Below are 230,686 nucleotides of genomic sequence, written 5' to 3' on the forward strand. Positions count from 1 at the left end.
GACGGCGTCTGGGAATCCGCGAAGAACTGCATGCGCAACTACCTCATCCTCAAGGAACGCGCCGCCGCCTTCCGCGCCGACCCCGCCGTCCAGGAAGCCCTCACCGCCTCCCGCCTGCACGAACTCGCCCGACCCACCGCCGACGACGGCCTCAAAGCCCTCCTCGCCGACCGCACCGCCTACGAGGACTTCGACATCACCACCGCCGCCGAACGCTCCATGGCCTTCGAAGCCCTCGACCAACTCGCCCTGGACCACCTCCTCGGCGTCCGCTGACGCACCGGGTGTCCGGCGGCCCGCCCGCCGGACACCCTTCCCGTGCACGGAGTGCCGGACCCGCGCACGGACCCGGCACTCAGCCAGTGGGAGCGCTCCCCGCGCACCGGCCACCCTCTCACCGCAAGGGCACCACCGTGACAGAACCCTCTCCGGACGGCCTGGTCCGACGCCGCCGCACCCGGCGGATCCTCCTCCCCCTCACCGTTGTCTCCACCGTCGTCGCCGGCACCGTTCTGTCCGGCTGCGGCCAGCAGCGCGACGAGGACGTCTACACCGTCATGAACTCCTCGACCGACGAGTCGTACCACCGCTGGGACGGTGACACGCTGAAGCGCTGCAGCAAGCAGCTCGGGATCACCATCGAGCAGCAGAGCGTGCCGGCCGCGCACTTGATGACCAAGGCGCTGCGCATGGCCTCGTCGAAGTCGCTGCCGGACGTCCTCCAGCTGGACGCCTCCGAGATGCCGACGTTCGCGGAGGCGGGCGGGCTGATCCCGCTGAAGGACCTCGGGCTGGCCACGACGGACATCCCCGAGGGGATCGTCGACTTCGGCTCGTTCGACGGGACGTACTACGGAGCGGCGCGCACGGTGAACACCCTGGCGCTGTTCTACAACAAGGACACCCTCGCCAAGGCCGGCCTGAAGGTGCCCACCACCTGGGACGAGATGCGGTCGACGGCCCGGAAGCTGACCCAGGGCAAGCGGTACGGCCTCGCGCTGAGCGCGGGCGGCGCGGAGGACGGCGTCTTCCAGTTCACCCCGTTCATGTGGTCGAACGGCGGCGACGAGACGAAGCTCGACAGCCCCGAGGTCGCCGGCGCGCTGGACTACTGGAAGTCGCTGCTGAAGGACGGCTCGCTCTCCAAATCCACCGTCAACTGGACCCAGGCCGATGTGAACGACCAGTTCATGGCGGGCAACGCCGCCATGATGATCAACGGCCCGTGGCAGGTGGAGACCCTGAACTCGAAGAAGGGGCTCGACTGGGGCATCGCGCAGATCCCGGTACCGAAGGCGGGCGACGACTCGGTCGGTCCGCTGGGCGGTGGTGTGCTGACCGTGCCCAACACCGGGGACAGCGCGCGCGAGCGGACGGCCGCCAAGATCATCGGCTGTATGGCGGGAGAGCAGGAGCAGATCACCTACGCCCTGAACAGCTGGATGGTCCCGGCGAACGCCAAGGCCGCCGCCGTCTGGCGTACGAAGGCCCCGGAGCTGGCGGCCCTGGCCGGACAGGTCTCGACGGCCCGCTCCCGTACCGCGAAGGTCGGCGCGCAGTGGTCGTCCGTGTCGCTCGCCCTGCAGAGCGCCTTCCAGTCCGCCCTCACCGGCGAGTCCAGCGAGGCCGCTCTGAAGCGTGCCCAGCAGCAGGTCACGAGCGGGAACTGAGGTAACGAACCATGTCATCCACCACAGCCTCGGCCGCCGCACCGCCGGCCGACCCGCAGGCCACCGGCGCGGCCGCGGCCGGGAGGCCCGTGAGCCCCCGGCGCGCCCGGCGCCGCAGGCAGCTCGCCCAGTGGGGTTTCATCGCCCCTGCCGTGATCTTCATGGCCCTGTTCTTCGGCTACCCGCTCGTCCGCAACATCGTGATGAGCTTCCAGGACTACTCGCCGTCCACCTTCTTCACCGGCGAGGCGCCGTTCAACGGCATGGACAACTGGAGCAACGTCTTCGGCGACGGGCTCTTCGGCAAGGCACTCTGGCAGACGATCCTCTTCACGGTCGGATCGCTCGTCGGTCAGTTCTGCATCGGCCTGGCCCTGGCCGTCTTCTTCACCCGCCGCTTCCCGCTGAACGGGATCCTGCGTTCGCTGATCCTCCTGCCGTGGCTGGTGCCCATGGTCGTCTCCGGCATCGTCTGGCGGCGCATCTTCGACCAGGACACCGGCGTCCTCAACTCCTTCCTCGGCACCGTCGGCCTTCCCGGTGACACCCCGTGGCTGACCAGCACGAGCATGGCGCTGATCTCGGTGATCCTGGTGAACATCTGGATCGGCATCCCGTTCAACATGGTGATCCTCTACGGCGGCCTCCAGGAGGTCCCCAAGGAGCTCAGCGAGGCCGCGGCCCTCGACGGCGCGTCCGCCTGGCGCACGTTCCGGTCGGTCACCCTGCCGATGCTCAAGCCCGTCATCACGGTGGTGCTGGTGCTCGGCTTCATGTCGACGGTCAAGATCCTCGACCTGGTCCTCGCGCTCACCGACGGCGGCCCCGCCGACTCCACGCAGACGCTCGGCACGCTCACGTACCAGAACTCCTTCGTCCAGATGGACTTCGGGGCCGGTGCCGTGGTCGGCAACATCCTGATCCTGATCTCCGCCGTCTTCGCGGTGTTCTACCTGCGGGTCAACCGCAACGAGGGGAAGTGACCGGCATGGCGACCACCACCCAGATCCCCGCCGCCCCGGTGCCCGCCGCCGTCCACCGGCCGAAGCGCCGCTGGGGGGCGACCGTCCTCGGCGTCGTCATCCTCGCCGTCATGCTGTTCCCGCTGTACTGGATGATCAACACGGCCCTGCAGCCGGACGCGAGCCTGGTCGACGTGGGCCCCGTCCCGACGGGCGTGGACCTCTCCGGCTTCACGTCGGCCTTCACCGAGCAGGGCGGCAACCTGCTGACCTCGCTGGCCGTGGCGCTCGGCGCCGTGGCCATCTGCCTGCTGGTCGCCGCGCCCGCCGCGTACGGGCTCGCGCAGTTCAGGCTGCCCGGCAGCAGGACCATCGTGTTCGGCACGCTCATCACGCAGATGGTCCCGGGCATCGTCATCGCGAACGCCCTGTACAGCGCGTACGTCGATCTCGGCCTGGTCAACTCCTACTTCGGGCTGATGCTGGCGGACGCCTCGCTGGGCATCCCGTTCGCGATCGTGCTGATGCGCTCCTTCATGGTGTCCATCCCCCGGGAGGTCATCGAGGCAGCCGAGGTGGACGGCGCGGGCCGCATGCGTACGTTCGTCCAGGTCGTGCTGCCGATGAGCCGCAACTCCCTGATCACGGCGGGGCTGTTCTCGTTCCTGTACGCGTGGAGCGACTTCATGTTCGCGCTCACGCTGAACACCACGGACGACGTCAAGCCGATCACGCTGGGTATCTACCAGTACATCGGAGCCCACGTCGGTGACTGGGGCTCGGTCATGGCCGCGTCCGTGCTCTCCGCGGTGCCCGCGGCGGTCCTGCTCGTCCTGTCCCAGAAGTACATCGCCGCCGGGATCACCGGCGGCTCGGTCAAGTAAGGGTTTCCATGAGTGACTTCCCGGTCTTCCCGCCCGGTTTCGTCTTCGGCGCGGCCACGGCCTCGTACCAGATCGAGGGCGCCGTGGAGGAAGACGGCCGCGGCCCGTCCATCTGGGACACCTACAGTCACACCCCCGGCCGGACGGACGGCGGTGACACCGGCGACGTGGCCTGCGACCACTACCACCGCTATCCCGAGGACGTGGCGCTGCTGCGCGACCTGGGCGTGGAGTCGTACCGCTTCTCGATCGCCTGGTCCCGGATCCAGGCCTCGGGCAGCGGGCCGGTCAACCCGAAGGGCCTGGACTTCTACTCCCGGCTCGTCGACTCGCTCCTGGAGGCGGGCATCGAGCCGGCCGCCACCCTCTACCACTGGGACCTCCCGCAGGCCCTGGAGGACAAGGGCGGCTGGCGGGTACGGGAGACGGCCGAGCGCTTCGGCGAGTACACGGCGATCGTCGCCGAGCACCTGGGCGACCGGGTGCCACGCTGGATCACCCTCAACGAGCCGTGGTGCAGCGCCTTCCTCGGCTACTCCGTGGGCCGCCATGCGCCGGGCGCCCAGGAGGGACGCGGCGCGCTCGCCGCCGCACACCACCTGCTGGTCGGCCACGGCCACGCGATGAGCGCGCTGCGTGCGGCCGGGGTCCGGGAGGCGGGCATCACCCTCAACCTGGACCGCAACGTCCCGGCCACCGAGTCCGATGCCGACCTCGCCGCCGTCGTACGGGCCGACACGCAGCACAACCTGGTGTGGACCGAGCCGATCCTCGCGGGCCGCTACCCGGCCACCGAGGAGGAGACCTGGGGCGAGCTGATCACCGGCCAGGACTTCCGCCGGGAGGGCGACCTGGAGCTGATCTCCCAGCCCCTGGACTTCCTCGGCATCAACTACTACCGGCCGATCGTGGTCGCCGCCGCACCGCACCGCGAGGCGGACCCGGCGCTGCGGGTCGCCACGGACAACCGGTACGCGGAGGGCGAGTACCGGGGTGTCCGCAAGACCGCCATGGGCTGGCCGGTCGTCCCGGAGTCCTTCACCGACCTGCTGACCACGCTCAAGCAGACCTACGGCGACGCCCTGCCCCCGGTGCACATCACGGAGAACGGCTCGGCGGAGTACGACAGCGTCGAGGCCGACGGTTGCGTGCACGACGCGGACCGGGTGGAGTACCTGCGCACGCACCTGACGGCGCTCCGTGCGGCCATGGACGCCGGCGTCGACGTACGCGGGTACTACGTGTGGTCGCTGCTGGACAACTTCGAGTGGGCGCTGGGCTACGCGAAGCGGTTCGGGATCATCCGGGTCGACTACGACACCCTGGAGCGCACCCCGAAGGACAGCTACCGCTGGTACCAGCAGCTGATCGCGGCCCACCGGGCCTGATCACCTCACCGGACCGGGGGCGTACGCGCGCACCACGGCGCGTGCGCCCCCGGTCCGGTTCTCCCCCCACCGGTTGCCGTTCTCCGCCGCCGCACCGTCACCGCACGGCGTACGCGCCCGGGTCCGCCAGGACGTCGTGCACCACCCTGGCCGCCGCGCCGCGGGCCGCGTCGCCGGAGAGGGAGGACGCGCGCAGCCTGCTGCCGTTCTCGTGCCAGCGGCCCGAGACGACCCGCGCGGTGAGCTGGGCGTCCGCCGGGCCCTCCAGCCACGGCATGAGACCGCGGTAGATACCGCCCAGGACGACGGCCTCCGGGTCGAAGAGGTTCACCGCGCCGGCCAGCACCACACCCAGGCGGTCCCCCGCCTCCCGCAGCGCCTCCAGGGCCCGCGCCTCGCCGTTCGCCGCCCGCTGCTCCAGCTCGCCGACCCCCCGCACCCCCGTCTCCGGGTCGATGCCCGCGGCCGTCAGCAGCGCCGCCCGGCCCGCGTACTGCTCCAGGCAGCCGCGCGCCCCGCACCGGCAGAGGGGGCCCTGCGGGTCGACGACGACGTGCCCGATCTCGCCCGCGAAGCCGTGGGCGCCGCGCAGCATCTCGCCGTTCACCACGAGCGCGCCGCCGACGCCGATCTCACCGGTGAGGTAGAGGAAGGTGCGTACGCCGCCCAGCCCGCCGAACCACAGCTCGGCCAGGGCGGCGAGGTTGGCCTCGTTGCCGGAGCCGACGGCCAGCGCGCGCCCCGCCGGGCGCAGGGTGCTGAGTGCCTGCCCGAAGATGCCCTCGGCCGCGACCCTGTTCCAGCCGAGGTTCGGGGCCTGCCGGACGACGCCGCCGGAGACGAGGCCGGGCAGGGCCAGTTCGACGCCGACCACGCGCAGTTCCTGTTCCCGGGCTGAGGCGATGACCCGGTTGGTCAGCCGGGCGGCGTGGGCGAGGACCTCGGCGGGTGGGACGCCCCGGTGGTCGGTGTGCTCCGTCACCCGGACCCGGTCGGTCCCGGTGAGGTCCACGGCGCACACCGACACGTAGTCGATGTTGATCTCCACCCCGAGCCCCGCCGGACCGGTGCGGGCGAGGGTGAGCACGGTGCCGGGGCGTCCGGCCGACCCGCTGGAGGTCTTGCCCGACTCGCTCAGGCAGCCGAGTGCGAGGAGTTCCTCGACGAGGGAGGAGACGGCGGCCCGGGTGAGCCCGACGAGGCTCGCCACCCGGGCACGGGTGACCTCGCCCTCCGCGCGCACGGTGCGCAGCACGAGGCTCAGGTTGTGGCGCCGTACGGACTCGTGACCGGCCTTGGCCGCCGGCGAGGTCAGGTTGTTCTTCATGAGGCCTTCGAACCTATTGCAGCGAAGGGCCGCACCCCCTGATCGCAGGGGTGCGGCCCTTCTTCTGCTGCCGGAGATCGCCTACTTGCGGATCAGGCTGCGGAGCACGTACTGCAGGATGCCGCCGTTGCGGTAGTAGTCCGCCTCGCCGGGGGTGTCGATGCGCAGGACCGCGTCGAACTCCACACCGGTGTCGGTGGTCACCTTGACGGTGGCGGGGGTGGTGCCGTCGTTCAGCTCGGTCACGCCGGCGAAGGAGAAGGTCTCCTCACCGGTGAGCCCGAGGGACTCGGCGGTCCCGCCCTGCGGGAACTGGAGCGGGAGGACGCCCATGCCGATGAGGTTCGAGCGGTGGATGCGCTCGTAGGACTCGGCGATGACGGCCTTGACGCCGAGGAGCGCGGTGCCCTTGGCGGCCCAGTCGCGGGACGAGCCAGAGCCGTACTCCTTGCCCGCCAGGATCACGAGCGGGACGCCCGCGGCCTGGTAGTTCTGCGAGGCGTCGTAGATGAACGACACCGGCCCGCCGTCCTGGGTGAAGTCGCGGGTGAAACCGCCCTCGGTGCCCGGCGCGATCTGGTTGCGCAGGCGGATGTTGGCGAACGTGCCGCGGATCATGACCTCGTGGTTACCGCGGCGCGAGCCGTAGGAGTTGAAGTCACGGCGCTCGATGCCGTGCTCCGTGAGGTACTGGCCGGCCGGGGTGTCGGCCTTGATCGCACCGGCCGGGGAGATGTGGTCGGTGGTGACCGAGTCGCCGAGCTTGGCGAGCACCCGGGCGCCCGTGATGTCCTCGACCGGGGTCGTCTCCATCGTCATGCCCTCGAAGTACGGGGGCTTGCGCACGTAGGTGGACTCGGAGTCCCACTCGAAGGTGTTGCCGGTCGGGATCGGCAGCGCCTGCCACTGGGCGTCGCCCGCGAAGACGTCCTGGTAGGACTTGTTGAACATGTCCTCGCCGATGGCGTTAGCGACGACGTCGTTGACCTCGGCCTCGGTGGGCCAGATGTCCGCGAGGTGGACGGGCTTGCCGTCCTGGTCGACGCCGAGGGCGTCCTTGGTGATGTCGACCTTCATCGAGCCGGCGATGGCGTACGCGACGACCAGCGGCGGGGACGCCAGGTAGTTCATCTTGACGTCGGGGTTGATCCGGCCCTCGAAGTTGCGGTTGCCGGAAAGCACCGAGGTGACGGCCAGGTCGTGGTCGTTGACGGCCTTGGAGACCTCGTCCGGCAGCGGGCCGGAGTTGCCGATGCAGGTCGTGCAGCCGTAGCCGACGAGGTTGAAGCCGACCTTGTCGAGGTAGGGGGTCAGGCCCGCCTTGTCGAAGTAGTCGGTGACGACCTTGGAGCCCGGGGCGAGGGTGGTCTTGACCCACGGCTTGCGGGTGAGGCCCTTCTCGACCGCCTTCTTCGCCACGAGCGCGGCGGCGACCATGACGTACGGGTTCGAGGTGTTGGTGCACGAGGTGATCGCGGCGACGGTGACGGCGCCGTGGTCGAGCTCGTACGTCGTGCCGTCGGGGGCCGTCACGGTGACCGGGTTCGACGGGACGCCGTCGGGGGACACGGCGGGGGCGTCGGAGGCCGGGAAGGACTCCTTGCTCGCCTCCATGTCGTCGGTGACGTAGTTGCGCACGTCCTCGGCGAACTTGGCCTTGGCGTTCGCCAGGACGATGCGGTCCTGCGGGCGCTTCGGGCCGGCGATGGAGGGGACGACCGTGGAGAGGTCGAGCTCCAGCTTCTCGGAGAAGTCCGGCTCGGCGGCCGGGTCCAGCCAGAGGCCCTGCTCCTTGGCGTACGCCTCGACGAGGGCGACCTGCTGGGCGTCGCGGCCGGTCAGGCGCAGGTACTTCAGGGTCTCGTCGTCGATCGGGAAGATGGCGGCGGTGGAGCCGAACTCCGGCGACATGTTGCCGATGGTGGCGCGGTTCGCGAGGGAGGTGGCGGCGACGCCCTCACCGTAGAACTCGACGAACTTGCCGACGACGCCGTGCTTGCGGAGCATCTCGGTGATGGTCAGCACGAGGTCGGTGGCGGTGGTTCCTGCGGGCAGCTCGCCGGTCAGCTTGAAGCCGACGACGCGCGGGATGAGCATGGAGACCGGCTGGCCCAGCATCGCGGCCTCGGCCTCGATGCCGCCGACGCCCCAGCCCAGTACGCCCAGGCCGTTGACCATGGTGGTGTGCGAGTCGGTGCCGACGAGGGTGTCGGGGTAGGCCTGGCCACCGCGGACCATGACCGTGCGGGCCAGGTGCTCGATGTTGACCTGGTGGACGATGCCGGTGCCCGGGGGGACGACCTTGAACTCGTCGAACGCGGTCTGGCCCCAGCGCAGGAACTGGTAGCGCTCCTTGTTACGGCCGTACTCCAGCTCGACGTTCTGCGCGAACGCGTCGTTGGTGCCGAACTTGTCGGCGATGACGGAGTGGTCGATGACCAGCTCGGCCGGGGCCAGCGGGTTGATCTTCGCCGGGTCGCCGCCGAGCTCCTTGACGGCCTCACGCATGGTGGCGAGGTCCACGACACAGGGGACACCGGTGAAGTCCTGCATGATCACGCGGGCCGGCGTGAACTGGATCTCCTGGCTCGGCTGGGCCTGCGAGTCCCATCCGCCCAGGGCCCGGATGTGATCGGCGGTGATGTTCGCGCCGTCCTCGGTACGGAGGAGGTTCTCCAGCAGCACCTTCAGGCTGTAAGGGAGGCGCGCGGAGCCCTCGACCTTGTCCAGCTTGAAGATCTCGTACGACTCGTCGCCCACGCGCAGCGTGCTGCGGGCGTCGAAGCTGTTCGCCGACACGACAGTCTCCTTCTTCAATGTGCGCGTACTACCGCGCCGCGCCTCATTGGCGGCCGGCGCCGCGTGGTGCCGCCTACGGCCCCGACCATCCGCTGAGGTAAGGGTTAGTTAGGTAACCCTTACCGCGCGGCGGCTGCGGCGCGCCTCGGCAGATATCTCGATGTCGAGATAACTCTAGTACATCGCCGCCCCGCGGTCATGCCCGGGCGCCCGTGTTCCGCGCCGCCCCTGCGCGATACCGGCACCCGGCGGCGGTCGGCCGGCGGGGGGCCGGTCGGCGGCGGGTCGGCCGTCGGCGGATCGATCGGCGGCAGATCGGTCGTCGGCGGATCGGTCGTCGGCGGATCGGTCGTCGGCGGTCGGCCCGCGCCCGAGCATGCGGACAACCCGCGACCGTCGGGCATGAGCGGGCGGGTACGGGATATCCGTACTCGTATCAGCACATCCACAGTCCGCAAGCCGCAAGCCGCAAGCCGCTAGCCGCGACAGAGGAGGCACCGATGCCGCTCACCTTCCGCAAGAGCTTCCGGATACTTCCGGGCGTCCGTCTGAACATCAACCGCCGCTCATGGTCCGTCACCACGGGCGGCCGGAACGGACCGAGGCACACCACCAGCAGCACCGGCCGGCGCACCACGTCGATGGACCTGCCGGGCCCCTTCGGCTGGCGCAGGACGACGCGACGTCGCCGCCACAGCTGAGGACTCACCCGTTCGGCGGCATCCGACGCGCCGAGCGCCGCGACAGGAATCCACCATCGGAATGCGGGCCTCACACGGCCGGGGCACCCGAGGTCTATGCGAACACCACACCCCCCTCGCGAGCTTGATCTCATATCTGAGATAGCGTTCAACTCATGGAAGACGACTACCTCGTACGTATCGGCAAGCTCATCCGTGACGCCCGCCAGCACCGGGGCTGGACACAGTCGCAGCTCGCCGAGGCGCTCGCCACCAGTCAGAGCGCCGTCAACCGCATCGAGCGCGGCAACCAGAACATCAGCCTTGAGATGATCGCTCGCATCGGTGAAGCCCTCGACAGCGAGATCGTGTCACTCGGCTACGCCGGCCCCATGCATCTGCGCGTGGTCGGCGGACGCCGGCTCTCCGGTTCCATCGACGTCAAGACGAGCAAGAACGCGTGCGTGGCCCTGCTCTGCGGCTCCCTGCTCAACAAGGGCCGCACCGTACTGCGCCGGGTGGCCCGCATCGAAGAGGTCTTCCGCCTGCTGGAGGTTCTCAACTCCATCGGCGTCCGCACCCGCTGGATCAACGACGGCGTCGACCTGGAGATCCTGCCGCCCGCCGAACTGGAACTCGAGGCGATCGACGCGGACGCCGCGCGCCGCACCCGCTCCATCATCATGTTCCTCGGCCCGCTGCTGCACCGCGTGGACCGCTTCACCCTGCCGTACGCGGGCGGCTGCGACCTCGGTACGCGGACCATCGAGCCGCACATGATCGCGCTGCGCCGCTTCGGGCTCGACATCGCGGCGACCGACGGGCTGTACCACGCGCAGGTGGACCGGGCGATCAGGCCGAGCCGTCCCATCGTCCTGACCGAGCGCGGCGACACCGTGACCGAGAACGCCCTGCTGGCCGCCGCGCGGCACGACGGCACGACCGTCATCCGCAACGCGTCCTCCAACTACATGGTCCAGGACCTGTGCTTCTTCCTGGAGGCGCTCGGCGTACGCGTGGACGGGGTCGGGACGACGACCCTCACCGTGCACGGTGTGCCCGAGATCGACGTGGACGTCGACTACTCCCCCTCCGAGGACCCGGTCGAGGCGATGAGCCTGCTGGCCGCCGCCGTGGTGACGGAGTCGGAGCTGACGATCCGCCGGGTCCCGATCGAGTTCCTGGAGATCGAGCTGGCGGTCCTGGAGGAGATGGGCGTCGACTGCGACCGCACGGCAGAGTACGCCGCCGACAACGGCCGCACCCGCCTGGTGGACCTGACCGTGCGCCCCTCCAAACTGGAGGCGCCCATCGACAAGATCCACCCCATGCCCTTCCCCGGGCTGAACATCGACAACGTGCCGTTCTTCGCGGCCATCGCCGCCTCCGCGCACGGCAAGACCCTGATCCACGACTGGGTCTACGACAACCGCGCCATCTACCTCACCGATCTCAACCGCCTCGGCGGCCGGCTCCAACTCCTGGATCCCCACCGGGTCCTGGTCGAGGGCCCGACCCGCTGGCGCGCCGCCGAGATGATGTGCCCGCCCGCGCTGCGTCCGGCGGTGGTGGTACTGCTGGCGATGATGGCGGCCGAGGGAACGTCCGTCCTGCGCAACGTGTACGTGATCAACCGCGGCTACGAGGAACTGGCGGAGCGGCTGAACTCGGTGGGGGCTCAGATCGAGATCTTCCGGGACATCTGAAAGCCTGCAAAAATGGCACCGCCACACCCCTTCTGACCTGCACAAATGCGAGTCGAGGCGGGGTGTGACGGAGTCCCTGGGACTTTTCTGGGACTTTGAACCAGGAGCGATGGCCTCCGTGCACCGGGCTCTTCACGCGATGAGCCATCGCAAACATGTCGGCCTGAGCGCTTGATGGAAAAGCCCAGGTCAGAGACCATTTCTCAGCTCGCCGTCCTACGTGTGGCTACCTGGAGCGTCAACCCCGACAGCCGGCGAACAGGCTGCCAAAGCCATGTCACCCATCGGGTCCGCCCCCGTCGGCTCCGGACGCCAGCTCATCTGTCATGCCCCGCCATCTGTCCGGACAACGTCATGGGCCATGCCCGCCGGCCGACGACACTCCGCACCCGCGCGGAGGAACTTCTCTGGCACGGACGCCAACGACTTCGCGCCGTACCGGGAGAACCCCATTCCCGGCCCGGCCTCCGCCTGGGCGAGGTTACGACGCGATGGTGGGTGACCGCGGAAAGCAGGCGCCTGTGGGTAGCGGCCAGATAGGCCGACCCCTTCAGCGCCTGCCGTCAAAGGCCATGGTTCGGTGCGGTCCGGCCCTGTCCTCGGCCGCCTCCCGCCGGGCCGCGAGGTAGGCGCCGACCCTCGGTCGAGGGCGTCACCGACGACAGTGGCCAGCACCCGGCCGATCATGGTCCGCGAAGCCAACAGCGCCACTGAAGGCTCCACTCCCGCACGTCGACAGCAAGCAAGGTCCGCGAACGAGGCGCACCTTCACTCCCCCACAGTCGCCACAATCACGCTGGCCTCCAAACAGAAACCAAGGCTTGGCCGACTGCCCTCCGGGTGTTCAACTACCGCCTCCAGGGCAGGGCGGCGTGTTCACGCCAATCGCCCATCCCAAGGCGACTGGCCGACCGCGCGACCAGGGGACACTCCAGGCACCGTTCGGCGCGACACGTCTGGATCCAGCCCCATCCGCCGCCGTGCGTTAGTTCGATCCGCTTTTGGATCAAGCATCACCCCGACTCTGTTCACGACTTACTCACGGGTGATGCACTGTGCGCACACAAGCGCGAAGACTCCTCACGACACTCCTGGCTCTGGCTCTCCTTGCCGTCGCAGGGGTCATCCCCTCCTGGGCATCCCCTGGAGGCCAACAGACCTCCATACCCCCATCGGCTGCCATACGGACGGCCGCGGCGAGAACCGCTTCGGACCTCCCGAAGCCGCCCAAGGCCATGACGCTGGCCGAGAGACGCCAGCAGGTGAAGCGGGACCGGGGCGAGCTGTCGCCCATGCACAACTACATCGCCCCGCGCGCAAAGAAGCCGTCCGGCACACCGCACCCCCGCCCCACCGAACCAGCCGACCGAGGCCCGGCCGCCAACAGATCGGCAACTCCGTTCGGCACCCAGGCAACAGGGAATCCCCCATGGGTCAGCGCGTACGCCACTGCTTACCCGGCGATGTTGTCGATCGGCGGGCAACTGCAGCTACCAACGGGCACGACGGCTTCCTCGGTATCCGGGATGTGGCTCTACGTCCGCGACGAGGCCGGGAACTTCGTCCTCCAGCAGGAGATCAAGCGCTCCACCGGTGACCCTTCGGGCCGCTACCTCGACAACGGCGCCTGGTGCTACGGATGGTGGCCGGGCAACGCCTACCCCGCCGACCAGTGCTTCTGGTGGAGCGGCAGCACGCTCGGGGGGCATCTCGAGGACGGCAAGAAGTACTACGCCTGGATCTTCCTCACCGGCACGGACGGGTCGTCGAGTCCGGGTGGAACCACCTCTCCCCTGGTGGAAGCCTTCTACACGCCCGACATCCCTGGGGCGCAGGCGGGCATCTGCACCTGCTACGCCCAAGCCCACCGTGCCGACCCGGTCAACACGGCGACCGGCATGTTCTTCGAACAGCTCACCGACGCCTCCCTGGTCGGCCCAGGTGTGCCCCTCGCCCTGGAACGCACCTACCGTTCCGACTCGACCGCAGCGGGCCTGCTGGGACGCGGCTGGGCGACACCGTTCGACTCGAAGCTCACGGTTGCGACGGGAAAGGTCACCTACCGGGCGGACGACGGGGCGTCGTTCGTGTTCACGCAGAACGGCGACGGGACGTACAAAGCCCCGGCCGGGTCGGCAGCCAAGCTGGTCAAAGGCACCAGCGACTACATGCTGACCACGCCCGACCACACCAAGCGGACCTTCACCAGCGGTGGTCAGCTCGTTTCCGTCGTGGACAAGGCAGGGAAGGGGCTGAACCTGACGTACGTGTCCGGCAAGCTCGCCTCCGTCAAGGACGCCGCCGGACGCACGACGACCCTCACGGTCGGCGCGGACGGGCTGCTGACCAAGGTGGCCCTGCCGGACACGACCTCGGTGTCCTACGGCTACACCGGTGGTCTGCTGACCTCGGTGACCGACCCCGCCGGAAAGACCTCTTCCTACACGTATGACGCGAACAAGCGGCTGTCGTCCTACACCGACCCCGCAGGCGGCAAGGTCAGCAACACCTACGACACCGCAGGCCGGATCACTTCCCAGACCGACCAGAACACCAAGACGACCACCTTCACCTGGGACGGCCGTCGCGAGTCGCACACCACGGCGCCCGACGGCGGCGTGTGGACCGACGTGTACTCCGGCAACGTCCTCATGTCGACCATCGACCCGTACGGCAAGAGCATCACCTACGACTACGACCGCAATCTGCGGCCCGTGGGCATCACCGACCAACGCAGCCACACCACGTCGATGACGTACGACAGCGCCGGCCGGATGCTGACGCGCAGTTCGCCCTCAGGGCTCGGCTACAAGGAGATCTGGACGTACGACGCGTCGGGCAACATCACCAGCCACACCGACGGCCGCAGCAACAAGACCACGTACGCGTACAACACGTCCAACCAGCTGACGACAACCACCGACCCGCTCGGCGGCACCACCGTCTACACGTACACGACGCTCGGCGCCATCCAGACCGTAAAGACGCCACGGGGCAAGGTCACCACCTACGGCTACGACACGGCCGGGAACCGCACGTCGGTGACCACGCCCCTGGGTGAGAAGGCGACGTTCACCTACGACGCGGCCGGGCGGATCCTGACCAAGACGGACCCGCGCGGCAACGTCACCGGCGCTGACCCCGCCGTCTTCACGACGACGTACGCCTACGACGGGCGAGGTCTACTCAGCTCGGCCACCGACCCACTGGGCCGTACCACGGCCTACACGTACAACGGCGCGGAGCAGCTCCTCACCGCGAAGAACCCTGAGGGCGACACCACGGCATTCGCCTACGACGATGTCGGGCACCTGACGCGAACGACAGACCCGGCGGGCAAGTTCGTCACCCGCACCTACAGCGCCGCCGGACACCTCGCCTCCGAGACGGACGCCGCCGGCAACAAGACCACCTACACCTACGACAAGGTGGGCCGCCTGCTCACCAGCGTCTCCCCGCGCGGCAACGCCACAGGCAACGACCCGGCCGCCCACACCACCAACTACGCCTACGACGCCGCAGGCAACAGCACCAAGGTCACCGGCCCCACCGGCGCGTTCACCACCACGACCTACGACGCGATCAACCGGCCGCTGGTGAACACCAACCAGCTGGGCCACACCACCGCCTACACGTACGACGCCAACGACAACGTCACCAAGGTCACCGACGCCGCAGGCAAGACGACCCTTTCGGTCTACGACAAGAACAATCGGCTGACCAGCAGCACCAACCAGCTGAGCAAGACCAGCACCTACACCTACGACGCCGACGGGAACCTGCTCAGCAGCACCTCGCCCCTGGGCAACAAGGAAAGCTGGACCTACGACGACGACGGCCGCCAGGCCACCGCCGTCGACCCGCGAGGCAACGTCACCGGCGCCTCCCCCGCCCAGTACACCACCACCTACGACTACGACCCGGCGGGCAACCCGACCACCGTCACCGACCCGCTCGGCAACGCGACCAGGACCGAGTACGACGCCGTCGGCAACGTCGTCCGGAGCACGGACGCCGACCAGCGCGCCACCACCTACAGCTACAACAAGCTCGACCAGCTGACCACCGTCACAGCCCCCGGCGGCGCGGCCACCACCTACGGCTACGACGCGGTCGGCAATATGACCGGTCGCACCGACGCCAACAACCACGTCACCACCTACGGTCATGACGCCGCGCACCGCCTGACGTCGGTCACCGACCCCCTGGACAGGGCGACGACGTACGCGTACGACGCGGACAGCAATCCGGTAAAGGTGACGACGCCCCGCGGCTCAACCACCCGGACGTATGACGTCCGCGGCCTGGTCACCAAGATCGACTACTCGGACTCCACGCCGGACGTCACCCTCGGCTACGACGACGCCGGGCAGATGACCGCCCGCGCCAACGCGAAGATCTCCGAGGACTTCGTCTACAACGCGGTCGGCGACCTCACCAAGACCCGCGGCTTCGCCTACACCTACGACGGCGCCGGGCAGATGCTCACCCGCAAGTACTCCGACGGCAACACCGTCGGCTACACCTACGACAACGACGGCCGCACCGCCACGATGACGGCCGACGGCGCCACCACCACCTACACCTCCGACGCGGCGGGCAACCTCACCAAAACGGCGCTGCCCAACACGGAGACCGAGGAACGCACCTACGACCGGGCGGGCCGCGTCACCGCCGTCACCTCCGCCAAGGCGGGCACGACAGTCACCAAGACCGCCCTGACCCTCTCGGCGGCCGGCCTGCCCACCCGCGTCGACGTCACGCGGGCCGGAGTCGGCACCGGCGGCTACGACCAGACCTACGACACCGCGGGCCGCATCACCGCCGGCTGCTACCCCCAGCCCTGGGTCACCGGCTGCGCCGCGACCCGCACCACGTCCTACACCTATGACAAGGTCGGCAACCGTCTGACCTCCACCCTCGGCGCCACGTCCACCAGCTACGCCTACGATGCCGCCGACCAGCTCACCTCCACCACCGCCGGGGCCACCACCGCGTACGAGTACGACGCAGAAGGCAACCAGACAAAGGCCGGCGCCGACACCTTCATCTACGACCTGGCCGGACAGATCTCCGCCGCCACCGTCGCAGGTGCCAACTACGCCTACGACCATGACGCCAGCGGCAACCAGGTCGCCACGCTCAAGGACGGCGAGGTCACCAGCCGGACCCAGTGGGACCCCAACGCACCCCTGCCGATCCTCGCTACCGAGTACGACAGCGCCTGGACCGTCAAGCAGTCGTACCGCTACGACCCCCTCGGCCAGCCCGCAGCCACCAAGACCGGCGCGGGTGCGGTGTTCTACTACCACCACGACACCCAGGGCTCCCCGCTCGACGTCACCAGCAGCACCGGCACCCTCCACCAACGCTGGGCCTACGACCCCTACGGCACCCGCGTCCTGGGCACCGTCACCGGAGGCGCCCCCGCGAGCACGCCCACCTACACCGGCGCCCGCTACGAGGCCACCACCGGCAACATCGACCTCCACGCCCGCCAGTACAACCCCGCCACCGGCCGCTTCACCAGCACCGACCCAGCTGCGCGCAGTGCCTCGACTCCCCACGTGTCCCCGTACGCCTACGCCGACAACAAGCCCACCCTGCTCACCGACCCCAGCGGCCGGACCCCCAAAGACCCGAACGACAGCGTCGACGGCATCGGCGACGTGCTGGGCATCTTCGGTGACGCCTTCGTCGACGTCGTCAAGTCACCGTTCGTGTTCCTCGGTGACGCGCAGGACGCCTTCACCGGCGAGAACGGCGGCGCCGGCGCCTTCCTCGACAAGTACCTCCCCGTACGCCCCGCCTACCGCCTCTACCGCGCCGAATACATGCTCCGCCAACAAGGCTGCGACGCACTCGCCGACCTCTACGCCGAAGCAGCCGAAGAGCTGACCCAACAGCTCGCCGTCACGGGACTCGGAGGACTGACCGGGTGGCGCAAGGCGGCGGCATCGCCTCGTGGTGCGGCTGGAGCCACCGTGATGGGGGTTCCACCTGCCTCGTCGTTCACCTGGGCCGGCGGAAGCGTCCGCTACACAAGGACCGCCACGGCAATCGGAGACGATACGAACACGATTCAGAATCTGCTGCGGTCCAAGGGCGACTACGGGCACGACGTCATTGTGCACGGCAACGAACAGGGAGAATTCATTGTTGACGGCAAGATAACCCACCCGCAGCAGATCGCCGAACTGGTCAGAGAAAATCCGCATTACAACGGAGGCCCCATTCAGTTGGTCACCTGTCACGGCGCTTGCAAGGCGGCCGGTGAACTCTCCAAGGCTCTGGGTGGCGTGGAAGTGAGAAACGCGAGCGGTCATCAGGTAGATCTCCACCCTCGGACCGGAAAGGTTCGCGAGTGGCCTGAGGGGAGCCAGGGCGACCCGAGGTAGAATTCTCCGAAAACAGCTCAGGATTATCCGTAAGGGCGCGTCCGGAACGAAAGCCGTGCGCACCCTTACGCACCAGTATAAGTATACCTATCACCGCCTCACGCGGTCCTGCTCAGGAAGCCGTCACATGCGCCAGGTCACCCCTCTCGGGTTTTTCAGCAGTATCTCCAGCCAGTCCCGCTTCAGCGTTAATGCGGAGGGCATCAAGAAACTCTCCGGACAGATGCCCGTACACGACTGCTCGCGCGTAGCGGAATACCTGAGAAGAGCTCCCGTGATCATCGCCCTCATGGGATATACGGAGGATGTCGTGGGCAAAAAGTTCGGCGTGATGGGCGGGTCCGCCCTTCACAGTGACGGCACCTACTACTGGCGTCGCGACACTGCCGAGTACGTGGAGACCTACAGGACGGGGCTCCCTTCTGGATTCATGGAGCACGGTGCGAGGATGCAGTGGAGCGTCCCCCATCTCAGCGATGCGGAAATTTTGGAGATCGATGATTTCTTCGAATCGCTTCGTACGCAGGGCTGAGTGGGAACGAGCCTGTTCCATCTGCCACCCCCACGGGCACCTCACGCCCCTTGTCCGACATCGCTGCCGGAAGTTGTTGCAGGATGCCTGCTGTACGGGAACGCTGCCGGACTGGCCTGGCCGCAAACAGCACTGCACCCCGGACATGACGAACGCGCAGCGGGGGTCCGCCAAACGTTCGTTTGGCGGACCCCAGCGACGGCTCAGAGCCAAGGCCCGCATGTAGCCCGGAGAGCGGGTCGCGGGCGGCAGGGACCCTGGGACTTTTCTGGGACTTTCGGCCGCATCAATGTGCACGCACAGAAGACATCTGAAAGAAGATTCACGCAGGTCAACGCCCTGCAACCAGGTATCGCCGCAGGTCATGGGACTGCGCGGTCCCTTCCGGGACATCTGAGGGGTGGGGTGTCGTGCCCCTTGGTGGCAAGGGACACGACACCCCAATATGCCATCTGACCTGCGGATACCAACCTTCACGACCCGGCGCTGATCACTGTTGTTTTTCAGCACCTTGTGCAACGCACGTGCAAGATGATCTTGAATGACTGATGGTGCGTCAGCAATGTCTGAAGAGCCGACCCCTTTACGGAGGGTTGCCGCCGAACGGCCTCGCAACGACCGCGACGCCGTCGCCACCGGTACAGCCGCGGCAGGGCAACCCTGGCAGTACTACGACCTCGACCATGGCTGGTGCACCTACAGCTTCTTCGAACAGTGCCATCACCGAATGGAGTGCGCTCGCTGCGACTTCTACGCTCCCAAGGCTTCCAGCAGGGCGCAACTTCTGGAGGCCAAGGTGAACCTCCAACGCATGCTCGCCTCCATCCCGCTGACCGAGGACGAACGCGCCGCGGTCGACAACGGCCAATCCGCCTTCGAAGCGCTCCTCGACATACCCACACCCCCAGGCCCTACACCACCGGAGCTCGGGTCTCGAGCAATTGTCAATTCCTGTGGATCACCGTGGGGAGCCTCAAGTGGCCCGCAGCCATTGATCGAGGACTGCGAAGTCTTCGTGGGTGAGGCCGCGGGACGACGCGATGCGGTGGAGGAGGGCCGGGGTGGGGTGGTGGGTGGACACCCAGTCCCGATCGGCGTCGGTGATCTCGTCGTCGACCCAGACGAACGGGCGTCCGTCCGCCCATGCCGCCAGGGTTCGGGTCTTCCAGTGGAGCCTGAACCACTGGTCCTCGCGTTCATGCGCGTCGGAGGGTTCCGGCCAGGTCACGACCGGCAGGGGTGGCAGGCCGAGCCGTGGTGCTATGTCGGTGTTCGCCTCCTCCTCCCAGGTGGTGGCCCAGACCAACTCGCACGGCAGTGCCGCGAGGCGAGGCCCGACGCGCGGGTCGAGCCGCTTCAGGTGCGAATCTGTAGCGGTGCCTGATGGCTCGCGCTGCGGGCCGTCGCCGAACGGCAGGAGAGGTCCGTCGACGTCCAGGAACAGCAGCGGGCGTTCTTCGCGCTCACTCATGCCGCGGCCTCCTGCTCACGCTCGACCAGGACGCCGCGTTCGAAGCGGGCGCCATTGCGGACGAGGGCAACGAGGTGGGGTGCGGTGATCGCGCGCCAGCGGGCCTGGGCGGACTCGGCGAGCTTGAACACCATCGCCAGGGCCGCGGCCGGGCTGCCGGCGCCGCGGGTGACCTTGGTCCGCAGCTTCACCGTGCTGAAGGTCGACTCGATCGGATTCGTCGTGCGCAGATGGACCCAGTGCTGGGCCGGGAAGTCGTAGAACGCCAGGAGTTCGTCGACGTCGTCGGTGATCTTCTTGACGGCCTTGGGCCACTTCGCGCCGTAGGCGCGCCCGAAGTCCTTCACCGCCTTCTCGGCGTGATCGCGGTCCTCGGCGTTGTAGATCTCCTGCAGCGCCTTCTTCGCGCCGGGCTGGGCCGATTTCGGCAGGGCGTTGACCACGTTCCGGGTTTTGTGAACCCAGCACCTTTGATGTCTGGCCTGCGGAAACACCTCGGTCAGAGCCCGCCACAGGCCCATGGCTCCGTCGCCGACGACGAGTTCGGGATCGCGCATGCCGCGCCGACGGCAGTCCCGCAGGAGGTCGGCCCAGGACTCGGCCGACTCGCGCAGGCCCTCGGCGAGCGCGATCAGCTCCTTGCTGCCGTCGGTGCGCACGCCCATGAGGACCAGGACGCAGGAGCGGGCCTGGCCGAGGCGGACCTTGGGGTGGACGCCGTCGGCCCACACGTATACGTAGTCGGATCCGGACAGGTGTCGGTCCTGGAAGGCGGCGTGGTCGTCGCTCCACTGCTTGGTCAGCCGGGTCACCGTGGCCGGCGAGAGCCCAGCGGCCGAGCCGAGGAACTGCTCCATCGCGGGCACGAAGTCGCCGGAGGACAGACCGTGCAGGTAGAGCAGGGGCAGGACCTCGCTGATCTTCGGGGACTTCCGGCACCAGGGGGCGAGGATCTTCGACGAGAACCGCTTGCGCTCGCCCGTCTCGCCATCGACCCGCTTGTCGTTCACCCGCGGCGCCTTCACCGCAATCGGCCCGGCGGCGGTGGTCACCGTCCGCTCGCGGTGGTGGCCGTTGCGGACCACCAGACGGCGGCCGACCTCGTCCCGCTCGCCCGCCAACTCGGCTATGTGCTGATTGACTTCGGCTTCCAGGGCCGCGGCGAGCATCCGACGGGCGCCCTCACGGACGATGTCGTCCATTAGGGAGCCGCTCTGGGTGGTGCCGTCCTCGTTGACTACGCTCAGCACGGGCGTGCCTTCCCGACCCGCGCTGCAACGCGGGCCTACTCGATGACCAGAAGTCGATCACTCGGGAAGGTACGCCCTCCGCGTTCCGCGAGGCACCCCTCCCGAGTCCGATCCACAGGTCTTGAGCATTGCTCTCGGTCTCCCAGCCACCGCCACCGTCACGATGCTGCCGATTGTGCAGGTCCGCCAAGGTGAACAGAAGGGTTCAATGGTTTGGTCAGCCCTCATTTGATAGACGAGAAGGGGCTCGTGCGGTGCCACGATCAGGTCCAGTCCCTGTGGGTGCGGAACGGACGTCTTCGGCTTCCGTGTCCTGGCGCGCTTGCTCGTCACTTCCCGTCGTTCCATCTCCTTATGAAGACGACGGAACCGTCCCTTGTTCTGAATGATGTTGTCCTTCGTCCGTCGTCATGGAAGCAGATCCAGGAAGTCTCGCCACCCTTCGCGGATGCCGACTCGCAGAGGTGTATCTGCGTGAACGTACGAACTTCGTCTTCGGAGTCCCCCACCGCCAGCCGGAGCTTGTTCGGGTCAGCAGCGATGAACCGAGTGTCGGCCGGGAAGCGGTCGTCCGGGTACGCCATGAGGTGCGCGAAGATCCCATTGAAGAGTGTGGAGACGAGGAATGCCGACAGGCCGGTGACCGCGCACCTGACGATGAGGGACTGCAGGGTGGTCGCGTGTCTAATGCCGTACCAGAAGAGGGGGCCCGCGAGAACGCAGGCCACCATGACACTTGCAAGCTGAGGGTGCCACATGACGTTCACTACCGGGCTCCAGTGGGTACCGCGAAGCCTCTGGGCACCCAGGCTCCGCGGTACAGAAGCGTGATGGCAATGATGACGACGGCGGCGAAGGTGGTGTCCTTGAGGACGTCGGGGAGGCCGAAGAGATCGATTCCCACGCCTCCGGCAGCAACTAGGAAGGCAGCCGCGGCCAGCCGCAGAGGTTCGCGGCTCTTGGCCGGTTCGGCCCCCTTCAGCGTCTTCTTCTTCAGCAGCGAGGTGACGCGCCCCGCCAAGTACCTCTCCGCGATGGTCAGGAGTAGTTCGGCGAGGGGGCGGAGTTCGCCGTCCCCCCTTGCGTCGACGTGTTGATCCGCAGTACGCAGCCTGCCGATGACACGGTCGGCATGGCTCTTGGCCTTGCTGTGCAGAGGTGAGCGCAGGGACAGGGTTCCCCGGGAGTGATGTGCCCATCTGATGGCCTGCTCCACCTGCGCCAGGGCGTCCGATAGTGCCCGGCGCGCGGACTCCTTCTGGTCATCCGGAGCGCGGTGGACCATGCTGCACGCGTTGACCGTCCTCAGCACCTGGCCGACGAGGTCGTAGCGGTAGGCAAGGCCCGCACGGGACTTGTCGGCCAGGCGGGCCGGGTAAAAGATCATGCGGAGCCGGTAGAGCAGCCGACTCACCATGAAACTGATGACCATGGTCAAAGCCCAGCAGGGAACGAAGTAGCAGAGCATCCACATGGTTACAGACTGCACATCGAGGGCGGAGAGGCCGAGAACGCGCCCCATGGGAGCGAGCTCGATCTCATTGATCATTGCGACGCGCCACAGCCACAGGCGAAGCGGTCCGTTCACTGAGCGTTTTCAGCGTGGCCACTGATCGGGTGACGGGATCGGTTCTCGTCACGCACGAGGCTCCCGCGCCGTCCACCACATGGCTTCCTGGCAGGAGAAGGACGTCTACGGGGCGGAACTACTTGCGGCTGCCTGGTCGAGTGTGGCCGGACACGAGTCGGAGTCCGGGTGTGTGGCGAGGGCGATCAGGGCGTCGAGGCGTTGGCCCGCCGCCTGCAACTCGGCGATCTTCGCCGTCGTGCGGGCACGTTCGTCAAGCAAGCGCGCCAGCAACTCGGGACCGACGTGGCGTGCATCGATAGCCGGCAGGAGTGAGGCGATCACGCGGCGGGTGAGCCCGGCTGTGTAGAGCTCGCGGATCAGCCGTACACGGTCTTCGGCCGACTGCGGGTAGACCCGCTGTCCTCCTGCCGTGCGCGAGGAACGCAGCAAGCCCTGCTCCTCGTAGTAGCGCAAAGCGCGCGTACTGACGCAGGCCCGGTCGGCCAGCTCTCCGATACGCACTGTGACTCGCCCCTCGCTCTGCGGTGTCCGATTTGCCTTTGACGTTGACGTCAAGTTCTAGCGTAGGCGCGAAGGGCGGGAGCAATCGCCGTCCTCCGCCCGATGAAAGGATGATCATGGACATTGCTGGTTCCACCGCGCTCGTGACCGGAGCCAACCGGGGCATTGGCCGGCGCTTCGTTGACGAATTGCTGGCCCGCGGAGCCGAGAGGGTCTACGCGGCGACCCGCAGCCCGGAGACGATCACCGCATCCGACCCCCGCGTCAGCCCGCTGTACCTGGACCTCCTCGACGAGAAGTCGATCACGGATGCGGCCGCCGTCGCACAGGACGTGACACTGCTGGTCAACAACGCTGGCATCGCCACAGGAGCCAACCTGCTGACCGACGACCTGGACGACGTCCGGCGAGAACTGGAGACGCACCTCTTCGGCACCCTCCGCGTCATCCGCGCCTTCGCTCCGGTTCTGGCCACCCACGGCGGCGGAGCGATCGTGAACGTCCTCTCCGTACTGTCATGGGTTGCCACCCCCCAGGGTTCGGGCTCCTACTCCGTGGCCAAAGCCGCCGAGTGGAACATGACCAACGGCGTACGCGTCGAGCTCGCCGGACAGAAGACCCTTGTCCAGGGTGTTCACCTGGGGGCAGCGGACACCGACATGATGGCGGGCACCGACGCCCCCAAGATCGATCCCGTCGACGTCGCACGCGCCAGCCTTGACGGTGTGCAGAGCGACTCCCTCGAAGTGCTGGTCGACGACCCCAGCCGCTTTGTCAAGGCGGCCCTGGCCGGCGACCCGGCACAGCTGTACGGCCCTGCGCCCGCCAAGTGAGCCTTCTCAGCGTTGCCTCTCCAGCGTGAGTACGGCTCTGGTGATGACGGTCATGCGGTTGGGGCTGATGCGGGATCGTCGGAAGATCTGCCAGGTCTTCAGGCGTGCCATGCCGCGTTCGACTGGAGCTCGGGCTTGGGCGAGGGCGCAGTTGACGGTGCGCTGGGTAGGGGTGAGTTCCCCGCCGGGCGGTCGCCTGATCCCGGTGGTGACCCAGGGGCCGGCGCCTTGGTAGGCGCGGTCGGCCAGGACGGGGACACCTTGTCGCTCGCAGATTCGGATAATGCGGTGGGTGCGGGCCGCGGTCAGGTCGTGGGTCCGCCCCGGCAGGGCGGGTGAGATCCACAGGACCCTGCCACTGGGGTCGGTGACGACTTGGACGTTCACCCCGTGGCGGCGGTGCTTGGCCGAGTAGTCGGCGCGACTGTCACCGACGCGGTCGCATTCGGCGAGGGTCCCGTCCAGGAGTACAAATTCAGGGTCTTCCTCGCGCAGTGTTTTCAGTAGGCCAGGAGCGCGGTCGGCGAGCATACCTGCGACCGAGGTGACGTAGGCGTGGGCGGTGCCGACGGATATCCCGAAGCCGGCGGCGATGTGGGCGAGGGTGTCGTGACGATGCAGGTACACGAGCGCGACGAGCGCACGCTGGTGCGGCGGGAGCTTGCAGCGGCGGTCGCCTTCGCGGGTGACGATGAGCATCGTGACCCACTCGACCAGGGCGTGAGGCAGATCCAGTGCGGCAGGATAGGGAACCAACGAGGCTCCTGCGCCGATGGGTTGAGACTTCGAACATCTTCCCCAACGGTACGGGAGCCTCGTCCGTTTCGACCCTGCGTCCGCCAGCAGCCCAGTCACCCGATCGGTGGCCACACTGAAAAGGCTCACTGCTTCCCACAGGTTGCGCACCGACCACAGAACTCCGAGCAGAACCATGCAAATCGTCACGGGTGACGGGGTTCGCCGGGGCCGGGACGGCCCATCGCACGCGTGCCAGATCCGCACCGCGTCGCGCACGCGGGGCGCGACGGCCGGGTCGATTCCGATCTGCCGCAAATCCCGCCGAAGCTGCTCAAGTTCGCGTGCAGCCCTGCGTCGTCGCTGTCTCTCGACCTGTGCGCCCGAGTCTCGTATTGTCCAAGTCACCAGCGCATAATGCCAGTTGTAAAGACTTGCGCTGACGCTTTGCGCGGCCAGTGTTGTCGGACCGTGCGGAAGATTTCAGTAGCGCGCGTTTCATTTCAGTACGCCTACTGTGCGGTGGGATCGGCAACCGTCCGGCTGTCCTTGATCGTCCTTCAGGTGTGTCACATCTGAGAGGTCGTTAAGTTCGTTTCTGGTAGCGGCCTCGTCCGGGTTGGGTGAGGAAGCCTTGGCGGAGGAGGCGTCCGAGTCGGGCGCGAGTGACGTTGACGGCTGCTTCGTCGGTGGGCATGCGGAGGAGTTCGTGCAGCTCACGGGCCCGGAATTTCTGGTCGGGGTGTTGGTTGAAGGCGTTCACGATGGCCTGGTAGGCGCTCTTGTTCTCGGGCGGTTCGGTGTCGTCCTGGGACGATGCGAGTTCCGCGATGACCTTTCCGGTGGTGGCCAGGTCCGTGAGCCGTGCTTCCGTGTCGGCCAGGGCGGTGGTCAGGTGCTCGATCTGGCCGCGTAGTTCATTGGCCCGAGTCGCGGTCTGGTCGTACTGGGCCTGCAGGCCGGCCAAGAGCTCGGTGATGTTCACGCGGCCAGCTCGAGGGTGTCGCGCCAGGGCGGGCTCGGCGTGGTGAGGCGGCGGGTCATGTTCGCGATGGAGGCCCAGTAGACGCGCGAGGCGGAGGTGTCGGGCCGGTGGTCGTACTCGCGGGCCAGGCGGCGGTGCGACGCACGCGCGAGCGGACTGAGTGAGTCAGCAGCACAAGAGGGGCTGGGTAAGTTCCTGCGCAACAATCCGCCCGGACGGATGGACTTCATCCGCATAGTCGGCGACGGCTACGACATCACCTACCCCTGAGGGAGCTGAACTGTGACCTCCCACCACAGCATCTTCATCCACCCCGGTCACCCTGTGGAAGCTCTCGTCGCAGACGTGGCACTGGCTTGTGGCGGGAGGCTGCGGCGAGCCGTGAACGTGCCCGCGGATTACGTCGTAAGCCTGAGCGACGCAACACTTGAACTAGAAATGGAGCATGAGTACGAGGAGGACAAAGGCATCCCATTCGAGCGCTACCAAGTCGTTCTGACTGTGCGGGAATCCAACAGCTCGACGGAGCGGGAAGCAGTCATCTCCCGACAGATCTTCCACGAACTCGCGGCTCTGCGACGGTACTGGCTGGTTCTCGTCTTCGACCTCCAGACAGTCATCGACACGGCTGCTCCGCCTGGACAGGGAGCATTCCCCTCTGCCAGAAAAGAATAACGGGTGCGGGGATGGATGGCAGTGCACTGCCATCCATCCCCGCAGAGGGAAATCGGTCAGCTCCCTTGGGGAGGTACTGCCGTAGCAGTCGGTTGGTGTTCTCATTGGTGCCGCGCTGCCACGGGCTGCGCGGCTTGCAGAGATAGATCGGCATCCGGGTCTCGGCGGTGAAGGGGCAATGGCGCTCGCAGATCACCGATGCCCGGCCGATCGAGGAGCGCCCTCAGGCCGCGGAGGACCGCAGCGAGCTCGGGCACCTGGAAGGCGATCTGGTGATCGGCTCGAACAACAGCCAGGTCGCCACACTGGTCGACCGGAAGACGCGGTTCCTCACGGTCGTGAAACTCGCCAGCCGCCACACCAACGTGGTCGTTCCAGCTCTGGCCGAGACATACACGCGCATGGACTCTCGACTACGCGGCGCGCTGACCTGGGATCGCGGCATGGAATTGGCAGCCCACAAGCGTCTCAGCGCTGACACCGGTGTCGACGTGTTCTTCGCTGCCCCGCGCAGCCCCTGGCAGCGCGGTACCAACGAGAACACGAACAAGCTCCTCCGGCAGTACCTGCCGAAAGGTACGAACCTTGCGGCGTTCAGTCAGGGCGACCTTGATGCCATCGCGGTGAAACTCAACAACCGGCGTAGGTGTCCCGGGTGAGGCTCGTGTCGGGCAGGTCGGGCAGGTCGAGCTGCTCGAAGACGGACAAGCCTGCATCTGCGGTCATGATGTGTGTCTTTCGTCCGGTTGTCCCGGTGCAGGACCGATTGGCGCGGCGCCTCGATCGGTTCGGTCTCTCGGCGACGCGCTGAGGCGTGCCGGGCCTTGGAGGTGCTGCGCACGGCACGTGGAGCGGCGGCGGATCGCCCTGCCGGGGATGTGCGGTCGCCACCGGTGCGGCTGGTGGAGTGGTGCGGTTCGCCGGAGGTGAGGGTGGGGGCGCGCGGCCCCCCGGCGGGTCAGACGCGCTCTGCGAAGTCCTTGGCGGCGCGCTCGACGAAGTCGGCGACGCGCTTGGGATGTGCGACGAAGGCCGTGTGGGAGGCGTCGATGTCCTCGGTGTGCGCGTGCATCCGGTCGGCCATGTCCCGCTGCAGCTGCGGCGGGATGGAGTTGTCGTCGTTGGAGACGAGGTACCAGGTCGGCTTCCGGTCCCATCCCCGGACGGTGGCGGCCTCGGTGAACGCGAATGCGGACAGCGGCCGCTGCGTCGCGTACATCGCGCGGGCCAGCTCGTCGGAGGAGTCACCGCAGAACACCTCGCGGAACCGGCCGAGGTTGATGTAGAGATCGGGGCCGCCCGGGGCGCCGGGAGCGTCGTACGGGGTGGGCGCGTTCTCGGTGGCGAGCAGCGACGGCGCGTACCCGTCCTGTGCGCTGAGGCAGCTTTCGCCGACATCGAGGCCGAAAGCGGCCAGGTAGACCAGTCCGATCACGTTGTCGAGGCCGTCGGCGGCGTGGCTGATGACGGCGCCGGCGTAGGAGTGGCCGACGAGGACGACGGGGCCGTCGATGGCCGCGACGCGGGTTTTGATGGACGCCGCGTCGGACGCGAGACCGCGCAGCGGGTTGGGCGGGGCGACGACGGTGAAGCCGTCGGCTTCGAGGCCGGAGATCAGTCCGCTGTAGCCGGACGCGTCCGCGAACGCGCCGTGGACGAGGACGATGGTGGATTTGGCATCGGTCGTGGTCGTGTCGGTCATGGTCGTGCCTTTCGCGTGGATGGAACGGTGACGGCTGCCCGATGGGCAACTTCTATGGTGCGGAGCCGTTTTGGGGAAGATCTGGGGCAGAGGCGGGTCAGGCCGCGGGTGCGAACGCGGTGATCGCGTCGACGAGTTCGTCGGGGGCTTCGAGCGGGATGAGGTGCCCGGTGTTCGCAATCACCGCGAACTCCGCTCCGGAGAGGTAGGGGAGGAGGTTGCGGCGCAGCACGTCGGCAGGTTCGACACGGTCGTTTTCGCCGGCGATGACGAGGGCCGGGACGCTGATCATGCGGGCGTTTTCGGTGATGTCCTCGGCGATGCCGTGCAGCGGCCATTCCGTGCGCGCCGCCTCGGCGCCGGCCCGGGAGTCCGCGCCGATCTGGGCCTTGACCCGTGCCGGAAGGTCGGTGGGCGGTCAGGACGGTGTCCCTCGCGCCCGCGACGGACTCCTCGGTGTCGTAGGCATGGGAGAGGAACTCGCGGTACTCGGCGGTGATCTCCGCGGCCGGCCTGGCCGGTCCGGATCCGACGAGGACCACCCCCCGCAGACCGGCGGGTCGCGTCGCGGCGACGAGTTGCGCCACCTTGCCGCCCATGGAGTGCCCGACGAGGACGTAGTCGTCGATTCCGGCGTCGGCGAGTACGGCTACGGTGTCATCGGCGAGTTGGCGGAGCGTGCAGGGCCCGGGGAGCGTGTTCGAACGACTCCACCCGCGAAAGTCGACCGCGAGCGTGTCGCGGCCCGGCAGACGGTCCACGACCAGGTCCCAGGTGCGGGCGGACCCGCCCCAGTAGTGCAGGAAGACCAAGGTCGGACCCGTGCCCCTGCGATGGTCGTACGCGGGTAGGGAAAGGTGCTGTGTGCTGGTCATGCGGGGATCCTTCGGTCTCGCTTTGCGGCTGGTTTTGCCGTGGTTCCATTGGACCGCCGAGCGCGGAACGAGACATCGGCACGACTGGACGGCCGATGGTGAAAACTGGACTCGTGGCAACGATCCGGCACATGACCTATCAGCCCGTCGAGCGCGGGGCCTCGTCGGTCGAGGTGATGACGTTCGAACGGCTCCGGGAGATCAACGACCGCGGCACGCAACGAGCCGATTTCCATGTCCTCGCTCTCGTCGATGAAGGGGACGGCACGGTCACGGTCGACTTCGTCTCCCACCCGCTCTCGGCGCGGACCGCGGTGTGGATCCCGCCCGGCGCAGTACACCGCTGGGACGACATCACCCGCGTCGCGGGACACCTGGTGCTCTTCGTCCCGACCGCGCCGGTGACGCACCGCACGCGCGAGCTCGTCGCCTCTCCCGATCTCGTCGCCCGGTGGCCGGTGCCCGCCGAGGCCTGGCCGCTTATCGACGCGGCGCGCAGGCACCTTGTCCTCGAGGCGGCAGCCCTGGCCAAGGACCCGTCGACGGAGCTGCCCGAGATCCTGCTGTCCGCACTGATCACCCGCCTCGAGCCCCCGCATTCCGAGGCGCGCTCGGCGAACCCGACGTTCCAGCTGTTCCGCTCAAGTGTCGAGGCGCACTTCCGGAACCACCACGACGCCGGTTACTACGCGGCGACGCTCGGGTTCGCCCCGCGCACCCTGACCCGGGCAGTGCAGCAGGTCACCGGGCGTACCGCGAAGGCGTACATCGTGGAACGGATCGTGCTCGAGGCGAAGCGCCTGCTGGCCCACGAACGCGTCACCGCGGCGCGATGTGCGAGCGAACTCGGGTTCCCGGACCCGTCGAACTTCTCGCTCTTCTTTCAGAACGCGACGGGCCTGCGCCCAGGCGCCTGGCAGGCGGCGACGATCCTCGACTGACCCGGTCGGCGCTCGCCTCCCGGTCGGCGCTCGCCCCCCGCTCGGCTACCTGCCGGCCGGCGCAACGGGTTCGGTGGCGGTCTCGATGACGTGTTCGACGACGGTCTCGACGAGCCCGGTCTCCAGCCGCAGCACGTATCCCGACACGGACGCGAGGACCTCGCCGGTCATCAGCGGGTCGGCGAGGAGCTTCTCGACGTCGCGCCGCACGGTCGCGACCGGGTCCGTGACCGCGCGCTCGGCGAGCACGACGTCGTCGCCTCCGGTGCGGTCTGCGAACGAGCGGCGGAACGCCGGGTCGGCGAGCAGGCCGGTGCCGCACTGCGTGTGATGCACGATCGCGACGTCCATCCTGACCCCCAGCCGCACCGCCAGATACGCGATGTCCTCGATCACTCGGCCGTCCACCCGTCCGCCCGTGTTCCGTAGCACGCCCGCGTCCCCGGTTCCGATCCCGAGGAAGCCCGCGGGCTCGACTCGCGGATCGGCGCAGACCAGTACCAGCGGCAGCCGCTCCGGCATCGATTCCGGCATCGCCAGCCGGGCGAGGTCGACGTTCGTCGCGAAAACCTGGTTGCGCTTCAAGAACTCGTTGAAGTCCGACACGATTCCTCCATGTGGTGTATCTGCAACACTGAGTACGTCGGCTACAGTACACAAGGAGGTGCGTATGCAACACCATGGGTCGGAAGAGCAGAAGCGGCAAGCCCTGTGGATGGCGGACCGGTGTCTCGGCAGGCGCATCGCGCGGCTGCACCGGCTCGTCTCGCGGCGCTTCGAGGCGGAGTTGCGGGAGTCGGGACTCACCCTGCCGCAGGTCGAAGTGCTCTCCGAGATGGCCGTCTCCGGCGAACCCGTCCGCCCGTCGGAGATCGCCGGCTGGCTCGGCATCGAACGCTCCACGATCAGCCGGAACCTTGACCTGCTCGCCCAACTCGGTTACGTCCGCGCCGCAGAGATCTCGGCGACCGGGCGAACGACCCGTGTCGTCGTGACCGACACCGGCCACCAGGCACTGGCCGACGCCCAGCCCGCCTGGGAACGGGCGCAGGCATGGATCAGCGGCGCGGTCGACGAGGACGCCGTCGACGCACTCGACCGCTGGCTCACCGCCCTCGAACTCGCCCCACGGCCCCGCTGACCACGAACGTCCGACCCGCAGGCTACGGCGACCATGGCGCCCGCCTGCTCACATTCAGAATTTTTTAGTGCCCGACCCACTGAACGGCACCGACCAGTCACCCAGCGTCACGGACATGTGGTCTGTGAATCGTCGAAGCGCAGAGCGGGACATGCCAGCCTCTCGCCATGGCGGAACTTCTCTCTCCTGAGGACAGACTGATGCTGAACGTCGAAGACGCTGCCGTGCTGGCCCAGAACTTCCTGGAGCAGCAGGTCAGCCACGAAGGCATGGCCCTCGCGCTCGTCGAAGGGGAAAGCGCCCAAGTGGGAGGCGACTTCTATTTCGACTGCCAGTCAGCTGCCTATCTCCGTGACGGAGACCCCCGGGACATAGCTGTGGGTACGGGCTACCTGCGCGTTGACGGAAAGACCGGAGAATGCCGACTACTGGGTGCAGTCGAGTCTGCAGAGCTCGACCTCTTCTGAACTGACAGGTCAAGAACCCGCAGAGCGTCGTCAAGCGACAGGCCCGCGGCCTGCGGCAATCATGTGTTGCAGGCCACGGGCCGGTGCCTTGACCCGGCTCCCAAGGTGATCCCGGGTCCCCGCGCTCGCGCAGCCGAAGGGGGCCCCAGTCCAAAAACTACGCTCGCCCGCCTCGACCTCTGGGGTACTGCCTTCATCTCGAGCCGTACGTCGAGATCGCCGCAGATCCGGGATAGTAAGGCCGTCCGCCGGATGTGGTGACTCCCGCAGGCGAAGCAGGCCACCTCGGCGGACAGGGCGCGGATATCCGTCCGCCGAGCGCTGTCACTTCCCGTTCCGAGTCGGTTGCGGCGAGGAGGCGGAGCTGGACACCGTCGCCGGCCGGCGCCAGATGGCGCCGATTCGCCAGGTGGCGGAGTACAGCAGCAGTGCGACCGTGAACGAAGCGCCCGCTCTCTTGGCGGCTCCGGTCAACACGCCTTCGGTGAGGGTCCCCCACGGAGCTTGGACCCTCTTGGAGGGATAGGTGGTCTCGCTCGCGCCGTCGCCCAGGTCGACGGTAGTCGGTTGGCTGTAGTCCACTTCGGTCGCATAGCGGTAGGCATTGAAGTCGTCACGGCTGTTGACGGCCCCGCCCAGCACGGGCGCCGCAACCAGCAGAGTCACCACGCTCCACCGCATGACGGGACACAGGCGGGCAACGGTGTCGGTGCCGACGTGGGTGCGCAGACGGTTACGACGCCGCCAAAGATGCCAGCCGACGGCTGCCAGGCCGAAGGCGGTGCTCGCGTACTGCAGCAGCCGGGCGGCCGTCAGGCCTCCCAGGGTCGAGGCGCGCAGCAACTGCACGTGGGCGACCAGGAAGCCGTCGCCGTGGGTGAAGGAGTCCCACGCGAGGTGGGAGGCGATACCTATCAGGGCGGAGACCAGTAGCCACATGGTGTAGCGGGCCTTGGCCGGCAGGCCGGTTGTCCGCTCGGGTTCCGGAAGGTGGAGGCCGGATGGGAGCAGTGCTGTGATCGGCGCGCGCAGCATCCGGTAGGCGGCGACCAGGCCGATGGCAAGGGGCAGACTGACCACCAGACCAACGCTGAGCGAGTGGGTCTGCGTGGCGTTGAGGAGCGGCCCGTACCAGTCCTGAGGGCTGGTCTCGGACATGCCGAGGGCGTCCATGAAGTACGGGACGTCGGGTGCCGTGGCGCCCGCGACCAGAGCCGCCGGAACGAAGGGCCGACGCATCAGCGGCAGCACTGCTGCGGGGTGGGACAAGGTGAACGGCAACGCGATGCTCTTCTCTGCTCGGAAGGGACCGGGCGGGGGTCACTGCACGTCTCGCTGCGGGCACCCTTTCGACGGGGGTGCCCGAGATTGCACGGCCAGCCCGGACAACACTCCCGGATAGAACCTCAAACAGAGTATTCATCTCAACGGACTATCGCAACGTGCTCGGGCACGGTGTGCTGCCGGAAGGGAAGCCGTCAGGCAAGGCACATGGTCGGGACGGCAAAGCCGGCCGCCCGTTGGCGTCCGGCCGGCCGGAAAGTAGAGGCGGGGTCAGCGTCGGCGGCGCACTGCCTGGAAGAACGAGGTGAACGCGGCCACCACCGGCAGCAGGAGAAGGATGCCGAGGACGGGCCAGGGATCGCCCCAGGCAGTCGCGTAGGAGTAGGCGACCAGCGACGGAGAGGCCGCGGCCATCGCGCCCGTCTCACGCAAACCCGAGGAACGCGCGCGCAGGGCGAGGACGGCCCCCGTGAAGGCGAGGACCAGCATCGGCCAGGCGCCGTAGTCCGTGGTCACACCGAAGGCCCCTGTATAGGTCCCTGCATTCACGACGACGACGGGAAACCAAGCCGCGGCAGCCATGGCTCCGGCCGTCGCCGACAGCTGCCTGTCACCGCGTCGATCCGGAGGGCAGGCGAGGACGACGGCGACGGTCAGCAACACCGCGACCGGAGCGATGGCCCCCTCGCCGTACACGCGAGCGCCGGCGGCCCACTGCACGGCCGTCCCCAGCAGCCCGCACACGGCCACCCCCACACCCGGCCCCCACCGGCCGGTCAAGGCGATGACCGCGCCGACGCACACCAGCAGTGAGAGCAGCATGTACAGGCCCCACGCACCATCCACAGTGGAGAGCTGTACCCATACCGGGGCCGGCGAGAGAACAAGCCCGGCGTACCAGCGCGTCAGATGCAGCGCGCCCTCCACCGCACCGGCCGCCAGCGCGAACGGGGCAGCCAGGGCGAAGAAACGCCCCGCAGGCGACGCCGAGTCAAGCCCCAGCCGAACCCGTAGGGCGTGCGCGGCCAGGTCGGCATTCGCACGCAGCCGGGCCGGACGCGCCATGTCCGCCGTCATCTCCCGGTGTACGTCGATGATTTCCTGCCCGTAAGCCGCCCGGTACGCAGCCGGATACAGACGGACGAGGGGATCGCTCACGCTGGCGCCGCCGCGCCGCCGGCCAGACGCCGCCTGACCTCCCGGGCGGTCGCGGCCAGCCGCTCCGCCTCGGCCTCCAGCCGCTCCCGCCCTGCGGGAGCGAGAGAGAAGACGCGACGAGCCCGACCGTCCACCACCTCCTCACGCTCCACCAAGATCAACCCCTCCGCCAGAAGCCTGTCCAGCGCCCCGTAAAGTGCCCCGGTACGCGGCGTTACGCGGCCGTCGGTGATTGTCTTGACCTCCTGGGCGATGGCATACCCGTGCCGAGGGGCATTTGCCAGCGCCGTCAGCAGCAGCAGAGCCAGCTCCTGCATTCCTCGTTCGCTCATACGAACAGAGTATTCCGCCTGACGGACCTACGCGGATGACTGCGTTCGCCGTTGTGGTCGAGGATTGTCAGGATCTCGGCGGGGCCGCGGTCGCTGCGGAGGGGGTGGGGGGTCATGGTGGAGAATGAGGCGGCCTAACGGTCTCGACGCGGATGACGCGTGCGCCGAGGTGGAGGACGACGGTGCCGGACAGAACGGTGAACCGGTCCCTGCCGGGATGGACACCCATGTCGTCAGAAGTGACGCTGCCCGCCTGGTCGGTGATGCGCATCTTGCCGACGGTCAGCCCTTGAGGGCCATTGCCCTTGGTGAGGAGCCAGGTGGTCAGGCCGCGGGTCTCGTCGCGGTCCGGTCGGATGACGACACCGGAGTCATCCGGAGACTCGACGAGCTCGTCGAGAGATTTGCCCAGCGCCGCGGAGATGGCACTGAGCTGGTCGAGGCTGATGCGTCGGTTCCTGGTCATGGCGGGGTCCAGGGGAGCGCCCTACCGGTCTGGCCGGTCTTCCGGTCCGGGCCCGGCGACGGTGGCGTCGGCTTTGCTTCGGCGGGGCCACAGGAGGAATACGGCCGCCGTCCCGACGAAGGTGAGGACGGCCGTGACCGCCATCGTGTCGGCGACACCGGATGAGAACGCCGAGACGGCTGCCTGCTCCACGGTGCGCCCGAGGTCGGGCGGCAGTGAGGCGATCGCTTCCCGGAAGGACGAGGAGTTCACCAATGCCTGGCGGAACTGGGAGATCTCCGCCGGAGTCAGCCCCGACGCCTCGACGACCGAGGCCGCGTCTCTCGTCGTGAGCCCTCTGGCCACCGCGGTGAGGACGGCGACCCCGAGGGCGCCGCCGAGCATGCTGGACATCTTGAACACACCGGCAGCGGTGCCCGCAAGGTCGATCGGGACCTCTCCGACGGTCGTATTGGCCACCGGGGTGCTCACCAACCCCAGACCGAGCCCGATGACGATGAGTGCGACAGCGAGGTACTCCGTCGAACTGCGCGTACCGAGAGAACCGAGCAGAGCCAGTCCGGCGCAAGCCACGACGAGCCCCACCACCGCGGGAAGCCGTCCGCCCCGCCGGATCGCGAGCCTGCCGCCGAGCGGAATGAAGAGGAAGACCCCGAGGGTGGCGGGCAGCATCAGCACCCCGGACTCCACCGCGCTGTAGCCGCGTGCGTTCTCCAGCCAGAGCACGAGGAGGAAGCTCATCCCGGCGAAGGTGAAGTTCATCGTGAGGTTGGCCGCGAGCGCGCCGTTGTAGGCCCGGATCCTGAACAGCTTCAGGTCCACGAGCGGCTGGCTCACATGGCGTTCGACGAACCACCACACGACCGACAGCACCACGGTTGCCACGAACAGCGCCACGATCAGCGGGCTGCCCCATCCCACGCTCGGTCCTTCGGTGAGCGCGTACAACAGTGCGAACACCGCAAGGACGATGGATGCCAGCCCCAGCCAATCGACCGTGTGACCGGCCTTCTCGTCGCGGGACTCCGGAGTCGTGACCCGGACGACCACGAGAGTGATCACAGCGAGCGGCAGGTTGATCCAGAACAGCCAGCGCCAGCCGAGGCCGTCCGTGATGACCCCGCTGAGCGCGGGCCCGACGGACAGCCCGCCCCAGGCCACCGCCTGCCAGATACTGAACGCGGTGGTTTCCGCCTTTCCGGAGAACTCGGGCGGGATGAGCGCGAGCGAGGCCGGCAGAATCAGCGCAGCGCCGATGCCCATGAGACCACGGCTGAGGACCAGCCATTCGATGTCGGGCGCGAGCGCGGCAGGCACGGAGAAGGCGGCAAGCAGCGCCGTGCCCACCTGAAGCATCAGGCGGCGGCCGAAGAGATCGCCGAACTTGCCGGCGGTGATCACGAGGGCACCGGTGACGAGGCTGAAGGCGTTGTTCGCCCACTGCAAGCTCGACAGGTTGCCGTTGAACTCGTCGGCGATCTGCGGAATCGCCACACCGAGGTCGCCGAACGCAAGCCAGACCATCCCTGCGGCCGTGCAGATCGCAAACAGTGAGACCCACCGGTGCGCGACGGCGGGGCTGCTGGAAGGGGGTTCGTTCATGGCGATGCTCCGGCTCCCTGCCGTCTCCGCTGACTGTCCGTGTTTCCCGGCATGCGCACGGAGAGTAACAACCCCGTCGGGTGGCAGCGCGCCTGACGCGCCGCCCGGCGATCAACTCGCCGAAACGCGGTCGCGCATGCTGCCGATGCGCTCCGACGGGAGCTCCGCCGTGCCTTGGCGCGCGGCGGAGCGGATCTCTGTGTACGCCTGGAGATCACAGCCGCAGAGGGTCGCTGCAGGACTGCGGTGCCCAACCCGCCGACCGAGGTGAACCGCGATGACGCTGCGTACACCACCGGACCGGCCAGCCGCTCATCGTGCGGGCGGACGCGAAGAACCTCGTTGTGCACGCGGGGATCTGTGGCTACCCCTGCCGCCCCTCACCGGCGCTGGTCCTTGCGCGCGAACGGCTCGAACACCTCCGCCGCGAACGTCTCCAACTCACCACGCACGAGAGCGATTTCGTCAGGAGTCGCACACTCTCAACGCCACACCGGGCCTACAGGACACGCGCCACCACATCCGACCTGGCCAAGCCCTACTAGTGAGAGCGCGAGGCTAACGCCCGAGTACAACTGCCCGGCGGAAGCGGTCAGAGCATGGGAACAGCATGAGACTTCTACCGCGCGGGCACCCCACAACGTAGGGCCAACCGCGTTCCCCACAAGGGCGAATGCACGGCAGCGGGATCCAACTAAACCGATTTTCAAGGGTTATGAGGATGAGCCTCGTCGTGCGTCACGCGGTCTCGTCGAGAACATCGCGCGGACGTCTCGCGGCCCGCGGTACCGAATCGACGGACGCAGCAACAAGGAACCCCCACGTCGACACCCATGAGGGGTGTCGAGGCTGCCTGCCCCGATCGCAGCGGGGCGTCCCATGCGCGGGGCTCACACGTCGGTTCTCAGCCAGCGTACAGTCCGATCCAGCCGCTCACCTCCCTGACCTGCTTCAGCCCCAGCAGAAGACGCGGCCGCCCGTCCTAGACTGTCCGCATCCGCGTACGCCGTCGGCCGGACGCGGCCTCCCCGTGCGTCCGGCTCCTCCGGGACCGCCCGCACCGCCGACAACAGCACGATCAGGTTCGACAGGGGTGGGGGCACGGCCGTGTACGAGCTGAACGAGGAGACGGATCCGGCGCTGCTCGGCCCGTTCGAACTGCTCGCCGTGCTCGGCCAGGGCGGAATGGGCCGCACCTACCTCGGGCGCAGGCTCCCGCTGGAGCATCTGGGTCCCGAGCTGGAGGCCGGGTATCACCTGACGGAGCTGGACGAGTCGGCGCAGCCGGTGCTGGCGGCGGTGAAGGTCATCAAGCCGTCGAAGCTGCGGGACAGTTCCGAGCACTCCGAGGAGGAGACCAGGGCTCGGTTCGCGCAGGAGATCGAGACGATGCGTACGGTCGCCAGCGCCCGGGTCCCGGCGCTGCTCGGCGCCGATGCCGAGGCCGAACAGCCCTGGCTGGCCATGGATTACGTCCACGGCCCGACCCTCCACAAGCTCGTCCACGCCTGCGGCCCGCTGGCCGTGGGACCGTACGGGGCGCTCGGACTCGCCCTGGTCGACGCGCTGCGCGCGATCCACGGCGCGGGGCTCCTGCACCGCGACCTCAAGCCGGGCAACATCGCCGTCGGCCCGGACGGTCCCGTCGTGCTCGACTTCGGTCTCGCCGTGCTCACGGAGCGGGACAGCGACGCGGCTCTCACGAAGACGGGTACCGGCTTCGGTACGCCGTCCTACATGTCTCTGGAGCAGGCGAGGGACGCCAAGCACGTCACGGAGCCGGCGGACGTCTACTCGCTGGGGGCCGTGCTCTTCTTCGCTGCCACGAAGCGGCCGCCATACCCGTACGGTCCCATGCCCACCGCCCCGAAGTGGGACGGTGTGTACGGGCCGTGCCTGCCGCTGCTGGGCCGGATTCTCGTGCATACGGCGGAGCAGCGGCCGTCCCTGGACGAGATCGCGAGCGACCTCCGCCAGCTGCTCATCGATCACGGGCTGACGGAGGAGGCCGCCGCGGACCAGTTGCGGAGCCTGGTGGCGGAGTCCGGGCTGATTCCCGAGCTCCCCGCGCGGGCGCTGTCCGATCTGCCGGACCCCGGGGTCCGGCAGGCGGCCCAGCGGGCCGTGGACGACGGGGGCGCTCCGGACAGCCCATGGGCACCCGACCTGTTCGACGAGTTCCTGGAGGCCGAGGCGCAGGTCCCGGCGCCCCTCGCCCCGGCTGCCGAGCCCGCGCCCGGTCCCGCCGGATACGTGCCGACCGTGGTGGACCCCGCGGCGCAGCCGGCTCCGGAAGCCGTCGCGCCGGTGCCGGCGCAGCCCGGGGTGACCAGCTACGACCTGGCACCACCGCAGCCGCACGCGGTGCCCGAGTCCGAGGTGGTGCCGCGCCTCGCCCGGGACGCCGCCGAGCGGCTCCGCAGGGCGTACGCGCACAGCGGACGCCTCTGACCGGCCGCACGGGCGCCTCCCGGGCCTGGCGCGAGCAGCGTTCCCAGGCCGTCTAGGCTTCAAAAGGGCCCCGCGCCCCCCTCCTCACCGGTAGGAACAGAACCTCGTACGTGCCCGGGTCCGGTGCGCGTCCCGCCGGCCCGTCGAAAGGAACCACCCGCCATGCCCGACGCAGCGTCCGAACTCTCCTCGGGCCCACCTCCAGCGGGCACGGTGATCGAGGTACGGAACGAGGAGTGGCTGGTCCGCAGCAGCGCCCGGACCCCCGCCGGCGAGATCGTGATCGAGGCCACCGGCGCCTCCGAGCTGGTGCGCGGGCACCGGGCGCGCTTCCTGACCTCGCTCGACGGCATGCCGCGCGTCCTGCGCCCCGAGAACACCAGGCTCGTCCACGACGAGTCCGAGAGCTTCCGCCTCAGTCGGCTGTTCCTGGAAGCCGTGCTGCGCAAGACGCCGCTCCCCCAGATCGAACGCCGCCTCGCGCTCACCGAGGGCTTCCTGCTGGATCGCATGGACTATCAGCTGCGCCCGGCCGAGAAGGCTCTCGCGAACCCGCTGCGGCCCCGCCTGCTGATCGGTGACGTGGTCGGCCTGGGCAAGACCCTGGAGATCGGCATCCTGCTGGGCGAGCTGATCCGCCGGGGACGCGGCGAGCGCATTCTCGTGGTCACTCCGGCGCCGGTCCTGGAGCAGTTCCAGCACGAGATGTGGACCCGTTTCTCGCTGCCCCTCGTCCGCCTGGACAGTGTCGGCATCTCCCGGATCGAGCGGAAGATCCCCGTCGGCCGGAACCCGTTCACGTACTACAAGCGCGTCATCATCTCGATGGACACTCTGAAGAACGCCAAGCGTTACGGGGCCTGGCTCCAGGGCATCGAGTGGGACGCCGTCGTGATCGACGAATCCCACAACCTGATCAACCGGGGCAGCGACCGCCGCGTGCTGGCCGAGCTGCTCGCGAAGCAGACGGACGCGCTGGTCCTCGCGAGCGCCACCCCGCACAACGGTGTGATGCGGGACTTCACCGGTCTGGTCCGGCTGCTGGACCCGATGGCGGTCACGGACGAGCAGCACCCGAAGGCGTCGGAGCTGCACCACCTCATGCTGCGCCGTACGAAGGTGAGCACGGAGGTGGCCAAGGCGTTGCACGACTCCTGGGCGCCTCGCGGCGCGTCGGAGCCGATCCCGTGCGCGGCGGGCGAGGTGGAGGAGCGCGTCTTCGCCGAACTGACCGCGAGCTGGCTCGGGAGCCCGGACCCGCACGGGGCCGATCATCTCTTCCCGTACGTGCTGCTGAAGTCCTTCCTGTCCTCGCACCGGGCGCTGTTCGCGACGGCCCGCAAGAAGCTGTCGAGCCTGGGGTACGCCCTCCCCGAGAGCCACAAGCACGTCACCGATCCGCCGCTGACCGGCGCCGAGGCGCACTCGCCGGTGCCGGAGGTCGCCTCGCTGGTGCGGCTGACGGAGCTCGCCCGCGAGATCGAGCGGGCTTCGACGGCCGGACCCGGTCCCACAGCCACGGCCAAGCTCGCCGCCCTCGTCTCCTACCTCCGGAAGATCGGGGTCGGTCCGGGCGGCCGGACCCGCGCGGTCGTGTTTTCCGAGCGCCGCGAGACCCTCAACTGGCTCGGGACGGTGCTGCCCGCGCTGCTGGGCTGGAAGAAGCATGAGGACGGCGAGGCAGCCGTCAAGGTGATGCACAGCGAGGTCTCGGACACGGTCCAGATGGATTACGTGGACGAGTTCGCGCGGGCCGGCAGCGACGTACGGCTGCTGCTGACCGGCGACGGCGCCTCCGAGGGTGTCAACCTGCACCGTCAGTGCCACCACCTCGTCCACTGGGACCTTCCCTGGAGCCTGATCCGCGTCGAGCAGCGCAACGGCCGCATCGACCGTTACGGGCAGACGGAGAACCCGGAGTTCCGGGCGCTGATCCTGCGGAGCGAGGTCGAGGGCGCCCTGGACGACCGGACCGTCGCGGAGAAGGTCCTTGCCCGCGAGGCCCGGGTCCACGAGGTGCTCGGTGCGGTGGAGGCCGCCACACGGGAGGACGACTGGGACAAGGAGGAGCGCCGCGTGATGGAGGCGCTGCTCCGGGAGGCTCCTCCGGAGGAGGCGGTCGCAGACCTGGAGGCCGTCGATGTGGAGGCCCTTGCCCGGGGCGGGGGTCTCGGCGAGGAGTTCCCCGTCGCCCGGCGGACGATGAGCGAGTTCGGCACCGGGCCCGCACCGGCGGACGAAGACGGCGCGGGCCCGGGCACGGGCTTCGACGCCGACTTCGACTTCGATCTGGACATGGACCTGGATGACTACGGGTCCGACGCGCAGGACGAGCCCGTCCCGGCGCAGGACGGCCGCGGACCGGCTCCGGAGGAGCCGGGCGTGCCGACCGTGGACGAACTGCGCCTCTTCGACACCGCACCGGAGCGCAACCGCCTCCTGTACGTACGCACCGGTCTTGAGGAGCTCGCCCGGCTGGAGTCCCTCCGTCTCGACGCCACCTTCCACGGCACCGACCTGAGCTTCGACACCCCCGAGGACCTGGCCGACCGGCTCGACGTCCTGCCGTCCGGCTATCTGCGCGACCAGAACATCGCCCGCCGGATGAAGCTGACCTTCAGCCGTGAGGACGCGGCCGACTCCCTCAAGAGAGCACGGGAGGACTCGAACTCGACCTCCCTGTGGCCGGACGCCCACTACGTCGGCGAGCTCCACCCCGTCGTCGAGTGGATCACCGACAAGGTGCTCGTCCAGCTCGGCCGTCAGCAGGCCCAGGTCCTCCAGGTCGACCCCGCCCGCGCCTCCTCGCCGGTGGTCCTCACCCAGGGCGTGTGGTCCAACGCCGAGGGCCGCCCGACCCTGGTCGCCTGGCGCGCGATCGACCGGCTCGACGGGCCGGAGCCGCGCGTCCGGGAACTCACGCCGCAACTGCTCGCCGAACTGGGCATCGGCCCGGACATGCCCGACCACTACACCCCGGGCCCCCTGGAGAACCTTCAGCGGCTGGTCCCGGAGGCGGTGGCCGTGACCCGCCGCGAACTCGACGGTCTGCGCGAGATCGCCGACCGGGAGGTCGACGCCCCGCTGCACGCGTACGAGAAGCAGGTCAACGACTGGCGGCAGGAGCTGCTTCCGGGCTTCACCCGCTCCACCCGCGACGAGGCGGCGGACCGCCTGGCCGGGGCGGCTGCCCGGCTGCGGACCTCGGGCGAGCCGATGATCCGGGTCCTGGCCGTGCTGGAGCCCGGCGCATGAGCCCTCGTCCCCTCGACCTCCCCACCATGAACAGCGAGCAGGAGCAGCAGGCGTGACGTTCGACTCCCTGATCAACGAACGCGAGTACTTCCCGTCCTTCTACCTGGACGACATCCTGCCGAAGCAGCTCGCGAGCGGCCCCCTCAAGCAGTGGTCGGCGCGCGAACGCCAGGGTGAGGCCACGCCCCGGCAGAAGCTTCGTGATCTGACCCGCCCCTACATGGACGTCCGGGCCGTGCTCGCGCCGGACGCCGAGAAGTACAACGGGCTGCCGTACGCACCGGCCGTCGCCGCGCAGGCGGCGGCTGCGGCCGTGCTGAAGGCGGTCGGCCCGGACACGGAACCGCCGGCCTTCCAGCCGCTGCAGGAGCCCGAGGCCGAGGCCGACAGCACATCCGAGGGCGAGTGGCGGGGCGCGCTGGGCGGCTGGCACGAACGCCTGCTGAAGGCGCTGGACTTCGTCCCGCGCCCCGGGCACTTCACCGCCCGCACCCCGACCGGTCCGATCGCCGTGCCCGTGGCCCACTCGGAGCCCGGCGTCGTCGTCCTGGCCGGTGGTTTCGCCGAGGACCTGGACGCCACGCGCGGCGACGGCCCGGCGAACCTCCTCGCCGCACCGGTTCGTCTCTCGGCCTCGAAGACCCTGACGACCGTCCGCGAGCTGGCCTCCTGGGTGCTGAACGCGGACAACGCCCCGCGCTACGCGCTGCTGCTGTTCGGCGGGGTGCTGATCCTCGCGGACAAGCAGCAGTTCTCCCGTGGCCGCTACCTCGCCGTGAACCTGGACACCGCCCTCCCCCGCAAGGCGGCCAAGGGGGCCAAGGCCAACGAGATCGACCTGATCGCGGCGGTCTTCGCGGCCTCGTCCCTGCGCCCGGCCGAGGACGGCTCGGACGACGAGATCGCCAAACTGGTCGCCGAATCCCGGGACCACTCGGTGGGCGTGACCGCCGAACTCCGCGTCGGCCTCCAGAAGTCCGTCCAGCTCATCGCGAACGAGGTGCTCGGGCGGGCGCGCACGGAGTTCGGGGTCCACCCGGACGACCTGCCGGAGTGGCTGCCCGGCGCCCTGCCGGAGCACGGTGCCCTGCCGCGCCTGCTCACCGAGGAGTCGCTGCGCTACCTGTACCGCATCCTGTTCCTGCTGTACGCCGAGGCCCGGCCCGAGCTCGACATCCTGCCGGTGAAGAGCGAGGCGTACGCCTCCGGATACAGCGTGGCCCGGCTGCGTGAGCTCGTGGTCCAGGAGAAGCTGGGCAGCGCGTCCCGCGACGGGTTCCACTTCCACGAGTCCCTCTCCCTGCTCTTCGAGAAGGTGTTCAGCGGTCACCCGGTGGCGAACACGGTCACCGACCGGAGCGCGCCCGTCGAGGAGGCCCCGGAGCTGGCCGAGGACGACGGCCACGAGAGCGTACGCATCGAGGCGCTGCGCTCACGGCTCTTCGACCCCACGTCGATAAAGCTGGTCGGGCAGCGGATCGACTACCCCGAACCGACCCGTCGCGACGGCTCACCGGCCCCGGCGACCCCCCTGGATCTGCGCCTGCGCAACAAGGTGCTGCACCAGGTCCTGCGCCATCTGACCCTGGTCGAGGGCAAGGGCAAGGGCCGGGGCGGGTTCATCAGCTATGCCAACCTCAGCATCAACCACCTCGGCGCGGTGTACGAGGGCCTGATGTCGTACACCGGTTTCATCGCCGAGAAGCCGATGTACGAGGTCGCCAAGGGCGGCAACCCGGAGGGCGGGTCCTGGCTGATCACGACCGACCAGGTCCGCAGCGGGCTGTACTCGGACGCACCGGGCGACAGCGTCTTCGTCAAGAAGGACGCCGTCAACCCTGAGACAGGCGTGCCCGACTCGGTGGTGCACGAGGTCGGTTCGTACGTGTACCGGCTGGCCGGCCGGGACCGGCAGACCAGTGCCTCGTACTACACACCGGAGTCCCTGACCCGGGCGACGGTTGAGCAAACGCTGCGCTTCCGCCTCGACGACGAGGGGCGCATCGACCCGCGCGAACCGGAGAAGTCCGGCGTCACGGCGGCGGAGGTGCTGCGCTGGCGGGTGTGCGAGCCCGCTCTCGGCTCCGGCGCGTTCCTGAACGAGGCGGTCAACCAGCTGGCCGAGCTGTATCTGAAGCTGGCGCAGAAGGAGCGGGGCGAGCAGATCGACCCGGAGGAGTACCCGCGCGAGTTCCAGAAGGCCAAGGCGTACATCGCCCTCCACAACGCGTACGGCGTCGACCTCAACAGGACCGCGGTGGAGCTGGCGGAGATCTCGCTGTGGCTCAACACCATGTACCCGGGGATGCGGGCGCCCTGGTACGGGCTGCACCTCCACCGGGGCAACTCGCTGATCGGCGCGGCGCGCAAGGTGTACCCGGGGAAGTCGCTGGGTGACGGCGGCTGGCTGAAGTCCTCCGGCCGCCAGGCGCCGAAGGCGGTCCCGCTGACGGAGGCGCTGGGGGGCAGCGGCGTGCACCGGCCGGTGCACCAGTTCCTGCTGCCGGCGCTCGGGTGGGGGTCGGTCGGCGACTCGGTGTCGGTGCGGAAGGCCACCGGGAAGAGCGTGGTGGCGGGGGCGGTGGCGGAGTGGCTGGACCCGTCGCTCATCGAGGCGATGCGGAAGTGGCGCTCGGCGATGCGGCGGGCGCCGAAGGGTGAGAAGAGGGCGTCGGCCTCGGTTTCGGCCTCCGCTTCGGGGAAGGCCGCGACGAGCCAGGCGACCGTCCTGAAGCGGGAGGAACGGACCGGGCAGGGGGCGCTGGACCTGGGGCTGGACATCTGGGAGCAGTCGGGCTTCGACTTCGCGGCGGCGTCGGCCGCTGATGTCGCGCCTGCGCCCGCGCCCGCGCCCGCGCCCGCGCCCGCGCCCGCCAAGCGTGTCGCCTCTTCGGCGGCCGGTACGAACGCGGACGACGGCTCGTACGGTCAGACGGGCCGCCTGCGGGCGCTGGCCGAGCGGGTGGAGTACCTGTGGGGCCTGGTCCGGCTGCGGCTGGAGTTGTCGGAGCAGGAGATCTCGCGTGACATCCCGGTGTGGGGTGCGGAGGGGGACGGCAAGCGGTCGGCGTCGGTGATGGACCGGGAGGCCGTGCTGGAGGCGCTGGAGGCGCCGGGCAGCCCGTACTGGCGGCTGAAGCAGGTCATGGACGCGTGGTGTGCGCTGTGGTTCTGGCCGCTGGAGGAGGTCGCGCTCCTGGACGGCACGGCGCCGGACTACTTCAACGGGGCGCAGGATCTCAAGAAGCTCGGCAAGGGCGCCATGGACCGGAAGGTGGCGTTGCGGAACCTGGACGAGTGGATCGAGTTCGCGGAGTCGGTCGTCGGCCGGGTTGATGTGGAGCCGGGGAAGGATGCCGGTTCGCTGTTCGAGATGCCGAAGGTCAACGGGCTCAAGGGTCTGGACGAGTTCGAGCGGACCCTCGACGACAAGATGACCGAGATCTCGGGCTGGGTGGACTTCCTGAGCCTGGGCGACCTGTTCCCGTGGCACGGGACGGCGGTGCGCATCGCAAGGGAGCGGGGGTTCCTGCACTGGGAGTTGGACTTCGCGCATGTGTTTGCGGGGGGCGGGTTCGACCTGATGGTGGGGAACCCGCCGTGGGTCAAGCAGGAGTGGAAGGAGAGCGGCGTCCTCGCGGAGTTCGAGCCGTGGTTCGAGCTCGCGGAGAAGCCGAGCAACGAGGCTTGGGCGGAGCGTAAGGCGGCGGTGCTGGGCGGGGAGGCGGCCCGGTCGGCGTTCCTGGGGGAACTGGCGGATTCGGCTGCCGTGTCGGGGTACTTGGCGTCGGTGGATACCTATCCGGAGCTGGTGGGAACACAGCCTGATCTGTATCGGGCGTTCATGCTGTTGGTCTGGCGGGCGGTTGGAGAGCGGGGCGTGGCGGGACTAATTCATCCAGCTACACACCTGACAGGAGCCAAGGAAGGGCTCCTTAGGCGAGCGACCTACCAGCACCTGCGGCTTCACGCCGACTTCAGTAACGCGAGGAAGCTCTTCGCCTCACCAGTGGGCCACACAACCCACTTCAGCCTGAACATTTACGGGCAACTAAAAGAGATTGACTTCCAGCATATTTCCTGGCTATTTCACCCCACGACGCTGACATTGTCACTACGACACGCTGGCGAAGGCGAAGAGCCGGGAATCAAGCAAAATGGCGAGTGGGACACCCGTCCCCACAGCGGTCGCCTTGTCGTCGTAAACAGAGAAACGCTCACGAGTTGGCAAGAACTAGCTACCCCGGGGAGCACATCTGCACCCGAAGAGGCAAAAACCCTATTCCCGGTAACCGCATCCGAAGAGTCCGCCATCACCTCGCTGACCAAATGGCGCACCCGGTTGAGCGTGCACACCCCTCGCATCAGCTCAGGATTTCACGAAAAAAACGATCGCACCGCCGGTTACTTCACCTGGGAACCTGGGCCCTCCGAAGATTGGAGCGACGTTATTATCCAGGGCCCGTTCTTCGGTATCGCAACCCCCTTCGCTAAGCAGCCCATCACGAGCGCTCGCACCTCAACTGATCTCGAAACCTGGAATCACTTCGCACTCAGTGAGGATGCAGTCCCTCGCACGAACTATCGACGCCAAAGCGCTGTCCCCAGATTCCGCGCCAAGCAAGACAAATGGGCCTGCCACGACCCCTTCGAGCAGCTTGACGGGAGTTCAGGCCAACCCGAAGGACAGACCTGGCGCCCGTACTCAGAATTTTACCGAGCGGCATGGCGCGTCATGATTCCACCGGAGACCGAACGCAGCCTCATGGTTTGCATCGTGCCACCGGGCCCTACGCACGTAGACCTTGTAAACACGATGGCGCTTCATGACGTTCACATGACAGCCCTTACTAGTGGATTTTGGGCATCGCTACCCTGCGACTACTACGTTCGCATTAATGGAATCCGGCACCTTCGAATTGGAGAAGCAAATAATCTACCCGCCCCCACTCGGGGGCACCCGCTCGCATCCGACCTTCTATTGCGGACGCTCCGACTAAACTGCCAAAGCCGAGCCTATTCGCAACTATGGGAAAAAGAATATGACCATAAATGGCCGCAAAGCCATTGGGCATCCCTGCATGGCCCACAGGAGGAGCGCTTGCTTAGCGATGGCGTTTCCCCTACATGGACCTCACGCACCCCCCTCCGCAGTGAGTTTGCCCGCCGCGCCGCCCTCGTAGAGATCGACGCCCTCGTAGCTGTGTGGCTCGGCATTAGCGCAGACGAGCTCGTCGCCATGTACCGGGCCCGCTTCCCCGTACTCCAGCAGTACGAGGAGAACATGTGGTTCGACGCGACGGGACGCCGGATCGCCAAGGCGCATCAGCAGCACGGGTACGGGCAGCCGAAGGACGCCTGGAAGCAGCTCAGCTCCCACGAGGACTTCCCGCTCGAAGCGAACGTGCCCGAGGGGTACGAGGGACCGCTGTACCGCGCCGACCGGGTCAAGGAAATGAGGGCCGCGCACGCGGAGTTCACGCGTCGGATGCGGGCCGTCGGGTGGGAACCCGGGGACACGGAGCCGCCGGAGTCCGCCGAGCAGTAGGCCGGGCCCGAACGCAGTCCGCCCCGCCTCCCTCAGGGAGAACGGGGCGGACAAGCGGGCCGCGCTACGGAACCATGGGCGGGGTCAGAACTCGGCGGGATAGTCGTCGATCCTGATCACGCGGGCGAGGTGGAACCCGCGCTCCCCCTTCTCCGTAGCGGTCTCGTGGAACTCGACGAGGCCGAGGCCGCGCGGCATGGCCGACACATACCCACCGGGGACTCCCGGGAGCGGCCGGCCACTGGGAGGAAGTACGCCCAGTTCCAGCGCCTCGCGCATCTCGACCATGACGGAGGAGACAGCCGACATCACGTCGGCGGGAGTGTCGAGGCTGTAGAGGACCTCTTCGACCTGTGGCGAGAGGGTCAGCGGGTCTTCCTCCTCGGGACCCTCGCACCAGTCATCCTCAGCACTCACCGCCCACGCTCCCGCAGCTCCCGCATGACTGTGGACGCCGAGCGCCCCGGGGCTGTGCCCGCCTTCACCGCAGCGGCTGTACGCGCGGTCTGCGGGTCGCCTGCCACCTGGACGAGCAGCCACCAGTTCGTGAGCACCTCCCCGATCGTCTCGGGGGTCGCTTCACCCATCTCGCGGTAGAACTCCATGCGCTGCGCAGCAGGCAACGCGGCTGCGACGGCGTTCTGCGTGCGCGGGATCGGCTGCGGGTCGGAGTGGATCGGCTGCGTAGTCACGGTGACCTCCAGGGTGGGCCCCGCCAGCGTATCCGGCGGAGCCGTGGACGTGTCGGGGTCGACGCGGAGTGCCTTGGCCCAGCCACGGTGGAACGCCAGCACCGTCACCGCGCCGCGCGCAGTCACTCGGCCCCGTCCCGGTCCCCGCCCGGCCTGCTCGGAAAGAGGTCGATCACGTCCGGCACCGGCGGGAAGTGGGGGGCGCACTTCGGGCACGCGTACATGTTCCATCCGGGCCCGGAATTCTGGTGCACCTCGGCCACGACCACGGGTGCGTCCGTGACGAGGTAGCAGCGCACGCAGAGGCGGACGGGCTTCCGCGTCGGCGTACGGGGAGTCGGCTCGCTCACCAGGCCACCCCCGCCGCGTGCACGTCGCGGGCGTCCAGGTCGATACCGAAGTCCGCCGCCATCACGAGGCTGAGCCGCCGCAGGTGCTGCCGGGCGCGCTCCTCCTGCCGCTCGTACGCGACGAGGTAGGGGCGGACGAGGGCGCTGTCCTCTCCGGCGAGCCGTTCCCCGAGCCCGTACGGGGACCTCGGCCGGGTGGCGCGTGCCCGCGTGCGTTGTCGGGCCGGAACGCCGGTCGGGCCGACTCCTTCCGGCCGCCGGACGGAGGTCGGGGCGGTCGGCTGCGGGCCAACCCCGCGTCGTCCTGAACCAGGCGTCAGCACGCCCAGCAGCCACGCAAGCAGCGCGGCGATAAGGTTTCGCATAGCCGAAGCTCCAATCTTCGGTGTGCCCCTGAGCGATCCCTAGGCCGGATCTCTCAGGGGCGTTTTCGTGTGCACACCCAGTCTACGCACACTGTGCACAGCGTGCACAGTGTGCTGCCCAAAGTGTGGCTTGCGCAGTGTGCACAGACGATGGAGATGTGATCTATGAATGGCAGCGGGTGGCCAACGACATCGAGCGACGCATCCGTGCTGGAGAGATCCCGCCGGGCGGACGAGTCGAGAACGAGCGCGAACTGGCGGACGTCTACAACGTCAGCGCGGGAACCGTCCGTCGCGCTGTCCGAGAGCTGCGCGAGCGCGGACTCGTCGAGACCCTCCCCGCAAAGGGCTCGTACGTCGTAGACGTACTGCCCCCCGCCGACTGACCCCCACCCCGGCCGATTCCGGACCCACTGTCCGACCCCGGACGTAAAGTGGGCGGGGCCGGGGGCGGATGATCACCCGCGGCCGACGTCACACGTCGCAAGGCGCGTCCGGGAGCGCCCGGAGCAGGACACAGGGGGAGGGCCGGCGGGCACCATGCGTCCCACACTCGCCGCGCAGGCGCTGCGCGACACCACGGTCGAGTATCTGACCACCACGTTCGCGCTCGCCGAGCCCGACACCCAGAGGGCCCTCACCGAGTTCCTCACAGACCCGGCCGACGGGCTCTTCCGCGGGCCGTACCACCGGCTCCGGCGGCCGTTCCGCGCGGCCGAGGACGGTTGGCAGCAGCACCTCGACTGGTACAAGGGCGGTTTCTGGCCGTACGCGCACCAGGCAGAGGCGTTCGCCCGGCTGACGACCAAGGGCGGGCACGTCCCGCAGCCGAGCCTCGTCACGACCGGCACGGGCTCCGGCAAGACGGAGGCGTTCCTCGTCCCCGTCATCGACCACTGCCGGCGGGCCAAGGCGGCCGGGAAGCACGGGATCAAGGCCGTGCTGCTCTATCCGATGAACGCGCTCGCGGGTGACCAGGCGGACCGGATCGGCGAGCTGCTGGAGGACGAGCGGCTCCGGGACGTGACCGCCGGGCTCTACATCGGTGAGGCCAGCTCCGCGAAGAACGGCTCCCCGTACGGGCGGGTCGCCGTGGACCGGGCGGAGATACGGCGGAATCCGCCGGACATCCTGATCACGAACTACAAGATGCTGGACCTGCTGCTCCAGCGGCAGCAGGACGCCCCGCTGTGGGCCGACGCGGACCTCGCGTACATCGTGATCGACGAGTTCCACACGTACGACGGGGCCCAGGGCACCGACGTCGCCATGCTGCTGCGGCGGCTCGGCGTGGTCGTCGGAGCGGCCGAGGAGGGGCGGCCGCTGGGCTCGATCTGCCCGGTGGCCACCTCGGCGACGCTCGGTGAGTCGCCCGTGCGGGACCGGCAGGACCAGGGTGGCGCGGGCGGTTCCCGGGCCATGCTGAACGTGGCGTCGCAGGTGTTCGGGGTGCGCTTTCCGGACGACGCCGTGGTCGGGGAGGACCGGCGGGACCTGAACTCCTTCCTCTCCCCCGTGGACGTGTGGTTGCCGCTGCCCTCGCCTGCCCAGGTCGCGGCCCTGCCCGATCCGCCCGCGCGCGACGGCGGGCTCGACGAGGTCTCCCGGCTGGTGCTGGGCTGCGACACGTCCGACGCCCGCGAGATGGGGCGCCGCCTCCTCGCACACCCGCTCACCCACGACCTGCTGACCGCCGACGTGGACCAGCCGCTCACGGCCGGGGAGATCCTGGCGGCCTTCCCCGCCAGCTCCGCATGGCGGGTGACGGCGGCGCAGGACCCGGAGATCGCCGCCGAGGCGCTGGCCCGGTTCATCGCGCTGATCTCCGTGGCGCGTGACCCGGGGGCACCCGCCGGCAAGGACCGGCCGCTGCTGCTCGTCGAGACGCACCTGTGGGTGCGTGCGCTCTCCCGGGTGCTGCGCTTCGTCGCGCCGCAGCCCGCCTTCTCGTGGACGGACGCCGACCGGGCCGCCTCGGCCTCCGTGACGTCCGCCGCGCAGGCGGACCGGAACCGCGTCGTGCCTCGGGCCGGGCGGCTGCCGTCGGCGTACTGCCGGCACTGCGGACGCTCCGGCTGGAGCGCCGTGTGCCCCGAGCGCAACCCGACCTCCCTCGTCTCCGCGCCCGACGACGTCTACCGGCTCAGCGCGGGCGGCGGGGCCGGCAAGGCCCGGGTGCGGGCGCTCATCGCGGCGACGCCCGCCGAGGCGGCGAACCAGGCGCGGCAGGCGCTCGGCCGGAGCATGCGGCGCGGGAAGCGGGCGGCGGTCCGCGAAGCGACCGTGCTGGTCCTGGAGGACAACGGGGAGGCGCTGCGCCGGATAGACCCCGACGAGGTGCTGCGCTCCGACGGATCGATCGCCGAGGCCCCGGAGAACGGGGTGTTCGTCAAGGCGTGGTTCGACAACGCCGACCAGGACGCGTACGCCAAGCAGGACCGCTGCCCGGCCTGCGGGCAGGCCCAGGGCATCCGGTTCCTCGGTGCCGGTGTGGCCCCGCTCGCCTCGGTGGCGGTCACCCAGCTGTTCACCGGCGGGGAGCTGCCGAAGAAGGACGCTGACGGCAACGACGCGCGCAAGACGCTGATCTTCAACGACTCCGTGCAGGACGCGGCGCACCGGGCCGGGTTCGTCGCGTCGCGCGCCTGGAAGTTCTCGCTGCGTTCGCTCGTGCAGGAACAGCTGGCACAGCGCTCGGCGGAGGAACCGGACTTCGCCGACGAGGGCGTTCCGCTGAACGAGCTGATCGCCGCGCTGGTGAAGCGGGCCTCCGTGGACAAGGAGAAGCTGCTCGCGTCCGTCGTGCCGCCCGACCTGCACGACGTGGACAAGGTGAAGCGGCTCCTGGCGGGCAAGAAGCGGCTGCCCAGGGGGACGTGGGAACTGGTCGGTGAGCGGCTGGCGTTCAACACCCTGCTGGAGTTCGGACTGAACTCGCGGGCGGGCCGCACCCTGGAGCTCACCCGCACGGTGGCGGCGGAGGTGTATCTGCCGGACCCGACAACCGCTGCCAAGCTCGCGGAAGGGCTGTACAGGGAGCACCTGCGCCGGCAGCTGCCCGTGGACCCCGAGGAAGCGGCGGAGGAGGACGGACCCGCCGGGGAATCCGCTCCTCCGGTCCTGCCCGCTTCCGGGCCGGAACGGCTGCGCCGCTTCGAGGGGTTCGTCCGCGGACTCCTGGAACACGTGCGGGCCAGCGGCGGCATCCGGCACACGTGGCTGGACGAGTTCATCAACGCCGAGGGGCGCAACCGCTACCACGTCTGGGGCGGACGCCCCGAAGGGATGCAGGCCTTCGGCTGGAACTCGGACGCGCCCGCCTTCGTCCTGGTGGGGTCGCGATCGGGCCGTACGGACTTCGAGCGGGTCGACACCAAGGAGAGCTGGTACGCCGACTTCGCCGCACGCTGCCTGGGCATGGACCGGGCCCTCGCCGCCGGCTACCTCGCGGAGCTGCTGCCGCGGCTGGCCGACCCGGAGATCGGCGCCCTGGCCCACCGGCGTACCGGCCAGGAGGCGGCGGGCCGGGGAAACCAGGACCACGGGACCTACGGGCTCACCCCCGGGCACATCCGGGTGCGGCCGCTGACCGACGAGCAGACGGCGCACGCGGCGCTGGCCTGCCCGGAGTGCGGCTGGACGCAGACCGTGCCGCCGGAGCGGGTGCCGGTGTGGCAGGGCCTGCCCTGCCCGCTCAAGGGCTGTGAGGGGCAGTTGGCGGTGCCCTCGACCGAGGCGCCCGGCAGGGCCGGCCGGGACTACCGGGCGGACTACTACCGGCAGCTGTACCGGGACGCGGGGCCGTACAGCGTGGTCGCCGCCGAACACACCGGGGTGCTCACCCGCAAGGAGCGCGAAGAGGTCGAGAAGGGCTTCCGGCAGGGCGTCCGGCACACCGACCCCAACGTGCTGTCCTGCACGCCCACCCTCGAACTGGGCATCGACATCGGCCAGTTGGAGGCGGTCGTGCTGGCCTCCCTGCCGCCGACCACCGCCGGATACGTCCAGCGCGTCGGCCGGGCCGGCCGCTCGACGGGCAACGCGCTCATGGTGTCGCTGGCCGACACCAGCCCGCGCGCCCTGTACCACCTGGCCGAGCCACGGCAGTTGATCGCGGGGCGGATCCTGCCTCCCGGCTGCTTCCTGTCGGCGGGCGAGCTGCTGCGCCGCCAGTACGTCGCCCATCTCGTCGACCTGGCCGCGCGCGGGCGCCTGGAGGGCGTGATCCCGCTGCCCGACCGGGTGACGGCCCTGTTCGGGCGGGTCGGCTGGCTGCGGCGGTTCTCCCAGGCCGTGACCGGGCGCAGGGATCTGGCCGACGACTTCCTGAAGCTGTTCCCGGAGATCGACGGTGTGCCCGACTCCGGGGTCTCCCGCGATGCCCGTGCGTCGCTGCACCGCTATGCGGCGGGGAAGCTGGCCGAGGCGCTGCGGGACGCCGAGGAGGACTGGGAGGCCGAGCGGGCCGAGCTCGTGGACCGGCGCGCCCGGATCAACGAGGCGGCCGAGGCCCTGCACGAGAACGTGGAGGACGAGGCACGGGAGCGGCGCAACCTCGCCCGGGAGGCGGTGGCCGTCGGGAAGCAGCTCCAGGAGTTCGCGCAGGCCGGGGCGCAGGCGTTCCTGGTCCAGCGGGGGCTGCTGCCGAACTACAGCCTGGTGGAGGGCGGTGTGCGCCTCGAAGCCGCGCTGACCCGCAAGGAGCCCGCCAGGCGTACCCGTGATGCGGCCGGCGCCGACGCGGAGAAGGCGCCCGCGTCGCAGTGGCGCACGGAGAGCCGGACCTACACCCGGCCGGCCGAGTCCGCGCTCACCGAGCTCGCCCCCGGGAACTCGTACTACGTCCTCGGCTACCACCACACCATCGACGGTTTCGATCTCGGTCCGCGCCCCAAGGACGGCGAGGACGAGACCCGTCCGGCGGTGGCCGCCTGGCGCGTCTGCCGGGAGTGCGGGCACGTCCGCACGAAAAACGCCGAGACCGACACCTCGCCCTGCCCCCGCTGCGGCGGCGCCGGCATCGGCGGCCGGGCCGCGCTGCACCACGTGATCGTCCCGCACAAGGTGACCTCCCGGGACAAGCGGGACGACGCCCGGATCATCGACGACGTCGACACGCGCAACCAGCGCCACTACTCGACGGCCACGGCGGTGGACATCGACCCGGCCGCGATCAAGGAGAGCTGGCGTCACACGGGGGCCACGTTCGGCGTCGACCACGTGCGCGAGGCGGTCATCCGGAGGTTCAACCTCGGGCCCGCCAGGGCGAACCGCCGCCCCGACACGTACTTCGCCGGCACCGAGGTCACCGTCACCCCCTTCGTGCTCTGCCCGCTGTGCGGGGGCGCCACCGACCGCGATCCCGGGCACGCCCCCGTACAGGAGGAGCTGTCCGAATCCCTCGCCGGACGGCCGGAGCTCGCCCACCACCGCCCCTGGTGCCCCACCCGGCGCCGCGGCCGGGCCGTCCAGGCCCAGGACCGGCGGGTGATCACGGCGACCGAGCACCGCACCGAGGCGCTGCGCATCCTGCTGCCCGCCGCGACCCTGCACGTGCCGGAACGCCTGGCGTCCTTCTCCGCCGCCCTGCACCTGGGGCTCGCACTGCGCTACGGCGGCGACCCCGCGCACATCCGGTCCACCCCGAGCACGGAACCGGACCGCGAGACCGGGCTGACCCGCAACTACCTGGTGCTCTACGACTCGCTGCCCGGCGGCACGGGCTATCTGCAACGGCTCGTCGAGCGCGTGGGCGACGAATTCCGGGCGGTGCTGGCGGCGGCGCAGGAATACCTGCGCGCCTGCCCGTGCGAGAACGGGCCCCGGCGCGCGTGTCACCTCTGTCTGCTGGGATACGCGCCGGAGCGCGAATACCCGCTCCTGGACCGCCTCGAAGCGCTGTGGATGCTCGACGACGTGCTCGGTGCGGACGGGCACAGCCGGTGGGACGTCAAGACGCTCCGCAAGGACCGGGCGGGGCGCGCGGAGGCCGAGGAGGAGGACCGCAGGCGCTTCGCCCGGCAGGCCCAGAGCGATCTGGAGCGGCGGTTCATCGACTGCCTCGACCGCTGGCTCGACGATCCCGCGAACAAGGCCGACGTGGAGCACGAGGAGACCCCGACCGGACGCCAGGGCAAGCAGTTCACGCTGCGCCGGCGGGACGGCTCCCCGATCCGCTGGGAGTCCGTCGCACAGAAGCCGCTGCACGCCCAGGGCACGGTGCCGGACCTGCTGCTGCGCCCCGTCGCGGGTGAGACCACGTCGGACGGGGCACCGCCCGTGCCGGTGGCCGTCTACCTGGACGGCTACCGGTGGCACGCCTCCGCGGCGACGAACCGGATCGCGGGGGACGCCGCCAAGCGGGCCCGGCTCCGGGCCGACGGCATGCTGGTCTGGCAGATCACCTGGGACGACGTCATGGCCTGGGACAAGGAGCTGCGGACCCGGGCCGGCCGCGGTGCGGCGGCGGACGGGGACGAGGGCGCACAGGCGCTCACCCCCGCCCTGGCCGGGCCGTCGGCGCAGGCCGCGTGGCCGCCGTACGCCGTCGACGGGGACGCCACACCGGGCGGCCGGGCCCGGACCAACTGGGCGCGGCAGCGGCAGGACCCGGCCGAGATCGACCGGCTGTTCGCCGGTGCCGTCCCCGCCCTCCTCGCCTTCCTCGCAGACCCCGACCTGCGGCGCTGGCACGCGCTGGCACGGCTGTGCGTGGGGGGTCTGCTCCCGTTGGCGAAGCGGGAGGAGGTGGTCGACGCCTCCCCCGAGGCGGCCGTCGCGTGGATAGAGGCGACGCTGCGGGGCGACGCCCGGCCGCCGGTGAGCGGTCAGGGGCTGAAGCTCTACCCCGTCCGCGACGGCTCAGGCCTGCCGCTGACGTTGATCGGTGACGCCCGGACGAAACCGCAGGGGCTGAGCGCGCTGGCCGTGCTCGACGACCGTGCGGAGGCCGTCGCCGGGGACGGCGACACGCACCGGCGGCGCTGGAAGGCGTGGCTGTGCTGGGGCAACGTACTCCAGTTCCTGGACCCGGCCGGGACCGGCCGGGCCGACGGTCTGCAACTCGCCCGCAGCGAGCTGGACTCCTTCGACGCGGGACTGCTGGCGGCCACGGCCGTACGGGCCGGCGGGCTCCTGCCGGCCCTGCGCGAGGAGCTGCCGGGCACGGGGCTCGTGCTGCCGGAAGCGGAGCGGGAGGACCCGGGCGCTGCGCCGGAGGCGGCGGCCGAGGCGGCTCCCGGCGCGTCGCCGCAGGCCGACGGTGCGCGTGCGGTGCCCACGGAGCTGGAACGCGCCGCGTGGGATCTCGTCCTGCGTGAGCTGTCGTACGTGGGCGACCCGGCGATCGAGGCCCTCGCCACGGCACTCGCCGAGCGCGGCCAGGTGCGGCCCGCCGAGGCGGGCTGGGACGCCCCCGGTCTCTCCAGGCCGCTCGAACTCGCCTGGCCGGACCGCAGGATCGCGGTCGTCCTGGACGAGGACGCGGCAGACGACGCGTACATGGAGCAGTGTCACGCGGCCGGGTGGCAGGTCCGGGCGCCGGGCGGCTGGGACGAGAAGGAGCTCGCCGCCCTGCTGGACGACCGGCGGGAGAGCGCATCCGGAGAGGGAGGGGACCGGTCATGAGCCAGGGAGTCCGGACACAGGTCACGGTCACACCGCAGGCCAACGAGGACATCCGGCGCCTCGACGCGGCCACGAAGAACGCGGTGGGCGACTTCGTCCGCCGGCTGCGCACCGACCGGTCCAACAGGGCGCTGCGGCTGGTCTTCCTGCGGGAGACGGGCGGAAACGGGCGTCTGTTCCTCGCTTCCCTCGACGGCAGTCGCATGGGGCTGCTCCTCGAGACCGAGGAGAACCGCTTCAGTCTGCTGGCCGTCCGGGTCGGGCCGGCGGCACGGGACGAACTCGCCCGGCTGACCGTGGAGATCAACGCGGTCTCCGGCGGTGTCGAGCTCGTCGACCAGAGCGAGGTCAGCGCCCAGGTGGTGGCGATGCCCGCACGGCCGGAGCCCGATCCGGCACCGGATGCCGTGCCGGCGGAAGCCCCGGCCGCCGAGGAGGCCGCCTCGCCTTCCGAACCCGTGCCGACCGCTCTCCCGGTCCCGCTCTTCGCCCGCTACGGCGACGAGGAGCTGGTCGAGCTCGGTGTCATCGCCTCCCTGCTGCCCGCCCTGCGGCGCGTCACCGACGGCCGCCAGCTGGAGGCCGTGCTCGGTCACAACCTCCCGGGGCTCACCCGGGAGGTGCTGCTGGCGCTGCACGACGGCATGGAGCCGTCCGAGGTGCGCGCGTTCGTCACCGACCAGTGGCGGGCCGACGGACGGGTCGACCCGCAGGACTGGGCGCAGGCCGCTCGGCGCCCCGTCTCCCAGGTGAGCACGGAGGACGCGGCGGTCCTGGACGCGCTCGGGGACGGTTTCGAGGCGTGGCGGCTCTTTCTCCATCCCGAGCAGCGCCAGCTCGCCACCACGTCCTTTAAGGGATCGGCGAAGGTCACGGGCGGGCCGGGTACCGGCAAGACCGTCGTGGCGCTCCACCGGGTCCGGTACCTCGTCGACCGGCTCCCCCCGGGCCAGACCCGGCCCGTGCTGCTGACCACGTACAACACGAACCTCGCCGCCGACCTGAGGGAGCGCCTGCACCGGCTCGGCGGTGACGCGCTCGTGCGCAGGGTCGACGTCAAGTCCGTGGACCAGGTCGCCCGGGAGGTGGTCGAGCAGCATCCCGGTTCGGTGCTCGGTACGCCCATGGGCGACGAGGAGGCTATGGCGCTCTGGCACCGCGCGTGCACGGAGGTGGGTGTCTTCGACTACGACGCCGACTTCCTCGACGCGGAGTTCAAGCACGTCATCCTCGCGCAGGGCTGCGGAACGGAGCGTCTGTACTTCCGCGCGGAACGCAAAGGCCGGGGAGTGCTGCAACGAGCCGACCGGAAAAAGGTGTGGGAGCTGGTGCAGACGTACCGCTCGCTGCTGGACGGTCCGCCCCGCCGCACCACGTACGCGCTGATCGCCGACGAGGCCGCGCGGATCGAGGGGCGCCACATGGCGAAGGCCGTCGAGCAGGCACGCTACAAGGAGGAGCACGGCGGCCTGGACCTCGTCCATCGTGAGGCCGGAAGCGGCATGTGGCTCAAGCCCCGCTACCGGCATGTGGTCGTCGACGAGGCCCAGGACCTGTCGGCCTCCCACTGGCGGATGCTGCGGGCGATGACGGCCCCCGGGCCGGACGACATCTTCCTGGTCGGTGACGCCCACCAGCGCATCTACTCGCACCAGGTGGTGCTGGGCCGGCTCGGCATCAACACCCCTGGACGGGCCTCCCGACGGCTGACCCTGAACTACCGCACGACGCGGGAGATCCTGGGCAGCGCCCACGGCCTGGTCCACGGTGAGAGCTTCGACGATCTCGACGACGGTGCCGACACCCTGGACGGGTACCGGTCCGTACTGACCGGGCTGGCTCCCCAGTACTGGCGTGCTCCCGACTGGGAGACCGAGATGCGGGCGATCGCCGCCCTGCTCAAGGAACGTCACGAGCGCTACGGAACTCCGTACGCCGCCATGGCCGTCAGTGTGCCCGACAAGGACGCCGTCACACAGCTCGCCTACACGCTGGCGTGCAAACCGTTCCTGATTCCCGCGAGCGAGATCGGCCGGGAGGGCCCCCGCGACGTCGACACCGTACACATCGGCACCATGCACCGGTTCAAGGGGCTGGAATTCCAGCGGGTGTTCCTGGCGGGTGTCAGCGAAGGCCTGATTCCCCATCAGCGCATCGAGACCTTCCGGCTGAGCAGTCCCGACCGGTATCGCCAGGAGGAGCAGCGAGCCCGCTCCCTGCTCTTCGTGGCGGCGACCCGGGCACGGGACGAGCTGATCGTCACCTGGCACGGCAGAGCAAGCCGTTACCTGCCCCGGCAGGCCGACCGCGACGCCGGCCGCGCGTCGTCCCTGTGGCGGGAGGACGGTCCACCTTCGGGTTCAAACGCGGCCTGACGCCACATAATCTCAGGTCAGGCCCTCTTGTCCGCAGGTTCCAGAATCGCCACGCACTCCACGTGCGAGGTCATCCGTAACGCTTCGACGATTGCCGCGGACTCGCGGCGAAGTAGCGAGGGAGGTTCGGGCTTCGTTGAGTGGTCACGCACGATCCTCGGTCGTGAGCTGGAGATCGTGCGCAAGGCCCCGGGCCAGCGCGGATTCCAGGTCCGTCCCACGAGATGGGCGGTCGAGCGCACCTTCTCGTGGCTCACCGCCCACCGCCGCCTCGCGCATGACTACGAGACGTGCCCGGCCCGCTCAGAGACCATGACCCGCTGGGCAATGATCGGCATCATGGTCCGCCGAGTCGCCCGTGGCCGACCGGCAACCCGTCGACGAAGCAGTGAGGTCTACGGCGGCGTGGGCCCCAGCGCCCGTCTCCACCCGGCCGCCCGGGTCGCGGCAACTCGGCGTCAGGCAAGTCAAGCGTGGCCCAGGGCCTGCGCGATCACCACGGCCGCGGGGTCGCGATCGTGGGCCAGGACGTGATCCGCCGGAACGTGCTCAGGGAACACGACACCGCGCGGGGGGCCAACATCGCCCTGTTGAGCGTGATCGTCCGCGAAGCCCTGGACGCCGGCTTCCACGTGGTGCTCGAAGGGATCCTGTACGCCGACCGATACGGCCACATGATCACGTCTCTGGTACGGGACCACCGCGGCGTCTCCAGCTGCTACTACCTGGACGTGCCGCTGGAAACGACATTGGTCCGGCACGCGTCGAAGGCGGATGCCGCGTACCTGGAGCACGTCACCGACGACCACCTCACTTCCTGGTACCGCGAGCTGGATCTGCTGCCCGGCGGTCTGGAGGCCGTGATCCCCGCCGACAGCTCGCTGCAGGACACCATCGCGCGCATCCTGGACGAAGCCGACCTGGCTTCCGCCTCCCCCATCCCGCCACCGCACGGCAATCCGTCGCAGGGAGACTCGATGAACCCTCTGGTGTTGATGTCCGATCCGCGGGTTGCCGCGATCCCGGTGCGCGAGTGCGGGGAGCCTCTCGTCGACGTGCGTCACCACAGCTTCCGTATCGATCCCCGCAAGCAAGATCCGCTGGGCGCGTTCGCCCACGTCCGCGAGGGCGTCCTGGCCCGACTGAAGCACGCCCGCTCCCTCCTGCCCGCCGGCACCGACCTGCTGTTCATCGAGGGCTACCGGCCGCTGGCCCTGCAACAGCGCTATTTCACCGAGTACCGGGACGAGCTGGCCGCCGCTCACCCCGGCTGGACAGCCGAGCAACTGCACCAGGCCGCCAGCCGGTACGTGTCGCCGCCCGAGATCGCGCCCCACTCCGCAGGCGCAGCCGTGGACGTCACCCTGGTCGACCAGGACGGCCACGAACTCGACCTCGGCACCCGCGTCAACGCCTCCCCCGAGGAAAGCGACGGGGCCTGCTACACGAACGCCCCCAACCTCAGCGATCACGCGCGCCACCACCGGACGCTGCTGCTCAACGCCATGGAGGACGCCGGTTTTACCAACTACGGAACGGAGTTCTGGCACTTCTCGGTGGCGGACCGGTACGACGCGCTGAAGCGGCAGGAGCCGCACGCCCGTTACGGACCGATCGAACTGCCCTAGCGCCCGACGGCATCGTCTACTTCCTCGCCACCCACACCGATCTGGCAGCACAGGAAAGCGGTCACCGCCCTCTGACCCGGTTGCGCTCCCCGGGCCGTAAGGGTCGGACCGCATTGAACGGAGGCACGTATGCCTGACGACGCTCAGCAGGCGATCCCAGCCGTCCCGAGCCCAACGGCCGGAGACGAACCGCACGAACACCACATGCACCTGCTCGGGCGGTACTACCGCCAAGTGGAAGCGGGGCGCAAGACGATCGAAGTGAGGGTGGCCACCCCGCAGAAGCGCGCCGTCGTCGCCGGCGACACGGTCGTCTTCCACGACCGGGACACCGGACGGGAACTCGACGTCATCGCGCAGCGGATCGCCCCGTACTCCTCCTTCGAGGCCCTGCTCAGCGCGGAGGACACCGCGCGCATCGACCCGGACGCCCCGCCCGGCGAACTGCTCACCAGCCTCCGCACCATCTACCCGCCGGCCAAGGAAGCCCTCGGCGTTCTCGCCCTCGCATTCGACCACCGCCCGGCCCGGCCCGGCCACCCCATGCCGATGACGGCCGAGGCGTACGCGCAGACCGTCCCCCACCACACGGTGTACGGCTGCCTGTATATCCGTGACGAGCACGACAGGCCGATCCAGCTCCGCTCGGTCTACGGCTCGAGACTCTGGCAGTTCCCGGGTGGCAACCTCGATGCCCCGGGCGAGGACCCGCTGCAGACCGCCCGGCGCGAGGCGGTCGAGGAGACGGGCCTCGCACTCGGCCTGGACACACCGAAGCTGCTCCTGACGCACTTCCTTCACGCCGGACCACGCCAGCCGCTGAACAAGGTGGGGCTCATCTTCGACGGAGGCCGACTGAGCGCCCACCAGCTCACCCGGATCCGTCTTGACCTTGCCGAGCACGACATGTGGGCCGTCCACGACCTCGCTACCTGGCAGGAGCTGATGGCGCCGCGCGCCTTCGTCCGCCTCGACGCCATCGAGCGAGCCCGGCGCGGCGAAGGCCCCGCCTACCTGATCACGCACACCTGACCGCTGAACACCCGCCCACTGCGGGGCGCGGCTGCGGTTCGTCAACGGGGCGCGTAATACAGGGAGTTGTGTGCGGTGTCCGGCAGGTAGAGCACATCCTGACCGTCCGAGTCCCGTCGCACCGCGAGCCGGTCCGCGCTCACGCCCGGCGCGGCGGACTGCGCGGTCCAGGCCCCGTCTGCCGACTGGGTCGCGGAGAAGACCCGGTCGGTGCCCGAGGTGGTCACGTAGTAGACCCGCTTGGTGTCCGTCTCGTCCCAGGTGATGCCGAGGGCGGCCGCGGTCTGCCCGCCGGCGTACACGGTCTTGCGGACCCAGCCGCCACCGCTCGGATAGGCGTAGTACACCCGGAAGTGACCACCGCTGTCCGCCGAGCGGTAACGGTAGGCGATCTTCGGGGTGGAGCCGTCGAGGGTGAGCTTGGCGCTCTGCACCGCCGGCCCGGTGTACGTGTTGTCGGCGCTCCACTCCTCGCCCGCGGTGAGGTCCTGGACGACGTCGGAGGTGGCGGGGGTGACCGGGGTGGTGACGGTCGTGTTCGTACTGTCCGCGAAGGAACCGCTCGACGGGTCGTAGGACAGGTAGGAGAGCTGGTGGCGGAACGCGGTCGCCGGTGCCTTCGCCCACTCGTAGAGGAGGTGCACGCGGCCGGAGGCGTCCACCGTGATGTCGTCGGGGTACACGGAGCGGTACAGCGCACTCGCGAAGGTCGCGACGACGCTCCAGCGGGAGGTGGCGTTGTCCCAGCGGTACAGCTTGCCGGGGCGCTGGTCGGAGCCGGTACCGACGCGGGCGGCCAGGTACAGGTCGCCGTTGGGCGCGGTGGTGACGGCCGGGTAGGTGATGCCCACGCCCTGATCGGGCAGTTCGGATGCGTGGTCGGTGACGTCGCCGCCGGGGGCCTCGGTGCGGAAGTAGCGCCAGGAGTTGGCGTGCATGGAGGTGAAGACGTGCAGGCGGCCGCTGCCGTCGCGGGCGATCGACGGCTGGTTGTGGCCGTTGTCGTCGGGGAACTCGGCCTGCTGCCCGTCGTTGTTCAGCAGCGGCAGCCGGCTCCAGACCCCGTCCGGGTCGCGCCGTGCAATGGCGGGCCGGTGCGTCGCGGCCGTCGAGCCCGGCTCGTTGAAGGCGAAGTACGTGTACTGGCCACGGCCCTTGTACGTGGCGACCGGCGTCCACCAGGCGGCCTGGTTCGACGCGTCCATCGCGTACGGAACCTTCTCGATCGCCGCCGCCGCTGCCGTGGTCTGCGCGGTGTCGGCCCCGGCGGCCGGGGCGGGCAGGAGGAGAGCGGCCAAGGCCGCAGCCGAGGCGGTGAACGTGCGTATACGTGCCGTGGGCCGTCGCAAGAGGAGCTCCTTCGCGGGTGCGGGTGCGGGCCTGGGAGTGGCGCGGACGGCACCGGCCCGGGGCGGCCGGCGGCGCGGTCGTCGGCGCGGTCGTCGTGCGGGGTGGGGCAGGGAGCAGGGCCCGGCGAAGCGTGCGGCGCTCGCCGGGCCCGGACCCCGGCGTTCGACCTCAGCGCTTGATGAGCGCGGCGGCCTCCTCGCCGGCCTGCTTCATCGCGTCCTTCGGCTTCGACGTGCCGACGAGGACGGCCTGTACCTGCTTGGCGACGGCCTCCTCGATCTGGGCGTTCTGCGCGAACTGCCAGAACGGGCTGCCGGTCGCCGTCCGGGTGATCTTCCGGGTCCACTCCGTGGTGAAGGTGTCCTTCGCGACCTCGGGAGCGGCCAGACCCGCGGTGGTGGACGGCGGCAGTGCGCGCGCGGCGAAGTACGCGGAGGTGGTGGCCCGGTCGGTGGTGGTGTGCAGTGCGAACTCGGTCGCCGCGTCCTGGCCCTTGCCCTTGACGATCGCGATCACACCGCCCCACAGCAGCGCCTGCGGCGTGTCCCCGGCCTTGAGCACCGGACGCTCCATCGGCTGCATCGCGTCGGCCAGCGTCTTGTCCTTCGACTGGGCGGAGGTCACGCCCTTGCCGATGATCGCGTCGTCGTAGAAGGCGGCCTTGCCCTGCCCGAACAGGGCGCGCGCGTCGAAGCGGTCCACGTCGGCGGCGATCAGCTTCGCGTCGTGCAGCTTCTTGTACCAGGTGACCGCGTCGACCGACGCGTCGTCGCCTATCGTGACCTTCCCGCCGTCGAGCAGCTTGCAGCCGAAGGTCTGCATCCACGGGAAGATGTCCTTGAGCTGCGCGACCTTGGTGGCGGCGGCATATGGCACGACTCCGCCGCCGAGGCCCTTCAGTTCGCGCAGCGCTGCCTCGAACTCCTCGACGGTGGTGGGATGCTTCTTGATCCCGGCCTTCTCCAGGAGGTGGGCGTTTGCGATCACACCGATCGATCCGGTGTTCCACGGCAGCCCGTACTGCGTGCCGTCGTACATGCCGCTCTTCAGCGCCACGTCCGTGTAGCCGCCCTTGCCGGCCACCGATCCGAGGTCGACCAGCTTGCCCATCTGCGCCATCGCTGCGAGCCACGCGATGTCGAGGTGCACGGCGCCCGTGGTCTCCCCGCCGCCCAGCTTGAGGGTGAGCTGGCTCAGGTACTCGTTGTACGGGTACGAGACCGCGCGGATCGTCGACTTCTCGGCCTTCTCCCAGGCCGCGATGATCTTCTCGATCGAGGGTTTGGCGGCCTCCTCGTTGAGCGACCAGGAGGTGAAGTCGAAGTTCTTGGACTTCGGGTCACCGCCGTTGGAGGGGGAGCCGGCGCCGGACGGCGCACAGGCGCCGAGCACACCGGTGGCCGCTGCACCGAGGGCGCCGATGCCGAACATGCGCAGCGCGCCGCGCCGGCTGATGCCAGAGGTGGTCATGTTCTCTCCATGGGAAGTGTGCGGGAGGGGAGGTACGTGAGGGCGGGGGCCGGACCCGTGGGTTCAGCTCTTGACCGAGCCGGCGGTCATGCCGCCGACGAGGTAGCGCTGCAGGAACATGAAGGCGACGATCACAGGGACCGACACCACGAGCGAGGCGGCCATCAGCTGGGGCCAGGCGGTCTGGAATTCGCCGATGTAGGTGGAGACGAGTCCGGGGGGCAGGGTCTGCTTCTCCTTGTCGGCCAGGGTCAGCGCGAAGATGAAGTCGTTCCAGCCGCGTACGAAGGCGAAGAGTCCGGCGGCGATCATCCCCGGCGCGGCCAGCGGCGCCACGATGGAGTGCAGCGTCCGCCACCGGGAGGCGCCGTCGATGGACGCCGCTTCCAGCAGGGCGTCCGGAATGGTGTCGAAGATGCCCTTCAGCATCCAGACGCAGAGCGGCATGGTGAAGGTGGTGAAGGAGAGCACCAGGGCGGTGTACGTGTTGAGCATGCCGAAGCTGGAGAAGACGGTGTACAGCGTCACCAGCAGAAGGGCCTGGGGGAACATCTGGGAAGCCAGCACCAGGTGCATCAGCGACCGGCGGCCCCGGTAGCGGAACTTGGAGAACGAGTAGCCCATGTACGTGGCGACGATCACGCTCAGCACGGCGGTGATCGAGGCCACGACGAGCGAGTTGATCATGTACGTGATCAGCTGGTCGTTCTCGGCCAGCGCCGTGAAGTTGCTGAGGGTGAGATCGGTGGGTACCAGTTTCGGCGGGAACCGGAAGGTCGACTCGGGGGTACTCAGCGCGGTGGCGAGCAGCCAGTAGACCGGCAGCAGGCCGAAGGCGCCGATGACGACGACCGCACTCCAGGCGGCGATCCGCGAGCGCAGCAGGTCCTTGCGCACCCGGCGCCGGGTGCTGCGCCCGGCCCGCGTGGCGGACGGCTGCGGCCGGCCGACGGCGGACACGGGGGTGGGGGTGGTGGAGGTCATCAGGCGTCGCCCTTCCGCTCGGTGATCCTGAGGTAGACGGCGACGAGGAGGAGCAGGAGCAGCATCCACAGTCCGCCCAGTGCGGTGGCCCGGCCGATGTCGAAGCCCTTGAAGGCGGTCTGGTACACGGCGGTCGCGAACGTCTCGGTGGTGCCGGCGGGCCCGCCGCCGGTGAGGACGTAGATGGTGTCGAAGTGCTGGAAGTTCCAGATGAACTCCAGCAGCAGCACGATCGAGGCGACACCGCGGACCTGCGGCCAGGTGACGGCGAAGAAGCGCCGGATCGATCCTGCCCCGTCCATCGAGGCCGCCTCGTGCAGCTCCTTGGGCACGGTCTGCAGACCGGCCAGGAGCATCACCATCATCCACGGGAAGCTGGCCCAGGTCTTGGTGACGATCACGGCGAGCATCGCGGTGCCGGGCCGGCCGAGCCAGGCCACGGACTCGTCGAGGATCCCGGCCTCCATGAGGACGCCGTTGAGCACCCCGTAGTTCGCGTTGAAGATCCACATCCAGAGGAAGGAGACCACCACGCCCGGGATCACCCACGGGAACAGGAACAGGCCGCGCAGGAAGCCGCTGCCCTTGAGTCCGGTGTTCAGCGCGAGCGCGAGCGCGAACCCGGCCACGAAGGGGACGAGCGTCGCGCCGACGGTGAAGACCAGCGTCTGCTCGAGGATGGCGAGGAAGTCGCCGTCCAGCCAGTAGGTGAAGTTGTCCAGGCCGACGAACTCCCGGCCCGGAAGCCGCAGGTCCTGCCTGAAGAAGCCGGTGAACAGGGCCGACAGCAGCGGGTAGAAGATGATCGCCGCGAACAGGGCGAGGCCCGGTGCGGTCAGCAGCAGGGCGAACGCACCGTTGGAGAGCCGCCCCCCGCTCCGCTCGCGGGGTGGGGGCGCCTTCTGGGGAGGTGCGGCCGTACTCATGGGTCTGTCCTCTCACGTGGTGGCGGGAGCGCCGCAGCCCTGCGCGAACGTCGTCCCTGCTGCGATGAATACAAGTTGCAGCATGCGGGATCGTTCTCCATATCCCGCGACGGCGTCAACCCTTTTCGTCAGTGAATCGCCGATTCTGTGCAGGACCGGGAGCGCAGCCCACCTGCTTCGAACCCGCACTTCGGCTCACGACGGCCAGGTCGGAGGCCGCAACCGGAACTTACAGCGGAACCCATAGGTTGAACAATGGTTGCACAATATGGATGTGATGTACGTTCAAGGCCGCCCCGCTGCGGCGGGGAGTATCCGAGCTTCACAACAAGGAGGCCGTACCGTGCGGGAAGAAGAGGTCCATTACGACATCGCCGTGATCGGCGGCGGATTGGCGGGGACCTGCGCGGCCATCGCTGCGGCCCGGCTCGGCCGACGCGTCGCCCTGGTCAACAACCGGCCCGTCCTGGGCGGCAACGCCAGCAGCGAGATCCGTGTCTGGGTCTGCGGCGCCACCGCACACGGCGTGCACCGCTGGGCCCGCGAGACCGGGATCATGGGCGAGTTGTACACCGAGAACCAGTACCGCAACCCCGAGGGCAATCCCTACTACTGGGACCAGGTCGTCCTCGACGCCGTCCGCGCCGAACCGAACATCGACCTCTACCTCAACACCGACGTACGCGAGGTCGACGCGAGCGGCCCCGCCGACAGCCGCGAGGTGCACTCCTGCACCGGCTGGATGATGGGCTCGGAGCGCCGCATCACCTTCCGCGCGCGCCAGTTCCTCGACTGCACCGGAGACGGCCTGGTCGGCCACCTCGCCGGCGCCCACTACCGCATCGGCCGTGAGGCGCGGTCCGAGTTCGACGAGCCCTGGGCGCCGTCCGAGGCGGACCGGGCGCTGCTCGGCTCGACCATCCTCTTCCACACCAGGGACACGGGCCGGCCGGTGAAGTTCGTACCGCCCGCCTACGCCAAAGACCTGTCGACCACCCCCATCCTGCGCAACCGCATCCTGCGCACCGGCGACAACGGCTGCGACTACTGGTGGATCGAATGGGGCGGCGAACTCGACACCGTCCACGACAACGAGCGCATCCGCGACGAACTCCAGTCCGTGATCATGGGTATCTGGGACCACATCAAGAACTCCGGCCAGTTCCCGGACGCGGCGAACCTCACCATGGAATGGGTCGGCAGTCTCCCCGGCAAGCGCGAGTACCGCCGCTTCCTCGGCGATCACGTCCTCACCCAGCAGGACATCCTCCAGCAGCGACAGTTCGAGGACCGGATCGCCTTCGGCGGCTGGTCCGTCGACCTCCACCCGGTACAGGGCATGTACGCCGAGGAGCCCGGCGCGCGCCAGCGGTACGCGGACGGCGTCTTCCACATCCCCCTGCGCTCCCTCTACTCGGCGAACGTCACGAACCTGCACTTCGCCGGGCGCAACATCTCCGCCACCCACATCGCTTTCGGGGCCACCCGCGTCATGGCCACCTGCGCGACACTCGGCGAGGCCGCGGGTACCGCCGCGGCGCTGTGCGTCGCCGAGAACCTCACGCCTCGGGAACTCGCCACCGAACGGGCGGACCTGGTGCGCCGCACCCTGCTGCGCCAGGACGCATCGGTGATCGGCCTCGCCGACGAGGACCCCGGCAACCTGGCGCGCACGGCCCGCGTCACCGCCTCGTCCTGCCTGGACCGTCTGGCCGCCGAGCCGACGCGGGACGCGCCCGGCACCCCGTACCCCCTCACCCGCGACCTCGCCCTCCTGCTGCCGGTCGACCCCGCACTCGACACGGTCGACCTGCTCGTCCACGGCGCCCCGGACGACCGGTCCCGCGAACTCACCGTGGAACTGTGGAGCACGGGCAAACCCGAGAACGCGGTCCCCGCCGGCCACCTCCTCACGACCACCGTCACCGTGCCGCCGGGCGGCCCCCACTGGGTCACGGCCCGCCTCGACCACCACCCCGACACTCCCCGGAACGCGATCCTCGTCGTCCGGGCCTGCGCCGGCACGGCCCTGGTCCTTCTCCCCGAACGCACCGACGGTGTCCTCGCCCTGCGCAGGAAGGTCGAGGGGGACGCGGGCGTCGACCACGACATCCCGGAGGAGGACGGCCAACCCGTCCTGGAATGGCAGGCCCGCGGCCTCCGCCGGCAGACCTTCGCCTTCCGGGCGACCCCCGCCACCAGGGCGTTCCACCCCGAACGGGCGGTAGGCGGATACCAACGTCCTTACGGCGGCCCCCACATGTGGTCCTCCACGCGGGAGGACGACGCCCCCTGGCTCCGCCTCGGCTGGGACGACGAGCAGGAACTCACCGAGATTCGCCTGGTCTTCGACGATGACGTCGACGAGTACCTCAACAACCTGCACCGCCACCGCACCCCGTACGCGGTCATGCCGGAACTCGTACGCGACTACCGCGTCCAGCGGTGCGACGCCGTCGGTACCTGGCACACGCTGCTGACGGTGACGGACAACCGGCGCCGCCACCGCGTACACGCGGTGCAGGCCCCGGACGGCGGCCCTGTACGCACCGGTGCGCTGCGGCTCGTGGTCGACGCGACGCACGGGGCGCGGCAGGCGCACGTGATCGCCTTCAAGGCGTACGGCGCGTAGCCGTACGGCGAAGGGGTCCGGTGGAGAGCTTCCACCGGACCCCTTCGCACGTGTACGTCAGAGCGCGCCGAGTGCCTGACTGATGGCGTCGGCGGCCTCGATGACCTCGCGTACGAGGGCGAGGCGCTGCCCCTCGGTGTCGGAGCGGTCCCCGAGCACCGAGGTCGGGCCCCAGAGGGAGATGGCCGCGACGATCTCCCCCGAGGCGTCGCGGACCGGTGCGGCAAGAGACGCACGGCCCAGGGCGCGTTCCTCGGCCTCGACGGCGTAACCGGTGCGCCGGACGGTGTCGATCTCGGCGTCGAGGAGGTCGTGACTGGTGGTCGTGTACTCCGTGTGCGCGTCGAGGGGATCTCCCAGCAGCTTGCGCCGCTCTTCGGGAGTGAGACCGGTGAGCAGGCACTTGCCGATGCTCGTGGCGTGCAGCGGGGCGGTGTGTCCGGCCTGCGTGTAGGACTTGGGGGCGCGCGTGCCCTCGAAATTGCACAGGAACATCAGCTCGCCACCGCGGCGTACGGCCACGTTGGCCCCGAGCCCGGTGCGGGTGGCGAGGCCCTGGAGCACCATGCGGGCGGCCCGGTGCACGGGGTGGCGGTTGGTGGCGGTGGCGGCCAGGGGGAGAAGCCCCAGGCTGAGGCGGTAGAGGTTGCTGACCGGATCGCGTTCGACCATGTCGAGGCGTTCCAGGGTGGACAGCAGGCGGGAGGTGGTCGAGGAGCCCAGTCCGGTGAGCTCGGCGACGTCGGAGACACGGAGTTCGGCCCGGCCGGAGTCGAGTGCGCGCAGCACCGACACCGCTCGTTCGACGCTCTGGTTCGTCCCTGCGTCAGTCGCCCGCGTAACCATGACCCTCCTCGTTCTGCACATCCCTTGCACATTCTGCATCAGCATATCGCGCCTGATGGGCGCCCGTACCTGAAAAGCAGCGACCGCGGCAGTTCCGCGACGTCCTGCGGGCCGGACGTCGGTGGCGTCGCGGAACCACCAGGTCACCGGGCGGCAACCGGTGAGGACCTCGGCCTGGCGGAGCCGGTCGTACGGCGGACGGTCAGGCGGTGGGCGGTCAGGCGGTGGGCGGTCAGGCGGTGGGCGGTCAGGCGGTGGGGCGCGGCGCCTCGGGGTCCGGCCCCGACAGGAAGCGTCGCTGGGCCTCTTCCAGGGCCGCCGTCTCGGCCCGCTCGCCCGGGTGGTCGAAGTGCCCTGCCCGCAGGACCACGAGTTCGCGCGGCCCGGACAGTGCGTTGTACACCGCGAACTGCCCGGGCGGGGGCACATGCGGATCGAACAGGGCGGCGCCCACGTGGACGGGGATCTCGATGTGCCGGGCCGCCGTCGCGGCGTCGAAGTACGCGAGGACATCCAGCACCGAGGGGTCCTCGGCGAGCCTCGTACGCACCGACTCACCGCTGCCCGTGCACGGAAGTGTCGCCCGGAGCGGATGGTTCCCGAAGGTCGGCACCGTCAGGCCGGCCGCACGGAAACGGTCGTCCCAGGGGAGCGCCAGCGCCCCGATGCCGCCGCCGAAACTCGTGCCCAGGTACGTCAGCCGTCCGGCGGCCTCCGGCACCAACTGCCGCAGTGCCGTGGCCGCGCACCAGACGTCCGCCACACACCCGCCGATGAGGTAGGACTCCCGGGCGCCGATGCCGTGCAGGACGTGCCCCGCCGACGTCGAGGGCACGCCGGGCAGCAGGCTCCGCGTTCCGAGACCGCGCAGACAGGGCCAGATGGTCGCGGTCTCCGGCGGGAACTGCCGGGGGTCCGGGGCCTCCCGGCCTCCGTATCCGTGCGTCGCCACACAGCCCTGGGTGACCCGGCCGTCGGCAGGGACGGTCAGCCACCCGCCGATACGGACGCCGTCGGCGGACGTGTACGTGACGTCGGCGACCCGCATGCCGTCCACCGTGGCCCACGGCCCCTCGATCCGGGGGGCCGTGTCGATGCGCAGCGCATTCGCATGGCGCTCTCGCCAGAAGTCGGCGAAGTCGCCCGGGCCCTGCGGCGCCTTCACCGCGAGGAGGCGCCGCAGGTCGTAGCCGTGGGTGGGATCGAAGGGAAAATCGTGGGGCGGCGCGCTGAGTTGGCCGGTGTCCGTCGTGAGCGGATGGGTGGACAAGATCTCTCCTTGTTCGGTGTGCGAAGTGACCAGCACGTGTGCCGGAAGGGTCCTCGGCGCGACACACCCTGTCCTGTCGGCGCCGAACCCCCGCACCGGTCCTGACCCGCCGACTCGGCGGTCACGTCCCGCCGGGCGGTGTGGTCACGGGCAGCTGCTTCGATGCGATCGGCGGTGGCCGGTCCAGGGCGGCGGTGCGGAGGAGGCCGGGACGACGCGGGTCCGTCGCTCGATCTCCCTGTTCACGCCGGACGGGCGCGGCCGTCGGCCCGCCGTGCGGCGAATCCGTCGCCGCCCCTCAGCCCGAGGAGCTCGCGGCGCCCGCCGGCGGACTCCCCGTCGCGATCATCGCCGCCCGCGCGACCATACGGTGATCGGCCCGCACCGTGCAATAAGGAGGCGCCGCGGCTGGGTCACGTGGTCTTCGAGGTCGCGTCGAGGCCGGCGCGCGCGGGGCCTCCGCCTGGCCGGCATCCGCAGCCTCGCCTGCGGACTCCGACGGGCGGCCTGGATCCGAACCGGCCCCTCGCGCTCCTGCGCCTCACATGGTCAGAGCGGACGACATCGAACCACGCCGGAGCATGGGCGTGCAGCCGGGGTCCGTCGGTGGGGGAAGGGAACTGGCGTGCTTCGTCGGCGGTGGGGGGCTGACTGTGATGGTGTCGACGGGCGGTGTGGTGGCTGCCGCTCATGGGTCGTCCGTGCGCAGCGGGTGGGTCGTGAGAGGCGGCAGCCTCAGTATGCCATTGGGGTGATATGCGCGTTCGTGAGTCGTTAGGGACGGTATGACGGTGTTGGCTTGAAGCGACCGAGTGGGCAGTGGAGACGTGACGGGGCTACAGCGGTGGTCGTGTCGATCGTCCACCGGTCCGGTCAGGAGAAGGAACTGTGACAACAGATGAGCAGAGACCCGGTACGGGGAGGGCCGACCGGTCGGAAGGCTTCGGCGAGCGGCTCCTGGGTCTGTTGCTGGACCGGGCGCACGAGATGCCACCGCAGTTGATCGCACCGTTGATCGCGGAGGAAGTGGCGCGGATCGGTGGCCGCGAGGTGTCCATCCTTCTGCAGGACTACGCCGGGGAGCTCCTCGTGCCGTTGCCGGGCCGCAGGTTGTTCGCCAGCGAACCGGAGGAGATCGGTGACTCCCCGGCCAGTAGGGCCTTGCTGAGCGGGAGCACTGTGGAGGTCGAGCGGGCGGACGGTGTGCGTATGTATCTGCCGCTGCTGGACGGCAGCGACGAGGTCGGGGTGATGGCTCTTTCGTTGGACGACGTCGACGACGACGACAGGCGCCTGCTGCGAAGACTCGCGGGGTTGGTGGCCGACATGCTGGTCACCAAGAACGCTTATACCGATCGGTTCTTCCAGGCCCGTCGGCGCGAGCCGATGAGTGTGGCCGCGGAGATGCAGTGGTCCCTGCTGCCACCTCTGACCATGTCCGTGCCTCACGTGGCGGTGAGCGGAGCCGTGGAGCCGGCGTATGCCATCGCCGGCGACAGCTTCGACTACGCCCTCAACGACGACGTCCTGCACGCGGCGGTGATCGACGCGATGGGCCACGGCCTGGACGCCGCCACCATGGCCACCGTGGCCATCGGCGCCTACCGCCACGCCCGACGCGCAGGAATCGGTCTGGTCGAGATGTACACGTACATGGACGAGGCCATCGCCACACAGTTCGGGGCCGATCACTTCGTCACCGCCCAGATGATGACCCTCGACGTCACTACCGGCCTGTTGCAATGGGTCAACGCGGGACACCCCCCGCCCTTGCTGATCAGGAAGCACGGGCCCGAAAAGCTCGAGGGCCCCACCACGCTGCCGGTCGGCCTCGGTGGCGACCGGCCTGCGGTCAGCGCGTTCAGGCTTTCGCGGGGAGACAGGGTGCTGTGCTACACCGACGGCGTGATCGAGGAGCGCGATGCGGAGGGTGAGCCGTTCGGCGAGGAACGGCTCATCCAGTGTGTGCGCCGTATGGCGGACGGCGGGATGCGGTCAGCGGCACTCCGGCTCTCCAGCATGCTGAAACACGAACGTGGCGGGCTGACCAGCGATGACGCGACCGTCTTCCTCATCGAGTGGCGGGGTGGCTCCGCCGACCACCTCGCCATGCTGGAGTGAGGCCGGCGAGGGAGCACGGCTACCGCCCTTCGCGTGGCTGGTGACAGCCGACCGACTGCGTCGCCGGGACAGTGGCGGGCCAGGTGGGAGCGAGCCCCTGCTGAGGCCCGCTCCGCCGTGAGCCCCTCGGGTCGCGTGTGACCTCGAAGTGCGGGCGCCGTGGCCGTGTGAAAAATGGAACGGGGGACGGAACGAGAGGTACCGGCCACTGCTGGTGTCCTGCCGGCAACCACTCACGGTGTACGGCGAACCTCTCGACCCTGCCACGTCGTGGTGGGCTGCCGCAGATCCGAGAAAGGTGCGCCATGCCGATCATCACCACCCGTGACGGTGTAGAGATCTTCTACAAGGACTGGGGCCAGGGGCGTCCCGTGATCTTCATCCACGGCTGGCCGCTCAACGGCGACGCCTGGCAGGACCAGCTCAAGGCCGTCGCCGACGCGGGCTACCGGGGCATCGCCCATGACCGCCGCGGTCACGGGCGCTCCACTCCGGTGTACGAGGGGTACGACTTCGACACCTTCGCCGACGACCTGAACGATCTGATCACGCAGCTCGACCTGCGCGAGGTGACTCTGGTGGCCCACTCCATGGGCGGCGGTGAGCTGGCCCGCTACATCGGCCGCCACGGCACCGACCGTGTCAGGTCCGCCGTCCTCCTCTCCGCGATCCCACCGCTCATGCTGCAGACCGCGGACAACCCCGAGGGTGTTCCGCAGAGCGTCTTCGACGACATCAAGCGCGGCATCCTGGCCGAGCGCTCGCAGTTCTGGAAGGACACCGCTGTCGGCTTCTTCGGCGCGAACCGGGACGGCAACAAGGTCACCCAGGGCAACAAGGACGCCTTCTGGTACATGGCCATGGCCCAGACCATCGAGGGCGGCGTGGACTGTGTCGACGCTTTCGCCGCGACGGACTTCCACGAGGACCTGAAGAAGTTCGACGTACCGACCCTGGTGGTCCACGGCGACGACGACCAAGTGGTCCCCATCGACGCCACCGGCCGTAAGTCCGCCGAGATCATCCCCGATGCCACGCTCAAGGTCTACGAGGGCGGATCCCACGGCATCGCCCTCGTGCCGGGCCACAAGGAGAAGTTCAACCGGGACCTCCTCGACTTCCTCAAGGGCTGACCTCGGCAGCGGCAGCGTGCTGCGGCCGGACCCGGTGCGGGCATCGGATCCGGCCGGCCTCGCGGGGATGACCCGTAGTCGGGCTCCCCGTTGCCGCCCGGCAGACGCACGCGGCAGGTACGGCCCGGTCTCCTACGCGGCTCCGGCGTGCGGCGGAACCCCAGCCGGCTTACGGCTGGGGTTCCTCGGTGCGGTGGGTATCAGACACCCCGGGTGCGGCCCACCCGTCCACACGCCGGCCGCCCGCACCGGATCGCGATCACCACGAGCACGGTCAGCGTTGCAGGGTCAGGACACCGGGCCGCCACGGCAGCTGGTCGTAGGGCCCGCCTGCGGTCGGGGACTTGCCCTGGTAGAGGAACTGCAGGTTGCAGGGGTCGATCGTCATGGTCTGGTCGGGGTTGTTGCGGACCAGGTCACCGTGGCTGATGTCATTGGTCCAAGTGGCACCGCTGTTGGCCTTGCCCGCGAAGGGGTTGCTCTCGGTGGCGGCCTGCGGGGTCCAGGAGCCGCTCAGGCTGGAGGCCGTGAAGGAGCGGAAGTAGCGCCCGTTCGCTCCCATCGCCTCGACGATCATGAGGTACTGGCTCTGCCCCTGGACCTTGTAGACCTGTACGCCTTCGAACAGGTTGGCCTGCGTGTCGCTCATGACCGTCGTGTACGAGGAGCCGAAGTTGCCCGGGAAGTTCCCGATCGGCATGCTCGCCCGGTAGATCTTGCCGTTGTCCCCGGCGAAGAACAGGTACATGTTCTGGCCGTCGGCGATGAGGGTCTGGTCGATCGGACCGGTACCGGAGCCGGAGATGCTCCCGGTGAACAGCGGCTGCGGAGAGGACCAGCCGTTGGGGTTGGTGGGGTCGCTCGACGTGCGGTAGACGAAGGGCGAAGCACCCCACTGGTACGCCAGCACCCAGATGTTCTTGGGCGCGAAGTAGAACAGGGTGGGCGCCACCGCGGCCTGGTTCATCCCGGTCTGACTGGTCGTGGCCATGTCCGACCAGTTCGTGAAGGGGCCGAACGTCATGGAGCCGTAGGACGACCCCGACACGTTCGACGCGTAGACCAGGTGCTTGCCGTTGTACGTCACGGTGGTGAAGTCCTTGAGCGCGGCCCACCCGTTGGCCGGCTGTGCCAGGACACCGGTCGACGTCCACCGGTACGCCGACGGGAGAGAGCACGTGCCGTCGGGCGGGGTCGACGTGCCGGACAGGCCGGTCCACTTCTGGTTGCTGCCTCCGTTGCACGTCCAGAGCTGCACCGCCGTGCCGTTGGCCGTACCGGCGCCCGTGACCTCCAGGCACAGCCCGGACTCCACACCGACGACCGTGCCGTCGGTGTTCACCCGCCACTGCTGGTTCGCACCGCCGGAACAGGTCCAGATCTGCACGCGGGTACCGGCCGTGGTGGCGTGGCCCGGAACATCCAGGCACGTGTTGCCGTACACGGTGAGCTGATTGCCGTCCGTCAGGGTCCACTGCTGGTTGGTACCGCCCCAGCAGTCGTAGATCTGCAGGTACGTGCCGTCGGCCTGGCCCGCGTTCGGGACATCGAGGCACCGGCCCGAACCGACACCGCGTAAGGCCCCGCTGGTGGCCGCCTGGGCCGGACCTGCGACGAGCATCGCGGCCAGGGCGACCAGGGCCGCGACCACGGCGGCCGGCGCCACGAACGACCGCCTGCGGCCCGAACGCCCTCGGCGCTCGGGGCCGGCGTACCGTCGCACCGCCGGGTTCGTCTCCGCCCCCGCGACGGCACGGGTCCGCCCGTGGGCCGGAGCGGTTGCCGTGCGGGAGCTTCCCGTAGGCGGAGGGACCGCACCGGCAGCGAGGCCGGTGGCGGCCACACACGCACGAGGACGAGACAGAAAATGACGAGGCCATGACATAAACATCTGCGGCATGCTCCTTGCGGCTCGGCCGAAACGATGGGCGTGACCCGGAATTTCCCCGGTGTGCGAGTGGAGCGACTCGACGTGTTCGTGATATCGAACAAAGGTCGGAGTGTCGAGCAAGCTAAAGAATAGGGAATCGGCGAGCGGCGTCAACGCCTCTCGCACAATTCGCCGCGAGGGCCGAAACATTCGCACTGCTGCAGGACCCCGACGGCGCAGGTTCACAAGCGGGCTCGTGCACGCGTGAGAGCGCCCTCACATGCGCATGCGCATGCGGAGACCGTACGGGCTCACTGCACACCGTCGATGGACTCACCGGCAAGCACGCGGTATCGGGACGTTCTGCCGTAACGCGCCGCCAACCGCTCACCTGCCGCTGCGACCCACGCCTGCAGGGGTGCATGAGGACACAGGGGAGATGGCTTCCGCCGGGCGCTCGGGAGGTGGAAGCGCCGGGGCGCCACGGCTGTCGCAGCTGACCCGCGCCGTCACCCGCAGGGAAGGCGAGCCAGGGTTGGCGGCCGGGCCGGAGCACGGGGCTCCTCCGCACCGGGCGTCAGGGGGCAGCGATCCGGAACAGGGGTACGCGCCTGGGACTCAGGAGGACTGCCGCCGCACCAGCACGGTGGGCGTGATGACGGAATCGGCCCCCGTCTGCCCGGGGTGGTCGAGGATGCGCATCAGCAGTCTGACCATCAGGCGGCCCTGCCCCTCGATATCCTGGCGCACAGTGGTGAGGGCCGGGGTCGCGCCGGAGGCGACATCCTCCATGTCGTCGAACCCGACGACCGAGACGTCCTCGGGCACCCGCAGGCCCCGCTCCCGGAGAGTGCGCAGCGCACCCCGGGCCATCAGGTCGTTCGCGGCGAACACGGCGTCCAGTCCCGGACACCGGTCGAGCAGCGCCCGCATGGCTCGGACCCCACTCTCCTCGGTGAAGTCGCCGCTCTGCACCAGTTCGGGGTCGGCGTCGACGAGGACGTCGTGGTAGCCGGCCGCACGGTCGACCGCGGAGGTCTGGTCGGGCGGCCCGGCGATGTGCGCGATTCTCCGGCGGTCCGCGGACACGAGGTGCGATACGGCCGCACGCGCACCTCCCCTGTTGTCGCAGTCCACGTACGGGACGCCCGGGAAGGAGCTTGCGGCGGGGCGGCCACCGAACACGGACGGCACTCTGCTGTGGGCTATCAGCTGGGCGAGCCGGTCGTCGCTGTGCAGGGAGAACGCGAGAGCGCCGTCCACGTGCCCGCCGGAGAGGTACCGGGCGATCCGGTCGTGGTCGGAGTCCCCCTCCACCCACAACAGCACGAGCTGAAGATCGTTCGCCGTCAGCTCCCGACTGATCCCTCTCACCTGCTGCTCGAAGAAGGGATCGGAGAACACCCGGAACTCGGGCTCCGCGATGATCACGGCGACGGCACCGGTACGTTGGGTGACCAGCGAACGTGCCGCCTGGTTGGGGACGTAGCCGAGCTCGTCGACGGCCTTGCGCACCTTGTCGATGAGCGGCTGGCGCACTCCGGACCCGCCGTTGACCACACGGGACACCGTCGCCCGTGAGACGCCCGCGCGAGCCGCCACCTCTTCCAGGGTGGGGCGAGGTGTCATCGTCTGCTCGGGCAAGAGGCTCTCCTGTTCTGCGTACGGAAGCCGGGCGGGCTGCCGTTGCAGCATAGTCCTGCGGCCGGACTCGTGAGAGCGCTCCCAGCCACGGGCCGACCCGTACTCCTCCGGCGACCTCGTCATGCGTCGCGGCGGCAGGCGAGGACGAGGCGCGCACGCCGGTTCGCGGCACGCCACAGCGCCTTCGCGCACGTCAGACGCACGGATTCACTCGACCGCCCGGGACCCGGGCGCGCCCTTCAACCCCTGGAAGACACAGGCGCCGGGGAGGCGGTTCCGGCTCAAAGTATTGACCGGACCCAGGTACAGCCCTACGTTGTCGGCGAATTGAGAGCGCTCTCAAAGGGGAAGTGCATGAGATCTCACAGATATCTGTCGTTGCTGACGACGGCCGCTCTGGCCGCCGGGGCCCTGGGCACCGTCAGCACCGGTGTCGCCTCCGCCGCCACCATCGAGGTCGGCAAGGGCAGTTACAGCGACGTGCGCCCCGCCGGCCGCCAGGGGCCGTCGGACAACGGTGGCCAGGCGGTCAAGCCGAAGGTCACGCCCGCGATGGCGGACACGCCCGTCCCGACGAACGACTGGTGGTCCTCGCTGGCCTTCCAGCGCTTCTCCGCCAACCCGTGGTCGGAGAACATGTACGGCCACCCGCTCACCTACAAGGCGGTCTCCGGCGGTCTGGAGGTCGGCTACCCGACCACGCACCAGATCGTGGGCGGCGGCCGTCAGTACGAGTTCCCGCACAAGGCCGATCTGACGGTGGGACTCGCGGGTCTCAACTCCCCCGACGCCAAGGCGGACGGCTGGAGCGACTGGACCGTCAGCCCGGCCTGGAACGACGGTGCGCGCAGCCTGCGGACGACCATCGGACACGGTCTGCCGTACGTGTACGCGGAAGGCACCGGCGGGGCGGCGCAGATCAGCGCCGCGGCCCCGCCGACCGTCTTCGCCGACCAGGGCAACGTCCTCGGTGTCACCATCTCGGGTCACGACTACGCGCTGTTCGCCCCGAGCAGCAGCGACTGGACCGTCTCCGGCAACGAGATCCGGGCGGATCTGGGCGCTGACCACTACTTCTCCCTGGCGGTGCTTCCCAGCAAGGCGGCGCTGGCCGACTTCGAGAAGTACGCCTTCAGCTTCGTCACCGGTTCGACGGTGGACTGGGAGTACAAGGAGGGGGACGGCGAGGTCACGGCCACCTACTCGCTGACCACCGAGGCGAAGGAGGGGACCGAGACGGGCACCTTCCAGGCGCTCTATCGCCACCAGTGGCTGCACACCACCGATCCGCTGACCGCCTACCGCTACGTCTCCTCACGCGGCGAGATGAAGGTCCGCGAGGGCACGTCCTTCACGACCACGCAGAAGGTGAACGGCGTCCTGCCCGGCCTGCCGAGCGCCGCGGGCGTCGACCGGGCGAAGCTCAAGGGCTACATCAACGACGTGCTGACCCAGGGCGACCCCTTCAGCGGCGCGATCGACACCTACTGGACGGGCAAGGCCCTGGGCAAGCTCGCCCAGCTCGTCCCGCTCGCGGACCAGATCGGCGACACCGCCGACCGGGACAAGCTGCTGAGCCTGCTCAAGGGCCGTCTGGAGGAGTGGTTCACCGTCGGTGGTGCTTCCGAGTTCTCCTACGACAAGGACTGGCGCACCCTCATCGGGTACCCGGCCTCGTACGGAAGTGACCAGGAGCTCAACGACCACCACTTCCACTACTCGTACTACGTGATGGCCGCGGCCGTCGTGGCGCAGTACGACCCTCAGTGGGCCGCCGACTCCGAGTGGGGCGGCATGCTCAAGGAACTCGTCAAGGATGCCGCGAACCCGGCCAGGAACGACCCCAAGTACCCGTTCCTGCGCGGCTTCGACGTCTACGCCGGCCACAGCTGGGCCGCGGGCCACGAGGCGTTCGCCGCGGGCAACAACCAGGAGTCCTCCTCCGAGTCGATCAACCTCAGCGCCGGACTGATCCTGTGGGGCTCGGCGACGGGGAACAAGGCGCTGCGTGACCAGGGCGTCTACATGATGACGACCGAGTCGGAGGCGATCGCGCAGTACTGGTTCGACGCCGACCAGCAGGTCTACCCGGAGGACTTCACCCACGACGTCGTCGGCATGGTCTGGAGCAGCGGCGGAGCGTACTCGACCTGGTGGACCGCCAACCCCGAGGAGATCCACGGGATCAACTTCCTTCCGATGACCGGTGGTTCCCTGCACCTGGCCCGCGAGAAGGAGATGCTCCGCCGCAGCGTCACGGAGATGGAGAAGGAGAACGGAGGTCCGGCGGTCGAGTGGAAGGACGTCTTCTGGCAGGTGCAGGCCCTCTACGACCCTGCCAAGGCCATGAGCTACTGGAACCAGTGGAACGGCGGTTACGTTCCCGAGGCCGGCGAGACCAAGGCCCACACCTATCACTGGGTCGCCACGATGAACGCCATCGGATCGCCGGACATGACGGTCACGGCCAACTCCCCGACCGCCGTGGCCTTCGACAAGAACGGCACCACGACCTACTCCGCGCACAACTACACCACCGAGGCGTGCTCGGTGCTCTTCTCCGACGGCGGCGTGCTGAACGTCCCGGCGCGGTCGACCGCCTCCGGCGCGGGCACCGACACGGAGCTCGGCACCCCGTGCGGCGCCCCCGGGGACGACAAGCCCGGTGCGCCCGGCACCCCCGTCGCGAGCGATGTCACCGACAACTCCGTGACACTCACCTGGAAGGCGGCGACCGACGACAAGGGCATCAAGGACTACGACGTCTTCCGCGGCACCACCAAGGTCGCCACGACCCCCGGAACCACCTACACCGACACCGGACTGACCCCGGGCACCCAGTACACCTACAGCGTCAAGGCCCGCGACACCTCCAACCAGGTCGGCCCGGCCAGTGGCACCGTGACCGTCACCACCACCGGTACCCCTCCCCCGCGCGACGAGGCGCCCGGTGCGCCCGGCACCCCGGTAGCGAGTGATCTCACCAGCAGCTCCGTGACACTCACCTGGAAGGCGGCGACCGACGACAAGGGCATCAAGGACTACGACGTGTTCCGCGGCACCACCAAGGTCGCCACGACCCCCGGAACCACCTACACCGACACCGGGCTGACGGCCGGCACCGCGTACACCTACAGCGTCAAGGCCCGTGACACCGCCGGCCAGGTGGGCCCGGCGAGCGGTTCCGTGACCGTCACGACCGCGGGTCCCCCGCCGGTCACGGGGAACACCTTCTACCTGCGCTCCGGTGGTGAGCTCACCACCCAGGCGGCAGGAGCGGGTTCGTCCGACACCATCGCGTCGGCCGGAGGGGCCAATCGCGACGGAACCCCGTACAACCCGCTCGTCTACGAGGTGAAGAACGTCAGGGGCACCCTGAAGGCGGGCTCCGCCACGGCCTTCACCTTCAAGGTCGACGCCGGTACCAACGTCGGCTACGCCCAGCAGGCCCGGGTCTCCTACGACCTGACCGGCGACGGCACCTTCGACCGGGTGGAGACGTTCCGCTACTTCGCCTCCGACCCGGTCACCGGCTGGGAGGACTACGCGTCGGCCCGGCAGGGTGTCTCCTCCGCGACGGGGACCCTGGGCGACCTGAACGGGGGCACCGTCCGCGTCGAGGTCTGGAGCGCACTGGGCAACGGCCCGTCCACCCTCCAGGTGGGCACCGGTTCCGTCCTCACCACTCCCTTCGCCTGACGGGGAGACCCGGCCCGGCCGGTGGGCGTGCCCACCGGCCGGGCCGGCCCATGGGACCGGCCAGATCCCGTGGGCCCGGTCCGGCCCGACGGCGAGGAGCGGGCTGAGGAGATGGTGGGCCGTCGGGCACCCTAAGGGCGGCACGGCAGATCGAACTCCGCACGCACGGTCTTCCCCACGGGGACCCGGTCGTGCACCGACCAGCGGTCGGCCAGCGCCTCCACGAGGAGCAGCCCCCACCCCCCGGGCTCGCCCGCCCCGCGCCTGCCGAGGGTTCCCGGCGCGGGTGGCTTCCGCTCACCGCGCGCGTCGGAGACCTCGATGCGCAGGACGGCACCGGGGGCACGGGTCAGCCTCAGCTCGAAGTCCCGCCCGGCCACCCGGCCGTGTGTCACGGCGTTCGCCGCCAGCTCGGCGACGACCAGGGCGGCCGCGTCGGACAGTCGGCCGCCGAGAGGAACACCCCACCGGTCGAGCTGGAGCACGGCGAGCCGCCGGGCGAGCCTGGCTCCACGCGGGGTGGAGCTGAAGCGCTGGGTGAACGTGTGGGCGGCGCGCGGTGCGCGGCTGCTGGGCGCCGTGGGGGTGGCGGGAGTCGTCATGGGAGCCACGGTGGTCCGGTCCCGCGCGGGCCGCCAGATCAGCGGATCGTACGGGGAGCGGGCGTACGGATGGCGGTTGCGCGGGCCCGGAAGCGGTCGCCGCGAGGATGAGGACATGCCCGCGTCCGGTCTGCGGGGTTCTTGGCTTCCGCTGCTTCCCAACGAGCCTCCACACCCGCACCACCGCCTCCGGGGTGCGGTGCCCGTGCGCCAGGTCGGGGACCCGTACGCTGAGTCAGCGTACGGGTGCGGAGAGTGGACGCCGGGTGCGGTGGCGCGTGAGCATGGGGTGGACGGCGGGAACGTGTACGTGGAGGTGGGCCGGTTGGACGACGGGGCGGTGGGTGCGGGTGGCATCTGCGGGGGTACAGCGGGCAACGGTGGGGCGGAGCCTGAGGGTTCGGACAGCCTGAAGGCGTTCGGGGAGGTCGTGAAGGCGTTCCGGGCGCGGGCCCGGCTGACGCAGGAACAGTTCGCCGCGCGGGTGCGGTATTCCGTGCCGACCGTGGGCTCGATCGAGCAGGGGCGGCGGTTTCCTTCGACGGAGTTCATCGACCGCGCCGAGGAGGTCCTGGACGCCTTCGGGACGCTGCGGGGTGCGGCACGGCATCTGTCGCGGCGACCGGGGCTGGCCAGTTGGTTCCGGCAGTGGGCACGGCTGGAGCAGGAGGCGGTCAGCCTCTATACGTACGAATGCCGTCTGGTTCCCGACCTGTTGCAGACCGAGGCGTACGCGCGCAGGCTGTTCGTCAACCAGCTGCCGCCGTTGGGCGACGAGCAGATCGAGGCACAGTTGGCTGCGCGGCTGGAGCGGCAGCGGTTACTGCGGGAACGGCCGAACACGGCGTACAGCTTCATTCTGGAGGAGGGGGTGTTCCTGCGTGGAACGGGCGGGCCGAAAGTGACCCGAGACCTCGTCGAGCACGTGTTGCGGTTGGCGGAGCTGAGGAACATCGAGATTCAGGTCATGCCCCAGACCCGAGAGGATCACGCAGGGTTGGACGGACCGATCCAACTGCTGGAAACCCGGGACAACACGTGGTTGGCGTACTGCGAGGGACAGGAGAGCGGGCAGCTCAACTCCGACCGCAAAGTGGTCAGCATGCTCCAGATGCGGTATGCCAGGATGCGGTCACAGGCTCTTTCCCTAGAGGACTCCACGAGCCTGCTGCGGAGGATGCGAGGAGCGGCATGAGTAGCACAGAACTGGACTGGTTCAAGAGCAGCTACAGCGGAGGTTCCGGCGACAGCTGCGTCGAGGTGGCGACCTCCCCCGAGGCAGTCCGCGTCCGGGACTCGAAGGTCGAGGAAGGGCCTCAACTCGCCCTGGCGCCTGCCTCGTGGACCAGCTTCGTCGCGTACGCGGCTCAGGCCTGACCGAGCGCCCGTACCGGTTCGGGTTCGGTAAAGGGGGCGCTCCTCTCGGGTGTTCTTCATCCTCTGGGTGAAGTAGGCGTGGGCTGCTCGCCTCTCGTCCCGGCTTCGCCGTCGGCCGTTGCCCACTGCTCTCCGGATGAAGCGGGGGCAGGGGCGCCGGACGCCGGGAAGGAGAACGTCCCCGTTCTCTCGGTGCGGTCGAGCGCACCGAGAGAACCGGGACGTGTGGTCCGTCGGAGCGAGTGCTCAGACGATCCAGTGATCACCGGAACCGCAGTCGGCGATTTCCAGGCGGGCGTCGTTGCCCGCTCCCCCGCCGCCGGTCGGGCGCATACAGAGGTCGTTGCTGGCGGCGTTCCGGATCCAGTTCGTCCCGTCCCCGCGGGGGTCGAGCCACCAGAGCTGGTTGTCACCGCTCGGGCGGCAGTGGAACTCGCTGACCTTCGTTCCCGCCGCCCTCGCCCCGTAGTCGCCCAGGTCCAGGCAGAGCCCGTCCTTGCTGTTGCGGACCAGGAAGAGCGGGGCGTTCTGGGGCCCGCCGTTCTGGCTCACGATGTCCAGACTCCACAGCTGGTTGTCACCGGCCGTGTTGTTGCACGGGAACTGGTTGACGGGTTCGTTGATCTTGCCCGCGCCGTAGCCCCCGATGTCCACGCACTGTCCGGTCGCCGCGTTCTTGAGGACGGTGTTCTGCACCCCGGAGCGGCCGTTGGCCCACCGGCGGAGCTTCTCGGCCGGGGTCAGCTCCACGACCGCGGCCTTCTTCTCGGTCTTGGGCTTGGGCTTGGTCGTGGACGCGCTCGGTGACGGTGTGGGCGTCTCCTTGCGGACCACAGGGACGGGCGGCGGCTGCTGCTTCTTCTCCTTCTCCTCCTTCTTGCTCGGCTTGACGGAGGGCGCCGGTGACTTGCTGGTGTAGGTGTCCGGAGCAGCGGAGCGTTCGGTGTCCAGGACCGTCCCGGCGGCGTTCTCCGTCCGGGTCCGCTCGGGCTTGCGGTCGTCCTGCCCGGCTACGAGGAACGGGACCGCGATGAGGAGCGCGCCGACGATCGCCGCCGCGGCCAGCATCGGCTTCTTGGGGCGGCTGCCGGGCGGTTCGTCGCCCGCGTGTCCACTCGCGCCCGTGCCACCGCTACCGGCCGCTGCCGCGGCCATCGCGGCGTCCGGGGACGCGCCCGCGGTGCTGACGGTCGCCGACCCCGCGGCCGGGGCGGAGGGGGCGGCGGACGGCGTCGCCGCCGTAGAGGCGGCCGAGGCGCCGGAGGCAGCCGTACCCGCCCAGGAGGTCGTACGTCCCGAGGAGGCCGGAGAGGCGGACGTGGCCGTGGAGTCGGCCGTGGACGCACCTGGTTCAGGCGTTTCCCCGGCCGAGGGCCCCGGGGCGCCGATACCTCTCGCGGTACCGGCGGCCGCGACGGCTCCCGTCCGCTCCGTCGTCCTCTTCCGGGCTCCCTCGTTCTCCGGCTCGGTGCCCTCCGGCTCGCTGGTCTCGGGGTCCCGGTTCTCCGGGTCCTTGCTCGCCCGGCTTTCCGTGCGGGCAGCCGGGTCCGGGCCGGCCGCGGTGGACGGCGTACTCGTGGGGCCACGCCGTGCGCCGCCCGGAGCGAGTGCGCCCCCGGGGTCGCCGGTCGCCCCGCGCATCGTCACCGCCCGGCGGACCGACACCGGTGTGTTCCCGGATCTCCCGGGGTCGCCCGCACCGGCGGACGTACCCGACGGCGGTGGTACGCGATGGGAAGGATCATGCTCACGCGCCATGCAATTTCCTTACTCATGTCTGGGTTCGGTGTCGTGTCACGGCCCGGCGCCCACGGCACCCACGCAGCGCTCCGGCCAGTGGCCGGTGCCCGCAGGTACCGCCGAGCGCCCGCGCACGACATCGTCCAGCCGGGCGAGTACGGCCCGATCCACGTCGGGATCGGGCTTGGTCGCCATGGCTGGACCGGTCAGTTCACGCAGATAGATCTGTACGGCCTGGCCGTCGCGACGGACGTCCAGTACCCGGAAGAGGGTCCCCGGGGCGAACACCACCTCGTCCGGTCCCCGGCCGTGGTCGGACAACTGCCGTACACGACGGCCCGCCACCGACCAGATGACGTAACTCCCGCCCGGCACGGTCGCCGTGCCGGTGGGGTCGAACGGGGTGGTGCTCAGTACGGCCGCGTCGCGCAGCAGTGTCCCGGGGCGGGGAAGGGCGGGGGCGCCGGGACCCTCGGCGACGGGATCACTGCCCGTTCCGCGCAGCACCGCACCCCGGTAGGACGGCAGCCGGGTCAGAGCCGAGGCCACACAGGCACCGTACGGCAGCATGTTCGGCTCGTACTCGCGCAGGGCCCGCGTCAACGCGCCGTGGCTCAGGGGGCCTTCGGGGACATGCAGGTACATCCGCAGTGCGATCAGATCGGCGCGGGCGGCCTCCTGCTCCTTGCCGCGCAGCGCGGGCATACGGGCCAGGGAGCGGGCGACGGCCGCGCCGTGCCGGTCCCACATCCCCTCCGCGAGCGTGCGGAAGGCGGTGCGTTCCACTTCGGAACTGCGGTGTCCGGGGTCGAACGGCACGGGCGGCAGCGGGGCCTGCGGGATCTCGGCCTCGGTGGCCTCGACTTCTCCGGTGGCCTGGTCGGCTTCGGCTTCTTCGGCGGCGTCCGGGGTGCCGGGGGAACCCGGGGCGTCGGGTATGTCCGTCGCCCGTGACGGGTCAGGTGTCACCGAGGGACCGGAACTCTCCGCCGCTTCGCCGGCTTCGTCCGGTTCGCCGGTCCCGCCCGTCGCCGTCCCGGTTCTGCCTGGCTCTTCCAAGGCGTCCGGTTCCTCGGACGGCACGTCCCCGGATGCCATGGCTCCTGGTGAGGCGGGGGGCCTGGCGGGTGCCGGATCGGCCGGTGTCCCTGATGCCACGCGCATCGGAGTCGGCGGGGGGACGACTTCAGGCCGCCCGGAAGCCTCCGGTTCATCCGGACCGAGGTCGCCTGCGGGCTCCGCGGCCGGGGCTCCCTCGGCGGACGGGCCCGCCGCGTCCGCCGCCGGGGTGTCTTCGGACGGGGCGTCTCCCGCGTGGGCGACTCCGGACTGGGCGCCTTCAGACCGGGTGCCTTCCGCCGGAGTGCCTTCCGCCGGAGTGCCTTCCGCCGGCGTGCCTTCGGACCGCGTGCCTTCCGCCGGGGCGCCTTCAGACCGCGTGCCTTCCGCCGGAACACTTTCCGCCGGGGTGCCTTCGGACCGCGTGCCTTCCGCCGGGGAGCCCTCCGCCGACACACTTTCCGCCGGACTGTCCCCAGCCGAAATACTCTCCGCCGGGGTGCCTCCACCAGAGAAGCCACCACGCGGGAAGCCCTCGGTAGCGAGGCCATCGGCCGGGAGGCCCTCAGCCCGACTGCCCTCAGTCGGGGAGCCTTCGGCCCGGCTCCCACCCACAGGGAAGCTCTCAGCCCTGCTGCTCCCAGCCCCGCCGCCCGCAGCCGAGCTGCCACCAGCCGAGGTGTTGCCGGGTCGGGTGTTGCCGGGCGGGGTGTTGCCGGGCGCGGTGGAAGCGTCGGTCCGCGCAAGGGCGGCAGGCTGCGCCGGAGCACCGGTCGCCGCCGGGCCGTCCTCCGTCCCGGCGGCCATGCCCGTTCCCCTACCGTCGGGCGTCGCACCGCCGCCGGGCCGCGCGGGCCCCTCGGCCGTCACAGGACCGGCGTCCACGCCGGGCCCGCCGCTCCGCCCGGGATCACCGGCTCGGCCTGGCGGATCACCGGCTCGGCCCGACACGTCACCGGCTCGGCCCGGCTCCGCAGGGGATTCACGGAACCCCCTGGGGCCGTCGGGCCCTTCAGTCGTGCCCGTGCCGGGGGCCCGTCCGGGCACCCCGGCGTTCGACGGCTCGTTCGCGCCCGCCACCGCGCCGGCCATCGCTTCCCGGAGCTGGCGAGCGCGTTCGGCCCGTGCGGCCCGTCCGGCGCCTTCCGCCGGCCGGCCGGGCCCGATCCCGGCGTTGGGCCCCTGCGGTGACGGCGGCAACGGCCGCGACGGCAAGCCCGGCCGCCCCGGCTGTGCGGCCTGCCCCGACTGCGCGGTCTGCCCCGGCTGTTCCGCCCGCAGCGGCTCCGGGCGCGGCTGTGCCGCTTGCGCGGGCCGGCCCGGGAGGCTCGGTTGCGCGGACTGTGTCCGGGTGCCCTGGCCCGGCTCCGGCCGGCCCACCGACGCAGCGGCACCGGCCTGGCCGGCCCCCGTCGCAGCGGGCCGCATCGGCGCGGGCGGGGCCGCGGCCGCCGTCCGGGCGGGCAGCGCCTGGCCCTGGGCCGTGGGCCTGGCCCGAGCCGGGGCCGGGGCGGGAGCGGCGTAACGCAGGGTGCGCAGCCGGTGCTGGGCCGCCAGCTGGCGCAGGCCGCGCCCGCCGTCATGGGTCACGCCGTGCACGTGGAGGGTCGCGCGCTCACGCAGGGCCGGTGTCAGGGCTCCCAGCAGACGCGACAGGGCCGGCGCCAGCGAGGCGTCCATGAGCTCACCCGGCATGCCCAGCTCGATCACCGGTCCGCCCGGGTCCACCTGACGCGCCGTGGGGGACAGCGGGGGGCCGCCACGCGGGCCGACCCAGAGGCCCGCCCTGGTGACGGTCACCTGCCAACGGTCCGTCAGGCCGGTCACGCCCGTCTCCGGGTGCGCGGGCCCCGGCAGCGGGGGGCTCCAGCGCAGCAGCCGGGGCGGCCGGGCCCGGCCCTCCCCGTCCGGCGGCCGGCACACGACGGCGTCGACGAACGGCAGCCACGTCGGCGTACCGTCCGGCGCGGCCAGGACCGACCGTACGGAGTACGAACCCAGCGGACCGGCCGCCGCGATGAGCGGCAGCCCGGTCATCACCTCCACGTCCGTCTCCAGCCGGTCGCACACCGACTGCGCGAGCCGCAGCACGTCACGCCGCCCGCCGGGCGCGAGCCGCACGCCGGACCTGACCTCCTCCGGCAGGGCCGCCAGTACCTCGGCGACCTCCTCGGCCGCCACGTCCTCGCCGTAGGGAACACCGATCACCACGGCCGGGCGCCGGGGGTCGACCGGCACGGCGTGGTACAGGTCGCCGGGCTGGGCCGCCGGGGCCCCGGCAGGGCGTACCAGCAGTCCGGCGGGGATGTGTTCCACCACACTGCCGCCCGCCGTACCCGACGGCACGTCGCGCAGCGCGAGCTGCCAGGAAGGCTCCGGGCTGCGCGGGCCCAGGGGTTCGGGCTCCGCGCCCGGGGCGAACCGCCACCAGCCGCCCTCCGCCGGTTTCCCGTCGGAGGAAGGGGCGGGAGGGACGAAGAGCGAACCGCCGGGTACGACGAGGGGCGCTCCGTCCGGGGCCTTGACCGCGAACCCCCAGGCGTCGGCGATCCGGCGTGCGGTGCCGGGCCGGTCCTTGGCGTCCTGTCCGGCACCGGCCATGACGAGCCGTACGGTGTCGGCGCCGGACTCGCTCAGCGAGTCCAGCAGCTCGCTCAGTCTCGGCCAGAAGGCGGCGGAGTCCATGCCCTCGGCGCCCGCGATGACGGTCACGGTCCCGTCGTCCGTGCGCGTGCCACGTGCCAGGTCGGCGACGTCGGCGGGGGTGAGCGTGTTGTCCGACGGCGTCCGGAGCAGCAGCAGGCCGTCGTGGTCCTCGACCAGAAGCCCTTCCGCCGCTGTGCTGTCCGGCCCCTCGTCGGCGGGCCGGACGTCGGCGGGCCGGACCTCGGCGGACCGGCGCCCGGCCGGGACCGAGGACCGGTCGCCGCGGCGCCACGCGAAGGGGCCACGTCGGCGGATCACTCCTTGGACCCCTTTCCGGCCGTGGGCTCCGTCGCTGCGGGGGCGTCGGGTGCCTCAGGTACGCGGGCTCTGCCGGAGCCGTCCTGCGCACCAGCCGGGGCGGTGTCCGCACCCGGGGCCGCGTCGTCCGCATCTCCCCCAGCCGCCGCGCCCGCCGGGTCTCCTACCCGTACCGCGTGGATGCGCGCGGTCCCCGCCGCTCCCGACGCGTCCACGCTCACCGGACGGTTCTCGCCGCGCTCCTGGGCCGCGATCTCCTCGGCCAGCGCCTCCGTCTCCATGACCATCCCGGCCGGTCCGGTCGGGTTCACGTAGAGGGAGTGCCCCTCGGGCAGTCCTTCCACCACGTCCGCCACGGGGACCAGCCGCGCGGCGAACGTCCCGACGACACGGTGGTAGGCGGGGCTGGTGAAGACGGGAACGACGGGTTCGCCCTGGGCCGTCCGCAGGGCGGCCGGCTCGCCGTCGGGCCCGAGGAGCACCGCGACCTGGGCGGCGGCCAGCGTACGGAGGACCTCTCCGGCGGGGCCGTAGCCGGTGACGGCGCGCTGGATCGCGGATTCGACGGGATCGGTGGCCCTGGGCCAGCCGAGCGCCTCCGGGGAGGGGCGGTACCCCTCGTTGTCCTCCCAGGCAACGATCGTGCCCGTGCTGTCCGTACGCCACCGGCCGGGGATCGCCCAGTCCGGTGGGGTGCCCGCGCCCTTCCACGCCGCGTCGGGAACGCTCAGCCAGCGGCCCGGCAGGCCACGGGCCGCATCGACCACTTCGGGAGGCGGTTCGGGCAGCCCGGCCGTGTTCCCGGCCGCGTCGTCGTCCGTGGCCGGCGGCATGACGGGGGTGGGGGCGGATCCGGCGCTTCCGGTCACGGTCCGCGCGTACGCCGGTATCGGCGCGGGGTCCTCGGCCGCGGGGAGTGGTTCGGGCCGGGGCACGGGGGGCGCCTGCGGGACGGACCTGTCGTCGTACTCACTCACCGGCGGGCACTCCAGAAGCAGAAGACACGGTCCATCCTTTCGAACTCACCCTCATCAGTTAACAGTCCGGTGGTACGGACCTCTAAGTCGGGGTGCCCTTCCGTGCGATGCCGGGGTGCGGAACGTGACGCCGGACGGCACGGCGGCCGTGGCCCGGACCGGGGACCACTTCGTCCCCGGAACCACCGCCCCCGCGAGAACGTCGTCCGCCACGGCCCGGGGACCACGTCGGACGACGGCTCGAAGATACGTTCAAGTGTCAACCGTACACGTAAGGAGGCCAGTTGGTCGGCCGTGCCGATCGCCCGGTTTCCGCACGTCCGCCGCACGTCCGCCGTACGCCTGGCGTACGCCTGCCGTACGCCCTGCGTGCATCCCCGGCCCGGTGCGGGCAGCCGGAACAACCCGCCTGTCAGTCCTCGTCCGTCTCGCCGGTACGGGGCCGGTTCCGCCCCTGGGCGGTGTCCGCGCCGGTATCGGGCGCCTCCTCCGGCCCGTCCGGCCGCGGCAGTGGGCCCGCGGCCGTGAAGTCGGGCCAGTCGTCGGTCGGTCCGGTGTCCGACTGATCCGCGCCCGCCCCGAAAACGCCCCCGGCCGGTGCGGGCTCGGGCGGCCACGCCTCGACGTCGTCCAGCGCCGCGTATCTCTCCAGTTCGGCCATGGCCGAGCGCAGCGCGCTCGCCGTGACGAGCTGACCCACCGGAGCGGAGGAGCTGAGGAAGAGCACCTCCTTGTCCTCCGGCAGCCGGTCCAGGAGATCGGGGACGGACATCACCTCGTGCGGGGGCAGTTTGTCCTGCTCCAACTCCGGTGACGTCGAGAAGACGGGTACGGCCTCCGTACCGTCCTCCGCGTCGGTCACCGCCAGGCCGCCCTGCCCGTCGACGCACACGGCCACTTCGGCGTCGGCGAGCATCAGGGCGAACAGGTCCTCCGAGGCGTAGCCGGTGGCGACCAGCTGCACGGCGGCGTCCACGGGGCCGACCGGCGGGGCCCAGCCGTGGGCGTCGGGTGAGGGCCGGTACTCGTCGTTCGGCTCCCACTCGACGATCTCCCCGTTCTCGTCGCTGCGCCAGCGCCCGAGGCTCGCCCAGGAGGGCGGGGGCTCGCCCTCGTCACCGCTCCAGTGCCGGTCGATGACGGACAGCCAGTGGTTGGGGGCCACCTTGGCGGCCTTGACGTAGTCCTCGGGCGGTTCCCGGAATCCCGGTCGGCCCTTCAGCACGGCGGACGGGCCGCCCTGTGCGGTGGAAGGGCCCGGGCCCTCGCCGGCGGGCCCGTCCGCGGTGTCCGCCTCGGCGGGGTTCTCGGGCTCGTGGTCCGGAGGACCGGAAGGGCTCGTCATGCGGGGCAACTCCATCGGTGTGCGGTGTGCGGTGTGCGGTGTCGGGGTGCGGTGTCGAGAGGACGTACGACGGGGTCAGTCGCCGGAGCCGGCCGCTCCCCCGGCCCGGGTGCCGGCGGCGGTCGCGGTGACCGGGTGCTTCGGCACGTCCCCGCCTGGGGCCGCCGAGGAGCGCGCGGAGGCCGACGGCTCTCCGGACTCCTTCACGCCGCCGGTCTCCGCCGTCCCCCGGGCCGCCGCTTCGAGCGCCTGACGCAGGGCGTCGGTCTCCACCGCCATGCCGACGGGCCCCGAGGGGTTGAGGTAGAGCACGTGGCCTTCCGGTATCCGGTCCACCAGCTCGTGCACCGGCGCCAGTTCGTAGCCGAAGCGCCCGGCCGCGTGCAGGTACGGGGGCGAGGTGAAGACGGGCACCACCGCCGCCCCGTCGGGCGAGGTGGCCGACAGCGGGGCGCCGCCGGGTGCGAGCAGGACGGCGACCTCCGCCACGGCCAGTGTCCGCGGGACCGCCTCGCCCGGGCCGTAACCGGTGGCGGCGAGCTGGACCGCCTCGTCCACCGGGTCGGTCGGCGCGGACCAGCCGAGTGCCTGGGGCGAGGGGCGGTACTCCTCGTTGGGACGCCACTCCTCGATGTCACCGTCCTGACCGGACCTCCACCGGCCCACCACCGCCCACTCGGGCGGTTCGCCCTCCCCCGCCCACGCGGGGTCGACCATGCCCAGCCAGTGGTCGGGAGCGAGCCGGGCGGCCTCCTCGATCTCCTCGGGGACCGGCGGCACGGTGTCGTCGGCGGCTCCGGCCCCGGCGGTGTTGTCGTTCATGAGCTCCTCGCTCGGGTGTTATGCACGGTCGTCGTCCAGTATGCGGCGGAGCCTGTCCGCCAGGGAGCCGGCGGGGGTCAGGTTCCGGGCCCGGAACCACGCGTCGACCAGCTGCTCCAGCCGGCCGGTGGTCAGGACACCGTCGTCGGAGCCGGGAAGGGCGTCGGGGCGCAGCGCCGTCAGGACGGCCAAGGTCTCGTCCAGTACGTCCTGGTGGTCCGCCGCCCACTCGGCCACCGCCGGATCCGCCGGGTCGGCCGGCCCGTCCTCGGCCGGCAGGTCCGCCGCGTCCAGCGCGTGCTCGTCGGGGAACCTGCCGTCGACGGCCACGTGTTCACGCAGCTCCGCCTCGGTCAAGGGGGCGAGACTGCGGTAACGGCCCCAGTTGTCGACGTAGTCGAGGTCGGTCGGCTCCGCGGCACCGCTCTCCCGCAGGCCGTCGAGGACCAGTTGGGCGCCCCGCATGATCTCGTCCAGGGTGTGGTGCCCCGCCTGCAGCATCTCGGCCATCAGCGCGATCCGCACCAGGCCCAGGTCGACGTCCAGACCCCACGCGTCGCGCATCTTCACCGCCTGCGCCATCAGCCGGTAGGCCGAGCCGGAGGTGCCGGCCCGGACCAGGGCCCCCCTCGTCTCCGCCTCGGACTGCGGAAGGCTGCTCATGGCGATGTCGTAGCGGTTCATCCCCGGCACCCACGGGATGGTGTCGTCCGGCATCAGGGCGCGCTCGGCCTCGCTCAGCGGGGGCGACAGGTCCTCCGGGCGCAGCGGTGTGCGCAGCGCCCGCTCGGCGCGGGCCAGCCGCGCCTGCTCCTCGGGCGTTCGGTACGGCTGTGCGCCCAGCTCCTCGTAGGCGGTCATCGTCTCGGCGGGCGGCCGGAAGGACCGGTACTCCGCGGTGATCACCTCGGGGTTCGGGTCAGGGCTGCCGAGCAGGTCGGAGATGAGTCCGCCGTGCCCGTCCGGTGACCGGGAGCCGATCCACAGCATGGCCATGCGTTCGCGGAGGTTGCCCGCTTCCGCGACGGTCTGGAGCCGGTCCCGGTCGGTGCCCACCGCGCCGTCGACGGCGGGGTCGTCCGAGCCGAGTTCCGGCCAGCGGCCCGCTGCCACGGCCCGGTTCCAGAGCTCCGCGGTCATCACGCCGAGCTGGGTGTTCGCCGCTTCGTGGCCGCCGAGATACCGGCCCAGCCGCTCCTCGAAACGCGCCGCCTCCGTCATGTAGCGGATGCGGGCCATGACCCACTCCGGTGCCTGCCGGGCCGTCACCGGGCGCAGCACGGACACCGGCGCCGAGGACAGGGCGTCCACCACCCGGTTCAGTCGTGCCCCGCTCCCGTCGGTGGTGTCGCCCGGCCCGTCCGCAAGCCCGGCGAGGTGGCGGTCCCCGTCCTGGACCAGCAGGGCGGGGGGTGCGTCGCCGGTGCCCTCGCCGTGGAGTGTGACCTCGCCGTCCGGGCCGGCCACGGCCACGGTCACCCCGAGTCCGCGGGCCGCCGCTGTCACGAGGGGTCCCATCGGCACGGTCGCGCCCTCGGCTCCGTAGGAGGCGTCCGTCAGCAGCACCCGCAGGCGCCGGGCGGGGCTCAGCGGGACCCCCGAGGCCGGGAGCTTGTCGCCGAGGAGCATGGCCTCGGTGCGCTGGGAGATGTCGAGGGGTGCCCCGACCTTGTCCAGGAGGCTCAGCGGAAGGTTCCGGCCCGCGTCGAGCGGCGGCACCTCCGCCTCGGACACGTCGTCGTCGGTGAGGACACCGTCCAGCCAGGCGCGGAGGTCGTCGGCCGTGTCGATGCCCGCCTCCTGGAGGGCGTCGGCCGCGGCGTGGCGGAGGGCGAAGAGCAGGGTGGCCAGGGTCCGGTCGCCCTCCCCCGGTGACGTGTGGAGAGCGAAGACGGTGCCGTCGAACTCGGCGGCGTACGGGCCGGTGCGCCGGTAGCCGTCCGGAGGCACGGGGGCGTCGGCCTCCAGGGCGGTGGCCTCGTCGTCGGCCTCCAGGGCGGCGGCCTCGTCGTCGGTGAGTTCCACGATCCGCGGCGCCGGCCCGTCCTCGGCGTTGTGGAGGACCGGGGACGGGTAGGCAGGCATCTCCTGCAACTCGTATTCGGCGAAACGCAGCCCTGATACGGCGTCCGTCTCGATGTCACGGCCGAGAATGCTCATCGCCGTGCCCGGTGGGTAGAGCACTTCCTCCTCGTCGATCCACGCCGAGAACGGTGCCACCTGGCGAGCGGTGGAGTGCGCCACGTGCCCCCGCATCGCGTGCCGGTCCTGGGCGTCGCCCATCTCCCTGAGATCGCCCAGTGTGTACCCTCCCGCCGTGTCCCAGTCCTCGCTGGTGCTGCGGAAGCGCGGGATGTACAGCGTGGTCGCGGTGAGGAGGGGCCCGTCCTGCGCGATCGCGTCCAGGTGTCCAGGGAGCCAGCCACCCCAGTAGACCGGGCCGTTCACCGGCGGAAGGATCTCCAGCGCCTCGACCGCCATGTCGACGTGCATGGCCATGTCGTCGTACAGCTTGTCGGCGATCCGGTCCACCCGGCGGCGGATGGCCCTGGTCTCCGCCGCCGTCTCCTCCTCGGTCGCCTCCGTGTCCAGGTCCCGCAGATCGGATATCGCGTCACTCAGGCCTTCGTGGGCGTCCAGCAGTTCCGGCAGGCCTTGGCCGCCTTCCACGACGTCCTTCCGCACGTACTGCCATATCCGCTGCCGGAACATCCAGCGGCCGGCGGCGCCGAAGCGGCTCGCGGTGACATAGGTCTTGAAGAGCTCGTGGTCCTGGCTGGTGTAGAGGAACAGCGCGGTCAGGTGGCCGGGAGCCAGGGCACGCAGGGACGCCCGGCCCCGCTCCCCGAACCGCTCGAGCCACCGGGTGGCCACCTCGACCCGTGGCACCAGTTCCTCCGCCACGCGGGCCCCGGTCTGCGCCGCGGTCAGCGCCTGCGCGATGTCCCCGGGAACGGCGACGTCGTAGCGGGAGACGAAGTGCGTCGTGCTGTCGTAGACGTGGTGGTGCGGCAGGACGGGGCCGACGCCGAAGACACGTCCGGCCACCTGGTGCAGCCGGGCGCCGTCGCGGGTGAGTGCGACGCGTTCGGCCTCGGTGCCCACGCCGGCCATGTGCGAGGCGCGCAGCACCTCGTGCAGGGACTGGGTGTCGGTCAGGATCGACCAGGCCAGCAGGGCCTTGCGGAAGGCCATCAGCTCGGGCCCGCTCGCCCCGATCGCCCGGTAGGCCTGCAGCAGCCACAGGGCCGGGCCGACCACCCCGCCGACGTAACGGAATCCGCGCGGGTCGTGCGCGGTCCTGTACGCCCCCTGCCGGGGTCCCCACGGCCGCGGTGCCCACGGTGACCGGAGCCAGCCGGGCAGGGTACGCAGCAGGGTGACGGGACTCGCGGCGCCGTACGCCGCGTGGCCGAACGCCTGGATCAGGTGGGGTACGGACGGTCCGGCCTCCAGGAATCGGCGCACCGCCTGCGGTGCCGCGAGCCACTGCCCGGCGTCCGGTCCCTGGAAGAAGGCACTGTCCGCGGCGAGCGCGCCGTGCCGCTGCGCCAGGAAGTGGTGGAGCCGGGTGAGCGCGCGCACGGCACCCTGGACGGCCTCGGGGTCGGCGGTCAGCTTCTGCGCCAGGCCCAGCTCGAACCGGTAGCTGACGTTGCGCCACTCCCGGTCCCGGTAGAGCCCGGCGAATCGCACGCTTTCGGGCGTTCCGGCGACACGCCATCCGGGCACGGACCAGGGCGCCTCGGCCGGCGTGCCCGGTTCCGGGGCGGGGGTCGCGGGCCCGGGGAGGCCGAGGTCCGCACCGGCCCGGGAGCCCGGGGTGACGCGCAGCATGGTCGTGGGACTGCCGTCGGCGGCCTCCAGGAGGTGGATGTCGGCCGTCGGCCGCCCGTACTCGTCCTGACCGGGGGTGATCGCGGTACGGCCGGTGTTGAGGTACACGTCCAGGCCGGTGAAGTCGGCGATCCCCTGGGCGCGTCGGACGGCGCGCCGCAGGCTGTCCCCCTGGGGCGCGGTGCCGGTGGGCACGCCCGTGCCGGTGGCGATGTCGCACGCGAGGACGGTGATGGTGGTGAAGCCCGCCGCGGCCAGGTCCTGTCCGAGCAGGCGCCCCACCATCGCACCGTCGGCCCCGACGGGCATGTCGTTCCCGTCGGCGACGGCATAGCCGTCCGCCCCGCCGTGGGACGTCCAGAAGAAGGTGCCGGACTCCGTCGTGGCGGGCAGCGGGCGCCGCTCGGCCACGCGTTCCTGGGCGGGGCCGCGGCTCCACTCGGTGTAGTGGGTGGCCTCGGGCAGGCGACCGTAGAACGGCTCGCGCCGCTCCCAGTCGTGCCGGGTGAAGGAGGCCTTGCCGACCGTCCTGCCCTTCGCGCGGATCTCCTGGACGACGACCCCTTCCGGGGAGGGCGCGGTCCCGGGCCCCGCCCACGGGGCGTTCCAGTAGTCACGCGGCGGATAGGCGCCGGCCGGTGCGCCGAAGGCGTCGTCGTCGCCGGCGTCGGAGCGGGCGTCGAGGTCAAAGTCGCCGTCGGCGTACGAACCACCGGCGTCGGACATGTCGGAGTCGGTGTCCAGGCCGAGGTCGAACAGGTCGTCCGCCGCGTCCTCGAACACCACCGGGGTGAAGGGAAGCGGGTCGGCCGGCGACGTCCCGGAGAGGCCGTCGGGCAGCGGGGTCGCCTCCTCGACCACCTCGTGCAGCATCGGCGGCCGTCCGCGGGTCTCGACGAGCCGCCGGTCGATGACGTCGAACTCCATGCCCGGCGGGTACAGCGCCTCCCCTTCCGAGAGGTGCTTGAGGAAGGGAGTGCCGTCGCGCGCCGTCGAGTTCCTGACCTGGATCAGCTTGCGGTGCGAACCGGCGGGAACCGCCTTGTCGCCCAGGGCGAACTCGATCGCCTCCGTGGTCTTCAGGGAGGTGCTGCGGAAGAACGCCACGCGGATGGTGTCGGCACCGTACATGGGGCCGTTCAGGGCGGGCCGGTCGATGGGGCCGGGCGCTCCCCGCTCGCCCCACCACGCGGTCTCCCCGACGGACGGCAGGATCTCCAGCGCCTCGACGGCCATGTCGATGTGCAGTTTCAGCTCACCGTGGAGCCGGTCGGCCATCATGTCCGCGCGGCGCCGCAGCCGGGCCAGCTCCCGGCTCGGCGTGTCGAGATCGGGCAGTTCGGTCAGTTCCTCGTACACGTCGGCGAATTCGGGCTGGCTGACCAGGGTGAGCGGCGGCATGTCCAGCTCCTCCTCGCGGGCCGACTCCAGGAGGTACCGCCAGCTGTGGAAGCGCACCAGGTGACGGCTGAGGCCCTGACCCAGCCGCTCGCCGTTGAGCAGCGCCTTCATCAGCCGGTAGTCGTACGAGCTGTAGAGGTACAGGGCCGTGATGTGCCCCGGAGTGAGCCGCCTGAGCGCCTCGGCGCCCCGGTCGCCGTACCGCTCCAGCCATGCGGCCATGACCTGCAGCCGGGTGGCCGGGCGGGGCGGCAGCGCGCCGGCCAGCGCGGCGCCGGCCATCGTGACGAGGGCGTCCGGTACGTCCATCGTCCCGGTGAGCTCGAACGGGAAGGTCATGCGCTCCTGGTAGAGGGCCTGGTGCGGCGGGGTCAGGGCCGCGAGCTCGCTGCCGTCGTCCTCGCTGGGCAGCAGTCCGCTCTCCGTGAACCGGCGCACCGTCCAGGTGTGGAGCGCGGCACCGTCGCGGGTCGCGGCGGCGCGTTCGTCCGTGTCGCCCATGCCGATCAGGTGGGAGGCGCGGAGCACTTCGTGCAGCGACTGCAGGTCGTACGGGATCGTCCAGGCGGCCACGGCGGCGCGGAACACCGGCAGCAGGGCGGGCGGCAGGTCGAGCGCGGCGAACATCCGCAGCAGGCGCAGCGCGGGACCGCGCTCGCCGCCCACCCGGCGGAAACCGCGGCTGTCGTGCACGGCGCGGTAGGCGCTGTCCTCCGCGAACCGCGCGCCGCCCGCGGAAAGGGCCTCCTCGACCTCGCGTGGCAGCCCCGGGCCGGCGTACGCGGCGTACACGAGGGCCCTCATCAGCCCGTCCAGGGCCTCCGGCCCCGGCGGCTCGTCGAGCAGACCCTCCAGCTCGGCGACCGGGTCCTCCGGCATGGCGTCCGGGGCGAAGAACGCGCGGGCCGCCGCCTCGTCCCCGTTGCGCTCGGCGAGTCGCTCGTACACCCCGCGCAGGGCCGTCCCGGCCGCGTCGGCGAGTTCGGGGACGTCGCTCAGCGCCTCGGCGAGGGAGTCCTCCCAGTCGACGCTCGCCTGCCGCCACACGCGCTCCTGGTAGAAGCCGGTGAACCGCGGCGTGTCCGGGGCCCCGGCGGGCTGCCAGGCCGTCACCGCCCAGGGCGCTCCCCCGGCGGCGTCGGCGGCGACGATCTGCTCCAGGGTGGCGTCCCGCACGCTGCCCGTGACGTTGGACAGGCCGGGGGCCGGGTAGCCGAACGCGGAACGGCTGCCGGTGCCCGAGGCCGGTACGCGGGGGCCCGTCCAGCCGTCCGGGTACTCCGTCACCCAGTACGTGGCCCGCCCGTCGGCGTCCTCCAGCAGGTGCGGCAGCCCGTCGGACACCGCCACGCGCCCCACCGGGAGATGCGTCGGCAGCCCCGCCCCGTCGGCGATCCTCCTGGCGCGCGCCCGGGCCTCGGCCTCGCTGGGCGGTACGTCGCCGGGACCGCAGGCGAGCACCGTCACGCTGCGGAAGCCGCGGTCCCGCGCCGAGCGCAGCAGCCGTCCCGCGTACGCACCGTCGTCCCGCCGGACCCCACCGTCCGCGGTGACCAGCGCCAGCCCGTCGGCGCCACCGTGCGACGCGAAGAAGAACGTCCCTTCGGCCGTGCCACCGCCCGGCAGCGCCTGCTCCGTCGCGGCGGGCCGGCCCGCACCGTCGCGCTCCCACGACACGAAGCCCTGCGCGCGGTCCAGCCTGCCGTACTGCTCCTGCCGCTCCGCCCAGTCCGTGTCGTCGAACGAGGCCACACCGATCAGCTCGCCGTTCCGCCCGTGCACGGGCCGCATCACCGGCGCGGGCCGGGTCGCACCGTCGGCTGCGGCGGCCGGGGGACGGACACCGAACAGCTCGTCGGGAGAACCGGGTTCCGTGATCCGGCCGGTGTCGGCGGACACCAGTTGCCGCTCCGTCACTTCTTCGGCCCGGATGAACTCGTACGGCTCCGTCCGCGCGTCGCCGGGGACGACGGTCCGGATGGTGATGTCGACGGAGGCACCCGGCGGATACAGGACCTCCGTCTCCAGCGGCAGGACGACGAACGGGCTGACCTCCCGCGCCGTCGAACGGGTCACGTGCACCAGCCCGCGATGCGCGTCACCGGGAACGCCCTTGCTCCGGTGCATGAAGCCGAGCGCTTCCTCCTTGCTCCGCGCCGTGCTGCGGAAGACCGGCATCGTGATCCGGTCCCTGCCGTACACCGGGCCGTCCACAGGGGGCGCGCCCAGCGCCCCGGGCACCCCGCGGTCGCCCCACCAGACATCACCGTTCAACGGGGGCAGGATCTCCAGCGCCTCGATCGTCATGTCGACGTGCAGGGCCAGCTCCTCGTACACCGCGTCCGCCAACGCGTCCAGACGGCGCCTCACTCCCGCCACCTCGGGAGTCTTCGCATCGAGATCGTCCACCTCCCACATCGCGTCGAACAGGGCGGCGAAGCCGTCCTGCCGGCGGAGGGTGGCCGGAAGGAGGTCGGCGGCGCCGACCTCGGCCATCTTCCGGGTCATGGTCCAGGTGGTGAGGCGCACCAGGCGGCGTCCGATCCCCGCGCCGAAACGCTCGCCGTTGAGGAACGCCTTCATCAGCCGGTAGTCGGCGCCGCTGTAGAGGTGCACGGCCGTCAGATGGGCGGGGTGCAGCCGCTCCAGGGCCTGACGGCCCGCGTCGCCGTAACGGCTCAGCCAGTCGTGAAGGGCCCGGCCGCGATCCGTCTCGGGCAGCGGGTCTCCGGCGAGCGCGGCGTCGACCAGGTCCACGAGGCCGCCGGGGAGATCCAGTCTGCTGCGTGTGATGTCGCGGCCGAACGTCATACGCTCGGCGTACAGGGCGCGGTGCGGAGGGACGAAGGACAGTCCGTCCCGGTCGGTCCTGGCGGGTCCGGCCGCCGGGACCGAGTCCGCCACCCAGGTGTGGAGTCCGGCCCCGTCGCGCAGCGCGAGGCCACGCTCCCCAGCGGTCCCCAGGCCGAGCCGGTGGGAGGCGCGCAGGATCTCGTGGAGGGACTGGAGGTCGGCCGGGACCGCCCAGGCGATGAGCGCGTCGCGCAGCGCGAGCAGGCGGCCGGGCGAGGCGCCGAGCGCGGCGTAGGTCCGCAGCAGCCGGAGTGCGGGGCCGTACTCGCCGCCCACCCGGCGCATCCCCCGGCTGTCGTGCACCTCGCGGTACGCGCTGCCCGGCGCGTACCGCGCACGGCTGCCGGCCGGCCGGGACAGGGCCTCGGCCGTCTCGCGCGGCAGCCCGGGAGCCGCGTACGAGGCGTACGTGAGCGCGGTCATCAGCGCGTCGAGGGCGAGCGGCCCCGGAGGCAGCGCCCGCAGCCGCTCCAGTTCCGCGGCCGGGTCCCCGGGAACGGCGTCCGGAGCGAAGAAGGCCCGTAGCGCGGCGTCCTGACCGTGGCGCGCCGCGAGTTCCCCGTACATGCGGGACACCGCGTCGCGCACGGAGTCGACGAGCCCGCCGGTCCGGCCCAGGTGCTCGGCGTACGCGAACTCCAGGGCCGCGCTGCGGCGCTGCCACTCACGGTCCTGGTACAGGCCGGCGAACCTCACCGTGCCGGGCGATCCGGCGGGACGCCAGGAAGGCACCGCCCAGGCGGGGCCGTTGTCGGAGGCAGGCGCGGTGCCGGCGGTCTCCGCCTCCCCGTCCGGGGTGATCTCCTGGTCGGCCGGGGTCGCAGGGGCGGCGTTGATCCGGACGGCCGACGGGTAGGCGTACTCGGGGCGCGCGGTCGGATCGCCGGTGCCGGAACCCGCGAAGTGGAAGGTCCCCACGCCCGACTCGTGCCGGGCCGACGGCGCCGGCCGGGCGGAGGCCCACCCGTCCGAGGTCCCGGAACCGGCCCCCGGGGCCGTGGTGACGCCGTCCGGGGACCAGGGCTGTACGGGCCGGGCCTTCCAGACGGTGGTGATCCACCGGCCCAGCTTCTTCTCGCGGAGCGCGGTGACGGCCAGCGGGCCGAACGGGTCGTCCTCGACGAGGTCGAGGGGGCCGGTGTAGCCCCACGCGTTCCGGCCGGTGCGGTCGGAGAACGCCTGTAGCCGTTTCGCCCCTCCGGCCGCGAACTCGGGCATCGGGAAGAGGACGGGGACGTCCACGCCCGCCTCGGTCAGCAGCGGGGCGAGCTCCAGGAGGGCCCAGAGCTGTGTGTCGGGTATGCGCAGCGGGGGGTGGCCGGGCAGGTGCACGACGACCGCTCCGCCGTCCGTCCCGGTCCAGATCACCCTGGACCGGCCGGGTGCCTCCTTGGACTTCCACTGTGCCGGGTGAGGAACGGTGAGGATGTCTCCGCCGCTCTTCAGCCGCGCGTACCAGCGGTCGACGTCCACGCCGTTGGGCGCCGGGCGGCCGCTCCAGTTGTAGCCGGTCGGTTCCGTCCCGTCGGTGAGGATCTGGGCGAAGGCTCCCAGTTCACCGAGGTGGTAGGCGGCCAGCAGATCCGGGTCGGCGATGTTCACGCCGCGCGCGTGTGCCCGGGTGGCCAGGAGTGTCAGCTCCATGATCCGCTCGTCGGTCCAGGGGTCGGTGTCCGCCATGTGGAGAACACCGCGGCCGAGGCTCTCCTGGCCCACGGGTGTCATCCCGAACAGGATCCGGTCGGCCGCGGCCACCGTCGCCCAGAAGGCCCGCGCGGTGTCCTTCGGACGCACCGGCATGAAGTCGGCCAGGTCCAGCACGCCTTGGACGAGGCTCGTGCCGCCGTCGCCCGAGAGCTCGTCGACGGCGTACGTCAGCGCGGTGTCCGGGACCATCTCGCCGAGCCGGGCGTCCGGCCGCAGGGTCACCAGGTTCCGGGCCGCGTCCAGGACCGCCACGTGAGCGGCCTCGGCCGGGACGCCCTCGCCGACCTGCCGCGCGAGGAAACTCCACAGGTCCGGCCGGAACGGGGTGAGCGACCGCAGGCCGGGGTCGGCGGCGCGCAGGGTCTCCAGCGCCCCGATGCCCTTCAGCACCCGTTCGTACCGGCCCCCCGGTACTCCGCGGTCGTCCTCGATGTTCTGGCCGAACGCCAGGCGCAGCGCACGGACCAGCCGCAGCATGGTCACCCGGACCTCCGGGGGCACGGCGCCGGGTGCGGTGTGCAGCCCGGCGTCGCGCGCCAGTCGGTCCAGCTCGCCGTCCAGAGGCTCGGGCCGGACGCGCTCCACGCGCCCGATCACCCCGCCGGGGGTGTCCTCGATCAGGCGGGCACCGTCGTCCATGCCCGTGGTCATGGAGGCCGCGTCGACCTCCATCCGGCTCACGTTGGCCGTGTGCTGCGCGAGCGACACCTCTTCCAGGAGATCCACCGAGGCGGGCACCGGGCGGCCCTCCTGCAGGTGGTGGCGCGGGTCGCCCGCCGATCCGGCGTAGCAGACCTCGAGCCCCAACCGGTAACCGGGCGGCAGCTCGCCGACCTCGCGCAGCCCGCCTATGTACCGCCCGCCGTCGGCCGCGTTCAACCGCACGGTCTCGCCGCTGCGCAGGACGAGCGCCAGGCTGCCCGGGAGGCCGTGGGCGGTGTAGTGGTAGACGGCGCGGTCCGGGGTGAACGGCTCGGTGCCGACCTGCTTGTCGCCCTCGCCGGTGGCCACGTAGTGCAACCGTCGCCGGTGGTCGAAGAAGGTCCGCAGCAGCTCCTCGCGCCTGGCCATGTTGTCGTTCATGGAGATGCGGCCGAACCGCTCACGGCCGTCGAAGACCAGCGGCCGCGTGACCACGTCGCTGTCGCGGAACTGCCTGCCGTCGACCGAGGTCCACTCACGGTCCTCGAACGGCGCCGGTGCCGCGGGCGGGTCGAACGGCACCCAGTCGCCGTGCCAGTCCCCGGTGTCCCGGACCGTCATCGTCGGCACGTGGGCGCCCAGGCCGGGTTCGTACCGCAGCCGCCCGTCACCGCTCGGCGCCCACACCCGCCGCCCCAGCCTGAGGGCGACCGCTCGCATCAGTTCCAGGTACTGGGAGCCCGCGTACGGGATCGCCAGCACGACCGGCACGTGCCCCGGCTGCCGCGACAGTTCCGGATCGCCGGCCAGCCGCTCCGCGAACGCCTCTGGGTCCATCGACTGCCCGTCGAAGGGCCGGTCCCCGACCACGTAGGCGTTGTCGCCCCACGGCGCGGGCAGGTCCGGCTCCGCTACCTCCCGCGTGGCCGGGTCGCCCGTGACCACCAGCACCCGGTCGATCCGCACCCGGTTGATCCACCCTCCCTTCAGGTCGCGCCCGCGGACCGCGCCGGAGGCGTCCCGCAGCAGCGTGTCCGGGTCCCGGAACGGGTCCGTCGTCTGCGCGGCGGATGCGGTCGGCGGGGGTGTCGGGCCGAAGAGGACCAGGCCGTCCAGGGCGGTGGTCCCGGTGCCGGTGGCCGGCTGCCGGGTGGCGGTGGTCCAGTGGCCCGGGGTCTGGGTGGCCGGATCGAGCAGGGCGAGGATGTGGAGCGGGAAGGCGGGGCCGGTGTCGGTGAGCAGCATCGGCGCGCTGTAACCGTAGGCGGGGCGCCCGGTGTTCTGGGAGAACGTCTGCACCAGCTGCGGGCTCAGGGCTCCCGGACCTGTGGTCAGGAAGAGCACCGGGATGCCGAGAGCGACCGTACCCATCGCCGGGCTCAGGTCCAGCAGGGCCAGGAACTCGCGCTCGGTGACGGGGGCGGGGGTGCGGCCGGGAAGGTGCAGGACGATACTGCCGGCCTGGTCGACCTCGACCACGGTCAGCATCGGCATGGGCTTGCCCGGGCCGGTCCATTCCGGCCGGACGGGGTGCAGGCTGGTCCCGCCGGGTCCGAGGGTCATCTGGCGCACGCTGCTCCAGTCGACCCCGGCGGGTGCGGGGGTCCCGGACCAGTTCACGCCCTGGATGTCGGATCCCTGGCGCAGCACGGCCGCCGGTCCGAAGGCACCGCTCTCCGACAGGTGGTACGCGACCAGCAGGTCGTGGTCGGACACGTCCATGCCCTGCGCGACGGCCTTGGCCATGACCGCCCACAGGGCTTCCTGCTGTGACCGGTCCCACGCCGTGGTGCTGTCGAGGTGGAGGACCCTACGGCCCATCGCCTCGCGGTCGGCGGGGGCCAGGGGACGGAGGATCTGGGCGGCCCGGGCCGTGGCCCACAGCGTGGACGCCACCTGCCGGGGGGTGAACGCCGCGGGAGCCCGTACCGACTGCACGTGACGGATCACCTGCTCACCCTTGTCCGCCAGTTGCTTGAGGGTGATCTGGAGTGGCGGTGACGGCACCACGTCCGTGAGCCGGGCGGTGGGGTCGGCCGCCACCCGCGCCGCGGCGAAGTCGAGGAACGCCACATATCCCCGGGGATCGGGGGCGGTCCCGGTGTGTTCCTGGACGAAGAAGTTCAGCAGGTCCATGCGGAACGGGGTGACCTGACTGATCGCCGGGTCGTTGGACCGCATCCGTTCCAGCGCGCCGATGCCCTTCAGTACGCGCTCGTAGCGGCCTCCCGGCACACCTCGGTGGTCCTCGATCTCGTTGCCGAAGACGGCCCGCAGCGCCCGCACCAGCCGCAGGGTGGTCTCCCTGGTCTCCGCCGGCACCTCGCCTACGCCGTGGTGCAGGCCGGCGTCCCGGGCCAGCTGGTCCAGCTCGGGGTTCAGCGGCTCGGGGCGGCGCAGGACCCGGCGCCCACGCTCACCGTTGGCTGCGCTCAGGGCCGCACGCCGGATGTCGTTCAGCCCTGTCATCCGGGTGGCGCCGTCGGTCTCCAGCCGGGTCAGGTTGGCGACGTACTGGCTGAGCGGGACGTCGTCCAGCGGGTCGTCGACGTGAGGCGACGGAGCGTACGAAGCCTGCTCCTTGCGCGGGTCGCCGTCCGTCTCGCTCCAGCAGACCTCCAGATGCATCCGGTGCCCCGGCGGCAGCTCCCGTACCTCCGGCAGCCCCGCGATGTACGCGGCCGCGTCCCGCTTGCCCAGCCACACCGTCCGGCCGTCCCGCAGCGGAATCGCCATCCGCCCGGGGGATCCGTGGCCGGCGTACACGTAGACCGCCGCGTCCATGGAGACCGGCTCGTACTCGCCCTCGTGGTGCCCCGCACCGGCCGGTGTCCAGTGCAGCAGCCGCCGCATCTCGCGGAACTTCCGGAAATGCTGCTCCCTGCGCCGCAGCCCGTCGCTCCGGGCGACCGACAGCCGGCCGAACCGCTCGTTCTTCTCGTCCACCAGCGGGCGGGTGACCACGTCGCTGTCGCGGAACACCGTTCCGTCCAGGGCGGTCCACGTGCGGTCCGTGTGTGCCCAGGTCACCGCCGGCGGGGCGACCCGCACCCACGCACCGACCGGCACCTCCGGATCGTGGTCCGTCAGCACCAGGACGTGTGCGTCCCCGGACCCGTCGGGTACCAGACGCCCCGCACCGCTCGGGCCCCACACCGGACGCCCCAGCCGTTCCGCCACCAGCCGCAGCGTTTCCTGGTACCGGTCCCCCGCCTGCCCGACCGCCAGGACGACGGGGACGTCCTTCGGCAGCTCGGCGAGCTCCGGGTCGGCGGCCAGCGCGGCGGCGATGCCCTCGGCGTCCAGCACCCGGCCGTCGGGCAGCCGTACCAGGCCGTCCTCGCCGTCCGCCGCTACGACGTAGGCGGTGTCCGGCCACGGTGCCGGCCCGCTCGACACCACCTTCGGCGCGGCGCCCGGCCGGGTCTCGACGACCCGCACCGTCCCGGGCAGGACCCGGGTGACCTTCCTGGGCGTCCAGTTGCGGCCCTGCGAGCGCCCCGACGGCCCGGCGATCAGGGTCTCCGGCGCCAGGACCGGGTCGTTCGGCCCGGTGAAGGCCGCCGGTACGGCGGGCGGCGCGGGGACACCCGCCACGGACGGCGGCGCGGCGGTCGGCGCGAAGAAGGACGTCCCGTCGGTCACCGTCCCGTTGCCGGGCACTCCTGTGACGGCGGCCCCGTCCCAGGCGCGCACGCTGTGATGCGCCGGCGTGATCCGGAACCCGGACAGTTCGAGGTCGACGCCCATCGAGCCGGCGGCCGAGAGCAGCAGGAACTGCACGGCCACCGGCAGCGGAGGCTCGGGCTGACCGTTGGCCGCGAAGTACGAACTGATCGCGAGGCGCAGTTCGCCCCACGTCAGCGAGGACGGGAAACCGTTCGCCGTCCGGGTCCGCTCCAGCGCCCAGAAGCCGCGCAGCAACGCCTCCAGCGCCGCCGAGTCGTTCTCCACCATCGGACCGAAGATCAGCCGGACCGCCCGCACCCAGCGCAGCACGTCGCCGGCACGGGCCCGCTCACCCGTCACCAGCTCCGCCAGGCGCCCCAGTTGCGCCGTCGACGGCTCAGGCCGAAAACCAGCCCACCAGTCGCCCTCCGCCACCTGCCAGCGCGGGCCCCTGTTCCCGTCCCCCGGAGCCAGCACCGGCTCCGCGCCGCTGCCCGTCGCCCACACCCAGCGGTCCAGGCCGTTGGCCAGGACCTGCCCGGCCAGCGGCACCTCCAGCGGGTCGCGCAGCGGCGGGCCGGCCAGATCGGCCCCGGCCACCAGCAGCGGGCTCTCCGGCGGCAACGCCGTCAGGTTCCCGTCCACCGCGAACAGGAAGTCCACGATCCGCTCGTAGGCGAAGACCGCGTCGGCGCCGTCCGCCAGTGCCAGAGAAGCCGCCTCGGCGTCACCGCGGAGCCCGACCAGGTACGCCTGGTCGAACGGCAGCGGCTGCGCCGGGCTCTCCAGCGGCACCGGGCCGGGCCGGACGAGGGTGAACTCCTGCGCCGCGGGCATCAGGGCGTAGGTCTGCCGACGGGCGTCCTGCCAGTCCTGGACCGGCCGGGACGACACGCCCACCGGCTTGTCCTCCGCGTCCCGGTGCCTGGCCACCAGCACCCGCTCCAGCAGCACCCGGGTCCCGTCCACCGCCACCAGCTCCGAGAACCACAGCATCAGGGGAGGCGTCCGCGCGGGGTCGGCCAGGATGCCGAGGGCGGTCCGTGCCGCGTCGAAGATGCCCCGGGCCCTCGTCTGCCCCGGTCCCTGGGGCATCTGGGGCAGCAGTGCGTAGGCCTCGGTGAGCGCCGCCCGCAGCTGCTGGTAGGCGGGATCGCCGTCGTGCAGCGCGCTGCCCAGGGCGTACTCGCCCAGCCTGAGGGCGATGGCCCTGGCGTCCCACTCGGTCATCAGCATCTTGTTGGGCCCGCCGGCCTGCGGGATGCCCATCCGGGCGGCCACCACGAGGAAGCCGCCGACGCCCTGCACCACCGGGTTGTCCGTGATCCGCAGGATGGATTCCCGCAGGACGTCCTCGGGCAGCGGGGCGTGGAACATCAGTACGCGCTCGTAGGCGTTGCGGCTGAGGTCGGACAGCTCGGTGACGGCCCGCCGGATCTCCTCGGGCGTCATGAACTGGCCCGTGTAGCCGAAGTGCCGCAGCTCCATGAGGGCCAGCGGGATCTCCAGCCGGCCGTCGTCGGTGTCCAGGGTGGGGTACTGATCGTCGTCCATTCCGACGGCGTAGCGCTGGCTGACGGGGAGGCCCTCGGACGTACGGCCGGTGAGGACGGCCGTCCAGTGCTCGCGGGGCGTCGGCACGTCCGCGCCGGGGGCGTCGAAGAACCCGGCCTCGGCGGGCCGGTCCGGCGTCCACAGCTGCCGGTGGAGCTCCAGCAGCTTGCCCATCTGCTCGACGACGTCCTGGGTGAGCTGATCGTGGCGGTCGTCGAGGAAGGTCCGGGTGCGCGGCCGCAGCGCCCGCCGGATGCGGTCCAGGGCATGCCGCGAGGCCGCGGGCAGGAGGTTCTTGATGAGGGTCGGATCGGCCCCCGCGGGCCGGCCGTTGTCCAGGACGTCGGCGACCGGCGAGGCCGCGACGTTCTGGAAGCCCAGCCATCCGTACCCCCACACCTCGTCGACGTCCGGGACGGCCGCGAGGAACGGCACGACGTGGAGCTCCACGGCGGCACGGCCGAGGACGTCGTTGGCGAACATCATGGCGGCCGTCTGGCCGAAGCTACGGCCCCCGGCCATCAGGTACATGAACCTCGACAGGCCCAACCGCTCGAAGGTGAAGTCCTGGAGTTCCCGGAGGCCGGCGACGGGGTACCCGACGGTGAGCTGGCCGTAGGCGGACCAGTCGAAGTCCACCGGCGCGGGGTTGACCTTCGTCGCCTCGCCCACCTCGGTGAACGTCCAGCCGCCGAGCGGGCCCAGCACCTCGGTGAGCGGGACGGCGGCCTGCCGTTCGTCGGCGATCCTCGCGGCGGCCCGCGCCTGCTGCAGCCGGGTCATGGCCTCTTCCGGGGACTGCCTCCGCTCCCCCGGGAGCACCGCCATCGGATCGACGACGAACTCACCGATGGTGAGCTTCATCCTGACGGGCTCCGGCGTCCCCGGCTCCTCCTGCGGCTTGTTCATGTGCAGACGGCCGTCGGCCGTCTCCCAGAAGGTCCGGCCGTCCGTGACGAGCGTGATCCCGGGGCCGTGGGCCAGTACCAGCGTCCCGGTGACACCACCCGGCAGGTTGATGAAGAGGTCCCGGCGCTCCTCGACCTCCAGGCCGAGCGCTCCGTACTCACGCCCGGTCGCCGCGTCGAGCCCCGCGTGCACCACGGAAGACGACTGCGCGAACTCCGGCAGCGCACGCTCCAGCACCTGACCGGACGCATCGACGACCACCGCCCGCGCGTCCGACGCCGCGACCGCGGGCGGCAGCGCGGACACCTGACGGCCCGCACCCGCCGACATGTCCACCCACACCACACCGTCGGCACCACCCAGGTGGTACGCCGCCCACGCGTGCCCCAGCGCCTCACCCTGACGCCGCGCCAGGACGAGAGCCACCGCACCCGGCCCCTGGGCCGCGACCGCACCCGCCACCGACTCCCAGGACCGCACTCCGCGCCACCCGGGACCCACCACCAGCGACGGTGCCGCCGACAGGTCGCCGACCACCGAATCGTCCACCGTGCCCGCCGGACGCACACCCCGCCGGAACAACGCGCCGCGCAACGCCCCCAGCAGCACCAGACACCGCTCGACCGACATGTCCCGCATCGGCACGCTGCCCGCCACCCGGCGTACGACCGCCGTCAGCTCCGCGCGGCCGAGCGGCGGCGGCACGGTGACCTCGGCACCCGTCAGGCTCCGCGGCACGGCCGACGGCGGGGGCGAGGAGAACACTGCGTCCCCGCGCGGCACCCCGGACGCGTTCGTCATCAAGGTCCCCGGCGACAGCAGGGAGCCGGCAGGGGGCTCCTCCCCCTCCCCCAGGCGCAGGGACGCGATGTCCGGTGTCTGTGCCGGGGCCGCCGGGTCCTCCGGGCTGAAGACGAACGGGGCGCCCTGGGCGGTGGTGGTTCCCGGGGCGGTGGCCTGCCGGGTGGCGGTGGTCCAGTGGCCCGGGGCCGTGCCGGCCGGGGCCGGCAGGGTGAGGATGCTGAGCGGGCCGGAGGGGTCGGCGGCGCGTGCGAGCATCATCGGCGCGCTGTAGCCGAAGGCCGGACGTCCCGTGCTCTGGGAGAACCTCTCTACCAGCTGCGGGCTGAGTGCCCCCGCACCGGTGGTCAGGAACAGCACCGGAGTACCCAGGGGGAGGGTACGCAGCGCCGGGTCGAGGCCCAGCAGCGCCAGGTACTCGCTCTCCGGGACCGTGACGGGAGCACGGCCGGGCAGGTGGACGACGACGGCGCCGGCCTGGTCGACCTCGACCACGTGCAGCGTGGGCATGGGCTTGTTCGGGCCGGTCCAGTCCGGCTGGACCGGGTGCGTGGTGATCCCGTTCGGTCCGGACCCCACGCGGAACACAGCGCCCCAGTTGATGCCGCCGGGCGCGGGGGTGCCGGACCAGTTGACGCCCTGGACGTGGGGGCCCTGCCGCAGGAGAGCCGCCGGGCCGAAGGCACCGGCTTCCTTCAGGTGATAGGCGGCCAGCAGGTCGTGGTCGGAGACGTCCACGCCTTCCGCGATCGCCTTCGACAGCAGCGCCCACAGGGCCTCGTGCTGCGATCGTTCCCACACGGCGGACGCGTCCAGATGGAGGACCTTGCGGCCCATCGCCTCCCGGTCCGCGCGTGTCATCAGGGCGAAGACCTGGGCGCCACGGGCCGTGGCCCACAGGGTGGACGCCACGTGCCGGGGGGTGAACGCCGCCGAGGCGGACAGCGACTGGACGTGACGGGTCACCAGCTCGCCCTTGTCCGCCAGCTGCCGGAGGGTGGCCATCAGCGCCGGGGACGGCACCGCGTCGCTCAGCCGGGCGTCGGCGTCGGCCGCCACGCGGGCCGCGGCGAAGTCGAACAGGGCGAGGTATCCGGCCGGGTCCGGGGCGCGGTCGGTGTGCTCCAGGACGTAGTAGTTCAGCATGTCCATGCGGACGGGGGTGAACTGGCTGAGCGCCGGGTCGTTGGCCCGCATCCGTTCCAGTGCGCCGATGCCCGTCAGGACCCGCTCGTAGCGGCCGCCCGGCACCCCGCGGTCGTCCTCGATCTCGTTGCCGAACACCGTCCGCAGCGCCCGCACCAGCCGCAGGGTGGCCTCCCGCGTCTCCGCCGGCACCGCACCCGGGCCCGGGTGCAGCCCCGCCTCACGGGCCAGCTGGTCCAGCTCGTGGTCGAGCGGCTCGGGGCGGCGCAGGACCCGGCGGCCCCGCTCACCGTTCGCCGCGTCCACCGTCGAGCGCCGGGCGTTGTCCAGGCCGGTCTGCCGGGTGGCTCCGTCCGTCTCCCGGCGGGTCAGGTTCGCCACGTGCTGGACGAGCGGGACCTCGCCGAGCGGATCGTCCACATGGGGTGCCGGAGCGTACGGGGCCTGCGGCTGCTGCGGGTCACCGTCCGACTCGCTCCAGCAGACCTCCAGGTGTATCCGGTGGCCGGGCGGCAGTTCCTGAACCTCGCGCAGGCCGGCGATGTAGGCGGCCGCGTCCCGCTTGCCCAGCCGCACCGTCCGGCCGTCACGCAGCGGAAGCACCAGCCGCCCGGGATTCCCGTGGCCGGCGTACACGTACACCGCCGCGTCCATGGAGACCGGCTCGGAGCCGCCGTCCAGGTACGAGGCGCCGGCGGGCGTCAAGTGCGCCAGTCGGCGCATCCGGCGGAAGTCGCGGAAACGACGCTCCAGCCGTTGCAGGGGGTCCTGCCGCGGCATGGCCATCCGGCCGAACCGCTCCTGGGCCCCGTCGACCAGCGGCAGGGTGTCCACGTCGCTGTCGTGGAACGTCGTCCCGTCCAGCGCCGTCCACCGGCGGTCCGGGGACGGGCCGGTCGCGGCCGAGGGAGAGGCGGCCACCCAGGAGCCGATCGGCGCGCCCGGGTCGCGGTCGACCAGGGTCAGGACATGTGCGCCGCCGGAGCCGTCGGGGACCAGACGGCCGTCGCCGCTGGGTCCCCGCACCACGCGGCCCAGCCGGTCGGCCACCAGCTGCAGGGTCTCCTGGTACTGCTGTCCCGCGAACGGGACGGCCAGGACGACGGGGACGTCCTTCGGCAGCTGGGCCAGCTCGGGGTCGTCGGCCAGCACGGCGGCGAGGCCCTCGCCGTCCAGGAGCCGGCCGTCCGGCAGCCGTACGCGTCCGTCCTCACCCGCCGCCGCCACCACGTAGGCCGACTCGGGCCACGCAGCGGCCTCGCTGGACACGATCTTCGGCACGACGCCGGGCCGGGTCTCGATGACGCGCACCGTCCGCGGCAGGACCCGGCTGACCGGCTTGCCCGTCCAGTTGCGGCCCTGCGCCCGCCCCGACGGCCCGGTGATCACCGTGTCCGCCGACAGCAGGGAGTCGTTCGGTCCGGTGACCGTGCCCGGACCCGGAACCGCCGGGGGTACGGGCACGCTCTGCGCGGGGGTTGAGGCGGACGGCAGCGCGGAGGGCTCCGGCGACGGCGCGAAGAGAGACATCTCCTCGTCCCCGTCGGTCTCGCCGCCGACCGCCTCGGCCCCCTCCCAGGCCCGCAGGCTGACATGCTGCGGAACGATCGAGAACCTGGACAGTTCCAGGTCGACACCCGTCGAGCCCGCGGCCGAGAGCAGCAGGAACTGCAGGGCCACCGGGAGCGGGGGCTCGGCCTGCCCGTTGGCCGCGAAGTAGGAGCTGATGGCGGACCGCAGGTCACCCCATGTCAGTGCGGACGGGAAGCCCTGGGCCACGCGGGTCTGTTGCAACGCCCGGAAACCCTGGAGGAGCGCTTCGAACGCGGCGGTGTCGTTCTCCAGCAGGGGGCCGTAGACCAGCCGGATCGCCCGTACCCATCGCAGTACGTCCGCGGCCCGCCCGCGGTCTTCGGTGAACTGCTCTGCCAGCCGGCCCAGTTCGGCGGTCGAGGGCTCGGGGCGGAATCCGGCCCACCAGTCGCCCTCCACCATCTGCCACCGCGGCCCCGCCGCCCCGTCCGCCGGGGCCAGTACGGGTTCGATGCCGCTGCCGGTGCCCCAGACCCACCGGTCCAGGCCGTTGGCCAGGACCTGCCCGGCCAACGGCACCTCCAGCGGATCGCCCATCGGCGGGCCGGCCAGATCGGCCCCGGCCACCAGCACCGGGCTCTCCGGCGGCAACGCCGTCAGATGCCCGTCCACCGCGAACAGGAAGTCCACGACCCGCGCGTAGTCGACGACGGCGTCGGTGCCGTCCGACAGCGCCAGCACCGCCGCCCCGGGACCACCGCGCAGCCCGACCAGGTGCGCCGTGCCGAACGGCAGTGTCTGCACGGGGCTCTCCAACGGCACCGGCCCCTGCCGCACCAGAGTGAACCCGACCACCTCCGGCAGCAGGCCGTACGTCTGCCGCCTCGCGTCCTGCCAGTCCTCCGCGGGACGCGAGGACACCCCCAGAGGCCTGCCCTCCGCGTCCCGGTGACCGGTCACCAGCATCCGGTCCAGGGGGACCCGTGTCCCGTCCACCGCGACGATTTCCGAAGCCCACACCATCACCGGCGGCGTCCGCTCGGGATCAGCCAGGATCTCCAGGGCACCCCGCGCCATGTCGACCAGTGCCCGGAGTTTGCCCTGGTGCTGCGGGGGAAGCGTGTCGAGGGCATCGGACGCCTCGCCCACGGCCTTACGCAGCGCCTGGTGCACGGGGTGGGCGGGGGGCAGCGGGGTTCCCAGGGCGTACTCACCCAGCGCCCGGGAGATCTTCTGGCTCTCCCCCACCGACACCAGTCGCCGGGCACTGCCGCCCGGCTGCGGCAGACCCGCCATCAGCACCATCTGCACGAAGTGGGCGAGGCCCCGGACGGCCGGATTGTCCAGGACGCGGTTGACGGACTCGCGGAGGACGTCCTCGGGCAGCGGAGCCCGGTGGGTGAGCGCCCGCCGGTAGGCCTCGCGGCTGAGCTTCGACAACTCGGCCACGGACCGACGGATGTCCTCGGGCGTCATCAACTGCGCACCGCCGTAGGCGAAGTGCCGCAGCTCCGCGGGGACCAGCGGAATCTCCAGCCGGCCGTCGTCGGTGTCCAGGGTCGGGAACCGGTCGTCGTCCATGTCGACCGTCTGCTTCTGGGTGACGGCCCCGCCCCGGGAGGTGCGCCCCGTCAGCGCTGCGGTGGTGTGCTCACGGGGCGACGGCACGTCGCCGATGGTGGCGTCGAAATAGCCCGGGAAGAACGGCTTGTCCGGCGTGAGGGACTTCCGGTAGAGCTCCAGCAGTCTCCCGAGCGTGACGTCGAGGCTCGCGCTGATGCCGTCGTGGTGCTGGTTGAGGAACTCCCGGGTTCGAGGCCGCAGAGCCCGCAGGACGCGGTCCAGGGCAGGGCGCGACGCCACCGCCAGGCCGTTCTTGATCAGGAACGGGTTCGGGCCCTGGTTGAGGATGACGCCGGTCGGCCTGGCGACGGCGTGGGCATAGGCGAACCGCAGGTAGCCCCACAGGTCGTCGATGTCCGGAATCGACGCGAGGAAGGGGACGACCACGTCGGGCACATCGGTCCGGCCGGCGAAGACGCGCACGAAGTGTGCGGTGGCCTTCATCCCGAATTCCCTGCCCGACGCCTCCACGGCCCCCACGGCGCCCTTCGGCAGCCGGTCCACCGCCAGGTCCTGGAGCTCGCTCAGACCGAGGACGGGGAGACCCGGGGTCGGCTGCACATAGGCGAGGTTCGACCGGACCGGGGTCTGGCCGACCAGGGCCTTGTCACCCAGCTCGGTGGTCTCCCAGCCGTCCTGGGCGGGGAGAAGAGCGGAGAGGCTGATGTAGGGGGCGGAGCCCGGCTCGTCCCTGGCGTCCAGGGCCCGCTCCACCCGATCCAGCCGGGCCAGCGTCTCCTCCTGGGACTGTCGCTGCTCGCCGGGGAGTACCGTCATCGGCTCGAGGACGATCTCGCCGATGAGGTAACTGGTCCGCTGGGGCTTCGGCTCGCCGGGCGCCAGGTCGGGGTAGGTGAGGTGCAGGCGGCCGTCGGCGGTCCGCATGACGCTGGCGTGATCGGTGACGATCTTGAAGCCGGGCGCGTGGGCCAGTACCACCTTGGCCGGCAGGTCGCCGAGGCCGCTGATCACGAACACCTGACGCTTCTCGACCTCCAGGCCGAGTGCGCCGTACCCACGCCCCGTCGCCTCGTCCAGCACCGCGTGCGCCGTGGACGACGACTGCGCGAACTCCGGCAGCGCACGCTCCACGGCCTGCCCGGCGGGGTCGACGACGAGAGCCTGGGCGTCGGACGCCGCGACCGCGGGCGGCAGCGCCGACACCTGACGGCCCGCACCCGCCGACACGTCCACCCACACCACACCGTCGGCACCACCCAGGTGGTACGCCGCCCACGCGTGTCCCAGCACGTCCCCCTGACGACGCGCCAGCACGAACGCCACCGCACCCGGCCCCTGCGCCGCGACCGCATCCGCCACCGACCCCCAGGAGCTCACCCGCCTCCACCCGGGACCCACAGCCAGGGACGACGCCGCCGACGGGCCGCCCACCACGGAATCGTCCACCGTGACCGCCGGGCGCACACCCAGCGGGTACAACGCGTCGCGCAGGGCCCCCAGCAGCACCAGACACCGCTCGACCGGCATGTCCCGCACCGGCTCGCTGCCCGCCACCCGGCGTGCCACCGATGCGAGTTCCGCGCGACCGAGCACCGGACGAGACTCGGGTGCCGGTGCCGGTGCCGGTGCCGGTGCCGGGGCGTGGGGCTGCGGCCGGTACGCGTTCTCCGTCTCGTCCCACATCGCGCGGAAGGCGGCCCAGACGTCCTCCTCCGCCCGGGGGTTGGACTGCCAGGGGTGGGTGCTCCGCGGGTCGGAGCCGTACAGCTCCCGCAGCAGCGGCAGCAGCGCCGGCTCGTGGCGCCGGACCCACGCGGCCCCGTTGTTGCGCGGCAGGCCGGTGTACGGGTCGGTCCCGGTGTTCGTGCCCAGATAGGCGTTGGTGAGCTGGGCGAAGAACTCGTACTCGTTCCGCGCGGAGTAGTTCCGGTGCGTGCCGGAGGCGTCGTGGAGCGGCCCGTCGGGCCACACCGCGACATCGCCCGCAAGCACCTTGTCGTGGAACACCTCCGTGACGAGCCGCCGCTGGTCGTCGGTCAGCCCGTGGCGGTGGACGGCGTGCGCGAAGTCGTGCGTCGCGGCGGAGTAGCCGTCGGCGTACAGCCCCGCACCCGGCACGCTCGTGGTGCCCCCCAGCAGGTTCTCCTCGCCGACCGCGACCCGCCCGTCGGCCTGGAGACCGCGCACGGTGGCGAGGGGACGCGCGTCCTGTGCCGATTCCCCCTCCAGGAAGCGGAAACCGTCCAGCGACGTCACGGCGGCGTCCTTCGGGACCACGACCATCCGCGCGCCCTCGTTCAGCATCCGCTCCGCCACGGCGGGGGAACCCAGCATGCGGGCCACCTGCGCCCGCGCCTCGATGCCGGCCGAGACGGGCAGGTCCACACCGGCCGGGACGTCCACCATCAGCAGCGCGGCGGTGCGCGCGAACTCCCCGGCAGGCAGCGCCTGTCGCAGCGCCGCCACCAGCGTCCGGTCGGAGGCCAGGGCCTCACGGTCCTGCGATGCCAGGGGCAGCAGCCGGGAGGTCCGCTCCTCCTCCGTCATCGCGGGCAGCCGGAGGGCCAGGTCCGCCCGTACGTCCGGCGGCAGCACGGGCCGCGGTGGCGCCGGGGACGGCGCCGGCCCGTCCGCGGCGGGGGCCTCGGCCGGCGCCTGTTCCCCGGGCGGCGGCGCGGGCAGCGGCTGCCCGCCGAACCTGCCGGACCGGGTCGCACGGGCGGGCGCGGAGGACACGGAGCCGCGCAGGGAGGGGCCCCCGCCGACGCTCTCCGCACGGCGGGCGGTCTCCAGGGCGCTCGTGCGGCCCGGCAGCCCTTCCCACGCCTGACTGTGGCGGCGTGCCTGCTCGTCCAGTTCCCGCCGGACCGTGGCGAGGTCTCCCTCGATCTCCTGGACCTGGGCCCGGATCGCATCACGGGCCACGGTCCTGCGCCTCAGTTCGGCATCCGCCTGCCGCACCGTACGCTCCGCGCCGGACACGGTCTCCTCGGCGCGTGCGAGGTCCCCGGCCAGGACAGACTCGCGCGCGACGTCCTCGTCCAGAACGGTCCGGAGCTCGTCGGCCGCCCCGCGAGCCGTGGTCATCTCCTCGAGGTCCAGCTGACGCTGCCGGGCCGCGGCCGGAGCCCGCTCCCCGAGGTCCTCGGCGTGCTCCTCGGCCGCGGCAAGGGCGCTGACCGACGCGGCGGCGGCCGGGTCGGTCTCCGCGGTGGCGGCGACGAGCCGCCCGAGGCGGTCCACCTCGGCCCGCGCCTGCTGCCACTGCTCCCGCAGCCGGCGCTCCTCGTCCGCGGCCTCCTCGTAGCGGGTCTGCGCGTCACGCGCGGTCGCGTCCAGCCGCGCGATCTCCTCCCGCGCCGCACCGATCCGGTCACGGACCGCGGTGAGCTCCGACCGTACGGTCCCGGCGGCCCGCACGGCGCCCGTGTGGGCCAGGTCGGCCGCCCGGTGCGCGGTGGTGGCCGTGTCCACCGCGCGGCCGGCGTCCTCCAGCGCCCGCAGCGCACCGGGCCGGCGCCGTGCCAGCCCCTCCTCCCGGTGACGTGCCACCGCCTCGGCCCCCACCGCCCGGAGGTAGGTGCCGACGGCGGCGCGTACGGCCTCCCAGGAGTCGCGGGTGTCCTCGGTCGTGTCCGCGAGGGAGCCGTCGGCGTCGAACGGCCAGGAGCGCAGCCCCTCGTCGGTGCGCACCACGAGTTCGACCGGCTTCCCGGCCAGCTGGGCCGTACGGGAGCCGACGAACAGGGCGCGGGCCAGGCGGGTGCCGTCCGGGTCGGGACCGAGCGCGAGCCACATCTCCGCCGAGGGGTCGTCCTCGTCGATGCCGTCCGCCAGCACTCCCGGCAGGTCGGTCACCGGGTGGCGCGCCCAGTCCCGCAGATCGTCCGCGTCCAGGTCGGCGAGCATCGCGGGCAGGTCGTAGATCCGGGGGCCGGGCCGCGCCGGGGTGACACCGAAGCCGAGCACGTCGCGTTCCCACAGCCGCACGGTGGAACTGCCGGTGACGTACCGGACGCCCTTGGAGCCCTCCACCGTGATGACCGTGTCGACCAGGGTCTCGTAACTGCGTGTGCCGCGCCGGTCCGTGGGCTCGCTGGTGGTGCCGATCCGCAGGCGGGTGAACACGGCGGCGGACGTGTTGCCGCCCGTGGAGGCGGCGTGCGGCTGCTGCGCGGCCAGGGGGAACGTCAGGCCCAGCATCTGGACGTTGCCGTCCGCGAGGCTGTAGGTGCCCTGCTGGTTCAGGACGAAGGAACTCGCCGCCGAGGACGCCGTCGCGGAGGTGCGGACCTGCCGGCGGACCCGGTCCACGGCGACGTCACCCGCCTCCGTCACCGGGCGGGGACGGTGCAGGGAGATCTGCAGGGTCGGCGCGGAATCGGGCCTCTCCACCGGCCAGCTTCCGGGCATCCTCGTGGTCAGGCCCGCCGCCGTACCGCTCGGGTCGAGGCTGATCTCGCCGGCCTGGACCATCTCGCCCAGACGGACGGCCACGGCCTCCGCCGAGGCGTTCGCGGGCAGTCCCCAGGACACGGCCGTACGCGGATCGACCTCGAGCAGCGCCTGCACCAGCTGCGGGGCGACGTTGGAGTCGTACACGGGCGTCGGGCCGGTCGGCTCCAGCCGGGCGCCGCCCGGGAAGGGCAGGGTGCCCTGGGCCGCGGCGTCGCGCGGTGTCAGCAGCAACGGGTCGCTCCTGAGCATCGCGGGGGGCCGCGGCCCGGCGTGCCGCCGCGGCTCGACGGCCTCGGAGCCGGTGAACCGCAGGGCCGCGGCGGCGGGTACGGAGGCCTGGCTGACCGGCCGGCCCCGCAGCACACGCCTGATCCAGGTGCGCACCCGCTGCGCCGCGTCCCCTTCGAGGCCGGACAGGTTCAGCAGCCCGTCCTGGAAGACCGCGCCGGGTACGTTGGGCGGCCACTGCCACACCATCTCCGAGCGGACCGACGCGGTGTAGCGGTAGTCGACGTCGAAGTCGGCGGCGCTTCCCGTACGGGTCCAGAAGCGGTCCTCCGTCGACACGTCGGACCGCGCGGTACGGGTCCGGGTACTGGCCAGCGCGACGGACGGGCCCTCGCGGTCGGTGGGCCCGGTGCCACCGCTCGTGCGCGGGTAGCGGGAGACGAGACTGGCCGTTCCCTGGCGCGTCGTGGTCACGCCGGAGGACGTCACCCTCCCCTGCGGGATGTGCGTGTCGACGTGCTCCATGCCGGTTCCCGCATCGGCGGGACGGCCGCGTACCCCGCGCAGGGCGGGCGTCTGCAGCACCGGTTCGGCGCGCAGGGTCACCTCGACGAGACGGGCCCCGCCGTACGCCACGTGGACGAAGTGGAAGCGCACATGGCCGCCGGGGCCCCGCCGTGGCAGGCCGCGCAGCGCGGCGGGCTCGGTGACCCGGGCGATCTCGGTGGCCACACCGGACAGGTACGAGGCGTGGCCGGGCCGGGTGATGCCCGGCGCCTCGTTCTCCACGAGGGTGACGAGCTCCTGGCGGATCCGGTCCCGGTGTTCCCTGCGGTCCGTGCTGCCGTCGAGCTGGGTGACGGTCAGGACGGTCGCCTTGCCGAGTTCCCGCGTCCGAACGAACCGGCCGGGCAGCGGAACGCCGAGCGGGGGCTGCGAGAGGGTGGGCAGTCCGGGCATCCCGCGGAACCAGGCCGCCAGGCGGGCCAGGGACTGCACGGGAGCCAGGTACGTCACGGCGCGGGGCAGGTCGACGGCGACCGTGACCGGGGCGTAGGGGCCCAGGCCGACCGCGTTCCCGGCGATGTTGCGTACCCCCCACCGGACGGTCAGCAGCAGCGTCACGTCGCTGCCGATCCACAGCTTGTCGCCCGAGTGCTCCGTGGCGTGCGTGCCCTTCGTCACGGAGTTGACCGTGCTGAGGTCGTCGGTGCGGCGGGACTGGGAGTACCGGCCGCCCGGGTTGGCCTGGTGGACCAGGAGCTCGGGCGGGGTGGGCGCCGCCTGCAACGCCGTGAGCTGGAGGTTCCCCTGGTGGGTGACACCGACGCCGCGCTGCCGGCCGGCGGAGTCGGAGGCCAGGACGTCCTGCTCCGTGTAGAGCGACTCGGTCCCCAGGATGCGGGGGCTGGTCAGGTAGCCGGTGACCTCCAGCATCATGACCTGGTCCGCCGCCATGCCCGGGAGCGTCAGCCCCTCGACCACGTACACCCCGCCCAGGATCTGCGCGGCCCGGGACATGAGCTGGGCCGGGCGGATCGCGTCGTGCCGGGCCTCGGTGGCGAGGGTGCCCTGGTCGTTCAGCGACGCGCCCGCCACGGCGACGGACGTCCACTTGTAGGTCGCCGCCACGCCGTCCGCGGACGTCCTGGCCGCCCAGGTCACCGGTGTGGCGGCCCAGTTGACGGCCGAGCCGACCCGGTTGACCGCACCGGTCAGGCTCTCGGGCAGTGACTCCTTCACCGCGGATCCCCGCCTGGCGGTCTCCGTGGCCAGTCCGCTCAACTGCACGGAGGCACGCCGCACCGCCCGGCCCACCGGACCCTGCTCCGGGTGGCCCGGATAGGTCCCCGCGACGATCTGCCCGAGTGCCTCCAGCAGCGCGGCCGTGCCGCGGAAGGTGTCGACGAGCGCGCCTTCCGGCAGCCGGGTCAGGCCGGGCAGCGGGTGGCCCTGGGCGTCGACCAGGTTCAGGCGCCGCTGGTCGTCCGCCGGCCCGCCGTCGGTGACGGGTTCCCGGATCACGTGACCCGGCCGGGGGGCGGCGGGCACGAGGGTCGTGGCGGGCGCGTGGGTGCGGTAGTGCGGCACCAGCAGCGTGACGTCGCCGGGCACGGTGTGCGGTGTGGCGCCCGGAGCCCGGAGCACCGTGCCGTCCGCAGCGCCGTCGTCGTCGTCCGTCCCGACGTCGGCGAAGTGGATGCGCGGGTCGTCACCGAGGCCCTCGTACAGGTCCAGGCCGAGCCTGGCGGGCACCTCGAAGAGCTCGCTGCCGCTCTGGGTGGTCATGGTGAACTGGTCGAAGCCGACCGAGTCGCCGGTGTTCCCGGCGTCCACGAGCTGCCTGGTGCCCAGGTAGTCCGGAGCCGCGTTCAGTCCCCAGCCGCCGTCGGCGAGAGGGGCGTTGAAGCCGCCGCCGCCTCCCGCGGAACCGCTCAGCGCGGTGCCCAGCCGCCGCCCGCCAGTGGCCTCGTACGAACTGAAGCCGACCTGGAGGACGTCGGGCAGCCTGCGCGTGTGGACCGAAGGCCGCGCGGTGTCCCGCGCGACGGAGAACCGCAGCTGCACCCGGCGCGTGCCCGAGACGGCGTTCGGCCGGTCGAACCAGACCGGCTCCCCGCCGTCCACGGCGTCCGACGCGGAGGTGGAGAGGCCGAACCTCGACCGCATCTGCCGCAGCCGCCGCAGGTTCTCCAGCTGGGCCACGACCAGCGGCTCGTCCAGCCGGAACGGCAGCGACCGCCGCCGGGGGACCACCGGCGGCAGGAACCCCTCCCGCCGCAGCCACGCCTCCGCCCTGGTGAACAGGGGGTCCGCCCCGTCGATCCTGAGGGGCGTCTCGGTGTACCCGATGCTCTCCAGGTTCTCCAGGTGCTCGGGAAGCTCCCGTACCTCCTCCGGGGCCGGCCGGTGTCCCGTCGTCGTGGTCCGCGGGGCGATGCGCAGCCGCAGACCGTCCTCCCACGGCCCGAACGTGCCGCTGTCCCGACCGCCGCCGGCCCGGTGCAGCGTCACGGTGTAGGTGACCCGGGCGGGGGTGAGCAGATGACCGGTCTTGGTGCGGATGCCGTACATCAGCGTCGCGCTGCTGACGCTGTTCAGCTGGTCGTTCACCTGCCAGTTGACGCCGGCCTTGCCCATGAGGTTGCCGCCGAACGACGCCGCGGCGCGCGGGTGTCCCGCGGCGTGGTCGGTGGTGAACGACGCACCGCCCGCCGCCTCGACCCCCAGGCCGCTGGTCAGTTTCGCCGACCGGTCCACGCTGGACGAGTGCGAGAACCAGGTCTCCAGGGTGGACTTGCCCTCGGCGCTCCTGCGCATCGGGCGCCCCGGTTCGATCACCGCGGTGAGTTCGAGCATGCCGACGGCGTTGCCGTCCTCGTCCAGCAGCGTCGGCGAGAAGACACCGCCCGCGTGCTGGAGATGCGGAGTGCCCTGCAGCATCCGCTGGGACAGGAAGTTCTCCAGTGCCGTCGCGGAGTCCCCGTCGAGGCTCTGCAGAGAGCTGAAGTTGTCGTCCTGGAGGAGCTCGGTCAGCAGCCGGCGCGGCTCGGCGACGCTGTCACCGCCCCACAGCGGAAGGTCGTCGACGTCCCCGGGCTCCGGCAGGTCGGTGGAGTCGTCACCGTCGAACGCGAGGTGCTCGTGGAACCAGAACGTGAGGGTGCCGTGCGACTGCTCGGGCTGCCAGGCGCCGACCGCGTCCTCGCGGGGGGTGTCGATCTGTACCTGCCACCGCCCGTCGACGTCCACCGGATGCGCGGGTTCCTCGGCCTGCTGCTTGCTCGTGACCTGGAACGTCTCGCCGACGGTGACGGACTGGGCGAGCTGGTTGTGCGTGGCGGACAGGCTGACCGAGGCGTCCCACCAGCGCAGTGCCCCGGCGGCGTCCTCCGGGAAGATCCCGCTCCACGGCACCGAACCGGTACGGACGGTGCCCGAGCTCTCCACGTGCGAGGACGACTGCGCGCCCATGGCCCGGAGTTCCACCTGCATGTCCGGCAGTGTCGGCGGGCGCTGCCCGGTGTTCCGGCCGTACTTCGCGGACTTCGCGGTACCGGCGTAGGCGAGCCGTACGTCCACCGACCGCTCACGGCCACCCTGGCGGACGGTGATCCGGTGCCCCTGCCGGCTGCGCAGGTACGGCCGGTTCAGCTCGATCTCCGCCGCGCTCAGCACGTCGCGGAGCTGAGCCCGCAGCTCCCGGCCCTCCGTGCCGGCCGGGTCGGCCCCGAGAGCACGGATGATCTGCCCGTACAGGCCCTCCAGGACGGGGTCCGGGGTCGGCTCGTGGATGACGAGCCCGACGTGCCCGTCATGCGCGGTGCCGTGGGTGCGCGCGTACTCCGACAGCTCGCCGGGCACGGCCGGCGGGGCGGCGGGCGGGGCAGCCGGAGCGGCGGGTGCGGCGACGACCACGGACTGCGCGGCCAGGCCGCCCACCTGCGCCTGGTACAGCACGTGCTCCAGCGCGCTCGCGGTCAGCGAGCGGTCCCAGCCCTGGGTCTGGGCGTAGGTGCCGACGATCTGCTCCAGCGACCTCCAGGTCAGCGGCCCGGTGTCCGGGTTCTGCGGGGTGGCCGTCCGCAGCCGCTCCAGCGCGCCGAAGCCGCGGATCAGGTTGTGGAACTCCGCGACCCGGCCGGGGGCGGTGTCGATGTCCACCCCGTGGGTCTCGCGCAGCGCCCGCACCCACCGCAGCGCCCTGGTGGTCCTGCGCTCCGCGTGCGCGGGCAGTCCCGCCAGGTCGGCGAGGGAGGTGAGGGTGGCGGCACGGGGCTCCGGGCGGAATTCCCGGTACCGGAACGCCGGCCGGTCCGGATCGTCGAACTTGATGAGGCGGGGCGGCCAGTTGCCCTCCGCCGCGCTGCTCCCCTGGGACGCCTCCGCGGTGAACACCGTACGGACGGACATGTTCGAGGCCCACTGGGCCGGCGGCGGGGACTCCAGCCGGTCCTTACCCCTGCGCACCTGACCGAGCTCACACCACAGCGCCCAGACCGGCCTGTCCGGCCGCATCCGCTGCAGGCTCTTGCGCCGGGCGAGAAGCCTGCCGAACTCCTTGTCGCCCAGCATGTGACCGCGGCCCGTGCTGCGGACCGGAACGGTCTTCATCCCCGTGCGCCCGTGCCCCACGAAGATGTAGGCGTCCGCCATGGGCCTGGGCAGCGGCCGCAGCCCGCTCTCCCGGTCCGCGTCGACGCCGGGCAGCCCCTCGTACACGTCGGTGTAGTACTGCACCGCGGACAGGGGGCGCAGATCCTGCTCCCGCATCGCCATGTCCTGCGGGTCCAGGAAGGCCCGCCCGGTCAGCTCGCGCCCGTCGGCCGTCGTGAGGGCGTACGACTCCACGTCGTCGTCGGCGATCCGCGTCCCGTCCTGCAGGGTCACGAAGGGGTCGGGGTCGTCCGACACCAGTCCGGGGTCGGCGGGAAGCCACGTCCCCACGGGAACCTTCCCCGGATCGGGGTTCTCCAGCGCGGGGTACCGCCAGGGGTTGTCGGGGGCCGCCGGCTGCAGGCGGAAGCTGCCGTCGGTGTACCACACCCGCCCGCCGGCGCGGTCGGCGAGCCGCCGTGCCAGCGACTCGCCGGCGTCCTCGACCAGCAGCACCACGGGGAGACCCGCGGGCCGGTTCGGGTCGTGCGCGACCAGCTCGGCGAACTCCTGCTCGTCCACCTCCACCGGGGTTCCGCGGCCGTCGTCCACGAGGATCCGGCCCGAGGCTGCGCGCTCCGCCACCACCGCGTGGGCCCGGTCCCCCCACGGCAGCGGGCCGGGCCTGATCACGCCCGTCCCGTCCTGGACGCCCGTCCGGTCCAGCAGCAGCTTCAGCCCCCGGCGCCCTGTCAGGTTGCGTCCTTGGGCGTATCCGTCGGGGCCGGTCAGTGCCGTGGACGCCGCCAGTGCTCCCGACCGCTCCAGTTGGTACGCCGCCACTGCCGCCAGGGTCCTGGCCCGGTGACGGCGCGCTGCGCTGCCCGCGACCGACAGAACCTGATAGACGAGGTCCGGGGTCACCGGAGCCGAGGACGGCAGGTGGAGTACGCGCCGCGTGATGCCCCAGGGATCTATCGGTCCCGCGCCGAAGTAACGGTCCCCCCGGCGTGCCGCGTCCAGCACCGCGAGCGAGTTCACCGTCTGGGAGAACGCGGGGTTGGCCGGGGCGTCCGGGCCGAACACGTGGGTGAGTACGGCCGACAGCTCGTACCACTTCGCGGGCGTCATCCCGCCCGTGTCCGGCGGCGGCGCGGGTGCGTCCGTGCTCCCGTCGGCCGGACGGGCCGCGTCGGCCGCACGGGCCGGGGGCGGGGGCGTGGGTGCCGGGGCGTGGGGCTGCGGCACGTGGACGCCCTCCGCCTGGTCCCACAGCGCCCGGAAGCCCTCGTAGATCTCGTTCTGCTCCTGTACGGCCGCGACCGGGTTGACCGGCACCGGCTCGGCACCGTCCGGGATCTCGCCGTACAGCTGCCGCATCAGCGGGAACAGCGCCGGGAAGTGCCTGCGGACCCAGTCGGGGCCGCCGTTGTGGCGCCTCAGCCCGGTGTACGCGTCCGTTCCCCGGTTCGCCCGGAAGTAGACGTTGGTGAGCTGGGCGAAGAACTCCAGCTCGTCCCGGCTCGAGTAGTTGGCCCCCGTACGGCGCCCCTCGCCGTCCGTGCCGTGCAGCCATCCGTCGGGCCACAGCGCCCCGTCCTCGCCCTTGGTCTCCTGGAACACGTCCTGGACGAGTTGCTGCTGCTCCTCACTCAGCCCGTACAGGTGGAGGGTGTGGGCGAACTCGTGGAGGGTCGTGGAGTAGCCGTCCGCGTACGAAGGATCGGCGCCCGGCACGGAGGTGGACTCGCCGAGGAGGTTCTCCTCCGTCACCCCCGCGGTACGCAGGCCGACGCCGCGCACCTCGTCCCACGTCCGGCCGTCCTGGGTGGTACGCCCCGCCAGGTCCCGGAACGGGTCCAGAGAGGTCATCGCCTCGCTGCGGGGCACCACCATCACGCGCGCGCCGTCCCGGAGCAGCTTCGCCGTGACGTCCGGATCGCGCAGCATCCGCGCGATCTGCCGGCGCACCTCCTGGCGTGCCGAGACGGGCTGGTCCACGCCGGGCGGCACCTGCACCATCAGCTGCGCCGCCGTCTCCGCGAAGTCCGGGGCGGACAGGGTGGTGCGCAACGCGTCCACCAGGACCGGGTCGGAGGCCAGGCGCTCGCGTTCACCGGGCGACAGGGCGGCCAGCTCCTGCTCCCGGACGTCCTTCGCCATGTCAGCCACTTGCGACGCCAGCCGCCGGACCGGGTCCGAGGCCACCGCGTCGGTGGCACGCAACGCGTCGCTGAGCGTGGTGAGTTCGTCGTTCAGCCACCTCAGGTCGGCCGGTACCGCGCCGAGCGACAGCCAGGTGCGCCCGACCGCCGAGAGCGCCTCGGGATTCCGGGCCACCCCGTCCAGGAGTTCGCTGAGCCGGACGGTCAGGCCGGGTGCGGCGCCGGACGGGCGCGCCGCACGGTAGGCGTCGCCCCGCAGTACTTCGGGCCGGTCGGCCGGGAGCGCGTCGTCGTCCGGAGCGTAGGTCAGGGCCCACAGCAGGTCGAAGAGGTCCCGGTCGCGCCGCTGGTCGTCGGTGGCCAGGGCCAGCGCGTACGCGGTGTCCGCCAGCGCCTCGGTGACGTCGGGGACCAGGAAACCGTCGGTCTCGGTGGGACGGGCGCTACCGGTGGGGGCCTGCGGGGCGGGGCCGACGACGATCTCCGCGCCGTGCACCACACCGGAGAGCGTGCGCCCGTCCTCGCTCAGGCGCAGAGCCTGCTGGTGCACTCCGGGGAACTGCCGGGCGACGGCCTCGTTGACGGCCTCGGCGTACCGGGCGACGTCGGCGGGGAGCTCGAACTCCAGGCGGCCGAGGGGGCGCGGGTTGTCGAACAGCACCCTGCCCCGGGCCGCTCCGGCCAGGACGACGGGGTGGCCCAGGTCCCGCATGAGGGCGCTGAACCGGCGGCCGACGTCCAGCTTCGCGTCGTCGGAGAGCGGGGCGACGGGCGCGGGGGCGGGGGTTTCACCGGGTTCGGCGGTCGCGTCGGTACCGGTGCTCGTGCCCTCACCGACGTCGCCCGGCATGTCACCGCGGGCGGCTCGGGCGCCCGTCCGGCCGTCGCTTCCGGTATCGCCCTCCGCCGGAGGGGCGGCGGGCGGCGCGGCGGCCGCCGGGCCGGAGAAGGTGTGGAGGGTGCCCTGCTCGGCGGAGGTGCCGGGCAGGACGGCCGGCCGCCGGGTCTGCCAGTGCGCCGCCTCCTGTGCCGGATCCCCGGCCAGCACGATCACGCTCCCGCCGCTCGACGGGTCGTGGACCGGAGCACTCGGCAGCTCCGACAGGACCGTCGTCCGCGCCGTCCCCGAGCGGCCCGCGACATGCTGCGCGAGACCGGCGGGGTTGACGTGGGTGCCGATCATGAGGAGCGGGGCGCCGAGGGCGATCTGCTGGTGGACCCGGTCGTGGCGCAGCAGCGCGGCGATCTCGCTCCCCGGTATCCACCTGCTGGAACCGTCGGGCCACGGCATCGACACATGGCCGTTCGTACTGTCCGCGTGGACCACGTAGGCGCGCGCCACCGATCCCGACGGAGCGCTCGGCCACCCCGCGTCGTACCGCGTGCCGTTGCCCACCGAGCCGTCCGGCGAGACGACGTACCCCTGGGTCGCGATGTCCCCGGTGACCTGCCGGCCGGTCCAGTTGCGGCCCGTCGCCACGCCACCGGTCATCAGACGGGTGCCGTCGTCGAGAGCGCCGTGACGGACGAGGTCCCACGCCGCGAGATCCGAGGGATCGGAGGGGTCGAACCCGGAGACCGCCGCGCCCGCCATCAGCCACAGCAGCCGGTCGCCGGCCTGGTCGGCGGTCAGGTCGGTCCCGGCGGGCAGGTGCAGGACCTTCTTCGCCAGGGCCGTCGGGTCGGCGACGGCCCGCAGGGCCTCGGCGCCCTTGACCGTGCCCCATACCAGCCGGCTCACGTCCGCCTGCGTCACCGGCCGGGCGGACGGAAGCCGCAGCACATCCGTGGCGAAAGCGCCCAGGTCCCGTCCGGCCAGCCGCTTCAGCGACCAGTCCAGCGACGGCATCGGCGTGTAGCCGTGCAGCGTCAGCTGTCCGGCGGCGGCCTCGTCCGCCTTCAGGGCCGCGTCGGACAGCACCCGGCGGATCTCGTCCGGGGTCGGGGCGTCGTTGCCGGTGCGCTGATGACGCGCGTGCACGACCAGGTGCAGGTGGTGCAGGGTGAACGGCCCCGTCACGCGCATGTGGCGGTCCGCCCGGCGCATGTTCTCCAGCGCGCCGATCCCCTGCAGCAGCGTCCGGAACTCCGGGTCCGACCGGACGTCGGCGCCGAACGACCTGCGCAGGGCCCGCACCAGCCGCATCGTCGTGTCCAGCACGTCCGAGGAGGCCGGGCCCGTGCCGGGGTGCAGCCCGGCCCACCGCGCCATGCGGGTCAGCTCGGCCGTGTCCGGTTCGGGAAGCAGCAGGCGGCGCTCGCCCGGCTCGCCCGAGGGTCCCGCGAGCACGCCCGACGCCGGAGTCGCCCCCCGCTTCGTCACATGGACACGGTCCACCGCCAGCACACCGGCCCCGCTGCCGTTCGCCACACCCTGCGCGTAGGACGTCACGCCCAGGACGTCGAACACGTACGGAGGCGTCCCCGCGTCCGTCACGTACGCCAGGTCCTCCGCGACGGCGTCGGCCCAGCACGCCCCCAGATCGATCACGGCCTGAGGGCCTAGCTTCCTCATACTGGGCCGACGGCTGATGAACCGGCCCGTCTCCGCCCCGTCCACCTCGACCGGCCGACGGCCGTCGGCCACCTCCACCACGCCCCGCAGCGGCATTCCGTGCTGGGAGAAGTGGTAGACCGGCCGCCCCGCCTCGAGGAGCGGAACCGGGTCACCGAGCGCCCGCTCCGTCACCGGATCGAACTGGGAGAACTCGGAGATCTCTCCCAGCACCTCCAGCACGGGCTCGTTCAGCACGAGGTCGGCGTCCGACATGGTGACCCGCCCGAACGACCGGCCCTCCTCGGCGATCGTCCGCGTCTTGATCTCACGGTCCGGGATCACCGTCCCGTCCAGAGCGGTCACGAAGCCCTCGTCCGGCACCCCGGCGGGGCCGAGGTCGTCCGCGTCGCTGCCGAACCAGCCGCCCAGGGGCACCCCTTGGGACCGCTGGTTCTCGACCACGATCCGGTGCCGGCCGGTGTCGGGGTCGGGGACCAGGCCCACCTGGCCGCTGTGCGCCCAGACGCCGTCCCGGCCTGCCCGGAACGCCAGCGTCCGGGGCATGGCCAGGCCCTGGTCACCGCCGTGGTTGAGCACCAGCACGACGGGCACACCCGCCGGGAGCCCCGTCACCCCGGGGTCGCGGGCCACCAGCTCCACGAACTCCTGCCACGGGACCCGCAACTCGCCCTGGCCACGCGGGAGCAGGACGTGGTCGTGGCCGCCCTCGGCCACCACCACGTACGCGCCCTGGTCCGCGTCCCACATCGGGTCCAGCGGCCCCTGGAACTGGCCGGCGCGCCGCTGCCACACCTGCGACGTGTCCACCGCGCCCACCGGCTGCCCGGTGAGGTTCAGGCCCTGGTACGCACCGTCCGCCGACACGATGTGGCGCTCAGGAGCCAACGCCCCCTGGGCCGCCAGGTGGTAGGCACCGAGCGACGCGACACCCGACGACCAGCCGGCCGCCATCGCGTTCTCCACCAGGGCGAACACCTCGGTCCGGTGATCCGCGGACACCTCCACGTCCGCGGGCACATGCAGGATCCGCCGGGTCAGGGCGTCCACGTCGAAGGCACCGCCGGGGTCGTCCAGGAGCCGCAACCGGTTCAGCTCGGCGACGGCATCCGAGTACCGCGGCGCAACGACCTCGGCCGTCACCCTGCCCGAACCCCCGGTTCCCGTCCGCGCGACGATCTCGAAGGATTCCGCCAGGTGACCCGCGCCCAGATCCTCCAGCGCCTGTGCCAGGTAGTCCTGGAACAGCTCGGAGGCCGCGAGCACACGGTCCCGCGCCGAACCGCTGCTCCGGCCGAACCCCGTCAGCACCACCTCGGGTGCTGACGAGCCCGCCTGCAGCTGCAGCACACCGGCGGCCGCCACCCGGCCCGCCAGCGCCTGTAGCTCACGGCGCTCGTCCCCGCCCACCGAGGACGACCCCGGGCCGAACTCCACGACCACCGGCGACACCCCGGGCGCCCCACCCGGCAGACGCGGGGGCAGACCCAGCTCACGCCGTACCCGGCTCGCCAGTTCCCTACCCGGGACGGCGTCCGCCCCGTGCACGGCGAGGTGCTCGGCCACCTGGCGCACGGCCTCGCGGAAGTCGCCACGCGCGTGACGTGAGTCGGCGAGCACGGGGTGCAGTTCCAGCGGCAGCACCAGCGAGACCGCTCGCCGCCACGCTTCGGCGGGATCCGTGCCGGACGGGACTCCGGACGCCCGGTCCGTGGCGAGCGCGAAGTCCTGGTAGGCGGCGCTCCAGGTCCGGCGGGCGGCGCGTGCCGCGATGGCGTCGAGCGCGTCGCTCCAGGGGCCGGGCCGGGTCATCAGCAGCCGGACGTGGTCGAGGGGGTCGAGCCCGCTGTCACCGACCCGCACGGAGCCGTTGAGGGCGGCCTGAAGTGCGGGGCCCTCGCCCAGCGTGATGCCGGCGGCCGTCAGAGCGGCCGAGGTGACGGTGTCGTCAGGAGCCAGCAGCGGCGGGTCTGCGGGCAGGTCGTCGGCGGTGACCAGGGCGGCGGTGCGCCGCCGTTCGTCGTCCGTGCGGCGGACCCGCGGGACGATCGCGGCCGCGGCGGCCGCGTCGGCGGCGTCCGCACCGAGCTCGCGCAGGCGGTCCCCGGCTTCGTCGAGCCGCCGCTGCGCCCTTTCCACGTCCTGCCAGGCGTCATGGAGCCTGGCGGCGTCGCCGGTGCCTCCCCGGCCGCTCTCCACCCTCTCGGAGAGCGTGCTCGCGGTCCGTACGGCCCGGTCGAAGGCGCTGAGGGCGTCGGCGTGCTCCCGGCGTGCCACCGCGAGGGCGAGTTCGTCGGCGATGGTGTCGTCGACGGGGGCGTCGTCGGTCAGGAATCCCTCGGTCAGGGTGTGGTCGAAGCCACCGTCGGGGAAAGTGGCGGTGCCGTCGACCGGGACCGACCCGCCGAGGGGGCCCGTGCCGGGGTCGGTGCTCCTGCCCTTGCCCTTGCCGGAGGCGGCCAGGGGTGCCTCGGGAGCCGGCGGTTCGGCCGCCGCATGGACGGCCGGGAGCGGGGCGGTGTCCGGCTGCCCCTCGGCCGTATCCGCCGTACCCGCCGTATCCGCCGTGGCCGAGGCGGTACGGACGGGGGTGGCCGGCGCGATCGGTGCGTCACGGTCCGTCCGGTCGGGTGCCAGCATCTGCGGCGCGCGGGCCGGGTCGTCGAGACCGCTCGGGGGCCGGGTGCCCCGCGCGGCGAGCGGGTGGTCGAGGACGGAGCCACCGGCACCGACGGCGTTCTCGATGGTCTCCAGATAGCGCAGCGGCACGGCGGGTGCCGGATCGGGCAGCGGGCCGGGGCCGGCCGTGCCGTCGTCGCCCGGCCGCACCAGCCGGCGCAGCAGCGCTTCGGCCGCCCGGCCCCGGTCCGGTACGCCCGCGTAGTTCAGGAGCTTGTGGAGCACCGCGGCGTCGTCCTGCGCCTGCCACGCCGCCGTCTCCTCCGGTGAGGCGGCGGGGTCCACGGTGTGGAGCCGCCAGTGCACCTGGTCGGTGTCGTCCGGCTGAGGGCTCCGGCTCAGTTCGACGGCTTCGGAGTGACCGGGCGCCGGGGTGAGCGTGAGGTCGATGTGAAGCTGGTCGCCGGATCGCGGCAGCAGCAGACCGTTGTTCAGGCGGATGTCGAGGAGCGTTTGCATCCGCTTCTGGAACGCGGCGAGTTCGTCCGGGGCGAAGCCCTCCCCTGTCCGGACCGGCAGGTGGAGCGAGACGTTGCTCATCCATCGGCCGTCGTCCGCCTGGATCCGCTGGACCCACGCGCGTACGAGGGTTTCCCGGCCACCGTCGGGCGTTCCTGGGTCCGTTGCCGGGTCGAGCTGTTCGGTGCGCACGGGCACCGCAGGCGCGTCGTGCCGCCCGGCCCGCCACTGCTCGGGGCGCACCGGATCGGCGACGGGGACGGCGAGCTCCGGCATCGGCCCGGTGAACGGGTCGGCGCCGGTAGCGGTGTCCGCCTCGGTGGAGGTGTCCGCGTCGGTGGCGCTGTCCGCGTCGGTGGCGCTGCCCGTGAGGTCGGCGGGGGTGCCGTCGGCAGGGGCCTGTCCCCCGGTCAGGTCCGCGCGGGACGGCTGACCGGGTGCGGACGGTGCGTCCGGTTGCGGAGTGCCGGAGGACGTACGCAGCTCCGTCGGCGGCGTCGCCGGCGCCGGCGGGCCGGCGTGCGCGGTGGTGTCCGTGGACGCGCCGGGGGCCCCCACGCCCTCGTCCGTCGCGCCGTCACGCGACGACGGGGCGGGCGTCCGCTCCGTGCCGTCGGACGACTCCTCCTGGCCGTCCTGACCGTCCCGGCCGTTCTCCTCCGCCTCCTGGTTCGGCAGGTCGGTCGCGTCGTTCCGGTCGGCCGGGCCGGCCTGGGACGACTGCTGCGACTGGTTACCCGAGCCGGTGGCGCCCTGCGACGCGGCGGGCGGTGCCGACTGCCCCCCGGGCGCTGTGGTGGTCGGGCCGGCCGACGTACCCACGGGTGCCGGCGGCCCGACGGTGCCGGGTTCGGCGTCAACCACCGGCGGGGCGTCGCGGTGCGTACCGCCCTCCAGGTCCGGCTGCCCGCCGGTGGCCCGGCCCGCCGTCCCCCGTCCGGGCAGCTCCTGCCCGGTGGTGTCGTCCTGGACGTCCCGAGTCCCGTCCTGACCGCCCGGTACCTCCTCCGGATCGATCACCCCCACGTCCGTACCGTTCGAACCACCGGTGGTGCTCAGGTCGGGGGCGGTGGAGGAGCCCTTCGGCGCGGTGAGTCCCTGCGGGAGGTCACTCGCCGCCCCCGGCACGTTCGAAGAGGTACCGGGCACGGGGGCCGGCGCCGGATCGGGCGCGAGGTCCACTTCCAGGTCCGGCACCAGGTCCGGCGTCGTGAGATCGGCGTCCACCCCGGACGACGGCCCGGCGGTTCGCCCGGACGTAGCTCCGGACGTCAGCGGCGTGGTGTCCGGCTGGGAGGAGGACGGCAGCGTGGACGGCGAGACGCCCGGTGGGGAGGCCGGCGACGGTGTGGGCGGGGGCAGATACGGGACCTGCGACCCACTCGTGCTGTTGAAGCCGTTCGTGCCGTTGAAGGCGCCCGTGCCGTTGAAGTTGTCCGCGCTGTTGAAGTTGCCCGGGCCGTTGAAGTTGCCCGTTCCACCGGGAGTGCCCGGTGCCCGCGTGGTGAGGTCGAAGGGGCCGGACAGCGCCCCGGAACCGCCCGTGGGCAGGGTGTTCAGTACCGACGGAGGTGTGGACACGGGCGGAGGGGTGTATGGGGGCAGCGACGGGGCGTCGATACCGCTGCCCACGCCGTCCGGGAGATCGGCCGAGACGGTGTTCGGACGAGGGGTCGCCGGGCCGGGCGTGAACAGGTCGCTCTTCACCGTCGACGGGCCCTTGCCGTACGGACCGTCCGAAGGGCTCACGTCCGGCTTGCCGGAGCCGGAGGGTTCCGGATCGCCGCCCAGCGGGCTGCCGGGGCCGGGCAGGTCGTTGAGGTCCGTGAACCGGTTCTTGTCGAAGTAGGAGTTGTAGATCGAGAAGGCCCCGGCGCCGATGGCCAGCCCCGCACCCACGTCGAACAGGCTGCTGGTGCCGGACCCGACGAAGGTCTCCCACTTGAACTCCCACTTGTCGTAGAAGGCCCCGTTGATGATGACCTCGGCGGTGCTCTCGGCGGCACCCCCGACGACGAAGACGGTGACGACGGCCGGCGGGCCGTTCACCAGCCCCTTGAACAGCGGGCTGTTCGGGTCGAATTTGAACTTGCTGAAGACGTCCCCGAGGAGGTCCTTGAAGTAGTTCCGGATCGGTTTCAGGAACTTGTCGAAGATCTCCATGAAACCGGCGGTGAGCGCGCCGAACGCGGCGGCGACCCCGACGTCCTTCCAGTCGACGCCGCCGGGCTTGCGGCCACCGGTGTTCAGACCGATCTGCGCCAGCCGCACCGCCAGCGTCTGGATGGCCTCCTGGATCGCCTCCCCGAGGGTCGGCGCGATGTGCGACATCCGCAGCAGCCGGTCGATGATCATGAGGATCGCGAGCTTGCTCCGGGCTCGCGCCAGGAACATCTGCGAGACCGAAGCGCCGCCGGTGAACGCCATCAGTGCCGCCAGCAGCGCCAGTTCGGCGAGCAGCATGATGATCTCGGCGATGATCTCCCACTTGGATCCCTGGATCTTCTGGGAGTAGTCGACCTGGCCGTTGGCGAGCTCGTCCAGCTGGTACAGCAACTTCTGGATCGGGTCGGTGCCGCCGGGCATGTCGGTGAGCATCCGCACGCTGTCGATGTACGGCTGGGCCACCTCCGGCGGCAGCGCCTCCTCCACCATCTGGATCGTCTCCCGCGCGCCGGCGCGCAGGTCGATCAGGCCCTTCTGGAGTGCGAGGTAGAGCTGACGACTTTCCCACGCCAGATTCTCCCTGGCCTGCAGGGGCATTTCGCCCAGCAGGATCCAGAGCATCGTCCGGACTTCCGGCGGAAAGTCGATCTCCTCCACTTAGTGCCTGCCGCCCCCGGCGGAGTCCCCGCCCAGCGCGTCGAGGCTCGACGCCTGCCGCCCGATCTGCTCGTTCGCGTACGCCGAGACACCCTCGATGTGCTGACCATTGGCCCAGACGGCCTGCCGGAGCTCCGAGAAGGCGGTGCCCACGGCCCTGATCAGATCCAGGCACGCCTGGTTGTTCGACTCGAACTTCGGGAGCACCTCCAGGGCGAAGTCGTCGTTGTAACCCGCCCAGCCCCGGTAGTTCTGTATGTCGGAGATGAAGTCGTCAGCGATCTTGTTCGTCCTCTCCGGCAACGCCTCCATCATCTCGCCGCCGCGGCGTATCCGGCCGGGGTCAGCGGTGAACTTCCCCGCCATGGTTACCTCCCTCGTCGCTCTCTACGGAAAGTCAGTCCTCGTGGATCTCGTCGTGCAGGCGGGCCGCCGAGCGCCTCCTCCCGCCGTCCGGACCGTCGAGTGCCGTGCCGAACGCCCGGTCCCAGTCGATGTCCACGCCCCTGAGGCCGGTCGGGCCGCCGCTCGCACGCGTCAGCGGCTCGAAGACGTCCATCACTCTGCGCGCCATCTGCGCACGCCCCTCCTGGACAGCCTCCAGCACCGAGGCGGCGAGCTGAGGCCCCGTCATGCCGCGGTACTTGTTGTCCGGGAACTTGAGCGCCGTCAGCTCGCCCTGCGGGCCCACGGTGACCTCTACGGCACGGTCCCGGGACCGGATGGTGGCCGAGGCCTCGCCGAGTTCGCTCTCGGCCCGTGCGACAGCCTCCTGCACGGCCGTCAGCTCGGCCATGGCCTCGGCCAGCTTCTGTTCCATCGACTCGCTCAACGGTTCCCTCTCCACCTGCTCGTACGCGATTCTGCCGTACGTGTGTGCATGATGCGAACTCCCCTCCGTCCAGCAGCTGCTGGAGTAGCTGCTGGAGGCTCTCCGGAGGCCGCCGCCGTACCGGTCATCGTCCGATCACCGCCGGCGCGCCACCCTCGTCCGTACCCCATACGTCCTCGTCCTCCGGCACCCAGGAGTCCCGGGTACGGTCACCGCTCTGGGTCTGTGTCTGCTGGCCGGGCGCGCCACCGCCGCCACCGCCGGCCATCGGCGGGAGGAACGGCGTGCCACCGGCGGTCGGGGCGCCGGTGGCGACGCGCACCTCGTCGTCCGCGTACCGGCCGTTCCGGACGGGAGCGCCCGCGCCGGGCCTCGGGCGACGGTTCTTGACCACCTCGCCGTCGATGACGTTACGGACGCGCTCGCCGGAGTCCGACTGGCCTCCGCCGCCTCCCATACCTCCGCCCATACCGCCACCCATGCCGCCACCCATGCCGCCACCCATCGGCGTGCCGGCGCCGGCGCCTGTGCCGCCGCCTGTGCCGGTACCTGTACCGCCGCCCAGGTCGCCCATGATCCCGCTGCCGGGACCGGGGAACGCTCCGCTGTTGAGGAACGGGCGGTTGTGACTGGGGGTGGTCGCCCCGCCGGAGGCCCCGCTGCCGGCCAGGGGCGACTCGTAGGGCTTGTCGTCGAACAACTCCTCCTCGTAGGAGGGGTAGTCGTAGGACGGAGGCGTGTAGTCGAGCGAGCCGTTGTTCAGGTGTCCCGAACTGTGGGAGGAGGGGCCCGAGTCATCCAGATAGCCGGAGACGGTCGAGCCGTCCGGACGGGTGATGGTGGTGGTGCCGGTGTCCGGGTTGATCGTCTGGGTGGAGCCGTCCGGCAGCTCCGTGACCACGTTGCCGCTGGGGTCCAGGTGCGTGGTGCCGCCGCCGGGGACGGGCAGCAGGTCACCGGTGTTGAGCGGCCCGGAGATGGTCGATCCGTCGGGCCGGGTCACGGTGGAGGAGTGGGTGGCGGGGTCGATCGTGACGGTGGAACCGTCGGGGTAGTCCGTGATCACCCGGCCGCTGGAGTCGATGCGCGACTCACCGCCGCCGGGGAGGTCCAGGACGCCGTCGTTGACGGGTCCTGAGATGTGGGTGGACGACAGGTCGGGCAGATCGCCGCCGCCGAAGAGGTCCCGACGGGAGTTGTCGAACGCGGACTCCGCCTCGGCCTGCTTCTTCTCCTGCTCCTGGCGGAGCTCCTCCTGCTTGGCCTGCGCCTCCGCCTGCTTCTTCTCCTGCTCCTGACGGACCTCGTCCTGCTTGGCCTGCGCCTCCGCCTGCTTCTTCTCCTGCTCCTGACGGATCTCCTCCTGCTTGGCCTCCGCCTCGGTCTGCTTCTGCTCCTGCTTGGCCTGCAGCTCGGCCTGCTTCTGCTCGGCCTCCTTCTCCTTGGCGGCCTGCTTCGCTTCCTGCTCCGCCTGCTTGGCCTCCGCCTTGGCCTCGGCCTCGGCCTGCTTCTTCTCCTGCTCTGCCTGCTGCTGCCCCTGACGCTCTTCCTGCTCGGTGCGGAGGCGGTCCTGCTTGGCCTGCTGCTCGGCCTGCTTCTGCTCGGCCTCCTTCTCCTTGGCGGCCTGCTTGGCCTCCTGCTCCGCCTGCTTGGCCTCCTGCTTCGCCTCCTGCTCGGCCTGCTTCTGCTCGGCCTCCTTCTCCTTGGCCTCCTGTTCGGCCTTGGCCTCGGCCTCCTTGGCCGCCTGCTCCCTCTTCGCCTCCTCCTGCTGGGACTTGGCCTGGTTCATCTGCATCATCTGCATGTTCTCCGCACGGGCCTGGGCCGCCGCCTGCTTGGCCTCCTGCTCCTTGCGGATCTGTTCCTGCTTCTGCTCCTGCTCGGCCTGTTTGGCCTTCTGTTCGGCTTCCTTCTGCTCCTGCTTGGCTTCCTGCTCGGCTTGCTTGGCCTCCTGCTTGGCCTCCTGCTCGGCCTGCTTCTGCTCGGCCTCCTTCTCCTTGGCCTCCTGCTGGGCCTTGGCCTCGGCCTCCTTGGCGTCCTGCTCCTTCTTGGCTTCCTCGGCCTTGGCCTCCTGCTCGGCCTCCTTGGCCGCCGCCTTGGCCTCGGCCGCCTTCTCCTTCTGCTCCTGCTCGGCCTTGGCCGCCGCCGCCTTGGCTTCGGCCTCCTTCTCCTTACGCTCCGCCTCCTCCTTGGCCTCCTTCTCCTTACGCTCAGCCTCGGCCTTGGCCTCCTTCTCCTTACGCTCGGCCTCCTCCTTCTCCTTCTTCCGCTCCGCCTCGGCCTTGGCGGCCTGGTCCTTCTGCCACTGGATGAAATCCTCCTGCTTCTTGGCTGCGGCCGCGGCCGCAGCCTTCGCGTCGTCCTCCTTCTTCTTGGCGTCCTCCTCCGCGACTTCGGCCTTGTCGTCCTTGTAGTCCTCCGCGAGGGTGCCGCTGGAGCCCCGGGACTTCACGGCTCCCAGGTCGAAGTTGCTGTTGCTCCAGCTGTTGCGCACCTTCTCCATGGCCGTGATCGCCGCCGCGTCGAGCTGGTCGATGACGGTCTGCTGCCACATCTCGACGGCCTTGTTGCCGACCTTCAGCCAGGTGCCGAGATCCTTGAGATCGCCGAATTCCTCAGCTGCGACGGTTTTGCCGCCTATGTCCTTGATCTCGTCGATGGCGGCGTTGTTCTTGAAATGGTCCTCCGCGATGTAGTTCGTGTAGGAGGTGTATCCCCCGCCGTACGACCCGTAGGTCTCGATCTCATAGGTGATCTTCGTGAGGTTGTTGTCCCAGATGTACTTCGCCACCGCCGAGAGCAGTTTGTGCAGGAGGATCAACGGGTTGCCGTACTCCCACTCCCACTTCATCCAGACGTTGTGGAGGTCTCTCACCGCCTCCGCGAAGTCCTTCTTGGCCTGCCGGATCTCGTTGCCCTGCTTGGAGTAGCCCGTACCCGAACTCATGTCCTCCGCATAGTCCGTGTACTGCTTGTTGACCTTGTTGACGAGGTCCCAGAAGACGCCTGCCGCCTTGCCCCGCCACGCGTCGTTCTTCTCCTTGCCGACCCTGCTCTGCCACTCCTCCACCACCTTCTGCTGCGTGGAGAAGAACTGCGCGACCCGGTCGAAGGCGCCGGCCACCACGTCGAAGTTGGCGAGGGTGACGGAATCCCCGTCCGCCACGTCCTTTCCACTCCAACTGAAGCCGTAGGTACCGTCCTTCTCGTTGTTGCGCAGTTCCTCCAGAGCCAGCCCGGCACCGAAGGCGTACTGGGTCAGCGGAGTGGTGTCCCAGGTGGGTTTGCCGTCCATCCCCAGGTGGCCGTCGATACTGCTGGAGAACTGCCCGCCCTCGAAGTAGCCCTGGCTCGGGACCCTGCCGTCCCCCTTGTTGCCGAGCAGCGTGATACGGGCCTTGTGCATGGACACGTCGGAGCCCGTCCCGCCCTTCGTGTAGTAGAAGGGGATGACGAAGTCGGTGTTCTGGATGTCGGAACCGGCGTTCTCGTACAACCAGTTCAGGTCTTCGGTGTCGACGTAGTCGACGTAACCCACGTCGGATATCTCCACCTTCATCAGGGGGATTCCCTCGTTTCCGACGAGGGTGTCGAAGAGGTCGCTCCTGGCCGGCACCTTGTATCCCGTGAAGAAGCTGACCGCCTCGGCCCACTTGTCATTGGTGCTGGTGAGGTTACCGGTGATCTTGCTGGAGTCGAGCGCCATGCCAAGGTGCCTTTTCGGTCAGGACGGATGGGGAGAACGGGCTGGCCCGGGGGCCACGGTGCCACGGCGTCGGCGGACGCCGGTGAGGACGGCTGCGCGGACGGCCGCGACGGCTACGCCCCCGGGGGCGACCCTCAGTCCTTCTTGTCGTTCGAGCCGCCGCTGCTTTCGGAGAGCACCTCGTCCACGCCCTCGAAGAAGTCGACGAGTTTCTTCCCGTCGATCTTCTCCAGGTTGTCGTCCTGGGTCTTGAACATCTCCTCGATGGTGTCCTCGAGGTTGTCCTCGATCTCCTCGAACAGCTCGACCTGGAGCTTGAGGATCTCGTCGAGCTGATCCACCATCTCGTTCAGGGACTTGATCAGGTAGCCACCGTTGGTCCGGCCCTCCTTGTCGCCCGCCATCGTCCCGATCGCGAGCGGTACTTTCTGGCCGTCGAAGAAGCCCGGTGCCTTGTTCGCCCCGTCCTCCCCGCCTTGCAGATTGGGGATCGCGGGCACGAGCACCTTGTCCGGTGAGTCCCCGTCCTCCCTGATCTTCTTGACCGCGGCGAGGAACGGGATGACGTCGTTGTCAAGGAAGTTCTGCAGCCAGGCCTTGTTGAGATTGACTGCGGGGGAATTCTCCGCCATGCCGTACTACTCCTGTCTCCATGGGGTTCCGTCGGCTTCCTGGGCGTTCCGCGCGGGCGGGGGGCGCCGGCGCTCCACGCGACGCGGAACGGGGGCGGCGCCATGCCGCTCTCACGACAGCGGGCGGCCGCTCGCGTGACACACGCGGACGGCCGCCCGAAGAGAACCAAGGGCGTGTCGCCCTCCGGTCAGCTGCCGATGCGCACGCTCTCCCACAGCGATGTCAGGGACTTCTCGCTGTACTGGTAGCTGTCGGACACCTCGTTCAGCAGGGCCGAGTTCTCGGCGAGGATGCGCTTCATCTCCTCGACGGCGTGGTTCCAGGCCGCCTGCTTCTCGGTGTACACCGCCTTGTCGTCACCTTCCCAGGTCTTCTGGAGCTCCTGGAGCTCCGCCTCGAGGTTGGTGAGGATGCTGTCGATCGCCTTGGTCTGCTGGACCATGTCCTCGGCAGCGTTCTGCATGTGGGAGTAGTCGACGTAGATCTGGCCGTCGGTGAAGTCAAGCGGGGGGGTCATGGTGGTCCTCGTCTCGCGCCGGGTCTTGCAGAGGGGAAGGGTGTCGCGGCGCCCGGATGCCGGTCAGGAAGCCGGGAGCGGGGGCGGTCGTCAGCGACCGGCGGTGGAGCCCGCCAGCGCGTTGAAGATCTCCTCGGAGCGGTTGTACGCCTGCTGGATGGACTCGTTCGCGGTGGACTGCTGGATGCCCTGCGCGCGCATCGTCTCCTCCAGCGTCGTGACCATGTCGCGGAGGTTGCGGGAGATGATCTCCGCCTGCCCGTCCCAGCGGTCGAGCAGCTCCTGGAACCGGCCACCGTCACTGCCCGCGTAGCCGGAGGCCAGGTTGTGCTTCATGTTCTCCACGTCCTGGCGGCTGTTCTGCACGCCGGTGAAGGCCATCTCCAGCGCGGTGACGCCGTTCTGTGTCGCTGATGCCAGTGACTGCTGTCCGCCTGTGCCTGCCATGTGCCTGCTCCTCCTGGAGTGTCACGCCGCCGGTTCTGGGAGCCGGGCAGCGCGGTGCGTGACCGGACGCGGCCGGAGGACCGGCGTCCGGGTGGTTCGGACGAAGGGAGCCTATGGAGAAAGGAGTTGACGATTCAATGGCTTGAGTCACCTTCTCGGCTCCGACCGGATGTTTCAGGCCTTCCGCTGCGGGTCCAAGGCGAATGCATCCACCCTGCCCGTCAGCCGAGACCTCATGCCTTCACGTTTCAGGACGTCCGGTGATCCCGTCACGTTCCGGTGGCACGGTCAATTCCCTGTGTGTTACGTGATGTTCACCTTTCCTCCCGGCCGCGATGCGTTCTCCCCGCCCCACCGCGCGGCCGGTGCGACGGCTCCTTCACTTCCGGTCGCAGCGCGGAGTGGTGTTACCGCTCCGGCCCGTGGCCGCGGCCTCCTTGGTCAGGTCCGGCCCCGTCGGCAGCATCGCCAGCAGTGGCGCCGGAAGTCCGCGCACCTGGCCCTGCGTGTAGCCGAGTGCCCCGAGCGCGTCCGCCGTACCCACCCGGTACTTCATTCCGGTGTCCGTCACCAGGTAGACGGTGGCGCCGACCTTGCTCCCGCTCGCCCCCAGCGCGCGCACCAGGGACCCGCCCCCGGGCCGAACCGTGATGGTGCCGACCGGCATGCAGGCCGGGGTGAGTCCCTCGGGCGGCGCCTGGGCGGCCGGGCCGAGGGAGCCCGTCCCGGTCAGGGCCACACTGATCCGCGGACCGCGCGCGCCCGGCTCGATCCGTACGCAGACGGTGTGGTCCTCACCGAGGGCCACCGCCTCCGGCGGCGCCGAGGGCAGGTCCGGGTCCTCGGCGGTCTCGCCCGCCCCCGGGGCCAGATGGCCGCTGAGCACGTCCGCGCCCAGGGCGGTCAGCTTCGCCGCACCGCCCCCGTACACCTTCTCGCGGGTCTCCGGGTCGCCGAGCACGAGCGCGGCGCCGGTCGACGTGAGGGGGGTCAGCCCCTCCTTGCGCAGCAGGTAGTAGCGGTCGGCGGAGCCCGGCACGGTGACCCGGAAGACCTCGCCGATCCGGGACTCCCGGCCACCCAGCGACGGCCCGTCCTTGCCCTTCCCGGGTACGTCCGGCGGGCGCAGGTCGGGGCCCGACGGCAGGGCGTTCAGGAAGGCCGCCGAGACGGGGAGCCGGGGCGTGGAGCCGTAGCCGAGGGCCTCGCGGGCGCGGCTGTCCTCGTCGAGCCGGAGCTTGCTGCCCCGCCACACCAGATAGCCGGCCTTGTCCGGCCCGGTCACCAGCATGCCCTTGCCGGTGGGCAGGCCGGCGGCGTCGGCCGGGGCACCCACCGCGACGGTGGTGCCGGTGGAGCCCGTCCCGCTGCCGGAACAGACCCGCCAGGGACCGGTGTCCAGGTCCCCGCTCCCGGGCAGCGCGTCCGGGGCGCCGGTGATGCCGACGGGTGACCCGTGCGGCGTCCCCTTCAGGGAGCCGGAACCGACCGCCACCGCCTTCATGTCGGCGCCTCCGAGCAGCCGCGCCGAGGCGTAGTTGCGCACCGGCCGCAGCCGCCCGTCCAGATAGAGGTAACGGGAGCCGGTGTCCTTGTTCACGACGAGCGTGCCGGCCTCTCGCCAGGAGTCCTTCGTGCCGGGTTTGAGCAGCCCGAGGACGAAGGACCCGGCCGACAGGAGGACCGCGATCACGATGCCGATCACCACCCCCCGGTTGGTCCGCCCCTGGGGGCTCTCCGGAGCGTCCGGATCCGCGCGCAGCATGCCCGAGGTCAGCCGGCCCATGACGAACATGTGGGCGTGGACCTGATCGCGTTTGGACTGCATGGCAGCGTGTCTCCCTTCCGGTCAGCCGTTGATGGACCGCAGGGTGCCGTACACGCCGAGCACCCACAGCGCGAGCGGCAGCATGCTGACCGCCAGGGCCGAGTGCAGCAGTTCGCCCGCGCGGCCCCAGTACGGCACGAGCCGGCGGCCGGGGACGGTCCAGGCGGCGATCGCGAGCGCCGCCGTGGCGGCGAGCAGGCCCGCGGCCGTCGCCAGCCGGTTGCCCGCCGTCGTGGCCGGGGCGGCGACCAGCACCAGCAGGACCAGTCCCGCGACGCCCGGCACCACCAGCGACATGCGCTGCCAGATGTTGCCCAGTCCCCGGGCGTGCAGGATGAGCAGCAGGGACAGCGCCACCGTCATGATGATCTCGGCCAGTTCACGCTCCCGGGCCAGCGCGACGAGGCATCCGGCGCCGACCACGCCCACCGCCCCGTACAGCGAGGTCATCCAGCCGTCGGCGAGGATGGCGCGGGCCGAGACCACGGAGGTGGCGTGCGGCTCGATGCCCTCCTGCAACTGCTGCGCGTTGGTCGGCAGGGGTGGCATGCGCATCCCGGACATCCGGAACGCCAGCGAGGGGACGAAGGCGCCCAGGACCACCGCCAGGACGGCGATGATCCCGGCGGCGTGCACGGGCGCCAGGTCGGTCGTGATGAGCAGGACGGCCGCCACGGCCGCGAAGACCGAGACGACGGCCATGCCCAGGAAGAGTGCGGCGAACGCGGCCACGACGGCGAGCGCGAGCACCGCCCCGCCCGCCGCGGCGGCGCCGGCGGCGAGCAGCCTGGCGCCCAGCGTCTCGTGCGCGTGCGGCCCGGTGAGCGCGCCGCCGGGCAGCAGCCAGCCGGCCAGGGCCAGGTAGGGCCCCACCATGAAGCCCAGCGCGGCTCCGGCGCCGGCGTCCCCGACCGCCCGGCTCGCCGCGCCCGCACCCGCGAGCAGGAGCAGGCCGGCGGCGGTCGCGAACACGGCCCGGGACAGCGCGGAGCCACCGGGCCACGCGATCACCACCATGCCCGCGGCGAGGACGGCGACCGCGATGCCGAGCAGCACCCACCGGCTGACCTTGGGGGTCCAGCCGAAGGGGTGGTCCCGCATCGTGGTGGCTATGCCGTCGACGAGATCGTCGAGGTGCACCTCGGGCAGGGCCTCGGTACGTGGTCGGAGGTAGAGGGTGTCGCCGTCGCGCAGACCGTAGGAGTCGAGGGTGCGTTCCTCGTCCAGTGGTTCGCCGCCGAGCCGCTGGAGTATCCAGCCGCCGTGGTCGATACCGGCTTCCTCGAGGTCGTCCCCGGCGTAGCCGAGCACCGCGGGCAGCAGGTCGGCCACGGGGACGTCGGCGGGCACGGCGAGATCGATGGTCCTGGCGGGGGCTCGTACCGTCAGACGGCACAGCTCGGCCACCTGAGTGTCAGTCATCGGGATGGCTCACGCTTCTCCGGTTGCTGCTGCGAACGGTCAGGGAACGCCGTCTGACGCACCGCCGGACATCACACGTCGCTGGGAGCGCTCCGAAACCTCGGGACGGGGCGGTAGTTGGCGGTCGGCGCGATGATCGTAGTATCAGCTACCTGCCCTGCGCGACGCGCCCCGGGGCATGGAACGCAAAGCGACCGCGGGCTCACCGTACGACGTGGCACGGAAGGCGCCGAGGCACGGACGCGGAACACATCGTGAACGGTCCGGGTACGCGGCAGGCTCCGTCGCCTGCCGTCGAGCCCGGGCGGGACCGACCCGCGATCCGGTCCTGTAGCAGGATTGTGACACGGCGGCGCGCCGGCGGCGGTTGCCGACCGGCGCCGGCCGGACGCCCGGTCGTCGCCGGACGGAGGCGCGGCGTAGGGTGCGTGCGACAGCGAGGCCCCGTCCGGCGTCCTGGCACCGTGCCGACCACGACGGGTGCCGCCGGCGACGACGTCGACGTCGTTCCGCCCGCTCTCCCCCTTGCCCCGTAAGGAGACGGTTCCTTGAGTGTGGTCCTGTTCCGCCGCCCGGCCCGACGCAGGGGCCCGGAGATGCCCGACGGGGAGCTGAATCTCCAGGAACCGCCGATCCTCCCCGAGACGGTGCCCGACACCTCCGCCGTGTGGACGTACCTCCCCATGGCCCTGATGTCGGTCTCCATGATGTTCATGTTCATGCGGCCCGGTATGACCCGGGGATCCGGCGGGTTCATCTACATCGCCCTGGGCCTGATGGTGCTCGGCGCCGCGGCGATGTTCATCGGCCAGTTCATGCGCAAGGCCGCCGAGCGCAAGCAGAAGCTGAAGGGCGAGCGCCGGGACTACCTGCGCTATCTCACCCAGATCCGGCGCAAGGTCCGCGGCGCCGTCGTGGACCAGCAACTGGCCCTGGCCTGGCGCCACCCCGAGCCCGCCGCGCTGTGGTCCATGACGGGCACCACCCGCCTGTGGGAACGCCGCCCTCGCGACGAGGACTTCGGGGAGGTCCGGATGGCGGTCGGCGAGCAGAAACTGAGCCTGAAGCTGACCCCGAACTCCACCAACCCCGTGGAGGACCTTGAACCGCTCAGCGCGCACGCCCTGCGCAGCTTCATCCGCGCCTACTCGACGGTGCCGGAACAGCCCATCGCGATCTACCTGCGGGCCTGGGCCCGGGTACTGTTCCGGGGCGACGAGGAGCGGATACGTTCCGTGACCCGGGCCCTGCTCGCCCAGTTGGCCACCTTCCACTCACCGGACGACGTGTGGATCGTGCTGTGCGTGTCCGACGAGCGGCGCGCGGACTGGGAGTGGACCAAGTGGCTCCCGCACAGCCTCCACCCGCACGACACGGACGGTGCGGGTCCCACCCGCATGACCGTCTCCGCGATGGGTGAGCTGGAGAACCTGCTCGGCGCCGAGTTCATGGAACGGCCCCCGTTCGACCCGGACGCCGTACCCGGGCGCGAGGAACCGTTCACCGTGATCGTGGTGGACGGGGGCACCGTCCCGGCAGGCCACCGCCTGGACGGCCCCGGCTTCCGCAACGCGGTCGTCCTGGACCTGAGCGGCGCCCTCTCCTGGCGGCCCGGCCGGATCACGCTGCGCTTCGAGGTCGGCGAGGACGATCTCGGGCTGGTACGCACCGACCGCGAGCGCAAGGAGCAGACCACCCGGCTCGGCAGGCCCGACCGCTTCGGCGTGACGGGAGCCGTGTCCCTGGCGCGGCGGCTCGCCCCGTACCGCATGGGCCTGGGCACGGCCTCGGACTCGTCCGAGCCGCTGTCCGCGAACGTCGAACTGACCACGCTGCTGGGCATTCCCGACCTGCACCGCCACGACCCGGAGACGCTGTGGCGGCAGCACACCGGCCCCACCCGGCTCAAGGTGCCGATCGCGGTCGGCGCCGACGGCGAGCCGGTCGAGCTGGACATCAAGGAGTCGGCCCAGGGCGGCACCGGACCGCACGGCATGCTGATCGGGGCCACCGGTTCCGGCAAGAGCGAACTGCTGCGCACCCTCGTCCTGTCGCTCGCCCTGACGAACTCTTCGGAAACACTCAACTTCGTCCTCGTGGACTTCAAGGGCGGCGCCACCTTCCTGGGTCTGGACGAACTGCCCCACACCTCCGCCGTCATCACCAACCTGGCCGGTGAGGCCGCCCTGGTGTCCCGCATGCAGGACGCCCTGCACGGCGAGATGATGCGCCGTCAGGAACTCCTGCGGTCGGCGGGCAACTACACCTCCGCGCTGGACTACGAGAAGGCCCGCGCCTCCGGCGTACCGCTGGAACCGCTGCCCAGCCTCTTCGTCGTCGTCGACGAGTTCAGCGAACTCCTGGCAGCACACCGCGAGTTCATGGAGCTGTTCGTGATGATCGGCCGCCTCGGCCGGTCCCTCGGTGTGCATCTGCTGCTCGCGTCCCAGCGCCTGGACGAGGGCCGGATGCACCAGCTGGAGAGCCACCTGTCGTACCGGATCGGTCTGCGTACGTTCTCCGCCATGGAGAGCCGCGGGGTCCTCGGCGTGCCGGACGCGTACCAGTTGCCGTCGGCGCCCGGCAGCGGCTTCCTCAAGTCGGGGGTGGAGGCGCTGACCCGCTTCCGCGCCGCGTACGTCTCCGGCCCGTACCAGCGACGGGGAGGCAGCGCCAACCAGGCACGGGTGGCCAGCCAGACCGTCCCGTGGACCAGTGGCTACGTCGTGCCGCGCCAACTGCCGGACACGGCTCCCGAGCCCGCCCCCGAGCAGGAGGAGACCGGGGACACCCTGCTCTCCGTGGCCGTGGAGCGTCTGCTGACCGCCGGGCCGCCGGCCCACCAGGTGTGGCTGCCTCCGCTGGACCTGCCCGCCACCCTCGACCAGGTGCTGCCGCCGCTCACCCCGGACCCCGAACTGGGCCTGACGACCGTCGGATCGGCGCACCGGGGGCGGCTCACCATCCCCATCGGCATCATCGACCGCCCCTTCGACCAGCTCCGGGACCTGCTGACCGTCGACCTCTCCGGCGCGGGCGGTCACATCGCCGTCGCGGGCGGGCCGCAGAGCGGCAAGAGCACGATGGTGCGCACGATCATCACCGCGCTGGCGCTCACCCACACCCCGCGCGAGGTGCAGTTCTACTGCCTCGACTTCGGCGGTGGCACGCTCGCCGGGCTGGCCGGGCTGCCGCACGTCAGCGGGGTCGCGGCACGCCTGGACACCGAGCGGGTCGGCCGTACGGTCGCCGAGGTCACCACGCTGCTGGCGGAGCGCGAGCGGTTCTTCCTGGACAACGGCATCGACTCCATGGCCTCCTTCCGGCGCCGCCTGGCCGCCGGGGAGTTCCCCGAGCACCGGCACGGTGACGTGTTCCTGGTGATCGACGGGTGGTCGACCGTGCGCCAGGACTTCGACCGGTACATCCAGACCTTCGGCGCGATCGCCGCCCGCGGTCTCAACTACGGCATCCACCTGATCGTCACCACCGCCCGCTGGGTGGAGCTGACGTCCGCCATCCGGGACCAGGCCGCGACCCACCTGGAGCTGCGGATGGGTGATCCCATGGACTCCGAGATCGACATGCGGCGCGCCGCGACCGTACCGCGGCTGCCGGGCCGCGGCCTGACACGCGACGCCAAGCTGCACTACCTCACCGCGCTCCCGCGGATCGACGGCGTGGAGGCCGCGGACGACCTGTCCGACGGTGTGGCCGGTCTGGTGGCGGCGGTGCGGGAGAGCTGGCAGGGCCCGCCGGCCCCGCCGGTCCGGATGTTGCCGACCCGGCTGCCCCTCTCCGCGCTCCCGGCTCCGAAGGGCGACTTCAAGATGCCCATCGGCCTGGAGGAGGAGCGCCTGTCCACGGTGTGGCACGACTTCTCCGAGACCCCGCACATGATCGTGGTCGGCGACGCGGAGAGCGGCAAGACCAACATGCTGCGCCTGACGGCCAAGGCCATCATGGACCGGTACACCCCGGCCGAGGCGCGCATCATGGTCGTGGACTACCGCCGCGCGCTGGTGGAGGCGATCCCGGACGAGTACCGCCTGGGCCACGCGGTGTCGATGGACGCCCTGAAGGAGCTGATCGCGGGGGCCGCCCGCGCGGTGACGGCCCGTGTGCCGGGCCCGGAGATCACACCCGCCCGGATGCGCACGTGCGACTGGTGGGACGGCCCGCGGCTGTTCATCCTCGTGGACGACTACGACATGCTGGGCACCAGCGCGATGAACGCCCCGTTCGACCCGCTGCTGAACCACCTCGCCCTCGGCTACGAGGTCGGCCTGCACATGGTCGTCTCCCGCTCCGCCGCCGGCGCGGGCCGGGGACTGGGCGAACCGATGCTGCGCCGCATGCAGGAGGTCAACACCCCGACGCTGCTGCTGTCGTGCCCGCCGTCGGAGGGCTTCATCCTGGGCAGCGTCAAGGGCCGCAACCTGCCGCCCGGCCGGGGTACGCGGGTGACGCGCCGCAAGCAGACCCAGGTGCAGACGGCGGTGCTGGAGGACCAGGAGATGTAGCGGGGCCGGTTCCGGCCGCCCGGAGTGCCCGGGCGGCCGGACCCCGCCGTGCCCGGGCGGCCGGACCGGGCCGTGTCGGACGGCCCCACCTCGCCGCGACAGCCGTATCTCGCCTTGCGACAGCTACATCTCACCATGCGACAGCCGGACTGCACCGCGTCGGACGGCCCCACCTCACCGTCCGACAGCCACATTTCGCCGTACCACGGCCGGACCGGACCGGGCGGACGGCCGGCCCGCCGTGCGACAGCCGTATCCCGCCGGGCCGGGCGGCCGGACCCCGCCACGCCGGGCCGCCCCGCCCCTGTCAGGCGGGCGGCAACGCCGCGGCCCTCAGGCCGACGGCGCCCCGCGGTCCGTCAGCTGCCCGCCGGGCGCCAGTTCCGTGCCCGGCCGCGCGGGATGACCACCGCACCCGCCGCCACCAGCAGCACCAGCCCGGCGCCCACCCCCGCCACCACCAGAGCGCGGGTGCGCGGCTGGGTCGCGGGCGGGGCCGGTACCACCGCCCGTTCCGGCCGGGGCGTCGTGCCCCTGGCGTCCGTCAGTACGGCCGTCAGCGCGCCGTACGGGTCGAGCCGTGGCGGCGCCGCCGGATACGCCGCCTCCGTCAGACGGCGCGAGACCTCCGCGGCCTTGAGGTCCGGGTAGCGCGCCCGCACCAGCGCCGCAGCCCCCGCGACGTGCGCGGCGGCGAACGAGGCTCCCGAGCCGATGAAGTGGCCCGGGCCCTTCGGCCCGATGCTCACCACCGCGTCACCGGGCGCGGCCAGGTCCGCCCCGCTCACCAGGGGCGCGTCCGTCGGCCGGCCGCCGTCCGGGCCGTAGTCCGTCACGGCCAGTACGCCCGGCGCCGCCGCCGGCCAGTACCAGGGCGCCGGCTCCGCGTTCCGCTCCAGCGCGTCCGGCGCCAGCGGAGCCACCACCAGAGCGTCCTTGCCGCTCGCGTACGCGACCGCGTCCGTCAGCTGCGCCTTGCCGCCTTCCAGGGCCGCGGCGACGTAGATGACGCCGGCGCCCTCGTCCGCCGCCAGACGTATCGCGTCGGCGACCTGGCCCACCGTGCTCCCGCCGCGCTCCCCCGTGCCCCGTACGGCCAGGATCCGGGCCTGCGGCGCCAGCCCCGCGGGGCCCCCGTCGTCGCCGGGCGTCGCCGCGATCAGGCCGGCCGCGAACGTGCCGTGCCCGACGCAGTCCTCGCCTGCCGACCCGAGCGCGGTCACCCGCCCCGACAGCGCGGGCGCCGCCTCGGCCACTCCCGTGTCCACGACCGCGACGGTCGTCCCCGCCCCCTGGGAGAGCGGCCGGGTGCGCGCCGCCCCCAGAGCGCCCAGCGCCCAGGGCTCGGCCGTGGCCTGCTCGCTCGACACCGAGGCGCAGGTGTCGTCCTCGGCCAGGACGGAGCGCACGACCGGCAGCCCCACGGAGTCGGCCGCGGCGGGCGCGGCCCCGACGGCGCCCAGCGCGGTCGCGATCGCGGTCATCAACAGGGGGGCGGCCACAGCCGGGGCCCAGGGGCGGCGGCTGTGGTGATCAACTCGGGCTCGGGGCATGGCGCGCATGATAGGCGTCGCGTCCGACGGTGTGCCGAGCGGGCCGTGACCTCGGCCGACGTAACGGGACGTACGCGCGCTACCGCCCCAACTCTTCGGTCCCTCCTGGAACATCGCGGCACCGGTCCCGTAGCCTTCGTCGCGTGCGCACAGCCGTACGTACCCCGGACGCGGAACAGTCCCCTGTCGGTCCCCTCGGTGGGAGAGGCGCGCGGCGGCGGCACCACAAGGAGGAGGAGCGAGCGTGTCACGGCAGTTGCTCAGGGTCGGATCGGGACAACCGGACAGCTTCCGAACGATCGGTGATGCCCTGGACATGGCCCGCACGGGTGCGGTGATCCGGGTCCACCCCGGCCGCTACCCGGAGAACCTCACGGTCAGGACCCGGGTCACCATCGTCGCCGACGGCGAGCCCGGCAGCGTCGACATCTGCCCCCGCCGGGGCACCGCAGTCATCCTCGTCGCCGACGCCGTCATGCTCACCGACCTGACCCTGCGGGGCGGGAGCGAGGACCTGCCCGTGGTCGACGCGCCGCGCGGCCAGGTCGCGATGGACGGCTGCACGGTCATCGGCTCCGGCTGGACCGCCGTCCTGGCGCGCGAGTCGGGCTCGGTGGCCATGCGCGACTGCCGGGTCAGCAACCCGAAGGGCGCCGGGGTCGTGGACTCCGCGCCCACCGGCAGCATCATCGCCGGCTGCCTCATCGAGAACCTCGGCACCTCCGGCGTCGTCATCGGCGCGGAGGCCCGGGCGACCGTACGGGACTGCCGGATCCGCGACGCCCGCGCCAACGGCGTGCTGACCTCGGACGAGGCGCAGGGCCTGGTCGAGGACTGCGACATCTCCGGCACGGACAAGCCGTCCATCGCCCTGGAGGGCCGCAGCGGCACCCGGGTCGTGCGCACCTCGGTGCACGACACCTCCGTCGGCGTCTACATCACCAGTTCCGCCCGCCCGGTGCTGGAGCACGTCACGGTCAGCGACACCACGGGCCCCGGCATCATGCTGGCCGCGAGCGCCGACCCCGAGTTCCTGCACTGCCGTACCTCACGCACCAAGGGCAGTGGTCTCACCGTCACCGAGCGGTCCAGGGGCACTTTCCAGGACTGCGAGTTCGACACCTCCGCCGCGCCCGCCATCCGCGTGGTCAGCTCCAGCGCGCCCTTCCTGACCGGCTGCGCGGTACGCGACTGCGCGGACACGAGCGGCGCCGTGCTGCTGGAGGAGGAGTCGGCGGCGGAGTTCGACGACCTCCTGGTCACGGACGCGGCCGGCACCGGCATCCGGATACGCGCCGGCGCCGACCCGCTGCTGCGCCGCGCGCGGATCACCTCGCCGGGCGGCCACGGCGTCGAGGTCGCCGAGGACGGGCGCGGCAGGCTGGAGCACTGCGAGATCGACCGGGCGGGCGGCTCCGCGGTGCGGATCGTCTCGGGGGGCAACCCCGACATCCGCGACACGGTCATGCGGGCGGCCACCGACGCCACCGTCTCCGTCGGCCCTCAGGGCCGCGCCACCCTCCGGGACTGCCGTATCGAGTCGCCCACGGCCGGCGGAGTCACGGTGGACAACGGCGGCGAGCTCTCCGCGCTGCGGGCCCACATCACCGACTCCGGTGCCCACGGGGTGCTCCTCGCCAACGGCGCCCGCGCCACCCTCACGTCTTCCCAGGTCATCGGCAGCGTCGGCGACGGCGTCCGGATCGACACCGCCGAGCCCGTCACCGTCACGGACTGTGCCGTCCGCGACAACCGCGGCGCGGGCCTCAGACAGACGAGGGTGAACGAACGGCTCACGGTCGAGAACCTCAACAGCAGCGGCAACGTGGCCCCGGACGCGTGGGGCGACACCCTCCCGCCGGACGTGGCGACCGGCGGGTCCGGCGACGCGGCCAAGAAGCCCGAGGGGCCGCTGGAGGAGCTGGAGTCGCTGGTCGGCCTGACCGAGGTCAAGAGCCAGGTCCGGACCCTCGTCAACCTCAACCAGCTCAACCAGCGCCGCGCCCAGCTGGGCATGCCCGTCCCCCAGATGAGCCGCCACCTGGTCTTCTCCGGCCCGCCCGGCACCGGTAAGACCACGGTGGCCCGGCTGTACGGAGGCATCCTGGCGGATCTGGGCGTCCTGCGCTCCGGGCACCTGGTGGAGGTCTCCCGGGCCGACCTGGTCGCGCAGGTCATCGGCGGTACGGCCATCAAGACCACCGAGGCGTTCAACGAGGCCCTCGGCGGTGTGCTGTTCATCGACGAGGCGTACACGCTGCTCTCCGACAGCAAGGGCTCCGGCGCCGACTTCGGCCGGGAGGCCGTCGACACGCTGCTGAAGCTGATGGAGGACCACCGTGACGACGTGGCCGTCATCGCCGCCGGCTACACCGGCGAGATGGACTCCTTCCTCTCCTCCAACCCCGGCCTGGCCTCGCGTTTCACCCGCACCATCGAGTTCGCCAACTACTCGGTCGACGAACTGGTGACGATCACCGAGAACATGTGCGCGGGACACCGCTACGCACTCGACCCCCGGACCCTGGACGCCCTCGCCCTGCACTACGCACGCATGCCGCGCGACGCCACGTTCGGCAACGGCCGTGCCGCGCGACGGGTGTTCGAGGAGATGGTGGACCGGCAGGCCTCCCGGCTCGCCTCCATGACGAACCCGGCGGAGAGCGACCTCACCCTCCTGCTGCCCGAGGACGTGGCGACGGACAGCACCCCGGCGGACGACGGTCCAGGCTCGGAGCAACTGCTCGCCGAGCTGCACGCCATGATCGGTCTCACGGCGGTCAAGAACGAGGTGTCCGCCCTGGTCAACCTGCTCACCGCGGCGAAACAGCGCAAGGCCGCCGGGCTGCCCACCCCGAGGATCAGCAACCACCTCATCTTCTCCGGGCCACCCGGTACGGGTAAGACCACGATCGCGCGCCTGTACGCGGACCTGCTGCGCTCCCTGGGCGTCCTGCCCAAGGGCCAGCTGGTCGAGGTCGCCCGCGCCGATCTGGTGGGCCGCTACGTGGGCCACACCGCCCAGCTCACCAAGGAGGCGTTCGAGCGGGCTCTGGGGGGCGTGCTGTTCGTCGACGAGGCGTACACGCTCACCCCGGAGGGCGCGACCTCGGACTTCGGCCGGGAGGCCGTCGACACGCTGCTGAAGCTGATGGAGGACCACCGCGACGAGGTCGTCGTCATCGCCGCCGGCTACACCCGCGAGATGCGCCGCTTCCTCGACTCCAACCCGGGCCTGGCCTCGCGGTTCTCGCGGACGGTGGAGTTCGAGAACTACTCGACGGACGACCTGCTGGAGATCCTGTCCAAGCAGGCCACCGACTACGGCTACGACTGCTCCCCGGAGGCGATGGTCGCCCTGCGTGACTACATGGACGCCCTGCCGCGCGACCACTCCTTCGGCAACGCGCGGACGGCTCGTCAGATCCTGGAGGGGATGATGACCCGCCAGGCGGGACGGATCGGCGCGATGTCCGCGCCGGGCCTGGACGACCTGCGCCTGCTGCTCGCGGAGGACCTGCCCCCGGAGGCGGCGGCGCTACGCCACTGAGGGCCGGGCCGCGCGTGCCGGTGGAGGCCCGGTCCGCCGGCCGGCCCGGCCCACCACCGGCCCGGTCCGCCACCGGGTCCGGCAGACGCGGGCGGCCCGTCCCGACCCGGCGCACGAGGTACGGCCGTGTGTCGCGGCGGCACCCGCGACCGGCCCTCGGCCGGTCGCTCCGGGCGCGGACCGGGCCGGAGCCGGCGTTCACCCCCGGCGGGGCTGGTCCACCCGGTGGGCGGCCGACACGGCTCCCGGCGACAGCGGCCAGTGAATGGCGAGCATCCCCTGGTCATCCGTACGTCTGCCGCCCGCGTGCCGTTCGGCGTCCGAGGCGAGCGCGCCCAGGAGGAGGTCGGGATTCTCCGTGAGGCGGGCGCCGTGGCGGGTCAGCAGACGGGGCAGCCGCGCGACCGGGTCGTAGAACTCCCCCCGGGAGTTGCGGGCTTCGGTCAGTCCGTCCGTCCAGCAGATCAGGGTGGAGCCGGGGCTCAGGGGGAAGGAGTCCGCCGGTGCCCCGAAGTGCCCCAGCGCGTAGAGCCCGAGCGGTGGTGCCTCCTGGGAGGGCGTGAGTTCGGTGACCCCGCCACCGGGCGTGAGGAGCAGGGGCGGGGGGAGCCCCCGGTTGAGGACGCGCACCCGGTGCCGGGCGACGTCGAGCTCGACGAGGACGGCGGCGGTGAAGCCCTCCGACTGTTCGAGGCCGCCCCGGCGCTCCCCCTCGCGCTGCAGCTGCCGGTCCAGCCGTTCGGCCATCTCCTCCAGGTCGGCGGCGTCGTCGGCGAGGGCGTTGAAGGCCCCGACGATCACGTTGGCCGCCTGGACGGCCGCCAGCCCCTTGCCCCGTACGTCCCCGACGATGGCCCGGACCACCGCCGAGGAGCCCCGTACGGAATAGAAGTCGCCGCCCACCATGATCTCCTCGTCCGCGGGGGCGTACCGCGTGGCGATCCGGAGTCCGTCGAGGGTGTCCGGCGGATCCGGCAGCAGCGCCCGCTGGGCGATCTCCGCCACGCGCTGGGCGCGGCCGACGGCCTTCTCGTGGCGCTCGATCGTACGGCGCAGCAGTACGGCGAGAACGATCACGCAGACCAGCGTGAGCTGGCGCGCCACGCCCAGACGCCACCCGAAGGTGCCGTCCACCGCGACCAGGACGGCGTGGACGGCCATGGCGGCCAGGCCGACGACGACGATGGAGCCCGCCCGCATGAACGGGGCTGCCGCGACAGGAGCCACGGCGAGCAGGGGCGCGCCGCTCACCTCACGGGGAGTGGACAGGTCGAAGACCACCGCCACCACGATGATTCCCCAGGGAATCATCCACCTGGTGCGACTCCACCGGCCACCCCTCGCATCAGACACCCTCCATGCCTACCGCATGGCCGACGGCCCGGCCCGCTCCGACCCGCAGACATCCCGGCGGGAGTGGCGGGAGCCGGAGGGAGGCTAGGGACTGTGGCGGATGGTGAAAGCCCAGGTGGCGCGATGTTTTGGTGTCCGTGGCCTCCTGCGGAGGGGGCCGCCGCCCCGGTTCGGGGGAACCGGCTCACTGCGCCCCCACCCCGGCGGACGGGCGCAGCGCCCGTCCCCTGAAAGGGCGTCACCGAGGGTGGCACGGCCGAAAGCCGCTCGACCGGTGTGGCCACTTTTCACCGGGAAGGCGGCACAACCATCCACCCCGTTCGCCGGTCACACCAAGTGGGAGCAAACCACTCCTCAGGACACATGGGGGAAATATGCGAACAACGGCACGTACCATCGCGACCGCCGGAACCCTCGCCGCCTTGGTGGCGGGTTCCACCGCCGCACTCGGCGCGACCGCCTCGGCGGCGCCCAACGTCACCCCGCAGGGCGTCTGCGGCAGCGCCTACAAGACCGTCAACTCAGCGCCCGTCGGCTCGCTGGGGACGGTCTACCTGACGTACAACTCCTCCAACGGGAAGAACTGCGTCGCCACCATCCGCACCAACCCGGGGGCGGCCAGGGAGATGTCCACGTACGTCTACGTCCCGGACACCGACGCGTGGGCCGGTGACTCCGGGTCCTACACGTCCTACGCGGGGCCGGCGTACGTCTACGGCAAGGGGCACTGCGTGAGCTGGGGCGGCAACATCAGCAACGTGTACGTGTCGGTGGAGAACTCCAACTGCGCGGCGCTGAAGGAGCACCGGGTCACCGAAGTCCGCTGACCCGGGCCACGGGCCGTCCGGTCCACGGGCCGGGCCCAGCGTCCGGTCCGCGGGCCGGGCATCCCCGACGCGTCGCGGTGTGACCACCCGGCCGTCGGACGCGGGGCTGCGGGACACCTCGTCCCACAGCCCCGCGTGCCTTGCCGGGGGTGGCGTCGGCGGGCAGGGCCGGAGTCCGTCAGACCCCGGCCAGCAGCTCCTCCAGTGCCTCGGCCGTCTCCGGGTGCCGGGCGACGAGCAGCGCACCGCCCGGCTGCGCGTCCGTGCCGGGCCCCTCCCACGTACCGTCGCAGCCCAGCAGCTCCGCCACGCTGTCGCAGGTCGCGGGGTGGGCGGCGAGGAGCAGGGCGCGGCCCCCGGTCCCAGTGCCGGGCACGGCCGTCGGCGCCTCGGCGACCTGAGGCTGCGGAGCCTCCCGCCAGGGCGGCACCCAGGTGTCGAGCGCCGCGAGCCGGCCGGGAAAGACGCGCCCGGCTTCCCGGATCAGCAGAGGTGCCAGGTCCGCCCCGTCGGTGCGCAGGGTCGTGATGAGGGACGGCAGCCAGGGCAGCAGCAGCCGGTCGGGCAGCCGCGCGAACGCGTTCGACACGGCTTCCACGACGAAACCGGCCAGCTGCGGCACCGGCTCCAATGCGTGCAGGAATCCGCTGAGGTAGCGCGGATAGGCCGGGAGCACCAGGGGGTTGGCGAGCAGTGCGTCGCACCGCTCCCGCAGACCGCTCCGGGAGAGCTGCCCGAGCTGCACCTGGGCCGCCCACAGCAGTGCCGTCTTCGACGGCTCGCGCGGGTGCGACTGCGCGAAGGCGAGCTCCAGCTGCGTGCGGTCGCAGCCCAGCGACAGGGCCAGATTCTCCATGCTGAAGAGGAATCCGAGCATGGCCGCCACCTGGCGGACGGTGGCGTCCTCGTCGGTGAACGCCTTCGGCAGCAGGGTGCAGTAGTGCGCGTACCCCGTCTTGGCGAACGACTCGATCCACGCGGGCAGTGCCGGCCGGCTGATCCGGTAGTAGGCCAGCAGCCGGCGTACCCGGCGCAGCACCTCCGGCGCGCCGTCGACGCTGCGCTCGGTGGACAGCACCTCCAGGGCGCGGGTGCCCAGCTCGTCGGCGAGACGGTCACCGCGCAGATGGAGGACCGCGTCCTCGACGGCCTCCAGCACGGTCGCCGCCGTGGCGTCCGGCGCGTACGCCGCACGGCGCAGGCGCTGCTCCAGGACCTGCTCGATGCTGACGCCCTCGTAGCCGAGTTCGATCAGCGCCCGCTGGTGGGTGCCCAGGGCGAGGTCCCACGATTCCTGGATCGACCGCTTGCCGAGCCCCCGCTCGCCCATGATCGGCCGGGCCGCGCCGTCCGGCATCAGGCGGCGCAGCATCCACAGCACGTCGGACACCTGCTCCAGCTCGGGCCGGGAGGCCATGTCGAGCAGCGCGCGCCGCACCCCACGCTGCTGGAGTGCGAGGTTCAGCGGGGCCAGCCGGTCGTGCACGTCGCGGGCCAGGGGCGGCAGGGCGTCGTAGCCGACCTGGCCCATCCGGTCGCCGCCCATGAGGATCTCCACGAGGCGGCGCACGTCGCGCCGCCCCGGCACGGTCTCCTTCTCGATGCAGGTGACCGCGGCGTCCTGGAAGTCGTACGGGGTGGGCTTGGCCCGGTCCCGCATTCCGGCGAGCAGGATGGACGTCTCGAAGACGGCGATGGCGTCGGCGGTGGAGGCGAGGTAGTTGTTGCGGCGTGCGGAGCGCACGATCTCCACGGACCAGCCGAGCAGCTCCGCCTCGTCCAGACGGTCGAGGGCAGGCGGCTTCCGCAGGAAACCGGAGAGCTTGTCGGAGGGTGCGTCCGCTGCCACCGGGACGGGCGGCAGGGCGGCCTTCCCCGGTTTCGCCGCCTTCTTGGAGCCCGACTGGCCCGCGAGGCGGAACGGCTGGACGCGGGTGCGCCTGAGGTTCTTCGACCACTGGGTGGCGGCGATCGAGACGGAACCCGCGGCGAGGCCGAACTGCGCCTCGATCGCCGCGTGGCTGGACGGGATCAGGCCGTGCTGCCAGGTGCTGCCGCTCGGCGGGGTGATCTCGAAGGTGTCGCTGCCGTGGACGCCGAACTCCGGGACACGGCTCGAGGCGTGGAACGCGCCGCAGACGTAGAGGCAGTCCTCGGGATCGGTGCCGGACGCAGCGAGGTGGGCGCGCATCCGGGTCCACATGTGGCGCTCGCGGTCCTCGTCCACCCGGACCCGGTCCTGGTCGCCGGGTGCCAGCCGGCGGAACAGGCTGCCGATCAGGAGCATGACCTGCCGGTAGGTGTCGTGGTCGCTGTCGCCGAGGGGCAGTTCGACGTACTGGTGCCACCACTCCGACCAGTGACGCACCTTGCCGTGGCGCAGCAGGTGCTCCTCCAGTTCGGCGAAGCGGGGCCGCAGGTCGCCGATCTCCACGCCGACGGCGTCGCCGTGCAGGGCGGTCTCCTCGTCGGCGGCCGGTGCGTCCGGATCGGCGGGCCCGGAGCCCTGCGGGGCGCCCGCCTGCCACTGGAACACATGGTCCGAGGAGCGGTCGACGAGGACGAGCTCGACACCGGGTGTGTCCAGGGCGTAGGCGATGGTCTGGTACTCGGCGGACGCCTCGGTGATCGGGGCGATGACCGACAGGGGCGCCCACTCGGCGGGGAATCCCTTCACCTCGCTCGCGAACGCCTGCACGGCCACCGGCAGCCTGCAGTTGCGCAGTTCGGACAGGAGCGGTGCCATGTCCTCGCACAGCTCCAGGTACACGACCTTCGGCTGCTTCTCGCGCAGCCGGCGGGCCATCGCGACGGCCGAGGCCGGCGAGTGGTGGCAGACGGGGAAGATCTCCAGGGGTTCGCGCACCGCCCGGTCGACGTCGTCGACGATGCCGAGGAGCATGCCCTCCAGCGCGTCGGGTCCGTCGGCGAACTCCGTCGCCGCTTGCTGGAGTTGCCCACGCAGCGCCGCGAAGGGTGTCTCCTGGCCGGGGGCGCTCATGACAGGGTGGCGATCGCGTCGCGGCCGCCCTCCAGGAACTCCGGCCAGGAGCCGCCCTCCTCCTTGCTGCGCGGCTCGACGATTCCGTGCAGGTACTTGTTGAGTATGGCGAGGTCCTCGGGTTCGCGGCGCGCCAGCGAGCCGACGAGCGAGGAGGCGAGCGTGCGGGCCGTCAGCTCGCGCTCGCCGAAGAAGTTGCTGTGCAGGATGGCGTCCTCGAGTACGCCGATCTGCTCGGCGCTGGACAGCGCGGACTCCAGCTTCTCGTCGTCGCTGCCGGCCGCGGCCGAGGAGGCGCGCAGGTCGGCGAAGCTCTGCAGCAGGACGTCCAGCAGGGTCGGCGGCACGTCGAGATCGATCTGATGGCGGCGCAGCAGTTCCTCGGTGCGGAAGCGGACGATCTCCGCCTCGCTCTTCTTGTTCGTCACGACGGGGATGCGTACGAAGTTGAAGCGCCGCTTGAGCGCGGACGACAGGTCGTTCACCCCCCGGTCGCGGCTGTTGGCCGTGGCGATGACGGAGAAGCCGGGCTTGGCGAAGACGATGTTGTCGCTGTCCATCTCGGGGACGGAGATGTACTTCTCGGACAGGATCGAGATCAGCGCGTCCTGGACGTCGCTGGTGGACCGGGTGAGCTCCTCGAAGCGGCCGATCGCACCGGTCTCCATGGCGGTCATGATCGGCGAGGGGATCATCGACTCCCGCGACTGCCCCTTGGAGATCACCATGGACACGTTCCACGAGTACTTGATGTGGTCCTCGGTCGTGCCGGCCGTTCCCTGCACCACCAGGGTGGAGTTGCGGGAGATCGCGGCGGACAGCAGCTCCGCCAGCCAGCTCTTGCCCGTTCCCGGGTCGCCGATCAGCAGCAGGCCCCGGTCGGAGGCCAGGGTGACGATGGAACGCTCGACGAAGCTGCGGTCGCCGTACCACTTCTGGGGGATCTCCCGGTCGAGGCCGTCGGCGCGCTCGGACCCGAGGATGAACAGCCGGACCATCTTCGGCGACAGGCGCCAGGAGAACGGCTTGGGGCCGTCGTCGACCGACTCCAGCCAGTCGAGCTCTTCGGCGTACTTGATCTCGGCGGGGGCGCGCAACAGGTCGGACATGTCTGTAAGCCTTTCTGGGCAAGCGGAGTAGACAAGAGGGAATACGGAGTGCGGACGCCGGGGCGGGCGGGCACGAGCGCCGGTCGTGGGGCGTCGCGACGACGCCGCCGGGTGCCGTGGCCGTCGCCGTGTACACCCGCCTCGGATCGCGGGACGGCCGTCAGGTGAGGAAGGTCTTCAGCTCGTGGACGAGCTTGCGGATGTGGCCGGAGAGCACCGGTGTCCCCTGGTCCTTGAAACGCTCCCGGAACCACGGATTGACACTGGCGCGGCCGGCACTGGTCACCGAACCGACCGGTATGAACTTGGCCCCTGAACGGTGGATGGCGGCCATGCTCTCGAAGAGCGGCTCGCTCTGCCATTCGTAGAAGTCGGAGATCCACACCACCACCGTGTTGCGGGGCTCGGCGATCTTCGGCTGGGCCAGTGCCATGGCGACCGTGCCGTCGGTGCCGCCTCCGAGGTTGGTCCGCAGCAGGGTCTCGAAGGGGTCGTGCACCCACGGGGTGAGGTCGAGGGCGTGGGTGTCGTACGCGATCAGGTGGACGTCCACCTTGGGCAGACCGGCGAAGATCGAGGCCAGAATGGTGCAGTTGACCATCGAGTCGACCATGGAGCCGGACTGGTCGACGACGACGATGAGCCGTTGCGGTGTCGTCCTGCGGGCGGTGTGCCGGTAGAAGAGGCGGTCGACGTAGAGCCGTTCCTCCTCGGGGCTCCAGTTGGTGAGGTTCTTCCAGATCGTCCGGTCGAGGTCCAGGTTGCGGAACACCCGTTTGGGCGGGACCGAGCGGTCCAGGGCTCCGACCGTCGACTTCTCGACCTGGGTGCGCAGGACCTCGGCGACCTCGTCGACGAAGCGGCGGATGAGGGCCTTGGCGTTGGCGAGGGCGACGCCGGACAGATTGTCCTTGTCGCGCAGCAGCTGTTCGATGAGCGACATGCTCGGGGTCAGCCGCGCGGCGAGCTGCGGGTCGGCCAGCACCTCGCGCAGACGCATCCGCTTGACGAGGTCGGCCTCGATGGAACCGAGCGCGGGGCCGATCTCGGGGATCAGCCGGCCGAGGTCGGGTGTCCTGCCGCCGCCACCCGTGCCGGTCGGGCTGACGCCCGGACCCCCGGCACGGCCGCCCCGCAGCTCCCCGGGGCCGCAGCCGAGGGCGCGTTCCAGCCAGCCCGCGTCGGACTGCCAGCGCGACAGCTGGCCGGCGGTGACGGTGCCACGGGCGGGCTGGAAGACGTTGAGGAGGACCGTCGAGACGAGGGCCGCACGGCGCACCTCGGCCGCCCGGTCACGGCTCTCCCCGCCGGCGCCCTCCTGCGCGGGGTCCGGGCCGGGGTTTCGGCCCGCGTCCTGCCCGGGGTCCGGGTCCGAACCACGGGCGGGATCCTGGGCCGGGTTCCGGCCGGCGTCATGGGCGGGGTCCTGGCCCGCGTCCTGGGCCGCGCCCTCCCCGGTGACCTGCCCTGCACCCTGCGCGGTGTCCTGCCCCGTCTCCGGCCCGGCATGCTCGCCGGGCACCATCAGGCCGTCGAACTCGGCGGCCAGTCCGGGATGCCGCTGCACGACCGAGTCGACCGAGGTCTGCGGGTCCAGCAGCGCGGCCGGCAGCCCGATGTCCTCGACGACGGCGAGGCTCGCCGCTTCCAGGCTCGCGTGCTCCTCGGGGTCGAAGAGCCGGGCGAGCAGACGCCAGTACATGACCTGCCGCCGGTTGTCGTGCGAGGTATCGGCGACGGCCGGGGTCACCGGGGCGTAGGGGGCTGCCGGGGCCACAGGTGCGTCCGGGACTGCCGGAACTGCCGGGGCCACCGGAACCGCCGGCGTCGTCGCGGGTTTCTGCTGTCCGGTCATTTCCGCAGCAGCCTTCCGGCGCGCTCGCCGAGCACCTTCACGGTGTCGGTGGCGGCCTTCTCCCCCTTGACGCCCACCTTGTCCTCCGTGCCACCGGCCCAGGCTCCCGCGTGCACCGCGACCACCTTCCGGCGCACCGTCGTCTCCACGGCGAGCGGCTGGATCCCGAACCTCCCGGCGTCCCAGCGGAGCAGGCCTATGCAGGCGCTCGACGTGGCAACCGCACGCGGGGTCAGCGGACCGGCGACCGGAATGCGGTCGGTGTCGACGGTCAGCGGCGTCCCGGCGACGGTGAACGTCACCGTGCCGTCGTCGTCCGTCCCGGCGGAGTAGCCCTCCAGGAAGACGGGGACGGCGATACGCGCCGGATGCCGGTCCACCGGCGCGGTCGCCGGGGCGGTCGCGGTGGGCAGGGCGACCCGGGCGGTGGCGAAGGGGTCGGCGGGTTCGCCGGGGCGGGCGTGCCCGTCGCTCCACAGGAGGTCGCCCTCGTCGGTGACGGGCATGTCGGTGAGGTCCATGGAGCGGCCCTCGCCGACGGCCGCGAGGAGCGACATGTGGGGCCTGAGCAGCTGCCAGATGCCGGCTCCGAGGACCGTGTCGGGCTTCGGAGCCGACACTCCGGCGCGTACGAGCCGGGGCGTGGAGCCGTCGGCGGGCTCGAACACGGCGTGCACCTGCGCCTGCGCCGCCGTCGCGTGTTCCTGCAGGTCGACGCCGAGGGGCAGCAGGCGTCCGGTGGCCGTTGCGGTGGGCGCAACGCCCGCCGCGCCCGGCACGGTCAGCAGCATCCCGCGCGACCAGAGATCGGCCCAGCGGCGCACCGGTACGCGCTCCATGGCGGCGCCGGGGCAGGAGGCGGCCAGCTCGGCGGCGAAACCGTCGAGCAGCGTCGCGAGGCGGCGCAGGGCGGGGTCGGGCAGCATCGCGGAGACGACCTCGGCCGCCCCGGAGACCACGTCGTGGTCGAGGCCCTGCCAGCCGCAGCGCGCCAGGTCGGACAGCCAGGCGCGGGCGGCCGTCAGCAGGTTGGCCGCCTGCCGCGCGGCCGGGGCAGCCGGGGCGCCGTCGCCGCCGGAGCGGCCGGTCGCCTGCTCGACACGGGTGAGCAGCGCGTCGTGCGCGGAGCCGAGCAGTGCGGTACGGGCGGCGGCCAGGGCGACGAAGTGTTCCTCCCCCGCGGCCCCCGCGGCGGCCTTCCCGGCGGCCTCGGCGACCCTGGCGGCCAGCGGGGTCCCGGCGACGGCGAGGGCGAGGCGCTCCGGGCCCCCGCCACCGGAGGTTCGGGGCCGGAGCAGTCCGGCGACGAGGGCGTCGTCGAAGGCGTCGACGGCCGCGAGGGCCTCGTCGAGTCCTTCGACGGGCACGGTCAGCAGATCGGTGCGCATCACGCCGCCGCCCTGGTCGGCGGGAAGAAGTGCATCTCCGGCAGGGGAGCCGTGACGGGGGCGAGCTCCAGGTAGGCGAGGTGCCTCAGGAACCGGCTGAAGACGGCCGCGGCGGCCTTGGAGGCGTCCGGAGCGGGCCGGGTGAGAGCCATCGCCTCACGCAGACCGGACGCGTCCGGCTGACCGTCCGGGAGGTCGGCCTTCAGGTAGCGGGCGACGCGCTCGGGGCCGTACTGCAGGACCGCCTGGTCGATCAGGGCCGAGATGTGGTTGCAGAAGGATCCGCGCGCACCGCCGCAGGGCCGGTTGTTGTTGGTGCTGCACGCGAAGGCGTAGCTCCCGGCCGCGACCGACGACACGTACACCCGTCCGATGTCGGACCCGCTGGACACCACACCCTGCAGACGTCCGTCGGCCAGCTCGACGAACGGAACCTTGGCGAGCTTGCGTGGCCGCGCGGGTGGGACCACCCGGGCCGTGCTCGACCTCTCCCAGTTCGACAACGCGTCATCTCCTCCGCAGCAAGGGGTCGTTCGCGCCACGTCGGCGGAACACGACTCAACCTAAGGGCGAGCACTGACAACGCCGCCCGACCGTCCGGCGGCGCCCCTCCCCGGCCGGGCGGCCGTACCGGGGAGGACGGGGCCGAACGGATGCCTGGCGAAACCGGTGGGCGGATCGCGGCACTCCGGCGCCCCGCTCGGGAGGCCTCCGCCACGTCCGGCAGGCCTCAGGCCCGGACCGGTCCGAAGGGTTTGAACTTCACGAGAACTCCAGCGAAATGGCACGTGTGTGGATATCGTGCACCGAGCGAGGGCGCATCCGTCAGTCCATGGGATCGGCGGATGCGTCCCGTTTGCGGGGGTGCGACTGTGGCTGGGGGGCTCATGGGGCATGTCGAATTACCTGAAACGCATATATCCAGGCCTGTGAGTGCCGCGGGGACTCCGCGGCAGCGGCACCCGCGGGCCCGGAACCGCACGGCCGCCCCGGCGCAGTTGTGGAGAGCCCCGGCCGTCCGGCGCGACCCCGCGGACCGAACGCAGGCGAGGAAGAGACCATCACGGCGCCTGCGGCTCCTCGTCCTGACCGACCTCGCGGGCCTGGGGATTCCGGCCTGGGCCGTCCTGCACGCCGGTGAACAGCCGAGACCGCTGCTCACGGGGGTCCTGGCCGCGTGCGCGTGGGCCGCCGTGCGCGCGGCGCGCGGCCGGTACGCGGACCGGCTCCCGGGTGCGCCTGACCGTGCCCCGTACCACCCCTGGGGCGACTGGCTGACGCTCGTCGGGGTGCTGGCCGTACTGGTGGCGGTGACCGGCTCGTCCCACGACCCGGCGATCGCCGTCGCCGCGCTGATGCCCGGCCCGGTCGTGGCCGTGCTCACCCCGGTGGCGGGCCGGTGGGAGGCCGTGCAGCGGGGGCGCGCGGTGCGCCGGGTGCTGGTGGTCGGCGAGGCGGCGGGCCTGGACCGCGCGGTCGGTGTACTCACCTCCCGTACGGCACGCGGCTACACGGCCGTCGCCGCCATACCGGTGGGGCCGGCCGTGCCGGCCTGCGAGGTACCGGTGCCCGGCCGGCTCGCCCCACAGCCGGCCGACGACGACGTGTCCACGGTGCTGGGCGGCGCCTTCGCCCATGACGCCGATCTGGTCCTCATCGCGCCGGGCCCGCGGCTCGACGAGGACCGGCTGCGCCGGCTCTCGTGGGGCCTGCACGACAGCGGGGTGGCCCTCTGTGTGCTCTCGGAGCTCTCCGGGGTCGCCGCCGGCCGGGTGCACCCGGTCCCGGCCGCCGGGAGCATCCTGCTGCACGTGGCACCACCGCTGCGGCGCGGCCCGCAGACCGTGCTCAAGGCCCTGGTGGACCGGACGGGCGCCGCCCTGGGACTGCTGGTCCTCGCCCCGCTCTTCCTCGCGGTCGCGCTGGCGGTACGGCTCACGTCGCCCGGGCCGGTGTTCCACCGCCAGATCCGGCACGGGCGGCACAACAGGCCCTTCACCCTGTGGAAGTTCCGCACGATGGTCGCGGACGCGGAGTCCCGCAGGGAGCAGCTCTCCTCGGCGAACGAGAGCGAGGGACCGATGTTCAAGATGCGCCGCGATCCGCGGGTGACCCGCGTCGGCCATGCTCTGCGCCGGTCGTCCGTGGACGAACTCCCGCAGCTGGTCAACGTGTTGCGCGGCGAGATGTCCCTGGTGGGTCCGCGGCCCCCGCTGCCCGAGGAGGTGTCTCGCTATGACGAGCGGGAGCTGCGCAGGCTGGCGGTGAAGCCGGGTCTGACCGGCCTGTGGCAGGTCAGCGGCCGTTCCGACCTGTCGTGGCAGGAGACGGTGTCGCTGGATCTCTGGTACGTCGACAACTGGTCGGTGGCCACGGACCTGGGACTCATCGCCCGCACGGTACGTGCCGTCGCCGACGGCCGTGGGGCGTACTGAGTGGGAGGGCGCCGGATGTGTGCGAGGACGGCAGGGCACGCCGGAGGGTCCCGGCGTGCCCCGGCCCCGCCCGCCGGGCGGTCAGCCCACCGGTGCCGACCGGCCGAGCCACCAGGCGTAGGTCCGGGCGATGCCGTCCCGCAGCGGGATCCGGGGGCTGAAGCCGAGGGAGGAGAGCCGCGACACGTCGAGGAGCTTGCGCGGGGTGCCGTCCGGCTTCGAGGTGTCCCAGGCGACGCTCCCGCGGTATCCGGTCACCTCGCGGACGGTCTCGGCGAGTTCCCGGATCGTCAGGTCCTCGCCGCAGCCGACGTTGACCGGCTCGTCCCCGTCGTACACCTCCAGCAGCCGCACGCAGGCGGCGGCGAGGTCGTCGACATGGAGGAACTCGCGGCGCGGGCTGCCGGATCCCCACAGGGTGATCTCCGGCGCCCCGTCGCGCGTGGCCTCGTGGAACCGGCGGATCAGGGCGGGGAGGACGTGCGAGGTCTCCAGGTCGAAGTTGTCCCCGGGGCCGTAGAGATTGGTGGGCATGGCACTGATGTACGAGGCGCCGTACTGCCGGCGGTACGCCTGGACCTGTGCGATGCCGGCGATCTTCGCCAGCGCGTAGGCCTCGTTGGTCGGCTCCAGCGGGCCGGTCAGCAGCGAGTCCTCCCGGATCGGCTGCGGGGCGTGCTTGGGGTAGATGCACGACGAGCCGAGGAAGAGCAGCCGGCCCACCCCGGCGGCGTGCGCACCCGCGATCACGCTCAGCTGGATACGCAGGTTGTCCTCCAGGAACTGCACCGGGTACGTGCTGTTGGCCATGATCCCGCCCACCTTGGCGGCGGCCAGCACCACCGCGTCCGGCCGGACGTCGCGCAGGAACGCCTCGGTCGGTGCCGCGTCACGCAGGTCGAGTCCGTCGCGGCCGCGGGTGACCACCTCGTGGCCGTCTGCGGCGAGCCGGCGCACCAGCGCCGAGCCGACGAGGCCGCGGTGTCCCGCGACGAATATGCGGGAGCCGGGGCCGAGCAGGGGGCGGGCCGGCTCCTGGGGAGGGCCGGGCGGGTCAGTGGTCATGGCTCGGATTGTGCCAGCAGGACCGCGTTCCGGTGATGTTTTGCCGCAACGCGCGCGGATCACGAAATGTCGGTGCACCAACCGCCCGTGGGGCGACCAGAGAGAGGGGGGAGTCATGGCAAAGTCCGCGCTCATCACCGGCGTGACCGGCCAGGACGGTTCGTACCTGGCGGAGCTGCTGCTGCGTAAGGGGTACACCGTCCACGGCCTGATACGCCGTTCGTCCAGCTTCAACACGGAGCGGATCGACCACATCTACCAGGGGCCCGAGGAAGCGGACCGCTCCTTCATCCTCCATCACGCCGATCTCTCCGACGGCGTCGCCCTGGTGAACCTGCTGCGCGAGATACAGCCCGACGAGGTGTACAACCTGGGGGCGCAGTCCCACGTCCGGGTCTCCTTCGACGCGCCCCTGTACACCGGCGACATCACCGGTCTGGGCACCGTCCGGCTCCTGGAGGCGGTCCGTGCCAGCGGTATCGAGACGCGGATCTACCAGGCCTCCTCGTCCGAGATGTTCGGTGCGACCCCTCCCCCGCAGAACGAGGGCACCGCCTTCCACCCGCGCAGTCCGTACAGCGTCGCCAAGGTGTACGCGTACTGGGCGACGGTCAACTACCGCGAGGCGTATGACATGTTCGCGGTCAACGGCATCCTCTTCAACCACGAGTCACCCCGGCGCGGTGAGACCTTCGTGACCCGCAAGGTCACCCGGGGGGTGGCCCGGATCAAGGCGGGTCTGCAGGACCGGCTGCATCTCGGCAACCTCGACGCCGTACGGGACTGGGGGTACGCCCCCGAGTACGTGGACGCGATGTGGCGGATGCTGCAGTGCGACACCCCGGACGACTACGTGGTGGCCACCGGGGAGGGGGTCAGCGTCCGGCAGTTCGTCGAGTTCGCCTTCGAGCACGCGGGCCTCGACTGGGCGGAGCACGTCCGCTACGACCCCAAGTACGAGCGTCCCAGCGAGGTCGACGCCCTCATCGGGGACGCGTCCAAGGCCGGCGACCTGCTCGGCTGGAAGGCCGAGGTGAGGTCGCGGGAGCTCGCCAGGATCATGGTGGACGCGGACATCCGGCTGCTGGCCGACCAGCTCACGGGAGCGGCCGTGCGGGTGGACCGATGAGACGGCCGGAGCGGGCCGGACGGGCCCGGGGCGGCGTGCCCGCAGCCGGCCGCCCGGCGGCGGGCCACGTCGGCGCCCCCGCCACCGTGCGGGTCACCGGCGCGTGGAGCGGACCGGGGCTCACCCACGGCACCCGGCCGACGCTCACCGCGCCCGCGCCGGGGACCGTCACCGGCACGGTCCGCGACTCCACCGGCTCCTCGGTGGACCGGAGCGCGCCGGCACCGGCCGGAGCCGTCGGCTCCGGCCGCCCACTCGTCCCGACCGGCAGCGGGACGGACCGTCCCCACATCCGGTCGAGCGAAACAACCGCGGTCTGCGGACCGCGGCTCGTTCTCACCTTCGGAGCAGAGAAATGAACACACGTACGGGGCGGAGACCCGGAGGACGCGGCCGTGTGCGGGCCGCCTCCGCCGCACTCTGCCTGTTCGCCGGAGCCCTGACCGCGACTGCGGCCGCGGCCGGAACGTCCCCGGCCGCGGCGCTGACACCTCCGGTGTCGCTCACCGCGGACGACCTCACCACCTGGCAGACCAACGGCATCGTCTGGTCCATGGCCGCCACGGACGGCGTCGTGTACGCCGGCGGCACCTTCTCCACCGTCCGGCCCCCGGACGCCGCCCCCGGCACCGGGGAGCAGCCCGCGGTCAACTTCGCGGCCTTCGACGCCGCGACGGGGGCACCGACCGGGTGCGCCCTGTCGTTCACCCAGTCCTCCGGGACGGCCACCGTCCGCGCGCTGGCCCTCTCGCCCGACGGGCGGACCCTCTACGCGGGCGGCCAGTTCGGGGCGGTGAACGGGGAGGGAGTCAGCAACATCGCGGCCATCGACACCGCGACCTGCATCCCGCGCAAGGACTTCAAGATCTCCGTCTCGGCGACGGTACGGGCCCTGGACGCCACCGCGGACACCGTCTACATCGGCGGTGACTTCAACAGCGTGGGGGGTCAGACCCGGAACAAGTTCGCCGCCGTCACCACGAGCGCCGGCCTGCTGCCGTGGACCGCCCACGCGGACGAGGTCGCACGTGCCGTCCAGGTGACCCCGGACGGGAAGCACGTGGCGCTGGGGGGTGATTTCTTCACCGTCAACGGGACCGCCACGCACGCCCTGGCCGTGGTGGACGCCACCACGGGCGCGCTCACCACGAGCTACCCGGGCTTCATCCCCGACACCTCCACGGTGCAGGACCTCACCACGGACGCGACCGGCCTGTACACCGCGAACGAGGGCACCGGCGGCGGTGTCTTCGACGGGCGGATCGCCATCGACCTGGACGACTACCGGCAGCGCTGGCGGGACACCTGCCTGGGCGCCACCCAGGCCGTCCTGGTCCACTCGGGCGTGCTGTACAGCGGCAGTCACGCCCATGACTGCTCCAGCATGGGCGAGTTCCCGGACCAGCCGCGCAAGCACCTGCTGGCCCAGTCGGTGAACGACCCGGCGCTGCTGCCCTGGTTCCCCGACACCAACGACGGCATCGGTGAGCCGGTCGGGCCCCGGGTGATGACCCAGACCGACAAGGGCGGCCACCACTACCTGTGGGTCGGCGGGGAGTTCACCACCGTCAACGGCTCGGCCCAGCAGGGGCTCACCCGGTTCGCCGACGGGCCCGACACCGGCGCGCCGTGGGTGCCCAACGTCAGCCTGTCCACGGTCACCCCCGGGCGGATCGACGTCAACTGGCAGACCAGCTTCGACACGGACGACGGGGAGCTGACCTACCGGATCTACAAGGACGGGGCGAGCACCCCCGTACACACCACGACCGGGTACTCGGTCTTCTGGAACCGGCCGCAGCTGAGATGGACGGACACCGCCGTGGCGCCGGGCGAGACGCACTCCTACCGGATCACCGCGAGCGACGGCACCAACACCAGCGCGAAGTCCCCCGCCCGGTCCGCCACCGTGACGGCCACCGCGGAGAGGTACCCGGCCCGGATCCTCGCCGACGGCGCCTCGCTGTACTGGCGGTACGACGAGGAGTCCGCCACCTTGGCGGCCGACACGACGGCCGGTCTGGACGGCGGCTTCCTGCGCAACGGGCCCGCCTACCGCCAGACCCCGGCCGCTGTCGCGGGGGCCTCGACGGCCATCGGTTTCGACGGGGTGAGCGATTACGCGTACAGCAACACACGCCACGCGCAACCCGTCCGGTTCTCCGTGGAGACGTGGATCAGAACGACCACCGTCCGGGGCGGCAAGATCATCGGCTTCGGGAACCTGACCATGCAGAACAGCACCCGCGTCGACAAGCACGTCTACATGCGCAACGACGGGCGCCTCGTCTTCGGCGTCTACAGCGGCGGAGCCCGTACGGTCACCACACCCGCCGCCTACAACGACGGCGCCTGGCACCACATCGTCGCCACCCAGGGCACCGGCGGCATGGCGCTGTACGTCGACGGGCAGGTGCGCGCGTTCAGCACCCTGTACACCGCCAATGAGAACTACGCGGGCTACTGGCGGGTCGGCGGGGACAACCTGAGCGGCTGGCCGAGCCGTCCGACCAGCAACTTCTTCGCAGGCCAGATCGACGAGACCGCCGTCTACCCGACCGCGCTGAGCGCTTCGCAGGTGAGCGCGCACTACGCCCTGAGGACCGGGTGATGAGATATCCGTTCCGGGCCGGCGCCGTCGTCGTCCTCGCGACGACGGCGCTGGTCGCCTGCGGCTCGTCCACCGACGGAGGCCGGGAGGAGGCCGCGGGCAGCAGGCCGTCCGCCACCGCTCCCTCCTCCGCCGGTCCGCCGGCCGCCGGGCCCACCGCAGCAGCACCCACCGCCGAAGGGCCGGCGGCCGGGCCGTCCGCCGGACCGGCCCGGAAGCCCGGTGGCCCACAGAAGGCGCCCGCCGGGCAGATCACCCCGGCCACGGGCTCCTTCTCCGAGAGGCAGAAGGAATATCTGACCGACCGCGTCCCCAGGGGCATGGACCCCGCCGCGGTCCTGCAGACCGGCCAGGAGACCTGCGACCGGCTCCGCTACCTGGTCAAGGCGGACCGGGACATCGCCGTCGGGGCGATCGTCACCGGCGAGGTGGCGGACGCGGAACCGGCCGTGGCCCATCTGTGCCCGCAGCACCAGGACCTGGTGGACGAGGCCGCGCTGGGCTACGCCGACGGCACCCACACGGGGGCGAAGCTCCGGCCGGGCCGCTACCGCGCCCCCTCCCCCACCGCGCACTGCACCTGGCGGGTGACAGGGGCGGCCGGCAAGGTGCTGGCGTCGGGCTCCTCCGACACCGGCAAGCCCGTGTCGGTCAGCGTCGCCGCGTCGGCCGGAAGCCTCACCTCCACAGGCTGCTACGCCTGGCTGCCCGAAGGAGAGAAGAGTTGAGCACGCTGCCCATCGCCGTGGCGATCCCCACGAAGAACGAGGGCCTGAACATCGCCGAGGCCGTGAAGTCGGTGCTCGGCCACTTCGAGGCCGTCGTCGTGGTCGACTCCCACAGCACGGACGACACCGTGAGGATCGCCGAGGAGTGCGGGGCCGAGGTCGTCACGTACACCTGGGACGGGGGCCATCCGCGCAAGAAGCAGTGGTGCCTGGAGAACGTGCGCACGGACCTGGACTGGATCCTGCTGCTGGACGGCGACGAGCGGATCAGCCCCGGCCTGCTGGCCGAACTGCGGCGGACGTTCGCCGACCCCCACTCCCCCAAGCCCGCCGCGTACGACATCCCGCTGGGCTACTGGTTCTCGGGGAAGCGGCTGCGGCACGGCTACACCATCCGCAAGCGGTCCCTGACCGACCGCACCCGCTGCCACTACCCGGAGGTCGGGGACCTGGCGGCGCCCGGGATCGGAGAGGTGGAGGGGCACTACCAGCCGGTCGCCGCGACGGTCGGCGTCCTGCGCAACCCCATCGAGCACCAGGACCTGGACCCGGTCACCGCGTGGTTCGAGCGGCACAACCGCTACTCGGACTGGGAGGCCTGGCTCGAGCACCACCCCGACGTCAAGGAGCAGGTGCGGAAGGTGAAGTCCCGGCAGGGGCAGCTCTTCCACAAGGCGCCGTTCAAGCCCCTGGTGTCCTTCGCCTACATGTACGTCTACCGGCGGGGCTTCCTCGACGGGCGCGCGGGCCTGGACTTCGCCCTGGCGATGAGCTTCTACCGCTGGCAGATCGCCCTCAAGTCCCGTGAGGGAAGGACCGGCTGAGCCCTCACGCCCTCCGGCGGACCACGTCCTCGTAGGTCTTCCGGAGGGTCCGTGTGACGACCTCGATGGTGAACTGCTCGTTGACCAGGTCCCACGCGGCCCGGCCGGCCTTCTCGTTGGCCTCCGGCTCCAGGAGCTCCAGGACCGCCCGGGCGACCTTCTCCGCGTTGGCGGCGTCCTCGCCGACCCTGCTGTCGATCACCCGGCCGGCCCCGGCCTCCGCCACGTACGGGGCCAGGCCGGTCGACCGGGTGATGACGACGGGCGTGCCCACGGACATCGTCTCGAGGAGGGAGACGGCCATCGGCTCCTCGATCGAGGGAAGCACGTACACGTCGGCCCGTCGCGCGGCGTCGAGAACCTCTTCGTGCTCGAGAGGCCCCACGTGGTCCAGCGACGATGCCACACCGAGCTCCTGGGCGAGGGCGAGGGTGCGGCGCAGCGAACCGGTGTCCGGGCCCGCCAGGACGAAGCGGGCGTCGGGGTGCCGGGCGAGGACGGCGGGCATCGCGGCGACGAAGTCCTCGGGCCGCTTGCGCTCCTGGATCCGGGCAAGGAAGAGCACGGTCGGCGGCCGGCCGGGCTCACGGGCCGGCTTGCGCTCCTGCGGGCGTACGCCGTTCACCAGCCGGACGGTGTTGGTCAGGGCGACCGGTGCGGCGACCGCGTTCACATCGACGCGCTCCGTCTCGGTCAGGTGGAGTACCGCGTCGGCGCGGCGCAGCACCGCCCGCACGCCCAGCAGATCGGTGAGCTGGGCGACCCGCTTCTCGGTCGGGTCGACCATGCCGTGGGTCTGGACGACCAGAGGGGTACGGGTGGCCAGGGCCAGCAGCGCGGCGGGCAGGGTCACCAGGTCGCGCATCAGGTGCACGTGGACGAGGTCGGCGCCGCGCATCATGCGGTGCGCGGTGCGCAGGAGGGAGCCGGAGGTGATGCCGCTGACCTCGAAGACGGGGAGCAGATGGCGGGCCTGGAACAGATGGACCGGGACACCCTCGACCTCGCGCGGCAGGGCGCCCTCGAAGTCGTCACCGAGCGCCATGACGCGCGCGTCGTCGCCGAGGGCCCGCTGGGCCCTCGCCAGGTTCAGGGCCACCCGGGTGGGGCCGCCGAACGCGTGGTCCGGAGTGTGCAGTGTGACGATGTGCAGGACCTTCACCAGGGTTCCCCTCAACCTCGGCCGACTGTTCACAGGCTAGTCAACGGATCACCCCAAGTGGGCTGAATCGCTAGAGTGTTCACGGGGGCCGCCCGTCCGGTCGCGGATCCACGGAACGGGGAGCGCATGACGTCCGTGCACGAGACATCGCCGACGACGCCGACGGCGAGGACCGCCCCTCCGGCCACCTCCACCTCGTGGGCGATGCTCTCCCGCGCCCTGTCCGTGCCACTGATCCTGGGGCTGGTCTGCTTCCTGCCGGCCGTGGTCGCCGTCCAGCCGGGATCGGACGTGCGGGACACCGCGTACTGGCTGCAGCTCGTCCTCACGTGCTATGCGGGTACCCGGCTGGCCACCATGATCCTCTCCACGCACCGGCGGCTGCTCCAAGGCGTCTTCTGGATGTTCGTGTACATCGCCATGGGCGTGGCTCCGTTGGCTCAGGTGGTGATCGGGAAGACGCCCACACCGATGGTCGGGCCGCGCTCGGACCTGGTGACAGCGGTGGCACTGATCATCGTCGGCTGTGCCGCGTTCGACCTCGGGTCGCTGCTCGCCTCACGGCGTCCCCTGCGCCGCGGACCGGGCGGGCCCGCCCGGCTCGGTCCGGCCACCGCGCACCGCGTCAGGTTGCGGCTGCTGGTCCTGGCGGCGTTCGCGGCGAGCGCGTACTACGTCCTGAAGGTCGGCGGACCCGCGGTCTTCTTCTCCAGCCGCCAGGAGATCAGCGCCTCGGTGGCACAGAGCGGGGTGGCCTCGGCCGAGTCGAACGTCGGCTCGGCGTTCCTGAAGGGCTTCGGGACCGTACCGGCGCTGCTCGCGCTGCTCTTCTACACCCGGCGCCTGGCCACCTCGCGGCAGGCCCGGCGCTCGCCCTCGACCGTGCTGGTGTGGGTGGCGCTGCTGCTGCTCAACGCCCTCGTCAACAACCCTGTGTCCAACGCCCGTTACTGGTTCGTCACGGTCCTGGTGTCGCTGCTGTTCACCGCGTTCCCCAGCAGTGCGGCGATGTACCGCACGGTGCTCACCACCGGGGTGGTCGGGGCGCTGGTGCTGTTCCCGTACGCCGACCGCTTCCGGTACGACGACGAAGGCCGCCGGCCCGCACAGGCGTCGTCCGTCTTCGAGCCGCTGACCACCAAGGACTACGACCAGACGGTCATGTTCGCCAACACCGTCTCCTGGGTCGACACCCAGGGGCACACCTACGGCCGCCAACTGGCGGGCTCGGCACTCTTCTTCGTGCCGCGCACGCTGTGGAGCGGCAAGCCCAAGGACACCGGGGTCCGGGTCGGCGAGTGGATGGGGCTGAACATGACCAACCTGTCGGCCCCGCTGTGGACGGAACTCTGGGTCGACTTCGGCGCGTCCGGCATGGCCGGCGGCCTGGCGCTTGTCGGTTACGCGGCGGCCCGGACCGACCGCAGATACGCGCTGGCCGTCACCCGGGCGGGCCCCGGCCCCGGCAGTGTGCTGGCCGTCGCGGCGCCGCTGATCGCCGGGTACACCTTCATCCTGCTGCGCGGGCCGCTGCTCCAGGCGGCGGGGAAGCTGGCCATCGGGGCTCTGTGCCTGCTGCTGATCACGACGTTCAGGGAGCGGAGGGCAGGGCGTCGGCGCTGACGGGGTCCCCCACCGCCGACCGGCTCCGGCGGCGCAGCCGCGCAACCCGGGTCCAGGTCGCGGCGGCCTTGCAGAGCGAACCGAGGCACAGCCCCCAGGCCGCTCCCGGGACCCCGCCGACGGCGTAACCGGCGGTCAGGAAGACCACCGCGGCGAGGGAGAACACCACCTGGATGCCCAGGGTGGTGCGCGGGTCGAGCATCCGCAGGGCGAGGAGCCCGCAGGTGCCGGCGGCCATCGCCGCGTACTGGCTGCCGGTCGCGGGCAGCAGGGCCGCCGCCGTGGGCCAGGTGTCCCCGAGGAGTTCGCGTCCCACCCGGTCGGGCAGCAGGGCGAGCACGGTGGCCCAGAGGGCGGCGGTGGCCGCGAGGACGGCGGCGAGCAGGGCCGTCGCCCGTACGCGGCGCCGCTCCTCGCCGATGCGGCCCAGGAGCGGGGGGCCGAAGGAGGTGGCGGAGGTGAAGAGGACGTTGAGCGGCCCGAACAGGGTGGTCGCCCCGCGCAGGGCGCCCACCAGGAGCGGATTGCCGACGGCGCCGAGGCCGAGGACGGAGAGCTGGCCGGTCGCGTTGCCGACGCCGAACTCGACGACGAAGCGCTGTCCCAGGTGGCCGCGCCGCAGCAGGGGGCGCAGCCGCGTCGGGGCCTTCGCGGTGGAGCGGTGCAGCAGCGCGGTCGAGAGCAGGAGGGCCGGGAGGGCGGAGAGGCCCCAGAAGCCGATCAGCCGGGCGGGCGTGGCCCCGTACTCCTGGAGGGACAGGGCGCCCAGTACGCACGCCAGCCGCACGAGGTCGGAGCCGAGGGCCAGGTGGGGCTGGTGCAGGGTGGAGAAGGCGTAGCGCAGGGCGTCCTGGCCCAGCACCACCGGCAGAACCGGGCCGAGCGCCGTCAGTGCGCGCGCGGTGTCGCCGGGGAGGAGCAGGCAGACGGCGGAGAGAGTCCCCCCGAGCACTGCAGAGCCGAGCACGGTGAACGCCACGGCCGAGCGGCAGGCGCTCCGGACGGCCTCGTCCTCGCCTCGCCGGAGGATCAGGGGCTGCCCGGTGTAGGCGCCGAAGACGCCGAGCAGCACGGTGAAGACGAGGTAGACGGTGGAGAAGCGGGCGAAGTCGGCCGCGGTGGAGAGCCGGGCGGCGGCCACGAGCACCAGGATGTTGGTGAGGGCCGTGACCCCCTGGTCCGCGACCGAGCAGAGGATCGCGGTGCGGGATCTCACCGGCGCGTGCCCGGGGAGGTGACGGAGCGGAGACTGATGGTCTCGGTGAAGTCTCCCGTGAAATCCCGCGCGTCCGGATCCCCGGACCCGCCGCCCGGCCCGCCCCCGGTACGGCGCCGGGCGGACCTGGCTGGGCGGTCCACGCGGCGCAGCCGACGGCGGCCCGGGTGGAGCAGGGCGCCGAGCACCGACCCGCCGGAGGCCCCGATGATCTCGCGGATGCGTTCCAGGTCGCTGCGGTGGACCTCGCGGGGATCGCAGACGATCACGACCCCCTCGACGCGGTCCACCAGGGCGACCGCGTCCGCGTAGGACAGGACCGGCGGGGCGAGGACGATGACGACGGCGCCGGGCCGGTCGGCCTCCGCGACGATCCGGCCGACGGGGGCGGAGGTCAGGGCGCGCGGGACGTTGTCCGCCTTGGCGCCTGCCACCAGGGCGAAGGCTCCGGAGCCGGGTACGTCCACCTGGGAGCGCGCGCCGGTGGGCCAGGCGCCCTCGCCGCCCTCCGCCACCCAGCGCGGGGGCCTGACCTCGTGGGCCGCCGGGCCCAGGTCGCGGGCGAGCGACGGGGTGCGCAGATCGGCCTCGACGAGCAGCACCTGGCGGCCCATCTCGGCGAAGGCGGCGGCCAGGTTGACCGCGGCGGCGGCCGACGCCGCGCTGTCGCCGCGCGGGGCGGTGACCAGGAGGCGGCGCCGCTCGGCGAACGACGGGTCGTAGGCGAGCCGGAAGGCGACCGCCCGGTACTCCTCGGCGAGGCGGGATCCGCTGCGCCCGATGGCGAGCAGCGAGCCCGCGGCGGCGCGTTCGCGGGGCAGGGTGCCCAGCAACGGAGCACCGAGCGAGCGCACGAGCTCGCGCGGGGAGCGTACGGCGGGGTCGAAGACGAGCCGCACCCAGGACAGGAGCAGGCCGAGGGCGAGCCCCACCACGGCGCCGAGACCGAGCAGCATGGGCAGGCCGGCGCCGCTCGGTGCGGTGGGCGCGACGGGCTTCTTGTTGAGGTAGCCGGGCGTGGTGTCGAGGGCCTTGAGCTCGGATATCTTCCGGCTCAGTTCGGAGATGGAGACGATGATGTTGGCGCGGGCGCTGCTGACGTCGTCCGTCGCCCCGGCCTGGCCCTCCAGCAGGTCGCGTTTCTCCTCCAGCGGTTTCAGCTGGGCGCGGTAGCCGTCGGCCATGTTCTCGATGCTGTCCTCGGTGCGCGCCTTGCGGTGGGCCAGGTAGGCGCCGGCGAGGGCTTCCGCGCGGGCGCGGGCCTGCTCGGGGCTGGCACCGGTGTACGAGAAGCGCAGGGTGAGGGTGTTGGGCGGGTTGGTGACCTGGAGTCCGGCGAGCAGCTTCCGGGCGGTGACGTCGTCGCCCTCCTTGAGGAGGGTGCCGGCGGCGATGGTGCCCACGGTGTCGCTGACGGCGGTCTGCCGTTCGGAACCGATGTTGATGCCCTTGTCGGCGGAGGCGCCGGTCGCGAACGGGTCGGCGGTGGCGGAGCGCACCTGGACCTCCCCGGTCGCGGTGTAGGTGTCCTCGCCGCTGAGCGCGAGGTAGCCGCCGCCGACGAGCCCGACGACGACACCCACGGCCAGGAGGGCGCGGTAGCGCAGGAGCTGGCGGAACTGGTCCCTGAGCAGGGCCGGTTCGTCGTGGTCGTCGAGGGTGCGGATCGGGTGCGTCATCGGCGTGGTCTCCCTTGTGCGTCCCTCGGTGCGTCCGGGTCAGGCCGCGCTTCCCCGAGGGCCTCGATGAGCAGGTCGTCGTAGCGCGCGAGGCCCGCTTCCCGGCCCAGGTGCCGGGCGACGTACCGCGGCCCGTGCGCGCCCAAGGCGTCCGCCGCCGCGGGGTCCGCGGCCAGTGCGCGCACCGCGCGCAGGAGTGCGGCCGGGTCCTCCGGGGCGACGAGGGTGCCGGCGCCCGAGCGGCGGACCTCCTCGGCGGTGCCCCCTTCGCCGGCCACGGAGGCGACGACCGGGCGCCCGGAGACGAAGTACGAGGTGAGTTTGGACGGCACGCTCATGTCGAGGACGGAGGCCCGCTGGGTCACCGCGAGGACGTCGGCGGCCGCCAGCACGTCGGTGAAGTCGGCGGTGGCGGCGGGCGGTACGAAGTCGATGTTGGGCAGTGCGCCGGCCAGCTCGCGCAGCGCCTCGCGCTGGTTGCCGTCGCCCATGAGCACGACCCGGATGTCCGGCGCCAGCCGGGCGAGCTCCACCAGGACGTCGAGGCCCTGCTTGAGGCCCATGTTCCCGGAGTGCAGCAGCACCGGGGTGTCCTCGCGCCAGCCGAGCCGGGCCCGGGTGGCGGCCCGCCCGGCCGAAGGGGGCGCGACATGGGTCCAGTTGGGGACCAGCCGGATGCGGCCGGGGTCCACTCCGAGCGCCGTGACGCCGGGTACGAAGCTCTCGTGGATGACTCCGACGAGGGCCGCGCCACGCAGCGCGTACCGTTCCGCCGCCGCGGCGACGGCCGCCGCCCTGCCCCCGCCGCGGATGCCGCTCTGCGCGGCGGCGGCGCCCATCAGGTCCTGGACGACGGGTATGTGGGGGACCCGGTGGCGGCGGGCGATACGGGCGGCCATGACACCGCCGGCCAGGCTCGGCATCTGGGAGACCACCGCGTCGGGACGTCCGGGCGGCGGCGCGAGCAGGCCGTGCGCGAGGACCGACGCCTCGAACGCGGCGCGGCTGAGCGCGCTCTGACGGCCCGGCACGTAGTGGCGCCGACGGTACACACTCACGCCCCCCCGTGTCTCCCGCCTGCGCCACACGCCCCGGTAGCGCTCGTCGACGCGCCAGGCCGGATAGTGCGGCATTCCGGTCAGCACCTGGGTCCTGGCACCCGACGCGGCCCAGTGCTCGGCCAGTTGGGTGGCGTAGGGGCCGATGCCGGTCACTTCCGGGGCGTAGTTGGTGGAGACCACGAGAAGGGTGCGGTCGTCGAGCGGTCTGTGGTGCTCAGCAGCGGACATCGGACGATCGCCTTCCCCCCGGAACAGCCTCTGCGTTGAGCTTATCCGTTCACGCGATGCACAAGTGTTCTTCACAGTAAGGTCGATGGACCAGTTCCACCGTGGGGGGAGAACGGATGGTGCAGCACAGAGTCGGGTACGCACCGGGGGTGTACGACCTGTTCCACGTCGGCCACCTCAACATCCTGCGGCACGCCCGCAGCCGCTGCGACTACCTGGTGGCCGGGGTCGTCTCCGACGAGATGGCGGTGCTCGCCAAGGGCCACCGGCCGGTGATCCCCCTGCCCGAGAGGCTGGAGATCGTCCGCAGCGTGCGGTACGTGGACGCGGCCTTCGTGGAGACCGTCCCGGACAAGGTCGAGACATGGCAGCAGGTCCGCTTCGACGTGCTCTTCAAGGGCGACGACTGGAAGGGTACGGAGAAGGGGAAGCGCCTGGAGCGCGACTTCGCGGAGGTCGGGGTCGAGGTCGTCTACTTCCCGTACACCGTGCACACCTCCAGCACCCAACTGCGCCGGGCACTGGACGTGCTGGTCAGCCGGTCCGGAGCGCTCTCAGCTCCCTGAACCACTTGACCAGGAACGCCACGAGGAACAGGGCGTGCACGGCCGCGAGCACGGCGTACCCGGCCCGGAAGAGCGCGGGTGCGCCGAGCAGCGGGAAGAGAAGGCAGAACACCCCGTAGTCGGCCGGCAACAGGGCCACGGCCCGCACCCGGGACACCCGGGCCGGGGCGCCGACGGGCGCCGCCGCACCGCGGGAGGCCGCCTTGCCGAGTTGCTCCCGCAGCAGCCCGGCGCAGAAGGTGAGCACCGCGACGAAGAGGAAGCCGAGCGGCAGCAGGAGCCACACGTCGTCCAGGGGCCCGCCGAAGCGGTAGAAGGAGACCAGTACGGCGACGTGGACGAGGATCATCTTCGCGCAGTCCACGACGTGGTCGAGCCACTCCCCGTCCGGGCCGCCCCCTCCGGTCAGCCGGGCGAGCTGCCCGTCGGCCGAGTCGAAGGCGAAGCCGACGGCCAGCCCCGCGTACACGGCGGCCCCGAGCCACCAGGACGGCTCCACCAGGGCCGTACCGGCGACGGCGGCGAAAGTGAACACCGCGCTGGTCAACGTGACCTGATTGGGCGTCAGGCCCGCACGGTAGGCGACGGCGGCGAGCAGACGCCCGGCCGGCCGGTTCACGTAGCGCGAGTAGAGCGACACGCCCTTGGACGACTTCTGCGCGCCGCGCAACTCGCGCAGCACCGTACCCGTACTTTCCATACGCCCCCCAGCGCCCCGGCCCGATACCGCTGCATCATGACAGAGCGGCGACGGCGCAGGTGGGGTACGGCCGCATTACCCGGCAGGTAATCGACGCGCCGCCCGTCCCGGGACAGGCTGGCACCACCGCGGCGGAACACCGCGGCGGTCACCGCAGCACCGGGAAGGGACACCATCGTGACTGTGCACCAGGACGCCGTCCAGCGCTACTTCGCCGCCTGGAACGCGAGCACCGACGAGGAGCGCGCGAAGGCGGTGGCCACCGCCTTCACCGAGGACGCCACCTACACCGACCCGCTGGCCGACGTCCGCGGACACGACGGGCTGACCGCGGCGATCAGCGGCGCGCGGCAGCAGTTCCCCGGCTTCGACTTCGTGGCCACCGGCACCCCCGACGCCCACCACCACCTCGTCCGCTTCACGTGGGACCTGGTCTCGCGGGCCGACGGCTCGGCGCCGGCCGCGGGTTTCGACGTGATCACCCTGGCCGGGGACGGCCGGATCAGCTCGGTCAGCGGCTTCCTGGACCGGCTGCCGGGGGCGTGAGAGCGGCCGGTCGGGAGCGTCCGGGCCGGCGTACGGGAGTGGTTCAGCTCCGGCCGGGCCCGGCCGCCGGGCCCGGCCCCTTCTCCTCGCCTCCCTCCCGGCCGCGCTCCTGATGCTCAGGCTCCTGCCCCTGCTCCTCCCCCTCGTCCTGGATCTCGGTGAGCTGCGCGTCCAGGTCGTCGAAGAGCAGCTCGCAGCGTTCGATCTGACCGGTGCGGTAGGCGGACCGCGCGACCAGATGGGCTGCCACCGGACCCGTCAGCAACTGGAAGAAGCCGATGAGGGCCAGCGTCGCCAGGTCCATGCCGCCGCGCAGCCTCAGCGCGACCCCGGCCAGCACCAGCAGCAGGCCGAGCGTCTGCGGCTTGGTCGCGGCATGACTGCGCGACAGGACGTCGGGCAGGCGCAGCATACCGACCACCCCGAGGAGACAGATCGCGGCGCCGATGAACACCAGGACCGCCCCGGCCGTGTCCGCGGCCTGCTGCCACACGTTCACCGCTGCCCCTCCTCGCCGGCGGGCCGGCGCCTCGGCCGGGGCCGGTCGCGCACGGCGATGAAGCGCGCGATGCCCACCGATCCGGTGAAGCCGAGGAACGCCAGCACCAGCATGATCGGGAAGTAGAAGGAGTCCCGGGCGAACGCCGACTTGGCGCCGAGCCCCGCGATGATCAGGGCGGCGCCGACGTCCAGCGCGATGGCCCGGTCCAGCATGGAGGGGCCGCGGGCGATCCGGACCAGCAGAAGCCCACCCGCGACGACGATGATCACGACGGCGGCGGTCAGCAGCACGCGGTCCACGGTCTCGGGCCCGCTCACGTTCCCGCCCTCCGGTCGTCGTCCCCCTCGATCGACGGCGGTGGTCCGGAGACCCTGCCGATCTCGTCGAGGGTGCCGAACGCCCGTACCGTCAGCTCCTCCAGCCGCCACACGGAGCGCCGGGCCGCGTCCAGCTCCTCCGGCCGGTCCGCGTCCAGGACGTGCAGGAAGAGCGTGGCCGTGGCCCTGCGTACCTCGACGACGGAGCCGCCCGGCACGTTGGACACGGCTACGGCGGTCGCCGCGAGCATCAGGTCGCTGCGGCAGCGCAGCGGAACGGCGATGACCGCGGGCCGGTGGGGGTGGTCGGCGAAGATCTGCCGGGTCACCTTCACGCCGGAGGTGTACATGTCGTAGAGCAGGTAGCCGGCGAACAGCAGCATGCCCCAGGGGTGCAGCCGCAGCCCGTAGTCGACCTGGGGCAGCGGGAACGCCAGGCAGACGGCGACCGCGACGACCACCCCGGTGACGACGTTGGCCCAGCTCAGGGTGGACCACAGCAGGACCCAGATGAGGGTGAGCCAGGCGATCAGCGGCAGGTCGAGGACCCGGCGCCGGCGGCCGGCGAACTCACAGCTGAACGGGGGCAGGTCCGGGTTGCGGAACGACAGGGTGATCAGGTTCCTCACCGGCCGAGCACCTCCTCCACATAGGGGCGGCGCGCGATGAGTTCGGCAGCCGATCGATCGGTGAAAGCGGTCAGCGGGCCGGCCAGCACGGTGAACGCGAGGCCGAGCAGGACGGCACCCGCCGTGGCGGCCGTCATCGCGGCGGGCGGCCGGGTCGTCGTGGTGACGACCCGCCCGTGCAGCGTGGCGACCGCGGTCGCCCCGGCCGGGGCGTGCGGAGGCACGATCCCCTCGTCCCCCGTGCCGGGAACCCGGTCCGGTCCGCTGTCGTCGTCGTCATCGCTGTCGTCCGGGGACTCCAGGACGGTGCCGTAGGCGACCTGGCCGGGGGGCTCGGCGCGCCAGAAGGCCAGGTTCCAGATCTTGGCCATCACGTACAGGGTGAGCAGGCTGGTCACCGAGGCGCCCGCGACGAGGATCCAGGCCCAGACGCTGCCGTCCGCGACACCGGCCCGTATGAGGCCCAGCTTTCCGATGAAGCCGGAGAGCGGGGGGATCCCGGCGAAGTTCATCGCCGGGACGAAGAAGAGGACGGCGAGGAGGGGTGCCGACCTGGCCAGTCCGCCGATCCGGGTGAGCTCGTTGGTTCCGCCCCGGCGTTCGATGAGTCCGGCGACGAGGAAGAGGCTGGTCTGGACGGTGATGTGGTGGGCGACGTAGAAGATCGCACCGCCGTACGCGGCGCGGGTGGCGAGGCCGATCCCGAAGACCATGTAGCCGATGTGGCTGATGAGGGTGAAGGAGAAGAGCCGCTTCAGGTCCGTCTGGGCGACCGCCCCGAGGATGCCCACGATCATCGAGGCGAGGGCGACGGCCATGAGGAGGTCGCCGAGACGGTTGCCGGGGAAGAGCAGGGTCTCGGTACGCAGCATGCAGTAGATGCCGACCTTGGTCAGCAGGCCGGCGAAGACGGCGGTGACGGGCGCGGGCGCCGTCGGGTAGGAGTCGGGCAGCCAGGCGGCGAGGGGGAAGACGGCGGCCTTGACGGCGAAGACGGTGAGCAGCATCGCCTGGATGAGGGTCTGGACACCGAGTGGGAGTCCGGGCAACCGGACGGCCAACTGGGCCAGATTGACTGTGCCGTTGGCGGCGTACGTCATGGCGATGGCGGTCAGGAACAGCATGGACGAGAACAGCGAGATGATCACGTACGTGGAGCCGGCCCTGATCCGCGGGCCCGTCCCGCCGAGGGTGAGCAGGACGAAGCTGGAGACCAGCATCATCTCGAAGCCGACGTACAGGTTGACGAGGTCGCCCGCGAGGAAGGTGAGGGACACCCCGGCGACGAGGATCAGGTAGGCCGGATGGAAGACGGCCACGGGCGTCTCCTTGTCCCGTTCCGTCATGCCCTGGCCCAGGGAGTACACCAGGACCAGGAGGGTGACCGACGAGGAGACGGTGAGCATCAGCCCGGACAGCCGGTCGGCGACCAGGGTGATCCCGAGCGGCGGGGCGTAGTCGCCGAGGTGGACGGAGAGGGGTCCCTGCCGGTCGGCGGCGATCATCAGGGTGACCGAGAGCCCGAGTACGGCGGCGAGGACGATGACGCTGATGACGCGCTGGAAGCGTGCGAGCCGCGTTCCGAAGGCGAGACTCAGCCCGGTGGCGCAGAGCGGCAGCAGCACGGGCAGCGGAACGAGCGCGTTCATCCGGCGGCTCCTCGGGGGTCGTCCTCGTGGTTCACGTAGTCCTCCGGGTCGGCTCCCAGCACGTCGTGCCAGAGGTCACCACCGGCGTCCCGGCCGCGGGCCTGCAGGGCGCGGTCGGCACGCAGGCGGGCGTGCAGCCGGCGGCGTTCCGCGCGGTAGCGGGCGCGCTCCCTGGGCGTGCGGTCGGACTCCGACCGGTACTCCTCCCGCAGTTCGGCCCGCTCGCCCAGGACTTCGGCGCGCAGGAAGATGCGCCGGTCCTCCAGGTCGTCGTGGACCTCGTCGGTACCGGTGAGCTGGTGGCTGCGGTAGGCCATGGCGAGCAGGAACGCGGTGGTGGCGAGGGTGATGACGATGGCGGTGAGGGCGATGGCCTGGGGCAGCGGGTCGGTCATCCGGCGCAGCGGCGCCCCGTAGAGCAGAGGTGCCGCGCCCGCCGAACCGGTCGACGCGAGCACCAGCAGATTGATGCCGTTGCCGGCGACCACCGCTCCGAGCAGGATGCGGGTGAGGGGGCGGGTCAGCATGAGCATGCCGCCCACGGCGCAGAGCACCACGGCGGTGGCGAGGAGCGAGACGCTCATGGTCATCGGCCGGCGCCCCCCGCCCCGGTGTCCGCCGGAGGGGCGAGCGCGCCCGCCGCCCGTTCGATCTGCCGGTCGACCTTGGCGCCCAGGGCCCGCACGATGTCCAGGACCACGCCGAGGACCAGCAGATAGACCCCGCAGTCGAAGAGCACCGAGGTGCTCAGGTGGTAGTCGCCGAACACGGGCAGGTGCCCGTGGTGGGTCCAGGCGTGCAGCACCGTCCCCTCCGCGAGGCCGGCCAGGGCCACCGCGGTGGACACGAACAGGCCGAAGCCGGTGAAGAGTCCGGGCTGCAGGGGGGCCGCTTCGGCGAGCTCGAACCGGCCGCCGGCCAGGTAGCGGGTGATGAGCCCGAGTCCGGCGACGAGTCCGGCGACGAAGCCGCCGCCGGGCACGTTCTCCGCGCAGAACAGCAGGTACAGGGAGAGCACCAGGATCGGGTGGAAAAGCAGCCGGGCCACCACCTCGAAGACGACGGACCGGTGCTCGGGCGCGAGGGTGGAGCCGGCGGCCAGCCAGCTGCGCTCGGGCGCGGTGTCGTCGCCCTGGGGCAGTCCGGTCAGCCGGCGGCCGGACAGGGCCCACGCCGTCTCCCCCGTCAGTTCCTCCCTGTTCATGGAGGCCTCACCGCGGCGGTGCAGGTAGATGAGGCTGGTCACCCCGATCGCCGCGGCGGCCAGGACGGCGGACTCCCCCATCGTGTCCCAGGCCCGCAGGTCGACGAGGATGGTGGCCACCACGTCCTTGAGGCCGTGGTGGGAGACCTCCTCGATCATCGCCGCGCCGGCCGGGTCGGCCACGCGTGCGGCTCCCACCACCCAGACGGCCACGCCGACGGTCGCGGCGGCGGCCAGCGCCACCGGGATACGCAGGGTCCGGCGCCAGGTGCCGAGCGGCTCCTCGAAGCGCACCGGCAGGCGGCGCAGGACGAGGACGAACACGATCATCGACACGGTCTCCACGCAGAACTGCGTGAGCGCCAGGTCGGGGGCGCCCTGGACGACGAAGAGCAGCGCGGCCCCGTATCCGGTCAGCCCGGCCAGGACGACGGCCTTCATCCGGCGCCCGGTGACCAGACAGGCGAGCGCGGCCGCGCAGGTCAGCAGGGCCACCGCCCCCTGGAGCGGTACGTCCCAGATCCGGGGGGCGACCGCTCCCGCCCAGGGGCGGTCCGTGACGAGGACCGCCAGCTGCCCTGCCAGCATGACCATCAGGGTGATCGCCAGGTAGCCGGAGAGGGAGCCGCGCTGGACGAAGCCGGTGACCTGCAGGGCGATCCGTTCCAGCCCGAGCAGGAGGTGGCCGAAGACGCTGTCGGCGGTGGGCCAGGCGATGCGCCGGGAGATCCGGGTGACGGTGGCCCGTCCCGCGAAGAGAGCGGCACCGCCGGCCCAGGCGACGGCGGACAGCAGCAGGGCCGTCCCGAAGCCGTGCCAGAGCGCCAGGTGGTAGGGGTGGGCGGAGGCCGGGAAGGAGTCGGCGTACGCGGCGAGCAGCCGGTCGCTCCAGCCGACGCCGGGGCCCAGCACCAGTCCGGCGACGGCGAGCAGCGCGGGCGGCGCCAGGAAGGCGGCGCCGACGTGGTGCACCGTGGTGTCCGCGACTCCGGGCTTGCGGGCGAAGGCGCCCCACACGAAGCGGGCGGTGTAGGCGACGGTCAGCAGCGAACCGATGACGGTGACGGCCAGCAGGCAGCGGTCGAGGGCGCCGCCACGCAGCAGCGCGTCGAAGGCGGCCTCCTTGGCGGCGAATCCGAGGAAGGGCGGCAGGGCGGCCATGGACGCGGAGGCCAGCACGGCGACCGCGCGGACGTACGGCAGTGCGGGGCCGACTCCGGAGAGTCTGCGCAGGTCGCGGGTGCCCGCCGCGTGGTCCACGATGCCGATGACGAGGAACAGCGCGGCCTTGAAGAGGGCGTGGGCCAGGATCAGCACGGCGGCCGCGAGCGCCGCGTCCCGGTTGCCCGCCCCGGCGAGCACGACGAGGAAGCCGAGCTGGCTGACGGTGCCGTAGGCAAGGACGAGTTTCAGGTCGTTGAGGCGCAGGGCGCGCCAGCCGCCGAGGAGCATGGTCGCGCCGCCCAGCACGAGGACGACCGGTCGCCAGAGGGGGACGTCGGCGAAGCCGGGGGCGAGCCGCGCGACCAGGTAGACGCCGGCCTTGACCATGGCCGCGGCGTGCAGATAGGCGCTGACGGGTGTGGGGGCGGCCATGGCGTTCGGCAGCCAGAGACTGAAAGGCCAGATCGCGGACTTCGAGAGCGCCCCGCACAGGACGAGGGCGACGGCCACGGACACGGCGAGCGTCGGCTCCGGCGGGTCGGTGACGATCGCGGAGATCCGGTAGGTACCCGCCGCCTGACCGATGATCAGGAAGCCGACGAGCATGGCGAGGCCGCCCGAGGTGGTGACGGTGAGCGCCTGGAGGGCCGAGCGGCGGTTCTGTTTGCGCTGGCTGCCGTGGCCGATCAGCAGGTAGGAGAAGACGGTGGTCAGTTCCCAGAACACGTAGAGCGAGATCAGGTCGTCCGCGAGGACCAGGGCGAGCATGGCGCCGGCGAAGGCCAGCAGATTCCCGGCGAAGGAGGCCAGTTGCGGGGAGTCGTCGGTGAAGTACGAGGCGCAGTACAGCAGGACGAGCGTGCCCACGCCGGCAGCGAGCAGGACCATCAGTTCGGCGAGTGCGTCCAGGCGCAGGGCGAGCGCTACGTCGTATGTACCGATCCACTCCCACGACCAGGTGACCGGGTGTCCGGAGGCCGCGTCCGTCCACCGGGTGGCCGCCCAGGCGGTGGCCGCCGCAGGGGGCAGGGCGAGCACGACGAAGGCGTACCTGCCGAGCCGTCGCACCAGCGGGCCCGCGCACGCTGCCAGCGCGAAGTGGCAGATGACGAGCGCGATCACGACGGCAGGTCCGGAACAAAGGGCACCGAATACAGATATATCGCTCCGCTCGGTTCACCCGTCCGGCGCGCCGCGCGGCGCCCGGCCCAGTGGTTCCGGTGCGCGCCGGCCGCAGTCGTCCCTCGCCCCGCTGTCGTCACAGAACGGCGTCTGCCCGGTCGGCCGCAGGTCACACGGCGGAACGCCGACCGCCTTCCCTGGCCGTCGCCCCCCTGCCGTCCTCCCGCGCCCGCAGGGCCCGTCCGGAGGCCAGGGACACGTGCGCGGGGACGTCGGGGACCTCGTCGGGCATGGGCGGCACTTCTTCGGCGGCGTACGGGCAGCAATGCGCGTCGTCACGGACCGTGATTCCCTCGCCGTCACGTGACATCGCAACGCCGTGCGCGGCCGGTTCGCCGGTCACCACCGCCCCCTTCCCGCGGGCTCTCGAGGATGCGCGCGCACCTTCAGGTTCACCCTGCGGCGCACCGGCCGCTACCGGGACGGCACGGCGGTCCCGGTCGTTCGGCGGGCAGGCACAAGAGGTGCGTGAGCGCACCGTGTTGCCCGGGGGAGCCCCTTTCCGCTGTGACCGATATCCACCGCGGTGGTCCTGCCCCTCGGCCGCACCCGGTCAGCGGGCACCGGTGACCCACCTCTTCGGCACGCAGGATCGGGAGCGCGTCCGGTGCGGGGGGAACGACCTGGTCGACGGCGCGCTCGGCGGGGTCGCCGGTGCCGGCATCCCCGGCTCGGCCCCGGTTTCGCGTCCACCGACGTCGTCGGGAGCCGGGGACATCCGCTGCGTGGTGACGATCAACCGCTTCACGGGGACGACCCCGTACGGCGTCCGCCGCGCGCCACCCCGGGGGGACCCGGCCCGGTCGGCCGGGTGGAAACCCGGATGACCGGCTGCCCCGGGTCCCGGCAGTATGAGGCATGCCCTGGACCTTCACCGATGACGTCGACGCCTTCCTCGACGCGGCCGGCGCGTCGCTGGCCGCCCGGCCCGCCGAGAACACGCTGATCCTGACTGTCACGGCGACGCTGCGCGACAGCGGCCCGCACGCCTACGGCGACGCCACGCCGGTCCTGGGCTGGTGGCGCGGGAAGGACGGCGAGGTGGCGGGGACGCTGGTGCGGACGCCGCCGCATGCGCCGGTCCTGGGCACGGTAGCTCCGGAGGCCCTCGGCCCGCTGGCCGAGGGGTTCCCGCTCACCGGCGTCAACGCGGACCGCGCCACCGCGCGGGCCCTCGCGGCCCACTGGCCCGGCCACCGGGTCGAGGAGGAGCACCGCCTGTACCGGCTCGGAGAGTTGGTGGCGCCCTGCCCCGCCCCCGGCGGCCGGCCGCGCACCGCCACCACCGCCGACCGGACGCTGCTCGTCGGGTGGCTGGTGGCCTTCGGCGGGGAGACCGGCCAGTCGGGCGACCGGGCGGGGCGGATCGTCGACGACCGACTCGCGCACGGCGGACTGACGCTCTGGGAGGACGGCGGGGTCCCGGTGTCCATGGCGGGTGTCTCTCCCCAGCTCGCGGGCACCGTGCGCGTGGCGACGGTCTACACCCCGCCGGAGTTCCGCGGCCGCGGGTACGCGGCGGCGGTGACGGCGGAGGTCAGCCGGGCGGCACGCGCGGCGGGCGCCGGGGAGGTGCTGCTCTTCACCGACCTCGCCAACCCGACGAGCAACGGCGTCTACCGGCGCATCGGCTACGAGCCGGTCTCCGACCGGCTGCTGATCACCGCGGAGCCCGCGTGACGGCCGCGACCGGGGAACCGCCGGCTGAGCAGAGGTGACCGGCCGCCGCGACGCGGGCGTGAGCCCGGGCTTCGGCGCGTCCCGCGGGGGTCGTGCGCAGCGGGCGGGCCAGGGCGCAGTGGGCGGCGCGCTCCCCGGCCCGCCCGCACAGGGAGCGAGGCCCCGTCGACCGTACGTGACCTTCGCCGCGGGCGGACGGGCAGCGATCCGTGAAGCGGCTGTGGCGAAGGTCCCTTTCGTACCGGTCGGCCGCCTCTATGTCTGGCGCGGCGCACTTCGTATGGTTGAACACAGAAAGTCCTGGAACAGAACTTCTGACGCAGCCGTCCCGGGCACAGCAGCCCCGGAGCACCGGAACGCACGTCCCGGATCAGGAGTCCCGTCACCGGATGTCTCGCACCCGAACGGAATCCGCCTTGCCGTCCGACACCCCCGCACCCGCGCCCCGGCCCGCCTCCTGGCGCGTCGCCCTGCCGCACTCCACGGCCGCCGTGCCGATCGCCCGCGCTCTGGTCCGTACAGCGCTGGCGGACATCCGGGCGGCCGCGGACAGTGACACCGCCGAACTGCTCACCGCGGAACTGGTCGCGAACGCCGTGGAGCACACCGACGGCTCGGGCCCCATCGAACTCGTGGTCGAGCTGATGCCGGCCGGCTGCCAGGTGGAGGTCCACGACCACGACCCGGGGCCGCCGGGCGGCCTGTCGGCGCTCCTGCCGGGCAGCACGCCGGACCTGTGGCAGGAGCACGGCCGGGGCCTGCTCCTGATCCGCACGCTCAGCTCCGCCTGCGGTCACCGCCCCACGGAGCACGGCAAGGCCGTCTGGTTCACTCTGCCGGCGACGCCGACGGCGCCTGCTCCCCCGGCGACGGCGCCGACGGCCCGGCCCCGGGACTGACGAGGCGCGAGCGGCTGCGCCCGTATCCCGCGTACAGCAGGGCGCCGGCCGCCAGGAAGACCAGGAACTGCAGCCAGGTCGTCCAGCCCGTCCCGTACATCAGGTACAGGCAGAAACCGACGCCCAGGACCGGGCTCAGCGGGTAGAGCGGCACCCGGAAGGAGCGCTTCAGCTCGGGGTTGCGGCGGCGCAGCGCGATCACGGCGATGTTCACCACCGCCATGGTGGCGAGCGTGCCGATGGTCGTCAGGTTCACCACGATGTCCAGCGACGCGAACGCGGCCGGGAGCGCGAAGACGGCCGCCACGATCCACGTGTTGGCGACGGGGGTGTGGGTGCGGGGCGAGACGCGCTCGAAGACCCTGGGGACGAGTCCGTCACGGGACATCGACATGAGGATGCGGGTCTGGCCGTACATCACCGTGAGCACGACGGACGCGATGGCGACGACCGCGCCGAAGGCGATGATGCCGCCGCCGACGGCCGAGCCGGTGACCTGGTCGACCACCAGTGAGAGGGCGGCGGGCTTGTCCGAGACTGCGTCCGCGCCCAGGGCGCCGATGGCCCCGAGGGCGACCGCGCAGTAGAGCAGGGTGACCAGGCCGATGCAGATCATGATCGCGATCGGGATGTTCCGCCGGGGGTTCTTGACCTCCTCGCCCGCGGTGGTGATGGCGTCGAAGCCGATGTACGAGAAGAACGCCACCGACGCGCCGGCGGTGACACCGGCCACGCCCTGGGAGGCGAACGGGGAGAGGTGCCCGTCCTGGAACGCGGTGAAGGCGATCACGCAGAACGCGATGAGGATACCGATCTTCAGGACCGCCATCGCCGCCGTCGCACCCGCGCTCTCCCGGATGCCGCGTACCAGCAGGGTGGCGGCCATGGCGATCACGACGATCGCCGGGAGGTTGACGACGCCGCCGTCCGCGGGCCCGGCGGAGAGGGCCTCGGGGAGGTGCAGGCCGACGAGGCTGTCCAGCAGTTCGTTGACGTACTGGCTCCAGCCGACCGCGACGGCCGAGACGGAGACTCCGTACTCCAGGAGCAGACACCAGCCGACGAGGAACGCGACGCGCTCCCCGAGGGTCGCGTAGGCGAAGGAGTAGGAGCTGCCGGAGACGGGGATGGCCCCGCCGAGCTCGGCGAAGGAGAAGGCGGTGAAGACGCACGTGACCGCGGCGAGGACGAAGGAGACCACCACGGCGGGACCGGCCTCGGCGACGCTGTCGGACAGGCCGACGAAGATCCCCGTGCCGACGATCGCCCCGACGCCGAAGCACACGAGCTGGAACAGGCCCATGGTGCGCCGCAGGCCGTGACCCTCCAGGTCGGCTCCGGACTCGGCGAGCAGCACGGCGGGGCTCTTGATGCGCGCGCCCTCGCGGCGCGGCGGGCTCGCGGGACCCGGCGGGGTGTGGGGGGCCGTACTCATGGCGGGCGTTCTCATCTCCGGTGGGACAGGTGTGGTGCAAGGGGGGAGCGGGTGCGCGGCGTACGGAACGGTGGGGGTTCCGGCCCGCACCGAGCGGGACAGCGGCCCGGCGGCGGGATCATGGAAAGGGGGTTCGAGCGTGCGAGCCCGAACCCCACCATGTGGTTCCATCGTAGCCACCACCGCGCATGTTCACCCAATTGGGTGCATTCTCATGCGCTGTGGCCGCCTTCGGCCAGTGTGGCCACGAGGACGGCCTTGATGGTGTGCATCCGGTTCTCCGCCTCGTCGAAGACCACGGAGTGCGCCGACTCGAAGACCTCGTCGCTGACCTCGAGCTCCGTTAGGCCGTGCCGGGCGTGGATGTCCCGGCCCACCTTCGTGCCGAGGTCGTGGTAGGCGGGGAGGCAGTGCATGAACTTCACGTCGGCGTTGCCGGTGGCGCGCAGGACGCCCATGGTCACGGCGTAGGGCGCGAGCGCGGTGATGCGCTCGTCCCAGACCTCCTTGGGCTCCCCCATGGAGACCCAGACGTCGGTGGCGACGAAGTCGGCCCCCCGGACACCCTCGGAGACGTCCTCGGTGAGCGTGATGCGCGCCCCGCTGGACGCGGCGAGCCTGTGGGCACGGTCCACGACGGTTTGGGCCGGCCAGTAGGAGGCAGGGGCGACGATCCGGACGTCCAGGCCGAGCAGGGCGCCGGTGACCAGATAGGAGTTGCCCATGTTGAAGCGGGCGTCGCCGAGGTAGGCGAGGGCGGTCTCCTCCAGCGGCTTCTCGCTGTGCTCGGTGATGGTGAGGACGTCGGCGAGCATCTGCGTGGGGTGCCAGTCGTCGGTGAGCCCGTTGAAGACCGGGACACCGGCGTGCGCGGCGAGCTCCTCGACGGCCTGCTGGCTGTCGCCCCGGTACTCGATGCCGTCGAACATCCGGCCGAGCACCCGGGCGGTGTCCTTCACCGACTCCTTGTGCCCCATCTGGGACCCCGAGGGATCGAGGTACGTCGTCGAGGCGCCCTGGTCCGCGGCGGCCACCTCGAAGGCGCAGCGGGTACGGGTCGAGGTCTTCTCGAAGATCAGCGCGATGTTCTTGCCGGTGAGCCGCCGCGTCTCCGTGCCGGCCTTCTTGGCGGCCTTGAGCTCGGCGGACAGGGCGATCAGGCCGATGAACTCCTCGGCCGTGAAATCCAGCTCCTTGAGGAAGTGGCGGCCTGCGAGGTCTATGGCCATGGTGCTTCTCCTGGGTCGGACCGCGGGCGGCGGCGGGCGTGGACCCGTGCGGCTCCGCTCGGGCGCCGCACGGTTCCGCGTGCACAGACGTGCACACCGGAAGCGGAAGTCTATACGAGGGTACGTATTGCTATACAGAACGGGCGGTACGGAGGCTCCGCGGGGCGGGCTCTCCCCCGGGGCTCATACCGGGTCACGGACCACCGGGCAGCTCATGCACCTCGGGCCGCCCCGTCCCCGGCCCAGTTCGCTCCCCCGGATCTCGATGACCTCGATGCCCTCCTTGCGCAGATGCGTGTTGGTGGTCGCGTTGCGCTCGTAGGCGACGACGACTCCGGGTTCCACCGCCAGCACGTTGCACCCGTCGTCCCACTGCTCACGCTCGGCCGCGTGGACGTCCTGGACGGCGGTGAGCACCCGGATCGCGTCCAGGCCCAGCGCGGCGGCGATGGCCCGGTGCATGTGCTCGGGCGGGTGGTCGGTGACCTTGAGTTCGCGGGGGCCGCTGCCGGGCTCGATGGTGTACGAGCGGAGCATCCCAAGACCGGCGTACTTCGTGAACGTGTCCCCGTCGATCATCGTCATCACCGTGTCGAGGTGCATGAACGCACGCCGCTTGGGCATGTCGAGGGCTACGATCGCCCGCGCCGAGCCGGCGTCGAAAAGGCCCCTGGCCAGCATTTCCACGGCCTGCGGCGTGGTCCGTTCGCTCATCCCGATCAGGACCGCGCCCCTGCCGATGACGAGTACGTCACCGCCCTCGATGGTGGACGGGTAGTCGTCCTGCCCCTGCGACCAGTGGTGGAAAACGCCCGCCTCCGCCCCGGTGAACAGGGGGTGGTGCCGGTAGATCGCCTCGAAGTGCACGGTCTCGCGCTGCCTGGCCGGCCATCGCATCGCGTTGATGGACACCCCGTCGTAGATCCAGGCCGAGGTGTCACGGGTGAAGAGGTGGTTGGGCAGGGGGTTGAGCAGGAAGTCGTCCAGGTCCATGACGTGGAAGCGGACGGACGTCGGTTCGGAGTGCCGCTCCAGGAACTCCCGCTTCGTCATGCCGCCGACGAGGGCCTCGGTCAGCTCGGCGGCGGTCAGCTCCTCGAAGGCGGCGCGCAGATGCTCGGTGGCGAGCGGCCCGTACTCCTTCTCCGCGAACACCCGGTCGAGGACGAGTCGCCGTGCCACGGGGATGTCGAGGGACTCCCGGAGCAGATCACCGAAGAGATGGACCTCCACGCCCCGGTCGCGCAGCACGTCGGCGAAGCCGTCGTGCTCCTCCCTCGCGCGGCGCACCCACAGCACGTCGTCGAAGAGGAGCGCGTCCTTGTTGCTGGGGGTCAGCCGCTTCAGCTCCAGATCGGGGCGGTGCAGGATGACGCGGCGCAGCCGCCCGGCCTCGGAGTCGACATGGAATCCCATGCCTCCATCCTCACCGCGGGAAGCGCCCTTCACCCCTGCGAACCGCCCACGGTTTCCCTGCCCCGCCCCGGTGCCGGGCGGCCGGGTGGCGGCACACCGGCGGGCGCGAACCCCCGGTCCCCGGCGGGTCACCGGACCACCACATCCGAGCGAGCCCGGACGGCCGGACGGCTGGACCGGACGGCCGGCCGCGCAGGACGGTGGACGGGACGCCCCCGCCCCTGCGGCCGGGGACGGGACGCCAACCGGCGCCCCGGCTCCTACGGTGCCTTCACAGGCGCGGGTCGACCGGCTCCGACTCCAGGGCCAGGATCGCGAAGACCGCCTCGTGGATCCTCCAGAGCGGTTCCCCGTCGGCCAGCCGGTCCAGCGCCTCGAGGCCCAGGCCGTACTCGCGCAGGGCGAGCGACCTCTTGTGGCCGAGGAACCGCGACCGCAGTCGCTCCAGATTCTCCGGCCGCGTGTAATCGGGACCGTAGATGATCCGCAGGTACTCCCGGCCGCGCACCTTGATGCCCGGCTGCACGACCCGCCCCTCGGCGTCCCGTACGAAGGCGCCGAGCGGTTTCACGACCATGCCCTCTCCGCCGCGCCCGGTCATCTCCAGCCACCAGTCGATGCCGGAGCGCACGGAGGCGTCGTCACCGGTGTCGACGACCAGACGGCGGGTGACCTGGAGCAGCCCGGTCGGGTCGTGCTCGACGAGCCGGTCCAGCCAGGCCAGCTGCTCGTCGTGCGGTACGCGGGCCAGCGAGCGGCCCCGCACGGCGAGGACCTGGAACGGTGCGAGCCGAACACCGTCGAGCCCTTCGGTGCTCCAGCAGTAACGCCGGTACGCCTCCGTGAACGCGGCGGCGTCCGCGGCCCGTTCCCGCTGCCGCCCGGCGAGGGCGGTGACGTCCACCCCGCGGGCGGCCGCGGCCGCGAGGGCGTCGCCGGCGACGGGGAGCACCGCTCCGGAGGCGGCGCCCACGGCCGCGTACTGGGAGCGCAGGAGGCCGGCGGCCTTGAGGGACCAGGGCATCAACTCGGCGTCCAGCAGCACCCAGTCGGTGTCCCACGCCTCCCAGAGACCGGCGGCGGTGACGGCCGTGCGCAGTCGGCCGAGGACGACTTCGGTGAGCGCCGCGTCGTCCAGGAACGGCCGCCCGGTGCGCGTGTGCAGGGCGCCGGTGGGGCCGTCGGCGCCGAACCGCTCGCGCGCCGCCCCGGCGTCGCGGCAGACCAGGGCCACCGCCCGCGAGCCCATGTGCTTCTCCTCGCAGACGACCGTGCCGACGCCGTCCGCGCGGTACTGGGCAAAGGCCTCCGCCGGATGCTCCAGGAAGCCCGCCGCCCGCGAGGTGGCGGTCGGGGCCATGGTGGGCGGGAGGTAGGCCAGCAGCCTCGGGTCCACGGCGAAGCGGCTCATGACTTCCAGCGCGGCCGCGGCGTTCTCCTCACGCACCGCGATACGGCCCATGTGCCGTGTCTCCACGACACGGCGGCCCTGTACGTCGGCGAGGTCGAGCGGACGCCCCTCCCGGCCCCCCGGCGCCTCGGTGACCAGCGGCTTCACCGGCTCGTACCAGACCCGCTCGGCCGGCACGTCGACGATCTCGCGCTCCGGCCAGCGCAGGGCGGTCATCTTCCCGCCGAAGACCGCTCCGGTGTCCAGGCAGAGGGTGTTGTTGATCCACGAGGTGACGGGCACGGGCGTGTGGCCGTAGACCACGGCCGCACGGCCGCGGTACTCCTCCGCCCACGGGTAGCGCACCGGCAGCCCGAACTCGTCGGTCTCGCCCGTCGTCTCCCCGTACAGCGCGTGCGAGCGGACCCGCCCGGAGGTGCGCCCGTGGTACTTCTCCGGCAGCCCGGCGTGGCAGACGACCAGCCTGCCCTCGTCCAGGACGTAGTGGCTGACCAGCCCGTCGATGAACTCCGCCACCCGGGTGCGGAACGCGGGGTCCCTGACGTCCTCCCGCTCCAGCTGCTCGACGGTCTCCGCCAGCCCGTGGGTGTGCTGGACCTTGCGTCCCTTGAGGTAACGGCCGAGCTTGTTCTCGTGGTTGCCGGGGACGCACAGGGCGTCGCCCGCCGCCACCATGGACATGACCCGGCGCAGCACCCCGGGGCTGTCGGGTCCCCGGTCGACGAGGTCGCCGACGAATACGGCGGTGCGCCCCTCGGGGTGCCTGCCGTCCACGTAGCCGAGCTTCCCGAGCAGCGACTCGAGCTCGGAACGGCAGCCGTGGATGTCACCGATGATGTCGAACGGGCCGGTCAGGTGGCGGAGGTCGTTGTAGCGGCGCTCCAGGACGATCTCGGCGGAGGCGACCTCCTCCTCGGTGCGCAGGACGTGCACCTTGCGGAAACCCTCGCGCTCCAGACCGCGCAGCGAACGGTGCAGCTCACGGCGGTGTCGCTGGACGACGTGGCGGGGCATGTCCGCGCGGTCGGGGCGGGTGCTGTTGCGCACCCGGCAGACCTCTTCGGGCAGGTCCAGCACGATGGCGATGGGCAGCACGTCGTACTGCCTGGCCAGCCGCACGAGCTGTCTACGGCTTTCGGACTGCACGTTGGTGGCGTCGACGACGGTGAGCCGTCCGGCGGCCAGACGCTTGCCCGCGATGTAGTGCAGGACCTCGAAGGCGTCACGGCCGGCGCTCTGGTCGTTCTCGTCGTCGGCGACGAGGCCACGGCAGAAGTCCGAGGAGAGGATCTCCGTGGGCTTGAAGTGCTGACGTGCGAAGGTGGACTTTCCTGAGCCGCTGGCGCCGATGAGCACGACGAGGGACAGGTCGGTCACCGGCAGCGTGCGAGGGGTACCGGTCATGCTTCCTTCGCCTCCTTCGTCTTCGTCGTGGCGGCTGCCGCGGTCGTGGCGGATGCCGCCGCCGTGGCCGTTGTCCCGGGTGCGGGTCCCGGCGACGGGGTGCTCATCGTGAACACGGCCATCTGCGTGGGCGGACCCACCTCGGGGTCGTCCGGTCCCACGGGCACGAACGTCACCGTGTAACCGTGGCGTCCTGCCACCCGTCCCGCCCAGTCCCGGAACTCCTGCCGGGTCCACTCGAAGCGGTGGTCGCCATGGCGCACATGTCCGGCCGGGAGCGTCTCCCAGCGGACGTTGTACTCGACGTTCGGCGTCGTCACGAGCACGGTGCGGGGTCGCGCCGAGCCGAACACGGCGTGCTCCAGCGCGGGAAGCCGCTCCAGGTCCAGATGCTCGATCACCTCGCTGAGCACCGCCGCGTCGTACCCCTTCAGCTGCTTGTCGGTGTAGGTCAGCGCACCCTGGCGGAGGAGGACGCGGGCGGCCTGCCGCTCGCCCATCCGGTCCAGCTTGAGCCGGCGCGAGGCGACGGCCAGCGCGCGCATCGACACGTCCACCCCCACGATCTCCGTGTAGCGCACGTCCTTGAGCAGCGCCTGCACCAACTGGCCCTGTCCGCAGCCGAGATCGAGCACGCGGGCGGCCCCCGAGGCACGCAGCGCCGTCAGGATCGCCTCGCGGCGCTGCTCGGCGAGCGGCACCGGCTTCTCCTCCGTGTCGGTGGTCTCGTCCACCGCGTTGTCGAGACTCTCCACCTCCAGGTCGTCCGACTCCGCCAGCCGCACCAGTTCGAGCCGCTCCATCGCCTGCCGGGTCAACCCCCAGCGGCGGGACAGATAGCGGCTGGTGATGAGCTTCTGCTCCGGGTGCTCTGCCAGCCAGCCCTCCCCTGCCCGCAGCAGCTTGTCGACCTCGTCGGGTGCGACCCAGTAGTGCTTGGCGTCGTCGAGCACGGGCAGCAGCACGTACAGCTGGCGCAGCGCATCGGCCAGCCGCATCTCCCCCTCCAGCACCAGCTGTACGTAACGCGAGTCACCCCACTGGGGAAACTCCTCGTCCAGGGGTACCGGCACCACGTCCACCCGTGTCCAGCCGAGCGGCCCGAAAAGCTTGCGGACCAGTTCGGCACCACCCCGCGCCGGGAGTGCCGGCACCTCGACGCGCAGCGGCAACGGCTCCCGGGCCCGTTCGGGCCTGGCCCGGCACACACCGTTCAGCGCGGACTTGAAGACCGCCGCCATCGCGACCGAGAGCAGCGAAGACGCCGCGTAGGGCCGGTCGTTGACGTACTGGGCGAGGGCCGCGTCGGGAGCCCCGCCCCGGCCCTTGCCCTTACCGCGCCGGACCAGCGCCACCGGATCCACCTCCAGCAGCAGCGCGGCCGTGCACCTCTCCGCGGACGCCTCGGGGTAGAAGACGTGCGCGGTGCCGTGCGAGGTGGAGAACTCCTGCGCCTTCCCGGGATGCTTGTGCAGCAGGAATCCGAGGTCGGTGGCGGGACGTTCAAGGTTGCCGGTCGTACCGAGAGTCAGGAACACACGTCCGAGTATGGTCCTGCCCTCCACCCCCTACCAGGCATTTTCAGGTGCCCGCTTCTTCCAGCACGGCGGCCAGCTCCGAGATCTCCGACGGGCCGACCCGACAACAGCCCCCGACCAGCCGGGCCCCTGCCCGCTGCCAGTCCCGCACCCGCTCAGGCCGGAAGGTGTTCCCGCCCGACCATGACCGGCGTACGGCGTCCCACGTCTCGCCGCTGTTCGGGTAGACGACGACGGGCTTGCCGAGCGCCGCCGCCGTCTCCACCGCACCGTCGGCGTCCTCGGGTGCAGAGCAGTTGACCCCCACGGCCACCACCTGGTCGTTCCCGGCCACAAGCCCGAAGGCCTCCTCCAGCGGCTGCCCCGCCCGCGTCCGGTCCCCGGCGACGCTGTACGAGAGCCAGACGGGCACCGGAAGGTCCTGGACCGCCCGCAGCAGAGCCTCGGCCTCGTCGATGTCCGGCACGGTCTCCAGAGCCAGTACGTCGGGGCCCGCCTCGGCCAGCGTCCGGGCCCTGGGACGGTGGAACCGCTCCAGGGCCCGGACGGACAGCCCGTAGCGGCCCCGGTACTCGCTGCCGTCCGCGAGCATCGCCCCGTACGGACCGACCGAGGCGGCGACCCAGACGTCCCGGGCCGTCAGCGCCCCCGCCCTGCGGGCCGCGTCCACACTGCGCGCCAACAGGCGCTCGGCCCCGGACCGCCCGATACCGCGCCGAGCGAAGCCCTCGAACGTCGCCTGGTAACTGGCGGTGATGAGCACCTGCGCCCCGGCCTTCACGTAAGCCGCGTGGGCGGCCTCGATCTGCTCCGGCGCGTCGGCCAGCAGCCTGGCCGACCACAGCTCGCCCGACAGATCGCAGCCCTGCGCCCGCAGTTGGTCCGAGAGGCCGCCGTCCAGCAGAACGGTGCCCTCGGCGAGCGCGTCACCGAGCGAACGGGCAGGCGGCCCCGGCGGGATTCGGACGACTGGCACGGCTACTCCTCGACATCGGCTGTCCCCACCGGCGCTCCCCGCCGGCCGACTGCTCCCCACCGGTCATCTGCGGACCGGCCGCGCTGTTCCCCCTCGGCCGACCGCGGCACCCGGCCCCCCGTCGACCGGCCGGCCGGCCGGCCGGCCGACGGCTCCCGATCCTGCCGCCGGCCGACCTCACCGCCCGTCGCGCCCCGGTCGGCAGGCCGGCCGGGGCGCGACGGCTACTTCCCGGCTACGGCTTCCCGCCGCCCCAGCTGCGACTGCACCTGCGAGGAGATCAGCTCCAGATGCCCTAGGTCGTCCAGGTCCAGGACCTGGAGATAAATCCGCGATGCCCCGATAGCGGCATACCGGCCGATCTTGTCGACCACCTCGTCGGGCGAGCCCGCCAGACCGTTCGCCTTGAGGTCCTGGACCTCACGCCCGATGGCGGAGGCACGCCGCGCCACCTCCGCGTCGGTCTTCCCGACGCAGACCACCAGGGCGTTCGAATACACCAGGTCGTCCGCCGCGCGGCCCGCCGCGACAGCCGCGTCCCGGACCCTGCCGAACTGCTTCTCGCTGTCCTCGATCGACGCGAAGGGGATGTTGAACTCGTCCGCGTACTGGGCGGCCAGGCGCGGGGTGCGGACCGCGCCGTGCCCGCCGATCAGGATGGGCACCTTGGCCTGGGCGGGCTTCGGGAGCGCCGGCGAGTCGGTGAGCTGGTAGTACGTGCCGTCGTAGCTGAACGTCCTGCCGGTCTCGGTCCCCCACAGGCCGGTGATGATCGCCAGCTGCTCCTCCAGCCGGCCGAACTTCTCCTTCGGGAACGGGATGCCGTACGCCTTGTGCTCCTCCTCGAACCAGCCCGCGCCCAGCCCCAGCTCGACCCGGCCGCCGGACATCTGGTCGACCTGGGCCACCTGGATGGCCAGCACACCCGGCAGGCGGAACGTGCCTGCCGTCATCAGGGTGCCGAGGCGGATCCGCTTGGTCTCGCGGGCCAGCCCCGCCAGCGTGATCCACGCGTCGGTCGGTCCGGGCAGACCGTCGCCGGAGCCCATCCGCAGATAGTGGTCCGACCGGTAGAAGGCGTCGAAGCCCAGATCCTCCGTGGCCTTGGCGACGGTGAGCAGTGTGTCGTAGCTCGCCCCTTGCTGGGGCTCGGTGAAAATTCGAAGATCCATGCCTCCATCCTGCACCTTCGGCACCGCCCGGCCCGGCCTCTCCCCGCCCGGCCTGTGACCGGACGGGGCCGACACCCGGGCCTACGGGCTCACGGCCGGCCGGTCACGGAGCCCGCCGGTCCCCTGATCACGCGCGGGCCGGCGCACTGCTGGTCCGGTCGGCCGTGAGCCCGCTCCCACTCCTGCTCCTCCAGCCGCCGCTGCATCCCCTGCACCCGGTCCACCGACTCGTCGACGGCGTCTATGGCCTCGATGCACTGCCAGTAGAGCCCCTCCTCCTCCGTCCCGCAGGCGACGCCGACGAGTACGATCCCGACCTCTCCGAGGAGCAGGGCGAGCGCGTCCAGCGTGCGCCGGATGTCGGCGACTTCGGTGAGCCGGGCCGCACGCACACCCCCCGCCGGAACCATCGGGTGGTCGAGCACCGGCGCTCCCGCCGCCCCGATCTCGCTGAGGCCGCGGGCGTCCGTCCGTAACTCCGCCGGGCCGCACCGCACCAACTGCCCGCCCACCGCCCGGGCGAGGGCCTGGGCCTGCCAGGCCTCCGTCATCACGGCCGGCGCGCCCCGGCTCGCAGCCAGAGACCGCCGACCGTCCTCGATGAGCCGCTCCGCTTCCATGGCACTCCCCCGTCCGTCGAAACCCGCTCACCTCTTTCATTACCCACAGTGAGGTCAACGGCACCGTAAAGCCAGAGGAAATCGGAAATCTGTGGACAGGGAGCCGATAGTGAATAAGTCGATCACTCCGAAGAGTGACGGTGCTGCGGTGCGGGACGGTCCGCGACCGGGAAACGGGACTCGTTCCGCTCGATCTTGGCCGCCAGCGCCGCCAGGACGTCCACGTCCAGCACCTCGCAGAACTGCAGCAGATACGCCAGGACATCGGCCACCTCGTCCTCGACGCGGTGAGCCGTCCCGGGGTCCTCCATGACCCGCGCCGCCTCCTCGGGCGTCAGCCACTGGAAGATCTCCAGCAGTTCGGACGCCTCGACACTCAGGGCCGCGGCGAGGTTCTTGGGGGTGTGGTACGGCTCCCAGGCCCGGGCCGCCGCGAAGTCGGCCAGCCGGCGCTGGAGTCGTGCTACGTCGAGTTCCGTCACCGGGACAGGTCTACCACTGTCACCCCGGGCGTCGCACGGGCCGCCGCCGCGGCCGCCTCCGTGACCGTTCCGAACAGGCGCATGTGCCCGCCCGCACAGATCGAGGCGGCCAGCGCCAGCAGTTCCCCCGCCTGCCGGACGTCCATGCAGCGGTCGAACCCGTCGGCCAGGACCGTGAGCGCCTGCATCGCCGAGGGCACCTCCGCCACCGGGTCCACCACCAGGACATGAGGCCCCGTCAGCAGGACCAGCGCGAGGGCCAGATAGCGCAGCTCCCCGTCACCGAGGCGGCCGAGAGGCGTACTGTGCCCCGGCCCCCGCTCCGTACGGGCCAGCACCCTCCCGTCCTCCAGGCGCTCGACGCCCAGCCCCGTCACGCCCCCCGCGCACCCCGCGTCCGCGCTGGCCACCAGCCGGGCGTGCCGCTGAGCACACTGGCTGTGGGTGCGGTACAGCACCTCGGCCAGGTTGTCGCAGCCGGAGGTCAGCCGGCCCTCCCCGACCGGGACCGCCGCGCGCATCCGGCCGGGCTGCGGATCGCAGACGAACGCCGACCGCAGCGCCACCACCACCTGCTCGGCGGCGGCCAGCACCCGCAGTTGCCCCTCCGTCGTGCCCGCGACCCGCAGCGGCAGCAGGGCGGTGCCGAGCCGGTCGTCGGGGAAGGGGGCGCGCGTCACGGGCACCGCCCCGGCCGTGTGCCAGGCCGCCTGCACGGCGGAGCCCCGCGGATCCCGCAGCGCCGTGGTCAGCAGCGTCTCGCCGTGGCCCGTCAGCCGCTCCCCCACGATGCGCAGGGTGGGCTCGGCCTGGACGGCCAGTTCCAGCGTCACCGGGCCGGCCGGGCCCTCCACCGTGCAGCCGATCCGGAAGCCCCGACGCCCCTGCGCGTCGGCCCCCGCCCGCTCGGGCACCCAGGCGGCCGGATCGGGGAAGACGTCCTCCAGCGGATCGCCGGCGGCGAGCCGCGCCAGGGCCTCGTACCCGCGCAGGGCGGTCGACTTCCCGCTGCCGCCGGCCCCGGCGAGCAGGGTGAGCGGACCGAGCGGGATCACGGTGCGGCGGTGCGACGCGAAGGCGTGGAGCCTGAGTTCACCGACGAAGGGGCGGGGCGGGCGGGCGGCCCGGCCGGGCGAGAGGGCCCGGCCCGTCGCCGTGGAGGTCACAGTCATGAGCGGACCGTACGCACGCCCGCGACCGGCGAACCGTTCCGCCCGCACCACCTTCCTACGATTGAGGTACGCCCGCCGCGGTGACCCCCTCGACCTCCATGCCGACCGGCGCGAGCAGGAACACGTTGCGGTCGACGCGGTGCATCCCGCTGCCGAGCCCGAAGACGACGCCGCTGCTGAAGTCCAGGATCCGTTTGGCCACGTCGCTCTCCGCCCCGGTCAGGTCCAGCAGGACCGGGATCTGCGCCACCAGATACTCGGCCACCTCACGGGCGTCCGCGAAGATCTGGACCCGCAGGACGACCAGGCGCCGCTGCTCCGCCGACTCCCGCTGCTCCGGGACCGTGCGGTGGTCGACCCGGGACGGCCACTCGTTGCGCCCCCTCAGGGGTACGACCTGTGCGAGCCCTTCCCACTGTTCGTCGGTGGCGTCGTACCTGTCGTACCTGTCGTACCTGCTCACAGAACCACCCCGTCGGTATGCCGGTTGGCTGTGCGCCGGCTGCGCTCGTTGTTCATCGGGCAATTCTCACCTCCCTCACCCGTTCGGCGTACCACCGACACGGGCCGGACCGTGATCGACACTCCCGGACGCTGTGCCCGCCCCCTCCCCCGGAAGCGTGTCGAGCGGGGTGAAGCGCACCGGGAGATGGGCGGGGGCACGGTGGAAGGGGCCCGGTCGCCACAGCAGCCGGGCCGGATCGACGGCGAGTTCGAGGTCGCAGAGCTGGCTGGTGAGCTGCTCGATCGCGGTCATCGCCATGAGCAGGGCGGGCTGCTTCGCCGGGCACCGGTGCGGCCCCGTCGACCAGGCCAGATGGGCGCTGTCACCGGAGCGCACCGCGAGCCCGGACGCCGTCGGCGGTGACTGGGTGTTGGCGGCGGCGAACGAGACCAGGACCAGCTGTCCGGCGCGCAGCGGGACACCGTGGAACTCGGTGTCGTGCCGCGGATAGTGCGCCCCCATGTTGGCCAGCGGAGGGTCCCGCCACAGCACGTCGTTGACCGCTTCCTGCGCCGTCATCGCCCCGCCGTGCAGGAACCCCCCGTACCGGGTGTCGCTGAGCATGCGCAGCAGCGCGTTGCCGATCAGGTTCGTCGTCGGTTCGTTGCCCGCGCTCATGATGAGGGTGATCTGGCGCACGGCCTCGTCGTCGTCGAGGCCCGCCGGGTGGGCGAGGAGGTAGCTGGTGAGGTCGCGCCCGGGGCGCGCCCGTCGCTCGGCGACGAGGCCCGTGACGACGCCCACGAGGTCGGCGTACGCGGCTGCCGCGCCCTCGGCCGTGTCCATCATGGCCGAGGCACTGCGGACGATCCGCTCGCTGTCGCCCGGTGCGACGCCGAAGGACGAGGTGAAGACGTGCAGAGGGAGCCTGCGCGCGTACTGGGCGATGAGGTCGCCGGTGCCGGTGGCGGAGAACGTCCCGATGAGCCGGTGGGCGATCCTGGCCACCTCCGCGCGCAGCAGGTGCGGCTCGATGAGGGCGAGGGTGTCGTTGATGGCCTCGCGGTAGCGGGCGTGCACGGCGCCGTCGCTGAAGAGCGCCGTGGGCCGGTGGCCAAGCACCGGCAGGACCGGGGAGTCGGCGGGCACGCCCGCCTGCCAGGCCCGCGGGTCCTTGGTGAAGGTGTCGGTGTCTCTCAGCAGGTCGACGGCGGCCTGGTAGTCCGTGACCAGGATCGCGTCGATGCCCGGAGCGATACGGACCCGCGCCAGCGGCCCCTGGGCGCGCAGCCGGCGGTAGTGGCCGTGCGGATCGGCGGCGAAGGCGGGGCCGTACAGCGGGAGCGGCTCGTGGGGCGGGGGGCCGGCGCCGGGTGCGGGACCGGCGGGCATGCCGGCTTCGGGGAGGCTCATGACGGGTCCTGGGACGGGGGCAGGCACGTCAGCGCGTGCTCGGCGAGGGCGATCAGGGCCTCGATGCTCCCGCGGCGTTCGCGGGCGTCGCACTGGACCAGCGGGGTCCGCGGATCGAGGTCGAGGTGGGTGCGCAGCACCTCGTCCGTGTGGGTGGGTGCGTCGGGGAAGCGGTTCACGGCGACGGCATAGGGCAGCCCCTGCTCCTCCACCATGTCCATCACCGCGAAGGAGTCCCCCAGGCGCCGGGTATCGACCATGACGAGGGCGCCGAGGGCTCCGCGCGCGATGTCCTCCCAGAGGGGAAGGAACCGTTCCTGCCCCGGGGTACCGAACATGTAGAGCACCAGGTCGTCCTGGACGGTCAGCCGGCCGAAGTCGACGGCGACCGTGGTCGTGGTCTTCTCCGGCAGGCCGGCGGTGTCGTCGAGTCCGGCGCTCGACTGCGTCATCGCCTCTTCCGTGTGCAGGGTCGGGATCTCCGACAGGGTGCGGATCAGGGTCGTCTTGCCCACGCCGAAGGGACCCGTGACGACGAGTTTCATCAGGGTCTCGGCGGCATTCGGCAGATAGCCGACACCGCCCCGGTCAGTGGAGGGTACGGAGTCCAACGAGCAGCCTCTCGACGAGCGACCGGTCGATCTCACCGGCACGGGGGATCGGTGGCCGAGCGTGCAGGTGTCCCGCGGCCACGAGATCCGTGGCCAGGAACACCGTGGCGCTGACCGGCAGTTCCAGGTGGGCGGCGCACTCGACGACGGTGAGGGCTCCCGGTTCGAGGAGTTCACACAGTCTGCGCTGCTCCGTACCGGCGTTCGGCGGCAGTGCCTCGTCCGTGCGGAGGAGTACGGCGAGCCGGTCGAGCGCGGGGCCGGTGGGGGCCGAGCGGCCACCGGTGACCAGATAGGCGGGGATCAGGCGGCGCCCTGGACCGGGGGTCATGGCCGGGTGGCAGCGTCCGGTTGGCGGGTGGGGGCGTGCATGGCCCGGGTCAGCGCGGTGACCTGCACCTGCATCTGGTAGGCGATGTTCCCCAGGTGCGCGTCGGGTGCCGCAAAGAGGGCCAGGGTGGTGTTGCGGCCCGCGGGAACGACGACGGCGAAGCCCAGATCGGATTCCACGACCGTCTGGGCCAGGCGTGGCGACTCCGCCTCGGTGAAGGCGGTGGTGAAGGCGCGGGCCGCCGCGTGCAGGGTGGCCGTCATCGCGGCGACCCGCTCGGCGGACGCGCGCTCCAGGCCGGGTGACGCCCCTTCGACGAGGCCGTCGCCGGTGGCCACCACGGCGTGCTGCACGCCGGGGAGTTCGAGCAGCGGGGTCAGCACCCAGGCAAGATCACCGGTGGTGGGGGTGGCGCTCACGTCTCGTCGTCTCCTTGGTCGTCCGATGAGGATGCTGTGGGTGCGGGCGCGTTCCTGCCGCTGAGGGTGCCCTCCTGGAGGGCGGCCCAGGAGGCCTCGGCCTGCTCGGGTGTCCGGAGCGGGGGCCGCTCCTCGGGTGTCTCCGTCACCGGGCCCGGGGAGGGCGCCCGGCGGGGGGTCCTGCGGCGGCGGCTGGGCAGTCCGGTCGCGGGGGGCCCGGCGGGGGGCCCGGCCGTCCCGTCGGCGGCGGGCTCCTCGGCGTCGTCACCGGCCGGCTCCCCGGCGGGCGCGGGGATACGGGCCCCGGACTCCGGGTCCGCGAGGGGCCGCCGGGCGTCGACCGCCTTCGGCGCGAGCACGGACAGCGTCCGGTCGTCGTCCATCACCGTCAGCAGGTGGGCCGGTATGCGCAGCATCGTGCGCATACCGCCGTACGGGGACGCCTCGATGTGGCAGCTGAAGCCGTAGCGCGCCACCAGCCGTCCCACCACGGCGAAGCCGGTCTGCGGCGGATCCCCCAGCTCGGTCAGCAGTACCTCGGAGGGCCCGGCCAGGAGTGTCCGGGCGCGTTTCAGGGCGTCGCCGTCCATGCCGATACCGGCGTCGTCGACGAGGACGAGGGCGCCGCGCCCCGCCGTCTGCTGGACGGTCACCGGTACTTCTGTGTCGGGGTGCGAGTACGCGGTCGCGTTGGCCAGCAGCTCGGCAAGTGCGATGGCGAGGGGCTCGGCCGCCCGGGCGACCAGGGCCAGCCGCTCCTGGCGCAGGTGGTTGGCGATCTTGATCCGCTCGTATCCCGCGACCCGTGACTGGGCGCCGAGCACGACCTCGACGAGCGAGGAGTTCTGGCGGGCGAGTCCCGGCCAGGCGTCGCAGAGGACGGCGGTGGCCTGGGTGCGGCGCAGGGCGAGTTCGTTGCGGAAGTCGAGCTGGAGGATCCGCGGGTCGTCGTACTCGTGCTGGAGCTCCTGCAGCAGGTGCTGCGACTGGTTGAGCAGGGACTGGATCTTCGCGGAGGTGCCGCGCATGGCCGCCCGGGCGGCCGCGTCGACCCGGCCGCGCTCCTCCAGGATCGCGGTGCGCGCCGCTTCCACGGCATCGCTCAGCAGACGTGCGGCGTCACCCTCGACACCGGCCGCCTCCCGTAGTCCGGGGACGGGTGCGGCGCGGTGGGAGAGCGCGGTCGCGGCAGCCGGGATCCGCTTCTCGGCCAGCTGGCGTATCTCCTCGCCGAGGGCCAGGGTGCGGGCCTCCGCCGCTTTCAGCTGACGTTCGATCAGCTCCACGCGGGTGGCGGCACCGTAGGCGTCTCGCCTGGCCTGGTGGATCCGCGTGGACGCCCATATCGCCCCGCAGACGGCGATCAGGGTCACGATCCATGCCACGGCGTCACCGCTTCTCTGGGGTCGGGCACGGTGCGCACTCCGCGTGGCGGGAGGGCGTACGGCAGCCGTTCGGTTCGGCCGTCACGCCGCTTCGCCACCGGTGGTGGCGGTGGCGGTCTCGTGGGCGACGGCGGCGACCTCGGCCATCACCTGCAGGACGCCCGGCGGTTCGGAGCCGTCCAGGTGCCGGTACTCGCTCCCGATGGTGACCACGAGGCGCTCGGGCAGGCCGAGGTCCGGATAACGGCCCTCGCCGATCACCCGGCGGGCCGCCTCGGTTGCGGGCACCCCGGCAGCGTGAAGGGCGTGGGCCCGGTCGCGTACGTGGGCGAGGTAGCCGATGTGTTCCCGGACTCCGGCCGGGTCGAGCACCGGTCCGTGGCCGGGCACGATCACTTCGGCCCCGGTGGCGAGGACGCGTTCGCAGGCGGCGATCACGTTGTCCAGCGGGCCGGCCCAGTGGACCGGGTGGTCCCCGGGCTGCCGTGCCGTGGAGGAGAAGATGATGTCGCCGCTGAAGACGGCACGCTGTGCGGGCAGGTACACCATGAGGTCGCCCGCGGTGTGGGCGGGCGGCAGCGACGACACCTGGACGACGTGGTCGCCCAGGGTCAGTTCGAGCTCTCCGGTGAAGTACGTCGTCGGCCGCACCGGTGCGGTGTCCGACCAGTCGAAGACGCCGAAGTGGCGGGCGAGGTACGCGCCGAGCGCAGTGGTCCGATCGCCTCCGGTCACCAGGGCGTGCTGCTGTTGCGGGGTGGGGTCGTAGTGGATGTGCTCCCTGGCCTCACGGGTCGCGATGATCTCCGCGTCCGGCAGCACGCCGGCACCCCAGAAATGATCGCCGTTGGCGTGGGTCACGATCACCCGGTCGACGTCCACCCCGTCGGGCAGCCTCTTACGGCTCTCCACGAGGAACTGGCCGGCCAGCAGCGTGTCGTACGGGGTGTCGATCCACAGCGCGCCGCGCGGCGACACCAGGAGGCCGCAGTTGGCCAGCCCCCAGCCGCGCTTCGGCGGCAACCAGGCGTACAGGCCTGTGCCGAGGTCAACGACGTCCCCACCCGTGATCGACATGGGGCGATTATGCCGACCGTGGTGTGCTCGCGCGTTCGAACTCGGCCAAAAATTCCCTCCGGTGACGTGAAATCGCCCCTTCCACCCGTCGAACGGCGTCCGGACGTGACCGTACGGGGTCGCCGCGAGTCGGCCCAGTGCGGGACCTATCGCCCGATCCCGTCCCGTAACGCTCACCGGCGTGATGCCGGGCGCCTGCTACCCACTCCGGACGGACAGAACCAGATTGAGCCGATTACCCACCGAGCTTGGCCGAAAACAGCTAGGTCTCTCCCCCTCGGGACGCAGGGCTCATGCTTGTTCTTGCTCTTTTGCCCCATGTAACATGCAGAATCAATCATTCGGGTGACGGCTTCGACCAGGCCGACCCCGAGCGGACCCGGGCCGGTCGCGGCCACGGCACACCAGGCACGGCACACCCCAGGCCCCGCACCTCCCCGGTGCGGGCAGCAGTGGAAGCGGAGCGCGGACATGTCCCACGTCGAAACCGAGACAGCCGACCAGCCTGAGTGCTGGCGCCGAGCGGCGCAGGTGGCGGCCGACCGCGCAGCCGTACTGCCCGCCGCGGGGGAGCGCATCGCCGTCGTCGGATGCGGCACGTCCTTCTACATGGCCCAGGCGTACGCCTCGCTCCGCGAGGACTCCGGGCAGGGCGAGTCCGATGCCTTCGCCGCCTCGGAGTTCCCCTTCGGCCGGCGGTACGACCGGGTCGTCGCCCTGACGCGCTCGGGCACGACGACGGAGGTGCTCGACCTGCTGACCCGGTTGCGCGGCACCACGGCGACCCTCGCGGTGACGGCCGATCCGCAGACCCCCGTCATGGCGGCAGCCGACGAGGTGGTGGTGCTCGACTTCGCCGACGAACGGTCCGTCGTGCAGACCAGGTTCGCCACCACGGCGCTCACCCTCTTCCGCGCCCACCTCGGGCTGCACACCGACGACGTGGTGCGGGACGCGGAGACCGCACTGGCCGAGCCACTGCCCGACGGGCTCACGGAGTGCGCGCAGTTCAGCTTCCTGGGCCGCGGCTGGACGGTCGGGCTCGCCAACGAGGCGGCGCTGAAGATGAAGGAGGCGTCACTGTCCTGGACGGAGTCGTATCCGGCGATGGAGTACCGCCACGGGCCCATCAGCATCGCCACGGCCGGGACGGCGACCTGGATGTTCGGTTCCGCGCCGGAAGGCCTCGCCGAGCAGGTACTGGCGACCGGCGCCCGCTGGGTGGCGAGCGGCCTGGACCCGCTGGCGGAGCTGGTCAGGGTGCAGCGGCTCGCGGTCGCCCGGGCGGTGGCCCGGGGTCTCGACCCGGACCTGCCCCGTCACCTGACCCGGTCGGTGGTCCTCGACGAGGCCGCCGGGGCCTGAGCCGGCGCACGCGGGGTGCGCCGGGCGGGGTCCGTCCGCCCGGCGCGCCCTGCGGAGGACCGGTTCAGGCGGCCTCGTCGAAGTAGGCGTCCAGCGCCGCGTCGAGGCCCGCCGTCCACTCCTTGAGGCTGCTCCGGGCCGCCGCCTCGACCTCCGCGTTGAACCAGCGGCGGCTCGACAGATGGACCGTGACAGTGAACCGGCGGCCGAAGCGGGCGGTCTTGACCTCCACCGCGCCGATCTCGGACCAGTCGAAGTCCGCCTCCTGGTCGTCCAGCCGGAACCGGACGCCCTCGCGGTCGACCCGGATCGATCCGCGCCGGTCGCTGACCTCGAAGACGGGCCCGTCCTCCTTCCCGGCGTCGGAGCCGCCCCCGGCCTCTTCCTGTACCGCCGCGTCGGCGTCGTCCGGAACAGGCGCCCGTCCGGCGGCAGCCGCGGGATCCTCCCCGCTCTCCGCCCCGGCGCGCGCGTCAGCGGCCTCTGCCGCCTCGTCCGTTTTCCCCTCCGTCCGCGCGGGGGCAGGGGCCGTCAGGCCGGGGATGTACGCCGGGTCCGTGCCCGCGGCGAACTCTGGCTTGGTGTTGGAATCTATGCGCTGCTCCACGGCGGGCAGTATGGACGACGAACCTGTACGAGACCAGTCGCCAGGGGGCGCGGCCCCGCGCCCCGTACCCCTGCGCCGCCGGTGCGGGCCCCTCCCGCACCGGCGGCCGACCGCGCGCACGGGTCCCCGCACACGGAAAGACGGGTGGTGCGGGTCCGTCAGAACCCGCACCACCCGTCAGGCATGGTCCGCTGTCACGCGGTCAGACCTCAGTAGGCACCGAACACGTTGTCGATCGAGCCGTACCGGTCGGCGGCGTAGTTGCACGCGGCCGTGATGTTGGCGACCGGGTCGTAGCTGTCCATCGACGTGCCGGGCACGTGGTAGGCCTGGAAGGTCGGGTCGATGACCTGCAGCAGCCCCTTGGACGGGACGCCGTTGATCGCGTTGATGTCCCAGTTGTTGATGGCCAGGGGGTTACCCGAGGACTCGCGCATGATGTTGCGGTGGATGCCCTCGTACGTGCCGGGGATGCCGTGCTCGGCCATGACAGCCAGCGACTCCTTGATCCAGCCGTCGAGGTCGTTCGTGTACGTGACCGGCGCGGCGGCGACGGCCTCGACGGCGGCGGGCGCACCCTGGGCGGCCAGCTCCGTGGTCCGTTCGGAACGGTCGGCGCGGTCGGCGCCTCGCGCGGCACGGTCCGGGGAAGCGGACGGCTCCGCCTTCTTGCCGGCCTTGTCCGCGGCCTTCGGCGCCTTGCTGTCGGCATGGGTCCCGATGGTCAGCTTCAGGCCGGGGTGAATCAGGTCCGGGTTACTGCCGACAGCCTTTCGGTTGCCGTTGTAGAGCTCCTGCCAGCCACCGCTCACGGAATGATCGCGTGCGATCTTGGAAAGGGAATCACCCAAGATCACGGAATACGTGACGGGCTCGGACTTCTGCGCGGCAATTCCCTTGCCGGACAGGGCGGTCGAGGTGACCGACTTTTCCACCGCCACCGGCTGCGCCGGCGCGGCGAACGCTCCGGTCGCACCGATCACGGGGAGCGCGAGGGCGGCTCCGCCCGTGCTCACGGCGATGATGCCGCGGGTCAGCGAACTGGTCCCGGAACGACGGTTCTTGAACTTTGCGGGCATGCTGAATTCCTCTCCGCCGCCTACGAAGTGAGCTGTCGGGTTCGGGCTGGAGATGCCCGGCCGCACGTGAATGCGACTTCACCCCGAGCCGTTCCGGATACCGGATCGGCGCTTACCTGGGTCCCCCGCTCCTGCCGTACGAGATGTGGTCGGGTTCCCGGACGGCGGCAGGATTCGGCGTTCCATCCGGAGTGAGGGTGACCGTAGGCGAGAAATGCCGAAAGGAACAAGCCCCGCATTCGTGATCACAATTCAGCGGAAAGATCAATTCACGGAAATACGTGTAACCGACCCCACACGGCGCACTCAACTTTCTTGGCGCGCAAGGGAAGCGGAAGACGCGTCACGGCGTCCCGGGCGAAGAGCGTGACCCTGGTCACGGCGTCCGATAAGGGTGATTTGCGGTACGCCGCAAGGGGTGCCGATCCACCTGACGACTCGTCGAAAATTACGGTATTAATTCTAGAAAAGACATCAAAACGGGCATATGACGCACTTGGGTCACTGATGCGCATATCAATGACCATCGCGTGGAACCCGTCCTCGTATGACCGACAGCGTGAACCCCGACCTGGCGAACCCGCGGATCACCGTCCTGCCCGTTCAGCCCGGGCATCCGCCCTTCCGCGTCGTGGAGATCGACGGAGAGGTCGTCGGCGCGGCGACGTCGATGACGGACCTCCTGCTCCTCGCCGCCGATGCCGGCATCACGGTCCACGACCTCGAGGACCCGGCCGTCGTGCGGTGGGTGGGCGGCGGCAAACTCACCTGGAGGCGGCACTGAGCGGGCACCCGACGGCAGCGGCCGCCGACGGCACGCCCCGGTTCCCGGCCACTCCTGCGTGCGGCAGTCGGCCCGGCCCGGCGGCCGCATGCCTGTCGGAGCGCCAGGGCCACGGGCCGCTCGTCAGCCGGCCGGCGGCTCGCCGGTCCACGGATCGAGGCCCGCCCTGCGGCGGGCCCGCTGCACGGCCCTGCTCACGAATGCGTGGCGCCCCCGCCCCATCACCCCGTCCACGGTGATCGGCGACATCTCGAACGCGCCCGTCAGAAGCCTGCGCAGGAACTCGGCCATCCCGAACCGGTACAGGGCGAACGTGGGTACGGTGTGACGCCCACAGACCACCACGGGCCAGCGGTCGGGGTCCTCGTCCATCGTCAGCCAGCACAGGATGTCCGCCTCGGTCGTCGTCCCCCAGGCGAGCAGGGCACCGGGATCCAGCACCAGGTCGGGGCCGGCGGGATCGGCCCACACCTCGTCGGCCTCCACCCTCCAGGCCTCCCGTACGGCTCCGGTCCCCTCGGCCATCGCATCGGGAGTCCGTCCGCCCTCGGGAGCGTCCGTGGGCAGCGGTCGGTGGACGGCGATCGCGCCGTCCACCGAGCCCTCCCCGTACGCGCGCATGAAGGCCTTGTAGTCGGCCGGGAAGGGGGCACCCCAGCGGGCTTCGGCGACCGCCCAGTCGACCTGCTCGTCGATTCCGTATGTCGTCGGCAGCAGGGGCCCCAGCGCCTCGATGGACGCGGGTAACGCGGGCCGGTTCCGTCCCCCACCGTGCCGGCCCCGCCGGGCCACCGGAATCCAGCCGCTGACGCTCCGTCCCAGCACTTCGCGACTCCCACCTGTCGTCCCGTGGAAGGGTCCGCTCCTCCCACAGAACCCAGCGACGCACGGGGTCCACGCATCACACTTCGGAGGGCCGGGGCCCCGCGGACGGGCCACCGTCTCCCGTGCCCGGCGATGCCCGGCGCAACGTGCTGGATCAGGAAGCGGGGCGTACGGCTCCGATGCACGGCTCCGCACGACAAGAGGCCCCGCGGCGGGTGCGGAGGACCCGGCACACGGGCCCGGCCGTAAAAGCACCGGCGGTGTCGTCGCGGGGGAGGGTCAACGCCCCGGCGGCGTCGCGGCGGGGCGCGGGCGTCCGGGAATGCCGGCGGGCGTCGGCGGCCGGGAGCGGCCCGTCCCCCGCCACCCTCGCCGGCGGCCCGGCTCCGTCAGGCCATCAGCCCGGCGGCTACGGTTGCGCCGAGCTCCCAGCAGGCCTCGATGTCCGCCCTGCCCGGCTCACCGGTCACGGTCACCGCGTCGGCGGAGCGGCGCCATCCCAGGCCCGTCGTGATCGACTCGACGCCCCGCAGCGCTCCGGTGACGTCGTTGCCGCCGTGCACGTAGTAACCGAAGGGGCGGCCGCGCGTCGCGTCCAGGCACGGGTAGTAGACCAGGTCGAAGAAGTGCTTGAGGGCGCCGGACATGTAGCCGAGGTTCGCGGGGGTGCCGAGGAGGAAACCGTCGGCGGCGAGCACGTCGGACGCCGTCGCGGCGAGCGCGGCGCGTCGTACGACGCGTACGCCTTCGATCTCGTCCGTCGTCGCGCCGGCGACGACGGCCTCGAAGAGGGTTTGGCAGTTCGGCGAAGGGGTGTGATGAACGATCAGCAAGGTGGCCACGTTCCCGAACCCTGCCGTCCTGGTCCTCCGCCCGCAAGCGAGCACGTCGGCCTGTCGCCGTCCGCCACGGTGGGTACGGCAGGTGGCGAGCGCTCCGGGAGGAGCGGGCGGTGGCGTAGGGGCGGGCGGGCCGCCGCACCCCGGGGTGGCTGCCCGCCCCGCACGTGGCTCCGACGCCGCCGGGACGCGCCCCCGCGCCTCTCTCCCCGGATGCCGGCCGGCGTGCGTCGTGCTCATGGCTCGCCGATCACCCCGGTCCGGACCACCGCCCGCTGAGGGCGTGGACAGCGGGGCCGTCCGGGGGCACGGACAGGCGGACGCCGTGCGTGGTCGACGTCCTGCCCGCTCGCCCGGACGGGAGACCGATCGGCCGGACGGGAGACCGATCGGCCGGATGGGAGACTGATCGGCCGTGGACGGCAACACAGGGGGCGGCGGAACTCATGCGCGCACGAAAAGATTCCACACGGGCGGCGGAACTCGTGCGCGTGCGACGGGGCTCCCCGGGAACGGCGGCATGGGTCGTGGTGGCGGCGGTCACACTGACGGGCTGCTCCTCCCTCCTCCGGGACCTCGGCCCGCTTCCCTCCGCCTCTTCGGGCCCACCGGTGCCCACGGAGACGGTGGTGTCGGAGCTGACCTCGGCTATGAGGGCGGAAGGTGTCACTCTCGAACGGACACCCCAGGAACTGGTCCCTTTCGAGTGCCATGAGAGTTTGTCGGCCGAGTTGCCGTCGGACACGGCCGACACCGTCCTGAAGTCGGGCTTCGCTCGCGCCCGTTCGGAGTTCGGCTGGGAGCCGGCCCCGGCCCCGGGCAGCGGAGGGCTCGCCCTGCGCAGGACCAACTGGACTGCGGCGACGACCCTTCCCAGCACGTGGTCGGCGGACTCCCCCACAGCCCTGGTCGTGATCTCCTTGCAGTGCGACCGGGGCCGCTCGAAACGCCCGCAGCCCACGGGCTCTTCCGGAGCACCTGCGCCTTCGCCCTCCTGAGCCGCACGCACTGTACGGGCGCAGCCCGGAGCGCCTCGGGGCCGTGCGCCGACGCGCTCCGGGCTGCGCCCGTGCCCAGGGCGCACGAAAAGTGGCCGGCCGCCACCCCCGCGGACTTATTGACATGCCCACCACCGATGGCAATGCTGTGGGGACGCTTTTCCATCGATGTAGACCTGGGGACGGCAGCCGGTGCAGATATCCCTGCGCCCGGTACGGCAGGCCGCCTGACGATGCCGGCGTAGAGCTCGGCGCAGGACGGGACCCGCCCCTCCCTGTGCCGTCCGCCGCCTCGACCATGCCGGACCCTGCCCCCGCACCCGCACCCTCCGCCGGTTCCGGCCGGCACGGAGGCCGACCACGGACGGGATGATGACACGTTCTCGTTGCCTTACCGGTGCCGCCACAGCCGCGCTCGCCGGAATCCTTGCCGCCCTGCTGGCCCTCACCACTCCCGGAACCGCCCGGGCGGACCAGACCGGCCTCCGGGCCGCCGATCCGAGCGTGCTCCGCGTCGGCGCCACCTACGTCTCCGTGCAGTCGGCCGGCGGCGGCATCGCCGTGCGCCAGGCGTCGTCGACGGCCGCCCTCGCCGCGGCGCCCGCCCGGCAGGTCTGGTCGGACACCCGCGGCCTCGGTGAGGTCTGGGCTCCCGAGATCGTGCGGGAGGGGGGTCGCTACTACATCTACTTCTCGGCCGGCCGCGGACCGGCCCACCGGATGTACGTCATCAGCTCCGCCGCACCGGACAGCGGGTACACGGGCGAGACGAAACTCGCCCTCCCCGACGACAGATGGGCCATCGACGGCACGATGTTCACCTTCAACGGGCAGCGCTGGTTCGTCTGGTCCGGCTGGGCCGGCGACACCAATGTGGAACAGAACCTGTACATCGCACGGATGAGCAGCCCGACCACGCCGATCGGTGCGCGCAGTGTCATCTCGCAGCCGCGGGAGAGCTGGGAGCGGGTGGTCGGCAACCCGTACATCAACGAGGCCCCCGAGCCCGTCAAGGACCCGAACGGCCAGCTGCACATCACCTATTCGGCCAACGGGAGCTGGAGCGACCAGTACTGCCTGGCCGACCTGAGGCTGCGGGCCGGCGGGGACCCGACGTACGTATGGGACTGGTACAAGTCGAACGGCTGCCTGTTCGGCTCCCACCGCGCGACGATGATGTCCGGATGGGACCCGACCCTGTACGTCAACGGCCCCGGCCACCACAGCTTCGTCCTGCTCGACGGCGACATCGCCACGAGCCCGCCGGCGGGCCCGAGGTTCCCCCTGATGTTCCACGCCGTCCCGAAGGGGACGCCGTACTCCTGGGAGAACCGGTACTGGTACACCGGTACGTTCGCCTGGTGGGGCGGCACGACCTACAGGCGGGCCGACGTCCCCGGCCCCACCACCGACACCGGCTGGAGCCTGAAGTTCTTCGAGTAGAGGCCGCGCGGACGGGAGTGCGGCGCCGGGACCGGGCGGACGGCCCGGAGGATCGGGTCGGTGATCACACCGGCACCGCACTCCGGGCCGTCCCCGTCCTACCCCCCGATCATGGGGAGGAGAGACGGCCGGCTACCCGGCGTACGTCTCGAACTCGGCGACCTTCGGGGTGCCGGTCGAGCCGGTGATCTCGAAGGTGACCTTGCGCAGCGAGGTCCGGGGGACAGCGATCACCCCCGCACCGGTGCCCGAGGTCAGGACGGCGCCCGTGTCACCGTTGACGACCCTCCAGGAACGGATGCTGCCCACGGAACCTGCCGCCTCCCGGATGTTGATCGTGGAGATGGCGGTGCCGGATCCCCACTTGACCGATACGGCACCGGTCGAGCCGACGGGGGACCAGTAGGTGCTCAGGTCACCGTCCCGTACGTTGCCGTAGCTCGTCCCGTCGGCCTTGCTGCTGCCGTCGGCACCGGCGCCGAGGCTGAGGTTGGTACCGCCCGGCTGGGTCGGGTCGGTCGGGTCCGGCGTGGGGTCGGTCGGGTCCGGCGTGGGAGTGGTCGGGTCCGGAGTCTGCGGTGAGCACGAGCCGTCCGACACCTGCAGACCCTTGTTGGCGCCCGCCGTACGGCTGACGACGTCCGGCACACAGCTCGCGGGGTCGAGGCTGAAGGAGTAGGGGATGCTGACGGTGGTGGTGGACTTCACGTCGGGGCCGGCCGGGTTGTTCTCGCTGCCCGGGCTGGACCAGGTGACGTTGTCGAAGGTGTTGCCGCTGACCTGCCAGTATCCGGCCGCGTCGGTGTAGAAGGTGCCCAGGACGTCCTTGGAGTCCTTGAAGTAGTTGTTGTCCACCTTGGCGCGCGCACCGGCCCGGGAGTTGATACCGGACTCGTTGAGCTTGACGTAGTAGTTGTTGTACATGTGCGCGATGCCGCCACGCAGCAGGGGGGCGCGGGAGTCGATGTTCTCGTACAGGTTGTGGTGGTAGGTGATGAAGCCGTTGGAGAGCTCGGTCTCGCTGGACCCGACGAGGCCGCCCCGGCCGGAGTTGCGCAGCGTGCTGTAGGAGAGGGTCACGTACTGGGTGTTGTCCTTCATGTCGAAGAGGCCGTCGAAGCCCTCCGCCTCCCCGCCCGAGGCCTCGAGCGTGGTGTGGTCGACCCACACGTTGCGGACGTCGCTCTCCATACCGATGGCGTCACCGCCGTTGGACGTGGGCGAGCCGGACTTCTTGACGTTCCGGACCGTCACGTTCTGGATGATGATGTTGCTGGACTGGCGGATGTGGATACCCAGTTGATCGAATACGGCTCCGTTGCCGACGCCCACGATCGTGACGTTGCTGATCTGCTTGAGCTCGATCACACCCGCGGCGGTGTTGCAGCTGTCACCGGACACCTTGGCGGTGTTGGCGTGGTTGATGGTTCCCTCGACCTGGATGGTGATCGGGGTGCTGCTGCTGGCACGGCCGCACAGGGCCGCGTGGATCGCGGTCCCCGTCGTGGCCCGTACCGTCTGCCCGCCCGCCCCACCGGTCGTTCCGCCGTTCTGGGTCGCGTAACCGGTGGCACCGGCGGTCGCGGCCGACGCCTGAGGCATCGTGAGGATCGCTCCCGTGGCGGCCGCCAGGGCCATCGTGGCCAGTCCCGCACAGAGTCGCCGAGCGACTGGTCGTCCCATGTCTGTCTCCCTACTCGTCTTTCGGATTCCGGAGACCGCTTCTGCTTGGCGTGAGCATGACACTCAACGACGAGGCGTCGAGCCGTCCTTCTCCGCCGGGCAGGTCCCGGTCGGCCCAGTTGAGGAGCCCTGCACTGCATCTGATCGCACGTTGTCCGCGACAGCCCCGGCCCGCGCGTGCGGGGGCACCGGCCACGGAGCCCCCGCTGCCGCACTGCCGCCCGCTCCGGCCATGCCGTCCGGGCGGCGACCACTGCGGCGGGAGGCATGAGCAGCCACCCGCCACGGCGAACCGTCACCGCTGAACAACCTGGTCAGCCCCATGCCGACTCGATGGCGGCTCATGCGTCACGTCGCCTGCCAGCTCAGCGACTTCACTTCATCGGTACGGGGCCTCACAGGGAGGGAAAGCGCTTTCTGGTGGCGAGAATAGGGCCGCTCCAGGCGGGCTGGCAAGGCTCTGGACGCATACGGAATCCCCCGGGCCCCGACACCCGGACCACGCCGGCCGCCATCGTTCCCCGTGAGCGCGGGTTGAGGACGTGACGGATCGGCAGTCCGCGGGGCCGGCTTCGCCTACAGGTCCCGTATGCGGGCACCGCACTTGCGGAGCCCCACCGCCCGCCCGGATACGTCGGACCTGTGGGGCCGATCCGAGTGGATGTGCAGTTCAGGGAGAGGGTGCCGCCGGGAGCGTCCAGGGCGGTCCACCCGGACGCGAGGGAAGCCGCTGAGGGGCTGCGGCAGGGCTCAGACAGGGAACCGGCCGGTGCCGGCGGTCACCTCATGTGCGATGCGACGCCACCGGCCCTCTCCTCCGGGCAGGGGCCAGGCCCAGGTCGGCTGCTGCACGGTGGTGAGGTCGCGGAGGCGGCGCGCGAGCTGCGGGCCGTCGGTGGCGGCGCCGTCCGGGACGGTGGGGCCGTGGACGGCGCGGAGTCCGGCGAAGCGCGCCAGTTCGTCCTGGTAGGAACCCAGCGCGTCATCGACGCGGGCGGCCAGGTCGTCGCGCGGCACCGTGCGGTGCAACTGCAGCAGCCACCGGCTTCACCCGGCCATCGGCCGGTACGCCGAGGCCTCGTCGCCCGCTTCCTCGGCCGCCCATTCCCGCTCCGGCGGCCGGAGGACCGGGCCGCCGACGTGACCGGGCGGACGGGCCCGAGCTCTGTCGAGCCTGTCCGGCCGGACGTTCGGCTCGTCCTCAGGGGCCTGGCCCACCTTCATGATCCGGTGCACGAGCGCGACCCGGGTCGCCGCCGCTCCGGGAGCAGGTCGCCGGACGCGGTAGGATGGATACCCCTCGGGGTATCGATGCAGGAGGACGTGTGGAACTGGACATGGCGGCCGATGAGCTGAAGTCGGTACTCAACCGGCTGAAGCGGGCTCAGGGCCAGATCGCCGGGATCGTGAAGATGATCGAGGACGGCCGGGACTGCGAGGACGTGATCACGCAGCTGGCGGCGGTCTCCCGCGCTCTGGACCGTGCCGGGTTCGCGATCATCGCGACCGGCCTCCAGCAGTGTATGGCCGAGGGCGGACAGGCGGTCGGGGACCGGGACCAGATGCGGGCCCGCCTGGAGAAGCTGTTCCTCTCCCTCGCCTGAGACCGCCGGGCCCGCGGGCTGCCGGGCCCCCGCCGGTCCCGCGCCACCGCCGGCGGCCCTGGTGACCCGGTCACACTGGGCCGTCCCGGCCGCCCGGCCCGCCCGGTCACACCTCGCCTGCGCCCGGTCACACCCCCGTCTGCCCCGCTCGCATCCGACTGCCGGCCCGGTCGTGCCCTGCTGCCGGCCCGGTCGTGCCCTGCTGCCGGTCAGAGCAGCGCGTCGACGAGCATGAAGGCGGCGACCGCGAGGAGCACGACGGCGAACACCCGCCGCAGCCTGCCCCCGGGCACTTTCGCCGCCAGCCGTTTGCCGTCCCAGGCGCCCAGGATCGCCGCCCCCGTGAACGGCGCCACCACCGCCCAGTCCAGTCCCGCCGCCCCGCCGGACCGGGTGAACAGGGACGCCAGCGAGTTGACCGTGATGACCAGCAGGCTGGTCCCGACGGCGGCCTGCATCTCGAACGCCAGGACAGTGACCAGGGCGGGGACGGCGAGGAATCCGCCACCCACACCGAGCAGCCCCGTCACCGCCCCGAGACCCGCTCCGGCGGCCCCCGCCTTCAGCGGCCGTACGGTCGGCACCGGGCCGGCGGCAGACGTGGGTCGCAGCATCTGTACGGCCGCGAGGGCGGCGATCACGGCGAAGGCCGAGATCAGGACCGGCTGCGGGATACGGGCGGCGGCCGACCCGGCGAGCGCGGCGGGGACGATGCCCGCGGCGGCGAACGCCGCTCCGGCCTTCCAGCGGACGTGTCCGGCCCGGGCGTGCGCGTACAGGGCGGTCGCGGAGGTGGCGGCGACGATGAAGAGGCTCGCGGTGGTGGCCGCGGCCGGGGTGAAGCCGAGCAGGTAGATCAGGGCCGGTACGGCCAGGACGCTGCCGCCCCCTCCGAGCGCGCCGAGCGCCAGGCCGACCACGGCCCCCGCCACCACGGCCAGGATGAGCACGCTCACGCCGCGGAGCCGCCCTTGCCCACACCGACGACGGGCAGACCGGCCTGGGTCCACGCCGTCATGCCACCCCTGACGTCGACCGCCTCGATCCCCTTCGCCGCGAGGTGCTTCGCGGCCTGCTGGGAGCGGTGCCCGGAACGGCAGATCGCCACCACCGGTCTGCCGGCCGCACCCGCGGGGAGGGCGGCGCCGGTGAGCAGGCGTGAGAGCGGCAGGTGCACCGCGTCCGGCGCGTGCCCGGCCTTCCATTCGGGTATCTCGCGGACGTCGAGGAGCACCGCTTCTCCGCTACGGGTGCGCCGGTGGGCCTGGTGGGGGGTGAGGCGGCCGGAAGGGCTGCGGCCGGATCCGCGTCGGAAGAAGAACATCGTGGTGTGCCTTTCTGCTCGTGGAGGATCAGCTGGTGGGGGCGACCGTGAGGCCGGCGTCCCCGGCGGCGTCGAAGCCGTCGTCGACGGCGACCACGTCGCGACCTTCCGCGTCGAGGAGCGAGGCGGCGATGGCGGCCCGCATCCCGCCCGCGCAGTGCACCCACACCGTCCCGTCCGGGACCTCGCCGGTGCGCCCGCGCAGTTCGTGCACGGGAATGTGCACCGAGCCGCGCACGTAACCGTCGGCACGCTCCGAGTCGCGGCGCACGTCGAGCACCACCACGTCCTCGCCGCGTTCGCGGGCGTTGGTGAGGGCGGCGAAGTCGGCGCGGGGGAAGGAGCGCAGGTTCTCGCCCGCCCGCACCCAGTGGGACGGCTCGCCCGTCGCGGCGGCGGCGGGCCGCTCGATGCCGACGCGCACCAGCTCGCGCTGGGCGTCGGCGAGCTGCCCGGCGGATTCGGCGAGCAGGGTGACGGGCTTCCCCCACGGGATCAGCCAGGCCAGGTAGGTGGCGAGCTTGCCGTCGGCCTCGAAGTTGTAGGTCCCGGCGACGTGTCCCTGCGAGAACGCGGTACGGCTGCGCAGATCGACGACCCACTCGCCGGCGGCCAGGCGCTCCGCGATCTCCTCGGCGTCGGCCGTCCTCGGCGGGGTCAGATCCACCGGCGGGGGGCCGCCCGCGTTGACCGGGCCCATGTGCGCGTAGTAGGCGGGTATGTCCTCCAGCCCGGCCAGCATCCGGGTCACGAAGGTGTCGACGTCCTGGGTCAGGGCGCCGTTGGTGGTCCGCTCCCCGCCGATGGTGCCGGCGTCGCCCCCCGCCTGGGAGGAGGAGCAGAAGCTCCCGAACCCGTGGGTGGGGAGCACCCGCACGTCGTCGGCAAGTTCTCCGGCGAGCCGGTGCGCGGAGGCGTGCTGGGCGCGGGCCAGCTGCCGGGTCAGCCTCGGTTCGACCAGGTCGGGGCGCCCCACCGTGCCGATCAGCAGCGATCCCCCGGTGAACGCGGCCACCTCCCGCCCGTCCTCGACCAGTACGTACGACGTGTGGTGCGGGGTGTGGCCGGGAGTGGCGAGCGCCCGCAGGCTGAGGCCGGAGTCGACGGTGACGGTGTCGCCGTCCGCGACCGGGACCCGCTCGAAGGAGACGCGCGCCGCGGCGGGCACCAGGTACTGCGCGCCGGTCAGCCGTGCCAGTTCCGGACCGCCGGTGACGTAGTCGTTGTGCACGTGGGTCTCCACCACGTGAGTGATCCGTACCCCGCGGCCGGCTGCCGCGGCCACGAGCCGCTCCCCGTCGCGCGGCGGGTCGACGGCCACCGCCGTCGCGGCTCCGCCGACGAGATAGCTGCGGTTGCCCAGGCCTTCGGTCTCCAGGGTGTCCACGAAGAACACGGACGACTCCTTTCGTAGGCTGTTACCCCGGGGGGTATCTTCCCCCCACTGTAACAGTTATACCCGGGGGGGTATTTTTGGTCCCGGGAACGCCCGTCACAGCGGGACGGAGGCCGCCCGCCCCGGTACACAGATCACCGGCACGGGTGCGGCGACGAGCGACCCGCGCCCCGGACACCGACGGCCTCCGCCGGCCTGGCAGGCCGGCGGAGGCCGAGGCGCACTCCACGCCCGGACGCGGAGAGGCCCGTTCTTCGCCGCGGTGATGTACGTGACCACTCCCGCGCCGAGCGGCGGCACCCGTCGGCGGGCCGCACGGAACCTGTCCGGCACGTGCGGAAGATGCCTGCACAACTCACCCCCAGGGGACCGCCACCGAGTCGTGCACACGCTGAAGTGCCTCGAACGCAGGGCGCGGCGGGCCTTCTACAGAGGCGCGGGCCCCGTGGAGCCGCGGGGGGTGAGCGAGGGGGTGGGGACCTGGAGCGGGCCGGTGTGGGTGCCGTCCAGCAGGGCGAAGAGCGAACGGGCCACCTCCGCCCCGAACTGGTGCACGTCGTGGCTCATCGCCGAGAGAGTGGGGTGGGTGATCCGGCACAGCTGGGAGTCGTCCCACGCGAGCAGCGAGAGGTCCTCGGGAACGGCGAAGCCCATCTCCGCCGCGACACCCGCGCCCGCGACCGCCATGATGTCGTTGTCGTAGACGATGGCCGTGGGGCGGTCGGCCGACAGCAGGAGGGACCGGGTGGCGCGTGCGCCCTCCCGGCCGTCGAATCCCGTCGCGATCTGCCGCCCCTCCTCCAGCCCCAGCTCCCGCACGGTCCTCTCGAAAGCCGCGGCCCGGATGACGCTGTGCCCCAGCCCCGCAGGGCCGCCCACCCGCGCCAGCCGCCGGTGCCCGAGGGCGGAGAGGTACCGGACGGCCTCCGCGGTTGCCGTGGCGTCGTCCGTCCACACCGCGGGGAAGGACCCGGTCAGCGAGGGGTGGCCGACCGCGACCGCAGGCAGGCCGATCGCCTGGAGGGCCGGCACCCGCGGGACCGGCGCCCGGTCCGCCCACCGTTCGGGCCACTGGCCCGCGAGCCTCCCCCACCGAGGAGAGTCATGAAGAAACCACCTGGAAGCACCCTGCTGGCGGCCCTGACGGCCGTGGTGACAGGGATGGCCGGCGTCCTGCTGTCCGTACTCGGCCCCGTCGGCACGGCGCAGGCGGCGGACACGGGCATCCACGTGAGCAACGGCCGCGTGTACGAGGCCAACGGGAACGAGTTCGTGATGCGCGGGGTCAACCACGCCCACGCCTGGTACCCCGGGGAGACCGACGCCATCTCCGACATCGCCGCCAAGGGCGCCAACACCGTACGCGTCGTCCTGAGCAGCGGTGACCGCTGGAGCCGCACCAGCACCGCCGACGTGATCTCCCTCATCGCACAGTGCAAGGCGAACAAGGTCATCTGCGTGCTGGAGGTGCACGACACCACAGGCTACGGCGAGGACTCCGCGGCTGCCACCCTGGACCAGGCGGCGAACTACTGGGTCGGCGTCAAGAGCGCTCTGCAGGGCCAGGAGGACTACGTCGTCGTCAACATCGGCAACGAGCCGTTCGGCAACTCCGGTTACTCCGGATGGACCTCCGCCACCAAGAGCGCGATCGGCAAGCTCCGCGGTGCGGGCCTCCACCACGCCCTGATGGTGGACGCGCCCAACTGGGGTCAGGACTGGTCCGGAACGATGCGGGACAACGCCGCTTCGGTGTTCGCCTCGGACCCCGACCGCAACACCGTCTTCTCCATCCACATGTACGGGGTCTACGACACCGCCGCAGAGGTACAGGGCTACCTGAACCACTTCGTGAACAACAAACTCCCCCTCGTCGTCGGCGAGTTCGGCGACCAGCACAGCGACGGCAACCCCGACGAGGACGCGATCATGGCGACCGCCCAGTCACTCCGCGTGGGTTACCTCGGATGGTCCTGGAGCGGCAACGGCAGCGGTGTCGAGTACCTCGACCTGGTCAACGGCTTCGACGCGAACTCCCTGACCCACTGGGGCAACCGCTTCTTCAACGGCAGCAACGGCATCGCCGCCACCTCCCGGCGCGCCACCGTCTACGGGGACGGTTCGAGCGGCGGCACCGGCGGCACCGCGCCGAACGGCTACCCGTACTGCGCGAGCAGCTCCTCCGACCCCGACGGCGACGGCTGGGGCTGGGAGAACAACCGTTCCTGCGTCGTGCGGGGCAGCTCCGCCGACGCCTGACCGCCCCCTCCGCCCAGGTACTCCGCTCCCCCTCCGGCCGGCCTCAGGACGCCTGCCGGCGGGGAAGCGGCCGCGACGGTACTGCGTGCCGAATGGCCGCCGCCCGTAGGGTCGTGCTCCTGCAGATCGGTGCGATCACCGTGCACCTGACCGCCGAAGATTCTCAGGGGCATGCTCAACGCCGGCCTCCTCGCCGCTGCGGCTGTGACAGGCCGGACGGCCGCGGGCCGGCTGTGCCCGAAGGCGTCCTGGCAGGGGGAGCGGTGCCGTACGGGGCAGAGCGTCGAAGTGGTCCACGGACAGCGGCGGCGACGCCCGCCGGCCGGCCATGGCGCGGGATCGCCGTCCCCCCCGCCCTCCGCCCGATGCCGGTACCCGGGTCAGGCGACGGAACCGCACGCGGGGACACGGTCTAAAATCCTCTCTCATGTCGAAGCCTGACGAACTGCTTGTTGACGTTGCCGCCCTGGTGGAGTCCGGGCACAGCAATCAGATGTCTCTGACCGTGGTCGCCAGCGGCGCGGTCATCACGGGGCGGCTCGCTCCTGAAGCCGTATGGCGGCAGCGGGTGTCGGAGGTGCTGGCGGACTCGGCCCGCCTGAGCGATTTCTCCGCCGTGTTCACCGCGGCGGTGGCCAAGGAAGGGCCGCCCACGCACCTGCACTTCCATGTGGCACGCATCCTGCAGGGCGAGGTGGGGATCCCTGAGACGGGTGGGATGTACCGCGTGGCGATCGAGGATGTCAGTGCCTGGACGATGGGCGACTTCAGCTACTCCGACCACTGACCCTCCGACGCAACTGATCCGCCCCTGATCCACCGACGCACTGTCCACCGACCCGAAAAACCCGGGGCGCGCGGTGGGGGCGGGCCGGCGCTCCCCGGCCTGTCTCCATCGCCGGCGGGCGGCTCACACCTGCCGTCAGCCCGCTGCCGGATGCGGAAGCCCCACCCCCTGCGAGCGGGTACGCGCGGAGGCTCGGGCCCCGAGAACGCCCCCGGCAGGTGAAGCCGAGCCGGATCGACCTGGAGATCACCGCCGGCCACGCGGGCCGGTGGGTCCCGTGCCGGCCCTCCGACGGCGTAACGGTATCCAGGAGCAGAAGCAGCGGGCCCTGGCAGCGAGGTGGTCCCCCCGGGTCGGCGCAGGGCTCCGGGTGTGCGTGGCCTCGTGTCGCCGCTCCCGCCCACGCGCGCCACCGGTCACGGCCGGCTGTCGTCCAGGGCCCGGCGGTACTGCCGCCCAACGGTGGTGGCACCCCTCCTCGCCACCCCTCCTCGCGCGCGGTCGCTCGCGCGCCGCGGCCCGCAGGACCCTTGACCTGTGTGGCGCAAGCCACTAGCTTGCGGTAATCATCGGTCCATGACCAGCGGAAGGAGGCGACCGGCGGATGTACACCAGCTCCGACCTCGGTCGCCTCGCCCAGTGCACAGTCTGGATCCCGGGCCGGATCGCGCACGGCTGCTGATCACGCCGTTCTGATGTGCCTGTTCCCGGCACATCCCAGGTTCTTCCTCCCTGCCTTCCAGCACGTCACCGACGCGCGCCTTCCCGCGCCCGCGTCCCTCTTGTGGCGTGTCCGCACACAGAAAGCTGCCTGAAATTGGCGAACATCATGAATCGACCGGTCGCGCACGGAGACGAGGACCAGTCATGGTAGCGGCGCGGATCACGGTCAACGGAGAAGAAGCCCCGCTCTCACCGGCCGCGCCCCACACCACCGCGCTGGACTTCCTGCGCGAGCGTGGCCTCACCGGGACCAAGGAGGGCTGCGCCGAGGGTGAATGCGGTGCCTGTTCGGTCCTGGTGGCCCGTCCCGGGGTGGACACGCCCACGGACTGGGTGTCGGTCAACGCCTGCCTGATCCCGGCCGCGGCGCTCGACGGTCAGGAGGTCATCACCTCCGAGGGCCTCGCCACCGTCGGCGAACCCGGCACCCCTTCCGCCCTGCACCCCGTACAGGAGGAGATGGCGGCCCGCGGCGGCTCCCAGTGCGGCTACTGCACTCCGGGATTCGTCTGCAGCATGGCCGCCGAGTACTACCGGCCCGACCGCTGCGCACCCGCGGAGGCGATCGTCGGCGCGAACCAGGACGGCAGCACGGACCCCGCCGGCAGCGCCGACGCCGAGCACGGCCCGAACGGGTTCGATCTGCACGCGCTGAGCGGAAACCTGTGCCGGTGCACCGGCTACCGCCCGATCCGCGATGCCGCGTTCGCCGTGGGTACGCCCGCCGACGCGGACCCACTGGCGCAGCGACGCGAGCAGTCCCCGCCCCCACCGGTCGCCACCGAGTACGTCCAGGACGGGAGGGTGTTCCTGCGCAGGCACACCCTGGCGGAAACCGTGCAGGTGCTGCGCGAGCGGCCCGACGCGGTGGTGATCGCCGGTTCCACCGACTTCGGCGTCGAGGTGAACATCCGGGGCCGCCGGGCGGACTGCGTGGTCGCCGTCGACCGGCTGCCCGAACTGCGCGAACTGCGCGTCGAGCCGGACTCCCTGGTGATCGGGGCGGCGCTGACGCTCACCGAGATCGAACGCCGTCTCGACGGCGACGTCCCGCTGCTCGCGGAGCTGTTCCCCCAGTTCGCGTCGCGGCTCATCCGCAACGGCGCGACCCTCGGCGGCAACCTGGGTACCGGCTCCCCCATCGGCGACAGCCCGCCCGTGCTGCTGGCGTTGGAGGCGTCGGTGGTGCTCACCGACGCCGACGGCGAGCGCGAGGTCCCGCTGGCCGACTACTTCACCGGCTACCGGCAGAGCGTCCGGCGTCCCGGCGAGCTGATCCGCGCGGTGCGCGTCCCGTTGCCCCTGTCGCCGGTCGTGGCCTTCCACAAGATCGCCAAGCGGCGCTTCGACGACATCTCCAGCGTGGCGGTCGCCTTCGCGCTCGACATCCAGCACGGGATCGTCCGCAAGGCCCGTATCGGCCTGGGCGGCGTGGCCGCCACCCCGATCCGCTCCCTCGCCGCCGAGGCGGCCCTGGAGGGCAGGCCCTGGACGGCGGAGACCGTCGAGGCAGCGGCCCGGGAGCTGCGGGGGGAGGGCACGCCGATGAGCGATCACCGCGCCAGTTCCCTCTACCGCTCCGCGATGCTCGGCCAGAGCCTGCTGAAGCTGTACGCGCAGACCACTGAGGCGGTGTCGTCATGAGTCACTTGTCAGAACGCCCGGAGAAGCCCGTCGTCGGGGTCTCGATGCCGCACGAGAGTGCCACCCTGCACGTCACCGGTACCGCGCTGTACACCGATGACCTGGTCCACCGCACCAAGGACGTGCTGCACGCCCATCCGGTCCAGGTCATGAAGGCCCACGGCAGGATCACCGCGCTGCGCACCGAGCCCGCGCTCGCCGTGCCGGGCGTGGTGCGCGTACTGACCGGAGCCGACGTGCCCGGTGTCAACGACGCCGGGATGAAGCACGACGAGCCGTTGTTCCCCGACCACGTCATGTTTCACGGCCACGCGGTCGCCTGGGTACTCGGCGAGACCCTGGAGGCGGCCCGGCTGGGTGCGGCGGCCGTCGAGGTCGAACTCGACGAACTGCCCTCCGTGGTAACCCTGCGGGACGCGATCGAGACCGGCAGTTTCCACGGCGCCCGGCCCGTGATGGTGACCGGTGACGTCGACGCGGGCCTCGCCGACTCCGCGCACGTGTTCACCGGCACGTTCCAGTTCTCCGACCAGGAGCACTTCTACCTGGAGACACACGCGGCCCTGGCGCACATCGACGAGGCCGGGCAGGTCTTCGTCCAGAGCAGCACCCAGCATCCGTCGGAGACGCAGGAGATCGTCGCGCACGTGCTCGGCCTGCACAGCCACGACGTGACCGTGCAGTGTCTGCGGATGGGCGGCGGCTTCGGCGGCAAGGAGATGCAGCCGCACGGGTTCGCGGCCGTCGCCGCTCTCGGCGCCAAGCTGACCGGCCGGCCCGTACGGCTGCGGCTCAACCGGACCCAGGATCTGACCATGTCCGGCAAGCGGCACGGCTTCCACGCGACGTGGACGATCGGCTTCGACACCGACGGCCGTATCCGGGCACTGGACGCCACCCTGACCGCGGACGGCGGCTGGAGTCTGGACCTCTCCGAGCCGGTGGTGGCCCGCGCACTGTGCCACATCGACAACCTCTACCGGCTTCCCAACGCCCGGATCGCAGGTCGCGTAGCCAAGACCAACAAGCCCTCCAACACCGCCTTCCGGGGCTTCGGCGGGCCGCAGGGCATGCTCGTCATCGAGGACATCATGGGCCGGTGCGCCCCGCTCCTCGGTGTGGACCCGATGGAGCTGCGGGAGCGGAACTTCTACCGTCAGGGTCAGGCGACGCCGTACGGGCAGCCGGTCGTCCAGCCCGACCGGATCTCCGCCGTCTGGCACAAGACCCTGGAGAACGGTGGTGTCGCGGAGCGCAGGCGCGAGATCGCCGCCTTCAACGCCGCTCATCCGCACACGAAGCGGGCACTCGCGGTCACCGGCGTCAAGTTCGGCATCTCGTTCAACCTCACCGCCTTCAACCAGGGCGGTGCGCTGGTACTGATCTACAAGGACGGCTCCGTCCTGATCAACCACGGCGGCACCGAGATGGGCCAAGGGCTGCACACCAAGATGCTGCAGGTCGCGGCGACCTCCCTGGGCATCGGGCTGCACAAGGTGCGCCTGGCCCCGACACGCACCGACAAGGTACCCAACACCTCGGCCACAGCGGCGAGTTCGGGGACCGATCTGAACGGAGCGGCGGTGAAGAACGCCTGCGAGCAGTTGCGCGGGCGACTGCTCCAAGTGGCCGCCACCCAGCTGGGCTCGAACGCCTCGGACGTACGCATCGTCGACGGCGTCGCACGCGGCCTCGGCAGCGACAGGGAGCTGGCCTGGGACGACCTGGTGCGTGCCGCGTACTTCCAGCGGGTTCAGCTGTCGGCCGCCGGCTTCTACCGGACCGAGGGACTGCACTGGGACGCCACGTCGTTCCAGGGCTCGCCCTTCAAGTACTTCGCCCACGGTGCCGCCGCGACCGAGGTCGAGGTGGACGGCTTCACCGGCGCGTACCGCATCCGCCGGGTGGACATCGTGCACGACGTCGGCGACAGCCTGTCCCCGATGATCGACATCGGTCAGATCGAGGGAGGATTCGTCCAGGGAGCGGGCTGGCTGACGCTTGAGGACATGCGCTGGGACGCCACCGACGGGCCGCATCGCGGCCGGCTCCTGACCCAGGCCGCCAGCACCTACAAGCTCCCCAGCTTCTCGGAGATGCCCGAGGAGTTCAACGTCACGCTGCTGGAGAACGCCACCGAGGAAGGCTCGGTCTACGGGTCCAAGGCGGTGGGCGAGCCTCCGCTGATGCTGGCGTTGTCGGTACGGGAGGCGCTGCGGCAGGCCGCCGCCGCGTTCGGGCCGGGCGGGGTCAGCGTCGAACTGGCCTCGCCCGCCACCCCGGAAGCGGTGTACTGGGCGATCGAGGAGGCCCGCCGCGGCGCCGCCTCCCCCGACGGCCACGCCCGCGGCGGACGCACCGCCGGGGGCCGTACCGGTAGCGGCGACGCCCCCGGCGACGCCCCCGGCAGCGAGGTCGGCGCCGACGCGACAGCGTTGAGCGGTGCCTGACATGACCTGGGTCGCCGCCGTCGCGCGGTTGCGGGCACGCCGGGAGTCCGGCGTGCTCGTGACCGTGGCGACCGTGCGCGGCCACGCCCCGCGCGACGCCGGCGCGAAGCTGGTCGTGGGGCGGAGCGAGACCTGGGGCTCGATCGGCGGCGGCAACATCGAGGCCGTCGCGATCGACCGGGCCCGGGAGATGATCGCCGGGTCCGAGTCAGGGACGGAGCTCGTCGACTTCGCCCTGAACGACAAGGTGACCGGACCGCACGGCGTGCAGTGCTGCGGCGGCACGGTCGCGGTGCTGTTCGAACCCCTGCCGGTGGTACGGGCGGTGGCGGTCTTCGGCGTGGGACACGTCGGGCTGGAACTGGCGCGCGTCCTGGCGCGCCAGGACCTCGACCTCCATCTGGTCGACACACGCGCCGAGATGCTCGG

The 230,686-nt window shown here is 71.6% G+C and carries 142 protein-coding genes, 5 pseudogenes and 1 riboswitch (1 of these 148 cut by a window edge); of the genes and pseudogenes, 53 read left to right on the plus strand and 94 right to left on the minus strand.

The genetic code is table 11. The features are described from left to right. The 5 genes and pseudogenes from ACH4VO_RS11015 to ACH4VO_RS11035 all read left to right on the plus strand — a co-directional run. A pseudogene (locus ACH4VO_RS11015) lies at nucleotides 1-276 on the plus strand (xylose isomerase); the annotation flags it as partial. Nucleotides 277-413: 137 nt separating this feature from the next. After that, the gene (locus ACH4VO_RS11020; protein WP_360991491.1) at nucleotides 414-1,670 is read left to right on the plus strand and encodes a sugar ABC transporter substrate-binding protein; all 1,257 of its coding nucleotides are present in this window, start codon (nucleotides 414-416) and stop codon (nucleotides 1,668-1,670) included. Between the two features lie 11 nt (nucleotides 1,671-1,681). Beyond that, on the plus strand, nucleotides 1,682-2,653 hold the full coding sequence (locus tag ACH4VO_RS11025; protein ID WP_360991494.1) for a sugar ABC transporter permease: 972 nt from the start codon (nucleotides 1,682-1,684) through the stop codon (nucleotides 2,651-2,653). A gap of 5 nt (nucleotides 2,654-2,658) precedes the next feature. Beyond that, nucleotides 2,659-3,516 (plus strand): carbohydrate ABC transporter permease, encoded by an 858-nt coding sequence (locus ACH4VO_RS11030; RefSeq protein WP_360991496.1) that lies wholly within the window; start codon nucleotides 2,659-2,661, stop codon nucleotides 3,514-3,516. 8 nt (nucleotides 3,517-3,524) lie between these two features. Continuing rightward, the gene (locus ACH4VO_RS11035; protein ID WP_360991499.1) at nucleotides 3,525-4,904 is read left to right on the plus strand and encodes a GH1 family beta-glucosidase; all 1,380 of its coding nucleotides are present in this window, start codon (nucleotides 3,525-3,527) and stop codon (nucleotides 4,902-4,904) included. A gap of 97 nt (nucleotides 4,905-5,001) precedes the next feature. On the opposite strand, the gene ACH4VO_RS11040 is transcribed toward ACH4VO_RS11035, so the two are convergent. Both ACH4VO_RS11040 and acnA read right to left on the minus strand, forming a co-directional pair. Continuing rightward, nucleotides 5,002-6,231 carry an ROK family protein gene (locus ACH4VO_RS11040; protein ID WP_360991501.1) on the minus strand — a complete coding sequence of 410 codons (1,230 nt, stop codon included), beginning with the start codon at nucleotides 6,229-6,231 and terminating at the stop codon, nucleotides 5,002-5,004. Nucleotides 6,232-6,312: 81 nt separating this feature from the next. Further along, entirely contained in the window at nucleotides 6,313-9,030 is a 2,718-nt protein-coding gene (acnA, locus tag ACH4VO_RS11045; protein ID WP_360991504.1) for an aconitate hydratase AcnA, read from the minus strand. A gap of 500 nt (nucleotides 9,031-9,530) precedes the next feature. Here acnA and ACH4VO_RS11050 point away from each other — a divergent pair, with 500 nt between their 5' ends. The 4 genes from ACH4VO_RS11050 to ACH4VO_RS11065 all read left to right on the plus strand — a co-directional run bounded on the left by ACH4VO_RS11050 (nucleotide 9,531) and on the right by ACH4VO_RS11065 (nucleotide 18,346). Beyond that, nucleotides 9,531-9,731 carry a DUF4236 domain-containing protein gene (locus tag ACH4VO_RS11050; protein ID WP_360991506.1) on the plus strand — a complete coding sequence of 67 codons (201 nt, stop codon included), beginning with the start codon at nucleotides 9,531-9,533 and terminating at the stop codon, nucleotides 9,729-9,731. Between the two features lie 155 nt (nucleotides 9,732-9,886). Then, nucleotides 9,887-11,416: a UDP-N-acetylglucosamine 1-carboxyvinyltransferase gene (locus ACH4VO_RS11055; protein ID WP_360991509.1), complete on the plus strand. Its 1,530-nt coding sequence runs from the start codon at nucleotides 9,887-9,889 to the stop codon at nucleotides 11,414-11,416. 1,235 nt (nucleotides 11,417-12,651) lie between these two features. Next, nucleotides 12,652-17,814: a DUF6531 domain-containing protein gene (locus tag ACH4VO_RS11060; protein WP_360991511.1), complete on the plus strand. Its 5,163-nt coding sequence runs from the start codon at nucleotides 12,652-12,654 to the stop codon at nucleotides 17,812-17,814. Between the two features lie 127 nt (nucleotides 17,815-17,941). Further along, complete coding sequence (locus ACH4VO_RS11065) at nucleotides 17,942-18,346, plus strand: hypothetical protein (protein WP_056791702.1); 405 nt, start codon at nucleotides 17,942-17,944, stop codon at nucleotides 18,344-18,346. 973 nt (nucleotides 18,347-19,319) lie between these two features. Here the strand turns inward: ACH4VO_RS11065 and ACH4VO_RS11070 are convergent. The 5 genes from ACH4VO_RS11070 to ACH4VO_RS11090 form a co-directional block, all read right to left on the minus strand. Then, the gene (locus ACH4VO_RS11070) at nucleotides 19,320-19,817 is read right to left on the minus strand and encodes an HAD domain-containing protein (protein ID WP_360991513.1); all 498 of its coding nucleotides are present in this window, start codon (nucleotides 19,815-19,817) and stop codon (nucleotides 19,320-19,322) included. Further along, nucleotides 19,814-21,067 carry an IS256 family transposase gene (locus ACH4VO_RS11075; protein WP_360991517.1) on the minus strand — a complete coding sequence of 418 codons (1,254 nt, stop codon included), beginning with the start codon at nucleotides 21,065-21,067 and terminating at the stop codon, nucleotides 19,814-19,816. Before ACH4VO_RS11075 ends, ACH4VO_RS11070 begins: the two co-directional genes overlap by 4 nt. Nucleotides 21,068-21,396: 329 nt before the next feature. After that, on the minus strand, nucleotides 21,397-21,834 hold the full coding sequence (locus ACH4VO_RS11080; protein WP_360991519.1) for a hypothetical protein: 438 nt from the start codon (nucleotides 21,832-21,834) through the stop codon (nucleotides 21,397-21,399). Further along, entirely contained in the window at nucleotides 21,834-22,616 is a 783-nt protein-coding gene (locus ACH4VO_RS11085; RefSeq protein ID WP_360991521.1) for a hypothetical protein, read from the minus strand. The genes ACH4VO_RS11080 and ACH4VO_RS11085 overlap by 1 nt, the downstream gene beginning before the upstream one ends. A gap of 144 nt (nucleotides 22,617-22,760) precedes the next feature. Beyond that, nucleotides 22,761-23,159, minus strand: coding sequence for a MerR family transcriptional regulator (locus ACH4VO_RS11090; RefSeq protein WP_360991524.1), 399 nt, complete (start codon nucleotides 23,157-23,159; stop codon nucleotides 22,761-22,763). 116 nt (nucleotides 23,160-23,275) lie between these two features. On the opposite strand from ACH4VO_RS11090, the gene ACH4VO_RS11095 reads away from it, so the two are divergent. Then, nucleotides 23,276-23,992: an SDR family oxidoreductase gene (locus ACH4VO_RS11095; protein ID WP_069173755.1), complete on the plus strand. Its 717-nt coding sequence runs from the start codon at nucleotides 23,276-23,278 to the stop codon at nucleotides 23,990-23,992. 6 nt (nucleotides 23,993-23,998) lie between these two features. On the opposite strand, the gene ACH4VO_RS11100 is transcribed toward ACH4VO_RS11095, so the two are convergent. The 3 genes from ACH4VO_RS11100 to ACH4VO_RS11110 all read right to left on the minus strand — a co-directional run bounded on the left by ACH4VO_RS11100 (nucleotide 23,999) and on the right by ACH4VO_RS11110 (nucleotide 25,942). Further along, nucleotides 23,999-24,748 carry a transposase family protein gene (locus tag ACH4VO_RS11100; RefSeq protein ID WP_360991526.1) on the minus strand — a complete coding sequence of 250 codons (750 nt, stop codon included), beginning with the start codon at nucleotides 24,746-24,748 and terminating at the stop codon, nucleotides 23,999-24,001. Nucleotides 24,749-25,313: 565 nt separating this feature from the next. After that, nucleotides 25,314-25,712: a hypothetical protein gene (locus ACH4VO_RS11105; RefSeq protein WP_360991530.1), complete on the minus strand. Its 399-nt coding sequence runs from the start codon at nucleotides 25,710-25,712 to the stop codon at nucleotides 25,314-25,316. After that, a complete protein-coding gene (locus ACH4VO_RS11110; protein ID WP_398440925.1) occupies nucleotides 25,709-25,942 on the minus strand; it encodes a hypothetical protein in 234 nt (77 codons plus the stop codon). The genes ACH4VO_RS11105 and ACH4VO_RS11110 overlap by 4 nt, the downstream gene beginning before the upstream one ends. A 52-nt stretch (nucleotides 25,943-25,994) precedes the next feature. Between ACH4VO_RS11110 and ACH4VO_RS11115 the strand changes: the two genes are divergently transcribed. Continuing rightward, entirely contained in the window at nucleotides 25,995-26,387 is a 393-nt protein-coding gene (locus ACH4VO_RS11115) for a hypothetical protein (RefSeq protein ID WP_360991533.1), read from the plus strand. A 55-nt stretch (nucleotides 26,388-26,442) separates the two neighbouring features. Here the strand turns inward: ACH4VO_RS11115 and ACH4VO_RS11120 are convergent. After that, nucleotides 26,443-26,547 (minus strand): annotated as a pseudogene (locus tag ACH4VO_RS11120) (IS30 family transposase); the annotation flags it as partial. Nucleotides 26,548-26,554: 7 nt separating this feature from the next. On the opposite strand from ACH4VO_RS11120, the gene ACH4VO_RS11125 reads away from it, so the two are divergent. After that, nucleotides 26,555-27,046, plus strand: coding sequence for an IS30 family transposase (locus ACH4VO_RS11125; protein WP_360991536.1), 492 nt, complete (start codon nucleotides 26,555-26,557; stop codon nucleotides 27,044-27,046). A 299-nt stretch (nucleotides 27,047-27,345) separates the two neighbouring features. On the opposite strand, the gene ACH4VO_RS11130 is transcribed toward ACH4VO_RS11125, so the two are convergent. The 3 genes and pseudogenes from ACH4VO_RS11130 to ACH4VO_RS11140 form a co-directional block, all read right to left on the minus strand. Then, nucleotides 27,346-28,089, minus strand: a complete 744-nt coding sequence (locus ACH4VO_RS11130; RefSeq protein WP_360991539.1) for an alpha/beta hydrolase — start codon at nucleotides 28,087-28,089, stop codon at nucleotides 27,346-27,348. Nucleotides 28,090-28,186: 97 nt separating this feature from the next. Further along, nucleotides 28,187-28,381 carry an alpha/beta hydrolase gene (locus ACH4VO_RS11135; protein ID WP_360991787.1) on the minus strand — a complete coding sequence of 65 codons (195 nt, stop codon included), beginning with the start codon at nucleotides 28,379-28,381 and terminating at the stop codon, nucleotides 28,187-28,189. A 76-nt stretch (nucleotides 28,382-28,457) separates the two neighbouring features. Beyond that, nucleotides 28,458-28,964: pseudogene (locus ACH4VO_RS11140) on the minus strand (alpha/beta fold hydrolase); the annotation flags it as partial. A gap of 95 nt (nucleotides 28,965-29,059) precedes the next feature. Between ACH4VO_RS11140 and ACH4VO_RS11145 the strand changes: the two are divergent. Then, nucleotides 29,060-29,905, plus strand: a complete 846-nt coding sequence (locus ACH4VO_RS11145) for a helix-turn-helix domain-containing protein (protein WP_398440926.1) — start codon at nucleotides 29,060-29,062, stop codon at nucleotides 29,903-29,905. A 45-nt stretch (nucleotides 29,906-29,950) separates the two neighbouring features. Here the strand turns inward: ACH4VO_RS11145 and ACH4VO_RS11150 are convergent, their stop codons facing one another. Beyond that, nucleotides 29,951-30,511 (minus strand): carbonic anhydrase, encoded by a 561-nt coding sequence (locus ACH4VO_RS11150; protein WP_360991545.1) that lies wholly within the window; start codon nucleotides 30,509-30,511, stop codon nucleotides 29,951-29,953. A gap of 64 nt (nucleotides 30,512-30,575) precedes the next feature. Between ACH4VO_RS11150 and ACH4VO_RS11155 the strand changes: the two genes are divergently transcribed. Together ACH4VO_RS11155 and ACH4VO_RS11160 are read left to right on the plus strand one after the other, a co-directional pair. Further along, nucleotides 30,576-31,046 (plus strand): MarR family winged helix-turn-helix transcriptional regulator, encoded by a 471-nt coding sequence (locus tag ACH4VO_RS11155; protein ID WP_360991547.1) that lies wholly within the window; start codon nucleotides 30,576-30,578, stop codon nucleotides 31,044-31,046. A gap of 167 nt (nucleotides 31,047-31,213) precedes the next feature. After that, nucleotides 31,214-31,513: a hypothetical protein gene (locus ACH4VO_RS11160; protein ID WP_360991550.1), complete on the plus strand. Its 300-nt coding sequence runs from the start codon at nucleotides 31,214-31,216 to the stop codon at nucleotides 31,511-31,513. Between the two features lie 324 nt (nucleotides 31,514-31,837). On the opposite strand, the gene ACH4VO_RS11165 is transcribed toward ACH4VO_RS11160, so the two are convergent. The 5 genes from ACH4VO_RS11165 to ACH4VO_RS11185 form a co-directional block, all read right to left on the minus strand. After that, the gene (locus ACH4VO_RS11165) at nucleotides 31,838-32,794 is read right to left on the minus strand and encodes a DUF4184 family protein (RefSeq protein WP_360991552.1); all 957 of its coding nucleotides are present in this window, start codon (nucleotides 32,792-32,794) and stop codon (nucleotides 31,838-31,840) included. 273 nt (nucleotides 32,795-33,067) lie between these two features. After that, nucleotides 33,068-33,955 (minus strand): hypothetical protein, encoded by an 888-nt coding sequence (locus ACH4VO_RS11170; RefSeq protein WP_360991555.1) that lies wholly within the window; start codon nucleotides 33,953-33,955, stop codon nucleotides 33,068-33,070. Beyond that, nucleotides 33,952-34,287, minus strand: coding sequence for a PadR family transcriptional regulator (locus tag ACH4VO_RS11175; protein WP_360991558.1), 336 nt, complete (start codon nucleotides 34,285-34,287; stop codon nucleotides 33,952-33,954). The genes ACH4VO_RS11170 and ACH4VO_RS11175 overlap by 4 nt, the downstream gene beginning before the upstream one ends. Nucleotides 34,288-34,399: 112 nt before the next feature. Beyond that, the gene (locus ACH4VO_RS11180) at nucleotides 34,400-34,753 is read right to left on the minus strand and encodes a hypothetical protein (protein WP_360991561.1); all 354 of its coding nucleotides are present in this window, start codon (nucleotides 34,751-34,753) and stop codon (nucleotides 34,400-34,402) included. Between the two features lie 21 nt (nucleotides 34,754-34,774). Further along, nucleotides 34,775-36,355 carry an MFS transporter gene (locus tag ACH4VO_RS11185; RefSeq protein WP_360991564.1) on the minus strand — a complete coding sequence of 527 codons (1,581 nt, stop codon included), beginning with the start codon at nucleotides 36,353-36,355 and terminating at the stop codon, nucleotides 34,775-34,777. 1,107 nt (nucleotides 36,356-37,462) lie between these two features. On the opposite strand from ACH4VO_RS11185, the gene ACH4VO_RS11190 reads away from it, so the two are divergent. The 3 genes from ACH4VO_RS11190 (at nucleotide 37,463) to ACH4VO_RS11200 (ending at nucleotide 47,609) form a co-directional block, all read left to right on the plus strand. Further along, nucleotides 37,463-38,806: a serine/threonine-protein kinase gene (locus tag ACH4VO_RS11190; protein ID WP_360991566.1), complete on the plus strand. Its 1,344-nt coding sequence runs from the start codon at nucleotides 37,463-37,465 to the stop codon at nucleotides 38,804-38,806. Between the two features lie 162 nt (nucleotides 38,807-38,968). Then, nucleotides 38,969-42,061 (plus strand): DEAD/DEAH box helicase, encoded by a 3,093-nt coding sequence (locus tag ACH4VO_RS11195; protein WP_360991569.1) that lies wholly within the window; start codon nucleotides 38,969-38,971, stop codon nucleotides 42,059-42,061. Between the two features lie 52 nt (nucleotides 42,062-42,113). After that, complete coding sequence (locus ACH4VO_RS11200; protein WP_360991571.1) at nucleotides 42,114-47,609, plus strand: Eco57I restriction-modification methylase domain-containing protein; 5,496 nt, start codon at nucleotides 42,114-42,116, stop codon at nucleotides 47,607-47,609. Between the two features lie 84 nt (nucleotides 47,610-47,693). On the opposite strand, the gene ACH4VO_RS11205 is transcribed toward ACH4VO_RS11200, so the two are convergent. Genes ACH4VO_RS11205 through ACH4VO_RS11220 form a run of 4 tightly spaced genes read right to left on the minus strand, consistent with a single transcriptional unit; the run spans nucleotide 47,694 to nucleotide 49,016 of the window. Then, the gene (locus ACH4VO_RS11205) at nucleotides 47,694-48,026 is read right to left on the minus strand and encodes a hypothetical protein (RefSeq protein WP_360991574.1); all 333 of its coding nucleotides are present in this window, start codon (nucleotides 48,024-48,026) and stop codon (nucleotides 47,694-47,696) included. Beyond that, complete coding sequence (locus tag ACH4VO_RS11210) at nucleotides 48,023-48,427, minus strand: hypothetical protein (protein ID WP_360991577.1); 405 nt, start codon at nucleotides 48,425-48,427, stop codon at nucleotides 48,023-48,025. The genes ACH4VO_RS11205 and ACH4VO_RS11210 overlap by 4 nt, the downstream gene beginning before the upstream one ends. Continuing rightward, nucleotides 48,424-48,651 carry a hypothetical protein gene (locus ACH4VO_RS11215; protein ID WP_360991579.1) on the minus strand — a complete coding sequence of 76 codons (228 nt, stop codon included), beginning with the start codon at nucleotides 48,649-48,651 and terminating at the stop codon, nucleotides 48,424-48,426. The genes ACH4VO_RS11210 and ACH4VO_RS11215 overlap by 4 nt, the downstream gene beginning before the upstream one ends. Beyond that, complete coding sequence (locus ACH4VO_RS11220; RefSeq protein WP_360991582.1) at nucleotides 48,648-49,016, minus strand: hypothetical protein; 369 nt, start codon at nucleotides 49,014-49,016, stop codon at nucleotides 48,648-48,650. The genes ACH4VO_RS11215 and ACH4VO_RS11220 overlap by 4 nt, the downstream gene beginning before the upstream one ends. Nucleotides 49,017-49,174: 158 nt before the next feature. On the opposite strand from ACH4VO_RS11220, the gene ACH4VO_RS11225 reads away from it, so the two are divergent. The 6 genes and pseudogenes from ACH4VO_RS11225 to ACH4VO_RS11250 all read left to right on the plus strand — a co-directional run bounded on the left by ACH4VO_RS11225 (nucleotide 49,175) and on the right by ACH4VO_RS11250 (nucleotide 61,677). Further along, nucleotides 49,175-49,402, plus strand: coding sequence for a winged helix-turn-helix domain-containing protein (locus ACH4VO_RS11225; RefSeq protein WP_240799316.1), 228 nt, complete (start codon nucleotides 49,175-49,177; stop codon nucleotides 49,400-49,402). Between the two features lie 154 nt (nucleotides 49,403-49,556). Beyond that, nucleotides 49,557-56,642 (plus strand): DEAD/DEAH box helicase, encoded by a 7,086-nt coding sequence (locus ACH4VO_RS11230; RefSeq protein WP_360991585.1) that lies wholly within the window; start codon nucleotides 49,557-49,559, stop codon nucleotides 56,640-56,642. Continuing rightward, on the plus strand, nucleotides 56,639-59,017 hold the full coding sequence (locus ACH4VO_RS11235; protein WP_360991588.1) for an ATP-dependent helicase: 2,379 nt from the start codon (nucleotides 56,639-56,641) through the stop codon (nucleotides 59,015-59,017). Before ACH4VO_RS11230 ends, ACH4VO_RS11235 begins: the two co-directional genes overlap by 4 nt. Before the next feature lie 171 nt (nucleotides 59,018-59,188). Beyond that, nucleotides 59,189-59,377: pseudogene (locus tag ACH4VO_RS11240) on the plus strand (IS5/IS1182 family transposase); the annotation flags it as partial. A gap of 113 nt (nucleotides 59,378-59,490) precedes the next feature. Beyond that, complete coding sequence (locus ACH4VO_RS11245) at nucleotides 59,491-60,645, plus strand: M15 family metallopeptidase (RefSeq protein ID WP_398440927.1); 1,155 nt, start codon at nucleotides 59,491-59,493, stop codon at nucleotides 60,643-60,645. 129 nt (nucleotides 60,646-60,774) lie between these two features. Continuing rightward, complete coding sequence (locus ACH4VO_RS11250) at nucleotides 60,775-61,677, plus strand: NUDIX domain-containing protein (protein ID WP_360991591.1); 903 nt, start codon at nucleotides 60,775-60,777, stop codon at nucleotides 61,675-61,677. Nucleotides 61,678-61,718: 41 nt separating this feature from the next. On the opposite strand, the gene ACH4VO_RS11255 is transcribed toward ACH4VO_RS11250, so the two are convergent. From ACH4VO_RS11255 to ACH4VO_RS11270, 4 genes are all read right to left on the minus strand, one after another. Next, the gene (locus tag ACH4VO_RS11255; protein WP_360991593.1) at nucleotides 61,719-63,026 is read right to left on the minus strand and encodes a BNR-4 repeat-containing protein; all 1,308 of its coding nucleotides are present in this window, start codon (nucleotides 63,024-63,026) and stop codon (nucleotides 61,719-61,721) included. Between the two features lie 169 nt (nucleotides 63,027-63,195). Then, nucleotides 63,196-64,497 (minus strand): extracellular solute-binding protein, encoded by a 1,302-nt coding sequence (locus ACH4VO_RS11260; RefSeq protein WP_360991596.1) that lies wholly within the window; start codon nucleotides 64,495-64,497, stop codon nucleotides 63,196-63,198. Nucleotides 64,498-64,560: 63 nt separating this feature from the next. Continuing rightward, on the minus strand, nucleotides 64,561-65,481 hold the full coding sequence (locus ACH4VO_RS11265) for a carbohydrate ABC transporter permease (protein WP_360991599.1): 921 nt from the start codon (nucleotides 65,479-65,481) through the stop codon (nucleotides 64,561-64,563). Then, nucleotides 65,481-66,407 carry a sugar ABC transporter permease gene (locus ACH4VO_RS11270; RefSeq protein ID WP_360991601.1) on the minus strand — a complete coding sequence of 309 codons (927 nt, stop codon included), beginning with the start codon at nucleotides 66,405-66,407 and terminating at the stop codon, nucleotides 65,481-65,483. Before ACH4VO_RS11270 ends, ACH4VO_RS11265 begins: the two co-directional genes overlap by 1 nt. A 343-nt stretch (nucleotides 66,408-66,750) precedes the next feature. On the opposite strand from ACH4VO_RS11270, the gene ACH4VO_RS11275 reads away from it, so the two are divergent. Continuing rightward, entirely contained in the window at nucleotides 66,751-69,039 is a 2,289-nt protein-coding gene (locus ACH4VO_RS11275) for an FAD-dependent oxidoreductase (RefSeq protein WP_360991604.1), read from the plus strand. Between the two features lie 57 nt (nucleotides 69,040-69,096). On the opposite strand, the gene ACH4VO_RS11280 is transcribed toward ACH4VO_RS11275, so the two are convergent. Both ACH4VO_RS11280 and ACH4VO_RS11285 read right to left on the minus strand, forming a co-directional pair. Further along, a complete protein-coding gene (locus ACH4VO_RS11280; RefSeq protein WP_360991607.1) occupies nucleotides 69,097-69,885 on the minus strand; it encodes an IclR family transcriptional regulator in 789 nt (262 codons plus the stop codon). Between the two features lie 247 nt (nucleotides 69,886-70,132). Next, nucleotides 70,133-71,155 (minus strand): acetylxylan esterase, encoded by a 1,023-nt coding sequence (locus ACH4VO_RS11285; RefSeq protein WP_360991610.1) that lies wholly within the window; start codon nucleotides 71,153-71,155, stop codon nucleotides 70,133-70,135. Between the two features lie 888 nt (nucleotides 71,156-72,043). On the opposite strand from ACH4VO_RS11285, the gene ACH4VO_RS11290 reads away from it, so the two are divergent. Together ACH4VO_RS11290 and ACH4VO_RS11295 are read left to right on the plus strand one after the other, a co-directional pair. Continuing rightward, nucleotides 72,044-73,276, plus strand: coding sequence for a PP2C family protein-serine/threonine phosphatase (locus tag ACH4VO_RS11290; protein WP_360991612.1), 1,233 nt, complete (start codon nucleotides 72,044-72,046; stop codon nucleotides 73,274-73,276). 305 nt (nucleotides 73,277-73,581) lie between these two features. Further along, the gene (locus tag ACH4VO_RS11295; protein ID WP_360991615.1) at nucleotides 73,582-74,409 is read left to right on the plus strand and encodes an alpha/beta hydrolase; all 828 of its coding nucleotides are present in this window, start codon (nucleotides 73,582-73,584) and stop codon (nucleotides 74,407-74,409) included. A gap of 274 nt (nucleotides 74,410-74,683) precedes the next feature. Here the strand turns inward: ACH4VO_RS11295 and ACH4VO_RS11300 are convergent, their stop codons facing one another. Both ACH4VO_RS11300 and ACH4VO_RS11305 read right to left on the minus strand, forming a co-directional pair. After that, nucleotides 74,684-76,030 carry a non-reducing end alpha-L-arabinofuranosidase family hydrolase gene (locus tag ACH4VO_RS11300; RefSeq protein WP_360991774.1) on the minus strand — a complete coding sequence of 449 codons (1,347 nt, stop codon included), beginning with the start codon at nucleotides 76,028-76,030 and terminating at the stop codon, nucleotides 74,684-74,686. 867 nt (nucleotides 76,031-76,897) lie between these two features. Then, the gene (locus ACH4VO_RS11305) at nucleotides 76,898-77,923 is read right to left on the minus strand and encodes a LacI family DNA-binding transcriptional regulator (protein ID WP_360991618.1); all 1,026 of its coding nucleotides are present in this window, start codon (nucleotides 77,921-77,923) and stop codon (nucleotides 76,898-76,900) included. 354 nt (nucleotides 77,924-78,277) lie between these two features. Here ACH4VO_RS11305 and ACH4VO_RS11310 point away from each other — a divergent pair, with 354 nt between their 5' ends. Then, nucleotides 78,278-81,622: a glycosyl hydrolase gene (locus ACH4VO_RS11310; protein WP_360991620.1), complete on the plus strand. Its 3,345-nt coding sequence runs from the start codon at nucleotides 78,278-78,280 to the stop codon at nucleotides 81,620-81,622. A gap of 131 nt (nucleotides 81,623-81,753) precedes the next feature. Here the strand turns inward: ACH4VO_RS11310 and ACH4VO_RS11315 are convergent, their stop codons facing one another. After that, nucleotides 81,754-82,224, minus strand: a complete 471-nt coding sequence (locus ACH4VO_RS11315) for an ATP-binding protein (protein ID WP_360991623.1) — start codon at nucleotides 82,222-82,224, stop codon at nucleotides 81,754-81,756. A 325-nt stretch (nucleotides 82,225-82,549) separates the two neighbouring features. Here ACH4VO_RS11315 and ACH4VO_RS11320 point away from each other — a divergent pair, with 325 nt between their 5' ends. Both ACH4VO_RS11320 and ACH4VO_RS11325 read left to right on the plus strand, forming a co-directional pair. Then, the gene (locus tag ACH4VO_RS11320; RefSeq protein WP_398440928.1) at nucleotides 82,550-83,419 is read left to right on the plus strand and encodes a Scr1 family TA system antitoxin-like transcriptional regulator; all 870 of its coding nucleotides are present in this window, start codon (nucleotides 82,550-82,552) and stop codon (nucleotides 83,417-83,419) included. After that, nucleotides 83,416-83,601: a DUF397 domain-containing protein gene (locus tag ACH4VO_RS11325; protein WP_360991626.1), complete on the plus strand. Its 186-nt coding sequence runs from the start codon at nucleotides 83,416-83,418 to the stop codon at nucleotides 83,599-83,601. The genes ACH4VO_RS11320 and ACH4VO_RS11325 overlap by 4 nt, the downstream gene beginning before the upstream one ends. A 246-nt stretch (nucleotides 83,602-83,847) precedes the next feature. Here ACH4VO_RS11325 and ACH4VO_RS11330 read toward each other — a convergent pair whose 3' ends face one another. From ACH4VO_RS11330 to eccD, 14 genes are all read right to left on the minus strand, one after another. Next, nucleotides 83,848-85,266 (minus strand): RICIN domain-containing protein, encoded by a 1,419-nt coding sequence (locus tag ACH4VO_RS11330; protein ID WP_360991628.1) that lies wholly within the window; start codon nucleotides 85,264-85,266, stop codon nucleotides 83,848-83,850. A gap of 129 nt (nucleotides 85,267-85,395) precedes the next feature. Beyond that, complete coding sequence (locus ACH4VO_RS11335) at nucleotides 85,396-89,364, minus strand: hypothetical protein (protein WP_360991630.1); 3,969 nt, start codon at nucleotides 89,362-89,364, stop codon at nucleotides 85,396-85,398. Next, nucleotides 89,361-90,341, minus strand: a complete 981-nt coding sequence (locus ACH4VO_RS11340; protein ID WP_360991632.1) for a type VII secretion system-associated protein — start codon at nucleotides 90,339-90,341, stop codon at nucleotides 89,361-89,363. The genes ACH4VO_RS11335 and ACH4VO_RS11340 overlap by 4 nt, the downstream gene beginning before the upstream one ends. Before the next feature lie 412 nt (nucleotides 90,342-90,753). Further along, entirely contained in the window at nucleotides 90,754-91,686 is a 933-nt protein-coding gene (locus tag ACH4VO_RS11345; protein WP_360991635.1) for a type VII secretion system-associated protein, read from the minus strand. 75 nt (nucleotides 91,687-91,761) lie between these two features. Continuing rightward, entirely contained in the window at nucleotides 91,762-92,508 is a 747-nt protein-coding gene (locus ACH4VO_RS11350) for a type VII secretion system-associated protein (RefSeq protein ID WP_360991638.1), read from the minus strand. An 18-nt stretch (nucleotides 92,509-92,526) separates the two neighbouring features. After that, nucleotides 92,527-134,532, minus strand: a complete 42,006-nt coding sequence (locus ACH4VO_RS11355; protein ID WP_360991640.1) for a lonely Cys domain-containing protein — start codon at nucleotides 134,530-134,532, stop codon at nucleotides 92,527-92,529. Nucleotides 134,533-134,568: 36 nt separating this feature from the next. After that, on the minus strand, nucleotides 134,569-134,934 hold the full coding sequence (locus ACH4VO_RS11360) for a hypothetical protein (RefSeq protein ID WP_360991643.1): 366 nt from the start codon (nucleotides 134,932-134,934) through the stop codon (nucleotides 134,569-134,571). A gap of 31 nt (nucleotides 134,935-134,965) precedes the next feature. Next, the gene (locus ACH4VO_RS11365) at nucleotides 134,966-135,400 is read right to left on the minus strand and encodes a YbaB/EbfC family nucleoid-associated protein (RefSeq protein ID WP_360991645.1); all 435 of its coding nucleotides are present in this window, start codon (nucleotides 135,398-135,400) and stop codon (nucleotides 134,966-134,968) included. A gap of 124 nt (nucleotides 135,401-135,524) precedes the next feature. Beyond that, nucleotides 135,525-139,106 carry an AAWKG family protein gene (locus ACH4VO_RS11370; protein ID WP_360991648.1) on the minus strand — a complete coding sequence of 1,194 codons (3,582 nt, stop codon included), beginning with the start codon at nucleotides 139,104-139,106 and terminating at the stop codon, nucleotides 135,525-135,527. 134 nt (nucleotides 139,107-139,240) lie between these two features. Then, entirely contained in the window at nucleotides 139,241-139,738 is a 498-nt protein-coding gene (locus tag ACH4VO_RS11375; RefSeq protein ID WP_360991650.1) for a type VII secretion system-associated protein, read from the minus strand. 188 nt (nucleotides 139,739-139,926) lie between these two features. Next, the gene (locus tag ACH4VO_RS11380) at nucleotides 139,927-140,256 is read right to left on the minus strand and encodes a WXG100 family type VII secretion target (RefSeq protein ID WP_360991653.1); all 330 of its coding nucleotides are present in this window, start codon (nucleotides 140,254-140,256) and stop codon (nucleotides 139,927-139,929) included. A gap of 90 nt (nucleotides 140,257-140,346) precedes the next feature. After that, nucleotides 140,347-140,703 (minus strand): hypothetical protein, encoded by a 357-nt coding sequence (locus ACH4VO_RS11385; protein WP_360991656.1) that lies wholly within the window; start codon nucleotides 140,701-140,703, stop codon nucleotides 140,347-140,349. A 379-nt stretch (nucleotides 140,704-141,082) separates the two neighbouring features. Beyond that, on the minus strand, nucleotides 141,083-142,531 hold the full coding sequence (gene eccB, locus ACH4VO_RS11390; RefSeq protein WP_360991659.1) for a type VII secretion protein EccB: 1,449 nt from the start codon (nucleotides 142,529-142,531) through the stop codon (nucleotides 141,083-141,085). A gap of 21 nt (nucleotides 142,532-142,552) precedes the next feature. Then, nucleotides 142,553-143,953 carry a type VII secretion integral membrane protein EccD gene (gene eccD / locus ACH4VO_RS11395; RefSeq protein WP_360991662.1) on the minus strand — a complete coding sequence of 467 codons (1,401 nt, stop codon included), beginning with the start codon at nucleotides 143,951-143,953 and terminating at the stop codon, nucleotides 142,553-142,555. 554 nt (nucleotides 143,954-144,507) lie between these two features. Here eccD and eccCa point away from each other — a divergent pair. Further along, a complete protein-coding gene (gene eccCa / locus ACH4VO_RS11400; protein WP_360991780.1) occupies nucleotides 144,508-148,476 on the plus strand; it encodes a type VII secretion protein EccCa in 3,969 nt (1,322 codons plus the stop codon). A 359-nt stretch (nucleotides 148,477-148,835) separates the two neighbouring features. Here the strand turns inward: eccCa and ACH4VO_RS11405 are convergent, their stop codons facing one another. After that, nucleotides 148,836-150,038 (minus strand): S8 family serine peptidase, encoded by a 1,203-nt coding sequence (locus tag ACH4VO_RS11405; RefSeq protein ID WP_360991665.1) that lies wholly within the window; start codon nucleotides 150,036-150,038, stop codon nucleotides 148,836-148,838. A 235-nt stretch (nucleotides 150,039-150,273) separates the two neighbouring features. Here ACH4VO_RS11405 and ACH4VO_RS11410 point away from each other — a divergent pair, with 235 nt between their 5' ends. Then, the gene (locus ACH4VO_RS11410; RefSeq protein ID WP_360991667.1) at nucleotides 150,274-153,579 is read left to right on the plus strand and encodes a right-handed parallel beta-helix repeat-containing protein; all 3,306 of its coding nucleotides are present in this window, start codon (nucleotides 150,274-150,276) and stop codon (nucleotides 153,577-153,579) included. 198 nt (nucleotides 153,580-153,777) lie between these two features. On the opposite strand, the gene ACH4VO_RS11415 is transcribed toward ACH4VO_RS11410, so the two are convergent. After that, nucleotides 153,778-154,890: a PP2C family protein-serine/threonine phosphatase gene (locus tag ACH4VO_RS11415; protein WP_360991670.1), complete on the minus strand. Its 1,113-nt coding sequence runs from the start codon at nucleotides 154,888-154,890 to the stop codon at nucleotides 153,778-153,780. Nucleotides 154,891-155,306: 416 nt separating this feature from the next. Between ACH4VO_RS11415 and ACH4VO_RS11420 the strand changes: the two genes are divergently transcribed. After that, nucleotides 155,307-155,759, plus strand: a complete 453-nt coding sequence (locus ACH4VO_RS11420) for a spore-associated protein (protein ID WP_360991674.1) — start codon at nucleotides 155,307-155,309, stop codon at nucleotides 155,757-155,759. Nucleotides 155,760-155,937: 178 nt separating this feature from the next. On the opposite strand, the gene ACH4VO_RS11425 is transcribed toward ACH4VO_RS11420, so the two are convergent. The 5 genes from ACH4VO_RS11425 to ACH4VO_RS11445 form a co-directional block, all read right to left on the minus strand. After that, complete coding sequence (locus ACH4VO_RS11425) at nucleotides 155,938-158,760, minus strand: hypothetical protein (protein WP_360991677.1); 2,823 nt, start codon at nucleotides 158,758-158,760, stop codon at nucleotides 155,938-155,940. Beyond that, nucleotides 158,757-159,869, minus strand: coding sequence for an AAA family ATPase (locus ACH4VO_RS11430; RefSeq protein WP_360991680.1), 1,113 nt, complete (start codon nucleotides 159,867-159,869; stop codon nucleotides 158,757-158,759). The genes ACH4VO_RS11425 and ACH4VO_RS11430 overlap by 4 nt, the downstream gene beginning before the upstream one ends. Before the next feature lie 160 nt (nucleotides 159,870-160,029). Next, a complete protein-coding gene (locus ACH4VO_RS11435; protein ID WP_360991782.1) occupies nucleotides 160,030-161,571 on the minus strand; it encodes a VWA domain-containing protein in 1,542 nt (513 codons plus the stop codon). Between the two features lie 149 nt (nucleotides 161,572-161,720). Further along, nucleotides 161,721-163,112, minus strand: a complete 1,392-nt coding sequence (locus ACH4VO_RS11440; RefSeq protein WP_360991682.1) for a hypothetical protein — start codon at nucleotides 163,110-163,112, stop codon at nucleotides 161,721-161,723. Then, nucleotides 163,112-163,615: a hypothetical protein gene (locus ACH4VO_RS11445; protein ID WP_360991685.1), complete on the minus strand. Its 504-nt coding sequence runs from the start codon at nucleotides 163,613-163,615 to the stop codon at nucleotides 163,112-163,114. Before ACH4VO_RS11445 ends, ACH4VO_RS11440 begins: the two co-directional genes overlap by 1 nt. 426 nt (nucleotides 163,616-164,041) lie before the next feature. On the opposite strand from ACH4VO_RS11445, the gene ACH4VO_RS11450 reads away from it, so the two are divergent. Then, nucleotides 164,042-165,547: a sugar transferase gene (locus tag ACH4VO_RS11450; protein ID WP_398440929.1), complete on the plus strand. Its 1,506-nt coding sequence runs from the start codon at nucleotides 164,042-164,044 to the stop codon at nucleotides 165,545-165,547. Nucleotides 165,548-165,628: 81 nt separating this feature from the next. Here ACH4VO_RS11450 and ACH4VO_RS11455 read toward each other — a convergent pair whose 3' ends face one another. After that, nucleotides 165,629-166,612, minus strand: coding sequence for a GDP-L-fucose synthase (locus ACH4VO_RS11455; protein WP_360991691.1), 984 nt, complete (start codon nucleotides 166,610-166,612; stop codon nucleotides 165,629-165,631). A 115-nt stretch (nucleotides 166,613-166,727) separates the two neighbouring features. Here ACH4VO_RS11455 and gmd point away from each other — a divergent pair, with 115 nt between their 5' ends. From gmd to ACH4VO_RS11480, 5 genes are read left to right on the plus strand one after another with little or no spacing between them, the layout of a single operon-like run. After that, nucleotides 166,728-167,741 carry a GDP-mannose 4,6-dehydratase gene (gene gmd, locus ACH4VO_RS11460; protein ID WP_360991694.1) on the plus strand — a complete coding sequence of 338 codons (1,014 nt, stop codon included), beginning with the start codon at nucleotides 166,728-166,730 and terminating at the stop codon, nucleotides 167,739-167,741. Beyond that, nucleotides 167,738-168,100, plus strand: a complete 363-nt coding sequence (locus ACH4VO_RS11465) for a hypothetical protein (RefSeq protein ID WP_360991698.1) — start codon at nucleotides 167,738-167,740, stop codon at nucleotides 168,098-168,100. Before gmd ends, ACH4VO_RS11465 begins: the two co-directional genes overlap by 4 nt. After that, the gene (locus ACH4VO_RS11470) at nucleotides 168,097-170,352 is read left to right on the plus strand and encodes a LamG domain-containing protein (protein WP_360991701.1); all 2,256 of its coding nucleotides are present in this window, start codon (nucleotides 168,097-168,099) and stop codon (nucleotides 170,350-170,352) included. Before ACH4VO_RS11465 ends, ACH4VO_RS11470 begins: the two co-directional genes overlap by 4 nt. Continuing rightward, nucleotides 170,352-171,080 carry a hypothetical protein gene (locus ACH4VO_RS11475; RefSeq protein ID WP_360991704.1) on the plus strand — a complete coding sequence of 243 codons (729 nt, stop codon included), beginning with the start codon at nucleotides 170,352-170,354 and terminating at the stop codon, nucleotides 171,078-171,080. The genes ACH4VO_RS11470 and ACH4VO_RS11475 overlap by 1 nt, the downstream gene beginning before the upstream one ends. Further along, a complete protein-coding gene (locus ACH4VO_RS11480) occupies nucleotides 171,077-171,904 on the plus strand; it encodes a glycosyltransferase family 2 protein (protein ID WP_360991706.1) in 828 nt (275 codons plus the stop codon). Before ACH4VO_RS11475 ends, ACH4VO_RS11480 begins: the two co-directional genes overlap by 4 nt. 4 nt (nucleotides 171,905-171,908) lie before the next feature. Here the strand turns inward: ACH4VO_RS11480 and ACH4VO_RS11485 are convergent, their stop codons facing one another. After that, nucleotides 171,909-173,066 (minus strand): glycosyltransferase, encoded by a 1,158-nt coding sequence (locus tag ACH4VO_RS11485; protein ID WP_360991709.1) that lies wholly within the window; start codon nucleotides 173,064-173,066, stop codon nucleotides 171,909-171,911. 126 nt (nucleotides 173,067-173,192) lie between these two features. On the opposite strand from ACH4VO_RS11485, the gene ACH4VO_RS11490 reads away from it, so the two are divergent. Next, nucleotides 173,193-174,689 carry a hypothetical protein gene (locus tag ACH4VO_RS11490; protein WP_398440930.1) on the plus strand — a complete coding sequence of 499 codons (1,497 nt, stop codon included), beginning with the start codon at nucleotides 173,193-173,195 and terminating at the stop codon, nucleotides 174,687-174,689. Here the strand turns inward: ACH4VO_RS11490 and ACH4VO_RS11495 are convergent. The 3 genes from ACH4VO_RS11495 to ACH4VO_RS11505 are packed head-to-tail and all read right to left on the minus strand — an operon-like array spanning nucleotide 174,658 to nucleotide 178,873. Then, complete coding sequence (locus ACH4VO_RS11495) at nucleotides 174,658-175,905, minus strand: hypothetical protein (protein WP_360991712.1); 1,248 nt, start codon at nucleotides 175,903-175,905, stop codon at nucleotides 174,658-174,660. The genes ACH4VO_RS11490 and ACH4VO_RS11495 overlap by 32 nt on opposite strands. Next, nucleotides 175,902-177,584, minus strand: a complete 1,683-nt coding sequence (locus ACH4VO_RS11500; protein WP_360991714.1) for a lipopolysaccharide biosynthesis protein — start codon at nucleotides 177,582-177,584, stop codon at nucleotides 175,902-175,904. Before ACH4VO_RS11500 ends, ACH4VO_RS11495 begins: the two co-directional genes overlap by 4 nt. Then, on the minus strand, nucleotides 177,581-178,873 hold the full coding sequence (locus ACH4VO_RS11505) for a glycosyltransferase (protein ID WP_360991717.1): 1,293 nt from the start codon (nucleotides 178,871-178,873) through the stop codon (nucleotides 177,581-177,583). Before ACH4VO_RS11505 ends, ACH4VO_RS11500 begins: the two co-directional genes overlap by 4 nt. Nucleotides 178,874-178,989: 116 nt before the next feature. On the opposite strand from ACH4VO_RS11505, the gene ACH4VO_RS11510 reads away from it, so the two are divergent. Further along, the gene (locus ACH4VO_RS11510; RefSeq protein ID WP_360991720.1) at nucleotides 178,990-179,439 is read left to right on the plus strand and encodes an adenylyltransferase/cytidyltransferase family protein; all 450 of its coding nucleotides are present in this window, start codon (nucleotides 178,990-178,992) and stop codon (nucleotides 179,437-179,439) included. Here the strand turns inward: ACH4VO_RS11510 and ACH4VO_RS11515 are convergent. Next, nucleotides 179,408-180,139, minus strand: coding sequence for a CDP-alcohol phosphatidyltransferase family protein (locus ACH4VO_RS11515; protein ID WP_360991724.1), 732 nt, complete (start codon nucleotides 180,137-180,139; stop codon nucleotides 179,408-179,410). The two genes, ACH4VO_RS11510 and ACH4VO_RS11515, sit on opposite strands and share 32 nt — an antisense overlap. A 177-nt stretch (nucleotides 180,140-180,316) precedes the next feature. Between ACH4VO_RS11515 and ACH4VO_RS11520 the strand changes: the two genes are divergently transcribed. Then, nucleotides 180,317-180,685, plus strand: a complete 369-nt coding sequence (locus ACH4VO_RS11520; protein WP_360991727.1) for a nuclear transport factor 2 family protein — start codon at nucleotides 180,317-180,319, stop codon at nucleotides 180,683-180,685. 43 nt (nucleotides 180,686-180,728) lie between these two features. Here ACH4VO_RS11520 and mnhG read toward each other — a convergent pair whose 3' ends face one another. The 7 genes from mnhG to ACH4VO_RS11555 all read right to left on the minus strand — a co-directional run bounded on the left by mnhG (nucleotide 180,729) and on the right by ACH4VO_RS11555 (nucleotide 187,675). After that, complete coding sequence (mnhG, locus tag ACH4VO_RS11525; RefSeq protein ID WP_360991729.1) at nucleotides 180,729-181,184, minus strand: monovalent cation/H(+) antiporter subunit G; 456 nt, start codon at nucleotides 181,182-181,184, stop codon at nucleotides 180,729-180,731. Next, the gene (locus tag ACH4VO_RS11530) at nucleotides 181,181-181,504 is read right to left on the minus strand and encodes a monovalent cation/H+ antiporter complex subunit F (protein ID WP_360991732.1); all 324 of its coding nucleotides are present in this window, start codon (nucleotides 181,502-181,504) and stop codon (nucleotides 181,181-181,183) included. The genes mnhG and ACH4VO_RS11530 overlap by 4 nt, the downstream gene beginning before the upstream one ends. Continuing rightward, a complete protein-coding gene (locus tag ACH4VO_RS11535) occupies nucleotides 181,501-182,133 on the minus strand; it encodes a Na+/H+ antiporter subunit E (RefSeq protein ID WP_360991735.1) in 633 nt (210 codons plus the stop codon). The genes ACH4VO_RS11530 and ACH4VO_RS11535 overlap by 4 nt, the downstream gene beginning before the upstream one ends. After that, nucleotides 182,130-183,782 (minus strand): Na+/H+ antiporter subunit D, encoded by a 1,653-nt coding sequence (locus ACH4VO_RS11540; RefSeq protein ID WP_360991737.1) that lies wholly within the window; start codon nucleotides 183,780-183,782, stop codon nucleotides 182,130-182,132. The genes ACH4VO_RS11535 and ACH4VO_RS11540 overlap by 4 nt, the downstream gene beginning before the upstream one ends. Further along, a complete protein-coding gene (locus tag ACH4VO_RS11545; protein WP_360991740.1) occupies nucleotides 183,779-184,372 on the minus strand; it encodes a Na(+)/H(+) antiporter subunit C in 594 nt (197 codons plus the stop codon). Before ACH4VO_RS11545 ends, ACH4VO_RS11540 begins: the two co-directional genes overlap by 4 nt. Further along, nucleotides 184,369-187,272, minus strand: a complete 2,904-nt coding sequence (locus ACH4VO_RS11550; RefSeq protein WP_360991742.1) for a Na+/H+ antiporter subunit A — start codon at nucleotides 187,270-187,272, stop codon at nucleotides 184,369-184,371. The genes ACH4VO_RS11545 and ACH4VO_RS11550 overlap by 4 nt, the downstream gene beginning before the upstream one ends. Nucleotides 187,273-187,441: 169 nt before the next feature. Further along, nucleotides 187,442-187,675, minus strand: coding sequence for a hypothetical protein (locus tag ACH4VO_RS11555; protein WP_360991745.1), 234 nt, complete (start codon nucleotides 187,673-187,675; stop codon nucleotides 187,442-187,444). A gap of 515 nt (nucleotides 187,676-188,190) precedes the next feature. Here ACH4VO_RS11555 and ACH4VO_RS11560 point away from each other — a divergent pair. Together ACH4VO_RS11560 and ACH4VO_RS11565 are read left to right on the plus strand one after the other, a co-directional pair. Next, nucleotides 188,191-189,012, plus strand: a complete 822-nt coding sequence (locus ACH4VO_RS11560) for a GNAT family N-acetyltransferase (RefSeq protein WP_360991749.1) — start codon at nucleotides 188,191-188,193, stop codon at nucleotides 189,010-189,012. A 389-nt stretch (nucleotides 189,013-189,401) separates the two neighbouring features. Next, nucleotides 189,402-189,911 carry an ATP-binding protein gene (locus ACH4VO_RS11565; protein ID WP_398440931.1) on the plus strand — a complete coding sequence of 170 codons (510 nt, stop codon included), beginning with the start codon at nucleotides 189,402-189,404 and terminating at the stop codon, nucleotides 189,909-189,911. On the opposite strand, the gene ACH4VO_RS11570 is transcribed toward ACH4VO_RS11565, so the two are convergent. The 17 genes from ACH4VO_RS11570 to ACH4VO_RS11650 form a co-directional block, all read right to left on the minus strand. Beyond that, on the minus strand, nucleotides 189,841-191,346 hold the full coding sequence (locus tag ACH4VO_RS11570) for an amino acid permease (RefSeq protein ID WP_360991755.1): 1,506 nt from the start codon (nucleotides 191,344-191,346) through the stop codon (nucleotides 189,841-189,843). The genes ACH4VO_RS11565 and ACH4VO_RS11570 overlap by 71 nt on opposite strands. A 212-nt stretch (nucleotides 191,347-191,558) precedes the next feature. Further along, nucleotides 191,559-192,575 carry an ornithine carbamoyltransferase gene (gene argF / locus ACH4VO_RS11575; protein WP_360991758.1) on the minus strand — a complete coding sequence of 339 codons (1,017 nt, stop codon included), beginning with the start codon at nucleotides 192,573-192,575 and terminating at the stop codon, nucleotides 191,559-191,561. A gap of 183 nt (nucleotides 192,576-192,758) precedes the next feature. Beyond that, nucleotides 192,759-193,991, minus strand: coding sequence for an arginine deiminase (locus tag ACH4VO_RS11580; RefSeq protein WP_360991760.1), 1,233 nt, complete (start codon nucleotides 193,989-193,991; stop codon nucleotides 192,759-192,761). Nucleotides 193,992-194,262: 271 nt separating this feature from the next. Further along, nucleotides 194,263-196,806 carry a polynucleotide kinase-phosphatase gene (locus tag ACH4VO_RS11585; RefSeq protein ID WP_360991763.1) on the minus strand — a complete coding sequence of 848 codons (2,544 nt, stop codon included), beginning with the start codon at nucleotides 196,804-196,806 and terminating at the stop codon, nucleotides 194,263-194,265. Next, nucleotides 196,803-198,344 (minus strand): 3' terminal RNA ribose 2'-O-methyltransferase Hen1, encoded by a 1,542-nt coding sequence (locus ACH4VO_RS11590; protein WP_360991766.1) that lies wholly within the window; start codon nucleotides 198,342-198,344, stop codon nucleotides 196,803-196,805. Before ACH4VO_RS11590 ends, ACH4VO_RS11585 begins: the two co-directional genes overlap by 4 nt. Before the next feature lie 43 nt (nucleotides 198,345-198,387). Beyond that, the gene (gene mmuM, locus ACH4VO_RS11595) at nucleotides 198,388-199,320 is read right to left on the minus strand and encodes a homocysteine S-methyltransferase (RefSeq protein ID WP_360991768.1); all 933 of its coding nucleotides are present in this window, start codon (nucleotides 199,318-199,320) and stop codon (nucleotides 198,388-198,390) included. Nucleotides 199,321-199,544: 224 nt separating this feature from the next. Next, nucleotides 199,545-200,492 (minus strand): LLM class F420-dependent oxidoreductase, encoded by a 948-nt coding sequence (locus ACH4VO_RS11600; RefSeq protein WP_360987923.1) that lies wholly within the window; start codon nucleotides 200,490-200,492, stop codon nucleotides 199,545-199,547. A gap of 89 nt (nucleotides 200,493-200,581) precedes the next feature. Next, a complete protein-coding gene (locus tag ACH4VO_RS11605; protein ID WP_360987925.1) occupies nucleotides 200,582-201,112 on the minus strand; it encodes a DUF6099 family protein in 531 nt (176 codons plus the stop codon). Nucleotides 201,113-201,234: 122 nt separating this feature from the next. Further along, the gene (locus ACH4VO_RS11610; protein ID WP_360987927.1) at nucleotides 201,235-201,594 is read right to left on the minus strand and encodes a nucleotide pyrophosphohydrolase; all 360 of its coding nucleotides are present in this window, start codon (nucleotides 201,592-201,594) and stop codon (nucleotides 201,235-201,237) included. After that, nucleotides 201,591-202,814 carry an ATP-binding protein gene (locus ACH4VO_RS11615; protein WP_360988353.1) on the minus strand — a complete coding sequence of 408 codons (1,224 nt, stop codon included), beginning with the start codon at nucleotides 202,812-202,814 and terminating at the stop codon, nucleotides 201,591-201,593. Before ACH4VO_RS11615 ends, ACH4VO_RS11610 begins: the two co-directional genes overlap by 4 nt. Before the next feature lie 7 nt (nucleotides 202,815-202,821). Beyond that, on the minus strand, nucleotides 202,822-203,229 hold the full coding sequence (locus ACH4VO_RS11620) for a cell division protein SepF (RefSeq protein WP_360987929.1): 408 nt from the start codon (nucleotides 203,227-203,229) through the stop codon (nucleotides 202,822-202,824). 75 nt (nucleotides 203,230-203,304) lie between these two features. Continuing rightward, nucleotides 203,305-204,624 carry a cytochrome P450 gene (locus tag ACH4VO_RS11625; RefSeq protein WP_360987931.1) on the minus strand — a complete coding sequence of 440 codons (1,320 nt, stop codon included), beginning with the start codon at nucleotides 204,622-204,624 and terminating at the stop codon, nucleotides 203,305-203,307. Next, nucleotides 204,621-205,235 carry an ATP/GTP-binding protein gene (locus ACH4VO_RS11630; RefSeq protein ID WP_360987933.1) on the minus strand — a complete coding sequence of 205 codons (615 nt, stop codon included), beginning with the start codon at nucleotides 205,233-205,235 and terminating at the stop codon, nucleotides 204,621-204,623. Before ACH4VO_RS11630 ends, ACH4VO_RS11625 begins: the two co-directional genes overlap by 4 nt. Next, nucleotides 205,213-205,566, minus strand: coding sequence for a DUF742 domain-containing protein (locus ACH4VO_RS11635; RefSeq protein WP_360987935.1), 354 nt, complete (start codon nucleotides 205,564-205,566; stop codon nucleotides 205,213-205,215). The genes ACH4VO_RS11630 and ACH4VO_RS11635 overlap by 23 nt, the downstream gene beginning before the upstream one ends. Next, nucleotides 205,563-205,985 carry a roadblock/LC7 domain-containing protein gene (locus tag ACH4VO_RS11640; RefSeq protein WP_360987937.1) on the minus strand — a complete coding sequence of 141 codons (423 nt, stop codon included), beginning with the start codon at nucleotides 205,983-205,985 and terminating at the stop codon, nucleotides 205,563-205,565. Before ACH4VO_RS11640 ends, ACH4VO_RS11635 begins: the two co-directional genes overlap by 4 nt. Further along, nucleotides 205,982-207,370 (minus strand): ATP-binding protein, encoded by a 1,389-nt coding sequence (locus ACH4VO_RS11645; RefSeq protein WP_360987939.1) that lies wholly within the window; start codon nucleotides 207,368-207,370, stop codon nucleotides 205,982-205,984. Before ACH4VO_RS11645 ends, ACH4VO_RS11640 begins: the two co-directional genes overlap by 4 nt. A gap of 81 nt (nucleotides 207,371-207,451) precedes the next feature. Next, nucleotides 207,452-208,447: an MBL fold metallo-hydrolase gene (locus ACH4VO_RS11650; RefSeq protein WP_360987941.1), complete on the minus strand. Its 996-nt coding sequence runs from the start codon at nucleotides 208,445-208,447 to the stop codon at nucleotides 207,452-207,454. A gap of 471 nt (nucleotides 208,448-208,918) precedes the next feature. Between ACH4VO_RS11650 and ACH4VO_RS11655 the strand changes: the two genes are divergently transcribed. Further along, nucleotides 208,919-209,812, plus strand: a complete 894-nt coding sequence (locus tag ACH4VO_RS11655; protein WP_360987943.1) for a sugar isomerase — start codon at nucleotides 208,919-208,921, stop codon at nucleotides 209,810-209,812. A gap of 64 nt (nucleotides 209,813-209,876) precedes the next feature. On the opposite strand, the gene ACH4VO_RS11660 is transcribed toward ACH4VO_RS11655, so the two are convergent. Further along, entirely contained in the window at nucleotides 209,877-210,419 is a 543-nt protein-coding gene (locus ACH4VO_RS11660) for a hypothetical protein (RefSeq protein ID WP_360987945.1), read from the minus strand. Nucleotides 210,420-210,628: 209 nt separating this feature from the next. Beyond that, complete coding sequence (locus ACH4VO_RS11665) at nucleotides 210,629-211,498, minus strand: transglycosylase SLT domain-containing protein (protein WP_360987947.1); 870 nt, start codon at nucleotides 211,496-211,498, stop codon at nucleotides 210,629-210,631. 4 nt (nucleotides 211,499-211,502) lie between these two features. Next, nucleotides 211,503-211,688: riboswitch (cyclic di-AMP (ydaO/yuaA leader) on the minus strand. A gap of 357 nt (nucleotides 211,689-212,045) precedes the next feature. Between ACH4VO_RS11665 and ACH4VO_RS11670 the strand changes: the two genes are divergently transcribed. Further along, nucleotides 212,046-212,282 (plus strand): hypothetical protein, encoded by a 237-nt coding sequence (locus tag ACH4VO_RS11670; RefSeq protein WP_360987949.1) that lies wholly within the window; start codon nucleotides 212,046-212,048, stop codon nucleotides 212,280-212,282. Between the two features lie 123 nt (nucleotides 212,283-212,405). On the opposite strand, the gene ACH4VO_RS11675 is transcribed toward ACH4VO_RS11670, so the two are convergent. Next, a complete protein-coding gene (locus ACH4VO_RS11675; protein WP_360987951.1) occupies nucleotides 212,406-213,107 on the minus strand; it encodes an SMI1/KNR4 family protein in 702 nt (233 codons plus the stop codon). A 389-nt stretch (nucleotides 213,108-213,496) separates the two neighbouring features. Then, nucleotides 213,497-213,949, minus strand: a complete 453-nt coding sequence (locus ACH4VO_RS11680) for an NAD(P)H-dependent oxidoreductase (protein WP_360987953.1) — start codon at nucleotides 213,947-213,949, stop codon at nucleotides 213,497-213,499. Between the two features lie 1,367 nt (nucleotides 213,950-215,316). Between ACH4VO_RS11680 and ACH4VO_RS11685 the strand changes: the two genes are divergently transcribed. After that, a complete protein-coding gene (locus ACH4VO_RS11685; protein WP_360987955.1) occupies nucleotides 215,317-216,387 on the plus strand; it encodes a glycoside hydrolase family 43 protein in 1,071 nt (356 codons plus the stop codon). A gap of 132 nt (nucleotides 216,388-216,519) precedes the next feature. Here ACH4VO_RS11685 and ACH4VO_RS11690 read toward each other — a convergent pair whose 3' ends face one another. Both ACH4VO_RS11690 and ACH4VO_RS11695 read right to left on the minus strand, forming a co-directional pair. Further along, entirely contained in the window at nucleotides 216,520-218,070 is a 1,551-nt protein-coding gene (locus ACH4VO_RS11690; protein ID WP_360987957.1) for a pectate lyase, read from the minus strand. Nucleotides 218,071-218,820: 750 nt separating this feature from the next. Next, on the minus strand, nucleotides 218,821-219,099 hold the full coding sequence (locus ACH4VO_RS11695) for a hypothetical protein (protein WP_360987959.1): 279 nt from the start codon (nucleotides 219,097-219,099) through the stop codon (nucleotides 218,821-218,823). A 296-nt stretch (nucleotides 219,100-219,395) separates the two neighbouring features. Between ACH4VO_RS11695 and ACH4VO_RS11700 the strand changes: the two genes are divergently transcribed. Further along, the gene (locus ACH4VO_RS11700) at nucleotides 219,396-219,674 is read left to right on the plus strand and encodes a metal-sensitive transcriptional regulator (RefSeq protein ID WP_360987961.1); all 279 of its coding nucleotides are present in this window, start codon (nucleotides 219,396-219,398) and stop codon (nucleotides 219,672-219,674) included. A gap of 209 nt (nucleotides 219,675-219,883) precedes the next feature. On the opposite strand, the gene ACH4VO_RS11705 is transcribed toward ACH4VO_RS11700, so the two are convergent. The 4 genes and pseudogenes from ACH4VO_RS11705 to ACH4VO_RS11720 all read right to left on the minus strand — a co-directional run. After that, complete coding sequence (locus ACH4VO_RS11705; protein WP_360987963.1) at nucleotides 219,884-220,630, minus strand: sulfite exporter TauE/SafE family protein; 747 nt, start codon at nucleotides 220,628-220,630, stop codon at nucleotides 219,884-219,886. Next, nucleotides 220,627-220,998, minus strand: a complete 372-nt coding sequence (locus ACH4VO_RS11710) for a rhodanese-like domain-containing protein (protein ID WP_360987965.1) — start codon at nucleotides 220,996-220,998, stop codon at nucleotides 220,627-220,629. Before ACH4VO_RS11710 ends, ACH4VO_RS11705 begins: the two co-directional genes overlap by 4 nt. 28 nt (nucleotides 220,999-221,026) lie before the next feature. Beyond that, nucleotides 221,027-222,394 (minus strand): MBL fold metallo-hydrolase, encoded by a 1,368-nt coding sequence (locus ACH4VO_RS11715; RefSeq protein WP_360987967.1) that lies wholly within the window; start codon nucleotides 222,392-222,394, stop codon nucleotides 221,027-221,029. A gap of 426 nt (nucleotides 222,395-222,820) precedes the next feature. Beyond that, nucleotides 222,821-223,432 (minus strand): annotated as a pseudogene (locus ACH4VO_RS11720) (LacI family DNA-binding transcriptional regulator); the annotation flags it as partial. Nucleotides 223,433-223,498: 66 nt separating this feature from the next. Between ACH4VO_RS11720 and ACH4VO_RS11725 the strand changes: the two are divergent. The 5 genes from ACH4VO_RS11725 to xdhC form a co-directional block, all read left to right on the plus strand. Beyond that, nucleotides 223,499-224,653, plus strand: coding sequence for a cellulase family glycosylhydrolase (locus tag ACH4VO_RS11725; RefSeq protein ID WP_360987969.1), 1,155 nt, complete (start codon nucleotides 223,499-223,501; stop codon nucleotides 224,651-224,653). 427 nt (nucleotides 224,654-225,080) lie between these two features. Then, nucleotides 225,081-225,440 (plus strand): hypothetical protein, encoded by a 360-nt coding sequence (locus ACH4VO_RS11730; RefSeq protein WP_360987971.1) that lies wholly within the window; start codon nucleotides 225,081-225,083, stop codon nucleotides 225,438-225,440. Between the two features lie 867 nt (nucleotides 225,441-226,307). Then, nucleotides 226,308-227,807, plus strand: a complete 1,500-nt coding sequence (locus tag ACH4VO_RS11735; protein ID WP_360987973.1) for an FAD binding domain-containing protein — start codon at nucleotides 226,308-226,310, stop codon at nucleotides 227,805-227,807. Beyond that, a complete protein-coding gene (gene xdhB, locus ACH4VO_RS11740) occupies nucleotides 227,804-230,257 on the plus strand; it encodes a xanthine dehydrogenase molybdopterin binding subunit (protein ID WP_360987975.1) in 2,454 nt (817 codons plus the stop codon). The genes ACH4VO_RS11735 and xdhB overlap by 4 nt, the downstream gene beginning before the upstream one ends. A gap of 1 nt (nucleotide 230,258) precedes the next feature. Beyond that, on the plus strand, nucleotides 230,259-230,686 hold the 5' portion of the coding sequence (gene xdhC / locus ACH4VO_RS11745; protein WP_360988355.1) for a xanthine dehydrogenase accessory protein XdhC. 382 nt of this gene lie beyond the right edge of the window; the window shows 428 of its 810 coding nt (coding positions 1-428); the start codon lies at nucleotides 230,259-230,261; its stop codon lies beyond the right edge, outside the window.

It is taken from the genome of Streptomyces sp. NPDC020780 (assembly GCF_044334475.1).
GTDB lineage: Bacteria > Actinomycetota > Actinomycetes > Streptomycetales > Streptomycetaceae > Streptomyces.

Bases quoted from the DNA above. Each gene is read 5' to 3' on its own strand.
- ACH4VO_RS11135 (WP_360991787.1), bottom strand. From the start codon at position 28,381: ATGATCAGCGTCCCGGCCCTCGTCATCGCCGGCGAAAACGACCGTGTC.
- ACH4VO_RS11735 (WP_360987973.1), top strand. From the start codon at position 226,308: ATGGTAGCGGCGCGGATCACGGTCAACGGAGAAGAAGCCCCGCTCTCA.
- ACH4VO_RS11505 (WP_360991717.1), bottom strand. From the start codon at position 178,873: ATGTCCGCTGCTGAGCACCACAGACCGCTCGACGACCGCACCCTTCTC.
- ACH4VO_RS11345 (WP_360991635.1), bottom strand. From the start codon at position 91,686: ATGACGAGCCCTTCCGGTCCTCCGGACCACGAGCCCGAGAACCCCGCC.
- gmd (WP_360991694.1), top strand. From the start codon at position 166,728: ATGGCAAAGTCCGCGCTCATCACCGGCGTGACCGGCCAGGACGGTTCG.
- ACH4VO_RS11540 (WP_360991737.1), bottom strand. From the start codon at position 183,782: ATGAACGCGCTCGTTCCGCTGCCCGTGCTGCTGCCGCTCTGCGCCACC.
- ACH4VO_RS11515 (WP_360991724.1), bottom strand. From the start codon at position 180,139: ATGGAAAGTACGGGTACGGTGCTGCGCGAGTTGCGCGGCGCGCAGAAG.
- ACH4VO_RS11265 (WP_360991599.1), bottom strand. From the start codon at position 65,481: ATGACCTCCACCACCCCCACCCCCGTGTCCGCCGTCGGCCGGCCGCAG.
- ACH4VO_RS11500 (WP_360991714.1), bottom strand. From the start codon at position 177,584: ATGACGCACCCGATCCGCACCCTCGACGACCACGACGAACCGGCCCTG.
- ACH4VO_RS11040 (WP_360991501.1), bottom strand. From the start codon at position 6,231: ATGAAGAACAACCTGACCTCGCCGGCGGCCAAGGCCGGTCACGAGTCC.
- ACH4VO_RS11470 (WP_360991701.1), top strand. From the start codon at position 168,097: ATGAACACACGTACGGGGCGGAGACCCGGAGGACGCGGCCGTGTGCGG.
- ACH4VO_RS11350 (WP_360991638.1), bottom strand. From the start codon at position 92,508: ATGAACGACAACACCGCCGGGGCCGGAGCCGCCGACGACACCGTGCCG.
- ACH4VO_RS11260 (WP_360991596.1), bottom strand. From the start codon at position 64,497: ATGACCACCTCTGGCATCAGCCGGCGCGGCGCGCTGCGCATGTTCGGC.
- ACH4VO_RS11580 (WP_360991760.1), bottom strand. From the start codon at position 193,991: ATGGGATTCCATGTCGACTCCGAGGCCGGGCGGCTGCGCCGCGTCATC.
- ACH4VO_RS11185 (WP_360991564.1), bottom strand. From the start codon at position 36,355: ATGAACGAACCCCCTTCCAGCAGCCCCGCCGTCGCGCACCGGTGGGTC.
- ACH4VO_RS11175 (WP_360991558.1), bottom strand. From the start codon at position 34,287: ATGAGCGAACGAGGAATGCAGGAGCTGGCTCTGCTGCTGCTGACGGCG.
- ACH4VO_RS11455 (WP_360991691.1), bottom strand. From the start codon at position 166,612: ATGACCACTGACCCGCCCGGCCCTCCCCAGGAGCCGGCCCGCCCCCTG.
- argF (WP_360991758.1), bottom strand. From the start codon at position 192,575: ATGGCCATAGACCTCGCAGGCCGCCACTTCCTCAAGGAGCTGGATTTC.
- ACH4VO_RS11605 (WP_360987925.1), bottom strand. From the start codon at position 201,112: ATGGAAGCGGAGCGGCTCATCGAGGACGGTCGGCGGTCTCTGGCTGCG.
- ACH4VO_RS11355 (WP_360991640.1), bottom strand. From the start codon at position 134,532: ATGCTCTGGATCCTGCTGGGCGAAATGCCCCTGCAGGCCAGGGAGAAT.
- eccB (WP_360991659.1), bottom strand. From the start codon at position 142,531: ATGCAGTCCAAACGCGATCAGGTCCACGCCCACATGTTCGTCATGGGC.
- ACH4VO_RS11070 (WP_360991513.1), bottom strand. From the start codon at position 19,817: ATGAGTGAGCGCGAAGAACGCCCGCTGCTGTTCCTGGACGTCGACGGA.
- ACH4VO_RS11545 (WP_360991740.1), bottom strand. From the start codon at position 184,372: ATGACCATGAGCGTCTCGCTCCTCGCCACCGCCGTGGTGCTCTGCGCC.
- ACH4VO_RS11565 (WP_398440931.1), top strand. From the start codon at position 189,402: ATGTCTCGCACCCGAACGGAATCCGCCTTGCCGTCCGACACCCCCGCA.
- xdhB (WP_360987975.1), top strand. From the start codon at position 227,804: ATGAGTCACTTGTCAGAACGCCCGGAGAAGCCCGTCGTCGGGGTCTCG.
- ACH4VO_RS11435 (WP_360991782.1), bottom strand. From the start codon at position 161,571: ATGTACTGGCGTCTGCTCGCCCGGCTCTTCGACCCCGAGGAGCACGCG.
- ACH4VO_RS11220 (WP_360991582.1), bottom strand. From the start codon at position 49,016: ATGCGAAACCTTATCGCCGCGCTGCTTGCGTGGCTGCTGGGCGTGCTG.
- ACH4VO_RS11270 (WP_360991601.1), bottom strand. From the start codon at position 66,407: ATGAGTACGGCCGCACCTCCCCAGAAGGCGCCCCCACCCCGCGAGCGG.
- ACH4VO_RS11060 (WP_360991511.1), top strand. From the start codon at position 12,652: ATGACGCTGGCCGAGAGACGCCAGCAGGTGAAGCGGGACCGGGGCGAG.
- ACH4VO_RS11295 (WP_360991615.1), top strand. From the start codon at position 73,582: ATGCCGATCATCACCACCCGTGACGGTGTAGAGATCTTCTACAAGGAC.
- ACH4VO_RS11030 (WP_360991496.1), top strand. From the start codon at position 2,659: ATGGCGACCACCACCCAGATCCCCGCCGCCCCGGTGCCCGCCGCCGTC.
- ACH4VO_RS11155 (WP_360991547.1), top strand. From the start codon at position 30,576: ATGCAACACCATGGGTCGGAAGAGCAGAAGCGGCAAGCCCTGTGGATG.
- ACH4VO_RS11425 (WP_360991677.1), bottom strand. From the start codon at position 158,760: ATGAGCGCCCCCGGCCAGGAGACACCCTTCGCGGCGCTGCGTGGGCAA.
- ACH4VO_RS11235 (WP_360991588.1), top strand. From the start codon at position 56,639: ATGAGCCAGGGAGTCCGGACACAGGTCACGGTCACACCGCAGGCCAAC.
- ACH4VO_RS11180 (WP_360991561.1), bottom strand. From the start codon at position 34,753: ATGACCAGGAACCGACGCATCAGCCTCGACCAGCTCAGTGCCATCTCC.
- ACH4VO_RS11050 (WP_360991506.1), top strand. From the start codon at position 9,531: ATGCCGCTCACCTTCCGCAAGAGCTTCCGGATACTTCCGGGCGTCCGT.
- ACH4VO_RS11685 (WP_360987955.1), top strand. From the start codon at position 215,317: ATGACACGTTCTCGTTGCCTTACCGGTGCCGCCACAGCCGCGCTCGCC.
- ACH4VO_RS11055 (WP_360991509.1), top strand. From the start codon at position 9,887: ATGGAAGACGACTACCTCGTACGTATCGGCAAGCTCATCCGTGACGCC.
- ACH4VO_RS11655 (WP_360987943.1), top strand. From the start codon at position 208,919: ATGTCCCACGTCGAAACCGAGACAGCCGACCAGCCTGAGTGCTGGCGC.
- ACH4VO_RS11730 (WP_360987971.1), top strand. From the start codon at position 225,081: ATGTCGAAGCCTGACGAACTGCTTGTTGACGTTGCCGCCCTGGTGGAG.
- ACH4VO_RS11385 (WP_360991656.1), bottom strand. From the start codon at position 140,703: ATGGCAGGCACAGGCGGACAGCAGTCACTGGCATCAGCGACACAGAAC.
- ACH4VO_RS11230 (WP_360991585.1), top strand. From the start codon at position 49,557: ATGCGTCCCACACTCGCCGCGCAGGCGCTGCGCGACACCACGGTCGAG.
- ACH4VO_RS11195 (WP_360991569.1), top strand. From the start codon at position 38,969: ATGCCCGACGCAGCGTCCGAACTCTCCTCGGGCCCACCTCCAGCGGGC.
- ACH4VO_RS11145 (WP_398440926.1), top strand. From the start codon at position 29,060: ATGGTGAAAACTGGACTCGTGGCAACGATCCGGCACATGACCTATCAG.
- ACH4VO_RS11310 (WP_360991620.1), top strand. From the start codon at position 78,278: ATGAGATCTCACAGATATCTGTCGTTGCTGACGACGGCCGCTCTGGCC.
- ACH4VO_RS11370 (WP_360991648.1), bottom strand. From the start codon at position 139,106: ATGGCGCTCGACTCCAGCAAGATCACCGGTAACCTCACCAGCACCAAT.
- ACH4VO_RS11085 (WP_360991521.1), bottom strand. From the start codon at position 22,616: ATGATCAATGAGATCGAGCTCGCTCCCATGGGGCGCGTTCTCGGCCTC.
- ACH4VO_RS11625 (WP_360987931.1), bottom strand. From the start codon at position 204,624: ATGAGCCTCCCCGAAGCCGGCATGCCCGCCGGTCCCGCACCCGGCGCC.
- ACH4VO_RS11725 (WP_360987969.1), top strand. From the start codon at position 223,499: ATGAAGAAACCACCTGGAAGCACCCTGCTGGCGGCCCTGACGGCCGTG.
- ACH4VO_RS11650 (WP_360987941.1), bottom strand. From the start codon at position 208,447: ATGTCGATCACGGGTGGGGACGTCGTTGACCTCGGCACAGGCCTGTAC.
- ACH4VO_RS11130 (WP_360991539.1), bottom strand. From the start codon at position 28,089: ATGACCGACACGACCACGACCGATGCCAAATCCACCATCGTCCTCGTC.
- ACH4VO_RS11420 (WP_360991674.1), top strand. From the start codon at position 155,307: ATGCGAACAACGGCACGTACCATCGCGACCGCCGGAACCCTCGCCGCC.
- ACH4VO_RS11065 (WP_056791702.1), top strand. From the start codon at position 17,942: ATGCGCCAGGTCACCCCTCTCGGGTTTTTCAGCAGTATCTCCAGCCAG.
- ACH4VO_RS11300 (WP_360991774.1), bottom strand. From the start codon at position 76,030: ATGCTCGTCGCAGGTCCGGCCCAGGCGGCCACCAGCGGGGCCTTACGC.
- ACH4VO_RS11665 (WP_360987947.1), bottom strand. From the start codon at position 211,498: ATGCCCGCAAAGTTCAAGAACCGTCGTTCCGGGACCAGTTCGCTGACC.
- ACH4VO_RS11710 (WP_360987965.1), bottom strand. From the start codon at position 220,998: ATGTTCTTCTTCCGACGCGGATCCGGCCGCAGCCCTTCCGGCCGCCTC.
- ACH4VO_RS11490 (WP_398440930.1), top strand. From the start codon at position 173,193: ATGACGTCCGTGCACGAGACATCGCCGACGACGCCGACGGCGAGGACC.
- ACH4VO_RS11315 (WP_360991623.1), bottom strand. From the start codon at position 82,224: ATGACGACTCCCGCCACCCCCACGGCGCCCAGCAGCCGCGCACCGCGC.
- ACH4VO_RS11025 (WP_360991494.1), top strand. From the start codon at position 1,682: ATGTCATCCACCACAGCCTCGGCCGCCGCACCGCCGGCCGACCCGCAG.
- ACH4VO_RS11475 (WP_360991704.1), top strand. From the start codon at position 170,352: ATGAGATATCCGTTCCGGGCCGGCGCCGTCGTCGTCCTCGCGACGACG.
- ACH4VO_RS11280 (WP_360991607.1), bottom strand. From the start codon at position 69,885: ATGGTTACGCGGGCGACTGACGCAGGGACGAACCAGAGCGTCGAACGA.
- ACH4VO_RS11440 (WP_360991682.1), bottom strand. From the start codon at position 163,112: ATGCGCACCGATCTGCTGACCGTGCCCGTCGAAGGACTCGACGAGGCC.
- ACH4VO_RS11250 (WP_360991591.1), top strand. From the start codon at position 60,775: ATGCCTGACGACGCTCAGCAGGCGATCCCAGCCGTCCCGAGCCCAACG.
- ACH4VO_RS11415 (WP_360991670.1), bottom strand. From the start codon at position 154,890: ATGATTCCCTGGGGAATCATCGTGGTGGCGGTGGTCTTCGACCTGTCC.
- ACH4VO_RS11560 (WP_360991749.1), top strand. From the start codon at position 188,191: ATGCCCTGGACCTTCACCGATGACGTCGACGCCTTCCTCGACGCGGCC.
- ACH4VO_RS11600 (WP_360987923.1), bottom strand. From the start codon at position 200,492: ATGGATCTTCGAATTTTCACCGAGCCCCAGCAAGGGGCGAGCTACGAC.
- eccD (WP_360991662.1), bottom strand. From the start codon at position 143,953: ATGACTGACACTCAGGTGGCCGAGCTGTGCCGTCTGACGGTACGAGCC.
- ACH4VO_RS11510 (WP_360991720.1), top strand. From the start codon at position 178,990: ATGGTGCAGCACAGAGTCGGGTACGCACCGGGGGTGTACGACCTGTTC.
- ACH4VO_RS11585 (WP_360991763.1), bottom strand. From the start codon at position 196,806: ATGACCGGTACCCCTCGCACGCTGCCGGTGACCGACCTGTCCCTCGTC.
- ACH4VO_RS11035 (WP_360991499.1), top strand. From the start codon at position 3,525: ATGAGTGACTTCCCGGTCTTCCCGCCCGGTTTCGTCTTCGGCGCGGCC.
- ACH4VO_RS11095 (WP_069173755.1), top strand. From the start codon at position 23,276: ATGGACATTGCTGGTTCCACCGCGCTCGTGACCGGAGCCAACCGGGGC.
- ACH4VO_RS11325 (WP_360991626.1), top strand. From the start codon at position 83,416: ATGAGTAGCACAGAACTGGACTGGTTCAAGAGCAGCTACAGCGGAGGT.
- ACH4VO_RS11110 (WP_398440925.1), bottom strand. From the start codon at position 25,942: ATGAAGTCCATCCGTCCGGGCGGATTGTTGCGCAGGAACTTACCCAGC.
- ACH4VO_RS11635 (WP_360987935.1), bottom strand. From the start codon at position 205,566: ATGACCCCCGGTCCAGGGCGCCGCCTGATCCCCGCCTATCTGGTCACC.
- ACH4VO_RS11570 (WP_360991755.1), bottom strand. From the start codon at position 191,346: ATGAGTACGGCCCCCCACACCCCGCCGGGTCCCGCGAGCCCGCCGCGC.
- ACH4VO_RS11405 (WP_360991665.1), bottom strand. From the start codon at position 150,038: ATGCGCGCCATGCCCCGAGCCCGAGTTGATCACCACAGCCGCCGCCCC.
- ACH4VO_RS11465 (WP_360991698.1), top strand. From the start codon at position 167,738: ATGAGACGGCCGGAGCGGGCCGGACGGGCCCGGGGCGGCGTGCCCGCA.
- ACH4VO_RS11690 (WP_360987957.1), bottom strand. From the start codon at position 218,070: ATGGGACGACCAGTCGCTCGGCGACTCTGTGCGGGACTGGCCACGATG.
- ACH4VO_RS11380 (WP_360991653.1), bottom strand. From the start codon at position 140,256: ATGACCCCCCCGCTTGACTTCACCGACGGCCAGATCTACGTCGACTAC.
- ACH4VO_RS11670 (WP_360987949.1), top strand. From the start codon at position 212,046: ATGACCGACAGCGTGAACCCCGACCTGGCGAACCCGCGGATCACCGTC.
- ACH4VO_RS11360 (WP_360991643.1), bottom strand. From the start codon at position 134,934: ATGGCGGGGAAGTTCACCGCTGACCCCGGCCGGATACGCCGCGGCGGC.
- ACH4VO_RS11160 (WP_360991550.1), top strand. From the start codon at position 31,214: ATGGCGGAACTTCTCTCTCCTGAGGACAGACTGATGCTGAACGTCGAA.
- ACH4VO_RS11430 (WP_360991680.1), bottom strand. From the start codon at position 159,869: ATGTCCGACCTGTTGCGCGCCCCCGCCGAGATCAAGTACGCCGAAGAG.
- ACH4VO_RS11375 (WP_360991650.1), bottom strand. From the start codon at position 139,738: ATGGCGGAGAATTCCCCCGCAGTCAATCTCAACAAGGCCTGGCTGCAG.